Origin of the sequence: Pseudomonas sp. MWU13-2862 (assembly GCF_023242495.1) — a bacterium.
Classification (GTDB): Bacteria; Pseudomonadota; Gammaproteobacteria; order Pseudomonadales; family Pseudomonadaceae; genus Aquipseudomonas; species Aquipseudomonas gingeri_D.
Genome location: NZ_JALMEZ010000010.1, coordinates 1 through 230,686 on the forward strand (window position 1 = coordinate 1; position 230,686 = coordinate 230,686).

General features: G+C 61.7%; 209 protein-coding genes, 4 tRNA genes and 2 pseudogenes (1 of these 215 cut by a window edge). 76 read left to right on the top strand and 139 right to left on the bottom strand.

Translation table 11 applies throughout. The annotated features are described in order from the left end of the window. Nucleotides 1–126 (bottom strand): annotated as a pseudogene (locus tag M5C56_RS18390) (electron transfer flavoprotein subunit beta/FixA family protein); the annotation flags it as partial. A gap of 562 nt (nt 127–688) precedes the next feature. Between M5C56_RS18390 and M5C56_RS18395 the strand changes: the two are divergent. Then, nucleotides 689–2,353 carry an electron transfer flavoprotein-ubiquinone oxidoreductase gene (locus tag M5C56_RS18395; RefSeq protein ID WP_103499671.1) on the top strand — a complete coding sequence of 555 codons (1,665 nt, stop codon included), beginning with the start codon at nt 689–691 and terminating at the stop codon, nt 2,351–2,353. A gap of 76 nt (nt 2,354–2,429) precedes the next feature. Then, nucleotides 2,430–2,684 (top strand): hypothetical protein, encoded by a 255-nt coding sequence (locus tag M5C56_RS18400; protein ID WP_247263275.1) that lies wholly within the window; start codon nt 2,430–2,432, stop codon nt 2,682–2,684. Here M5C56_RS18400 and M5C56_RS18405 read toward each other — a convergent pair. Further along, nucleotides 2,645–3,538 (bottom strand): AraC family transcriptional regulator, encoded by an 894-nt coding sequence (locus M5C56_RS18405; RefSeq protein ID WP_103499672.1) that lies wholly within the window; start codon nt 3,536–3,538, stop codon nt 2,645–2,647. The two genes, M5C56_RS18400 and M5C56_RS18405, sit on opposite strands and share 40 nt — an antisense overlap. A gap of 179 nt (nt 3,539–3,717) precedes the next feature. On the opposite strand from M5C56_RS18405, the gene M5C56_RS18410 reads away from it, so the two are divergent. Then, nucleotides 3,718–4,770, top strand: a complete 1,053-nt coding sequence (locus M5C56_RS18410) for an NAD(P)-dependent alcohol dehydrogenase (protein ID WP_103499676.1) — start codon at nt 3,718–3,720, stop codon at nt 4,768–4,770. Between the two features lie 127 nt (nt 4,771–4,897). Then, on the top strand, nt 4,898–5,539 hold the full coding sequence (locus M5C56_RS18415) for a TetR/AcrR family transcriptional regulator (protein WP_248745693.1): 642 nt from the start codon (nt 4,898–4,900) through the stop codon (nt 5,537–5,539). Nucleotides 5,540–5,664: 125 nt separating this feature from the next. Here M5C56_RS18415 and M5C56_RS18420 read toward each other — a convergent pair whose 3' ends face one another. The 4 genes from M5C56_RS18420 to M5C56_RS18435 all read right to left on the bottom strand — a co-directional run bounded on the left by M5C56_RS18420 (nt 5,665) and on the right by M5C56_RS18435 (nt 11,773). After that, the gene (locus M5C56_RS18420) at nt 5,665–9,240 is read right to left on the bottom strand and encodes a molybdopterin cofactor-binding domain-containing protein (RefSeq protein ID WP_103499674.1); all 3,576 of its coding nucleotides are present in this window, start codon (nt 9,238–9,240) and stop codon (nt 5,665–5,667) included. 16 nt (nt 9,241–9,256) lie between these two features. Beyond that, on the bottom strand, nt 9,257–9,733 hold the full coding sequence (locus M5C56_RS18425; RefSeq protein WP_103499675.1) for a (2Fe-2S)-binding protein: 477 nt from the start codon (nt 9,731–9,733) through the stop codon (nt 9,257–9,259). A 291-nt stretch (nt 9,734–10,024) separates the two neighbouring features. Further along, a complete protein-coding gene (locus M5C56_RS18430; RefSeq protein WP_100940725.1) occupies nt 10,025–10,474 on the bottom strand; it encodes a MarR family winged helix-turn-helix transcriptional regulator in 450 nt (149 codons plus the stop codon). Between the two features lie 246 nt (nt 10,475–10,720). Then, nucleotides 10,721–11,773: a 2,5-dihydroxypyridine 5,6-dioxygenase gene (locus M5C56_RS18435; protein WP_103498261.1), complete on the bottom strand. Its 1,053-nt coding sequence runs from the start codon at nt 11,771–11,773 to the stop codon at nt 10,721–10,723. Nucleotides 11,774–12,084: 311 nt separating this feature from the next. On the opposite strand from M5C56_RS18435, the gene M5C56_RS18440 reads away from it, so the two are divergent. The 5 genes from M5C56_RS18440 (at nt 12,085) to M5C56_RS18460 (ending at nt 17,346) form a co-directional block, all read left to right on the top strand. Next, nucleotides 12,085–13,233, top strand: a complete 1,149-nt coding sequence (locus M5C56_RS18440; RefSeq protein WP_103498260.1) for an FAD-dependent monooxygenase — start codon at nt 12,085–12,087, stop codon at nt 13,231–13,233. Then, nucleotides 13,230–14,036 (top strand): alpha/beta hydrolase, encoded by an 807-nt coding sequence (locus M5C56_RS18445; RefSeq protein WP_103498259.1) that lies wholly within the window; start codon nt 13,230–13,232, stop codon nt 14,034–14,036. The genes M5C56_RS18440 and M5C56_RS18445 overlap by 4 nt, the downstream gene beginning before the upstream one ends. Nucleotides 14,037–14,060: 24 nt before the next feature. Then, a complete protein-coding gene (locus tag M5C56_RS18450) occupies nt 14,061–14,693 on the top strand; it encodes an N-carbamoylsarcosine amidohydrolase (RefSeq protein WP_103498258.1) in 633 nt (210 codons plus the stop codon). 172 nt (nt 14,694–14,865) lie between these two features. Continuing rightward, entirely contained in the window at nt 14,866–16,176 is a 1,311-nt protein-coding gene (locus M5C56_RS18455; protein ID WP_103498257.1) for an MFS transporter, read from the top strand. A gap of 90 nt (nt 16,177–16,266) precedes the next feature. Beyond that, a complete protein-coding gene (locus tag M5C56_RS18460; protein WP_103498262.1) occupies nt 16,267–17,346 on the top strand; it encodes a nucleoside hydrolase in 1,080 nt (359 codons plus the stop codon). A gap of 131 nt (nt 17,347–17,477) precedes the next feature. Here M5C56_RS18460 and M5C56_RS18465 read toward each other — a convergent pair whose 3' ends face one another. Next, nucleotides 17,478–18,020 carry a cysteine hydrolase family protein gene (locus M5C56_RS18465; protein WP_103498256.1) on the bottom strand — a complete coding sequence of 181 codons (543 nt, stop codon included), beginning with the start codon at nt 18,018–18,020 and terminating at the stop codon, nt 17,478–17,480. 238 nt (nt 18,021–18,258) lie between these two features. Then, a complete protein-coding gene (locus tag M5C56_RS18470) occupies nt 18,259–18,804 on the bottom strand; it encodes a histidine phosphatase family protein (RefSeq protein ID WP_103498255.1) in 546 nt (181 codons plus the stop codon). 164 nt (nt 18,805–18,968) lie between these two features. Between M5C56_RS18470 and copC the strand changes: the two genes are divergently transcribed. The 3 genes from copC (at nt 18,969) to M5C56_RS18485 (ending at nt 21,724) form a co-directional block, all read left to right on the top strand. Further along, nucleotides 18,969–19,346 carry a copper homeostasis periplasmic binding protein CopC gene (copC, locus tag M5C56_RS18475; RefSeq protein WP_103498254.1) on the top strand — a complete coding sequence of 126 codons (378 nt, stop codon included), beginning with the start codon at nt 18,969–18,971 and terminating at the stop codon, nt 19,344–19,346. Between the two features lie 4 nt (nt 19,347–19,350). After that, a complete protein-coding gene (copD, locus tag M5C56_RS18480) occupies nt 19,351–20,202 on the top strand; it encodes a copper homeostasis membrane protein CopD (protein WP_103498253.1) in 852 nt (283 codons plus the stop codon). Nucleotides 20,203–20,353: 151 nt separating this feature from the next. Further along, the gene (locus M5C56_RS18485) at nt 20,354–21,724 is read left to right on the top strand and encodes a gluconate:H+ symporter (protein ID WP_103498252.1); all 1,371 of its coding nucleotides are present in this window, start codon (nt 20,354–20,356) and stop codon (nt 21,722–21,724) included. A gap of 172 nt (nt 21,725–21,896) precedes the next feature. Here the strand turns inward: M5C56_RS18485 and M5C56_RS18490 are convergent, their stop codons facing one another. Both M5C56_RS18490 and M5C56_RS18495 read right to left on the bottom strand, forming a co-directional pair. Next, the gene (locus M5C56_RS18490) at nt 21,897–22,382 is read right to left on the bottom strand and encodes a GNAT family N-acetyltransferase (protein ID WP_103496794.1); all 486 of its coding nucleotides are present in this window, start codon (nt 22,380–22,382) and stop codon (nt 21,897–21,899) included. A gap of 61 nt (nt 22,383–22,443) precedes the next feature. Beyond that, nucleotides 22,444–23,004, bottom strand: a complete 561-nt coding sequence (locus tag M5C56_RS18495) for a DUF4865 family protein (RefSeq protein WP_103496793.1) — start codon at nt 23,002–23,004, stop codon at nt 22,444–22,446. A gap of 106 nt (nt 23,005–23,110) precedes the next feature. Here M5C56_RS18495 and M5C56_RS18500 point away from each other — a divergent pair, with 106 nt between their 5' ends. Further along, complete coding sequence (locus tag M5C56_RS18500; protein WP_103496792.1) at nt 23,111–23,977, top strand: LysR family transcriptional regulator; 867 nt, start codon at nt 23,111–23,113, stop codon at nt 23,975–23,977. Nucleotides 23,978–24,081: 104 nt separating this feature from the next. On the opposite strand, the gene lpxO is transcribed toward M5C56_RS18500, so the two are convergent. From lpxO to M5C56_RS18610, 22 genes are all read right to left on the bottom strand, one after another. Then, on the bottom strand, nt 24,082–24,981 hold the full coding sequence (gene lpxO, locus M5C56_RS18505) for a lipid A hydroxylase LpxO (RefSeq protein ID WP_103496791.1): 900 nt from the start codon (nt 24,979–24,981) through the stop codon (nt 24,082–24,084). 310 nt (nt 24,982–25,291) lie between these two features. After that, a complete protein-coding gene (locus M5C56_RS18510) occupies nt 25,292–26,212 on the bottom strand; it encodes a PfkB family carbohydrate kinase (protein WP_103496790.1) in 921 nt (306 codons plus the stop codon). After that, nucleotides 26,205–27,671, bottom strand: a complete 1,467-nt coding sequence (locus M5C56_RS18515; RefSeq protein WP_103496789.1) for a cytosine permease — start codon at nt 27,669–27,671, stop codon at nt 26,205–26,207. Before M5C56_RS18515 ends, M5C56_RS18510 begins: the two co-directional genes overlap by 8 nt. 115 nt (nt 27,672–27,786) lie before the next feature. After that, nucleotides 27,787–28,791: an ADP-ribosylglycohydrolase family protein gene (locus M5C56_RS18520; protein ID WP_103496788.1), complete on the bottom strand. Its 1,005-nt coding sequence runs from the start codon at nt 28,789–28,791 to the stop codon at nt 27,787–27,789. Next, the gene (locus tag M5C56_RS18525) at nt 28,788–29,501 is read right to left on the bottom strand and encodes a GntR family transcriptional regulator (protein WP_103496787.1); all 714 of its coding nucleotides are present in this window, start codon (nt 29,499–29,501) and stop codon (nt 28,788–28,790) included. Before M5C56_RS18525 ends, M5C56_RS18520 begins: the two co-directional genes overlap by 4 nt. A 194-nt stretch (nt 29,502–29,695) precedes the next feature. Beyond that, nucleotides 29,696–30,259 carry a DUF1285 domain-containing protein gene (locus M5C56_RS18530; RefSeq protein ID WP_103496786.1) on the bottom strand — a complete coding sequence of 188 codons (564 nt, stop codon included), beginning with the start codon at nt 30,257–30,259 and terminating at the stop codon, nt 29,696–29,698. Nucleotides 30,260–30,261: 2 nt separating this feature from the next. Next, nucleotides 30,262–30,879, bottom strand: a complete 618-nt coding sequence (locus M5C56_RS18535) for a DUF4823 domain-containing protein (RefSeq protein ID WP_103496785.1) — start codon at nt 30,877–30,879, stop codon at nt 30,262–30,264. 67 nt (nt 30,880–30,946) lie between these two features. Further along, nucleotides 30,947–31,915 carry a radical SAM protein gene (locus M5C56_RS18540; RefSeq protein ID WP_103496784.1) on the bottom strand — a complete coding sequence of 323 codons (969 nt, stop codon included), beginning with the start codon at nt 31,913–31,915 and terminating at the stop codon, nt 30,947–30,949. Nucleotides 31,916–32,052: 137 nt separating this feature from the next. Next, complete coding sequence (locus M5C56_RS18545) at nt 32,053–32,691, bottom strand: TetR/AcrR family transcriptional regulator (protein WP_103496783.1); 639 nt, start codon at nt 32,689–32,691, stop codon at nt 32,053–32,055. A gap of 416 nt (nt 32,692–33,107) precedes the next feature. Then, a complete protein-coding gene (locus M5C56_RS18550) occupies nt 33,108–33,893 on the bottom strand; it encodes a TatD family hydrolase (RefSeq protein WP_103496782.1) in 786 nt (261 codons plus the stop codon). 13 nt (nt 33,894–33,906) lie between these two features. Further along, complete coding sequence (locus tag M5C56_RS18555) at nt 33,907–34,263, bottom strand: PilZ domain-containing protein (protein WP_103496781.1); 357 nt, start codon at nt 34,261–34,263, stop codon at nt 33,907–33,909. Between the two features lie 43 nt (nt 34,264–34,306). Beyond that, complete coding sequence (locus tag M5C56_RS18560; protein ID WP_103496780.1) at nt 34,307–35,293, bottom strand: DNA polymerase III subunit delta'; 987 nt, start codon at nt 35,291–35,293, stop codon at nt 34,307–34,309. Next, nucleotides 35,286–35,918: a dTMP kinase gene (gene tmk, locus M5C56_RS18565; protein WP_103496779.1), complete on the bottom strand. Its 633-nt coding sequence runs from the start codon at nt 35,916–35,918 to the stop codon at nt 35,286–35,288. Before tmk ends, M5C56_RS18560 begins: the two co-directional genes overlap by 8 nt. Before the next feature lie 19 nt (nt 35,919–35,937). Next, nucleotides 35,938–37,173, bottom strand: a complete 1,236-nt coding sequence (gene mltG, locus M5C56_RS18570; protein WP_103496778.1) for an endolytic transglycosylase MltG — start codon at nt 37,171–37,173, stop codon at nt 35,938–35,940. A gap of 1 nt (nt 37,174) precedes the next feature. After that, entirely contained in the window at nt 37,175–37,990 is an 816-nt protein-coding gene (gene pabC / locus M5C56_RS18575) for an aminodeoxychorismate lyase (RefSeq protein ID WP_103496777.1), read from the bottom strand. Continuing rightward, nucleotides 37,990–39,234, bottom strand: coding sequence for a beta-ketoacyl-ACP synthase II (fabF, locus tag M5C56_RS18580; RefSeq protein ID WP_103496776.1), 1,245 nt, complete (start codon nt 39,232–39,234; stop codon nt 37,990–37,992). Before fabF ends, pabC begins: the two co-directional genes overlap by 1 nt. Before the next feature lie 111 nt (nt 39,235–39,345). After that, on the bottom strand, nt 39,346–39,582 hold the full coding sequence (gene acpP / locus M5C56_RS18585; protein WP_103496775.1) for an acyl carrier protein: 237 nt from the start codon (nt 39,580–39,582) through the stop codon (nt 39,346–39,348). A gap of 196 nt (nt 39,583–39,778) precedes the next feature. After that, complete coding sequence (gene fabG, locus M5C56_RS18590; RefSeq protein WP_103496774.1) at nt 39,779–40,519, bottom strand: 3-oxoacyl-ACP reductase FabG; 741 nt, start codon at nt 40,517–40,519, stop codon at nt 39,779–39,781. A 16-nt stretch (nt 40,520–40,535) separates the two neighbouring features. Continuing rightward, nucleotides 40,536–41,474: an ACP S-malonyltransferase gene (gene fabD / locus M5C56_RS18595; RefSeq protein WP_103496773.1), complete on the bottom strand. Its 939-nt coding sequence runs from the start codon at nt 41,472–41,474 to the stop codon at nt 40,536–40,538. Nucleotides 41,475–41,601: 127 nt separating this feature from the next. Next, nucleotides 41,602–42,612 (bottom strand): phosphate acyltransferase PlsX, encoded by a 1,011-nt coding sequence (plsX, locus tag M5C56_RS18600; RefSeq protein WP_103496772.1) that lies wholly within the window; start codon nt 42,610–42,612, stop codon nt 41,602–41,604. A gap of 3 nt (nt 42,613–42,615) precedes the next feature. Further along, on the bottom strand, nt 42,616–42,798 hold the full coding sequence (gene rpmF / locus M5C56_RS18605) for a 50S ribosomal protein L32 (protein WP_003179396.1): 183 nt from the start codon (nt 42,796–42,798) through the stop codon (nt 42,616–42,618). A 13-nt stretch (nt 42,799–42,811) separates the two neighbouring features. Further along, nucleotides 42,812–43,339, bottom strand: a complete 528-nt coding sequence (locus tag M5C56_RS18610; RefSeq protein WP_100940760.1) for a YceD family protein — start codon at nt 43,337–43,339, stop codon at nt 42,812–42,814. Nucleotides 43,340–43,445: 106 nt separating this feature from the next. Between M5C56_RS18610 and M5C56_RS18615 the strand changes: the two genes are divergently transcribed. Further along, nucleotides 43,446–44,024 carry a nucleoside triphosphate pyrophosphatase gene (locus M5C56_RS18615; RefSeq protein WP_103496771.1) on the top strand — a complete coding sequence of 193 codons (579 nt, stop codon included), beginning with the start codon at nt 43,446–43,448 and terminating at the stop codon, nt 44,022–44,024. 131 nt (nt 44,025–44,155) lie between these two features. Here the strand turns inward: M5C56_RS18615 and M5C56_RS18620 are convergent, their stop codons facing one another. From M5C56_RS18620 to rluC, 3 genes are read right to left on the bottom strand one after another with little or no spacing between them, the layout of a single operon-like run. Further along, nucleotides 44,156–45,151 (bottom strand): S49 family peptidase, encoded by a 996-nt coding sequence (locus tag M5C56_RS18620; protein WP_103496770.1) that lies wholly within the window; start codon nt 45,149–45,151, stop codon nt 44,156–44,158. A 20-nt stretch (nt 45,152–45,171) separates the two neighbouring features. Further along, entirely contained in the window at nt 45,172–45,834 is a 663-nt protein-coding gene (locus M5C56_RS18625; protein WP_103496769.1) for an HAD-IA family hydrolase, read from the bottom strand. Continuing rightward, nucleotides 45,824–46,780 (bottom strand): 23S rRNA pseudouridine(955/2504/2580) synthase RluC, encoded by a 957-nt coding sequence (rluC, locus tag M5C56_RS18630; RefSeq protein WP_103496768.1) that lies wholly within the window; start codon nt 46,778–46,780, stop codon nt 45,824–45,826. The genes M5C56_RS18625 and rluC overlap by 11 nt, the downstream gene beginning before the upstream one ends. Nucleotides 46,781–47,492: 712 nt before the next feature. Here rluC and rne point away from each other — a divergent pair. From rne to M5C56_RS18645, 3 genes are all read left to right on the top strand, one after another. Then, nucleotides 47,493–50,819 carry a ribonuclease E gene (rne, locus tag M5C56_RS18635; protein WP_103496767.1) on the top strand — a complete coding sequence of 1,109 codons (3,327 nt, stop codon included), beginning with the start codon at nt 47,493–47,495 and terminating at the stop codon, nt 50,817–50,819. A gap of 204 nt (nt 50,820–51,023) precedes the next feature. Continuing rightward, nucleotides 51,024–53,150, top strand: coding sequence for a pesticin C-terminus-like muramidase (locus tag M5C56_RS18640; RefSeq protein ID WP_103496766.1), 2,127 nt, complete (start codon nt 51,024–51,026; stop codon nt 53,148–53,150). A gap of 4 nt (nt 53,151–53,154) precedes the next feature. Beyond that, nucleotides 53,155–53,556 carry a hypothetical protein gene (locus tag M5C56_RS18645; protein WP_247263273.1) on the top strand — a complete coding sequence of 134 codons (402 nt, stop codon included), beginning with the start codon at nt 53,155–53,157 and terminating at the stop codon, nt 53,554–53,556. Here the strand turns inward: M5C56_RS18645 and M5C56_RS18650 are convergent. The 12 genes from M5C56_RS18650 to M5C56_RS18705 form a co-directional block, all read right to left on the bottom strand. Then, nucleotides 53,534–54,133 carry a nucleotidyltransferase family protein gene (locus tag M5C56_RS18650; protein ID WP_103496765.1) on the bottom strand — a complete coding sequence of 200 codons (600 nt, stop codon included), beginning with the start codon at nt 54,131–54,133 and terminating at the stop codon, nt 53,534–53,536. The genes M5C56_RS18645 and M5C56_RS18650 overlap by 23 nt on opposite strands. Then, on the bottom strand, nt 54,126–55,112 hold the full coding sequence (locus tag M5C56_RS18655; protein ID WP_103496764.1) for an XdhC family protein: 987 nt from the start codon (nt 55,110–55,112) through the stop codon (nt 54,126–54,128). The genes M5C56_RS18650 and M5C56_RS18655 overlap by 8 nt, the downstream gene beginning before the upstream one ends. Beyond that, entirely contained in the window at nt 55,112–57,430 is a 2,319-nt protein-coding gene (locus M5C56_RS18660; protein WP_103496763.1) for a xanthine dehydrogenase family protein molybdopterin-binding subunit, read from the bottom strand. The genes M5C56_RS18655 and M5C56_RS18660 overlap by 1 nt, the downstream gene beginning before the upstream one ends. Continuing rightward, the gene (locus M5C56_RS18665; protein WP_103496762.1) at nt 57,427–57,897 is read right to left on the bottom strand and encodes a (2Fe-2S)-binding protein; all 471 of its coding nucleotides are present in this window, start codon (nt 57,895–57,897) and stop codon (nt 57,427–57,429) included. Before M5C56_RS18665 ends, M5C56_RS18660 begins: the two co-directional genes overlap by 4 nt. A gap of 272 nt (nt 57,898–58,169) precedes the next feature. Continuing rightward, nucleotides 58,170–59,189 carry a UDP-N-acetylmuramate dehydrogenase gene (gene murB, locus M5C56_RS18670; protein WP_103496761.1) on the bottom strand — a complete coding sequence of 340 codons (1,020 nt, stop codon included), beginning with the start codon at nt 59,187–59,189 and terminating at the stop codon, nt 58,170–58,172. Further along, nucleotides 59,186–59,650 (bottom strand): low molecular weight protein-tyrosine-phosphatase, encoded by a 465-nt coding sequence (locus M5C56_RS18675; protein WP_103496760.1) that lies wholly within the window; start codon nt 59,648–59,650, stop codon nt 59,186–59,188. Before M5C56_RS18675 ends, murB begins: the two co-directional genes overlap by 4 nt. Beyond that, entirely contained in the window at nt 59,650–60,414 is a 765-nt protein-coding gene (gene kdsB, locus M5C56_RS18680) for a 3-deoxy-manno-octulosonate cytidylyltransferase (RefSeq protein ID WP_103496759.1), read from the bottom strand. The genes M5C56_RS18675 and kdsB overlap by 1 nt, the downstream gene beginning before the upstream one ends. Continuing rightward, nucleotides 60,411–60,596, bottom strand: coding sequence for a Trm112 family protein (locus M5C56_RS18685; RefSeq protein WP_007931663.1), 186 nt, complete (start codon nt 60,594–60,596; stop codon nt 60,411–60,413). The genes kdsB and M5C56_RS18685 overlap by 4 nt, the downstream gene beginning before the upstream one ends. 25 nt (nt 60,597–60,621) lie before the next feature. Then, nucleotides 60,622–61,632 carry a tetraacyldisaccharide 4'-kinase gene (gene lpxK, locus M5C56_RS18690; RefSeq protein ID WP_103496758.1) on the bottom strand — a complete coding sequence of 337 codons (1,011 nt, stop codon included), beginning with the start codon at nt 61,630–61,632 and terminating at the stop codon, nt 60,622–60,624. Then, nucleotides 61,632–62,060: a biopolymer transporter ExbD gene (locus M5C56_RS18695; RefSeq protein WP_103496757.1), complete on the bottom strand. Its 429-nt coding sequence runs from the start codon at nt 62,058–62,060 to the stop codon at nt 61,632–61,634. Before M5C56_RS18695 ends, lpxK begins: the two co-directional genes overlap by 1 nt. Next, the gene (locus tag M5C56_RS18700) at nt 62,057–62,692 is read right to left on the bottom strand and encodes a MotA/TolQ/ExbB proton channel family protein (RefSeq protein WP_177100317.1); all 636 of its coding nucleotides are present in this window, start codon (nt 62,690–62,692) and stop codon (nt 62,057–62,059) included. Before M5C56_RS18700 ends, M5C56_RS18695 begins: the two co-directional genes overlap by 4 nt. A gap of 116 nt (nt 62,693–62,808) precedes the next feature. Further along, nucleotides 62,809–65,025, bottom strand: a complete 2,217-nt coding sequence (locus M5C56_RS18705) for a DNA internalization-related competence protein ComEC/Rec2 (protein ID WP_103496755.1) — start codon at nt 65,023–65,025, stop codon at nt 62,809–62,811. Between the two features lie 136 nt (nt 65,026–65,161). Between M5C56_RS18705 and M5C56_RS18710 the strand changes: the two genes are divergently transcribed. After that, entirely contained in the window at nt 65,162–65,683 is a 522-nt protein-coding gene (locus M5C56_RS18710) for a DUF2062 domain-containing protein (RefSeq protein ID WP_103496754.1), read from the top strand. Between the two features lie 6 nt (nt 65,684–65,689). On the opposite strand, the gene M5C56_RS18715 is transcribed toward M5C56_RS18710, so the two are convergent. The 3 genes from M5C56_RS18715 to M5C56_RS18725 form a co-directional block, all read right to left on the bottom strand. Continuing rightward, a complete protein-coding gene (locus tag M5C56_RS18715; protein ID WP_103496753.1) occupies nt 65,690–66,469 on the bottom strand; it encodes an ABC transporter permease in 780 nt (259 codons plus the stop codon). Then, a complete protein-coding gene (locus M5C56_RS18720; protein WP_103496752.1) occupies nt 66,466–67,398 on the bottom strand; it encodes an ABC transporter ATP-binding protein in 933 nt (310 codons plus the stop codon). Before M5C56_RS18720 ends, M5C56_RS18715 begins: the two co-directional genes overlap by 4 nt. Before the next feature lie 133 nt (nt 67,399–67,531). Continuing rightward, entirely contained in the window at nt 67,532–68,155 is a 624-nt protein-coding gene (locus M5C56_RS18725; protein ID WP_103496751.1) for a glutathione S-transferase, read from the bottom strand. Between the two features lie 308 nt (nt 68,156–68,463). Here M5C56_RS18725 and M5C56_RS18730 point away from each other — a divergent pair, with 308 nt between their 5' ends. Both M5C56_RS18730 and M5C56_RS18735 read left to right on the top strand, forming a co-directional pair. After that, on the top strand, nt 68,464–70,911 hold the full coding sequence (locus M5C56_RS18730) for an acyl-CoA dehydrogenase (protein WP_103496750.1): 2,448 nt from the start codon (nt 68,464–68,466) through the stop codon (nt 70,909–70,911). 96 nt (nt 70,912–71,007) lie between these two features. After that, a complete protein-coding gene (locus M5C56_RS18735) occupies nt 71,008–71,415 on the top strand; it encodes a PA2817 family protein (RefSeq protein WP_100940784.1) in 408 nt (135 codons plus the stop codon). A gap of 27 nt (nt 71,416–71,442) precedes the next feature. Here M5C56_RS18735 and M5C56_RS18740 read toward each other — a convergent pair whose 3' ends face one another. Beyond that, nucleotides 71,443–72,378: a LysR family transcriptional regulator gene (locus tag M5C56_RS18740; RefSeq protein WP_103496749.1), complete on the bottom strand. Its 936-nt coding sequence runs from the start codon at nt 72,376–72,378 to the stop codon at nt 71,443–71,445. Nucleotides 72,379–72,481: 103 nt separating this feature from the next. Between M5C56_RS18740 and M5C56_RS18745 the strand changes: the two genes are divergently transcribed. Both M5C56_RS18745 and M5C56_RS18750 read left to right on the top strand, forming a co-directional pair. Further along, complete coding sequence (locus tag M5C56_RS18745) at nt 72,482–73,120, top strand: LysE family transporter (RefSeq protein WP_103496748.1); 639 nt, start codon at nt 72,482–72,484, stop codon at nt 73,118–73,120. 178 nt (nt 73,121–73,298) lie between these two features. Further along, complete coding sequence (locus tag M5C56_RS18750; RefSeq protein WP_103496747.1) at nt 73,299–75,038, top strand: dipeptidase; 1,740 nt, start codon at nt 73,299–73,301, stop codon at nt 75,036–75,038. 101 nt (nt 75,039–75,139) lie between these two features. Here M5C56_RS18750 and M5C56_RS18755 read toward each other — a convergent pair. The 4 genes from M5C56_RS18755 to M5C56_RS18770 form a co-directional block, all read right to left on the bottom strand. After that, nucleotides 75,140–75,215, bottom strand: a tRNA-Gly gene (locus M5C56_RS18755). A gap of 3 nt (nt 75,216–75,218) precedes the next feature. After that, nucleotides 75,219–75,294, bottom strand: a tRNA-Glu gene (locus M5C56_RS18760). A 105-nt stretch (nt 75,295–75,399) separates the two neighbouring features. Beyond that, nucleotides 75,400–75,475: transfer RNA gene (locus M5C56_RS18765), tRNA-Gly, on the bottom strand. 2 nt (nt 75,476–75,477) lie between these two features. After that, nucleotides 75,478–75,553 (bottom strand) — tRNA-Glu (locus M5C56_RS18770). A 343-nt stretch (nt 75,554–75,896) separates the two neighbouring features. Between M5C56_RS18770 and M5C56_RS18775 the strand changes: the two genes are divergently transcribed. Then, a complete protein-coding gene (locus M5C56_RS18775; RefSeq protein ID WP_103499201.1) occupies nt 75,897–76,655 on the top strand; it encodes a hypothetical protein in 759 nt (252 codons plus the stop codon). A 67-nt stretch (nt 76,656–76,722) separates the two neighbouring features. Here the strand turns inward: M5C56_RS18775 and M5C56_RS18780 are convergent, their stop codons facing one another. Beyond that, entirely contained in the window at nt 76,723–77,067 is a 345-nt protein-coding gene (locus M5C56_RS18780; RefSeq protein ID WP_100940790.1) for a YggL family protein, read from the bottom strand. A 230-nt stretch (nt 77,068–77,297) separates the two neighbouring features. Here M5C56_RS18780 and dacB point away from each other — a divergent pair, with 230 nt between their 5' ends. Continuing rightward, a complete protein-coding gene (gene dacB / locus M5C56_RS18785) occupies nt 77,298–78,752 on the top strand; it encodes a D-alanyl-D-alanine carboxypeptidase/D-alanyl-D-alanine-endopeptidase (RefSeq protein WP_103499200.1) in 1,455 nt (484 codons plus the stop codon). A gap of 38 nt (nt 78,753–78,790) precedes the next feature. Here the strand turns inward: dacB and rlmKL are convergent, their stop codons facing one another. Continuing rightward, nucleotides 78,791–81,058, bottom strand: a complete 2,268-nt coding sequence (rlmKL, locus tag M5C56_RS18790; RefSeq protein WP_103499199.1) for a bifunctional 23S rRNA (guanine(2069)-N(7))-methyltransferase RlmK/23S rRNA (guanine(2445)-N(2))-methyltransferase RlmL — start codon at nt 81,056–81,058, stop codon at nt 78,791–78,793. Nucleotides 81,059–81,675: 617 nt separating this feature from the next. Between rlmKL and M5C56_RS18795 the strand changes: the two genes are divergently transcribed. Beyond that, nucleotides 81,676–81,891, top strand: a complete 216-nt coding sequence (locus M5C56_RS18795; RefSeq protein WP_002553055.1) for a ribosome modulation factor — start codon at nt 81,676–81,678, stop codon at nt 81,889–81,891. Between the two features lie 116 nt (nt 81,892–82,007). Here M5C56_RS18795 and M5C56_RS18800 read toward each other — a convergent pair whose 3' ends face one another. From M5C56_RS18800 to ppsA, 13 genes are all read right to left on the bottom strand, one after another. Beyond that, nucleotides 82,008–83,030, bottom strand: coding sequence for a quinone-dependent dihydroorotate dehydrogenase (locus M5C56_RS18800; protein ID WP_103499198.1), 1,023 nt, complete (start codon nt 83,028–83,030; stop codon nt 82,008–82,010). Nucleotides 83,031–83,117: 87 nt separating this feature from the next. After that, the gene (locus tag M5C56_RS18805; RefSeq protein ID WP_103499197.1) at nt 83,118–83,717 is read right to left on the bottom strand and encodes a winged helix-turn-helix domain-containing protein; all 600 of its coding nucleotides are present in this window, start codon (nt 83,715–83,717) and stop codon (nt 83,118–83,120) included. A gap of 193 nt (nt 83,718–83,910) precedes the next feature. Beyond that, complete coding sequence (locus M5C56_RS18810) at nt 83,911–84,219, bottom strand: acyl carrier protein (protein WP_103499196.1); 309 nt, start codon at nt 84,217–84,219, stop codon at nt 83,911–83,913. Further along, nucleotides 84,216–84,671 (bottom strand): SycD/LcrH family type III secretion system chaperone, encoded by a 456-nt coding sequence (locus tag M5C56_RS18815; RefSeq protein WP_103499195.1) that lies wholly within the window; start codon nt 84,669–84,671, stop codon nt 84,216–84,218. Before M5C56_RS18815 ends, M5C56_RS18810 begins: the two co-directional genes overlap by 4 nt. Nucleotides 84,672–84,715: 44 nt before the next feature. Continuing rightward, entirely contained in the window at nt 84,716–85,375 is a 660-nt protein-coding gene (locus tag M5C56_RS18820; RefSeq protein ID WP_247263271.1) for a helix-turn-helix domain-containing protein, read from the bottom strand. A gap of 272 nt (nt 85,376–85,647) precedes the next feature. Next, nucleotides 85,648–86,634 (bottom strand): OmpA family protein, encoded by a 987-nt coding sequence (locus tag M5C56_RS18825; protein WP_103499193.1) that lies wholly within the window; start codon nt 86,632–86,634, stop codon nt 85,648–85,650. Between the two features lie 107 nt (nt 86,635–86,741). Next, a complete protein-coding gene (sigX, locus tag M5C56_RS18830) occupies nt 86,742–87,332 on the bottom strand; it encodes an RNA polymerase sigma factor SigX (RefSeq protein WP_100940799.1) in 591 nt (196 codons plus the stop codon). 90 nt (nt 87,333–87,422) lie between these two features. Further along, complete coding sequence (locus M5C56_RS18835; protein ID WP_100940800.1) at nt 87,423–88,247, bottom strand: mechanosensitive ion channel domain-containing protein; 825 nt, start codon at nt 88,245–88,247, stop codon at nt 87,423–87,425. A gap of 2 nt (nt 88,248–88,249) precedes the next feature. Further along, nucleotides 88,250–88,495 carry a CrfX protein gene (locus M5C56_RS18840; RefSeq protein ID WP_103499192.1) on the bottom strand — a complete coding sequence of 82 codons (246 nt, stop codon included), beginning with the start codon at nt 88,493–88,495 and terminating at the stop codon, nt 88,250–88,252. 64 nt (nt 88,496–88,559) lie between these two features. Further along, nucleotides 88,560–89,555: a zinc transporter ZntB gene (locus tag M5C56_RS18845; RefSeq protein WP_152737153.1), complete on the bottom strand. Its 996-nt coding sequence runs from the start codon at nt 89,553–89,555 to the stop codon at nt 88,560–88,562. 26 nt (nt 89,556–89,581) lie between these two features. Further along, complete coding sequence (rraA, locus tag M5C56_RS18850; protein ID WP_103499191.1) at nt 89,582–90,073, bottom strand: ribonuclease E activity regulator RraA; 492 nt, start codon at nt 90,071–90,073, stop codon at nt 89,582–89,584. Between the two features lie 153 nt (nt 90,074–90,226). After that, complete coding sequence (locus M5C56_RS18855; protein ID WP_103499190.1) at nt 90,227–91,216, bottom strand: alpha/beta fold hydrolase; 990 nt, start codon at nt 91,214–91,216, stop codon at nt 90,227–90,229. A 284-nt stretch (nt 91,217–91,500) separates the two neighbouring features. Next, a complete protein-coding gene (gene ppsA / locus M5C56_RS18860; protein WP_103499189.1) occupies nt 91,501–93,876 on the bottom strand; it encodes a phosphoenolpyruvate synthase in 2,376 nt (791 codons plus the stop codon). A 175-nt stretch (nt 93,877–94,051) separates the two neighbouring features. Here ppsA and M5C56_RS18865 point away from each other — a divergent pair, with 175 nt between their 5' ends. Beyond that, complete coding sequence (locus M5C56_RS18865) at nt 94,052–94,870, top strand: pyruvate, water dikinase regulatory protein (protein ID WP_103499188.1); 819 nt, start codon at nt 94,052–94,054, stop codon at nt 94,868–94,870. A gap of 149 nt (nt 94,871–95,019) precedes the next feature. On the opposite strand, the gene prpD is transcribed toward M5C56_RS18865, so the two are convergent. From prpD to M5C56_RS18895, 6 genes are all read right to left on the bottom strand, one after another. Further along, a complete protein-coding gene (gene prpD / locus M5C56_RS18870; RefSeq protein WP_103499187.1) occupies nt 95,020–96,504 on the bottom strand; it encodes a 2-methylcitrate dehydratase in 1,485 nt (494 codons plus the stop codon). 28 nt (nt 96,505–96,532) lie between these two features. Beyond that, nucleotides 96,533–97,723 carry a 2-methylaconitate cis-trans isomerase PrpF gene (gene prpF, locus M5C56_RS18875; protein WP_103499186.1) on the bottom strand — a complete coding sequence of 397 codons (1,191 nt, stop codon included), beginning with the start codon at nt 97,721–97,723 and terminating at the stop codon, nt 96,533–96,535. A gap of 165 nt (nt 97,724–97,888) precedes the next feature. Further along, nucleotides 97,889–100,483 carry a Fe/S-dependent 2-methylisocitrate dehydratase AcnD gene (gene acnD / locus M5C56_RS18880; RefSeq protein ID WP_103499185.1) on the bottom strand — a complete coding sequence of 865 codons (2,595 nt, stop codon included), beginning with the start codon at nt 100,481–100,483 and terminating at the stop codon, nt 97,889–97,891. Nucleotides 100,484–100,502: 19 nt separating this feature from the next. Further along, nucleotides 100,503–101,630 carry a 2-methylcitrate synthase gene (prpC, locus tag M5C56_RS18885; RefSeq protein ID WP_103499184.1) on the bottom strand — a complete coding sequence of 376 codons (1,128 nt, stop codon included), beginning with the start codon at nt 101,628–101,630 and terminating at the stop codon, nt 100,503–100,505. A gap of 177 nt (nt 101,631–101,807) precedes the next feature. Continuing rightward, entirely contained in the window at nt 101,808–102,707 is a 900-nt protein-coding gene (gene prpB, locus M5C56_RS18890) for a methylisocitrate lyase (RefSeq protein ID WP_103497645.1), read from the bottom strand. Beyond that, a complete protein-coding gene (locus M5C56_RS18895) occupies nt 102,704–103,426 on the bottom strand; it encodes a GntR family transcriptional regulator (protein ID WP_103497646.1) in 723 nt (240 codons plus the stop codon). Before M5C56_RS18895 ends, prpB begins: the two co-directional genes overlap by 4 nt. 303 nt (nt 103,427–103,729) lie before the next feature. Between M5C56_RS18895 and M5C56_RS18900 the strand changes: the two genes are divergently transcribed. The 5 genes from M5C56_RS18900 (at nt 103,730) to M5C56_RS18920 (ending at nt 109,097) form a co-directional block, all read left to right on the top strand. Continuing rightward, nucleotides 103,730–104,269, top strand: a complete 540-nt coding sequence (locus tag M5C56_RS18900; protein ID WP_103497647.1) for an ATP-dependent zinc protease — start codon at nt 103,730–103,732, stop codon at nt 104,267–104,269. 5 nt (nt 104,270–104,274) lie between these two features. After that, a complete protein-coding gene (locus M5C56_RS18905) occupies nt 104,275–105,807 on the top strand; it encodes an inactive transglutaminase family protein (RefSeq protein ID WP_103497648.1) in 1,533 nt (510 codons plus the stop codon). Next, nucleotides 105,807–106,793 (top strand): alpha-L-glutamate ligase-like protein, encoded by a 987-nt coding sequence (locus M5C56_RS18910; protein WP_103497649.1) that lies wholly within the window; start codon nt 105,807–105,809, stop codon nt 106,791–106,793. Before M5C56_RS18905 ends, M5C56_RS18910 begins: the two co-directional genes overlap by 1 nt. A gap of 117 nt (nt 106,794–106,910) precedes the next feature. Then, nucleotides 106,911–108,254 carry an aminodeoxychorismate synthase component I gene (gene pabB / locus M5C56_RS18915; RefSeq protein WP_103497658.1) on the top strand — a complete coding sequence of 448 codons (1,344 nt, stop codon included), beginning with the start codon at nt 106,911–106,913 and terminating at the stop codon, nt 108,252–108,254. 108 nt (nt 108,255–108,362) lie between these two features. Beyond that, nucleotides 108,363–109,097, top strand: coding sequence for a phosphoadenylyl-sulfate reductase (locus tag M5C56_RS18920; protein ID WP_100940816.1), 735 nt, complete (start codon nt 108,363–108,365; stop codon nt 109,095–109,097). A gap of 174 nt (nt 109,098–109,271) precedes the next feature. Here the strand turns inward: M5C56_RS18920 and cysB are convergent, their stop codons facing one another. The 4 genes from cysB to M5C56_RS18940 form a co-directional block, all read right to left on the bottom strand. Continuing rightward, complete coding sequence (cysB, locus tag M5C56_RS18925) at nt 109,272–110,246, bottom strand: HTH-type transcriptional regulator CysB (protein ID WP_040065465.1); 975 nt, start codon at nt 110,244–110,246, stop codon at nt 109,272–109,274. 111 nt (nt 110,247–110,357) lie between these two features. After that, entirely contained in the window at nt 110,358–110,858 is a 501-nt protein-coding gene (locus tag M5C56_RS18930; protein WP_103497650.1) for a universal stress protein, read from the bottom strand. A 229-nt stretch (nt 110,859–111,087) separates the two neighbouring features. Continuing rightward, nucleotides 111,088–112,053, bottom strand: coding sequence for a putative 2-dehydropantoate 2-reductase (locus M5C56_RS18935; RefSeq protein ID WP_103497651.1), 966 nt, complete (start codon nt 112,051–112,053; stop codon nt 111,088–111,090). After that, nucleotides 112,050–112,436: a thioredoxin gene (locus M5C56_RS18940; RefSeq protein WP_103497652.1), complete on the bottom strand. Its 387-nt coding sequence runs from the start codon at nt 112,434–112,436 to the stop codon at nt 112,050–112,052. Before M5C56_RS18940 ends, M5C56_RS18935 begins: the two co-directional genes overlap by 4 nt. Between M5C56_RS18940 and M5C56_RS18945 the strand changes: the two genes are divergently transcribed. Both M5C56_RS18945 and M5C56_RS18950 read left to right on the top strand, forming a co-directional pair. Beyond that, nucleotides 112,435–112,881 (top strand): PilZ domain-containing protein, encoded by a 447-nt coding sequence (locus M5C56_RS18945; RefSeq protein WP_103497653.1) that lies wholly within the window; start codon nt 112,435–112,437, stop codon nt 112,879–112,881. The two genes, M5C56_RS18940 and M5C56_RS18945, sit on opposite strands and share 2 nt — an antisense overlap. Nucleotides 112,882–113,010: 129 nt before the next feature. Next, nucleotides 113,011–114,087: a 3-deoxy-7-phosphoheptulonate synthase gene (locus tag M5C56_RS18950; protein WP_103497654.1), complete on the top strand. Its 1,077-nt coding sequence runs from the start codon at nt 113,011–113,013 to the stop codon at nt 114,085–114,087. 60 nt (nt 114,088–114,147) lie between these two features. On the opposite strand, the gene M5C56_RS18955 is transcribed toward M5C56_RS18950, so the two are convergent. After that, the gene (locus M5C56_RS18955; protein WP_040065473.1) at nt 114,148–114,429 is read right to left on the bottom strand and encodes a GNAT family N-acetyltransferase; all 282 of its coding nucleotides are present in this window, start codon (nt 114,427–114,429) and stop codon (nt 114,148–114,150) included. Nucleotides 114,430–115,113: 684 nt separating this feature from the next. Here M5C56_RS18955 and oprI point away from each other — a divergent pair. Next, nucleotides 115,114–115,365: an outer membrane lipoprotei OprI gene (gene oprI / locus M5C56_RS18960; RefSeq protein ID WP_100940823.1), complete on the top strand. Its 252-nt coding sequence runs from the start codon at nt 115,114–115,116 to the stop codon at nt 115,363–115,365. A gap of 133 nt (nt 115,366–115,498) precedes the next feature. Here the strand turns inward: oprI and M5C56_RS18965 are convergent, their stop codons facing one another. The 3 genes from M5C56_RS18965 to M5C56_RS18975 all read right to left on the bottom strand — a co-directional run bounded on the left by M5C56_RS18965 (nt 115,499) and on the right by M5C56_RS18975 (nt 117,545). Continuing rightward, nucleotides 115,499–116,464 carry a L,D-transpeptidase family protein gene (locus M5C56_RS18965; protein ID WP_103497655.1) on the bottom strand — a complete coding sequence of 322 codons (966 nt, stop codon included), beginning with the start codon at nt 116,462–116,464 and terminating at the stop codon, nt 115,499–115,501. Nucleotides 116,465–116,591: 127 nt separating this feature from the next. Next, a complete protein-coding gene (locus M5C56_RS18970; RefSeq protein WP_100940825.1) occupies nt 116,592–116,885 on the bottom strand; it encodes a hypothetical protein in 294 nt (97 codons plus the stop codon). A gap of 54 nt (nt 116,886–116,939) precedes the next feature. Then, nucleotides 116,940–117,545 carry an arylesterase gene (locus tag M5C56_RS18975; RefSeq protein WP_103497656.1) on the bottom strand — a complete coding sequence of 202 codons (606 nt, stop codon included), beginning with the start codon at nt 117,543–117,545 and terminating at the stop codon, nt 116,940–116,942. Between the two features lie 10 nt (nt 117,546–117,555). Between M5C56_RS18975 and M5C56_RS18980 the strand changes: the two genes are divergently transcribed. Genes M5C56_RS18980 through greB form a run of 3 tightly spaced genes read left to right on the top strand, consistent with a single transcriptional unit; the run spans nt 117,556 to nt 121,275 of the window. Continuing rightward, nucleotides 117,556–118,239: an ABC transporter ATP-binding protein gene (locus M5C56_RS18980; RefSeq protein ID WP_103497657.1), complete on the top strand. Its 684-nt coding sequence runs from the start codon at nt 117,556–117,558 to the stop codon at nt 118,237–118,239. Continuing rightward, nucleotides 118,239–120,743, top strand: coding sequence for an ABC transporter permease (locus tag M5C56_RS18985; protein ID WP_247263270.1), 2,505 nt, complete (start codon nt 118,239–118,241; stop codon nt 120,741–120,743). Before M5C56_RS18980 ends, M5C56_RS18985 begins: the two co-directional genes overlap by 1 nt. A 34-nt stretch (nt 120,744–120,777) precedes the next feature. Beyond that, the gene (gene greB, locus M5C56_RS18990; protein WP_103498635.1) at nt 120,778–121,275 is read left to right on the top strand and encodes a transcription elongation factor GreB; all 498 of its coding nucleotides are present in this window, start codon (nt 120,778–120,780) and stop codon (nt 121,273–121,275) included. A 30-nt stretch (nt 121,276–121,305) separates the two neighbouring features. Here the strand turns inward: greB and M5C56_RS18995 are convergent, their stop codons facing one another. The 3 genes from M5C56_RS18995 to M5C56_RS19005 all read right to left on the bottom strand — a co-directional run bounded on the left by M5C56_RS18995 (nt 121,306) and on the right by M5C56_RS19005 (nt 123,906). Next, complete coding sequence (locus M5C56_RS18995; protein ID WP_103498634.1) at nt 121,306–121,614, bottom strand: class I SAM-dependent methyltransferase; 309 nt, start codon at nt 121,612–121,614, stop codon at nt 121,306–121,308. A gap of 329 nt (nt 121,615–121,943) precedes the next feature. Continuing rightward, nucleotides 121,944–122,381, bottom strand: coding sequence for a DoxX family protein (locus M5C56_RS19000; protein WP_103498632.1), 438 nt, complete (start codon nt 122,379–122,381; stop codon nt 121,944–121,946). 100 nt (nt 122,382–122,481) lie between these two features. Further along, entirely contained in the window at nt 122,482–123,906 is a 1,425-nt protein-coding gene (locus tag M5C56_RS19005) for a transglycosylase SLT domain-containing protein (protein ID WP_103498631.1), read from the bottom strand. Nucleotides 123,907–124,143: 237 nt separating this feature from the next. Here M5C56_RS19005 and M5C56_RS19010 point away from each other — a divergent pair, with 237 nt between their 5' ends. From M5C56_RS19010 to M5C56_RS19020, 3 genes are all read left to right on the top strand, one after another. Then, nucleotides 124,144–124,950 (top strand): TatD family hydrolase, encoded by an 807-nt coding sequence (locus M5C56_RS19010; RefSeq protein WP_103498630.1) that lies wholly within the window; start codon nt 124,144–124,146, stop codon nt 124,948–124,950. Between the two features lie 97 nt (nt 124,951–125,047). Then, a complete protein-coding gene (locus M5C56_RS19015; protein ID WP_103498629.1) occupies nt 125,048–126,526 on the top strand; it encodes a methyl-accepting chemotaxis protein in 1,479 nt (492 codons plus the stop codon). Between the two features lie 83 nt (nt 126,527–126,609). Continuing rightward, a complete protein-coding gene (locus M5C56_RS19020) occupies nt 126,610–126,849 on the top strand; it encodes a terminase (protein ID WP_103498628.1) in 240 nt (79 codons plus the stop codon). A 36-nt stretch (nt 126,850–126,885) separates the two neighbouring features. On the opposite strand, the gene M5C56_RS19025 is transcribed toward M5C56_RS19020, so the two are convergent. The 6 genes from M5C56_RS19025 to M5C56_RS19050 all read right to left on the bottom strand — a co-directional run bounded on the left by M5C56_RS19025 (nt 126,886) and on the right by M5C56_RS19050 (nt 132,943). After that, entirely contained in the window at nt 126,886–127,683 is a 798-nt protein-coding gene (locus M5C56_RS19025; RefSeq protein ID WP_103498627.1) for a thioesterase family protein, read from the bottom strand. Nucleotides 127,684–127,785: 102 nt separating this feature from the next. Continuing rightward, the gene (locus tag M5C56_RS19030) at nt 127,786–128,550 is read right to left on the bottom strand and encodes a CHAD domain-containing protein (RefSeq protein ID WP_103498626.1); all 765 of its coding nucleotides are present in this window, start codon (nt 128,548–128,550) and stop codon (nt 127,786–127,788) included. 7 nt (nt 128,551–128,557) lie between these two features. After that, a complete protein-coding gene (locus tag M5C56_RS19035) occupies nt 128,558–130,528 on the bottom strand; it encodes a DUF3488 and transglutaminase-like domain-containing protein (protein ID WP_103498625.1) in 1,971 nt (656 codons plus the stop codon). Then, a complete protein-coding gene (locus tag M5C56_RS19040) occupies nt 130,525–131,481 on the bottom strand; it encodes a DUF58 domain-containing protein (RefSeq protein ID WP_103498624.1) in 957 nt (318 codons plus the stop codon). Before M5C56_RS19040 ends, M5C56_RS19035 begins: the two co-directional genes overlap by 4 nt. After that, nucleotides 131,478–132,395: a MoxR family ATPase gene (locus tag M5C56_RS19045; protein WP_103498623.1), complete on the bottom strand. Its 918-nt coding sequence runs from the start codon at nt 132,393–132,395 to the stop codon at nt 131,478–131,480. The genes M5C56_RS19040 and M5C56_RS19045 overlap by 4 nt, the downstream gene beginning before the upstream one ends. A gap of 269 nt (nt 132,396–132,664) precedes the next feature. Beyond that, entirely contained in the window at nt 132,665–132,943 is a 279-nt protein-coding gene (locus M5C56_RS19050; protein WP_100940841.1) for a hypothetical protein, read from the bottom strand. Nucleotides 132,944–133,152: 209 nt separating this feature from the next. Here M5C56_RS19050 and M5C56_RS19055 point away from each other — a divergent pair, with 209 nt between their 5' ends. Next, nucleotides 133,153–134,199, top strand: coding sequence for a patatin-like phospholipase family protein (locus tag M5C56_RS19055; protein WP_103498621.1), 1,047 nt, complete (start codon nt 133,153–133,155; stop codon nt 134,197–134,199). Here the strand turns inward: M5C56_RS19055 and M5C56_RS19060 are convergent. From M5C56_RS19060 to kdpF, 6 genes are all read right to left on the bottom strand, one after another. Next, on the bottom strand, nt 134,196–134,885 hold the full coding sequence (locus tag M5C56_RS19060) for a response regulator (RefSeq protein ID WP_103498620.1): 690 nt from the start codon (nt 134,883–134,885) through the stop codon (nt 134,196–134,198). The genes M5C56_RS19055 and M5C56_RS19060 overlap by 4 nt on opposite strands. 36 nt (nt 134,886–134,921) lie before the next feature. Continuing rightward, the gene (locus tag M5C56_RS19065; RefSeq protein WP_103498619.1) at nt 134,922–137,573 is read right to left on the bottom strand and encodes a sensor histidine kinase KdpD; all 2,652 of its coding nucleotides are present in this window, start codon (nt 137,571–137,573) and stop codon (nt 134,922–134,924) included. Nucleotides 137,574–137,730: 157 nt separating this feature from the next. Continuing rightward, nucleotides 137,731–138,282, bottom strand: coding sequence for a potassium-transporting ATPase subunit KdpC (gene kdpC, locus M5C56_RS19070; protein ID WP_103498618.1), 552 nt, complete (start codon nt 138,280–138,282; stop codon nt 137,731–137,733). A gap of 70 nt (nt 138,283–138,352) precedes the next feature. After that, nucleotides 138,353–140,416 carry a potassium-transporting ATPase subunit KdpB gene (gene kdpB, locus M5C56_RS19075; RefSeq protein WP_103498617.1) on the bottom strand — a complete coding sequence of 688 codons (2,064 nt, stop codon included), beginning with the start codon at nt 140,414–140,416 and terminating at the stop codon, nt 138,353–138,355. Nucleotides 140,417–140,426: 10 nt separating this feature from the next. Continuing rightward, nucleotides 140,427–142,121 (bottom strand): potassium-transporting ATPase subunit KdpA, encoded by a 1,695-nt coding sequence (gene kdpA, locus M5C56_RS19080; protein ID WP_152737171.1) that lies wholly within the window; start codon nt 142,119–142,121, stop codon nt 140,427–140,429. Between the two features lie 11 nt (nt 142,122–142,132). Next, nucleotides 142,133–142,222, bottom strand: a complete 90-nt coding sequence (gene kdpF / locus M5C56_RS19085) for a K(+)-transporting ATPase subunit F (protein ID WP_017128001.1) — start codon at nt 142,220–142,222, stop codon at nt 142,133–142,135. A 351-nt stretch (nt 142,223–142,573) separates the two neighbouring features. On the opposite strand from kdpF, the gene M5C56_RS19090 reads away from it, so the two are divergent. From M5C56_RS19090 to M5C56_RS19100, 3 genes are all read left to right on the top strand, one after another. After that, on the top strand, nt 142,574–143,338 hold the full coding sequence (locus M5C56_RS19090) for a response regulator (RefSeq protein WP_103498615.1): 765 nt from the start codon (nt 142,574–142,576) through the stop codon (nt 143,336–143,338). Further along, entirely contained in the window at nt 143,338–144,378 is a 1,041-nt protein-coding gene (locus tag M5C56_RS19095) for an ATP-binding protein (RefSeq protein WP_103498614.1), read from the top strand. The genes M5C56_RS19090 and M5C56_RS19095 overlap by 1 nt, the downstream gene beginning before the upstream one ends. 115 nt (nt 144,379–144,493) lie before the next feature. Then, nucleotides 144,494–145,372, top strand: a complete 879-nt coding sequence (locus M5C56_RS19100) for an EF-hand domain-containing protein (RefSeq protein WP_103498613.1) — start codon at nt 144,494–144,496, stop codon at nt 145,370–145,372. Between the two features lie 135 nt (nt 145,373–145,507). Here M5C56_RS19100 and M5C56_RS19105 read toward each other — a convergent pair whose 3' ends face one another. The 5 genes from M5C56_RS19105 to M5C56_RS19125 form a co-directional block, all read right to left on the bottom strand. Continuing rightward, nucleotides 145,508–146,560: an AI-2E family transporter gene (locus M5C56_RS19105; protein ID WP_103498780.1), complete on the bottom strand. Its 1,053-nt coding sequence runs from the start codon at nt 146,558–146,560 to the stop codon at nt 145,508–145,510. 126 nt (nt 146,561–146,686) lie between these two features. After that, nucleotides 146,687–147,505 carry a DUF4892 domain-containing protein gene (locus M5C56_RS19110; RefSeq protein ID WP_103498788.1) on the bottom strand — a complete coding sequence of 273 codons (819 nt, stop codon included), beginning with the start codon at nt 147,503–147,505 and terminating at the stop codon, nt 146,687–146,689. A 147-nt stretch (nt 147,506–147,652) separates the two neighbouring features. Then, on the bottom strand, nt 147,653–148,507 hold the full coding sequence (locus M5C56_RS19115) for an alpha/beta hydrolase (protein ID WP_103498779.1): 855 nt from the start codon (nt 148,505–148,507) through the stop codon (nt 147,653–147,655). Further along, nucleotides 148,504–149,313 carry an alpha/beta hydrolase gene (locus M5C56_RS19120; RefSeq protein ID WP_103498778.1) on the bottom strand — a complete coding sequence of 270 codons (810 nt, stop codon included), beginning with the start codon at nt 149,311–149,313 and terminating at the stop codon, nt 148,504–148,506. Before M5C56_RS19120 ends, M5C56_RS19115 begins: the two co-directional genes overlap by 4 nt. Before the next feature lie 111 nt (nt 149,314–149,424). Then, nucleotides 149,425–149,868 (bottom strand): hotdog fold thioesterase, encoded by a 444-nt coding sequence (locus tag M5C56_RS19125; protein WP_103498777.1) that lies wholly within the window; start codon nt 149,866–149,868, stop codon nt 149,425–149,427. Nucleotides 149,869–150,090: 222 nt separating this feature from the next. On the opposite strand from M5C56_RS19125, the gene M5C56_RS19130 reads away from it, so the two are divergent. After that, nucleotides 150,091–150,906 (top strand): pentapeptide repeat-containing protein, encoded by an 816-nt coding sequence (locus M5C56_RS19130; protein WP_247263269.1) that lies wholly within the window; start codon nt 150,091–150,093, stop codon nt 150,904–150,906. Nucleotides 150,907–150,909: 3 nt separating this feature from the next. Here the strand turns inward: M5C56_RS19130 and sixA are convergent, their stop codons facing one another. The 3 genes from sixA to M5C56_RS19145 are packed head-to-tail and all read right to left on the bottom strand — an operon-like array spanning nt 150,910 to nt 152,741. Beyond that, complete coding sequence (gene sixA / locus M5C56_RS19135; protein WP_103498776.1) at nt 150,910–151,359, bottom strand: phosphohistidine phosphatase SixA; 450 nt, start codon at nt 151,357–151,359, stop codon at nt 150,910–150,912. Continuing rightward, nucleotides 151,356–151,691 (bottom strand): DUF4389 domain-containing protein, encoded by a 336-nt coding sequence (locus tag M5C56_RS19140; RefSeq protein ID WP_100940855.1) that lies wholly within the window; start codon nt 151,689–151,691, stop codon nt 151,356–151,358. Before M5C56_RS19140 ends, sixA begins: the two co-directional genes overlap by 4 nt. 24 nt (nt 151,692–151,715) lie before the next feature. Next, on the bottom strand, nt 151,716–152,741 hold the full coding sequence (locus tag M5C56_RS19145; protein ID WP_103498775.1) for an NAD(P)H-dependent glycerol-3-phosphate dehydrogenase: 1,026 nt from the start codon (nt 152,739–152,741) through the stop codon (nt 151,716–151,718). 240 nt (nt 152,742–152,981) lie between these two features. Between M5C56_RS19145 and M5C56_RS19150 the strand changes: the two genes are divergently transcribed. The 7 genes from M5C56_RS19150 (at nt 152,982) to M5C56_RS19180 (ending at nt 161,429) form a co-directional block, all read left to right on the top strand. Further along, nucleotides 152,982–155,060, top strand: a complete 2,079-nt coding sequence (locus M5C56_RS19150) for a TonB-dependent receptor (protein WP_103498786.1) — start codon at nt 152,982–152,984, stop codon at nt 155,058–155,060. A gap of 23 nt (nt 155,061–155,083) precedes the next feature. Continuing rightward, complete coding sequence (locus M5C56_RS19155) at nt 155,084–155,995, top strand: ABC transporter substrate-binding protein (RefSeq protein ID WP_247263280.1); 912 nt, start codon at nt 155,084–155,086, stop codon at nt 155,993–155,995. Further along, on the top strand, nt 155,992–157,887 hold the full coding sequence (locus M5C56_RS19160) for an ATP-binding protein (protein WP_103498774.1): 1,896 nt from the start codon (nt 155,992–155,994) through the stop codon (nt 157,885–157,887). The genes M5C56_RS19155 and M5C56_RS19160 overlap by 4 nt, the downstream gene beginning before the upstream one ends. A 236-nt stretch (nt 157,888–158,123) precedes the next feature. Then, complete coding sequence (fabA, locus tag M5C56_RS19165; RefSeq protein WP_027898655.1) at nt 158,124–158,639, top strand: 3-hydroxyacyl-[acyl-carrier-protein] dehydratase FabA; 516 nt, start codon at nt 158,124–158,126, stop codon at nt 158,637–158,639. 11 nt (nt 158,640–158,650) lie between these two features. Beyond that, nucleotides 158,651–159,871, top strand: a complete 1,221-nt coding sequence (gene fabB, locus M5C56_RS19170; RefSeq protein ID WP_103498773.1) for a beta-ketoacyl-ACP synthase I — start codon at nt 158,651–158,653, stop codon at nt 159,869–159,871. Nucleotides 159,872–160,065: 194 nt separating this feature from the next. Next, nucleotides 160,066–160,482 (top strand): OsmC family protein, encoded by a 417-nt coding sequence (locus M5C56_RS19175; RefSeq protein ID WP_103498772.1) that lies wholly within the window; start codon nt 160,066–160,068, stop codon nt 160,480–160,482. Nucleotides 160,483–160,544: 62 nt separating this feature from the next. Next, on the top strand, nt 160,545–161,429 hold the full coding sequence (locus M5C56_RS19180; RefSeq protein ID WP_103498771.1) for a pirin family protein: 885 nt from the start codon (nt 160,545–160,547) through the stop codon (nt 161,427–161,429). Between the two features lie 174 nt (nt 161,430–161,603). On the opposite strand, the gene M5C56_RS19185 is transcribed toward M5C56_RS19180, so the two are convergent. From M5C56_RS19185 to M5C56_RS19200, 4 genes are all read right to left on the bottom strand, one after another. Next, nucleotides 161,604–162,332, bottom strand: a complete 729-nt coding sequence (locus M5C56_RS19185) for a dienelactone hydrolase family protein (protein ID WP_103498770.1) — start codon at nt 162,330–162,332, stop codon at nt 161,604–161,606. 66 nt (nt 162,333–162,398) lie between these two features. After that, nucleotides 162,399–164,303, bottom strand: a complete 1,905-nt coding sequence (gene htpG, locus M5C56_RS19190; protein ID WP_103498784.1) for a molecular chaperone HtpG — start codon at nt 164,301–164,303, stop codon at nt 162,399–162,401. Between the two features lie 89 nt (nt 164,304–164,392). Then, nucleotides 164,393–164,848, bottom strand: coding sequence for a PaaI family thioesterase (locus tag M5C56_RS19195; protein WP_103498769.1), 456 nt, complete (start codon nt 164,846–164,848; stop codon nt 164,393–164,395). Further along, nucleotides 164,845–165,321 (bottom strand): PaaI family thioesterase, encoded by a 477-nt coding sequence (locus M5C56_RS19200; RefSeq protein WP_103498783.1) that lies wholly within the window; start codon nt 165,319–165,321, stop codon nt 164,845–164,847. Before M5C56_RS19200 ends, M5C56_RS19195 begins: the two co-directional genes overlap by 4 nt. Nucleotides 165,322–165,487: 166 nt before the next feature. Here M5C56_RS19200 and M5C56_RS19205 point away from each other — a divergent pair, with 166 nt between their 5' ends. The 3 genes and pseudogenes from M5C56_RS19205 to M5C56_RS19215 form a co-directional block, all read left to right on the top strand. After that, nucleotides 165,488–165,733: a hypothetical protein gene (locus M5C56_RS19205; protein WP_103498768.1), complete on the top strand. Its 246-nt coding sequence runs from the start codon at nt 165,488–165,490 to the stop codon at nt 165,731–165,733. Between the two features lie 353 nt (nt 165,734–166,086). Continuing rightward, nucleotides 166,087–167,763, top strand: coding sequence for an MFS transporter (locus M5C56_RS19210; protein ID WP_281438847.1), 1,677 nt, complete (start codon nt 166,087–166,089; stop codon nt 167,761–167,763). 303 nt (nt 167,764–168,066) lie between these two features. Further along, nucleotides 168,067–168,900: pseudogene (locus tag M5C56_RS19215) on the top strand (AMP-binding protein); the annotation flags it as partial. Nucleotides 168,901–169,201: 301 nt separating this feature from the next. Here the strand turns inward: M5C56_RS19215 and M5C56_RS19220 are convergent. From M5C56_RS19220 to sdhC, 11 genes are all read right to left on the bottom strand, one after another. Then, on the bottom strand, nt 169,202–169,885 hold the full coding sequence (locus M5C56_RS19220) for a TetR/AcrR family transcriptional regulator (RefSeq protein WP_349292292.1): 684 nt from the start codon (nt 169,883–169,885) through the stop codon (nt 169,202–169,204). Between the two features lie 55 nt (nt 169,886–169,940). Further along, nucleotides 169,941–171,254, bottom strand: coding sequence for a branched-chain amino acid transport system II carrier protein (gene brnQ, locus M5C56_RS19230; protein ID WP_103498766.1), 1,314 nt, complete (start codon nt 171,252–171,254; stop codon nt 169,941–169,943). Nucleotides 171,255–171,543: 289 nt separating this feature from the next. Next, nucleotides 171,544–172,425, bottom strand: a complete 882-nt coding sequence (gene sucD / locus M5C56_RS19235; protein ID WP_019692317.1) for a succinate--CoA ligase subunit alpha — start codon at nt 172,423–172,425, stop codon at nt 171,544–171,546. Beyond that, nucleotides 172,425–173,591, bottom strand: coding sequence for an ADP-forming succinate--CoA ligase subunit beta (gene sucC, locus M5C56_RS19240; RefSeq protein ID WP_103498765.1), 1,167 nt, complete (start codon nt 173,589–173,591; stop codon nt 172,425–172,427). Before sucC ends, sucD begins: the two co-directional genes overlap by 1 nt. Before the next feature lie 197 nt (nt 173,592–173,788). Then, complete coding sequence (gene lpdA / locus M5C56_RS19245) at nt 173,789–175,228, bottom strand: dihydrolipoyl dehydrogenase (RefSeq protein WP_103498764.1); 1,440 nt, start codon at nt 175,226–175,228, stop codon at nt 173,789–173,791. A gap of 110 nt (nt 175,229–175,338) precedes the next feature. Then, complete coding sequence (odhB, locus tag M5C56_RS19250; RefSeq protein ID WP_100940870.1) at nt 175,339–176,562, bottom strand: 2-oxoglutarate dehydrogenase complex dihydrolipoyllysine-residue succinyltransferase; 1,224 nt, start codon at nt 176,560–176,562, stop codon at nt 175,339–175,341. A gap of 42 nt (nt 176,563–176,604) precedes the next feature. Then, the gene (locus M5C56_RS19255; RefSeq protein ID WP_103498763.1) at nt 176,605–179,436 is read right to left on the bottom strand and encodes a 2-oxoglutarate dehydrogenase E1 component; all 2,832 of its coding nucleotides are present in this window, start codon (nt 179,434–179,436) and stop codon (nt 176,605–176,607) included. A 293-nt stretch (nt 179,437–179,729) separates the two neighbouring features. After that, a complete protein-coding gene (locus M5C56_RS19260; protein ID WP_100940979.1) occupies nt 179,730–180,434 on the bottom strand; it encodes a succinate dehydrogenase iron-sulfur subunit in 705 nt (234 codons plus the stop codon). 12 nt (nt 180,435–180,446) lie between these two features. Further along, on the bottom strand, nt 180,447–182,219 hold the full coding sequence (gene sdhA / locus M5C56_RS19265; protein WP_100940872.1) for a succinate dehydrogenase flavoprotein subunit: 1,773 nt from the start codon (nt 182,217–182,219) through the stop codon (nt 180,447–180,449). 3 nt (nt 182,220–182,222) lie between these two features. Further along, complete coding sequence (sdhD, locus tag M5C56_RS19270) at nt 182,223–182,591, bottom strand: succinate dehydrogenase, hydrophobic membrane anchor protein (protein WP_103498762.1); 369 nt, start codon at nt 182,589–182,591, stop codon at nt 182,223–182,225. Next, nucleotides 182,585–182,959 (bottom strand): succinate dehydrogenase, cytochrome b556 subunit, encoded by a 375-nt coding sequence (gene sdhC / locus M5C56_RS19275; RefSeq protein WP_103498761.1) that lies wholly within the window; start codon nt 182,957–182,959, stop codon nt 182,585–182,587. The genes sdhD and sdhC overlap by 7 nt, the downstream gene beginning before the upstream one ends. 363 nt (nt 182,960–183,322) lie before the next feature. Here sdhC and gltA point away from each other — a divergent pair, with 363 nt between their 5' ends. After that, nucleotides 183,323–184,612 (top strand): citrate synthase, encoded by a 1,290-nt coding sequence (gene gltA, locus M5C56_RS19280; RefSeq protein WP_103498760.1) that lies wholly within the window; start codon nt 183,323–183,325, stop codon nt 184,610–184,612. A 360-nt stretch (nt 184,613–184,972) separates the two neighbouring features. Here gltA and M5C56_RS19285 read toward each other — a convergent pair whose 3' ends face one another. The 3 genes from M5C56_RS19285 to M5C56_RS19295 all read right to left on the bottom strand — a co-directional run bounded on the left by M5C56_RS19285 (nt 184,973) and on the right by M5C56_RS19295 (nt 188,013). Continuing rightward, entirely contained in the window at nt 184,973–186,631 is a 1,659-nt protein-coding gene (locus M5C56_RS19285; RefSeq protein WP_103498759.1) for a cation acetate symporter, read from the bottom strand. Then, on the bottom strand, nt 186,628–186,939 hold the full coding sequence (locus tag M5C56_RS19290; RefSeq protein WP_103498758.1) for a DUF485 domain-containing protein: 312 nt from the start codon (nt 186,937–186,939) through the stop codon (nt 186,628–186,630). The genes M5C56_RS19285 and M5C56_RS19290 overlap by 4 nt, the downstream gene beginning before the upstream one ends. Nucleotides 186,940–187,164: 225 nt before the next feature. After that, a complete protein-coding gene (locus tag M5C56_RS19295; RefSeq protein WP_103498757.1) occupies nt 187,165–188,013 on the bottom strand; it encodes a glycine betaine ABC transporter substrate-binding protein in 849 nt (282 codons plus the stop codon). A 330-nt stretch (nt 188,014–188,343) separates the two neighbouring features. On the opposite strand from M5C56_RS19295, the gene M5C56_RS19300 reads away from it, so the two are divergent. Further along, on the top strand, nt 188,344–189,894 hold the full coding sequence (locus M5C56_RS19300; RefSeq protein WP_103498756.1) for a beta (1-6) glucans synthase: 1,551 nt from the start codon (nt 188,344–188,346) through the stop codon (nt 189,892–189,894). A gap of 134 nt (nt 189,895–190,028) precedes the next feature. Here M5C56_RS19300 and M5C56_RS19305 read toward each other — a convergent pair whose 3' ends face one another. Then, entirely contained in the window at nt 190,029–190,388 is a 360-nt protein-coding gene (locus M5C56_RS19305; protein ID WP_103498755.1) for a hypothetical protein, read from the bottom strand. 236 nt (nt 190,389–190,624) lie between these two features. On the opposite strand from M5C56_RS19305, the gene M5C56_RS19310 reads away from it, so the two are divergent. The 3 genes from M5C56_RS19310 (at nt 190,625) to M5C56_RS19320 (ending at nt 193,577) form a co-directional block, all read left to right on the top strand. Continuing rightward, nucleotides 190,625–191,923 (top strand): serine/threonine protein kinase, encoded by a 1,299-nt coding sequence (locus tag M5C56_RS19310; RefSeq protein ID WP_103498754.1) that lies wholly within the window; start codon nt 190,625–190,627, stop codon nt 191,921–191,923. Further along, the gene (locus M5C56_RS19315) at nt 191,916–192,704 is read left to right on the top strand and encodes a VacJ family lipoprotein (protein WP_103498753.1); all 789 of its coding nucleotides are present in this window, start codon (nt 191,916–191,918) and stop codon (nt 192,702–192,704) included. Before M5C56_RS19310 ends, M5C56_RS19315 begins: the two co-directional genes overlap by 8 nt. Before the next feature lie 63 nt (nt 192,705–192,767). Further along, nucleotides 192,768–193,577 (top strand): Cof-type HAD-IIB family hydrolase, encoded by an 810-nt coding sequence (locus M5C56_RS19320; RefSeq protein ID WP_103498752.1) that lies wholly within the window; start codon nt 192,768–192,770, stop codon nt 193,575–193,577. Nucleotides 193,578–193,733: 156 nt separating this feature from the next. On the opposite strand, the gene M5C56_RS19325 is transcribed toward M5C56_RS19320, so the two are convergent. Next, nucleotides 193,734–194,912, bottom strand: a complete 1,179-nt coding sequence (locus tag M5C56_RS19325; RefSeq protein ID WP_103498751.1) for a patatin-like phospholipase family protein — start codon at nt 194,910–194,912, stop codon at nt 193,734–193,736. Between the two features lie 70 nt (nt 194,913–194,982). Beyond that, nucleotides 194,983–195,915, bottom strand: coding sequence for a lipid A biosynthesis lauroyl acyltransferase (locus tag M5C56_RS19330; RefSeq protein ID WP_103498750.1), 933 nt, complete (start codon nt 195,913–195,915; stop codon nt 194,983–194,985). A gap of 121 nt (nt 195,916–196,036) precedes the next feature. On the opposite strand from M5C56_RS19330, the gene minC reads away from it, so the two are divergent. From minC to M5C56_RS19365, 7 genes are all read left to right on the top strand, one after another. Further along, entirely contained in the window at nt 196,037–196,774 is a 738-nt protein-coding gene (gene minC, locus M5C56_RS19335; RefSeq protein WP_103498749.1) for a septum site-determining protein MinC, read from the top strand. Between the two features lie 203 nt (nt 196,775–196,977). Beyond that, a complete protein-coding gene (gene minD, locus M5C56_RS19340) occupies nt 196,978–197,790 on the top strand; it encodes a septum site-determining protein MinD (protein ID WP_100940886.1) in 813 nt (270 codons plus the stop codon). A 3-nt stretch (nt 197,791–197,793) separates the two neighbouring features. Continuing rightward, nucleotides 197,794–198,048 (top strand): cell division topological specificity factor MinE, encoded by a 255-nt coding sequence (gene minE / locus M5C56_RS19345; protein WP_007898843.1) that lies wholly within the window; start codon nt 197,794–197,796, stop codon nt 198,046–198,048. A gap of 191 nt (nt 198,049–198,239) precedes the next feature. After that, nucleotides 198,240–198,875, top strand: a complete 636-nt coding sequence (locus M5C56_RS19350; RefSeq protein WP_100940887.1) for an RluA family pseudouridine synthase — start codon at nt 198,240–198,242, stop codon at nt 198,873–198,875. 184 nt (nt 198,876–199,059) lie between these two features. Continuing rightward, nucleotides 199,060–200,349 (top strand): M18 family aminopeptidase, encoded by a 1,290-nt coding sequence (locus M5C56_RS19355; RefSeq protein WP_100940888.1) that lies wholly within the window; start codon nt 199,060–199,062, stop codon nt 200,347–200,349. A 198-nt stretch (nt 200,350–200,547) separates the two neighbouring features. Then, entirely contained in the window at nt 200,548–200,724 is a 177-nt protein-coding gene (locus M5C56_RS19360; protein WP_177100402.1) for a hypothetical protein, read from the top strand. 63 nt (nt 200,725–200,787) lie between these two features. Next, nucleotides 200,788–202,959, top strand: coding sequence for a mechanosensitive ion channel domain-containing protein (locus M5C56_RS19365; RefSeq protein WP_103499358.1), 2,172 nt, complete (start codon nt 200,788–200,790; stop codon nt 202,957–202,959). 156 nt (nt 202,960–203,115) lie between these two features. Here the strand turns inward: M5C56_RS19365 and M5C56_RS19370 are convergent, their stop codons facing one another. Then, complete coding sequence (locus M5C56_RS19370) at nt 203,116–203,829, bottom strand: UTRA domain-containing protein (protein WP_103499359.1); 714 nt, start codon at nt 203,827–203,829, stop codon at nt 203,116–203,118. Nucleotides 203,830–204,201: 372 nt separating this feature from the next. Here M5C56_RS19370 and M5C56_RS19375 point away from each other — a divergent pair, with 372 nt between their 5' ends. The 7 genes from M5C56_RS19375 to M5C56_RS19405 all read left to right on the top strand — a co-directional run bounded on the left by M5C56_RS19375 (nt 204,202) and on the right by M5C56_RS19405 (nt 210,932). After that, entirely contained in the window at nt 204,202–205,269 is a 1,068-nt protein-coding gene (locus tag M5C56_RS19375) for an ABC transporter substrate-binding protein (RefSeq protein ID WP_103499360.1), read from the top strand. Between the two features lie 186 nt (nt 205,270–205,455). Next, nucleotides 205,456–206,262, top strand: coding sequence for an alkaline phosphatase family protein (locus tag M5C56_RS19380; protein ID WP_103499150.1), 807 nt, complete (start codon nt 205,456–205,458; stop codon nt 206,260–206,262). Beyond that, complete coding sequence (locus M5C56_RS19385; protein WP_177100406.1) at nt 206,241–207,104, top strand: ABC transporter permease subunit; 864 nt, start codon at nt 206,241–206,243, stop codon at nt 207,102–207,104. The genes M5C56_RS19380 and M5C56_RS19385 overlap by 22 nt, the downstream gene beginning before the upstream one ends. Continuing rightward, entirely contained in the window at nt 207,091–207,891 is an 801-nt protein-coding gene (locus M5C56_RS19390; RefSeq protein WP_103499152.1) for an ABC transporter permease, read from the top strand. The genes M5C56_RS19385 and M5C56_RS19390 overlap by 14 nt, the downstream gene beginning before the upstream one ends. After that, the gene (locus M5C56_RS19395; RefSeq protein WP_103499153.1) at nt 207,888–208,877 is read left to right on the top strand and encodes an ABC transporter ATP-binding protein; all 990 of its coding nucleotides are present in this window, start codon (nt 207,888–207,890) and stop codon (nt 208,875–208,877) included. Before M5C56_RS19390 ends, M5C56_RS19395 begins: the two co-directional genes overlap by 4 nt. A gap of 34 nt (nt 208,878–208,911) precedes the next feature. After that, nucleotides 208,912–209,565 carry an HAD family hydrolase gene (locus M5C56_RS19400; protein ID WP_103499154.1) on the top strand — a complete coding sequence of 218 codons (654 nt, stop codon included), beginning with the start codon at nt 208,912–208,914 and terminating at the stop codon, nt 209,563–209,565. A gap of 428 nt (nt 209,566–209,993) precedes the next feature. Then, a complete protein-coding gene (locus M5C56_RS19405; protein ID WP_247263268.1) occupies nt 209,994–210,932 on the top strand; it encodes a halovibrin HvnA in 939 nt (312 codons plus the stop codon). A gap of 33 nt (nt 210,933–210,965) precedes the next feature. Here the strand turns inward: M5C56_RS19405 and M5C56_RS19410 are convergent, their stop codons facing one another. The 10 genes from M5C56_RS19410 to M5C56_RS19455 all read right to left on the bottom strand — a co-directional run bounded on the left by M5C56_RS19410 (nt 210,966) and on the right by M5C56_RS19455 (nt 227,945). Further along, nucleotides 210,966–212,669: a hypothetical protein gene (locus tag M5C56_RS19410; protein ID WP_247263267.1), complete on the bottom strand. Its 1,704-nt coding sequence runs from the start codon at nt 212,667–212,669 to the stop codon at nt 210,966–210,968. Between the two features lie 39 nt (nt 212,670–212,708). Next, the gene (locus tag M5C56_RS19415) at nt 212,709–214,346 is read right to left on the bottom strand and encodes a hypothetical protein (RefSeq protein WP_247263266.1); all 1,638 of its coding nucleotides are present in this window, start codon (nt 214,344–214,346) and stop codon (nt 212,709–212,711) included. Beyond that, entirely contained in the window at nt 214,343–215,953 is a 1,611-nt protein-coding gene (locus M5C56_RS19420) for a hypothetical protein (RefSeq protein WP_247263265.1), read from the bottom strand. Before M5C56_RS19420 ends, M5C56_RS19415 begins: the two co-directional genes overlap by 4 nt. A gap of 17 nt (nt 215,954–215,970) precedes the next feature. Further along, a complete protein-coding gene (locus tag M5C56_RS19425) occupies nt 215,971–217,596 on the bottom strand; it encodes a hypothetical protein (protein ID WP_247263264.1) in 1,626 nt (541 codons plus the stop codon). 51 nt (nt 217,597–217,647) lie between these two features. Further along, on the bottom strand, nt 217,648–219,213 hold the full coding sequence (locus M5C56_RS19430; RefSeq protein WP_247263263.1) for a hypothetical protein: 1,566 nt from the start codon (nt 219,211–219,213) through the stop codon (nt 217,648–217,650). 67 nt (nt 219,214–219,280) lie between these two features. Next, nucleotides 219,281–220,894 (bottom strand): hypothetical protein, encoded by a 1,614-nt coding sequence (locus M5C56_RS19435; RefSeq protein ID WP_247263262.1) that lies wholly within the window; start codon nt 220,892–220,894, stop codon nt 219,281–219,283. Between the two features lie 14 nt (nt 220,895–220,908). Next, nucleotides 220,909–221,169, bottom strand: a complete 261-nt coding sequence (locus M5C56_RS19440) for a hypothetical protein (RefSeq protein ID WP_103497122.1) — start codon at nt 221,167–221,169, stop codon at nt 220,909–220,911. A gap of 27 nt (nt 221,170–221,196) precedes the next feature. After that, nucleotides 221,197–222,117, bottom strand: a complete 921-nt coding sequence (locus M5C56_RS19445; RefSeq protein WP_103497123.1) for an Ig-like domain-containing protein — start codon at nt 222,115–222,117, stop codon at nt 221,197–221,199. 74 nt (nt 222,118–222,191) lie between these two features. Then, on the bottom strand, nt 222,192–225,761 hold the full coding sequence (locus M5C56_RS19450) for a hypothetical protein (protein WP_103497124.1): 3,570 nt from the start codon (nt 225,759–225,761) through the stop codon (nt 222,192–222,194). A 135-nt stretch (nt 225,762–225,896) separates the two neighbouring features. Then, the gene (locus M5C56_RS19455) at nt 225,897–227,945 is read right to left on the bottom strand and encodes a hypothetical protein (protein ID WP_103497125.1); all 2,049 of its coding nucleotides are present in this window, start codon (nt 227,943–227,945) and stop codon (nt 225,897–225,899) included. Between the two features lie 676 nt (nt 227,946–228,621). Here M5C56_RS19455 and M5C56_RS19460 point away from each other — a divergent pair. Together M5C56_RS19460 and M5C56_RS19465 are read left to right on the top strand one after the other, a co-directional pair. Then, on the top strand, nt 228,622–229,218 hold the full coding sequence (locus tag M5C56_RS19460; protein ID WP_247263261.1) for a hypothetical protein: 597 nt from the start codon (nt 228,622–228,624) through the stop codon (nt 229,216–229,218). A 61-nt stretch (nt 229,219–229,279) separates the two neighbouring features. Next, on the top strand, nt 229,280–230,686 hold the 5' portion of the coding sequence (locus M5C56_RS19465) for an autotransporter outer membrane beta-barrel domain-containing protein (RefSeq protein WP_247263260.1). It continues 804 nt past the right edge of the window; only the first 1,407 of its 2,211 coding nucleotides appear in the window; its start codon is at nt 229,280–229,282; the stop codon falls past the right edge of the window.

Below are 230,686 nucleotides of genomic sequence, written 5' to 3' on the forward strand. Positions count from 1 at the left end.
TGCGATTTCGCAGAACGGGTTCATCGACATCTTGACGTTGGCGAGGTCGACGCCGGAATTGTCCGCCTTGACGCGGACCTTGACGTTGTAATCGACAACGCGTTTGACAGCTACAAGAACCTTCATGGATTCCTCGTTACTCTCCGGTGAAAAGGAAATCGCCAGGACTCATCCTGGCGGTTGATGCTCAACGGCGCACGACTCCATAAGAAGCACAAGGGCACCTCCAAAAACGCCGGCACTTGATAAGGAAAATACCAACGCCGACCACCCTATACCGTCCGTCGGACGTGACCGGGCAGTCATGAACCGTCAAGGCGTGTAAACTCCGCGCCAGAACGGCATGCCGCTGTACTTCCCACTGCCTTCGCCCTGTCTTTAGAGGGGCTCCTGAATCCTTGATTCAGCCTACGGCGAGCGCGAAACCGCCCGTATCTTGACCGGAACGCCCATTCCGGTCAATACGGCAAAATGGCCAGTCATAAGCCGCGCTTCTTTGATTTATCTAGCCTGCAGCGAATTCAAACAAACGTTTGTATTGGACGCTGGTAGTGGTGTAGATATAATGCGCCGCCTAGAGAGAAAGATGTCTCATCCGTGATCCTCCTCCCGACGTGGTGCAGGAATACTGGAGCGCGACACCAAACCTCCAATTAGAAAAATGTGAGCCTTGAGTAGGAGAGAGTCTGTGGAACGCGAATACATGGAATTCGACGTGGTCATCGTCGGTGCCGGCCCCGCAGGCCTGTCCGCCGCTTGCCGGCTGAAACAGAAAGCGGCCGAAGCGGGTCAGGAAATCAGCGTCTGCGTCGTGGAGAAAGGTTCCGAGGTCGGTGCCCATATCCTTTCCGGCGCGGTGTTCGAGCCACGGGCCCTGAACGAACTGTTCCCGGACTGGAAAGAGCTCGGCGCGCCGCTGAACACCCCCGTCAAGCGCGACGACATCTATGTCCTGCGCAGCCACGAGACCTCGACCAAGGTTCCCGACTTCTTTGTGCCCAAGACCATGCACAACGAAGGCAACTACATTATCTCCCTGGGCAACCTGTGCCGCTGGCTGGCCCAGCAGGCCGAGAACCTGGGCGTGGAAATCTACCCGGGCTTCGCCGCCCAGGAAGCGCTGTTCGACGAGAACGGCGTGGTTCGCGGGATCATCACCGGTGACCTGGGTGTCGACCGTGAAGGCCATCCGAAAGACGGCCTCTACACCCCTGGCATGGAACTGCGCGGCAAGTACACGCTGTTCGCCGAAGGCTGCCGTGGGCATATCGGCAAGCAGCTGATTTCGCGTTTCAAGCTCGACAGCAATGCCGATGCCCAGCACTACGGCATCGGCCTGAAGGAAATCTGGGAAATCGATCCGGCCAAGCATGAGCCAGGCCTGGTGGTGCACACCGCCGGTTGGCCGCTGGACATCATGAGCGCCGAGAACACCGGCGGCTCGTTCCTCTATCACCTGGAAAACAACCAGGTGGTGGTGGGTCTGATCGTCGACCTGTCCTACAGCAACACCTTCCTGTCGCCGTTCGACGAGTTCCAGCGCCTCAAGCATCACCCGGTGCTCAAACAGTACCTGGAAGGCGGCAAGCGCATCAGCTACGGCGCCCGCGCCATCTGCAAGGGCGGCCTGAACTCGCTGCCGAAGATGGTCTTCAACGGCGGCGCGCTGATCGGTTGCGACCTGGGCACCCTGAACTTCGCCAAGATCAAGGGCAGCCATACCGCGATGAAGTCCGGCATGCTCGCCGCCGAAGCCGTGGCCGAGAAGCTGCTGGCCGGTGCCGAGGGTGGCGATGAGCTGCACGGCTACGTCGAGTCGTTCAAATCGAGCTGGCTGTACGAAGAATTGTTCGCCAGCCGCAACTTCGGCCCGGCGATGCACAAGTTCGGCCCGATCGTCGGTGCCGGCTTCAACTGGCTCGACCAGAATATCTTCGGCGGCAAACTGCCGTTCACCCTGCACGACACCAAGCCGGACTATGCCTGCCTGAAGCTGGCGAAGGACTCGACGAAAATCGATTATCCGAAACCGGACGGCAAGCTCAGCTTCGACAAGCTCAGCTCGGTGTTCATCTCGGGTACCAACCATGAAGAAGAGCAGCCCTGCCACCTGAAGCTGAAAGACCCGAGCATTCCGATCGGCAAGAACCTGCCGCTCTATGATGAGCCGGCACAGCGTTACTGCCCGGCCGGTGTGTATGAGGTGATCACCCAGGAAGACGGTGCGAAGCGTTTCCAGATCAACGCCCAGAACTGCGTGCACTGCAAGACCTGTGATATCAAGGACCCTTCGCAGAACATCACCTGGGTCACCCCGGAAGGCGCCGGCGGCCCGACTTACCCGAACATGTAAGTCCTCGCTACAACAGAAAGGCCCCTTCGGGGCCTTTTTGCTTACTTAAGAATAATCTCAAGCTTGGCTGTGATTTGTGCTTACCCGCGGAGCTTGTAGCGTCCTCAAGGCCTTTTCGCGGGCAAGCCATGCCGGCACGCCCAGCTATATCGCCCCGGAAGCCTACGGCGGCGCCCCCCGTCCTTTGCTGGAGCGCGAACCGCTCAAGGTCTGGCGCGCCCTGGCGTTCGCGCTGAAAAGCCCGGCGATCCTGGTGATCGGCGAGGTGGCGGCCTGCGCGTCAAGCCAGGTTCAAGCCGCCCGCTCGTCCCCGGGGCTGCGTTCGAAGTAGCGTTTGTACTCGCGACTGAACTGCGAGGAGCTCTGATACCCGACCCGATGGGCGACCTGCGCCACACCGAGGCCGTCGGCCAGCAACAATTGTTGCGCCTTGAGCAGGCGCAGACGCTTGAGGTATTGCACCGGCGACAGCAGGGTGACGCGCTTGAAATGCTCGTGAAAGGTCGACAGGCTCATATTCGCGCAACTGGCCAGGGTCTCGACGTTCAAGGGCTCGGTGTAATGGGCATGCAAAAGACCCAGGGACGCCGCGATCCGGGAAAAATGCCCCTGCTGCTCCACCAGCGCACGCAGCACTTCCGACTGCGGCCCGCGCAAGGCGGCGAACAACAACTCGCGCACCCGCGCCTCACCCATGACACGACACTCCAGCGGGTCCCGCAGGCAACGCAGCAAGCGTTCGACGCAACCGCGCATGCTGTCATCCAGCACCACCGAGGCCATGGATTCCGGGGTCTGGGCCGCCGCCGGGCTATCATGGTTGAAGCCCATGGCCAAGACCAGCTCCCCCAGCACCGCCCGGTCGATAGCAACGGAAATCCCCAGCAGGGGCGCGCCATCACTGCCGGCAAAGGTCTCGCACTCGAAGGGCACCGAAAGGGCCTGGATCAGATAGTGTCCGGCGCCATATTCCAGGGTCCGCACCCCCAGGTAGGCCAGCTTGCTGCCCTGGACAATGATCATCAGGCTCGGCTCGTAGATCTGCGGACCACGGGCCACATCACAGCCGACGCGCAACACCTGCACGCCCGGCAACAGGGTCGGGACGAAGCCGTCACGGGTGGCCAGGGGCTCGATCAGCGCAACCAGGGGGGCATTGGCGTCCAGATGACGGGTCAACTGCATGGCAAAAACTTCACGGAAAAAGGGATGGGAACATCTTCGCAGGTCCGGGGACACAGGCGAATGGCGAAAACGCGATACCGGAGGAATAGGCAAGACACGCGGAGGAATCGCCATGGCCGTGTCCAGCTTCGACGCCGACAATGCATCGCCTCAACCGTCACAGCTTTGCGAGGCTCCTCATGTACACCGCCATCGGTTATGCCGCCCAGTCGCCAACCACGCCCCTCGCCCCCATGTCCTTCCAGCGTCGCTCGCCGCGACCTGACGATGTCGCCATCGAGATCCTCTACTGTGGCGTCTGTCACTCCGATATCCACCAGGCCCGCAACGAGTGGGGCATTGCCGTCTACCCGTTGATGCCCGGCCATGAAATCGTCGGCAAGGTCACCGCCGTCGGCGCCAACGTTACCCGGCACAAGGTCGGCGACCTGGTGGGCGTCGGCTGCATGGTCGACTCCTGCCGTCATTGCGAAGCCTGCTCCGCCGATCTGGAGCAATACTGCCTGGAAGGCCCGACCATGACCTACGCCACCCCGGATCGGGTCGATGGCAGCAACACCATGGGCGGTTACTCCGACAGCATCGTGGTCAGCGAACACTTCGTCGTGCGCATTCCGGAAAAACTCGACCTGGCCAGCGCCGCGCCGATTCTCTGCGCCGGCATCACCACCTACTCGCCGCTCAAGCACTATGGCGTCAAGCCGGGGGACAAGGTCGGGATTCTCGGCATGGGCGGCCTGGGCCATATGGGCATCAAGTTCGCCAAGGCCATGGGCGCCGAAGTCACCCTGTTCACCCGTTCGGCGAGCAAGGCCGAGGAAGGTCGTCGCCAGGGCGCCGACCATGTGATCGTGTCCACCGATGCCGGGCAGATGGCCGCCGCCGCGGGCCGCTTCAACTTCCTGCTCGATACCATCCCGGTGCAGCACGACCTCAACCCCTACCTCGACACCCTGGCCTTCGACGGCGTGCATATCCTGGTGGGCCTGATCGAGCCGGTGGACCCGGCACTGCATGCCGCCAAGCTGGTGCTCAAGCGCCGGGTACTGGCCGGTTCGCTGATCGGTGGCATTGCCGAAACCCAGGAAGTCCTGGATTTCTGCGCCGAGCACGGCATCACCTGCGACATCGAGATGCTCGATATCCGCCAGATCAACGAGGCCTACAGCCGCATGATCGCCGGTGATGTGAAATACCGTTTCGTGATCGACATGGCGACCCTCAAGGCCTGATCAAGGCTGCGTGCGCCACGGCAGGAGCCGGTAAACCGGCTCCTGCCCCTCCCACCGGGCCTGCATCCACGCAACGGCCCCCATGCTATATTCGCGTCCCTTTCCGACCCACAGAAGGAATGCCGACGTGAACAAGAAGACCGGCATCAGAGCCCAGCAAGCCGACCAGACCCGCGCGCGTATTCTCAAGGCGGCGGTGAAGGTGTTCACCCGCGACGGTTATTCCGGCGGCCGGGTCGAAAGCATCTCCCGCGAGGCCGAATCCAACGACCGCATGCTCTACTACTACTTCGGCAGCAAGGAACGCCTGTTCATTTGCGTGCTGGAACATATCTACGAGCAGTTCAACAAAGCCGAAAGCAAGCTCAAGCTGAACCTCGAGGAACCGCTGCAAGCCTTGCAGGACCTGGTGGCCTTCGTCTGGACCTACTACGTCAAGCACCCCGAATTCGTCGCCATCCTGAGCATCGAGAACCTGCACAAGGGGCGGCATGCGCAGCAGTCGGGTGAATTGCGCCGGCTTTCCGGTGAAGCGGTGGGCGTGCTGCGCCCGATCATCGAGGCCGGCCAGGCCAAGGGCATCTTTCGCCAGGACCTGGATATCAAGCATGTGTACCTGATGATCGCCTCGCTCTGTTATTTCTATAACTCCAACCAGCACACCCTGAGCTCGTTCCTGGGGGAACCGCTGGCGGAGAAACGCCAGCAGCAGGACTGGCTGGCGTTTATCAGTGACCTGGTGGTGCGCGGGGTGTTGCGCCTGCCTTAAATTCTGCAAACCCCACGGACCTGTAGGAGCCTGGCTTGCCAGCGAAGCTTTTAGCGGTCTTGAGGGCCTCTTCGCCGGCAAGCCAGGCTCCTACAGGGTTGCGGTGCTACAACGAATAGCGTTCATCAGTGAGTACCAGGATTCGCTCGAACATGGGCCACGGTCTTTTCCAAGCCCTGCCACGGCGGCGCCTCGCCGGCAAACCGGCTGCGCAGATACGCCGCCAACTCCGCCACCTGGGTATCCGACAGGCTGTCCTTGAATCCCGGCATATAACCCAGATCCCGGGTCGCCGGATTCTGGATACCCTGCAGGATCACCTTGAGCAGATTGTCCGGCACATCGCTGTGCACATTGCTGTTGGTCGCCAGTGATGGGCTGACTCCAAACAACTTCGGCCCCAGCCCATCGGCGTGGCAACCCTGGCAGGAACCTTCGAACAGGCGCTGACCGTTACTCAGTGACAACTTCACCTCAGGCACCACCTTCTGCGCAGCGGCCACCGGCCGGGTCGCCTTCTCCACCACCTGCGCTTCGGCCTGCGCCCCATTGAGCGACGCCAGGTACACCGCCATCGCCCGCACATCCTCTTTCGGCAATTTCGCCAACTCGGTGACCACCGGCCCCATCGGCCCCGTCGCAACGCCATGGGCATCGGAGTAACCGGTGCTCAGGTAGCTGAACAACTGATCCTCGGTCCACGGCGTCGGCGCCTTCGACAAACCGTTCAACGCCGGCGCCTCCCAACCATCGACCATCGCCCCGGACAGAAACGCTGCCCCGCCCTTCTCCGCACCCAGAAGATTGCGCGGTGAATGACAAGCCGCGCAGTGCCCCAATCCGTTGACCAGATAAGCCCCACGATTCCATTGCTCGCTACGCTGCGGCTGCACCTGGATTTCCCCCTTGCGCAGGAACAGGGCATTCCAGCCGGCCATCAACGGCCGCTGGTTGAACGGAAAACCCATTGCATTGGCCTTGGCCGCCTGGCTGACCGGCGCCTGGGACATCAGGTAGGCATACAGCGCCTGCATATCGGCATCGTTGATATTGCGAAACGCCGTATAGGGAAACGCCGGATACAGATTGCGCCCGTCACGACCGATGCCGTCACGCATCGCCCGCTCGAAGGCCGGATACGACCAACTGCCGATGCCGGTCTTCACATCCGGGGTGATATTGCTGCTGTACAGCGTGCCGAACGGCGTCTCCATCGCCAGCCCGCCGGCGTTGGTTACACCACCCGGCGCCGTGTGGCACACCGCGCAATCGCCGACCGCCGCCAGCAAGCGCCCACGCTCAAGGGTCGCCGTCGACCAGGTCCCGGCACTGGGCGGTGCGATAGGCGCGATTTCCCCATGCCAGGGCCAGGCCGTGGCGGCCATGCCGACCAGCGCGCCGAAGGCCGCGAACAACGAGCCGAACAACCATTTCGAACGTTTCTCCGGAGACTTCGGCGGATCCCCGGCGGTGCCGGCATTGAGCGCCTGCAACACCCGCTCGGGGGTAATCGGCAGTTCGCGAAAACGAATCCCGGTGGCATCGAAGATCGCATTGGCAATCGCCGCCGCGCTCGGCACCGAGGCCGATTCGCCGGCGCCCATGGGCGGCTCGCTCTGGCGCGGCATCATCAGCACATCGATCTGCGGCACCTCGGGAAAGGTCAGGATCGGATAACCGCCCCACTCCTTGCTCGTCACCGTCGACTCTTCAAAGGTCACCCGCTCCTTGAGCACCCGGCTGGTGGACTGGATCACATTGCCGTGAATCTGGTGCCGCACGCCGTCGGGGTTGATCATCATCCCCGAGTCATGGCCGATCACCACCCGGGTGACCGAGACATCGCCGGTCTGCCGGTCCACCGCCACATCCGCGACCCAGGCCGCCCAGGCCGCGCCGAAGCCGGGAAACTTGCTGTGGATATAACGCGCATAGGCAAAGCCGCGACCGCGCAGCAGGTGGTCTTCGTTCGGCGTTTGCATCGGCGCGGTGCGCGGGGTCCAGGCAGCTCGCTCGGCGGTGGATTTCACCAGGTCCACGGCCCGCTGGTCCGGCAGGTAACGCAGGCGATATTCCACCGGATCGACCCCGGCGGCGAAGGCCAGCTCGTCGATATAGGACTCATGGGCAAAGGTGTTGGGCAAGGCCGACACCCCGCGCATCCACGACGCCCGGACAATCGGCGACATGTCGTTGATGCTGACCCGCATATGCTCATAGGCATAAGGCGGGATCGAAGTGCGGTCGCCCATTTCGAACATTGCCGCCACCGGCTCGACCCGCCCGGTCAGCAGCAAGGCCAGGGTCGGTGCGCCATTGGACGGGTAGCTGGTCTCGAAGTCGTAGGCCGCCACGCTGCCATCGGCATTCAGGCCGCCATCGATGTCCATCAATTGCGCCGTGCCCTTGGGTTCCCAGGCGTGTTCCTGGTCACGGGTCAGTTGCACCCGTACCGGCTTGCCCACGGCGCGGGACAGCAACAGGGCGTCGGCACAGACGTCATCGGCGCAGTTGCGGCCGTAACAGCCAGAAGCCTCCATGCGGATGATCTCGATACGTTCTTCCGGGTACTCCAGCAGCCAGGCGAGGTCGGCCCGCAACAGGTGCGGATTCTGGCTGCCGGACCAGACCCGGATGCCCTCCTCGTGATAATCCGCCAAGCCACAGGATGGGCCGATGGAAGCATGCATCTGATAGGGCCAGAGGTAGGTGCGCGGCATGCGCTGGCTGGCGCCGGCGAGGGCCACATCGACATTGCCCTGGTCCAGCACCGTGCGCTTGATCCTTGGGTTGTCGCGGATCGCCTGCTCGACATCGCTCAGGTCCGGCAGCTTCTGCGTCCAGTCCTTCCAGCGTACCCGCAGTTCCCGCGCCGCCTTCGCCGCCTGTTCTTCACGCAACGCAACCACCCCGATAAAGTCGCGGATCACCACCACCGCGACGATCCCGGGGATATGGGCGATGGATGACTCATCGACCTCCAGCAGGCTGTTGCCGACAAAGTCGCCGCAATCGAAACCGGCATAAGGCGGGCGCACGACCCGACCATGGAGCATGTCCGGCACGCGCATGTCATGGACATAGATCAGCTCGCCGGTGGCCTTGGCCGGGATATCCACCCGCGCCGTGCCCTTGCCCACCAGCCGATAGTCTTCGGCCGGTTTGAGCGGCGCACTGCCACTGATACGCAACTGGTCGTGCTCGCCCGCCACCAGTTCGCTGTAGCTCAGGGCCCGGCCATCCGGCGCCTTGACGATACCGCGTTCGACCCGCAGCGCCGCCACGTTCAGCGACCAGCGCCCGGCGGCCCGCTCCAGCAGGAAGCGCTGGGCTTCGGCCGCGGCATTGCGCAGGGGAATCGCGGAGATCTGCAAGGTCGCGCTGGCAATGGTTGCGCCCTGGTTCGGCGCGCGCTCGGTGTCGCCGAGCACCATGCACACCTGCTCCACCTCCAGGTCCAGCTCCTCGGCGACGATCTGCGCCAGGGAGGTGCGAATACCGGTGCCCAGGTCCACATGGCCGTTGAAGGCATAGACGAGGCCATCGTCGTTGACCGCGATAAACAGCCCCAGCTCCTTGGGCAAGACCCGCGGCGTGCCGCCTTTGGCCACCGGCCCCGAGGGCGGCAGGATATCGTCGACGATCAGCAGCACGCCAGTCTTGGCCAGCCATTGGTCGCGGGTGGGGATGGCGTCGCTCATGGTCGTCGATCCTGGTTCAAGGCAATGGACGGGCGGCACGCAGCACCGCGCGAAGAATTTCGATATGGGTGCCGCAACGACAGAGATTGGCCGACAGCTCCTGGCGGATCTGCGCTTCGCTGGGGTGCGGGATACGGTCGAGCAAGGCCTTGGCGGTCATGATCATGCCGTTCAGGCAATAGCCGCACTGGGCGGCCTGCTCGTCGATAAAGGCCTGTTGCACCGGGTGTGGCGCCTCGCGGCTGCCGAGGCCTTCGAGGGTGACGATCTGCCGGTCCTCAGCGCCGGCCAGGGGAAACACGCAGGAGCGCGCGGCCACGCCGTCGACGATCACCGTGCAGGCGCCGCACTCCCCCAGGCCGCAGCCGTACTTGGGGCCGTTGAGCCGCAGGTCGTTGCGCAGCACCAGCAACAGCGGGGTATCGGCCATGGCCGTGACGGAGTGTCGTTGGCCGTTGACCTCAAGGGCTACCGTGATTTCCTGCATCGTCATGGAATGCGCTCGCTTCATTTGATGAAGTAACTACTACATGAAAAGGGCATGGGTTGAGAACGATGTCTCCTGACGACACACTTTTTTCGATGAAGTGGTTACTACATGAAAGGAGAGCAAGAAGAGTGCCAGTTGGACTTTCAGGCGTCCGACCATGGCATTGGAGAAACACAAAACCTGTGGGAGCGGAGCTTGCCCGCGAAAGGGGGACACCGCGGTTCTTCAGCTAGACCGCGTCATCGTTCTTCGCGGGCAAGCTCCGCTCCCACACAGGCCCGCATCCAGAAAGGGTTACTCGTCGCGGTCGTCGATCATCTTGCGCAGCAGGAACAGCACCGCGACCTGTTCGGCGGGATTGAGGTTGCTCATGGTCAGTTCGCTGATCTTCGCCGCGCAGGGCACGGTCTGCTGCACCAGCCGGCTGCCGGCCTCGGACAAACCGACAATGACCTTGCGCCGGTCTTCCGGGTCCGGCTCCAGGGTGATCAACTCACGGGCCCTGAGCCGTTCGACGATGCCGCGAATGGTCGCCTGGTCCACGGCGGTGGCCTTGACCAGTTCGGTCAGGGAGCTGGGGCCGTGATCGCGCACCGCGCACAGGGTGACGAACTGCACGGCGGTGAGCTGCGAGTCGCCGACATTCTGCTGGAAGATCGCCATATGCCGCTGGTAGGCCTTGCGCAGCAGGTGGCCGACTTGTTCGGAAAACACATAAGGGTTGGAATCAGGAGTATCCGGCACGGCAGGCTCGAAAAGGCGAGGGAGAATGGGCAGGCATGATGGACAGGTTGGGGGGCAGACTCAAGTGTGAGGTTGTCTGGCCCGGCCTCTTCGCGGGCAAGCCCTGCTCCTACAGTTTGGCGTCGAACACCGATTTTGCGCACGACATAAAAACCTGTAGGAGCAGGGCTTGTCGGATCGCCGCACCGCCGCGAAGGGGCCCGCAAGACCACCAAAAGTCTCACTGACAGCCCCTTCACCCCAGACTCAGCGCGCCCGCGACGCCTCCGGCGCCACCACATCACCGCCGATCACCACCGCCTGGTCATCCAGGTACACATCGCAATGGCGCAGCGGAATGTCCATATGGCACGGCGTCTTGCGCGTCCCGCCGACCTCGGTATTCGGCCCGGTGGAGAACAGGAAGTTGCCATAGAACGCCCGGGCATCCATGCACATGCCGTCGTTCTTGTCGTGCAGCCCCATTGCCGTCCACTGCGCCCGTGGCTGCAGGCCCCAGCCGATATGGGAGATGCCATACACCTCGGGATCATTGAAATACTTCATGTAGTCGCGCAGGTACCCGGCCTCGAAACCACCGTGGATCGAGGTGATAAAACCCTTCTCGATCTCCAGGGTGATCTTCTCCCGGGTGTAGGTCTTGAACGGCAGCAGGATATCGCCGACATCCAGTACCAGCACGCCCTCGGCGGTTTCTTCGTTCGGCCAGGAGAACAGAAAGCCGCTCGGCCAGTGATCCCAACGCCCCGGTTCATCGGCGAAACCATACTCGGTCACCGACGGATACTGCCCCAGCGCCGCGCGGAAATCGCTGCCGGCGCGGGAGGTCACATGGATCGAACGGGCCTTCTTCAACAGCTCTTCCGCCGCCAGCACCCGCACCTTGTCGGCCTCGGTCGGCAGCATCCGCGCCAGCACTTCCGGCGGCTCCACCGCCAGCAGGATGCGCGTGCCGGTCTTGAGAATCTGCTCCTGTTCCGGCGAGTGCAGCAGCATCATGGTGTCGACGATCAGATCCGCCGCTTCCAGCGCCCGCTGCGCGGCGATATTGCCGGTCAGCGCGGTGTCGCCACAGTAGGCGGTCATATCGTTGCCCATGGCCGTCGGGTGGTTGAACGACGGCAATTCCACCGCGTACACCTTGGCCCCCAGGCGCTGCGCCGCCTCCATCGCCGAACGCACGGTGCGCGGATCGGAGTAATGACTCTTGAGCACCGCGACACTCTGGGTCGAGTCGACTTTCGACAGCTTCAACACGTGTTCGAACATTTGCGTCAGTTCGCAATCACTTACCGGCATTTTCCTCTCTCCTCTTCGCTCGCGCTGCACCAAGTCGAGGCGCGACGCTTCAGTCTAGTGCGTTTTTATAGCGTACACACCATTTAGTATCGATAAGACCTGAATTCACAGCGCTCTGCAAGCAGCAGACCAAAACGTTACAAACTCACACACACCCAACAAAACAAGGTTACCTAGCGTTACCAGAGGCTAAAACCGGTAAAAATTTAATTTTCCAAGAGGCGCTAGTCTTTTTAAAAAAAGAGCGTATACACTTTAAAAACCCGGTGGCCGAATCCGCCACCCCACACTCGGAACGAGGAGCAAGCCCCATGGCAAGCACGCAAAAAATCGCCATCGTCGGCGCGGGCCTGGGTGGCGCCGCCGCCGCCACGCTGTTGCAACAAGCTGGATTCGACGTGTCGATCTACGAGCAGGCCCCGGAGTTTTCCCGCCTGGGCGCCGGGATCCACATGGGTCCGAATATCATGAAGATCTTCCGCCGCATGGGCATCGAGCAGCAGCTCGACCAGATGGGCTCGCACCCGGATCACTGGTTCAGTCGCGATGGCATGAGCGGTGACTATCTGTCGCGCATTCCCCTGGGTGAATTCGCTCGCAAGGAATACGGCGCCTCCTATGTCACCGTGCACCGTGGCGACCTGCATGCCTTGCAGATGTCGACGATCAAGCCCGGCACCCTGCACTTCAACAAGCGCCTGGAGAAGATCGAAGACACCGGCGACCAGGTGCGCCTGAGCTTCACCGACGGCACCACGGCCAGCGCCGATATCGTTATCGGCGCCGACGGCATCAATTCGAAGATCCGCGAGGAACTGCTGGGCCACGAAGCACCGCTGTACAGCGGCTGGGTCGCCCACCGCGCGCTGATCACCCGCGACAAGCTGGCCCGCTACGACCTCAATTTCGAAGACTGCATCAAGTGGTGGAGCGAGGACCGGCACATGATGGTCTACTACACCACCGGCAAACGCGATGAGTACTACTACGTCACCGGCGTGCCACACCCGGAGCTGGACTTCGAAGGCCCGTTTGTCGACAGCAGCCGCGAAGAGATGTTCGAAGCCTTCCAGGGTTACCACCCCACCGTGCAGGCGCTGATCGAATCCACCGACACCGTGACCAAATGGCCGTTGCGCAATCGCAATCCGCTGCCGCTGTGGAGCCGTGGTCGCCTGGTGCTGCTGGGCGATGCCTGCCACCCGATGAAACCGCATATGGCCCAGGGCGCCGGCATGGCCATCGAAGACGCCGCCATGCTCACCCGCTGCCTGCAGGAAACCGGCCTCGGCGACCACCGCACCGCCTTCGAACTCTATGAAGCCAACCGCAAGGAACGCGCCTCCCGGGTCCAGGCCGTGTCCAACGCCAACACCTGGCTGCGCACCCAGGAAGATCCGGCCTGGGTCTACGGTTACGACCTCTACGCCCAGGTGCTGAAATCGGGGGTGGCGGCGTGAGCACTTTCGTCCACGGCGGCAACGTCCAGGCCAACGGTATCCGCCAGCACTACCTGCGGTATGGCGGCACGGGCCCGGCGCTGATCCTGATCCCCGGCATCACCAGCCCGGCGATCACCTGGGGCTTCGTTGCCGAACGCTTCGGCCGGCACTTCGATACCTATGTGCTGGATGTCCGCGGCCGCGGCCTGTCTTCCAGCGGTCCGGAACTGGACTACAGCGCCGAGACCTGCGCGAGCGATATCGCTGCCTTCGCCGCCGCCCTGGGCCTGGACACCTACCATCTGGTCGGCCACTCCATGGGCGCGCGCTTTGCCGTGCGCAGTGCCGTGCTCAGCCCCGCCGGGGTGAAGAGCCTGGTGCTGATCGACCCGCCGGTGTCCGGTCCGGGTCGTCGCGAGTACCCGAGCAAGCTGCCCTGGTACGTCGACTCGATCCGCCAGTCGCTGATCGGGATGGACGCCGAGGCGATGCGCGCCTTCTGCGCCACCTGGACCCCGGAGCAACTGCAACTGCGCGCCGAATGGCTGCACACCTGCTACGAACCGGCCATCGTCAGGGCGTTCAACGACTTCCATACGGTGGACTTCCACCAGGACCTGCCTCGGCTCACGGCCCCCGCCCTGCTGTTGGTGGCCGGTCGCGGCGGCGTGATCCTGCCGGAGGACGAAGCCGAAATCCGCGCGCTGCAACCAGACATCCAGGTTGCCCACGTGGCCAATGCCGGCCACATGATTCCCTGGGACGACCTGGACGGTTTCTTCGCCGCCTTCGGTGACTTCCTCGGCGTGAGCCTGACTTGAACCTGAACCTGTGGGAGCCTTGAGATGAGCGAACAAAGCGCCAATGACAATTACCAGGGCGTCTGGGGCCAGCGGATCGGCTTCGGCCGGAAACCGGCCCTGCTGATGATCGATTTCATGCAGGGCTACACCACCGAGGGCGCGCCGCTGTTCGCCCCTGGCGTGGTCAGCGCCGTGGCCGAAAGCGTCGAGCTGCTGGACTGCGCGCGGCAGCATGGAGTTACGGTGGTGCACACCAATATTCGCTACCATCCGGGGCATTTCGCCGATGGCGGCATCTGGGTGCGCAAGGCGCCGGTGATGAAGGACATGGTCGAAGGCAATCCGTTGGCGGCCTTCTGCGAAGCGGTCTTGCCGCTGCCCTCGGAAGTGGTCATCAGCAAGCAATACGCCAGTGCGTTTTTCGGCACCAGCCTGGCCTCGCAGTTGCACGCCCAGGGCATCGACACCGTGGTGCTGGCCGGTTGCTCCACCAGCGGCTGCATCCGCGCGACGGCGGTGGATGCCGTGCAGCACGGGTTCAGGACCATCGTGGTACGTGAATGCGTGGGCGACCGCCATCCGGCGCCCCATGAAGCGAATCTGTTCGACATCGACAGCAAGTACGGCGATGTCGTCAGCAAACAGGAAGCGATCTCGAAGTTCCAGGGAGCTTGACCGCAGAACCGTGCCACAGAGCATGGTCGCGTAAAAAACTGAGCGTCGCCTCCGTGCGGAGCGTGGCGCCCAGTCTTCTGACACTGCCTTTGGAAGCCGCCTTTACCGCGCTCCAGAGTGCTGGAAAAAGCGGCTGTAATAAAAACCATAAGTCACCGCCAGGAGACAACCAATGCCCATTGCGAATGCAACATCAGCGACCTCGGTCGCCGACCCGACCCAAGCGCTTTACCACAAGATCACCTGGAAACTGATCCCGTTCCTGTGTTTCTGCTACCTGGCCGCGTACCTCGACCGGATCAATATCGGCTTCGCCAAACTGCAGATGCTCGACCAGCTGCACTTCAGCGAAACCGCCTTCGGCCTCGGTGCCGGGCTGTTCTTCGTCGGTTATATCCTCTTCGAAGTACCGAGCAACCTGGTACTGGAAAAGGTCGGGGCGAAAATCTGGATCGCGCGGATCATGATCACCTGGGGCCTGCTCTCGGCCTGCACCATGCTCGTAACCTCCACCACCCAGTTCTACATCCTGCGTTTCCTCCTCGGCGCCGCCGAAGCCGGCTTCCTGCCGGGCGTGCTGTTCTACCTGACCACCTGGTTCCCGACCCATCGACGCGGGCGGATCATCGCCCTGTTCATGATCGGCCTGCCGCTCTCCAGCGTTATCGGCGGACCGCTGTCGGGCTGGGTCATGGGCCACTTCGACCAGGTCAACGGGCTGCGCGGCTGGCAATGGCTGTTCCTGATCGAAGCCGTGCCCAGCGTGTTGCTCGGCATCCTGACCTTCTGGGCATTGCCGAATCATTTCCGCCAGGCCAAATGGCTCAATGAAGAAGAAAAAGCCGTCCTCGAAAGCGAACTGAAAAACGACGAGGCCAGCAGCCCCGACAGCAAGCAGCACTTTCGCGACGGTTTCTTCAACCTCAAGGTCTGGATGCTCGGTGGTATCGACTTCTCGATCCTGCTCAGCGCCTACGCCATGGGCTTCTGGATGCCGACCTTCATCCGCAACGCGGGGATCACCGACACCTTCCATATCGGTGTACTGACCGCCCTGCCAAGTGTCGCCGCCCTGCTCGGCATGCTGCTGATCGGCGCCAGTTCCGACAAGCATCGCGAACGCCGCTGGCACATCATCGTGCCGTTTTTCGTCGGTGCCGTCGCCATGGCCACCAGCACCTTCTTCACCCATAACGTGGTGGCGACAGTGGCCCTGTTCGCCATTGCCTCGGCGGCGATCATCGGCGCGGTGCCGGTGTTCTTCAGCCTGCCGGCGACCTTCCTCAAGGGCACCGCGGCGGCCACCGGCTTTGCCCTGGCCTGCTCGCTGGCGAATATCGCCGGGCTGGTCAGCAACTCGCTGATGGGCGTGGCCATCGACCTTACCGGCAGCAGCGCCGGCGCCCTCTGGTTCTTCGCCGGCTGCCTGATCCTGAGCAGCTTCCTGGTGATCGCCCTGCCGGCAAAACTGGTCAATCGTTAAGTAACCACTTACCTGCCGGTGGCCTTTCCAGGCGTCGGCAGGCATGCTGGATTACCGCAATACAACAACAACTCATTGGGGCACATCACCATGCAACGCTTTCTCAAGGGCTGCGCGCTGGCGCTGGCTGTCGGCCTGTCCGCCGGCTCGCTGCAAGCGGCTGAAAAAGTCATCATCGACACCGATTTCAATGTTCTCAACGACGACGGCCAGGCCTTTATCATGCTGGCGCAACTGCATGCGCAGAAGAAGATCGACCTGCTGGGCATGACCCTGGTCAGCGGCAATGCCTGGGTCGACCAGGAACAGGTCGATGCGCTCAAGGCCGTGGAACGCATGGGGGTGGAAAAGGAGATCGGCGTCTACTCCGGCGCGGCCTATCCGCTGCTGCATGACTTCGCCACTTATCCACAGGAGCAGGCGATGTTCGGCGCCGGCTGGCCGGGGGCGTTCAAGAACCCGCGGCCGACCTCGGCTTCGCAATTGGTCGCGCCGCCCGATGGCTTGGCGACCCATACCCAGCTGCGCAGCGAAACCGCGCCGCAGTTCATTATCGACAGCGTGCGCAAATACCCGCATGAAGTGACCTTGCTGGCCATCGGTCCGCTGACCAACCTGGCCCTGGCGATCCGCCAGGCGCCGGATATCGTGCCGCTGATCAAGCGCATCGTGTACATGGGCGGCGCCATCGAGATTCCCGGCAATACCACGCCGGCGGCGGAGTTCAACTGGTGGTTCGACCCGGAGGCGGCGAAGATCGTCCTGCGCTCGCCGATCGAACACGTGATCTTCCCCAACGATGTCTGCGAGAAAGTCACCTTCGATGCTTCTGTCTACAACCGGGTGATTGCGGCCAAGGGCGCGGTGCCGGAGTTGTACAAGAGCGTGTTCGGGCCAGAGTTCGCCAAGAACCCGGGCTATCACAGCTTTACCTGGGACAGCCTGCCGGCATTGTTCCTGGCCGAACCTGAGATCGTCACCGAGTCCCGTGATATGTGGATCGATGTCGACACTCATTTCGGTCCGGACTACGGCCGCGCGCTGGGCTACAAGAAGAGCCCGCCAGTGGGGACGCAGAAAGCCAAAATCGTGTTCGCGGTGGACCAGAAGAAATTCTGGAACGACTACGTCTCGCTGGTGACCTTGCCGACGCCGGTGAAAAAACCCTGAGGTCAGCGGCGCCAGATAGACCGTCATCGCCGGCAAGCCCCACAGAAGAGCAACGGTGAACACTCCATCGGAGTAGACACAGACCTCTGTGGGAGCTGGCTTGCCAGCGATGACCGCGCAGCGGTCGCCATTCAGAACCGCACGTCAACCGTACTCAGCACCTGCACAAACGCCCCGTTCAAGGTCGCGTTGTGATGCTCGACAATCGCCCTGGCCGACAACCCGGGTGTTTCCATGCAGGTATGGGCATCCCCCACCAGCACCGCCTCGAAACCCAGATCCCGCACCAGGCGGCTGGTGCTGTCGACGCAATACTGAGTCTTCATCCCGACGATCACCAGGCGCTGCACACCAGCATCATCCAACTGCTCGGCCAGCCCGGTATTGAAGAAACAACTGGGGCGCGTCTTGTCGACCAGACGATCCACCGCTGGATCCACCCGCAACTCCGGCACCAACTGCCAGGGCGCACTCCCCGCCGCAATCGGCGAGCCTTCAGGGCCGGTATGCCGGACCGCAAAAATCGGCGCACCGGCCTGCCGTGCCGCGCCAATCAGCTGATTGATATTCTCCAGCACCCGCTGCCCTTCCCAGGGCTGGTCGGGACCGTGGAACAGACCGACCTGCATATCGATGATCAACAGGGCCGAACGCTGTGCATTGTCTGCTTGCATGGGGTGTTTCTCCTTCCGTGTGATGCCAGCAAAGACCCAGAAACCAAAAGGCCCCGTCCATTGCTGGCGGGGCCTGGGTTCGCTGCGTTTACCGACTCACGCACCGACCTCACGCCCGCCATAGGCGGTCGTGGTGGTCTGGGTGAGGTTCAACGGATTCCGGTTCATGGGCTCGATCATGCTACGGTCGGTTCGAACCTGGCAACCCCGTCATCGAAAAAGACAACAGCGCGCAGCCTCAGAAGCGCAACCGCCAGTGCCCGTTACGGCGCAGGTCGACCACGGATAAGGGCTCGATATCGATCGAATTGAAGGAGGTGGGCCCGGCCCCCAGCGCGTGCAGCAGTGCCGCGCGGATCACGAAGGGATGGGTCACCACGATAAAATGTCCTTCCTCGCGAAAACCCTCGAGCCAGGTCCCGACCCGGGCACACAACGCCGCCACCGACTCACCCGCCGGCGGGACCTGCGTCGGGTCCGAGGTCCAGGCCGCGAGCAATTCGGGCTCGCTCTCGAGCAAGTCCGCCAGTGTGACACCCTGCCATTCGCCGACATCCAGGTCACCCAGCTCCGGGACGATCTCGACCTCTTCACCCAGGGCCTCGGCGGTCTGCCAGGCGCGGGTTTCCGGGGCACTGAGGATACGCACCGGTTTCTTCAAACGCGCCGCCAGCTCGGCCGCCTTGAGCAAGCCCTTGGGCTCCACCGGTTCGTCCAGCGGAAAACGCCCCAGGCGCTGGGCCTCGGTGCGGGCGTGGCAAACAAAGCTCAAACGAATCGACATAAGGGTGTGTTCCGAAAGGCAGTCCGTGTCGTGGCTCAACATACCGGGAAGTCACTCAGCCGGGATTGCAAGTATCGCTCAAGCGAACAAAGGCTCAAATGCGACGTTCGGCTGCAGAGCGAGCTAGTATAGTCAGCTCACTTGATCCCACGAGGAACTGATCGATGCCTGTTGTCGTCCCGCTCAAGAAAACCCTCGGCGCCCTGCTCCTGCTGGTCGGCCTGGCCGGTGCGAACAGCGCCTTCGCCCATGCCCACCTGAAAAGCGAAACCCCGGCCAAGGATGCCACCGTCAGCGCCCCGGCCGAATTGCGCCTGGTGTTCAGCGAAGGGGTTGAAGCCAAGTTCACCAAAGTCGAACTCAGCAGCGCCGATAAAGCGGTCACGCTGAAAAGCATCGCCACCGATCCGTCCGACAAGAAAACCCTGATCGTTACCCCTGCGGCTCCTCTCCCGCCTGGCCAGTACAAGGTCGTGTGGCACGCCGTGTCGGTCGACACTCACAAGAGCGAAGGCAACTACAGCTTCACGGTGGGCAACTGAGTCTATGCAGAACGCCATGGTCCTGTGCCGCTTCCTGCATTTCGCCGTGGTGTTGTCGTTGTTCGGGGCCTGCCTGTTCAGGCCCTGGCTGATCGGCAGCGCGGCCAGCCCGGCACTCGACCGGGGGCTGCTCGAAATCAAGCGCTGGCTGGCGCTGCTGGGGTTGCTCAGCGCCGGCGGCTGGTTGCTGCTGACCACCGCCACTATGACCGGCGACTGGGCCGACGCCCTGAATCCCGCCACCCTGCAGTTGGTCCTGGGCAAGACCTTTTTCGGTCAGGTCTGGAGCTGGCACCTGGGCTTGTCCCTGTTGCTGGTGATCAGCCTGCTGGCCAACGCCCGCCCGGCCATCAACCTGCTGCTCGGTTTCCTGCTGCTGGCGACCCTCGCCCCGGTCGGCCACGGCGCCATGCTCGACGGCCTCGACGGTCGCTTGCTGATGCTCAACCAGTTCATCCACCTGAGCGGGGTCGGTGCCTGGGTCGGCGGCTTGATGTTGCTCGCCCTGATGCTGAGCAAGCCGGCGGAACATGACATCAAGCGGGTCCTGCGACGGTTCGGCGACCTCGGTTACCTGCTGGTCGCCGTGATTATCGTCACCGGCCTGATCAATGTGCGGGTACTCACCGGAGCTTTCTGGCCGACGCCACTGTTCAGCGGCTTCGCCCTGATCCTGCTGATCAAGGTGCTGATGGTCGCGCTGATGCTGGGATTGGCCCTGTTCAACCGGGTGATGAGCCCTGGCGGGCGTTTCAGCGTCTTGCGCACCAGTGTGACGGTCGAATGGCTGCTCGGCCTGGGGGCGATTCTCGCGGTATCGCTGCTGGGCACTCTACCGCCGATGCTGATGGACTGAGCCCCCGGGGCTGGCTGGCGAACAGCGTAAATCCGTCCGGACTTTCATACTCCCGTTCGCAAAAAAACCTGGCTCATCTAATCATCTATATGAATCCATCAGGTATATTCCTTCCAACCGCGTAACAAAATAATACAAGAAGGGGTTCCCGTTGGATCTTTCACATGCCGCGTGGCTTGCCCACGACACCCGCCTGATCGTCTGCTGCCTGCTGGCCATCACCACCATCATCGTGCTGATCAGCCTGACCAAACTGCCGCCCTTCCTGTCCATCCTGATCGGCACCTTCGTCGCCGGGATCGGCGCCTCGCTGCCCCCTGAAGAAGTGGCCAAGGCGTTCAGCAAGGGCGCCGGCAGCCTGCTCGGCGAAGCCGGGATCATCATTTCCCTGGGCGCCATGCTCGGCGCGCTGATGGCCGAGTCCGGGGCCGCCGACCGCATTGCCTCGACCCTCCTGCGCCATGCGCGAGGCAAGGCCCTGCCCTGGGTCATGGCAATGGTCGCGATGATCATCGGCCTGCCGCTGTTCTTCGAAGTCGGCCTGGTGCTGATGGTGCCGATCATCTTCGTGATCGCCCGCCAGTCCGGCCAGCCGCTGCTCAAGGTGGCGATCCCGGCCCTGGCCGGCATGACCACCCTGCATGCGCTGATGCCGCCCCATCCGGGCCCGTTGATCGCGGTCAGCGCCTTGCACGCCGACCTCGGCATGACCATGTTGCTGGGCTTTTGCATCGCGGTGCCGGCGGTGATCCTCGCCGGCCCGCTCTATGGTATCTGGTTGTCCAAGCGCCTGGATGTGAAGGAGCCGGCGGAAATCGGCGCCTTGTTCACCGCCAAGGTCGAGACCCGGCGCAAGCCGAGCTTCACCATTTCACTGTTGATCATCCTGCTGCCGGTACTGCTGATGCTCGGCAGCACCCTGGCCAAGGTCGCCATGGCGCCGCAAAGCAACCTCGCCATCACCCTGAAGTTTCTCGGCGAACCCTTGATCGCCCTGGGCCTCGCGGTGATCGCGGCGGTGATCTGCCTGGGCTGGTCCATCGGCATGGCCCGTGACCAGGTCGGCAGCGTGCTGCGCAAAAGCCTCGGGCCGATTGCCATGCTGCTGCTGACCATCGGCGCCGGCGGCGGCCTGAAACAGACCCTGCTGGAAGCCGGCATCAGCGACACCATCAGCAAGGTCGCCACCGGCGCCAACCTGTCCTACGTCCTGCTGGCCTGGCTGATTGCCGTGGCCTTGCGCCAGGCCACCGGTTCGGCGACCGTGGCGACCACCACCACGGCGGGTATTCTCGCGCCGCTGATGGCCGGCCTGGCAACCACCCAGGCCTCGCTGGTGGCCCTGGCCATCGGTGCCGGTTCGGTGTTCTTCTGCCACGTCAACGACGCCGGCTTCTGGATGGTGCGCGAGTACTTCGGCTTGCAGCTCAAGCAGACGATCTGGGTCTGGTCGGTGTTGCAGACCATCGTTTCAGTGGTCGGGCTGATTGGCACGCTGCTGTTGTGGCAGTGGTTTAAATAAACTGCCGTAATCCATTTGGTAAGCCTGAACACGATCCCTTGTAGGAGCAGGGCTTGTCGGATCGCCGCACCGCCGCGAAAGGGCCCTCAAGGCCGCCAAAAGCTTCGCGGGCAAGCCCTGCTCCTACAGGTTTCGCGGCGCATTCAAATTCGCGGTGTTTCAGGATCCCCGCTCAGTCCTGCGAATAGGCAAAGTTCTTCAACACCTCACCATCCATGCGGTAGCGCACCCATTCATTCTGGGGTTGCGCACCAATGGATTCGTAGAAGCGAATCGCCGACTCGTTCCAGTCCAGCACACTCCACTCCAGGCGCCCGCAATCATTGGCGCAGGCGATCTGTGCCAAGTGCCGCAAGAGCTTCTTACCGGCGCCGGCACCGCGTTGTTGCGGTGAAACGTAGAGGTCTTCCAGGTACAGGCCATTACGCCCGAGCCAGGTGGAGTAGCTGAAGAAAAACACCGCAAAACCGACCGGCTCGCCATCACGCAGGCAGATCAGGCCATGGGCCGTGGCACCTTCGCCAAACAGGCTGCGCTCGATGTCGACGACGCTGGCGATCACTTCATGGCGGGCCCGTTCGTACTCGGCCAGTTCAGTGATGAAGGCCAGGATCTGCGGCGCATCGCTGGGCCGGGCTTCGCGTATTTCAAGGGACATGGGCGCTTCCAGAGTCGGTGAAGTCGCCCATGCTATGCGGATTGTGCGACGGTTTGAATCACTATTGCTCGAGGCCCGGTTGTGCCAGGTACAGCACTTCATACGCCTTACCCGAGCGATGGCGGTCAGGCTCGGACGACGACAGGGTGATCCGGATCAACTGCCAGGCCGCCGTATCCAGCGCGAGGAACACCGCCACCGTGTCGTCCTGACGAACGATGGCCTGGTTACGCTCCACCTCCTCGGCCAGCAACCGCACTCGATCCGCTTGCGCATCGAACGGCAAGGTTTCGCGATACAGCGCCCTGGCCTGCGGCGCACTGCCCAGCTGCAGATCCAGCGGCAACCAGGCCTCGATATCCGGACGACCGAATGAGTCGATCACCCGCTGGAAACGCTCGTCCATCAGAAAGCCCGCAGCGGCGCTCGGATCGGCCCAGAGGTACACCGACGAATACAGATTGGCCTGGGCCCCGAAGACCCCGCGTTCCTCGGCGATAAAAGCCTTGAAGACCAGCCCTTGGGTATCGTCCCAGAGCGGCCCCAATTCGCTGGCCCGGCGGCGGATCAAGCCCATGTCATAGTTGGCGGGCAAGCGGTGTGAATACTGTTTGGCAAACATGACGACACTCCTGTGGGAAAAGGTTATCGAGAACCTGGAGCCAGCTTGCGCAAGATCGATAATTACAACAAGATATCGATAAATATATGTGTGATAAGAGATACATATGACTGAAGCCGTCAAGCCTCTCGATATCGACACTGTCCAGGCCTTTGTGCTGATTGCCGATTTCGCCAGTTTCACCCGCGCGGCCCAGGCGCTGGACACCTCCCAGGCGGCCATCAGCCTGAAGCTCAAGCGCCTGGAAGAACGTCTCGGCTACCGCTTGCTGGAGCGCACACCCCGCCATGTGCGGCTGTCGCCTTCGGGTGAACAATTTATCCACGCCGCCCGCGCGTTGCTCCAGGCCCACGAACGGGCGCTGGGGGATATGAGCGCCACACCCAATCGTCGCCTGATCATCGGCATCAGCGACCATGTCGCGGGACCGGACCTGCCGACCCTGCTGAGTCGCCTGGCGCACTACGATCCCCTGCTGATCATCGAGGTGCGGATCGCCTCGTCCCGGGACCTCGGCGCGGCCTTCGATCGTGGCGAGCTGGATGCCGCCATCGTGCGCAGCGAAGGCGACCGTCACGACGGCGAGGTGCTGGTGGTGGAGCGCTTCGGCTGGTTCGCCGCACCCACCTGGCAACACACCCCCGGCAGCGTCCTGCGCCTGGCGACCATGGCCGCGCCCTGTGGCGTGCGGCATCTGGCGGTGCGGGTGCTGGATGATGCGGGCATCCCCTGGACCGAAGTGTTTATCGGCGGCGGCGTGATGGCGGTGGGCGCGGCGGTCAGTGCCGGGCTCGGCGTGGCAGCGCTGGCCAAGCGGGTGGCACCGGCCGGCGCGATCGAAGTCGGTGAACAACTCGGGCTGCCGGCGCTGCCGATCACCGAAATCATCCTGCATGCGCGTCCCACGGACTCTCGTTCTCAGGAAACCTTGAGAGCGCTGAGTGCTGCATTTCGTGGGGTACTGGAGCGCTAGTCGATCATGACTTCCAGGCGGCGTAACGACCTGGACAATTATGGAAACAAATCGGCCGGGCTCCCTTTGGGGGCCCGGCCGAATTCGTTAAGCGACAACCTGAACTAGATCAGCAGGAACAACGCCAGCAAGCCACCGAAGATCGCCCACTTCTCCAGGTAGTAGCGGGTGCGGTTGGTTTTCTTCAAGGCCTTGCCCCGCAGGCGAATGCCGTAGATCTTGGTGAAGAACTTGTTGATCCCACCGGTCTTGTCGTTCGCATCATTCGGCGAAGCGGCGGCGGACATCACATTACGACTGAACCAGCGGTTGAACGCCGTCGCCCAGCGATATTTCAACGGGCGCTCGACATCGCAGAACAGGATCACACGGTTCTGGTCGGTCTTGTTTTCGGCGTAGTGGATAAAGGTCTCGTCGAACATAACCGGCTCGCCATCGCGCCAGTGGTAGTCCTGGCCATCGACGTTGATGTAGCAGCCCGGATCGTTCGGCGTTTCCAGGCCCAGGTGGTAGCGCAAGGAACCGGCGTAGGGGTCGCGGTGGCGAACCAGGCGCGAACCCGGCGGCAACTCGGCGAACATCGCCGCCTTGATGCTGCCGATGCTGTTGAGCAGCTCCGTGGTGCGCGGGCACAGCTCGACGGCGGAAGGATGGTTGTCGCCATACCACTTGAGGTAGAAACGCTTCCAGCCAGTCTTGAAGAAGGAGTTGAAGCCCACGTCGTTGGGCGTCTCGGATTTCTTGATCTCACCGGCGCGCAACAGGGCCAGGGCCTCGGTGCGGATTTCCTGCCAGTTGTCCTGCAACGGCTTGAGTTCGGGGAAGCCGGCCGGGTCCAGGTACGGGCGGCTCGGCACCTTGGAGAAGAGGTAGAGGAAGCAGTTGACCGGGGCGAGGAAAGTCGAGTGGTCACTCAATTGCCGGCCCAGCTTGTGCCGGACCTTGCCGCGCAGGTGTACGTACGCGATGGACAAGACGTAAACAGCGATAATGATGAGTTTCACGGGCGTCGTCACAGAAGTCGAAAGGACACGCTACCTTTCATGCATCTGGTGGCCCGGTGCACACGGCCGGGGTCCAGAGGTCGCAAAGGTAGCCAACGCACTAGGGTAGAACAGCTGGCGTATGGGTTTCCAGTGTTTCGTCTTCCGGGCGAAAGCAAAACCACTATCTGTTACAGGATTTTCTTATAGCTTCACTGGTGCACTCCATCCCTGTAGGAGCCGGCTTGCCGGCGATGGCGATCCACGGAGCGCCACCAAAATCCCGCCTGCCGGCGGATCGCGAGCAAGCTTGCTCCTACAGGAGCCGGATTCAGCCGTTCGCCAGCATGGCATCCACTTCTTGCTTCCCGGGCGAGGTGGCCGGCCCCCAGCGTGTAACCGCCAGGGCCGCCGCCGCATTGGCGCGGCGAGCCGCCTCGACGGCATCCAGCCCCGCCGCCAGCCCGGCGAGGAACACACCGGCATGGGCATCGCCCGCGCCGTTGCTGTCCACCGCCTGTACCTTGAAACCAGGCACATGCCGGTGCTCCCCGACCCGACTGACCCAACAACCGTTCGGGCCATCGCGAACCACCAGTAGCGCACCCTCGGCCAAACGCTCGGTCAGATTGTCGAGGGAACCGGCAATATCCGCCGCGCCGGTAAAACGCAGGGATTCGACACTGTTACTGGTCCAGATATCGATACGCGGCAACAAGGCCGCCATGGGGGCTGCGTCCGGCGAGTTGACCAACGGACCCGGATCGAACACCACCGTCACCGCCTTCGGCAAGGACAACACCCATTCCAGCAGCGCCGGTGCCTTGTCCGGATATTGCAGGCTGTAGCCACTGACATAGACGTAATCGTCGGTTTGCACCGAGACCCGCGCCAGCTCTTCAGCCGAGACACCGCCTTCGGCTCCGATATAGGAAATAAAGGTGCGCTCGGCGCTGGCCTCGGTCAGCGACACGCAAAGCCCGGTGTCCTTCGCACCATCGCGCTCGAGGGCGATCTCGACCCCCTCCGCCGCCATCGCCTGGCGGGCGATGTCGCCGAAGCGCCCGTTACCGTGGCGCCCGAGGTAGACCACCGGCAGGCCATTGCGCCGGGCCGCGGCCATGACGTTAAAACCCGCACCGGCTTCAAAGCTGGCGGCATTCGCCAGCACGTCGCCGCCGGTCGCTGGCAGTTGGTCGAGGGACATGACCAAGTCAACCATGACCTGGCCGGTATGCATCAGTCTAGCCATTGGCATTCTCTAAAAAGGCTGCACGACGATCCGCCGCGCCGCCGAGCACGGCGTAAATACCGCCGGCAACCAGGAAGGTGACGATCCAGCCCAGGCCGTTGTGGCCCAGCCAGGAGTCGGACAGGAAACCGCGGAACCAGGTGGTCTCGGCGGTGGTGCCGATGGTGGTGAAGCTGAAGCCCAGGACAATCGCCACGGCCCAGGCACCGAAGGCGCGCCATTCGATGCCGCCGCTATACCAGTAGGCGCTGGTCGGACTGACGTCCAGCAGGTCCTTGGGGCTGTAGTACTGGCGATGCACCAGGTCGACCACGAAGATCCCGACCCAGGCGGTGATCGGCACCGCCAGCAGCGAGATGAAGGTGATGAACGGGCCGTAGAAGCTGTCGGCGATCAACATGAAGTAGATGGAACCGGCAAAGATCGCGACGATATCGACGATCACCGCATGCACGCGCTTGACCTTCAGGCCCAGGGTCAAGGTGGTCAGGCCCGCCGAGTACACCGACAGGTTGTTCGACAACAATAGCCCGCCGAACGCGGTGATCAGGTACGGCACGGCCATCCAGGTCGGCAGCATGTCACGGATCGCGATGATCGGGTCAGTCGCCTGGGCCAGATCGTGGTTGCCCACCGACAGCAGGCCGCCGAGGGTGATCAGCAGCACCAGCGGGATACCCGCGCCGAAGGCCGCCGAGGCCACCAGACGGACCGCCTTGACGCTCTTGTGCTGGTAGCGCGACATGTCGGCGCCGGCGTTGGCCCAACCGATCCCGGTGCCCGCCGCCATGGTGCCGATGCCGATGATCATCGCGCTCATAGGCGCCGGGGTGGCGTTGAACACCGCGCTCCAGTCGATGGTCGCGCAGAGGAAACCGCCCACCAGGATATTCAGGCCGCCGAAGACATAGGTCGCCCACTTCTGGATCACCAGCAAGGTGGCATGCCCCAGGCCCGAGACCGACAGGGTCAACAGCACGAAGATGGCGATAAACAGCAGCGTCAGCACTGGCGCGCTCTTGGCCTCTACGGGTGAGTGGAACAGGATCGAACACAAGGACAGCAGCACGAACGCCGCGGTGGTGGTGTTGACCGTTTCCCAGCCCAGGCGCGACATCAGCGAAACGATGGTCGGACCGATATTGCCGCGCACGCCGAAAATCGCTCGCGACAGGGTCAGGCTCGGCGCATGGCCACGCCGACCGGCGATGGAGATGATCCCCACCACGGCGAAGGAACCCGCCGCGCCGAGAATCGCGACGATGATCGCCTGCCAGATCGCCAGCCCGCGAAAGGCCACCAGGGTTGCCCCCAGTGGCAGGCCGAGAATACTGATGTTGGCTGCGAACCAGACCCAGAACAGTTGCAGGGGATGGCCGTTGCACTCGGCTTCCGGGACCGGTTCTATACCGCGGGTTTCCAACTGGCCGGCACTTTGTCCGGCTTTTGATGAGGTCATGGTGTTCAGCTCCTGATGCCAATTGTTGTGGTTGTTGGGCAGTGCGGAAGGTGTAGAAACCCCTGGGCCACTTCCGGGCCCCCTTCGTCTGCAGTCCATTGCGTGTTGTTGTGTGTCAGGCGTTGCGCAGGGCGATCAGCCCCTGGACCAGCGGTACCAGTTCCAGCGCATTGACTTCGATGATTTTCGCGACCATCTCGGCGGGCCAGCAGTCCAGACCGTCGCAAGCCCCGAGCATGGCGCCGAGGATGCCGGCGATGGTGTCGGTGTCGCCGCCGATGCTCGCGGCGAGGCACAGGGCCTCGAAGGCGTTGAGCTGGCCGAGCGCGACCCGCTGGGCCAGCGCGAAGGCCACCACCACCGACTCCTGGGAGGCGACCGAGGTACCGACCACGTCATACAGCAGGTCGGCCAGTTCGGCGTCCGGGCAATCGCGGACGAGCTCACGGACCCAGCGAATCCGTGGCCCCAGGCGCCCGCCGGCAACCCAGTGACCATGCTGTTCGGCGCTAAAGGCCATTTCGGTGCCGATATCCAGCGCGTGCGCCAGGCTCTGGCGGTTGATCCCGCAGGAAATCACCGCGGCGACGGCGGCGGCGCTGGAGATTCCCAGGCTGGTGTTATGGGTGACCTGGCAGGCCTGGATCACCGCGTCGAGAAAGCGCTGGGGCTGGTCGACATCGGCGGCGATGCCCACCGGGGTGATGCGCATGGCTGCGCCGTTGGTGGTGCCGTAGCGCCCGGCTTCCTCGGGGCTGTGGCCGGCCAGGATCATTTCAATGGCGCGCTTGGTCGATGGACCGAGCAGATCCTGCGAGCCCTTGGCCTGCATCACCGCTTCCCAGGCGATCAACCGTTCGGCCAGCAGCGCCGGCTCGATATGGCCGTTACCGTCGATCAGCAACTGCCCGACCAGGATCGCCTGTTCGGTGTCGTCGGTGATGGAGCCGGCGGGCATGTTCGGCGCGATCGGCTGGTCGGGACCGGCGTCGACCAGCGTGGTGATGCTGCCGAAGCGAGCCCGGATCTGGGCGCGACTCAGGGATTGGGTCGGCATACCCAGGGCGTCGCCCAGGGCGAGGCCGTAGAAGGCACCGAGGGCTCGATGAATCGGGGTCATGTCGGGTTTCCAAACGCCAGGTGCAGGCGGAAATGCAAAGGATCGAGCAGACTTTCGACCTGCTCCATAAAACGTCCCCGCTTGTCGTAGGTGGTTCGCAAGGCCTTGAGAAACACCGTGCCCAGCGGACGCCCGAGCAGTTCGGCATCTTCCGCGCAGAGGGGTTCGGCGCCGATCCACTGATCGCCGCGATCACCGACATAGCCGTAGGCCGCCAGGGTAATGGTCAGGGAGTTGTCGATCAGGCCGACGTTGGGCAGGCCTTCCAGGCCGCCGCTGGCCGGTATCAGCGAGTGTTCGAGGGAAACCGCGGTGCCTTCGGTATTGCGCCGGCGCCGGTCGAGGGCGATGAACTGCTCGGTGCCATAGCGACTGAACAGGTCCGGCCGCGTCACCGCTTCCAGGCGCAACACCTCGGTGTTGATCAGCGCCCCGCTGTCCGCCAGGGCCTGGGCCCAGCCGGCGCGCTGGTCGAGGGGAATGCCATCGTAGGTGACGATGGAGCCCACGCCGCTCTGGGTCGCAATGTAGTTGCGCCGCTTGAGCTCGGCCAGGGCCTCGCGCAGCGTGCCGCGGCTCACCGAGAATTCTTCGGCCAACTGATGTTCACCCGGCAACAGCAAGCCGTCTCCAAGAAGACCGCTTTCGATGCGCCGGATAAGCTCATCGACCACCCTTTTTTTCTTATCAAATCGGACATGTCTAATCATGTACAAGTTGATAACCGAAAGAGGCTCAGGGGTGCAAGGGATTTATTTTACAAGGAGATGAATGGTGGTGTTTTTCAGGGCGCTATCGCCAGCAAGCCAGCTCCCACAGGTTCGGGCTTGGCACAAAATATAGTCGTGCCCGGGTCCACTGTAGGAGCCAGCTTGCTGGCGATCCGCCGACAGGCGGAGAGAATTCAGGGCTCCAGGCCAATGGGGAAAAACACGCCCCCGCTCCAGACCCCCAGCCAGGATTGGCCGTCGATCTCACGGCTGACCGCCAGTTCCACCAGTTGGTAGAACACATTGCGATGAATCAGCGCTTCCAGATTACTGCGCACATGCACGTAGGGCGCCGGTTCCTGGCTGATCGGATCGATCACCACCCGGATCGGATGCTCGGTACCGGCCGTCACCTGTTCATCGACGTAAGTGGTAAACCGCAGTTGCTGTGCCTCGCCCTGCCCTTCGACCTCCAGGGTCACCGCGACAAAGGGCGCATCGTCGACTTTGATCCCGACCTTTTCCACCGGCGTGATCAGGAAATAATCATCGCCGTCGCGGCGCATGATGGTGGAGAACAACTTGACCATCGGCTTGCGGCCAATCGGCGTGCCCTGGTAATACCAGGTGCCGTCACGGGCGATACGCATGTCGATATCGCCGCAGAACGCTGGATTCCACAAGTGGACCGGCGGCAGGCCTTTTTCCGTCTTGGGGATTTGCGCCAACAGGTCATTGGCCTTGCCCGACTCACTCATACTCAATCCGACATCCACTGTTCACCGACGCCTAACAGACTACGCGCATATTCGGCCAAGGGGGCGGCGATCAGGTCTTCGGGCTTGGTGTTGTGGAACGTCAGCAAGCCGCCACGGCTTTTGATCCGTGCCGTATCGATCAGGTACTGGGTGCCGGTCTCGATCAGCATGATCTGGATCACCCCGCTGTCCACGCCCAGGCGGTCGACGGATTCCTGGTCGGCCCACTCGTCGTAGTTGCCGATGCGGTCGTCAGCCTTGGCGAAGCGCGTGTACAACAGGTAGTGCGCGCCGGCGGAGCGGGCCTCGGCCATGGCCTGGTCGAGCCCCAGGGGCGCTCGGGCGCGGCGCACCATGGGGAAATATTCGACGAAGCCGTTGAAGGCTTCCTCGGCCACCACGTTGGGACGCGGGTAAGCACTGCCGGGTGGCGTGAAAGCGCCCTGGGCAATGTAGATAAAGGAGTCCGGCTGGATGCGGAACGAGCGGATCCGGCGCGTATCGCTATGGTCGAGCAGTCCCACATCGCTCGCCTGATAACGGACACCTTCCCCCAGATCACTGACTTTCATGCAGCCGCCCAGCGCCAAAAACGCCAGCAGCACAACCAGGCTACGCATCCTACCCTCCAGTGGCCGGTGACGGAAAACCGGCGAATAGTCGCGTGGATGCAGCTTCCGCGCCAGATCAGCCGCCGATGATTTTCATCACCGTCGCGCCGCCCGAAAAAGCCACTTCCTGTTTGTCACCCAAGGCCTTGACCAGCAGCCGCTGCAACGCCGGCAACGCCTCGTGGCGCGGCTTGTCGAGCAGGTCGCCGACATAATGCCGGTTGCTCGACGACAGGCAGCCATGCAGCCAGCCGGTGGACGACAACCGCAAGCGCGAACAAGTCCGACAGAACGGCACGCTTTCGTTCGCGATCACCCCAAAGTGACCACGCCCCGGAATCGCATAACGCACGGCGGTGGCATCCACCGGGGCATCGGCCTGCAGGTATTCATAGCGCTCGCCAATCAGCCCGAGCAACTGCTTGAGACTGACGAACTGCTGGAGAAAGGCATTGCCATCGCTGGCCAGGTGGCCCATGCGCATCAGTTCGATAAAGCGCAGCTCATAGCCGCGCTCAAGACAGTAATCCAGCAGCGGCATCACCTGGTCCAGGTTCTGCCCGCGCAACGGCACCATATTGACCTTGATCTTCAGTCCCGCCGCCCGCGCCTGCTCCATACCGTCGAGTACGCTGGCCAGGTCGCCACCACGGGCGATAGTACGAAAAGCACTGGCATCCAGGGTATCGAGGGAAACGTTGATCCGTTTGATCCCAGCCTCCACCAGCAGCGGCAATTTGCGCGCAAGCAACTGGCCATTGGTGGTCAGGCTGATATCGTCCAGGCCCATCTGGCCGACCGCGCCCATAAAGGCTTCCAGCTTCGGACTGACCAGCGGCTCGCCGCCGGTAATGCGCAAGCGCTCGATCCCCGCCGCCTCGATCAGGTAGGCCACGCCCCGTGCCATGGCCTGCGCCGACAGTTCGTCCTGGGCAGCCACCAGCCGCTTGCCATTGGGCACGCAGTAGGTACAGGCATAATTGCAGGCGGATGTCAGGCTGATGCGCAGATTGCGAAAACGCCTGCCTTGACGGTCAACGATCATGGGACACTCCGGCGATGGACTGTGGAACGCGCAAAACTTGACTTAAAAATCAAGTTTTGACAAGCCCTATCCCTGAGTATAAGCCCGGGGCATTGCGCCATATAGGGGAACGTGGCGCAATCACCAAGCCGAATATCTTAGCTGACGGGCGTTTCAGGGTCGCGCTTGCGCTTGTTGCCCATGCGCACGCCGATATCCATCAGGAACTGGAAGAAACCTTCCTGGTCTTCCAGCACATTGCTCCAGAACGGCGAGTGGTACAGCGCGACAGCGCCATGTACCAGGGCCCAGGCGGCGCAGTAGTGGAAGTACGGCGGCACGTCCTCGAGCTTGCCTTCGCTGATACGGCCCTTGATCAGCAAGGTCAGGCGTTCGAAGTTGGACGCGCGGATCTTGTGCAACTCCTCGACCATCTCCGGCACCTGGTGGCCCTTGACCACTTTTTCTTCCAGGCGGTCGAACAGGCGATAGCGCTGGGGATCACGCATGCGGAATTCGAAGTAGGCCCGGGACAGGGCTTCCTTGTCCTTGTCGACATCCGCCGAGTGCAGCAACTCGTTCAAGTCACGCTCGTAGTCGAGCATAAGGCGCAGGTAGATCTCCGCCTTGGATTTGAAATGCTTGTAGATGGTGCCTTTGCCGATACCGACGGCATCCGCGATCATCTCGACGGTGACACTGTCTTCACCTTGTTCGAGGAACAGCTTTAGCGCGGTATCGAGAATTTCCTGCTCGCGGCGACGAAACTCACGGACCTTACGGGGTTCTTTATGCATAAGAAAAGGTCTGTAGGGGCAAAATCGAAGCCAAGTATTATGCCTGACTCGCGCCAAATTGCACGAATCATCCGAGGCTTTTAGTTTTCACTGTCGACGAATCAGGCCGCCCCGGTCAGAAAATCTTCGCGGTGGTCACGGATCGTCGCCGCCGCCGGCCGCCGAAAAGCGTCCTGGCACGATGAGAACTCAACAGAAGCGCCTGTATTCCAAATCTGTTTAAAAAATGAGCAATGCTGACTGGACGTCGGGCGATCCTGACCAATACTTGAACTGTCGGCGCGACATCTCCCCCAAGTGACGCGCTGATAAAGGTGCCGAAGGACCGCGTACCTTTGTTTTACTCCTAATGGTCTTAACCCGGATTCACCCCCCAGAACCCGGGTTTTTTTTTGCCCGCGATTTAGCCTCTCGGCTCAGGCGCGCACATGGGCCAGGGGAAACAGGCGCTTGAAGTTCTGGGTGGTCTGCTCGGCGAACTGCTCGTAGGGCACCCCGCGCAGCATCGCCAGGTAATCGGCGACATCGCGCACATACTGCGGCAGGTTCGGCTTGCCGCGATGGGGAATCGGCGCCAGGTACGGTGAGTCGGTTTCCACCAGCAGGCGGTCGGCCGGCACTTGTCGCGCGACGTCGCGCAAGGCGTCGGCATTGCGGAAGGTGACGATGCCCGAGAGGGAAATATAGAAGCCCAGGTCCAGTGCGGCCTTGGCCATCTCCCAGTCCTCGGTGAAGCAATGCAGCACGCCGGCCTGGGGCAGTTGCGCCTCGCGCAGCAACGCCAGGGTATCGGCGCGCGCGCCACGGGTGTGGACGATCACCGGCTTGCCGGTCTGCGCGGCTGCTTGCAGGTGCAAGCGGAAGGACGCCTGCTGCAGTTCCGCCGCTTCAGGCTCGTAATGGTAGTCCAGGCCGGTTTCGCCAATGGCCACGACCTTGGGATGCTCAAGCTCGCGCAGCAACCAGTCGAGCGCCGGCGCGGCGTCGGCCTTGACGTCCAGCGGGTGCACGCCGACCGAACAATCGACATCGGCGTAACGCTCGGCCAGGGCCTTCACATCAGCCGCATTGTCGACACTCACGCCGATACACAGGAAGTGCCCGACTCCGCGCTGACGCGCTGCGTCGAGCGCCGCATCGAGGGAGCCGGCATGTTCGGCGAGATCAAGACGGTCGAGGTGGCAATGGGAATCTACAAGCATAAAAAGGCGACAACTACATCGTATGGGTGGGACGGTCGGACTTCAGGGCGCCGGCCAGGTGGGTTTCGATCTTGCTGCGAGCGGTGTTGTCGCCGTCGTTGAATTGCACGCCGACGCCAGCCGCGCGGTTGCCCTGGGCACCCTTGGGGGTGATCCAGGCGACCTTGCCGGCGACCGGGATCTTTTCCGGCTCGTCCATCAGGTTGAGCAACATGAACACCTCGTCGCCCAGCTTGTAGCTCTTGCTGGTGGGGATGAACAGCCCACCGTTCTTGATAAAAGGCATATAGGCCGCGTACAGCACGGACTTGTCCTTGATGGTCAGGGACAGGATACCGTTGCGCGGGCCGGGACCAATGGGTTCGTTCATACTCGCTCCGGTCATGCAGATAGCCGATTCTAGGCCCATCGCCTCAGTGTTGGGTAGGTAAAGCTGCCCATTGCACCAATAGCGCTTCGAGCAGCAGCACCCGATTGAGGTTGGCCTTGCTCAGGACTTTCTGGCGCTGGGCGAGAATCCAGTCCTGGATCGACAGGACCTTGTCCCGGGCGGTTTTCTGCGCCAGGTATTGCACCACCTTGCGCATGTCGGCCAGGCCCAGGCCGGCTTCGTCCTCGGTCAGTTGATAACGCAGGATCAAACTCGACCAGTCGCAGAACCAGTCGAACAGCAACAACAGGGGAATCGCATTCCACCCTTCGGCCAACTGGGTGGCCGATTGCTGTTGCTTGAGCAATTTCTTCACCCCATCGACCACCAGCGCCCGCTGTTCGCGAACGCCCTGGGCCTGGAGACTGACCGCGGCCAGGGGTGAACCCGCCGCCAGGGTCAACAATTCGACCCGTTCTTCCGCACTGCTGTCCGGCAACGCCGTCGCCAGCCATTGCAGGCTCATGGCCTCGCTCGGCAGCGGGCAGGCCTGTTGCACACAACGGCTGCGGATGGTCGGCAGCAAGCGGCTGGACTGATGGCTGACCAGCAACAGCACGGTATCGCCGGAGGGCTCTTCAAGGCTCTTGAGCAAGGCGTTGGCGGCGTTGATATTCATCGACTCCACCGGCTCGATCAGCACCACCTTGCGCCCACCCAGTTGCGCGGTCTGGACCACGAAACTGACCAGGTCGCGGACCTGGTCGACCTTGATCGCCTTGTCGGCTTCTTCAGGTTCCAGGATGTAGTTGTCCGGATGACTGCCGGCGTTCAGCAACAGGCAGGACTTGCAGTGCCCACAGGCATTGAGATTCGTCGGGCTCTTGCACAGCAGCAGCGCCATCAGCCGTTCGGCCAGGGCGCGCTTGCCGATGCCCGCCGGGCCATGCAGCAGATAGGCATGGGCATGCTGGGGCCGCCCGGCCATTTGCTGCCAGAGGCTGTCCTGCCAGGGATAGGCTTCAGCCACGGTGCCGCTCCAGGATTTCCGGCAGCAGGCGGTCGAGGGATTGTTGCACCTGGGCCAGCGTCTGGGCCGCATCCACCAGCCGGTAGCGCGACGGATCGGCTTCGGCGCGTTTCAGGTAGGTGCTGCGCACGGCGTCGAAAAACACCCGGCCTTCCTGCTCGAAACGATCCAACCGACCCCGGGCACTGGCCCGGGCCAGGCCGACTTCCACCGGCAGGTCGAAGACCAGGGTCAGGTCCGGACGCAGTTCGCCCTGGACAAAATGTTCCAGGGTGGCGATACGCTCATGGGACAGGCCGCGACCGCCGCCCTGGTAGGCATAGGTGGCATCGGTAAAACGATCGCACAGCACCACCGCGCCACGGGCCAGGGCCGGACGGATCACCGTGGCCAAGTGCTGGGCCCGCGCAGCGAACACCAGCAGCAGTTCGGTATCGGCACACATGGCTTCATCGCTGGTCGCCAGCAGCAGTTCGCGGATCCGTTCGGCCAGCGGCGTACCGCCAGGCTCACGGGTCAGCAGGACATCGACGCCCTGGGCCCGCAGGCACTCGGCCAGGTAATCGCGGTTGGTACTTTTGCCGGCGCCTTCCGGGCCTTCCAGGGTGATAAACAAGCCAGTCACGGGCAGTCCTTAATCAGGGTCATTGCGAGTCTTTCGCCTCGGCTTCGGTTGACGCGGGTGCCGCGGGTACAGGTTCGACAAGCGGGGCCGACGCGGGTTTCGACTCTGACTCGGGCTCCTCGGGAGCCGGGCTCTGAACCGGGGCCGGCGCGGCCGCTGGAGCCGTCGGCGCAGGTGCAGGTGCCGGAGTAGCAGTCGAAACCGTCGGTGCAGGAGCAGCCGCCGGCGCGGGGCTGGAGCGGTAATCGGCCCGGCGCTTGAGCTGGAACTCACGCACCGCGTTGTTATGGGAGTCCAGGTCGTCGGAAAAGACATGGGTGCCATCGCCGCGCGCCACAAAGTACAGGCTGTTGCCCGCTACCGGGTTCAACGCGGCGTGAATCGCCTCGCGTCCGACCATGGCAATCGGCGTCGGCGGCAGGCCGACATTCATGTAGGTATTGTAGGGATTGGCCTCACGCAGGTGGGCACGGGTGAGCTTGCCGGTATAACGTTCGCCCAGGCCGTAGATCACCGTCGGGTCGGTCTGCAACAACATGCCCTGTTGCATCCGCCGCACGAACACCCCGGCGATCTGGCCGCGCTCCTGGGGCACGCCGGTTTCCTTTTCCACCAGCGATGCCATGATCAGGGCCTGATAAGGCTCGGTATAGGGCGCATCGGCGGAGCGTTTCTGCCACTCCTGGGCCAGGACGCTATCAAGACGATCATAGGCCTTCTCCAGCAGTTCGGCGTCGCTCATGCCACGCACGAAGCGGTAGGTGTCCGGAAAGAAACGCCCCTCGGCGAACACATCCTTGTGCCCCAGCCTGGTCATGACTTCACTGTCACTGAGACCGCTCAGGGTCTGCTGGAGCTTTTCGTTCTTGGCCAGAGCCGCACGCACCTGGCGGAAATTCCAGCCTTCGACCAGAGTCAGGCTGTACTGCACCACTTCGCCGCGCTGCCACAGGGACAACAGCGCACGCACGTCCATGCCCGGCGTGATCCGGTACTCGCCACTGTGCAACGGCACCCCGGCCAGATTGAAACGCCAGTAGAGGCGCAGCCAGAAGGCGTCCTTGAGCAAGCCTTCGGATTCGAGTCGATTGAAAGTGCCCGTCGGTGTCGCACCGGCCGGGACATCCAGCAGCTGTTCCTGCGTCAGGTTGAGGGGCTGCTCCAATGCCGAATGCAGCTTCCAGGCGGAACCGCCCAGCAGCAAACCGGCCAGCACCAGAACGGCTTGCAGCAGCACCAAGAATTTACGTCTCAATTCAAACTTCCAATAGCACGCGGGCAATGCCTTGCAGTTTACGGGTGAGCGGGCCAACCGACCAGCTCAGGTCGGCAAAAGCCCGAACGGGCCAGACACCGTAGACACTGTTACAGAGAAAGACTTCATCAGCTTGCCGGAATTGCTCCAGGCTGATATCGGAAATATCAACAGGGATTGCCAGTGCCTGCGCCTCTTCCAGCAACTGGGCGCGCATCACCCCCGCCACGCCGCAACGACTGAGGTCGGCGGTGCGAAGCACACCCGCCCGCACCAGGAACAGATTACTGAACACGCCTTCGATCACCCGACCGGAGGTGTCGAGCATCAAGCCTTCGGCCTGTTCGCCCCCCTGCCATTCGGCACGGGCCAGGACCTGCTCCAGGCGATTGAGATGCTTGAGCCCGGCCAGCAGGGGCTGCTCGGACAAACGTGTCGTACAGGGGAAAAGGCCAATGCCGTGCTGCTGGTAGGCCTGTGGATAAGTCGGCGGCGGGCTGCCTTGCAGGATCCGTCGCGGTTGCGCATCGGCCGACACCGCATAGCCGCGCTGGCTGTCACCCCGGGTGAGAATCAGCTTGAGCACGCCCTCCCCCAGTGCCGCACCGTAGGCGAGCAACTCGCGGCGAACCAACCCGTGATCCGCCGCGATACCCAGGCGTCGACAACCTTCGGCCAGGCGTTGCAGGTGCCGCTCGAGCAGCAGCGGCTTGCCGGCTTTCACGGCGATGGTCTCGAACAGACCATCGCCGTAGGCCAGGCCGCGGTCCTTGAGGGACAACGCATCGCCCGGCCGGCCGTCGACCCAGCTGTCCATCACTCGGCGAACCGGCGGAACACCAGGGAGCCGTTGGTACCGCCAAAGCCGAAGGAGTTGGACAGCACCACATCGATGGGCATGCGCCGGGCTTCGTGGGGCACGAAATCCAGGTCGCAGCCTTCATCAGGCTCATCGAGGTTGATGGTCGGCGGTGCAACCTGGTCGGCGATGGCCAGCACGCTGAAAATCGCCTCGATGGCACCGGCGGCGCCCAACAGGTGGCCGGTCATCGACTTGGTCGAACTGATCGCCAGCTTGTAGGCCTGCTCACCGAACACCCGCTTGATCGCCTCGGCTTCGGCCAGGTCGCCGGCCGGGGTCGAAGTACCATGGGCGTTGATGTACTGCACCTGATCCAGGTTCAGCTTGGCATCGCGCATGGCATTGGCGATGCAGCGGGCCGCACCGGCACCGTCGTCGGGTGGCGAGGTCATGTGGTAGGCGTCGCCGCTCATGCCGAAGCCGATCAGCTCGGCATAGATGGTGGCGCCTCGGGCCTTGGCGTGCTCCAGCTCTTCGAGCACCAGGGCGCCGGCACCGTCGGACAGCACGAAACCGTCACGCCCCTTGTCCCACGGACGGCTGGCACGGGCCGGCTCGTCATTGCGCGTGGAGAGCGCCCGGGAAGCACCGAAACCGCCCATGCCGAGGCCGCAAGCCGCCATTTCGGCGCCACCGGCAATCATCACATCGGCTTCATCGTAGGCAATATTGCGCGCCGCCATGCCGATGCAGTGGGTGCCGGTGGTGCACGCCGTCGCGATGGCATAGTTCGGCCCCTGGGCGCCCAGGTGGATGGACAGGAAACCGGAAATCATATTGATGATCGACCCGGGCACGAAGAACGGCGAAATACGCCGTGGCCCCTGGTCGTGCAACGTGCGGCAGGTCTGCTCGATATTGGTCAGACCACCAATACCCGACCCCATGGCCACGCCGATGCGCTCACGGTTGGCATCGGTCACTTCAAGGCCGGCGTTACGCACTGCCTGGAAACCGGCTGCCAGGCCGTATTGAATGAACAGGTCGAGTTTGCGGGCTTCTTTGGCCGACAAGTACTCTTCGACATTGAAACCTTTTACCGAGCCGCCAAAACGGGTGGTATAGGCAGAAAGGTCTGTGTGTTCGATCAGACCAATGCCACTACGGCCAGCCAGAATGCCTTGCCAGGTACTCGGAACATCCGCACCCAATGGCGACAACATCCCCATGCCGGTGACTACGACGCGTCTACGCGACACAGCACTCTCCTTTATCCTGTTGACGACACTTTGCCTCACACCTAAAGAAAAAACCGCACGCCGTGATGGCAGTGCGGTTTTTCCACAACAGCAGGCAACGATTACAAACTATTACGCCTGATGGTTGGTAACGTAATCGATGGCAGCTTGTACGGTAGTGATTTTTTCAGCTTCTTCGTCAGGGATTTCGGTCTCGAATTCCTCTTCCAGAGCCATCACAAGCTCAACGGTGTCAAGGGAGTCGGCACCCAGGTCTTCAACGAAGGAAGCAACGTTGGTCACTTCTTCTTCTTTGACGCCCAGTTGCTCGGCAACGATTTTCTTGACGCGTTCTTCGATGGTGCTCATACCTTGTTTTCACTCCTAATGGAAAAATTCAGGCAGCTGGCCGGTGGGTAAGTGTATAGAAAGGCTTTTCAGCTTTTCAACCGAAAGCTTCAGCCTTTGTCCCCCTTTGCCCTCTGCCCCTCAATAAGTTGCAGCTTTATAACGGATTTTAGACAGCTGGTATGACATTTTTTTGAAGCAATCCGTCACATTTGAATTACATGTACATCCCGCCGTTCACCGGGATTGTAGCCCCAGTCACGTATGCCGCACCGTCCGAAGCCAGAAAAGCGACCACTTGCGCGATCTCTTGAGCCTGGCCCAGGCGGCCCAGCGGAATCTGCGTCAGCAAGGCTTCACGCTGCGCTTCAGGCAATTCACGGGTCATATCGGTGTCGATGAACCCTGGAGCCACCGAGTTTACCGTAATCGAGCGCGAACCGACTTCACGCGCCAATGCACGGCTGAAACCTTCGAGGCCGGCCTTGGCTGCCGCGTAGTTTACTTGGCCTGCGTTGCCCATGGCACCCACAACCGAACCAATATTGATGATTCGGCCCCAACGGGCCTTGGTCATGCCGCGCAGAACGCCCTTGGACAGGCGGAACAGGCTGTTGAGATTGGTATCGACCACGTCGTACCACTCGTCATCTTTCATCCGCATCATCAGGTTATCGCGGGTGATACCGGCATTATTGACCAGGATCGCCGGCGCACCGAACTGCTCGCCGATGCTCGCCAGAACGGTGGCAACCGACTCATCGCTGGTTACATTAAGTTCCAGACCCGTGCCTTGAATGCCATGCTCCTTGAGGGTCGCGGCAATTCGCTCGGCACCGGAGGCCGAGGTCGCGGTGCCGATGACCACGGCGCCAAGACGCCCCAGCTCGAGGGCGATGGCTTGGCCGATGCCACGGCTGGCGCCGGTGACCAGTGCAACTTTACCTTGCAGACTCATGCAGGCTTCTCCTGATTCAGGCCCGCGCCGCGCGCGTGGCGGCGAAGGCATCCGGGGTATTGAGGTTGGACGTGTTGACGCCATCGGCGCAACGCTTGTTCAGGCCGGCCAGCACCTTGCCAGGGCCGCATTCGACCAGTTCGGTGGCGCCGTTGGCCGCCAGGCACTGGACCGACTCGACCCAACGCACCGGCTTGTAGAGCTGTTCCAGCAGGTCGCGCTTGAGGGTAGCGAGGTCCGTGGCCACCTGGGCACTGACGTTCTGCACCAGCGGGATCTGCGGTGCCTGCCAGTCGATGGCGGCAACGGATTCGGCAAAACGCTCGGCGGCCGGACGCATCAGTTCGCAATGCGACGGTACGCTGACCGGCAGCGGCAGGGCGCGCTTGGCACCCTTGGCCTTGCAGGCTTCCATGGCGCGCTCGACGGCGGCCTTGGCCCCGGCGATCACCACCTGGCCCGGCGAGTTGAAGTTCACCGCGCTGACCACTTCACCTTGTGCTGAGTCGACGCAGGCCGCAATCACATCGGCATCGTCCAGCCCGAGGATCGCCGCCATGGCCCCCTGCCCGGCCGGAACCGCTTCCTGCATCAGTTGGCCACGGCGCTCCACCAATTTCACCGCATCACCCAGGCTCAGGCTGCCGGCGGCGACCAGCGCGCTGTATTCGCCCAGGCTGTGACCGGCGACATAGGCCGGACGCGCCCCACCTTCAGCCAGCCACAGGCGCCACAAGGCGACGGAGGCGGTGAGGATCGCGGGCTGGGTCTTGTCGGTCTGGTTCAGTTGCTCTTCCGGCCCCTGCTGGGTCAGTGCCCAGAGGTCATAGCCCAGGGCATCGGAGGCTTCTTTGAAGGTCTCCAGGATCAGCGGGTATTGCGCGCCCAGCTCGGCAAGCATGCCAAGGGACTGCGAACCCTGTCCTGGAAAGACGAATGCGAGGGATGTAGACATGTAACAAGCCCCTAATGATCTTGTCGTCGAAGAATTGACGTCCCGCCTTGGCGGACGCAAGAAACTGTCAGTTTGGATGGCTGATTGAACTGAGCGGTCACATTTAAGCATTCCTGCGGGAAAACGCCTAAAGCAATAGCTCCTCCAGGCGACCATGCAGGCGCTCGGGGAGGTTTTCCTGGATCTCGATCAGGGCTCGGGCAATCGCGCTCTGGAAACCCTCGACCCCGGCGGAGCCGTGACTCTTGATGACGATGCCCTGCAAGCCGAGAAAACTCGCACCATTGTGCCGCGCCGGGGCGAGATCGGCCTGCAGGCGCTTGAGCAACGGCAAGGCCAGGGCACCCACCAGGCGCGAGGCCAGGTTCTGCCTGAACAGCGCCTCGATCCGCGCGGCGATCATGGTCGCCAGGCCTTCGCTGGACTTGAGCAGGATATTGCCGACAAAACCGTCGCACACCACCACATCGGCCTCGCCGCGATACAGCCCGTCGCCTTCGACGAAGCCGATGTAGTTCAGCCCCCGCGCCTGCTGCAACAGCGTCGCCGCCAGCTTGACCTGCTGGTTGCCCTTGATGTCCTCGGTGCCGACATTGAGCAGCGCAACACGCGGCCGCAGCACGCCAAGAGCCTCGGCGGCCACCGCCCCCATCACGGCGAACTGGAACAGGTGCTCGGCGCTGCAATCGACGTTCGCCCCCAGGTCCAGCAACTGGCAATAGCCGCGCTGGGTCGGGATGGCCGCGACCATGGCCGGACGATCAATCCCCGGCAAGGTCTTCAGCACATGCCGCGACAAGGCCATCAAGGCCCCGGTATTGCCGGCACTGACACAGGCCTGGACCTTGTCATCGCGCAGCAACTGCAAGGCCACGCGCATCGACGAGTCCGGCTTGCCACGCAGGGCCTGGGACGGACGCTCATCCATGGTGATGATTTCGCTGGCAGGCGTAATGGTCAGGCGCGCGCGATCCACAGTCGGATAACTGGCGATCAGAGGTTCAAGCTGGGAAGGTTGACCGACGAGGGTCAGGTGCAGCGAGGGTGTAGCAGACAGACAGGCAATACTGGCCTGGACAATGCTGCGGGGACCGAAGTCCCCGCCCATTGCGTCGATCGCGATGATCTGAGCGGACAAGATTTACTCGTCAGCGCCCTTGTCGATCACTTTGCGGCCACGGTATACGCCTTCTGGCGATACGTGGTGACGCAGGTGAACTTCACCGGTGGTCTTTTCCACGGACAGGGTGCTTGCCTCGAGGGCGTCGTGCGAACGACGCATGTCACGGGCGGAGCGGGATTTTTTGTTCTGCTGAACAGCCATAATTGATTAACTCCTAAACGTTTGGGTCACGCTTTAACTGCGCCAATACACTGAACGGGTTGGACCGCGTTACCTCGTCCTCGCTCGGTTCGGGCTCATCGAGCCCCGCCGGCTGCTGGCATTCTTCCGGATGATGAGCAGGCACAATGGGCAAGGCGAGCAGAAGCTCTTCCTCGATCAATGCCTGCAGATCCAAAGGATCTTCGCCCAGTTCCAGCACGTCATAACCTTTCGGCAACGACTGGGTATTCGCACCCTCCTTCACCACAGCATAACTGCATTCGCTGTGGATCGGCAGGGTGACCAGCTCAAGACAACGCTGGCAAACCATTTTGACCTCGGTGTCGATAAAGCTGTGAATCATCACGGCCTTACGTTCATCTCGTTCAAAAACGAATTTAGCCTGCACCGTACCGACAGTGTCGGAAAGCGAGTCGCAGAGTCTCTCCAAATCGGCCAGCAGCAGTTCACCTTGAAGGGTGGTGCCACGATCAGCCAATTTGCGCGGGTCAACGTGAGGTGGAATCGGGTCATTCAACATAGGCGCAGCATTCTAGGGACGCACCCTGCCACTGTCAAAGGAAATTAGGCCCTGTCCGTCAGCCGGCCGGCCGACTAGAATCGGCGACCTGCCTCAGGAGAACCGCATGCTGCCCTTGTTACTTGCCTCAAGCTCGGCCTATCGCCGGGAATTGCTGACCCGCCTGCGCCTGCCTTTCACTTGCGCCTCGCCGGATATCGACGAAAGCCAGCGTCCCGGCGAAGCCGCCATCGAGCTGGTCAAACGCCTGGCCGAGGAAAAGGCCCGGGCCCTGGCCGCCCATCATCCGGCGCACCTGATCATCGGTTCGGACCAGGTCGCGGTACTCGACGGACGGATACTCGGCAAGCCCCACGGCTTCGAGAAGGCCCGTGAACAGTTGCTGGCCGCCAGCGGCACTCGCGTGAGCTTTCTCACCGGACTGGCGCTGTTCAACAGCCAGACCGGGGCATGCCAGGTGGACTGCGTCCCCTTCAGCGTGCAGATGCGCAGCTTGACGGTCGAACGCATTGAACGCTACCTGCACGCCGAACAACCCTATGACTGTGCCGGCAGCTTCAAGGCCGAGGGACTGGGCGTAAGCCTGTTCCAGAGCACGGAAGGACCGGATGCCACCAGCCTGATCGGACTGCCGCTGATTCGTCTTGTGGACATGTTGCTGGTCGAAGGCGTACAGATTCCGTAATCTTGTTTATCGCAGAACCCTCAGCCTGCCGGCTGATCGCGAGCAAGCTTGCTCCTACATACTGGAACCCTGCATTCCGCCCATAAAAAAACCGGTCATTCACGACCGGTTTTTTTATTGCTGCATGAATATCAGCGCAAGGTCGGCCCCTGAAAGCCCATCCACATCGCCAACTGCTCGGCGACACTGGCACCCAGCTTTTTCGAGAAGCGATCGAAAGGCGATTCCTGAACGGTAAAGTCCACCAGCTCCTTCTCGCCGATCACATCCCGCGCCACGGAACTGGCACTGCCCAGGCCGTCGATCAAGCCCAATGGCAACGCCTGCTCGCCGGACCAGATCAGCCCGGAGAACAGCTCGGGATGATCCTTGTCTTTCAGGCGATCACCACGCCCCTTCTTCACGCTGGCGATGAACTGGTTGTGGGTGGTATCCAGGACACCCTGCCAGAACCTGGTCTCATCGGCCTTCTGCGGCTGGAACGGATCGAGAAACGCCTTGTGCTCACCCGAAGAGTATGGGCGACGCTCCACGCCCAGCTTCTCCATGGTGCCGACAAAACCGTAGCCGGCCGCCGTCACCCCAATGGAACCGACCAGACTGGACTTGTCGGCATAGATCTCGTCCGCCGCGCTGGCGATGTAATAGGCACCGGAAGCCCCGATATCGGAAATCACCGCATACACCTTGGTATCCGGGTGCAGGCCACGCAGGCGACGAATCTCGTCAAACACATAACCCGACTGCACAGGACTGCCGCCCGGGCTGTTGATACGCATGATGATCGCCTTGACCTTCGGATCCTCGAAGGCCGTACGCAGGCTGCCGACAATATTGTCGGCACTGGCCGACTCCTTGTCCGCAATCACCCCGCGCACCTCGATCAGGGCGGTGTAGTGAGCCCCACGACCGGCGCTCTTCTCCATATTGATCAGCGGCGAGAACATCACCAGCGCGCCGAACAGATACACAAAGGTCAGCAGCTTGAAGAAGATCCCCCAGCGCCGCGAGCGACGTTGCTCCTGCACACCAGCCAGCAAGGTCTTTTCCAGCAGCTTCCAGCTCCTGTCATCACCCGAACCCGATTCGGCATTCGCCTTTGGCGGCGCGCCCCATTCATCAGACATGCGTACTCACCCCAACGAATTCAATTGACCCGGCCATCGAGCCAGGCATGCAACTGTGGAAAACTGTCAATCTCCAAGCGCGGTTCGAACACCCGCAACTCATCCATCGACAAGGCACCATAACCTACAGCCACTGAATCCATGCCAGCATTGCGAGCCATTTGCAAATCGAACACCGAGTCCCCGACCATCAGGGCCTGGGAAGCCGGGACACGACAATGGGCAAGAATCTGCTCGAGCATCAGCGGATGCGGCTTGCTGGCGGTTTCATCGGCGGCACGGGTGATATCGAAATAATCCGACCAGCCATGGGCGTTCAACACCCGGTCCAGGCCGCGACGGTTCTTGCCGGTCGCGACCGCCAACTGGTAGCCGGCGGCGCGAAACGCCTCCATGGACTCCAGGACGCCTGGAAACAGCGGCGAAGGAACCGTTTCAAGAGCAATGTAGCTGTCGGCATAGTGCTGGCGAAAAACCACCAGTTCTTCATCGCTGATCGCCGGGTACAGGGTACAGATCGCTTCCGGCAAGCCGAGACCGATAATGCCCTTGACCGCCGTCTCATCGCGCGGGACAAAACCCGAACGCGCGGCCGCCACCCCCATCGACTCGACAATCCGACCAATGGAATCGGCCAAGGTGCCGTCCCAATCGAAAATCAGCAGCTTGTATTCAGACCGCACTCAGTCGCTCCACCGTCTTGGCCCACATTTCATCCACCGGCGCCTGCAACTTCAGTTCGCCGCCATCGGGCAGCGGCACGGTCAGCATATAGGCGTGAAGGAACAGGCGCTTGCCGCCCAGATCGCGGATTTCCTTGGTGAAACCATCGTCACCGTACTTGCTGTCGCCGGCAATACAGTGCCCGGCGTGCAAGGTGTGCACACGAATCTGGTGGGTCCGACCGGTCACCGGCTTGGCCTCGACCATGGTGGCGAAATCACCGAAACGGCGCAGCACCTTGAACACCGTGAGCGCCTCCTTGCCCTCCTCGTTGACCTCGACCATGCGCTCGCCGGAGCGCAGGTTGCTCTTGAGCAAGGGCGCGCGCACCTGCTTGATCGAAGCCGCCCAGTTACCACGCACCAGGGCCATATAACGTTTATCGATGCCGTCGCCGCGCAGCGCTTCGTGCAAATGGCGCAACATGCTGCGCTTCTTGGCGATCATCAGCAGTCCGGAGGTGTCGCGGTCCAGGCGATGGACCAGTTCCAGCTCCTTGGCATCCGGGCGCAACTGACGGAAGGCTTCGATCACGCCATAGTTCAGGCCGCTGCCGCCGTGCACGGCAATACCGGCCGGCTTGTTGATCACGATCAGGGCCTTGTCTTCAAACACGATCGAAGCCTCCAGGCGCTGCAACAACCCCTGGGCCAAAGGCACCGGTTCGTCGCGCTCGGGGACGCGCACGGGCGGAACCCGCACGATATCGCCGGCCTGGAGTTTGTACTCGGGCTTGATGCGCCCCTTGTTCACTCGCACTTCGCCTTTGCGCAAAATGCGGTAAATCAAGGTCTTGGGCACACCCTTGAGCCGAGCGAGAAGGAAATTGTCAATGCGCTGGCCGGCATATTCCGGCGAGACCTCAAGCAGTTGTACGCCTGGAGTCGGGGGGGTAGTCGTCGTCATGCCGGCGATGATAACAATTTTTTATGGAATTGAAGCACTTAATCATTGCTGCTATAGTCGCGAACGCCGCCAAAAGCGGCTGGACAGAGGACCAACGGCCAACAGCCGGCCCTGCCCAACGCAATTCATCAGGATGCGAGGCCGTCCTACGGGGCTTTCGCCGTTCGAGGAAAGGTTCGCGATCGTAACGAGCGCAGGTGACATGAGGCCTGAAGCGCGCCGGAAAACTGAGTCAACACTCGTTTCCCGAGCCGGTATTAACGGCCAGTTCACAAAGTGCAGTCGGTCACGAGTCACACCTGGGCGAAGGCATCGGAAACAACGCCTAATTAGCCATGAGCGTGCTTTTCCCTTTCGGAGAACACGGTAAATGCCAACCCGCTGCGGATTCTGCGCGCGGCCGCACCCGAATTATCAGGGATACGTGTAGGGTGGAGATGCACAACCGTCGGACTGTGTAGCATTAGGCTTTATCAAGACGCTTCATATCGTCCACACCCGCGGTTGATTCCTCCTCCTGACAGAGCTTTTGCTTGTGAGGTGCCTTTTGTCACCCCAAGAAGCAGGACGCGTGAGTCGCGACTTCGTCCCCTCTGGACGAACCTCGCCAGACACAGGAATGGCCAACCACTCCTGACGCACCTGACACCGACCGTGAGAAGTCGTGTGTGCCGAACGCCGTTTCCGGCAGCCCGGAAACCGACGGTACTACATGAAAAGAATGCTGATTAACGCAACTCAACCCGAAGAGTTGCGTGTTGCCCTGGTAGACGGCCAGCGCCTCTACGACCTGGACATCGAGTCCGGTGCACGCGAGCAGAAGAAGGCCAATATCTATAAAGGCCGGATTACTCGCATCGAGCCAAGCCTTGAGGCTGCCTTTGTCGATTTCGGCTCTGAGCGCCACGGCTTCCTGCCGCTGAAAGAAATCTCCCGCGAATACTTCAAGAAAGCCCCCGAAGGCCGCGTCAATATCAAGGACGTCCTGAGCGAAGGCCAGGAAGTCATCGTCCAGGTCGAGAAAGAAGAACGTGGCAACAAGGGCGCCGCCCTGACCACCTTCATCAGCCTGGCCGGTCGTTACCTGGTACTGATGCCGAACAACCCACGTGCCGGCGGTATCTCCCGTCGCATCGAAGGCGAAGAGCGCAATGAACTGCGTGAAGCGCTGAACGGCCTGGTGGCCCCGGCCGACATGGGCCTGATCGTGCGCACTGCCGGCCTTGGCCGCAGCAGCGAAGAAATGCAGTGGGACCTCGACTACCTGCTGCAACTCTGGACCGCCATCAAAGAAGCCTCGCTGGATCGCTCCGCGCCTTTCCTGATCTACCAGGAAAGCAACGTGATCATCCGCGCCATCCGCGATTACCTGCGCCAGGACATCGGCGAAGTGCTGATCGACAGCGTTGAAGCCCAGGACGAAGCCCTGACCTTCATCCGCCAGGTGATGCCGCAGTACGCCAGCAAGATCAAGCTGTATGAAGACAGCGTGCCACTGTTCAACCGTTTCCAGATCGAAAGCCAGATCGAGACCGCCTTCCAGCGCGTCGTCGAACTGCCTTCCGGCGGCTCCATCGTCATCGATCCGACCGAAGCCCTGGTGTCCATCGACATCAACTCGGCGCGCGCCACCAAAGGCAGCGACATCGAAGAAACCGCGCTGCAGACCAACCTGGAAGCCGCTGAAGAAATCGCCCGTCAGTTGCGCCTGCGCGACATCGGCGGCCTGATCGTCATCGACTTCATCGACATGACCCCGGCCAAGAACCAGCGCGCCGTGGAAGAAAAAGTCCGCGAGTGCCTGGAAGCCGACCGTGCCCGCGTACAAGTCGGCCGTATCTCGCGCTTCGGCCTGCTGGAAATGTCCCGTCAGCGCCTGCGTCCGTCCCTGGGCGAAAGCAGCGGCATCGTCTGCCCGCGTTGCAACGGCACCGGCATCATCCGTGACGTCGAATCGCTGTCCCTGGCGATCCTGCGCCTGATCGAAGAAGAAGCCCTGAAGGACCGCACCGCCGAAGTCCGCGCCCAGGTGCCGATCCCGGTTGCAGCCTTCCTGCTCAACGAAAAACGCAACTCGATCACCAAGATCGAGCTGCGCACCCGTGCACGCATCGTGATCCTGCCGAACGATCACCTCGAGACGCCGCACTTCGAAGTGCAACGTCTGCGTGATGACAGCCCGGAAGCCCACACCAACCAGTCCAGCTACGAAATCGCCGCTGCCGCTGCCGAAGTGGAAGAAGTCCAGCCGGCTGCGGCCACCCGCACCCTGGTTCGCCAGGAAGCGGCGGTCAAGACCGCTCCGGTCCGCGCCAACGCTCCGGTTCCGGCCGAAGAAGTCGCCGCTCCGGTTGCCGCACCCGCACCGGTTATCGCCGAGCCAAGCCTGTTCAAGGGCCTGGTGAAGTCGCTGGTCAGCCTGTTCGCCAGCAAGGAAGAGCCTGTTGCACCGGCCGTGGTTGAAAAACCGGCAGCCGAGCGTCCGGCCCGTAACGAAGAGCGTCGCAACGGTCGCCAGCAGAGCCGCAACCGTAACGGTCGCCGCGATGAAGAGCGCAAGCCGCGCGAAGAACGTGCGCCACGTGAAGAACGTGCACCGCGCGAGCCGCGTGAAGAACGCGCCCCACGGGAAGAACGTGCGCCGCGTGAAGAGCGTGCGCCACGTGAAGTCCGCGAAGTGCGTGACGAAGCCCCGGCCGTAGCCCGCGAGGAACGTGCTCCACGTGCTCCGCGTGAAGAACGTGCACCGCGCGCCCCGCGTGAAGATCGCAAGCCACGTGGCGAGCGTGAAGAACGCGTGCGTGAACTGCGCGAGCCGCTGGATGCCGCACCGGCCGTCGCCGCTGCTGCAACGGCTGCTGTAGTCGCTGAAGAGCGTCCAGCCCGTGCGCCACGTGAAGAACGTCAGCCGCGTGCACCGCGTGAAGAACGCCAACCGCGTGCCGAGCAACCTGCTGTTGCCGGTGAAGAAGAAGTGTTGCAGGGCGAAGAGCAACTGCAGGACGACGGCCAGGACAACGCCGAGGGTGGCGATCGTCCACGTCGCCGCTCCCGTGGTCAGCGTCGCCGCAGCAACCGTCGTGAGCGTCAACGTGATGCCAACGGCAACGTGATCGAAGGTTCGGAAGAAGGCAGCGAAGAGCACCACGAGCACGCTACCGGTACCGAACTGGCTGCCGGCCTGGCCGTGACCGCCGCTGTCGCCAGCAGCGTGATCAGTGCTCCAGCCGAAGCCGAGGCGCACCAGCAGGCCGAACTGGCCACTGCCGCGATCCAGGAAACCCCAGCGGTTGAAGCTCCGGTCGTTGAAGCCACCACCCCGGTGGAAGCGCCAGCGGTACCGGAAGTGGAAGTCGCCCCGGTTCGTGAAGCCGAGCCTGTGGTTGAAGCCGCCGTCGAGCCAGCGGTTGTCGCTGAACTGCCGGTATTCGTGGCGCCTGAACCGGCCATCGAAACCGCGGTTGTCGAAGCACCGGTTGTTGCAGCGCCAGTCGTTGAAGAACCTGTTGCTCCAGCCCCTGTCGTCGAAGCTCCGGTTTCGGAGCCCGCGCCAGAGCCGGCTCAGGAAGTCCAGGCCACGTTCCAATGGTCCGAGCCAGCCGTCGAAGCACCTCAGGCACCCGTGACCGAAACTGTGGTGGCTGAAGAGCCAGCCGTGGTTGCACAGCCAGAGCCTGCTCCGGTGGTTGCTCCAGTCGTGGCTGAAGTCGCTGCACCGGTTGCCGAGGCGGCTCCGGCCAGCGCCCTGACCAGCAACGGTCGCGCTCCGAACGATCCGCGTGAAGTGCGTCGTCGCAAGCGTGAAGAAGAGCGCCTGGCTCAGGAAGCTGCCGAACGTGCCGCTGCTGCCCCCGCAGTAGAAGCCGTGGTCGCAGCCGAACCGACGCCTGCGCCTGAAGCGGCTCCAGCGGAGTTCGTGCCGGCTGAAAGCGGAGCGGCTGCACCGACCATCGACGAAAACCTGCAGTCCGTCGAAGAAGTGGTTGAACATAACCACAAAGCCCAGGAAGAAGCCCACGAGCCTAAACCCCTCGCCTGATTCTGACGGCTGTTGAAAAGCCCCGCCTGCAGCGATGCAGGCGGGGCTTTTTTTGTCCGCCATTCATCGCCCACCTCCTTTCCTGCCTGAAGATCCAGCCGCCATGCAGCAAGGAAAAGCCCTACATCACAAACTGAAGCCAACTGACTGACTCCCGCTTTTCGTCGGCGCACAGTCAGCCTCTCAGGGACGGGTGAGAGGGCAATGTTCATGAAGAACGCAAACAAGAGGCTGGCCTGGTGCTTTCCTTTCAAGGTCGCAGGTGCTCGCAGCCGGGAAGTCGCGGACCCGCAAACCTGCTACGACGCCCTGGCCAAAGCCACGGGCGGCACCTACCCGCTGGGGCAAGGCGGCCTCTGGCATGGCGGGGTGCATTTCGACAAGAACACGGCGGCGCTCCTCGACCAGGAGGCCGTACGTTGCATTGCCGATGGCGAAGTCATTGCCTACCGCATCGATCAGGCCTACCCCACCTCCCCCAAGGCCAACGGCGAGCCGGCGGCCTATTCAACGGGGTTCGTGCTGATCAAGCATTGCCTGAGCCTTCCCGGCCAGCCGTACAGCGCAATCTCCCCGCTGTCGCCACAGTCGCTGACGTTCTACAGCCTCTATATGCATTTACTCAGTTGGGAGCACTACCAGCGCGACCCCGGCAGAGCCAGGCCGGCTTTCTGGATGGAAGAACCTCAAGCCAAGGCCCGGGTCATCTCTCTCGATACTCCGTTCGCCATCAAGGCCGGAGCACTGATCGGTCATCCCGGCATCTTCAGTACACCCAGTCATGGGGATGGCGAAGGCCTGCTGCATCTGGAAGTCTTCAGTTGCGACGATGTGCCGGCCTTTATCGAAAAGAGTCGCGCCTATGCCGCCAGCCTCCCCGAGAGTGAAAGAAGCCTGGCCCGCATCAGTAGAATCGCCAGTGCTCTGGTGCCACACACTCCTGATATCAACGCCAGTCACCCGCCGAAGATGGCAAAACGCAGCCTGCGGACGCTCCCGGGCCTGATCCTGCCACGGGTGGTCCTCGATAACCTACCGTCCGATCACCGGATCCGCGACACCTTTGCCCTGCCCGGCCTGAAGCCCTACACCCAGCACTGGTGGCACCTCAAGAACCGCATGGCCGATGCCAGTGGCCAGCGTGTCAGCGGCTGGCTGGGCGAGAGTGCGCTGTTCTTCGACGACTACAGTCCGTGGGATTGGGCCGGCTTTGATTGCCTGCGCGAAACGACCTGCCATAGCGAACAGCTGGCCTGTCACTTCCAGGCCATGGAGTTGTTCAGCAAGGCACAACAGGCCGACTACGACTTGCAGGTGCACAAGGCGAACAACGGCCCGATCAAGACCCGACTGCGCCAGATTATCCAGGGCAACGCTGATTCCATCGCGGTCAGCCCGCTGCTGACGCCAAAGCGAATTCGCGCCGCGCTGGACAATCCCCATCACGCCCAAGCCATTTCGCAGTTGATTGTTCATTATGAAAGCGAGTGGTTCTGGAACCCCGCCAAATGGAATGAGCTGGATCACCTGCTACGACACAGTGACAGCGAACCCAATAAACGCTGGGAGCAGGAGAAAAAGCGGATTCAGAAACTGTCCTGGTGGGCCGAGTTGGCGGGAAAGCATGGGATCAATCCGGACGGGAAAGCCTGGTACTTTCATCCCATCGGGTTATTGGCAAACTTTGTGGTCATCGAAGATGAAAACGACCTCAAGTGGCTCACGGTGGAGCGAGGACAACTGACGTTTGATGTGGAAGGTAATGATATTGATGATCCAACCCATCCGCTACATATCTACTTCAGTCGCAAGGTGCACTGGCCGGGTGGGGCATCGGGAATAACCATTGGTCGCGGGTATGATCTGGGACAGAACAAAAATGCCGAAGCCGATCTGGCGGCGGCCAATATTCCTGAGCCGTTGTATAGCTGGTTGATTGGCGCCAAAGGGCTTCATGGTCAGGCGGCAAGAAACTATCTCAAGGCTGCCAGCCTGGAGATAAAGAGGTTTTCCATATCCAGAAAGCAACAGCATGATTTATTCATCCCAGTCTATGAATTCATGAAGAGCGAAGTTATCCGAATTTCAGAGAAGCTTTCCAAAAATCGCGAATATGGAGCCCTGGACTGGGACGCAATAGAAAAAAGAATTCAGGATCTGATAGTCGACTTAAGATACAGAGGAGACTACGACGCTGACGCCAGACTCCTATTGCAAAGGCACTTTGTAGAAAACGATCTCCCAAGGTTACTGAACATCATGAGCAACCGCTTGAATTGGCCTAACGTACCATCCGACAGGTTCAACAGACGTATAAGGCATTTGAGGTAACTTTATGAAAAAAATAACAGCGTTAGTACTTATCTACACGGCAAGCACAATGGCCGAAGAAATCAGCTACAGATCAATCTTCGAAGTGGACTCCAGGCGCTTTGGAAGCACAGTCGCACGCTACTTGATAAGTCGCGACAATTACCCCTGCTTGAATGTAGAAATTTTAGATCCTGATAAAAACTGGAGCATTTCCTCAAGGAAAAAATTCTGTAGTTTTGAGGGAAAATCCTTAAGAGCCGACTTTACCGATGCCGACTTCGAAAATATAAAATTCTCGAAAAATGGAATAGAAACAACACTTTCAATTACCCCACGTGCGTTGACAGGGGAGGAACGCTTTATCTGCTTGATTCCCATAGAGGGGAATCGCATAGGAAACCTTAGCTGTAGCCGCCAGGAGTAAGCATTGCCGGTACATCTACATCCCAAAGCACACCAGGATCTTCGACAGAAACCTCTCGCACTTTACCCTCCGCAAACAGCGGCTTGGCCCCGCGATCTCCCGACAAACCCATCAGGGCCGGTCCAAACGAACGCCCGAATCCCACCGGATGCCCATACTCACCTCGAAAAACCGGCACGAAAACTCTGTCGCCTTCAATCCCTGCCATCACCCGTGCAACCGTCCCCGGCAGGATAAACGGCATATCCCCCAGCACCACCAGCCAGCCCGCCGATTCGGCCGTCGCCGTCACTGCAGCGGCGAGACTGTCGCCCATGCCCATCGACTCGATCAGCAGCACCCGGCAGCCATACACCTGCGCCAGACGAATGACCTCCAAGCGATCCGCCGTCGTCACCAATAACCGGGATCCAAGCCCCTGCGGCAAACTCAGCAGCACATGCTCCAACACAGCCCGCTCGACACCATCACGCCCAACACAGCGCGCCAGCAACTTGTCCTGATCGGCCCCCGCCGCCTGTCGAAAACGACTGCCCTGCCCCGCCGCCAGGACAATAGCCGCGATCTCCTCACTCACTGGCCGCCAACTCCGGCTTTTTCTGCCGTAACTCGACGCCGTTCTTGATCGCGACGATTTCCGCCATCAAGGACAAGGCAATCTCCGCCGGTGTATGGCTGCCGATATGCAGGCCAATCGGACCATGCAGGCGAGCAATGGCCTCCGCACTCAAGCCCAACGCCGCCAGATTATCTCGGCGCTTCTGGCTATTGACCCGCGAGCCCAGAGCACCGATATAAAACGCCCGGGAATTCAGCGCCGTCAGCAGCGCCATATCGTCAAGCCGGGGGTCATGGGTCAGGGCGACGATAGCCGTGCGTTCGTCGGTCTGGATATTCAGCACCGCCTCATCGGGCATGCCCGGTACAAAACGCCCGTGCTGTTCTTCCCAGCCGTAGACGAACTCCTTGCGTGGATCGCAGATCAAGACTTCGAAATCCAGCAACCGGGCCATTTCCGCCACGTAGCGCGACAACTGACCGGCACCGATCAGCAGCAAGCGCCAGCGCGGACCGTAGATCGCCCGCAAGCGCTCACCGTCAAAACTCTGGGTGTCGCTCTTGCCCGCGTCGCTCAAGGTCACTTCGCCGGTGGCCAGGTTCAGCTCCCGAGCGACAATCTCATGGGCCTCGCAGCGCGCCAGCAACTGCGCCACCCAACCCGGATCGCCTACCCGCTCCTCGGTCAGGCGCAAGGTCCCACCACAGGGCAGGCCAAAACGCGCCGCCTCGTCACGGCTCACGCCATAGGTCACCAGTTGCACCGGCGGCCCGCCTTCCGACAGGCGTCCATCCTGCAAACGCTGGATCAGGTCATCCTCGATGCAGCCTCCGGACACCGAGCCGATCACTACGCCGTCCTCGCGCAAGGCCAGCATCGCCCCCGGCGGCCGTGGCGCACTGCCCCAGGTCTGGACCACGCTGTAGAGCACCACCCGCTGCCCCGCGCGACGCCATTGCAGGACACGGCGCAGGACATTCAGATCGACACTGTCCATCAGGCTTTCACCTGGTTCCAGCCTTGCAGCTGGTAACGCACCGGCAGGTTGCGGATACGCTTGCCGGTGGCGGCAAAGATCGCGTTGCACAGCGCCGGCGCAATCGGTGGCACGCCCGGCTCACCAACACCGCCCAACGGCACCTCGCCCGGTGGCGTGACCAGATGCACCGCCACCTCCTTCGGCGCCAGGGACATGCGCGCCACTTCGTACATATGGAAATTGTCCTGCTGGACCTTACCCTCCTTGAAGCTGATCTCGCCCAGCACGGCGTTGCCCAGGCCCATGACGCAGGCCCCTTCGAACTGCGAACGGATCCGCTCCGGGTTGATCTGCGGGCCGCAGTCCACGGCGATATCGGCCTTGTGCACGATCAAGCTGCCGTCATCCTTGACCTCCACCTCGATCACCGCCGCCACGTAGGTGACAAAGCTGTAATGCACCGCCAACCCCAGACCACGCCCCGGCGGTAACTTGCGCCCCCAGCCGGCGGCCTTGGTCGCGGTTTCCAGGACCGCGCGCATACGCCCGGTATCGGTGGGATAACGCTCGGGGGACTCACCGTAGTTCCACTGATCGCTCAGGGTACGCGGGTCGATCTGGCGATCCGGAGCCAGCAACTTGAGCTGATAGGCCAGTGGATCCTGGCCGGCTTTATGGGCCAGTTCGTCGACAAAACTCTGGATGGCGAAACCATGGGGGATATTCGATACCGAACGGTACCAGCCCACCCGCGTATGCACCTTGGCCTCCGGGTTTTCCAGGCGCACGTTGGGAATGTTGTAGGCCATGTTGGTAAAGCCCATGCCCAGTTCAAAGGCGCCCTCGTTGTTCATATTGGGCGCGAACAGTGCCGTGATACTCGGTGCCACGGTGCGGTGCAGCCAACCGGACGGCGTGCCATCCTTGTTCAGGCTGGCCCGCAGGTATTCCGCCGACACGGTGTGGAAATATGAATAGTGGATATCGTCCTCGCGGGTCCACTGCACGCGCACGGCCTGGCCCGGCATTGCCTTGGCGAGAATGGCCGCCTCAATGATGTAGTCAGGCTTGGACTTGCGCCCGAAACCGCCGCCGAGCAGGGTCACGTTGACCGTCACCTGGTCGAAGCCGATCCCCAGGCGCTCGGCGATCCGCTCGCGGGTCACCTGGGGTGCCTGGGTCGGCGCCCAGGCTTCGCAGTGGCCGTCGTTGAAACGGGCGATGGCAACCATCGGTTCCATCGGCGACTGGGCCAGGTGCGGCAGGTAATAACCGGCTTCGAACTGGCTGTCGGCGCGTTTCAGGGCCTCCTCGACATTGCCGGTATCGCGCACCACCTTGCCCGGCTGGCGTGCCGAGGCTTCCAGTTCCTGGCGGTAGGCAATCGAGTCATAACCGGCATTGACGCCGTCATCCCAGACGATCGTCAGCGCGTCGCGGCCCTTGATCGCCGCCCAGGTATTGCTGGCAATCACCGCCACACCACCCAGCGGCTGGAACTCGGAAGGCAACGGACGACTTTCGATTTCCACGACCTTGAGCACGCCCGGGACCTTCAGCGCGGCGCTGACATCAAAGGATTTGACCTTGCCACCGTACACTCGAGGACGAGCTACAGTGGCGTAGACGGTGCCTTCAAAATGCACATCGGCACCGTACAACGCTCGGCCATTGACGATATCCGCGCCGTCGATGGCCCGGAACGCTTCCTTGCCGATATAGCGGAATTCCGACGCTTGCTTGAGCTTCAGGCTGTCGCGGGCAGGAACGGCCAGTGCGGCGGCCGCGGCCGCCAGGGCACCGTAACCGAGCTCGCGCCCGCTCGGGCTGTGGATAACCTTGTGCAGCTGCGCCCGGCATTCCGCCACCGGGACTTTCCACTGCGCGGCCGCCGCCTGTTCGAGCATGGTCCGGGCCGCCGCGCCGCAACGCCGCATCGGTTCGTACCAGTGGCGCATGCTGCGGGAACCGTCGGTGTCCTGGTTGCCGAAACGCACCTCGTCGCCCGGCGCCTGCTTGACCTTGACCCTTGCCCAGTCGGCCTCAAGCTCGTCCGCCACCACCATGCTCAGGCTGGTGCGCACGCCCTGGCCCATCTCGGCGCGGTTGCAGATCACCGTCACACTGCCATCGGCCTCGATACTCACATAGACCTTGGGATCATCGACCCAGCCATTGGGCATATGGTCGGCCCCATATTTCTGCTCGCCTTCGGCAAAGGCCTCGGGCAGGCCCCAGCTTGCCGCCAGGACCAGTGCACCGGTGGCGCCGACACCCTTGAGAAAGCCACGCCGGCTGAGATTGCTCAGGACGAAATCGTTCAGGGACGGGTTCATGCCTTGGTCTCCCGCAGATGGGCCGCGGCCTGGTGAATGGCCGTCTTGATGCGGTTATAGGTCCCGCAACGGCAGATATTCCCGACCATGGCCTCTTCGATCTGGGCATCGCTGGGCTTGGGGTTGACCTTGAGCAAGGCCGTGGCCGACATGATCTGCCCACCCTGGCAGAAGCCGCACTGGGCAACGCCGCCGTCCAGCCACGCCTGCTGCACAGCCTGGCCGACCGGGTCGCTGTGCAGGTTGTCGATGGTGCTGATGCTCTGCCCCGCCACGGAGCCGACCGGGGTGATGCAGGAACGTGCCGGCAGCCCGTCGATGTGCACGGTGCAGGCACCGCACAGTCCCATGCCGCAGCCGAATTTGGTCCCGGTATAACCCGCCACATCACGGATCGCCCAGAGCAGCGGCATGTCCTCGGTGACGTCCAGTGGATGGTCTTGACCGTTGAGTTTCAGGGTAATCATGGGCACGCCCGCATAGTTCAAGGTTATGGGGTCGAGCCATCCGCCGTTGAGTGCCACGGTTCGACACGGGGCGGATCGACTCAGGCTAATAGGCTCTCTCATGAAGCAAACGCTTCATCGGGCCTTTCATGGGATCTGTTTTTACGCCGTTGGCCGGCGAAGGGAAAGCCGTATTCGGAAAAAAGCCTTGTGTACGCTGGATCGCTCTGAATCGGGCTTGCCGGTGATAACGCTGCGACAGATGCCAGCGCTATCACCGAAAAAGCATAGCCTCAGTAGAGATTCGGCTCCATTTCCAGCTCAACGGTAAATCGTTGCAAAATGTCAGCCTGGATCCGCCGGGCCAGGGCCAGCAATTGCAGGCCGCTCGCCGCGCCATAGTTGACCAGCACCAAGGACTGCAAAAGGTGTACACCTGCATCTTCTTCGCGAAAACCTTTCCAGCCCGCCGCCTCGATCAACCAGCCCGCCGCCAGTTTCACCTGGCCGTCAGGCTGTGGATAACTCACCAGCCCGGGATGCGCCAACTTCAATTCGGCAGCCTGGGCAGCCGATACCAGGGGGTTCTTGAAGAAACTCCCGGCATTGCCCAGCACAGCGGGATCGGGCAGCTTTTCGCTGCGGATACTGCAGATGGCCCGACTGACATCGCTGGGGCTCGGCTGGCTCACACCCTGCTCGGCCAGGCGCTGGGCCACCGGGCCGTAACCCAGGTGCAGGTGCTCGGCACGGCTCAAGGCAAAGCGTACACGCAGGATCAACCAACGCCCGGCGGCGTGTTTGAACAGACTGTCGCGATAACCGAACTGACACTCCTGCCGGGAAAACTCGCGCAACTCACCCGTCTCGCGATCCAGCGCGGTCAGGCCGGCAAACACATCCTTGATCTCGACCCCGTAGGCGCCGATGTTCTGCATCGGGGCTGCACCAACGGTGCCGGGAATCAGGCTGAGGTTTTCCAGACCGTTCCAGCCCTGGGCCAGGGTCGACAGCACAAAGGGATGCCAGGGCTCGCCGGCCTCGGCTTCGATCACGACATTGATGCCATCATCGCGCAGCAGGCGAATCCCCCGGGTGCCCATGCGCAACACCAGCGCCTGGATATCCGCGGTCAGCAACAGGTTGCTGCCGCCACCGATCACCAGCAACGGCAACTGATGCTGCGCCGCATAGGCCAGGGCCTCGCGGACATCGGAATCGCTGTGGGCCTCGGCGAACCACTGCGCACGAACATCGACACCAAAGCTGTTATAGGGTTTGAGGGAGACCCCGGCTTGCACTTGCAGGGTCATAGACGCCCCTTGAGTTCGATCACCAGCCGATCGCTGGCCTGTTCGATCAGGTCCAGGACCTGCTCGAAACCCTGTTCTTCGTCGTAGTACGGGTCCGGCACTTCCTCCACCGCCCCGTCATAACGTCGCAGGAACAGGTCCAGTTCGGCCTTGCCCTGGGCCGGCTGGAGCAACTTGAGGTTGCGCAGGTTGCTCTGGTCCATGGCCAGGATCAGATCGTAGCGGTTGAAATCCGCCACCGCGACCTGTCGGGCACGCTGGGCCGACAAGTCATAGCCGCGCATCCGCGCCGCCCGCTGGCTGCGGCTGTCCGGCGACTTGCCGACATGCCAGGCACCAGTGCCGGCGGAGGCCACTTCGATCTGTTCGGCCAGGCCGGCCTCACGCAATTTGTGCCGCAACACTCCTTCGGCCGTGGGCGAACGACAGATATTGCCCAGGCAGACAAACAGAACCCGCATCAGGCCTCCAGCAACCGACGAACACGATCAAGGTCTTGTGCCGTATCGACGCCGGTCGGTGGCGCCTCCAGGGCATCGGCGACATGAATCCGCACGCCGTGCCACAGCGCCCGTAGCTGCTCCAGGCGCTCGGTGGTTTCCAGCCAGCACGGGCCCCAGCTGACAAAGTCATGCAGGAAGCCGGCACGATAGGCATAGATGCCGATATGCCGGCGGAACGGTATGCCTGACGGCAGTTGCTCGCGGCTGATGGCGAAGTCATCCCGCGCCCAGGGCAGGGTCGCGCGGCTGAACGTCAGCGCCAGGCCGTTGATGTCGCTGACCACCTTGACCACATTCGGGTTGAACAGGGTTTCCACGTCGTGGATCGGCTCGGCCAGGGTGGCCATGCGCGCTTCACTGTGGGCCGCGAGGTTGGCCGCGACCTGATCGATCACCACAGGGGGAATCAGCGGCTCGTCGCCCTGGACGTTGACGACGATGTCATCCGCCGCCAGGCCCAGCAAAGTGGCGACCTCGGCCAGGCGATCGGTGCCGGACTCGTGATCTTCGCGGGTCAGCAGCACTTCGGCACCAAAGGCCCGGCAGGCCTCGACGATACGTACATCATCAGTGGCCACCACCACCCGCTGGGCGCTGCTTTTGCACGCCTGCTCCCAGGTGTGCTGGATCATCGGCTTGCCGGCGATCAGTTGCAGCGGCTTGGCCGGCAGGCGGGTGGAGGAAAAGCGCGCCGGAATCACGACGACGAACGGGGTGCTCATTTGTCCAGGCGCTCGTCGGTGCTCAGGGTCCGGGCTTCGCTTTCCAGCATGACCGGAATGCCGTCGCGGATCGGATAGGCCAGGCCCGCGCCCTTGCTGATCAGTTCGGTCTTGTCGGCACTGAGCTTGAGGGGACCTTTGCAGATCGGGCAGGCGAGGATGTCGAGCAGTTTGGTGTCCATGAGGATTCCCTGGATAAAAACGGGTTTAGGGCAAGAGACGGTCGGGCAACAGGCGCAGCAGCTGGGTGTCGAACCAGGCCTTGAAGGCCTCGGACGGTAAAGCATCCACCGCCAGGTACCACCAGTCGGGCGCCGCGAAGGCCCGGCATTTCACCGCATCCTTTTCAGTCATCACCAGTGGCAGCGTCGGTTCGAAGCTCAAGGCCGCGGCGCTGTACTCGGCATGATCGGCAAAGGCGTGGGGCACAGGCTGCCAGTGTAGCGTTTCAAGGGTGTTGAAGAAACGTTGCGGGTTGCCGATACCGGCGACCGCGTGCACGGCCTGTCCGGGTGGAAAATGATCGACGGGCTTGCGCTCGCCGGTCAGCAGGTTGACCAGCGCCGTCGGTTGCAGGTGGAAGGCGAAGCCGTTGTCACGGTCCTCGCTGGCGCCGTTGTAGAGCACGCCATCGACACTTTGCAGGCGCTCAATCGGTTCGCGCAGCGGGCCGGCGGGCAGGCAACGGCCGTTGCCCAGGCCCCGGACGGCATCGATCAGTACCAGTTCCAGGTCGCGGGCCAGGCGGTAATGCTGCAGGCCATCGTCGGAAAGGATCAGGTCGATTTTTTCCGTCGCCAGCAAGGCCCGGACCGCTCGACTGCGGTCCGGGTCGATCATCAACGGCACGCCGTTGCGCTGGACGATCAGCAGCGGTTCGTCACCGGCCAGTGCTGCCGCCTGATCGGCTTGCACACGCCAGGGCAACTGCGGCGGCTTGGCACCGTAGCCGCGACTGACCACACCGACCCGCAGGCCGCGCTGCCGACAATGCTCGATCAACCAGAGAATCATCGGGGTCTTGCCGGTACCGCCGACAGTGATATTGCCCACCACGATCAACGGCACCGGCGGCTGGTAGATCACGCCCTCGCCCGCGACGAAACGCGCACGCTTGCCGTCGACCACCCGCCGATACAACCACTCCAGCGGGCGCAGCAGGGTCAATGCCGGATGACCATCGTACCAGGCGGCGAGCAGGCGCTCGGAGAAGCTCATCAGGGGGCCGGCGCCGCTTCGACAGTGGTCATGCGCAGATGGCTGAAACCCAGCTTGCCGGCCGCATCCATTGCGGTGATCACGGCCTGATGCTGGGTCTTGCCATCGGCGCTGATCGACAGTGGCAGGCTGGTATCGCCGCCGGACTCTTTCTGCACCGCGTCCATCAGGCTGGCCAGGTCATTGCTCGGCAGGCGCTGGTTGTTCACCGTGTAGACACCCTCGGCACTGATGGCGATATCCAGCTGCTTGGGAATATGGTCTTCGGCCGGCGAGCCGCTGACCGCCTGCGGCAAGTCGACCCGCAACTCGGTCTGGCGGGTAAAGGTAGTGGTGGTGACAAAAAACAGCAGCAGGACGAACACCACGTCGATCAACGACGTCACGTTGATATCCACCGGTTCCAGGGGCTTGCGGCGGAATTTCACGCTTTGCCCTCTGGCATGTCGACGTCGCGGTCGCCTTGCACCACCTCGACCAGCTTGATCGCTTCCTGCTCCATGCCCACCACCAGCTCATCGACCCGGCGCAACAGGAAACGATGGAAGAACACCGCCGGAATCCCGACCATCAAGCCCGAAGCCGTGGTGACCAGCGCCTTGGAAATCCCCCCGGCGAGCACGGCGGCATTGGTGGTCATGCCCGTACTCATGAACGAGCTGAAGATATCGATCATGCCCAGCACCGTACCCAGCAGCCCGAGCAAGGGCGCCATGGCGGCGATGGTGCCGAGGGCGCTGAGGTAGCGCTCCAGTTCGTGGATGACCCGGGCAGCGGCTTCCTGGATGCACTCTTTCATGATCTCGCGACCATGCTTGGAGTTGGCCAGGCCCGCGGCAAGGATCTCGCCCAGGGGGGAATCGGCGCGCAGTTGCTTGAGTTTTTCCTTGTCCAGCTGCTTGTCCTTGATCCAGCGCCAGACCTGCCCGAGCAGATGCTCCGGGGTCACGCGGCTGGCCCGCAGCGTCCATAGGCGCTCGGCGACGATGCCCGTTGCAGCGATGGAGCTCAAAATGATCGGCAGCATCATCCAGCCGCCGGACTTGACCAATTCCCACACAGTGACAGTCCCCTCGAAAAAGTGCGCCACTCTAACATAGGGGTTGCGCGGGCCGAAGATCGTGATGACGCATGCCGGGGGACTTTAATAACCCAGGGTTATTGAAAGGCAGCGGACTATTGCCGCCAGAAGCGTCGTGCGGCTTGCAAGGACCGCGGCTCGTCGAAACGCCCCAGCACCAGGCGCAGTGCGCCCTGCTCCGCGCTGTCGAAGATAGCCATGTCCAAAGCTTTGTAACGCGCGATGACCTGTGGGTGGGGATGACCGAAGGCATTGCCGCGCCCACGGGAAATCAGCACGCCGCGCAGGGCCAGACGTTGCAGGAAAACCATTGATGAGGAACTGCGGCTGCCGTGATGGGGCGACTGCAACCAATCGCTGGCAACGGCCAACGGACTCTCGAGAAAGGCCCGTTCGGCCTCGATATCGATATCGCCGGTCAGCAGTAGACGCTCACCATTGGCTTCGATCTGCAAGACGCAGGAGGATTGATTGCTGTCGCGGGCCAGAGGCCAGCGCCACAGGGAAAAGCGCACGCCATCCCACTGCCAGTGCCGGCCACTGACACACCGCTGGGCCTGCAACGCCGCTGGCAAACCCTCGACGTCGCCGCCGAGCACCTCGCTCACCGGCAAACCGCGTTGCACGGCCAGGGCCCCACCGGCGTGATCGGCATCGGCATGGCTGAGCAACAGCGTATCGAGCCGGCGTACCCCCAGCTTGCGCAAGGATGGCAGCACCACCCGTTCGCCCTGGTCGAACTCGCCGAAGCGCGGTCCGGCGTCGTACAGCAGGCTGTGCTCACGGGTTCGGACAAGGATCGCCAGGCCCTGGCCGACATCCAGTTGCCAGACCTCGGCCTCGCCCTGGGCCACTGGCGTTGAAGGCGCGAATACCGCCAACGCCGCCAATGGCCACCCCAAGGGACGCAGAGGAACACCGGCCGGCAACAACAGCAGCAGGATACCCAGGCCACTCAGCGCCCAGGCCCACAACGGAACCGCCGCCGGTATCCAGGCCGGCACTTGCGCGGCCAACCATTCGAGCCCTTGAAACAACCCAGCGAGCAAACCGCCGGCCAGCCACAGCAGCCCCTCGCCCAACCAGGGCAGCGGCAACAGCAGCGTGCCGAGCAGGGCCAAAGGCAATACCAACAGACCGATCAAGGGCACGGCGACCCAGTTGGCCAACGGCGCACTGAGACTGACCGGCAGGCCCAGCAACAGCAACGCCGGAAGCAGGCCGAGGGCAATCACCCATTGCCCACGGCTCCAGCTCTGCCAGAAGCTCCAGGCACCCAGTCGCCCACTGAAGGTGAAGATCAGCACCGCCACGGCGGCAAAGGACAGCCAGAATCCCACCTGCAGACTCACCAGCGGGTCGAACAACAACACCAGGTTCAAGGCCGCCAGCAACGGCACCAGCGCCCCCAGATGGCGATAACGCAAACGCCACAACAGCACCATCGCAAGCATCACGCAGGCCCGGCGCACCGGCACGCCGAAACCCGCCAGCAGCGCATAGCCCAGCGCCGCCGCAAAGGCCAGGCCACAGGCCCAAGGCAGCCAGGGCCAGCGGCCCGGCCACAGGCCATAACGCGCCAACCCGGCGATCAGGGCGTAGACCAATCCCGCGAGCAAGCCGATATGCTGGCCGGAAATCACCAGCAGATGCAGGGTGCCGGTGTCCTGCAGCACGCGCCAGGTCTGCGTTGACAGTCCCGAACCGTCACCAAGCACCAGCGCCACCAAGGTGGCCGATTGCCCTTGGGCATCGACTTCCAGCAAACGCCGCCTGATCGTATCGCGCCAGGCACTACTGGCGGGCCCCAGCAATTGCCCATCCTTGATCGTGCCGGTCGCGCCGATACGCCGGGCGAGCAGCCAGGCCTCATAGTCGAACCCGGCGGGATTGAGCAAGCCGTGTCCACGCTTGAGCTGCACCGCCAGGCGCCAGCGCTCGCCGCTGCGCAGATCCGGGCCGCCGAACCAGGACAACCGCAAACGCGCCGGCAGCCGGGCCCGACGGGAAATCGCGCCGTCCAGTTCGAAGCGCACCACCTGTTCTCCCCGCTGCGGCAGACCGACCACCCGCCCTTCCACCCACAGGGTCTGGCCCTCCAACGCCGGCGCCAGTCGATCGTCCAGCGCCCGTTGCGCCTGGAAACAGGCCCAACTGAAGCCGAACAGGAATAACGCCAGCGGATAAGTGCGAAACGGCAACAACATCAAGCCGAGCACCGGCAGCACCAGCAACAGCCATCCAGGCGGCAGTTGCGGCAGGAATCGCAAGAGCACAAACCCCGCCGCCAGCGCCAACATCCCTGTTCGCATAAAGCACTCCTTGAACCCGTTCAGCTCTCGGAATAGCCGGGTTATGCGGACGGTGCTTTATTTACTGTCACAAAGTCTGAATCGGCCGCCCGTAAAATCCGGGCATACTGCCCGCCTGAACTGCCCGAGAAGCCTTATGCCGCGTCGCTTATTCAAACGCTACATGCCGGACCCGACCCGCATCAGGGAACACAAACACTTACGTTTTTTCGGTCCCCTGCTCCACGATCCGAACCTCTGGCACCTCAATCGGCACTCGGTGGCACGGGCCATGGCGGTGGGCTTGTTCGCGGCCTTGATGCCGATGCCCTTGCAGATGCTGCTGGCGGCATTTCTGGCGATTCTCGTGCGCGGCAATATGCCGATTGCCGTCAGCCTGGTGTGGCTGACCAATCCACTGACGATCCCGCCGATTTTCTATTGCGCCTACCAGCTCGGTGCCTGGTTGCTGCACGTGCCGCCCCGCGGCCTGCCGGATGAATTGACCTGGACCTGGATCAGCGGGCAGCTGTCGACGCTCTGGCAACCGCTGTTGCTGGGTTCGCTGGTATTGGGAGTGGCGCTGGGCGCCCTGGGTTATTACCTGACCATGAGCTACTGGCGCTGGTGGGTGGCCAGGCAATGGAAGCGGCGCCTGGAACGACGCCGTCATCCATGAAACCCGTTACTGGCGCATACCGCGGCCGCTGACCAGCAGCCGCGCACAACCGATGTAGAGGGCCAGGGTCGCCACGACCATAAAGGTGATGGCCACGCTGATGCGGATGTCCGACACCCCGAGAATGCCGTAGCGGAAGGCGTTGACCATGTGCAGCACCGGATTGGCCAGCGACACGGTCTGCCAGAACGGCGGCAGCAGGGTAATCGAGTAGAACACCCCGCCGAGGTAGGTCAGCGGCGTCAGCACGAAGGTCGGGATAATCGAGATATCGTCGAAGTTACGTGCAAAGACTGCGTTGATAAACCCCAGCAGCGAGAAGATCGTCGCCGTCAGTACCACCACCAGCACGGTCACGCCCAGGTGATGGACCTGCAAATCGGTGAAGAACAGAGACAGCAAGGTCACGATAATCCCCACCATCAGCCCGCGCAGCACACCGCCCAGGGTGTAGCCGATCAGGATGGTATGGGGCGAGACCGGCGAAACCATCAATTCCTCGATGGAACGCTGGAACTTGCTGCCGAAGAAACTCGAGACCACGTTGCCGTAAGAGTTGGTGATCACCGACATCATGATCAGGCCTGGCACGATGTACTCCATATAGGTGAAACCACCCATGCCGCCGATCTGCCTGCCGATCAGGTTACCGAAGATCACGAAGTACAGGACCATGGTGATGGCCGGCGGTAGCAGGGTCTGCGGCCAGATCCGGGTAAAACGCCGGACTTCGCGGTAAACGATGGTGTTGAGGGCGACCAGGTTGGGCTGCAGTTCCGAACTCATACCGCCACCTTCGACAGGTTTTTTTCCACCAGGGACACGAACAGCTCCTCGAGGCGATTGGTTTTGTTACGCAGGCTCAGGACTTCGACCTGCTGCGTGGCCAGTTGCCCGAACAGCGCGGTGATGCCCACCGCCTTGTCGACCTGGACTTCCAGGGTGCGACTGTCGAGCAGCTTGCTCGGATAGCCGATCAGCTGGGGCGGCTGCTGCAGGTCATTCTTCAGGTCGAGCAGGAAGGTCTCCACATGCAGCTGGCTGAGCAACTGGCGCATGCTGGTGTTTTCGACGATGGTGCCGTGATCGATGATGCCGATATTGCGGCACAACTGTTCAGCCTCCTCCAGGTAGTGGGTGGTGAGGATGATGGTGATGCCTTTCTGGTTCAGCTCGGTGAGGAAGGTCCACATCGAACGACGCAGTTCGATGTCGACCCCGGCGGTCGGCTCGTCGAGGATCAGCAGGCGCGGTTCATGCACCAGCGCCCGGGCGATCATCAGCCGGCGCTTCATGCCGCCAGACAACGACCGCGACGGCACGTCGCGCTTGTCCCACAGGCCCAGTTGGGTCAGGTACTGCTCGGCGCGTTCCTTGGCGATTTTCGCCGGAATGCCGTAGTACCCGGCCTGGGTCACGACGATATCGAAGGTCTTCTCGAACTGGTTGAAATTGAACTCCTGCGGCACCACGCCAATGCAGCGCTTGAGTGCGGCGGGTTCTCGATCCAGGTCGTGACCGAACACCTTCACCGTACCGCCGGTCTTGTTCACCAGGGTCGAGAGGATGCCGATGGTCGTGGATTTGCCAGCACCGTTAGGGCCGAGCAAGGCGAAGAAATCACCTTCGGCGACATCCAGATCGATACCACTCAGGGCCTGGAAACCGTTGCCGTAGGTTTTGGTTAGCTGCCGGATGGACAGAGCGGAACTCATATCGGATTCATGCACCAAGAAGGGAGGAAAGAACTAAATAAGGGCACACCGTTTTGAATGCAACGGCGGCGAACCAGGCTCATGGTGCTTGGCCTCGCCGCACAAGTACAGCAACCGGCGTTAATAGTGGCTATTAAGTCAACGCGGTCATGACCGCCCGCTGATAGGCCGGACGCTGTTTCAGGCGTTCGTACCAGGCACTCAAATGAGGCATCGGCGGGCGTTCGATAGGCATTTCGAACCAGGCATAGATAAAGCTGCCGAGGGGAATATCCCCCATGCCGATCTCGTCACCCGACAGGTAGGGTTGCTCGGCCAGCACCGCATCGACCCGCAGCAACAGGTCGGCGCAGATCTTCAGCGAAGCGTTGATCGCGGCCCAATCCTGTTGCTCGGCGGGGGTCCGCAATACACCCCAGAACACCCCGCGAAACGGGGTGGCAAAGGATGAGGTGGTCCAGTCCATCCACTTGTCCGCCTGGGCCCGTGCCTGCAGATCATTGGAGAACCAGTGGGAGCCGGCGGCATGCTTGGCGGTCAGGTAGCGCACGATGGTGTTCGATTCCCAGAGGACAAAATCACCGTCCTCGATCATCGGCACCAGCTTGTTCGGGTTCTTCGCACGATATTCGGGTGTATCGACGACACCGAACGCTCCGCCGGCATCCAGAGACTCGTAAGGCAGGCCAAGTTCCTCGGCACACCACAAGGCTTTTCTGACGTTCGACGAATTTTTCCTACCCCAGATTTTCAGCATGACCGCCTCTCTATGGATAAATGCCGACGCAGTCTACGCCCGAACAGCGCAGGCTCAAATCCTTGCGCACGAGGAAAGCAGCAGAGCGGATAACACGCGTCGTGATGCAGAGCGTGACGAAATCGACGAACTCCACCGACACGGGACGGTCACTATCGGTAGCCTGCTCACTTTTAGACCAGGCCGCCCGGGCCGTTACACTTGTAAACATGTGCCTACAGATTTGAACACACATCCCCAAGCCCTGTTTACCGGATGCCGACTAAGCTCAATCGGTGCTTTGGCGCTGTCTTTATGGAGGATTGAATATGCTGCTGTTGTGGATACTGGTACTGGTGATCGGCGTCGCCTGGCTGGCGCATCGCCGAATCGCCCCGCTTCCCGTACTCGGCATAGTCGCCGTCTACCTGATCGCGATGGGCCGGTTCGGCCATGGACCGGGCGCTCTGATGCAGGTGCTGTGGGTGTTGCTGGCGGTAGTCGCGGCCGCGCTGTTGCTGCCCGACCTGCGCCGCAGGCTGTTCACTGCCCCACTGTTCGCCTGGTTCCGCAAGGTCCTGCCGCCCATGTCCGAGACCGAGCGCGATGCCATCGACGCCGGTACCGTCTGGTGGGATGGCGAACTGTTCAGCGGGCGCCCGGACTGGAACAAGCTGCTGGCCTATCCGAAGGTCCGGTTGAGCGAGGAAGAACAGGCGTTTATCGACGGGCCGACCGAAGAACTCTGCGCCATGGTCAGCGACTGGCAGATCGGCCAGGCCATGGACCTGCCGCCCAAAGCCTGGGCGCATATCAAGGAGCACGGCTTCTTTGCCCTGATCATCCCCAAGGAGTTCGGCGGCAAGGGCTTTTCAGCCTATGCCCACTCCCAGGTGGCGATGAAACTGGCGACCCGCAGCGGCGACCTCGCCTCCACCGTGATGGTACCCAATTCCCTGGGCCCGGCCGAACTGCTGCTGCATTACGGTACCGATGAACAACGCAATCACTACCTGCCACGCCTGGCCCGCGGCGACGATATCCCCTGCTTTGCCCTGACCGGGCCGCTGGCCGGCTCCGATGCTGGCTCCATGCCGGACACTGGGGTGATCTGCAAGGGCCAATGGCAAGGCGAGGAAGTCCTCGGCCTGCGCCTGAACTGGGAAAAGCGCTACATCACCCTCGGCCCGGTGGCGACCTTGCTCGGGCTGGCCTTCAAGGCCCATGACCCGGAGCATCTGCTGGGCGAAGAGGAAGACCTGGGCATCAGCCTCGCGCTGATTCCCACCGACACCCCGGGGGTCGAGATCGGCCGGCGCCACCTGCCCCTCGGCGCGGCCTTCATGAACGGCCCGAACTCGGGCAAGGACGTGTTCATCCCGTTGTCGTTCCTGATCGGCGGCCAGGACATGCTCGGCAAGGGCTGGATGATGCTGATGAACTGCCTGTCGGTGGGTCGCTCGATCTCCCTGCCGGCGGTGGGTACCGGCGCGGCCAAGTTCACCAGCCTGGTGACCGGCCAGTACAGCCAGGTCCGCGAACAGTTCAACGTGCCGCTGGCCGCCTTCGAGGGCATCCAGGAAGCCCTGGCCCGCATCGGTGGCAACGCCTGGCTGATGGACAGCGCGCGGATGCTCACGGCCAATGCCGTCGACCTCGGTGAGAAACCCTCGGTGCTCTCGGCGATTCTCAAGTATCACCTGACCGAACGCGGTCGCGAGTGCATCGGCCATGCCATGGATGTGCACGGCGGCAAAGGCATCATCATGGGTCCGAACAACTACCTGGGCCGCAGTTGGCAGGGCGCGCCGATCTTCATCACGGTGGAAGGGGCGAACATCCTGTCGCGCAACCTGATGATCTTCGGCCAGGGCGCGATTCGCTGCCATCCCTTCGTCCTCAAGGAAATGGCCCTGGCCGCCCGCGAGGATCACGACCAGGCGCTGGTGGAATTCGACAAGTTGCTGCTCGATCATATCGGCTTTGCCGTCAGCAATGCCGCCAGCACCCTGGTCCTGAATCTCGGGCTCGGGCACTTCGAAGCGGCGCCGGGCAATCGCCTGAGCCAGGGTTATTTCCGCGCGTTGAATCGCCAGGCGGCGGCGTTCGCCCTGCTGGCGGACCTGTGCATGATGCTGCTGGGCGGCGAATTGAAGCGTCGCGAACGGCTGTCGGCACGCCTGGGGGATGTACTCAGCCATTTGTACCTGGCGTCGGCGGCGCTCAAGCGTTATCACGACCTGGACTCCCCGGAGTATCTGCAACCGCTGTTCACCTGGGCCATGGAAGAGAGCCTCGGACACTCCGAACGGGCCCTCGACGAGTTGCTGAAAAACTTCCCGAACCGCGTGCTCGGCTGCCTGCTGCGAGTGGTGGTATTCCCCTTCGGTCGTCGACATACCGGCCCTTGCGACGAGTTGGATGCCGAAGTCGCTGCGGTGCTCGGTCGGGCCAAGGGCGATCCGGCACTGGAAGCCGTGCTTGAAGGCTGCTACCGCCCGCAATCGGCGAGCGATCCGGTTGGAGCCCTGCAACACGCCTACGATTTGCTGGGCGCCAGTCATGAGCTGCAGAAAAAACTGCACAGCGCGCTCAAGAGCGGCCAGGTCAAGCCACGTGCCGAAGAGTCGGCCATCGATGCCGCCCTGGAGGCCGGCGTATTGCAACCGGCCGAAGCCGAAAGCCTGCGCCAGGCAGAAGCTGCCCGGCGCAAGGTGATCGACGTGGATGATTTCAGCAAGGAAGAACTGCGCCCTGGCAAAGGCAAGGTCCGCTAGGTGCGCGGGTCAGGTGCCTGCTACGGAGCCTGACACGACAACGGGCGCCGAGAGCCTTATACTCTCGCGCCCGTTTTACCCTTGAGGCCCCCTGTCATGTCCAACCTCGTTGCCGATCACCTGGTCCTGCTCGACCACCTGCGCAGCATTCTGGTCGCCGTCGGCGAAGCCGAGCAGGTCCCCGAAGAAAGTCACGCGCTGTTCCTCGAACGTTTCGATGAGTTGCGCGCGCAACTGCCGGTTGAACCGGTGGAAAGCCAGTACCTGGGCCAGGACCTGCTGTGCCAGGTGATCCTGCGTTATCCGCAAATTGCCCACCTGGTACCCCGCGACCTGCTGTGGTTTTTTGGCGGTGACTGCCTGCATTACATGCCGGATGACGAACTGGAGCTATACCAGGCGCTGGAAGAGCGCCGCTATGAAGCCGAGCAGAACGACGAACCGTTCGACTGGAACCAGGAAAAGCAGTTGCTGGCGCTCTCGACCCAGGACAGCAAGCACTGATACAAGCCGCTCCATCAGGCTGGGAGCCTACAGCGCCTTGCGCAATGTCGTCTCCCGGGCCAGGCGCTCCACCAGGTAGTCGATAAACACCCGCAACTTCGGCGACAGGTAGGGCGTCGGCGTATACAGCAGCCAAAGGCCGCCATGATAGGAGGCCAGAAACGTCCAGGCCGGCAACACCTGGACGATCAAGCCCTGCTCCAGGGCATGCCGCGCCGTGAAATACGGCAGGCTGCCAATGCCGATATGCTGCAACACCGCATCCAGCCGCACCCCCGTGTGATTGGCCGCATAACGCCCACGGACCCCGACGGTCACCGACTTGCTGCCCTGCCTGAACTTCCAGCGCGCGTCATTGGGCGTGTCCCCCAGATAGATGCAACTGTGCTCCAGCAGGTCATGGGGGTGCTGCGGCGTGCCGTGTTCAGCCAGGTACTGCGGCGTCGCGCAGAGCAGATGCTCGATGGGCATCAACTGGCGCCCTACCAGGCCGACCGGCGGATGATCGGTAATACGCAGGATCAGGTCGACATTGTCCTCGATCAGGTCCACCGGTCGATCTTCGAGAATCATCTGCACATCCACCTGTGGATAACGCCGCAGAAACTCCGGCATATGCGGATGCACGACAAAACGCCCCACCGCCTTCGGCACGCTGACCCGAACCAGCCCCTGGGCCTCGTGGGTGTACTGACCACTGATCTCCATCACCGATCGCGCCGCACTGACCATTTCCCGACAGCGCTTGAAGGTCTCCTCGCCGCTGTCGCTCAGCCGCAATTTGCGTGTGGTGCGCTGCAGCAGGCGGGTCGCCAGGGCCTTTTCCAGACGGGAAATCGAGCGACTCACCGCCGAGGGCGATAAACCGAGCTGGCGCGCGGCCTCCGAGAAACTACCGGTCTCGACCACCTTGACGAAAATCGCCATTTCGCTCAGCAACGCCAGCGGCAGATTGATGCTCATGACGCACAGGTCCATTGATATTTGATCGGATTATCACAGGCTAACAGCCTTTTTATACTGGCGACACCCAACCGACCTGACGACCATTCATCCCGGAATCACCATGAATCCCCACTATTTGAACGAATTCCTCGCCCTGGCGGCCATTCACTTTCTCGCCGTGGTCGCCCCTGGCCCCGATTTCGCCGTGACCATCCGTCAGAGCGTGCGCTTTGGCCGGCTGATCGGCGTGATCACCGCCCTCGGCATCGGTGCCGGGATCTCGGTGCATGTGCTCTATACCCTGCTCGGCGTCGGCGCCTTGATGCACAGCGCACCCTGGCTGCTGAACGTCGCCAAGGTGATCGGCGGCGGCTACATCCTCTACCTGGGCATCAACCTGCTGCGCAGCAAAGCCCGGGCGGCGCGCGCGGATTTCGGCCAGACCGCCGATGAACTTCCGCGACAGAGCCCGGCCAAGGCCTTTATGGTCGGCTTCCTGACCAATGCCACCAACCCCAAGGCCACCCTATTCTTCCTGGCGATCTTCACCACGGTGGTCAGCGCCTCGACCCCGCTGGAAATCCAGGCGCTCTATGGCCTGTGGATGTGCAGCGTCAATGCACTCTGGTTCATCCTGGTCAGCCTGCTGTTTTCCAGCGAACGGGTCCGCCAGGCATTCCTGAAGATGGGCCACTGGTTCGAACGCACCATGGGCGTGGTGCTGATTCTGTTTGCCGGGCGCCTGATGCTGTCTTTATAAGCAGCCCACCGACGAGGCCTTTGAGCGGGAAAAAATCCAGCGCAGTTTGCATTTCCTTAAGAAAAATCCCACGCCAAGGGGCTCCCGTACAGCGGCCCTATGGTGTTAGTTTGGAAAAATATCTGTCCTATCGATCAGATATCTCTCACAAACTGCTTGCAAAGGAATGCTTCCCGCAATGAATTTCCCACTCAAACACCTGGCCACCACCACCCTGATGCTGACCAGCCTTTCGTTGTTCACCACGCCCGCACAAGCCAACATCGCCCCCCAACAGAACGCGGCCATCCTCAGCACCCTGAATGACGCATCGGTCACGGATTTCAGGCAGTTCCTCGCACGTCTGGGCAAGAGCGAGCTGGCCAAGACCGACGACCTCGGTCCGGCCATCAGCGCCTTCCTCGACAACAAGACCCTTTCCCCCGAACAGCAAAATGAGATCCATCGCCTGCTGGGCCTTTATGCACGGGTGAAATACGGCAATGCGGCTACCGAGACCTTGCGCGAGCTGGTAGCCATCCCGACCTTCCGCGTGGACGGCGTGGCCCAGCACGAGAATCCCGAATTCATCAGGATCGGCGAAAAAATCAAGGATCTGGCCCAGGCCTTCAACCTGAACTTTCGCAACATCGACAACCGCGTCTATGAAGTTTCCCTGGATGGCAGCGGCGATGAAGTCGTGGGCATTCACGCCCATGCCGACGTGGTGCCGGTGACGCCGGAAAACTGGGTACTGAAAGACGGCACCCGCCTCGACCCGTTCAAGGTCACCCTGATCGGCGACCGCATGTATGGCCGGGGCACCGAGGATGACAAGAACGGCATCGTGGTGGCGCTCTACGCCATGAAAATCATCAAGGAAGAAAAGCTGCCACTGGCGAGAAACTTCAAACTGCTGGTGGACACCACCGAAGAGACCAGCGGCGACGCCATCCCCTATTACTTCAAACACAATCCGGTCCCCAACTACAATCTGGCGCTGGACGGCGGCTACCCGGTGGTGATTGCCGAGAAAGGCTACGGCACGGTCATGGCCAACTTTGCCCGACGCCAGGCCGAGGGCAAAGGCGCGGAAATCCTCTCGCTGACCGGGGGCATGGCCACCAACCAGATACCCTCGACATCGGTCGCCACCCTGGCGAGTGACAAGCCCGCCGAACTGGCCGCCAGCCTGCAGCAGGCCGGTACTGACTATGCCAAGCGCAATGGCGGCAACTTCGAGATCAGCGCCAAAGTCATCGGCAAGGAGGTCAAGCTCACGGTCACCGGCGTTTCCGCCCACTCCTCCGAGCCCGAGTCAGGGGTCAACCCGGTGGCGAGGATGCTGGACTTCATCAATAGCCTGGACGGCAAGGTTGCGCTCAAGCACAACCACATCACCGACGCTGCTCGCTACGCCGCCGACAACTGGGGCCTGGACTACCTGGGTGGTAAATTGGGCGTGGGCTTTTCCGATGCCTTCATGGGACCGCTGACGGCGTCCCTGACCTATGTCGGGATGGATGAAAAGACCTTCAAGCTCGCAGTCAACCTGCGGGTGCCGAAGGGCAAATCTCCGGAAACGCTCAAAGGCGAAATCGCCGGCAAGCTGAGCACTTGGAGCCAAAAGACCCACATTGCACCCGCCTTCAGCTATTCGATCGCCGAACCGATGTACCGCAACCCCGAGGGTGAATGGGTCAAGGCATTGCTGGCCGTGGCCAGCGAGAACCTGGGCATGGAACACAAGTTCGGCACCTCGGCCGGCGCGACCTCGGTCCATGAATTGCCCAATGGCGTGCAGTTCGGCCTGGCCAGACCCGAAGTCAAGTACACCGGCCACACCGATAACGAGTTCAAGACGGTCGACCAGTTCCTCCTGGACTTGCAGATCGTGACCGAGATGATGGGACGCATCGGGCAGTTGCCCAAGCTCTGATCCCTCTCAGGACCCGCCATGGGGCGGGTCCACTGCCTTAATAGATAAATCACGCACAAACAAAAACGCCGCTCATCACTGAGCGGCGTTTTTGTTGAATATGGAGCGGGAAACGAGACTCGAACTCGCGACCCCGACCTTGGCAAGGTCGTGCTCTACCAACTGAGCTATTCCCGCAAATGGCGTCCCCTAGGGGACTCGAACCCCTGTTACCGCCGTGAAAGGGCGGTGTCCTAGGCCACTAGACGAAGGGGACACGCTAACTGAAACACATGGTGTGTATTTCAGTGCCCAAATCCGACTCCGAAGAGATCGGTTCTGGTTTCACTCAGCCCCGCCCGAAAGCAGTGCTGTTTAAAAATGGAGCGGGAAACGAGACTCGAACTCGCGACCCCGACCTTGGCAAGGTCGTGCTCTACCAACTGAGCTATTCCCGCAATGGCGTCCCCTAGGGGACTCGAACCCCTGTTACCGCCGTGAAAGGGCGGTGTCCTAGGCCACTAGACGAAGGGGACACACTACAACATTCACTCCCTGCCGCGCTTCGCTGTGTGCTTTACGCTGCAAGTGGCGCGCATTCTATGGATGGATCGAAGGGTCGTCAACCCCCAAGGATAAATTTATTTAAATCAATGACTTCGCCACCCTTTACAGGCCTTTCCCGGCGCCCCGCGCGTCTGCCCCTTGGCGCCTATATTCTGGCGCCCGACAAGACGCTATAGTGATCGAGGGAAATAGTGGCGATGTGCTCTATCCCAGGCGCCATGCAGCGCGTCGATCAATGCTATCGGCGAAAACGCCAAGCCACTACACTCGTTCGCATTACACCTTGAAGAGGTCTTAACGGTGACACCACTCATGATCACCCTGCTGGTCGCAGCCGGGATCTTTCTCCTGATCGCCATCGGCTTCCTCAATCATATGGCTGAAAGCCGCAAACTCGAGAAGGCCCGAGTCAAGGTCGAACTCAACGACCGCCTGCGTCGTTGCGGCGAAATCACCGAGACCTTTCCCGGCCAATTGATGAGCCCGGCCCTCAAGCTGCTGCTGACACGCCTGGAACTCAACGTGAACCAGCGCCTGTTGAATATGGACAAGACCAACAGCAAGTTGAAGGCTCGGGTGACCGAACTCACGGCGCTGGTCAGCCAGGGTGAGTCGATTCCGATCAACAACCCGCCCGGCCCGATCCAGACCGAAGCCAAGGCCAAGGATGTGCGTTTCCTCCTTGAAGCCCTGCACGGCCAGATCACCCGTGCCGCCCAGGACGGTTTCCTCCCCGCCACCGAAGCCAAGCACTGGATCCGTGAAGTGCGGCATATCCTGGTCTTGCTGCATATAGAGTTCTTCAACAACCTCGGCCAGCATGCCCTGCAACAGGAACAACCGGGGCAGGCGCGCCTGGCCTTCGAGCGTGGCGTGCAATACCTGCGCAAGCAGCCTGAACCGGCTGTCTATAACGAACAGCTGATTTTCATGGAAAAGCTGCTGGCCCGCGCCAACTCCATGGTGCTCACCAACATCAAGCCTACCGAAGAAGACGTCAACGAACTGACCCAGGGCCTGAAGGACGTCGAGGCCGACGCCGACTGGAAGAAGAAAGCCATCTACGATTGATCAAATCCCAGGCATAAAAAAACGGACAAGCCAGGCTTGTCCGTTTTTTTATGTACTGACCGGAAAATCAGGCGACCGGATTGATCGGCTTGTCCGGGTACCAGACGTCCATCAACGGGCTGACTTCAACGGAGGTCAGTTCGCTGCGGGTCTTGAGCCAGGCTTCAACGTTAGCACGTTGTTCAGCGCTGACCGAGCCACGCTTCTGCAGGCAAACCAGACCGTAGTCATCGCCGCCGACATAGCCCAGACCGTTGGCTTCCATCGCTTCTTTCAGGAATGCGTCGAGGAAAACGTCGATAGCCTCTTCACTCAGGTCTTCTTTGAAATCCAGGTTCAGCTCAAAACCCAACTCCTGAAATTCATCGACGCACAGCTTTTTGCGCAGACGCTGGGAACGGTTAGTCGCCATGAAACAATCCTCAAAAGTAATAACGGGCGGCACTTTATCAGTTTAAGGCTGCAATTGCCCGGATCTGTGGCGGCAGCTGGTCGATCCGCGGAAAAAAATCAGCCATGCGCGGCTGGCCCAAGGCCCAAGCTTGATTGCCTTGGGGCATAATGCCGTCACTTTCACGACCATTGAGGGATTTTGTCCACATGCCCTCGTATTTCCCCCTCGACGGTAGGGCTCTACTTCATATGATCAAATCTTTACGCCCGCTGCTGCTCGCCGGCCTTCTCCTTCCCCTGGCCCTCCCCGCCTACGCAGCGCCCGTCAACACCACCCTCTCTCCCAAAGTCCAGCAGGCGCTCAGAGCCAGCAAGCTGCAAAACGACGCCTTGTCCCTGATGCTGGTGCCACTCGACGGCCCAGGCGTGCCCACCGCGGTCAATGCCGACGTGTCGGTGAACCCGGCCTCGACCATGAAGCTGATCACCACCTACGCCGCCCTGGAAATGCTCGGCCCCAACCATCAGTGGAAAACCGAGTTCTACACCGATGGCCCCCTGAGCAACGGCGTCCTGCAAGGCAACCTGTACCTCAAGGGCGGCGGCGATCCGAAGCTGAACATGGAAAAGCTCTGGCTGCTGATGCGCGACCTGCGCGCCAACGGCGTGAACCAGGTGACCGGCGATCTGGTCCTCGACCGCAGTTTCTTCATCCAGCCGCAGTTGCCGGAGTTCAATGACGACGGCAACGACGAGAACAAACCGTTCCTGGTCAAGCCCGATGCGCTGATGGTCAACCTCAAGGCCCTGCGCTTCGTCGCACGCAACGACTCGGGCAAGGTACTGGTCTCGGTGGAACCACCGATTGCCAGTATCCGTATCGACAACCAGGTCAAGGCGGTCAATGCCAAACAGTGCTCCGGCGACGTGCGCTACAACCCGGTGGCCCAGGATGACGGCAGCACCCTGGTCACCGTCAGCGGCCAACTGGCCGAAGGCTGCAGCTCGCAGACCTACCTGTCACTACTTGACCATCCGGCCTACGCCGCCGGTGCCGTACGCGCCATCTGGCAGGAACTGGGTGGCAGCATCCATGGCAAGGACCGTTCCGACGTGGTGCCCAAGAGCGCACGCCTGCTGGCCCGGGCCTATTCGCCGGACCTGACGGAAATCATCCGCGATATCAATAAATACAGTAACAACACCATGGCCCAGCAACTGTTCCTGAGCCTGGGGGCGGAGTATCGCAACGATGCCGACGGCGATGACGCCAAGGCGGCGCAGCGGGTGGTGCGTCAGTGGCTGGCGAAGAAAGGCATTATCGCGCCGCACCTGGTGATGGAGAACGGTTCCGGGCTGTCCCGTGCCGAACGGGTCAGTGCGCGGGAAATGGCGAGCATGCTGCAGTCGGCCTGGAAGAGCCCCTATGCCGCGGAATTCATCAGTTCGCTGCCGATCGTCGGTACCGACGGCACCATGCGCAAGCGCCTGAAGCAGACAGCCATGCGGGGCGAGGCGCATATCAAGACCGGGACCCTGAACACCGTGCGTGCCATCGCCGGCTTCAGCCGCGACGATAACGGCACCACCTGGGCAGTGGTGGCGATTCTCAACGACCCGAAACCCTGGGGAGCCTCGTCGGTGCTAGACCAGGTGTTGCTGGACCTGTACCGCCAGCCCAACGTGGCCGGCTCGGACGAATAACCCGGGACCTGAACATCAGGGCCCGGGATCCGTGGTGATCAGCGGGCGCTGATTTTCCAGGCGCGGTGGATCTTGCTGTTGCGGGCGAAATCCGGGTCCAGGGTCTGGGCACTGATTTCCTCGACGGCATAACGTGTCGCCAGGTGCTCGTCCAACTGGAACTTGCGGAAGTTGTTGGAGAAATACAGCACGCCGCCCGGTGCCAGGCGCGCCACGGCCAGATCGAGCAACTGCACGTGGTCACGCTGGACGTCGAACACGCCTTCCATGCGCTTGGAGTTGGAGAAGGTCGGCGGGTCGATGAAGATCAGGTCGAACTCATCGCGACTGGCCTCGAGCCAGGCCATCACATCCCCCTGCTCCAGGCGGTTCTTGTCGGAGAAACCATTGAGCGACAGGTTGCGCCGCGCCCAGTCCAGGTAGGTTTTCGACAGGTCGACGCTGGTGGTGGTGCGCGCACCGCCCTTGGCCGCGTGCACACTGGCGGTCGCGGTGTAGCAGAACAGGTTGAGGAAGCGTTTGCCGGCCGCCTCTTTCTGGATCCGCAGGCGCATCGGCCGGTGGTCGAGAAACAGACCGGTGTCGAGATAGTCGGTCAGGTTGACCAGCAACTTCACCCCGCCTTCGTTGACCTCGGTGAACTTGCCCTGGGCGCTCTGGCGCTCGTATTGCTTGGTGCCGCTCTGGCGCTCGCGGCGCTTGATGATCACGCGGCTCTTGTCGACATTCAGCGCCTGGGGAATCGCCGCCAGGGCATCGAACAGTCGGGCCTGGGCCTTTTCCGGGTCGATGGACTTGGGCGCGGCGTATTCCTGGACGTGCACCCAGTCGTGGTACAGGTCGATGGCCAGCGAGTATTCCGGCATATCGGCGTCATACACCCGATAGCAGTCGACGCCTTCACGCCGGGCCCACTTACCCAACTGCTTGAGGTTCTTCTGCAGACGGTTGGCGAACATCTGCCCGCCTTCGCTCAGGCGCGCCTGCTCGACCACTGGCGCGGGAACCGGCGCTGGCTTGATCGGATTGCCGTTCTTGTTGAATTTCGGTGCTTCAGCCACTTCCTGCGCCAGGACTTCAGCCTGCTCGCGTTCGATCTGGCGCTGTTCCGGTGTGCGACGCTCGCCGGTGACGAACTGATCCGGCAGGACCTTGATCAACAACAGCTTGCACGGCAAGGCGCCGTTCCAGAACGAATACTGCTTGTGGCTGCGAATGCCCATGCGCTTGCCCAGGTCCGGGGCACCGGTGAACACCGCCGCCTCCCAGTTCAGGCAGGACTGGCGCAGGCGTTCGCCAAGGTTCTGGTAAAGATAGAGCAGGCTGGCTTCGTCGCCCAGGCGTTCGCCATAGGGCGGGTTGCAGATCACCAGGCCTGTCTGGTTCTGGTCCGGGCGCGGCTCGAAGGTTGCCACCTCACCCTGGTAGACCTTGATCCATTCGCTCAGGCCGGCACGCTCGATGTTGTTGCGCGCAGGCTGGATCAGTCGCGGATCGGCTTCATAACCACGAATCCACAGCGGCGGCTTGGCCAGGCCGGCTTCGGCACGCTCGGTGGCTTCCTCGTGAAGCTTTTTCCACAGCGCCGGTACATGCCCGAGCCAGGCGTCGAAGCCCCAGTGAATGCGGTTGAGGTTGGGCGCCATATCGGCGGCGATCATCCCGGCTTCCACCAGGAAGGTCCCGACACCACACATCGGGTCGGCCAGGGCCCCGCCTTCGGCGGCAATCCGCGGCCAGCCGGAGCGGATCAGGATCGCCGCCGCGAGGTTTTCCTTCAGCGGCGCGGCGCCCTGCTGCAGACGATAGCCACGCTGGTGCAGGCTGTGGCCGGACAGGTCGAGGGAGAGGATCGCTTCGCCACGGTCCAGGCGCAGGTGAATGCGCAGGTCCGGGCTGATCTTGTCGATGGACGGACGCTCGCCGGTCGGGGTGCGCAGCTTGTCGACAATTGCATCCTTGACCTTCAAGGCACCGAAATGGGTGTTGTCGATGCCCGAACCATGGCCGCTGAACTCAACGGCCAGGGTCCCGTCGCAGACCATATGGTCCTGCCAGTCGACGTCGAGCACGCCGTGGTAAAGGTCCTCGGCGTCCTTCATCGGGAAGCGCTTGAGCACCAGCAGCACGCGGTTGGCCAGTCGCGACCAGAGACACAGGCGATAGGCGGTCTCCATATCGGCCGTGCCGCGAATGGCCGAGGTGTGCTCGCGCGCCTCCTCAAGGCCAAGCCCGACGGCTTCCTCAAAAAGCAGGCCTTCAAGGCCCTTGGGGCAAGTGAGGAAGAGTTCGTAACGATCCGACATGGGAATTCCAGGGCTTATAGCCTTCAAGGAACGGGCAAACGCATCGCCCGCTCGGTTTCGATCAAGCGCTTTTCTCGAAGAGCGCTCGTGTGGCGCACCATTGCGCCTGTCCACCCAGGCAGATCCTTCAACCCTTGGATTGAAAGAACCTTGATGCCTGGACAGCTCAACTCTCGTAATAAAAACTCTTTTTAACAAAAACTCTCGTAACAAAAAGTCACATCGTGACCCTTCGTCGAATAATACCTGACGACAACGGGTCGGTATTCGCAGTAGAGAATGAAACTCATCATTCATCTAAGGGCTGATCGTAGCTGGGTTTTCTCCAGCGATACGAGCAAACGGCCATCACACCTTATGGCCTTAACACCATTATCGTTACGTCCTTATGACAAAACGGTCATTCACACGCCCCTGCGCATTGGTTAGAACTCACAACAGGTTGACGTCGCAATGGCGTCAACACCCCGCCCTACCGCGAAATCGCCCAAGCGCTTTTGCGTACCAGGGCGGAGCTCGCCACGCCGGCAGCGAGCACCAACGGCAGATGCATTCTGCCCGACTTCGCCAAGAGGTCGACGGGACATATAACAGTCAACCAGTGAGGGCAACACCCTATGAGAAGACTTAAGCGTGATCCGTTGGAAAGAGCATTTTTACGCGGATATCAATACGGCGTTCATGGCAAATCCCGCGAGCTTTGCCCCTTTACTCTACCGTCGGTGCGCCAAGCCTGGATCAATGGCTGGCGAGAAGGACGCGGCGACAACTGGGACGGTATGACCGGCACTGCGGGAATCCACAGACTCAACGAACTTCACGCTGTCGGCTGATCAGGGCACATTCCGACATGACAATTTGAGCAACAACCGACTTACCATGCACGCCCCATCCGGGCGGCGGGCTTCGGCCCAGGGGCTCCTACGGAGCCCTTTTTAATGCCGCAGGCTTAACGCCGTAACGCCGCGATGGCATCCACCGACTGGCGAATCAACGCCGGCCCCTTGTAGATGAACCCCGAATACACCTGCACCAGGCTGGCCCCGGCGGCGATCTTCTCAGCCGCGTGCTCCCCCTCGGTGATACCGCCCGCCGCGATGATCGGCAAACGCCCGGCCAGTTCAGCAGCCAGCACCTTGACGGTATGGGTGCTCTTCTCGCGCACCGGCGCGCCGGACAGGCCACCGGCCTCGTCGCCATGGGCCAGGCCTTCGACACCGACACGGCTCAGGGTGGTGTTGGTGGCGATCACCGCGTCCATGCCCGACTCCAGCAACGCCTGGGCTACCAGCACGGTCTCTTCGTCGGTCATGTCCGGAGCGATCTTGATCGCGAGCGGGACGTATTTGCCATGCTGCTGGGCCAACTGTGCCTGGCGCACGCGCAAGGCCTCGAGCAGTTGCTTGAGCGAATCGCCGAATTGCAGGCTGCGCAGGCCCGGGGTGTTCGGCGAACTGACGTTGACCGTCACGTAGCTGGCATGGGCATAGACCTTGTCCAGGCAGATCAGGTAGTCATCGACGGCACGTTCCACCGGCGTGTCGAAGTTCTTGCCGATATTGATGCCGAGGATCCCCCTGTAGCGTGCGGCTCGGACCCGCGACACCAGGTTGTCCACACCCAGGTTGTTGAAGCCCATGCGATTGATGATTGCCTCGGCCTGGGGCAGGCGGAAGATCCGTGGTTTCGGATTGCCCGGCTGCGGCCGTGGCGTCACCGTGCCGATTTCAACGAAACCGAAGCCCAGTTGGGCAAAACCGTCGATGGCCGCACCGTTCTTGTCCAGGCCCGCAGCCAGGCCCACCGGGTTGGGAAAGTCCAGGCCCATGACCGTCACCGGGTTCGACGCCGGAGCCTTGCACAACAGGCTGTTAAGCCCCAGCCGCCCACCCGCGCCGATCAGGTCCAGGGACAAATCGTGGGAGACTTCCGGAGAAAACTTGAACAACAACTGGCGGGCCAGGTTATACATGGGCGGGCTTGACTCGGATGGCGACGATAGTGGCCGGCGATTATAGCCGGGCCCCGGCAAAAACCATAGGCGCACCACGAGCCCGACTTATCCGCAAGGCGGCAATGCGGTTGCCTCGGCGCAACCTTGCAGGCTGGTGACCAGGGCCAGGCGGGCCAGCGCCTGGTGATTGCCGGCTTCCAGCTCCAGGACCCGGGCGACCGCCGCCCGGGCCTGCTCGACCCCCGCGCCGCGATCACAAAGCCCCAGCATCGACAGGGCCAGCCAGGTATCGGCCAGTTGCAGCGCACTCCAGGGCTCGCAACAAGTGGCCACCCGCTCGGTCGGCAAGACGCTCAGAGGGTCCCCCAACACCGGCAGCAACGGCACCACCGGACCGGTAAAGCGATAGCCCTTGCCGTAGACGGTGGCGATATAACCCTTGCTCTCCTCGAGCAACTTGCGCAGCACATAGATACAGCGCGTCAGCGACTCCTCGGCCGCGTCCATGCCCGGCCAGACGCTGTCGAGCAAGCGGTCCTTGGTCACCAGTCGTCCAGCCGAACCCAGCAACAGGCGCAGCACCTGCAACTCCTTGGGCGGCAGATGAATTCCCCGGCCGCACCTCACCAGGTTTCCATCGCTTTGCAATATCCATTGGCCAAAGACGAAGGTTTGTCGCGGAGTCTTTCCAGTGGCGCTGTCCATAACCTCGACGCAATCCTCTATAGAGATGTACGACCATTCAAAAATAAACCCGGGAAAAGGGTCTATTCACGAGGAACGTCACGACTATAGGAATTCACATCGAGCCATGTCGGTAGGACATTTCCCGCATAGAAAAGGAATATTCAACAAGATGACAGCACCGACAAAACCTACAGGCTCAAGGCTGATTCCTTCATACAAACTGCGCCCTAATGCAGGAACTCTGGTAGCTCCCCGCCTCTCCCCGGGCATTTCCTACAAGACGACACAGATCAGCCACAGTCCGCCAGCGCCCGATCTCGTCGATTGACAGCCTGATACGGAACGCCGCATTGAGCCGCTCGACCAGCTCGGCAAAGTCGACATCGCCACTGCCCAGGTCTTCGAGCAGTCTCGACTCGAAACGGATCTTTCTGCGTGGCAGTGAAAAATGCTCGGCCAGCAACACCATCACCTGTTGCTCGATAAAGTAGTCACACTCTCCCGGAACCAGGTAACTCATAGACTCGCTTTCCCACAAACCGCGCCGGAACATGACGGCATGGAGCCCGCCTGCAAATCCTCGAGATAGGCCCGCGAGCGCCGTGGCAGCTCGCCATCAACCGCCTGCCTGAGCACATAGTCGAAACAATCCCGAGCCTTGGCCTGCGCGCCAAGCGCCAGTTGACACTCGCCGGTATAGAACATCGGCCGGTAGTCGCCACGATCCTGGGCAAACGCCACCGCATACAGCTCGATGGCCTTGCGGTAGTGCCCGGAGACCTGATAGACCGCCGCCAGCCCCATCCAGTAATGGCTGTTGTAAAAGTCGTAGATACACAGGAAACGGAAGAGTTTTTCCGCTTCCTCCAGGCGTCCTTGCTCCTGGAACTGGCAGGCATGGGCATAAAGGCCCTGCACCTGTTCGTTACCGGTTTCGCTCATCTCCTTGAGCGCCTCTTTCGGGCTACACATCGCCACACCCCCGAGGAACACGTCAGTTGCTGACGTCTTGACTGTCACGAGATCATCAAACCCATGGACGCCTGGATATCGCAGAGGCGGCTGGGCGCCACGCCGAGCAGTTCACGGACCTCCTTGGAAAAGTGCGACGAAGAGGCATAACCGAACTCCAGCGCCACATCGGTCAACGAACACTCGCCGCCGATCATGCTCAGCAGGGCCTTGGCCGTGCGCCAGTCACGCAACTCGGGCTTGGCCGCACAGCCCAGCGCCTGATGGCACAACCTTCGAAAATGCGAGACCGACACGCCATAACGCTTGGCCAGGCCAATCAGTTTTTCATTGGCCGTGCCCTGCTCCAGGAGAAAACGCACCAGCCAGTAGTTCGGGCTTTGCCGCAGGACTTCGGCAAAGCCTTGATGGGCGGGATCGGCGCGCAAGGCGCAGTCGATATACCAGGATTCCAACAAGGTCCTGCTGGCCGATACCCCGGCTGACAAGGGCAAGGCCGCCCAGGGCGTCGCGGCCGATCGCGCCCGTTCGAAACCCATGCCCTGGTCGATAAACACCTGCAGCTTGACCAGGCTCGCCTCCACGGGGCGCTCGCTGAGCAGGTCACCGCCGATGACCCGCAACATGCCCCGCGCCACCAGCAAGCCCTGCCAGCCCGGCGGCAGGCACCAGGACACGCTCGCCTCGTCATGGGCCAGGCACACGCCGGCCTCCCCCGCCTGTACCTGTACGACCTGTTCACCATATAAAAAGCCCGGACACCTGGTCGCGGATAGTTGATCACTCTGCACACTGCGCCCCGTCTCGTTCTTATTGAGCGGTGCGATGATGGCCGGGAGGCGCCCGCCAATCATGATGAAAATCTGATGAAGCGTTGTCCGAAAGCACACGAGCACAGGTCGGTGCCCGTGCCGGGCTCAAATCGCAGGCGAAAAAAAGCCCGGCCTAAGCCGGGCTTTTTCTTACCGCAAAGTCATTACTGACCTTGTTGGGCTTCTACTTCAGCTTCTACGCGACGGTTGATCGCGCGACCGGCTTCAGTGGCGTTGTCAGCCACTGGGCGGGTTTTACCGTAGCCTACCGACTGGATGCGGTTAGGAGCTACGCCGTCCTGGACCAGGACCTGTTTCACAGCATCAGCACGACGCTGGGACAGCTTCTGGTTGTAAGCGTCAGGACCGACGTTGTCAGTGTGACCAGCAACAGTAGTAGTAGTACGTGGGTACTGCTTCATGAAGTCAGCCAGGTTCTTCACGTCGCCCTTGCTGTTAGGCTTGACAATGGCCTTGTTGAAGTCGAACTTGACGTCCAGCTGAACCTTGACAACTTCTGGAGCTGGAGCGGATTCAGCTACTGGAGCTGGAGCCGCTTCTACTGGAGCTGGAGCAGGAGCCGGAGCTACTTTGCCGCCGCTGCCGCCGAAGTTCACGCCCAGGCCGATCAGAGCCTGGTAGTCCCAACGACCGTTGTCCAGCTTGTAGTCAGCTTCACCGCCGGCACGAGCGTACAGGTTGTCGGTGATGTACATCTTCACACCGGCACCGGTGGTCAGGTAGGTCGAACCGTCACGGCCAGTGTGGCCATCAGCAGCTACGTTGGTCATGCTGCCGTGGGACACGCCGCCTTCAACATAAGGACGGAACATGTCGCCGACATTACCGAAGTGGTACTGGGACTTCAGACCGAAATGATCGCCATTGATCTTCTGGTTGCCAGTGTCAGTGTCCGAACGAGTGTAGTCGTCCTTACGGTAGGTCAGGTTCACCGAAACGTCGTCGGTCAGGAAGTAGCCGATCGAGACGCCAGGTGTGCGACCGTTCTGGTAGGAATCGACGCTGTGGTTCCAGGTCTTGCCCCAGAACGCTTCACCTTCGACCGCGCCTTGGCCTTGTGCCAGTGCGCCGAACGAAGTAGCGGCAATGAGAGAGCCAATGGCCAAGCCCAAGGTGTTTTTCAGTTTCATCCGTTAAATCCCCATCTGGTGATTGTATAGCAGTCCCACAAACCGGGGGACAACTCGGCGGCAAGTGTAGCAGAACTTGCCTACACGTAAGAGACATTTGCGCTGAACTAAGTTTCAGCGATACCCGCAAATTTCTCACGCAATTTGTCGAGGGCCCGTTTATAGCGCATTTTCGTGGCGCTCAAGCCCATGTGCATGATGTCTGCAATCTCCTGAAACTCCAGCTCTGCGACAAATCGTAGCACCAGAATTTCTCGGTCAATCGGGTTCACATGCACTAACCATCGATCCAGTCCGCCCTTTTCCTCAGGTTTCGGCGTCTTCTCTTCAGACGCTTCCTCGAGGGGGTCGAGACTCAACGCATCCATCAGGCGCCGCTTTCGGCGCTCTTTGCGATACTGCGTAATACATTCGTTGTACGTGATGCTATATAGCCATGTCTTGAACTTGGATTTACCCTCAAAGTTCTTAAGGCCATACAACACCTTCAACATCACTTCCTGACAGACATCGTCCGCATCGCGTTCGTTCCCTAAATATCTTGAACAAACGCTGAACAAGGTGCGTTGATAGCGCCGCATCAACTCTTCATAGGCGCGGGTCACATGAAACAGCTCCGAATGCGCACGCGCCACCAACTCCTCATCGGTGAGTTCGCGGGGGTCGTAGCGCATGGAGAGCGATTGAGCTTTATTCAAAACGAGTCGGGCCGACAGTCAGGTCAATGTCCGCCGCAGCCATGGCTGCGGGCATTTTTGCGGCGGCATAGAGTAGCAGGGTTTGCCGGGTTAGCGGCTGCTCACATGCTGCTCCAGCAAGATCCGATTGGAGAGAGAGACTAGCTCACCCTCATCGGTCAGCAATGTGGTCTTGACCGTGCCAATCTCTTCAATCTGTCCTTCGACCTCACCCACTCGCACTTGTTGCCCAACCTGATACAACTCACGCACATAAATTCCCGCCAGGATCTGCCCGGCGATCTCCCGACTACCCAAGCCCATGGCCAGCGCAACGGCCAGACCAACGGTAATGAGCACGATGACGATCACATGGTTCAGCAGGTCGGTCTTGACCTCCAACTGACTGATCGCCACCGAAATACTGATGATAATCACCAGGCCCTGGGCAACCCGCCCCAGGCCCGAGGCGTAATCCAGGCCAACCCCTTCGGCCGCGCCACGCACCAGCCCGCTGACCAGTTGTGCCAGCAAAACCCCCACCAGCAGCACCAGGGCCGCGCCGAATACCTTCGGCAAATACAGGGCCAGCATGTCGAGCGTAGCTGAAACTCGCTCAAGTCCAAGGGATTCGGCCGCTGAAACCAGGAAAATCAGCAAAATGAACCAATAGACGATCTTGCCGATCAGCGTCGAGATCGGCACCTGGAGGCCGGCACGCCCCAGCAGCTTGGTCAATCCGGTGCCGCCCATCAGGCGATCCAGGCCCAATTTGGCCAACAGCTTGGACAGCAGGGTGTCGAGCAGCTTGGCCACGACAAAGCCCAGCAACACCACCACCAGCGCCCCGAACAGGTTGGGGATGAAATTCGCGACTTTGGTCCACAAGGCAGTCATTGCCGTGACGAGGCTCTGGGTCCAGAGATCAAGTTCCATATTCAGTCAGCCTTATCCGTGGAGCGAGCAATAGGGGTACGACGAGAGACCGGCAAAACATGGGCCGATCCGTTGTTCAGGGCAATCATCAGCGCCTGCAGCCAACGGCCCATCAGACTGAAGAGATCACCGGCGCCGACCTGCCGGTTGGCGGTTTTCAGGACACGCCCCAGGCAAGCGTCGTCGTCACGGGTGGACGGCGAGGCCTTGAGCATGTCACGCAGAGATTGTTCGAACGGATCGTGCATACGCACCTCTCGGTATATCTGTGAAAGACGCGATCACTTTTTTGCAGGTCACATGAAACATGTTTCAAACCCAGCGCAAACGTCGGAAAAGCCACCATTGTCCGACGGCAACGGCGACGATCAGCAGACATGCGATGACGAAACCGTAGGGGTCTCCGGACCACGGAATACCGCCGACGTTGATCCCCAACAGACCGGTCAGGAAGCTCATCGGCAGGAAGATCCCGGTGATGATCCCGAAACGGTACATGGTCTTGTTCATGCGCACGTTCAGGCGTCGGTCCTCGGCCTCAAGTACAAGCCCCACGCGCTCGCGGGTCAATTCGAGCTCTTCCAGGTAACGGGTCAGGCTGTTGTTCAATTCGTTCCAATAACCGGCTTCTTCGTCGGCGAACCAGGGCAGCTTGATCCGGCTCAACTGGCCGAAAATATCCCGCTGCGGTGCGAGGAAACGTTTCAGCCCGGCCGCTCGACGACGTATCTGCACGATGGCGCCATGTTCAGGGCTATACCGTTCGTCGGCATCTATCTTTTCTTCTTCGTCATCGACCACTTCCGAGAGATCGCTGACCAGATCCTGCACCTTCAGGGTGAGGTATTGCGCGATGTAAAGGATCAGTTCGGCGGCGTTTTTCGGCCCCTTGCCCTGCTCCAGTTGCACCAGCAACTCATCGGTGGCGCGCAACGGCCGCAAACGCAGGGAAATCACCCGCTGATGGGCGGCAAAGACCCGCACCGAGACCATGTCTTCAGGCTCGGCACCGGGATTGAGGTTGACCCCGCGCAAAAACAGCAGCAGCTCGCTATCGGGCAATGGCAACAGGCGTGGCCGGGTATTCTCTTCCAGCAGCAGGTCGCAGTTGAACTCGCTCAGGCCGCTGGAGGTGCGCAACCAGGTGTGGGTCTGCGGATGGCTGCGATCCCAGTGCAGCCAGAGGCTTTCCTCCGGCTGCAACTGCAAGCCATCGAGCTCTGTCCGAGCAATCGAGCGCGCACCGCCCTTACCATCCAGAACCAGGGCATGAACCAGCCCCCACTGCGCGTTTTCTTCCTCGAACATCCTTACCCCATTTTGTTGCAAAAAATTTACTCAGGCATCTTCAGCGGGCTCGGCGCGATGATCACACCGTTATTGTCCGCGTAGATGTACTCGCCCGGGCGAAAGGTCACGCCGGCAAAAGTGACCGGGACATTGAGGTCGCCGATGCCACGCTTGTCGGTTTTCATCGGATGGCTGGCCAGGGCCTGCACCCCCAGGTCGGTCTGGGCGATCACGTCGACGTCACGGATGCAGCCGTAGATCACCAGCCCTTCCCAGCCGTTCTTCGCCGCCTTCTCGGCCAGCATGTCGCCGAGCAGGGCACGGCGCAGGGAACCGCCGCCATCGACCACCAGCACCTTGCCCCGACCATCGAGCTCGACCTGGTCCTTGACCAGGGAGTTATCCTCGAAGCACTTGATGGTGACGATCTCACCACCGAAGGAATCGCGGCCACCGAAGTTGCTGAACATCGGCTCAAGCACCTGTACCAACTCCGGATAGGCGTCGCACAGATCGGGGGTGACGTAATGGTCCATGGGTAAACTCCTGTAGGTGGAATCGAGAATGCCAGACTACGCAGGTCGCGCTACAAGATGAAACGCTTGCCCCGGTCGAATGTTTAGACAATGACCCAAACCGCTCAATGCGTCATATCTTAGCCTTTACCATCCGTGAGCGAAATGCCCTTGTCAGGGCGTTTCCTGAACAACGGCTGACTCAGCCTGTAGGAAAACCTGCTGGTCGCGCAACCAATCGGCCACCCTTGGCCAGACTTCAGCCTGTGCCGGCTTGCTCACCAGCATCTCGACATGGCCGAAATCCGAGCTGAAACCCTGCTCGCGGCCCAGGCAGAGAAAGTGCTTGTGCGCCGCTCCGATCTGCTCGAACAGCTTGCGACAGGCCCAGGCCGGATCCTGGTGATCGCCCACCGCGGTGACGGCCAGCACCGGCACGTCCACTTCGGCCAGGCCCCCCCACCAATCCCGCTCGGCGTCCCGGAAGCGCCCGAACAGGCCGTACCAGCGCAGGCTTTCGAGGGCCAGGCCGATGGGCTCGTCCTCAGGGCCGCGCTTGAGGCGCGAACCGGACAAGTGGGCAAAGCGCCGCAGCAGCAGGCGACCGCCCCACTCCACTGGCGGAATCTTCAACGGCCAGTAGGTGCGACTGACCTGGCAGCCGAACAATGCCGCCGAAGCGACGGCAGGGGCGCCCAGGTATTGACCGCCCAAGGCAGCCGCCAGGGTGATGCCACCCAGGGAATGGCCGATCCAGTGGGGAATCTGCCCGCTTTGTTCACGGACGAACGCGGCAATGGCCGGCAGGTCATAACGGGCGTAATCGGCCACGCGATTGCGTCGATAGCTGTGGTTGCGCGCCGATAGTCCGTGACCGCGCATTTCCGGGATCCATACGTCGAACCCGGCACGCGCCAGGTAGGCGCCCAGGCCGATGCCCTTGGCGGAATACCAGAAGCGCCGATTGGAAAAGCTGCCATGCAGCAGGATGACCGGCACGCCACGGGCCTCGGGCTCGTCGGCGAGGCCCAGGCGGGTGACCGCCAGTTCGACGGTGGCGTCGGGGCTGTTGGCCGGTTTCAAACGATAGACGTCTTCACAGAGATCGCCACGACGCTCGGCGCTGATCAAAGCGACCGGAAAAAGATTGCTGCTGCTTTGCATAAGGCTCTTGCACAAAAAAGGGCGGCCCAAGTGGACTCGCCCTGAAAATAAGATTTTACAACATCGAAGACCGATTCTACTTACGACATAAGTCTGTAGGAACATGGCTTGCCAGCGAAGCTTTTGGCGCTCTTGAGGACGCCTTCGCGGGCAAGCCCTGCTCCTACAGTACAGCGTCGTACGCAGATTTTGCGCACAACACAAAACCTGTAGGAGCCTGGCTTGCCAGCGAAGCTTTTGGCGCCCTCAAGGACGCATCGCCGGCAAGCCAGCTCCCACAGGGGTCAGGCCTGGGCTTGCCCTTCAGCCAGGAAGAACCAGGTCTCCAGCACGGAGTCCGGGTTCAACGACACGCTTTCAATTCCCTGCTCCATCAACCAGAGCGCCAGGTCCGGGTGATCGGAAGGCCCCTGGCCGCAGATGCCGATGTACTTGCCAGCCTTGTTGCAAGCCTGGATGGCGTTGGACAACAGCTTCTTCACCGCCGGGTTACGCTCGTCGAACAGGTGCGCGATGATCCCTGAATCACGATCCAGGCCCAGGGTCAGCTGGGTCAGGTCGTTGGAACCGATGGAGAAACCATCGAAGTACTCAAGGAATTCATCTGCGAGAATGGCGTTGGACGGCAACTCGCACATCATGATCACCCGCAGGCCGTTCTCGCCACGGGCCAGGCCGTTGGCGGCGAGCAGATCGACCACCTGGCTGGCTTCGCCGAGGGTACGGACGAACGGCACCATGATTTCGACGTTGGTCAGGCCCATCTCGTTGCGCACGCGCTTGAGGGCGCGGCATTCGAGTTCGAAGCAGTCACGGAACGACTCGCTGATATAACGCGAAGCCCCACGGAAACCCAGCATCGGGTTTTCTTCTTCCGGCTCGTAGAGCTTGCCGCCGATCAGGTTGGCGTATTCGTTGGACTTGAAGTCCGACAGCCGCACGATGACCTTCTTCGGCCAGAACGCCGCCGCCAGGGTGCTGATACCTTCCACCAGCTTCTCGACATAGAAGCCGACCGGATCGTCGTAACCGGCGATGCGTTTATCGACACTGTCCTTGATTTCCGGTGGCAGCCCGGCGTAGTTCAGCAGCGCCTTGGGGTGCACGCCGATCATGCGGTTGATGATGAATTCCAGGCGGGCCAGGCCCACGCCGGCGTTCGGCAACTGCGCGAAGTCGAAGGCACGGTCCGGGTTGCCGACGTTCATCATGATCTTGAACGGCAGTTCCGGCATGGCATCGACGGAGTTTTTCTTGATATCGAAGCCCAGTTCGCCTTCGAAGATATAACCGGTGTCGCCTTCGGCACAGGAAACGGTCACGCCCTGACCGTCTTTCAGCAGTTGGGTGGCGTTACCGCAACCGACCACTGCCGGAATCCCCAGCTCACGGGCGATGATCGCCGCGTGGCAGGTTCGCCCGCCACGGTTGGTGACGATGGCGCTGGCGCGCTTCATCACCGGCTCCCAGTCCGGGTCGGTCATGTCGGAAACCAGAACGTCGCCTGGCTGGACCTTGTCCATCTCGGACACGTCCTTGATGATCCGCACCTTGCCGGCGCCGATGCGCTGGCCGATGGCACGGCCTTCCACCAGCACGGTGCCGGTTTCCTTGAGCAGGTAGCGCTCCATGACGTTGGCCTGGGTGCGGCTCTTCACGGTTTCCGGACGCGCCTGGACGATGTACAGCTTGCCGTCGTCACCGTCCTTGGCCCATTCGATGTCCATCGGGCACTTGTAGTGCTTCTCGATGATCATCGCCTGCTTGGCCAACTCGCTGACTTCGGCGTCGCTGAGGCAGAAACGCGCGCGCTCGGCCTTGTCGACATCGACGGTCTTGACCGAACGACCGGCCTTGGCTTCGTCGCCGTAGATCATCTTGATCGCCTTGCTGCCCAGGTTGCGGCGCAGGATGGCGGGACGACCGGCTTCGAGGGTGCCCTTGTGCACGTAGAACTCATCCGGGTTGACCGCGCCTTGTACGACGGTTTCACCCAGGCCGTAGGCGCCGGTGATGAACACCACGTCACGGAAGCCCGACTCGGTGTCGAGGGTGAACATCACGCCGGCGGTGCCGGTTTCCGAACGCACCATGCGTTGCACGCCGGCGGACAGGGCCACCAGCTTGTGGTCGAAGCCCTGGTGTACGCGGTAGGAAATGGCGCGGTCGTTGAACAGCGAGGCAAAGACTTCCTTGGCCGCACGGATGACGTTTTCCACGCCGCGGATATTCAGGAAGGTTTCCTGCTGGCCGGCGAAGGACGCGTCCGGCAGGTCTTCGGCGGTGGCCGAGGAACGCACGGCCACGGCCATGTCCGGGTTGCCCGCCGACAGGGTGGCGAAGGCGGTGCGGATCTCGGCGTTGAGCTTCTCGGGGAACTCGGCTTCCATGATCCACTGGCGGATCTGTGCGCCAGTGCGGGCCAGGGCGTTGACGTCATCGACGTCCAGTGCATCCAGCGCCGCATGGATCTGGTCGTTCAGGCCACTGAGCTCGAGAAAATCACGATACGCCTGAGCCGTAGTGGCAAAGCCGCCGGGGACCGATACACCGGCACCCGCGAGGTTACTGATCATCTCGCCCAGGGATGCGTTCTTGCCCCCTACGTGCTCTACATCATGGACGCCGAGCTTATCGAGGGAAACTACGTACTCTACCAAGGTGATCTCTCCACTAACTGTGTTGGAAAAGCTCAGGAGCGGACTGCTCTAATGGGCAGGTTATCCGCCATGTGGCCTGGACCTGGAAAATAAGTGAGAATGCCCGTCATTCCTGGCGGACAAATCCCGCCTATCATATCCAAGAATCGTCACCAGCTTAAGGCCCAAGGCGCAAATGAAACGATCTGCTTTCTTTATCTCCGATGGCACCGGTATCACCGCCGAAACCCTGGGTCAAAGCCTGCTGGCGCAGTTCGAAAACATTACCTTCGCCAAATTCACCCGTCCTTACATCGACAACGTCGACAAAGCCCGGGCCATGGTGCAACAGATCAATATCGCCGCCGAAAAGGACGGATTTCGCCCGATCATCTTCGATACCATCGTCAACCAGGACATTCGTGAGATCCTCGCCACGTCCAATGGTTTCATGATCGACATTTTTTCCACCTTCCTCGCCCCGCTGGAACAGGAACTGAGCGAGCACTCGTCCTACTCGGTGGGCAAGTCCCACTCCATCGGCGGCAACTCCAACTATATGGAGCGCATCGAGGCGGTGAACTTCGCCCTGGACAACGACGACGGTGCCCGCACCCACTATTACGACAAGGCCGACCTGATCCTGGTGGGTGTGTCGCGTTGCGGCAAGACCCCGACCTGCTTGTACATGGCGATGCAATTCGGCATCCGCGCGGCCAACTACCCGCTGACCGAGGACGATATGGAACGCCTGCAACTGCCGGCCGCCCTGCGCGCCCACCAGCACAAGCTGTTCGGCCTGACCATCGACCCGGACCGTCTCACCGCGATCCGCAACGAGCGCAAGCCCAACAGTCGTTATTCCAGCTATGCCCAGTGCGAATTCGAAGTGCGCGAGGTGGAAAACCTGTTTCGCCGCGAGAATATCGCCCATATCAACTCCACGCATTTCTCGGTGGAAGAGATTTCCGCGAAAATTCTCGTCGAAAAAGGCGTGGAGCGGCGGTTCAAGTAACGCGGTTAGACCTGCCAGTCCTGCGTTGCCAGAACCGGCGCTTTCGCGGGCAAGCCCTGCTCCTACAGTATGGTGTCGTGCAGAAGATCAGTGAACGACGATGAACTGTAGGAGCAGGGCTTGCCCGCGAAGAGGCCGGCACAGACAACCTAGATCACGAACAGATCGACAAACCGATGCACCGGTGTCGCCTCCAGGCGCGCCGGATCCTTGCACAGGGCGAAGATTTCGGCACTACGCTGGGCGGTGAAGCGCGTCGCCAGATTGGCCATGAACTTGTCTTCCAGCAGCGCAATGCCCTCGGCCCGGCGACGGCGATGGCCGATCGGGTATTCCACCACCACCTGCGCGGTACTGGTCCCATCCTTGAAAAACACCTGCACCCCATTGGCGATCGAACGTTTGTCGGCCTCCAGGTATTCACGGGTGTAACGCGGGTCTTCAACGATCACCATCTTCTCGCGCAACACATCGATGATCGGATGGGCCGCGTGGAAATCGTCCTCGTAATGCTCGGCTACCAGATTGCCGAAGGCCAGCGGCACCGCCGTCATGTACTGCAGACAGTGGTCGCGGTCGGCGGCATTGGCCAGCTTGCCGACCTTGGAAATGATGCGGATCGCCGATTCATGGGTGGTGATCACGATCCGGTCGATCTCGCCCAGGCGGCTCCTGACCTGCGGATGCAACGTCACCGCCGCCTCGCAGGCGGTCTGGGCATGGAATTCGGCGGGGAAACTGATCTTGAACAGCACATTTTCCATGACATAGCTGCCATACGGCTGGGAAAGGCTGAAGGTGCGCTTGTCTTCGGGCTTGAGCGCCAGGTCCTTGCTGGTATGGCTGAACAGCACATCGTAGAAGCCCCATTGTGGCGCGCTCAACACCCCGGGAATGCCCATTTCCCCGCGCAGGGCGATATCCGCCAGACGTACGCCACGACTGGTGGCATCGCCCGCCGCCCAGGATTTACGCGAACCGGCATTCGGCGCGTGACGATAGGTGCGCAGCGCCTGGCCATCGACAAAGGCATGGGACAGCGCCGCCAACAGTTGTTCACGGCTGGCACCCATGAGTTTGGCGGTGACCGCGGTGGAGGCGACTTTCACCAGCAGCACATGATCAAGGCCGACCCGGTTGAAGGAGTTTTCCAGGGCGATCACGCCCTGGATCTCGTGGGCCATGATCATCGCCTCCAGCACCACCCGCATGCTCAGCGGTGCCTCACCATTGGCCACACGCTTCTGCGACAGATGATCGGCCACCGCGAGAATCCCGCCGAGGTTGTCCGAAGGATGACCCCACTCGGCCGCCAGCCAGGTGTCGTTGTAGTCGAGCCAACGGACGATACAGCCGATATCCCAGGCCGCCTTGACCGGATCGAGGCGAAAACTCGTCCCCGGCACACGCGAGCCGAAGGGCACGATGGTGCCCTCGACCAGCGGCCCGAGGTGCTTGGTACACTCGGGAAAGCGCAGGGCCAACAGGCCGCAGCCGAGGGTATCCATCAGGCAGTTACGCGCGGTATCCAGCGCCTCCGCGGACTCGACCTGATAGTCGAGCACATAGTCGGCGATATCCTGCAGGACCTGGTCGTAATCGGGACGGTTGTTCAGATCAACGTTGGCGCTCATCTTCGCTTCACTCCGAGGGTGGTTCAGCTCAAAAAGCATCACCCGGCACACGTACCCAGCCTTCCATCAGGACCCGCGCACTGCGGCTCATGATGGCCTTGACCACGGTCCATTCACCGTTGACCTGGGAAGCCTGCGCCCCAACCCGCAAGGCACCCGACGGATGGCCGAAACGCACCGCACTGCGCTCGCCACCGCCCGCCGCCAGGTTCACCAGGGTGCCGGGAATTGCCGCCGCGGTACCGATGGCCACCGCCGCCGTGCCCATCATCGCGTGGTGCAGCTTGCCCATGGACAAGGCTCGCACCAGCAGGTCCAGATCGGCCGCCGCCACCGGCTTGCCACTCGACGCGGTATAGCTCGCGGGTGCCGCGACAAACGCTACCTTCGGCGTGTGCTGACGGGTCGCCGCCTCATCGATATGCCGGATCAAGCCCATGCGCATGGCACCGTAGGCACGGATCGTCTCGAACATCGCCAGAGCCTTGGGATCGCTGTTGATATCGCCCTGCAACTCAGTACCGGTGTAGCCGATATCCGCCGCATTGACGAAGATCGTCGGAATCCCGGCATTGATCATGGTCGCCTTGAAGGTACCGACACCCGGTACTTCCAGGTCGTCCACCAGATTGCCGGTGGGGAACATCGAACCGCCGGCACCCTCCTCCTCGGCCGCCGGGTCCATGAATTCAAGCTGCACTTCGGCGGCCGGAAAGGTCACGCCGTCGAGCTCGAAGTCACCGGTTTCCTGCACCTGGCCCTCGGTGATCGGCACATGGGCGATGATGGTCTTGCCGATATTCACCTGCCAGATCCGCACCACCGCCACGCCATTGCGCGGGATCCGCCCGGCATCCACCAGGCCGGCGCTAATGGCGAACGAACCGACCGCCGCCGACAGGTTGCCGCAGTTGCCGCTCCAGTCGATAAACGGCTTGTCGATGGAGACCTGGCCGAACAGGTAGTCGACGTCGTGGTCGGCCTTGATGCTCTTGGACAGGATCACCGTCTTGCTGGTGCTGGAGGTCGCCCCGCCCATGCCGTCGATCTGCTTCTCATAGGGGTCGGGGCTGCCGATCACCCGCAACAACAACGCATCCCGCACCGCACCGGGCAATTGCGCCGCTTCGGGCAGGTCGTTGAGGTTGAAGAACACCCCTTTGCTGGTGCCGCCGCGCATATAGGTGGCGGGGATCTTGATTTGCGCTACGTGGGCCATGAGATCTCCTGCTGAGTCTGGACGCGACGCTGTTTCGCGGCAAAACACACATCTGTAGGAGCCGGCTTGCTGGCGATGGCGGCGCTGAATCTTGCGCTGCAATCACTGACAGGCCGACCTGTCATGAACAAGGCCGGGGCTTCAACTGCCGCCCCGGCAACGCCTTCAACCCACCGTGGCCGATTGAAGGAAGTCCTGGGCAAAACGCTGCAAGACACCACCGGCCTCATAGATCGAGACTTCTTCAGCGGTGTCGAGGCGGCAGGTCACCGGCACCTCGAGACGCTCGCCGTCATGGCGATTGATCACCAGGGTCAGGGTGTTACGGGGCGTACGGTCGCCGATCACATCGAAGGTCTCGGTGCCGTCGATGCCAAGGGTCTTGCGGTCGGTCCCAGGCAGGAATTCCAGCGGCAACACGCCCATGCCCACCAGGTTGGTGCGATGGATACGCTCGAAGCCTTCGGCGGCAATCGCCTCGACCCCAGCCAGCCGCACGCCCTTGGCCGCCCAGTCACGGGACGAGCCCTGGCCGTAGTCGGCACCGGCGATGATGATCAGCGGCTGCTTGCGCTCCATGTAGGTTTCGATGGCTTCCCACATGCGCATGACCTGCCCTTCGGGCTCGACCCGCGCCAGGGAACCCTGCTTGACCTTGCCGTTTTCCACGACCATTTCGTTGAACAGCTTCGGGTTGGCGAAGGTCGCGCGCTGCGCGGTGAGGTGATCCCCCCTGTGGGTCGCGTAGGAGTTGAAGTCCTCTTCCGGCAGGCCCATTTTCTCCAGGTACTCACCGGCCGCGCTATCGAGCATGATGGCGTTGGACGGCGACAGGTGGTCGGTGGTGATGTTGTCCGGCAGCACCGCCAGCGGGCGCATGCCCTTGAGCGGTCGCGCACCGGCCAGGGCGCCTTCCCAGTACGGCGGACGGCGGATATAGGTGCTCATCGGCCGCCAGTCGTACAGCGGCGTGACCTTGGGACCGGTGTCTTCGTGAATGGCGAACATCGGGATGTAGACCTTGCGGAACTGCTCCGGCTTCACCGAGGCCTTGACCACCGCGTCGATCTCTTCGTCGCTCGGCCAGATGTCCTTGAGGCGGATTTCCTTGCCGTCGGCGTCCAGGCCCAGCACATCCTTCTCGATATCGAAACGGATGGTGCCGGCGATGGCGTAGGCCACCACCAGCGGCGGCGAAGCCAGGAAGGCCTGCTTGGCGTAGGGATGGATACGTCCGTCGAAGTTACGGTTACCGGACAACACGGCCGTGGCATAGAGGTCACGGTCGATGATTTCCTGCTGGATCGCCGGGTCCAGCGCACCGGACATGCCGTTGCAGGTGGTGCAGGCAAAGGCCACGACACCAAAGCCCAGCTGTTCCAGCTCCTTGGTCAGCCCGGCTTCATCCAGGTACAGCGCCACGGTCCTGGAACCCGGCGCCAGGGACGACTTGACCCAGGGCTTGCGGGTCAGGCCGAGCTTGTTGGCGTTGCGCGCCATAAGGCCGGCGGCGATCACGTTGCGCGGGTTGCTGGTGTTGGTGCAACTGGTGATGGCGGCGATGATCACCGCGCCGTCGGGCATCTGCCCCGGCACATCGTCCCACTGGCCGGCAATACCCTTGGCCGCCAGGTCGCTGGTGGCGACGCGGGCATGGGGGTTGCTCGGACCGGCCATATTGCGCACCACCGAGGACAGGTCGAAGCTCAAACCACGCTCGTAGTCCGCGCCTTTCAGGCTGTCGGCCCAGAGCCCGGTGTGGCGGGCGTAGGTTTCCACCAGCTTGACCTGCTCGTCTTCACGCCCGGTGAGTTTCAGGTAGTCGATGGTCTGCTGGTCGATATAGAACATCGCCGCCGTGGCGCCGTACTCCGGGGCCATGTTGGAAATGGTCGCGCGGTCGCCCAGGGTCAGCGCCGAGGCGCCTTCGCCAAAGAACTCCAACCAGGCACCGACCACTTTCTGCTTGCGCAGGAACTCGGTCAGCGCCAGCACCATGTCGGTGGCGGTGATGCCCGGTTGCAGCTTGCCGGTCAGTTCGACGCCGACGCTTTCCGGCAGGCGCATCCAGGAGGCCCGGCCGAGCATCACGCTCTCGGCTTCGAGGCCGCCGACACCGATGGCGATCACCCCCAGCGCATCGACGTGAGGGGTGTGGCTGTCGGTGCCGACACAGGTGTCGGGGAAGGCCACGCCGTCCCGCGCCTGGATCACCGGGGACATTTTCTCCAGGTTGATCTGGTGCATGATGCCGTTGCCGGGCGGGATCACATCGACGTTCTTGAAGGCCTTCTTGGTCCAGTCGATAAAGTGGAAACGGTCTTCGTTGCGACGGTCTTCGATGGCGCGGTTCTTGGTGAAGGCGTCCGGGTCGAAACCGCCGCATTCCACCGCCAGCGAGTGGTCGACGATCAATTGGGTCGGCACCACCGGGTTGACCTGGGCCGGATCGCCGCCCTGGGAAGCGATGGCATCACGCAGGCCGGCGAGGTCGACCAGGGCGGTCTGGCCGAGAATGTCATGGCAGACCACCCGGGCCGGGAACCAGGGGAAGTCCAGGTCGCGCTTGCGCTCGATCAGTTGCTTCAGGGAATCGGTCAGCGTCGCCGGGTCGCAACGACGGACCAGGTTCTCGGCGAGTACCCGGGAGGTGTAAGGCAGGGTCGCGTAGGCCCCGGGCTGGATGGCCTCGACTGCCGCACGGGCGTCGAAGAAATCCAGGTGGCTGCCGGGCAGCGATTTACGGTATTGGCTATTCATGGTCTGGGACTCGATTATTTCAGCGACGCTCGATTGGCACGAACTTGCGCTGTTCGACGCCGATGTACTCGGCGCTCGGGCGGATAATGCGGTTGTTGCCACGCTGCTCGAACACATGCGCGGCCCAGCCGGTCAGGCGCGAGCAGACGAAAATCGGCGTGAACAGCTTGGTCGGGATGCCCATGAAGTGATACGCCGAGGCATGGTAGAAGTCGGCGTTGGGGAAGAGTTTCTTCTGCTCCCACATGGTCTTGTCGATGGCTTCGGAAACCGCGAACAGCACGGTGTCACCGACTTCATCGGCGAGTTTCTTCGACCAGCCCTTGATCACCTCATTGCGTGGATCGTTGTCTTTGTAGATCGCATGACCGAAGCCCATGATCTTGTCCTTGCGCGCCAGCATGCCGAGGGTGCCTTCGACGGCTTCCTGGGGCGAGCTGAAACGCTCGATCATTTCCATCGCCGCCTCGTTGGCGCCGCCGTGCAGCGGGCCGCGCAGGGAACCGATGGCGGCGGTGATGCAGGAGAACAGGTCGGACAGGGTCGAGGCACAGACCCGCGCGGTAAAGGTCGAGGCGTTGAACTCGTGCTCCGCGTAGAGGATCAGCGACACGTCCATCACCTTGCGGTGCAGCTCGCTTGGCGCCTTGCCATGCAGCAGGTGCAGGAAATGCCCGCCAATGGAAGCCTCGTCGGTCACGCAGTCGATGCGCTTGCCTTCGTGGCTGAAACGATACCAGTAGCACATGATCGCCGGGAACGCGGCCAGCAGCCGGTCGGTGGCTTCATGCTGGCGGGCGAAGTCGCCTTCGGGCTCGATATTGCCGAGGAAGGAACAACCGGTGCGCATCACGTCCATCGGGTGGGCATCAGCGGGAATCCGCTCGAGCACTTCTTTCAGTGCCTGGGGCAGGTCGCGCAGGGTCTGCAGCTTGCCCATGTAGGCCGCCAGTTCGGTGGCATTCGGCAACTCGCCGTACAGCAGCAGGTAGGCGACCTCTTCGAAACGCGCCTCGGCGGCCAGTTCACGCACGTCGTAGCCACGGTAGGTCAGGCCGGCACCGGCCTGGCCGACGGTGGACAAGGCGGTTTGCCCGGCGACCTGGCCACGCAGGCCGGCACCGCTCAGTACTTTTGCTTCAGCCATTGCTCTCTCCAATTCTTGATGTTGTCAGGGACTCGGCCATTACATTGTTCAAGGGGCCAACCCAATCCTGTAGGAGCAGGGCTTGCCCGCGAAGGCGTCCTTGAAGCCGCCAAAAGCTTCGCGGGCAAGCCCTGCTCCTACAGTTACGCGCCCGCCTCCAAAATATAGCGGCTGCGATCAGCCCTTCTTCTGGGCAAACAACGCATCGAGCTTCTGCTCGAAGGTGTGGTAATCGATACGATCGTAAAGCTCCATGCGGGTCTGCATGGTGTCGATCACATTGGCCTGGGTGCCGTCGCGGCGAATCGCGGTGTAGACGTTTTCCGCCGCCTTGTTCATCGCACGGAACGCCGAGAGCGGGTACAGCACCAGGGACACGTCGGCGGACTTCAGCTGTTCGGTGGTGAACAGCGGCGTCGCACCGAACTCGGTGATATTGGCCAGGATCGGCGCCTTCACGCGGCTGGCGAACAGCTTGTACATCTCAAGTTCGGTGATGGCTTCCGGAAAGACCATGTCGGCACCGGCCTCGATGCACGCGGCGGCACGTTCCAGGGCCGACTCCAGGCCTTCCACGGCCAGGGCATCGGTACGCGCCATGATCACGAAGCTGTCGTCGGTACGGGCATCCACCGCCGCCTTGATACGGTCGACCATTTCCTGCAGGGTGACGATTTCCTTGTTCGGCCGATGGCCGCAACGCTTGGCGCCGACCTGGTCTTCGATATGGATCGCCGCCGCGCCGAACTTGATCATCGACTTGACCGTGCGCGCCACGTTGAACGCCGAGGCCCCGAAGCCGGTGTCGACATCCACCAGCAACGGCAGGTCGCAGACATCGGTGATCCGCCGTACATCGGTGAGCACGTCATCCAGGCCGGTGATGCCCAGGTCCGGCACCCCGAGGGAGCCGGCCGCGACACCGCCACCGGACAGGTAGATGGCCTTGAAGCCGGCGCGCTTGGCCAGCAAGGCGTGGTTGGCGTTGATCGCGCCGACCACCTGCAAGGGCTGTTCGCTGGCGACCGCATCGCGGAAACGCTGACCGGGCGTGCTCTTGTTGGAACCCTGACTCATGACTCACCTCGCTTCGTAGCTGTCGGTTGGACGGCGTCCTGGTAGTGACGCGCGATATTGCGTTTCGACGCGCCGATATGGCGGCGCATCAGCAGTTCGGCCAATTCGCCATCGCGCTCGGCGATGGCGTCGAGAATCCGGTGGTGCTCGGCGAACGCCTGGCGGGGCCGATTGGGAGTGACGGAAAACTGGATGCGGTACATGCGCACCAACTGATACAACTCGCCGCAGAGCATCTGGGTCAGGGTGCGGTTGCCCGCGCCCTGGATGATCCGGTAGTGAAAGTCGAAATCGCCTTCCTGCTGGTAATAGCCGACTCCGGCCTGGAACGCCGCGTCGCGCTCATGGGTATTGAGAACCTCTCTCAACTCCTCGATTTCCTCGGCCGTCATGCGCTCGGCCGCCAGGCGACAGGCCATGCCTTCAAGAGATTCGCGGATTTCGTATAGCTCGATCAATTCGGCCTGGCTGAGGGACACCACCCGCGCCCCGACATGGGGTACGCGCACCAGCAGGCGCTGGCCTTCCAGACGGTGAATAGCCTCGCGCAGCGGGCCGCGACTGATGCCGTAGGTGCGGGCCAGCTCCGGCTCGGAAATCTTGCTGCCGGGGGCGATTTCACCCTTGACGATCGCCGCCTGAATGCGCCGGAAGACGTTCTCGGACAAGGTTTCCGAATCGTCCTGGGCAATCGCGGGTGGCTCCAGCTCATGCAACATATTGTCGACACCTTATCCATCAATGGCGCTAAAACTAGCCAATATCAGCAAATCAGTCAAAGAATTAATTGGTATTGTCGACAATAGTCTAAGAAGTACTGAAACAGCTCGCTTCAAGGAACAAACCTCGACCTATCCGACGAGGGAGGCGTCCGGCGCTGGCGCGACAAGTCCAGCATGCTAGAATGCCGCGCGCTTCCGCCGATGCGCTGACTGTCATATTTTCCTGACAGACGTACGAGGATGCTTGCGCGATATTGCCAGTCCCCTTGAATCAAGATTGCCCGATACGCGCCAGGATTTATGAGACTCACGCCTTTCTCCCTACTGCTTCTCTGCCTGTTTTGTCTGCCTGGCATCAGCCTCGCGACCGAGAAGACGGTGTACGGCCTGAACGAGTACGCGCAACTGGCCGGGATCGACCTGCAAGTGCCGGCCAAGCTCGACACCGGTGCCAAGACCGCTTCCCTCAGTGCCCGCGACATCCACCGGTTCAAACGCAACGGTGAAAGCTGGGTGCGCTTCTACCTGGCGATCGACGCCGCCCACTCGCATCCGATCGAACTGCCCCTGGCCCGCGTCAGCAAGATCAAGCGCCGTGCCGGCGACTATGACCCGGACGAGGGCAACGCCTATACCGCGCGCCCGGTGATCACCCTGGAAATCTGCATGGGCAGCGCCTTGCGCAGCATAGAAGTGAACTTGACCGACCGCAGCAGCTTCCAATACCCGCTGTTGATCGGCTCCGAAGCCCTCAAGCGCTTCGATGCGCTGGTCGACCCCAGTCTTAAGTACGCTGCCGGCAAACCCGCCTGCAGCCACGACGCACAAACCGCCGAGTAATCCGAATGCGTTCTCTCACCCTCCACCTGAAAATCCTCATCACCGTACTGGTGTTGCTGGGTGCTTCGGTCACGGCCTATCAGATTTTCGTGCTGGGGATTCCCGTCACCGAGGATGCCACGGACGACTTGTGGAACATCGACGCCAAGGTCGAGTTCGTCGCCAGCACCAAGGAACCGGTGAAGATCCAGATGTTCGTGCCGCCCCTGAGCCGCGACTACGTCAGCCTCAACGAGAGCTTCATTTCCAACAACTACGGGGTGAGCGTCAACCGCGCCGACGGCAACCGCAAGGTGACCTGGTCGGCACGCAAGGTCAGTGGCAAGCAGACGCTGTATTACCGCCTGGTGCTGACCAAGCGCTATACCGGCGAGAAACCCAAGGTCAAAGGTCCGACCTTCCGCGACAGCATGGCGATCGAGGGGCCGGAGAAAATCGCCGCGGACGCCTTGCTCGCGCCGATCCGCCAGCACTCGGCGGACGTCGAGACCTTCATCGGCGAAACCATCAAGCGGGTCAACAACCTCGGCGACGACAACGTCAAGCTGCTGCTGGCCGGCGATCCGTCGACCCCGCACAAGGCGCAGATCATCGAACTGCTGCTGTCCATCGCCCATGTGCCGATGGAACGCGCCCACACCCTGCGCCTGGTGGCCGATCAACCGCAGACCCCGGAACTCTGGCTGCGCAGCTTCAACGGCACGGACTGGCTGTATTTCAACCCGGACACCGGTGAACAGGGCCTGCCGTCCGACCGCCTGCTCTGGTGGACCGGCGCCGACAACCTGATCAGCGTCGAGGGCGGCAAGAAGGCCGGCGTCACCTTCAGCCTGAACAACAGCGAGATGAACGCGATCCGCCTGGCCAAGCTGACCGACGAGAACTCCGACGCCAACTTCCTCGAATATTCGCTCTATGGCCTGCCGCTGCAAACCCAGCAGACCTTCATGATCATGGTGATGATCCCCATCGGCGTGCTGGTGATCCTGATCCTGCGCAACCTGATCGGCCTGCAGACCCTCGGCACCTTCACCCCGGTGCTGATCGCCCTGGCCTTCCGTGAAACCCAGCTGGGCTTCGGCATCGTGCTGTTCGCCATCATTACCGCCCTCGGGCTGTCGCTGCGCTCCTACCTGGAACACCTGAAGTTGCAGATGCTGCCACGGCTGTCGGTGGTACTGACCTTCGTCGTGGTGCTGATCGCCGCCATCAGCCTGTTCAGCCACAAGCTGGGCCTGGAACGTGGCTTGTCGGTGGCACTGTTCCCGATGGTGATCCTGACCATGACCATCGAGCGCCTGTCCATCACCTGGGAAGAGCGCGGCGCCAATCATGCCCTGAAAGTCGCCATCGGCACGCTGTTCGCGGCCTCCCTGGCGCACCTGATCATGACCGTGCCGGAGCTGATCTACTTCGTCTTCACCTTCCCGGCGATCCTGCTGATCCTGGTGGGCTTCATGCTGGCAATGGGTCGCTATCGCGGTTACCGCCTGACCGAACTGCTGCGCTTCAAGGCGTTCCTCAAGGAAAACGCCTGATGTTCGGCCTGTGGAAAACCTGGAAAGCCCTGGAGGCCCGGGGCATCATGGGGATCAACCGGCGCAACGCGGACTATGTGCTCAAGTACAACAAGCGCAGCCTCTACCCCATCGTCGACGACAAGATCATCACCAAGGAGCGGGCCATCGCCGCCGGCATCCAGGTGCCGGAAATGTACGGGGTGATCTCCACGGAAAAGGAAATCGACCGCCTGGAAGCGATCATCGACGGGCGCCGTGATTTCGTTATCAAGCCGGCCCAGGGCGCGGGCGGCGACGGTATCCTGGTGATCGCCGACCGTTTCGAGGGCCGCTATCGCTCGATCTCCGGACGCCTGATCAGCCACGGGGAAATCGAGCACCAGATTTCCAGCATCCTGACCGGCCTGTATTCCCTGGGCGGGCACCGCGACCGCGCGTTGATCGAATACCGGGTCACCCCCGACCCGATCTTCAAGAGCATCAGCTACGAAGGCGTGCCGGATATCCGCGTCATCGTACTGATGGGCTACCCGGTAATGGCCATGCTGCGCCTGCCGACCCGCCAGTCCCATGGCAAGGCCAACCTGCACCAGGGTGCCATTGGCGTGGGCGTGGACCTGGCGACCGGGATCACCCTGCGCGGCACCTGGCTGAACAACATCATCCGCAAGCACCCGGACACCACCCATCCGGTGGATGGCGTGCAATTGCCCAACTGGGACGCCTTCATGCAACTGGCGGCCGGCTGCCATGAGCTCTGCGGCCTGGGTTATATCGGCGTGGACATGGTCCTGGACCAGGACAAGGGCCCGCTGATCCTCGAACTCAATGCCCGCCCCGGCCTGAATATCCAGATCGCCAACGACTGCGGGCTGACCCACCGGACCCATGCCGTGGAGGCCCACCTGGCGGAACTGGCCGCCGCGGGCATCACCGAGACGCCGGAGGCACGGGTGCGTTTTGTCCAGGAACTGTTCGGCCATGTGCCGGCACTCAACGACTGATCCACTGCACAACGACAGATCCTACAAGGCAATCTCCATCCAGCGACATGCCCCTAGGAGCAACGCCTACAGGAGACTACAATCGCGCACCGCGCTCCCATGGCTGACCCGCCCCCCATGTTGACCTGCACCGTACATCCGTTGCCCTACCATGCCAATCCCGCCCATTACTTCGCGGCGATCCGCCATGCGCCCGGCGCCGTATTGCTCGACAGCGGCCGGCCCGAGGCCGAGCGCGGGCGTTACGACCTGCTCAGCGCCTGGCCGCTGGAGCAACTGGCGGTGTTGCCGGACGAGCGCGGCACGGCGTTCCTGCAACGCCTGCGGGACAACCTGGCGCACCTGGGCGAAGCACAACTTCCGGCGGCGTGCGAACTGCCGTTTGCCGGCGGCCTGATCGGCTACCTGAGCTACGACTTCGGCCGCCACCTGGAACACCTGCCCAATCAGGCGCGGGACGACCTGCAACTGCCCGATGCGCGTTTCGGCCTGTATGCCTGGGCGCTGATCAGCGATCACCAGCAAGGCAGCAGCCAATTGGTGTTCCATCCCAGCGTCGAAGTCGCCGAGCGCGAACGGCTGATCCAGCTGTTCAGCCAGCCGACCGCCCGGGACAGCAACGAATTCCAGCTCAAGGGCCCGATGACCGCGGACCTCACGGCCGACGCCTACCGCCAGGCCTTCGAACGTATCCAGCACTATATCCAGGCCGGTGACTGCTATCAGGTCAACTTCGCCCAGCGCTTCCGGGCTGACTGCCAGGGCGATCCGTGGGTCGCCTATTGCGCCTTGCGCGCCGCCTGCCCGACACCCTTCTCCGGCTTCCAGAGCCTGCCCGACCACGGCGCGGTGCTGAGCCTGTCACCGGAGCGCTTCGTCAAGGTGAGCCAGGGCCAGGTCGAGACACGCCCGATCAAGGGCACCCGCCCACGCGGCCGCGACGCGGCTGAAGACGCGGCCAACGCCGCCGAACTGCTGGCCAGCAGCAAGGACCGCGCGGAAAACCTGATGATCGTCGACCTGCTGCGCAACGATCTGGGGCGCACCTGCCGTATCGGTTCGGTACGGGTCCCGGAACTGTTCAGCCTGGAGAGTTACCCCAACGTGCACCATCTGGTGAGCAGCGTGACCGGGACCCTGGCCGACGACCGCGACGCCCTCGATCTGATCGCCGGCAGCTTTCCCGGCGGCTCGATCACCGGCGCGCCGAAGATCCGCGCCATGCAGATCATCGACGAGCTGGAACCGACCCGACGGGCGCTGTATTGCGGTTCGCTGCTGTACCTGGATGTGCGCGGCGAGATGGACAGCTCCATCGCCATCCGCAGCCTGTTGGTCAAAGATAGCCAGGTCAGTTGCTGGGGCGGCGGCGGCATCGTCGCCGATTCCGACTGGCAGGCGGAATACCAGGAATCCATCACCAAGGTGAAGGTCTTGCTCGACACCCTGCAAAGCCTCTGAAGCCTGTGCCCGCAAGGGATCGTGCTTGAGCATGGGGCCGGCGCCGAAGGATTTTGTTACTATTCACCTATTCGAGCGCAAAGCGCCACTGACTGTAGGAACCGCCTGATGAGCCAACCGTTCGACGTCGCTGAACTCGCCGCGACATACGCCAACAAGTCCGCCCAGGACATTCTCAAGCTGGCCTTTTCCCAGTTTGGCGATGACCTGTGGATATCTTTCAGCGGCGCGGAAGACGTGGTGCTGGTGGACATGGCCTGGAAACTGAACAAGAACGTCAAGGTCTTCAGCCTGGACACCGGCCGCCTGCACCCGGAGACCTACCGCTTTATCGATCAGGTGCGCGAGCACTACAAGATCGATATCGAGCTGATCTCCCCGGATCACAATGAGCTCGAGCCTTTCGTCAAGGCCAAGGGCCTGTTCAGCTTCTACAAGGACAACCACGGCGAATGCTGCGGCATCCGCAAGATCGCACCGCTGCGCCGCAAGTTGTCCGGGGTCAGCGCCTGGGCCACCGGCCAGCGTCGCGACCAGAGCCCGGGCACCCGCAGCCAGGTGGCGGCGCTGGAAATCGACAGCGCCTTCTCCACCCCGGAACGCACCCTGTACAAGTTCAACCCGCTGGCGCAGATGAGCAGCGAAGAGATCTGGGGTTATATCCGCATGCTCGAACTGCCCTACAACAGCCTGCATGAGCGCGGCTTTATCAGCATCGGCTGCGAGCCCTGCACCCGTCCGGTGCTGCCGAACCAGCACGAACGCGAAGGCCGCTGGTGGTGGGAAGAAGCCACGCAGAAGGAATGTGGCCTGCACTCCGGTAACCTGATCGCCAAGATCTGAAGGCCGGACACGGTCCTTGTAGGAGCCTGGCTTGCCAGCGAAGAGGCCAGCGAGAACACTAAAAGCTTCGCGGGCAAGCCCTGCTCCTACAGGTGACGTGTAGCCTTCAAGATTGCGTTCCAACACCGACAAAAAAGCCCCGAACCAGTCGGGGCTTTTTCATGTTCGGCTGACTCAGTGCACCGGCAGCTCGACACCATCGAACAGCTCTTCCAGTTCCTGCTTGTTGTGGCACTGGATGGCCTTGGCCATGACCTCACGGGTCAGGTGCGGCGCAAACTTCTCGATGAAGTCGCACATGAAACCGCGCAGGAAAGTGCCGCGACGGAAACCGATCTTGGTCACGCTGGACTCGAACAACTCGCTGGCATCGAGCACCACCAGGTCCTTGTCGAGTACCGGGTCCACCGCCATCTTGGCGACGATACCAACGCCCAGGCCCAGGCGTACATAGGTCTTGATCACGTCGGCGTCCGCCGCGGTGAACACCACCTTGGGGGTCAGGCCGCGATGGCTGAAGGCCTCGTCCAGCTTGGAACGCCCGGTGAAACCGAACACGTAGGTGACGATCGGGTATTCGGCCAGGGTTTCCAGGGTCAGCTTCGGCAGCTTGGTCAGTGGGTGGCCCTGGGGCACGACCACGCAACGGTTCCAGCGATAGCACGGCATCATCACCAGATCGCCGAACAGCTCCAGGGCTTCGGTGGCAATGGCGAAATCCACGGTACCGTCGGCGGCCATCTCGGCGATCTGCATCGGCGAGCCCTGGTGCATGTGCAGGGCCACGTCCGGGTATTGCTTGATAAAGCTGCTGATCACCGGCGGCAAGGCATAACGCGCCTGGGTGTGGGTGGTGGCGATCGACAGGGTGCCTTTCTTCTCGTTGGAGAATTCCTGGGCGATCTGCTTGATGCTCTCGACCTTGCGCAGGATCTCGCCGGCCGTGGTGATGATACGTTCACCGGCTGGCGTGACGCGGGTCAGGTGCTTGCCGCTACGGGCGAAGACTTCGACACCCAGCTCGTCTTCGAGGAGGCGGATCTGTTTGCTGATACCCGGCTGAGAGGTGTAAAGGCTTTGCGCGGTCGCGGAAACGTTGAGGTCGTGGTGCGCCACTTCCCAGATGTAGCGCAGTTGTTGAAGCTTCATATGTATCCCTCAAAGCAGGTAAACGCCGCAGTAACAGCGGCGATATATAACTATATGAATGGTTTGAAGAATAAATCTAGAACTTTTTTATCAAAACCCTGACTTTCCGACTCAGACATCGCCATAGCGACGGCGTTGCAACAGCGGCACCAGGTAAACCGGCACCTGGGCCAACTGCAGGACCCGCGCGGCGGTGCGCCCCAAATGCGCCTCGCTACCAGTGCCATGGCTATGGCTGCCGACGATCAACAGGTCCACCGAGAGAGCCCGGGCCTGTTCGAGAATGACCTGCGAAGGATCGCCCTGGAGCACCTTGATCGACTGGATCATGCTCAGGTCCTGCAGCCCGTCGGCACACTCCTCGCGAAAGCTGTCGAGCACCCGCTGCTCAATGGTCGCCATCACGGTGTTAAGACCCTGGCTGTGAAATTCGTTCAATGCCTGCTCGTCCAGGTAGCTCTGCAACACCGACTCGGCGAACAACCCCATCGGCTCGACGGCGTGCACCACATACAAATCGGCCTTGAACGTCCGCGCCAACTCGAGGGCATGCTGCATGACATAAGGCGCATACAGACCGAGGTCGGTGGCGTACAACATCGAACGGATCATGGGGCCTCCTCGACTGCCAGAATGGCGGAGTTCAGTTGAGCTTAGCAGCGCCCCGCAGACCTCGGAGCACGGCTGGTCGGGCCGGCCCCGCTGCTCATCCTTGAAGAAACCCGATCTTGAAAACACCTGAAACCTGTAGGAGCGTGGCTTGCCCGCGAAGAGGGCCGCATGATCGACGCAAGGCTCAAGGGCCTCTTCGCGGGCAAGCCCGACTCCTACAGGAGCGCATTCAATCCTGGCGATTGTTCGCGTCGATAAAGGCCAGGGCCTGGTACAGGGCTCGGATCTTCGGCAACTCGCAACCGGCGGCACTTGCCGCGGCCAGCGGACGCCCATAGACGGCGTCCAATTCAAGCGCCCGCTTATGGACAAAGTCGTGGTACATGCTCGGCCAATAGTCCGGCATCTTTTCCGTCACCTTGAACAGGTGCTCGGCGTAGCCGGCCGGCAGCTCATGACCGCAGGCCTGGGCGCCTTGCACCACCTCGGCCATCAGCGCCCGGACCAGTTCGCGGCTGCTGTCATCGCTCATCAACGGCGTGGTGCTGGCCCGCAACAACACCGACAGACCGTTGTAAGGCACGTTCCACACCAGCTTCTGCCAGCGCGCCTGCTGCAGGTTGGCCATGGCCTGGGACTCGATGCCCGCGGCATGGAACAGAGCGGCGCCCTCTTCGACCAGGGCCTGGCGAGCCGTCGCATCATCGAGCAACGGGCCACTGTGATAACCGATGTTCACCGCGCCGAGGGCCTGGTGCACGATGGTCCCGGGGCCGGCACGGTGCACGCAGATAAAGCACAGCCCGCCCAACAGATGCAGGGACCCGGGCAACAGCGCACGCAGTTCATCCTCCACATCGAGGCCGTTCTGCAGCACCAGCACCTTCGCCCCCGGTGCCGCGGCCTGGGCAATCAGCGGCGCGAGACTGGCGTTGCTGGTGGTCTTGGCGCCCACCAGCAACCAGTCGCAGGGCGGCATGTCGGCGGCCTGGGCATAGGCCTGCACATTCTGCAAATGCAGGGCACCGTGCACCGCACTGTCGATCCGCAAGCCGTCCCCGGCCACCGCCGAAAACTCGCTGCGCAACAGAAAATGCACGTCAAAGCCGGCCCGGGCCAGCATCACACCGTAATACCCACCGATCGCACCGGTGCCGATAATGCCGATACGCGGCCTGCTCGCTGAACCTGTCATGGCAACTCCTCTGGTACAAGACTCAAGGCCTGCCGAACCCCGTCGGCAAGCTCGTTCACGGCCAGGCGTGACTGCACAGCTCCATGAAAACCAGCGTCCTTGACCACAAACAGCGCCGGCAGATGAAACACCCCGTAACGCTGCACCGCCCCGCCGTTGTCGCCCGCATCGATCCAGCACAAGCGCTCGACCGGTAAGGCCAGGGTCGGCAATACCTCCCGGGCGAAACGGCAGGAGGCACAGCCGACACTGGTGAATATCAGCAATGAAACACCTGGCAAGTCCAATAGATTCCGGTCGATATCAAAATCCGTCAACTCCAGGCTCTTCACTATACTGTTGGAAAGTTTTTCCACTGACCGACGCAGGGAGTCGTTGTTCATGGTGCGCTTTCTTCCTCATCCCGATGACGTTCCCGTCACATTGACCCTGTTTGAGCACTCCTGCATTTCTCTTCACCAACTCGACCGCATCAGCCTGGGCGGTGTCTCCTGCTATTCACCGCGTGGCTGGCGCAAAGGCTCGGCGTTGCAAATGTGCATTCCCAGCCTCGGTGCCAGCGCCTGTTATCCGGGCTACGTGGCCTGGTGCCTGAAACGCAAGCACGGCTACCGGGTGGGCATTGCCTTTGTCGACGAACAAACCCTGTTCGGCGCGCGCATGGGCGAGCAGGTCTGCCAGATCGAACGCTACCAGCGAACCCGCCAGCAACAAAGCAAAGATCGGCAAAACATCGAAGTCATCGCCCAGGAATGGGTTCGCGAACACGCCAGCGACTTCTCCCAAGCCAGCCTGGAGCGCCCTTATGTGCGAGCTTTACTCGATTAAACCGGCCAGGCCATTGCCCGCCCCCCGCCTAACGCGCTAAGGTTCTGCTCCCCGACGCGCTTAAATCTGCTGCGCTCCGCCGCGCGGGGATCGCTGGCGGCCGGCATCCGTGACCTGACGAGTAACACGATGGCTGATTTACCGATCAACGACCTTAACGTCGCCTCCAACGAGACGCTGATCACTCCCGATCAGCTCAAGCGTGATATTCCCCTGAGCGAGAGCGCCCTGCGCACCGTGACCAAAGGTCGCGAGGTGATCCGCAATATTCTCGATGGCACTGACCATCGCCTGTTCGTCGTCATCGGGCCTTGCTCGATCCACGACATCAAGGCTGCCCACGAATACGCCGAACGCCTGAAAGTCCTGGCCGCCGAAGTGTCCGACAGCCTGTACCTGGTGATGCGCGTGTATTTCGAGAAGCCGCGTACCACCGTCGGCTGGAAGGGCCTGATCAACGACCCTTACCTGGATGACTCCTTCAAGATCCAGGACGGCCTGCATATCGGTCGCAAGCTGCTGCTGGACCTGGCGGAAATGGGCCTGCCCACCGCCACCGAAGCCCTTGACCCGATCTCGCCGCAGTACCTGCAGGATCTGATCAGTTGGTCGGCCATCGGCGCGCGCACCACCGAATCCCAGACCCACCGCGAAATGGCCTCGGGCCTGTCCTCGGCCGTGGGCTTCAAGAACGGTACCGACGGCGGCCTGACCGTGGCGATCAACGCCCTGCAGTCGGTATCCAGCCCCCATCGCTTCCTCGGCATCAACCAGGAAGGCGGCGTGTCCATCGTCACCACCAAGGGCAACGCCTACGGTCACGTGGTCCTGCGCGGCGGCAACGGCAAGCCGAACTATGACTCGGTCAGTGTCGCGGTCTGCGAACAGGCGCTGGCCAAGGCCAAGATCAAGGCCAACATCATGGTCGATTGCAGCCACGCCAACTCCAACAAGGACCCGGCCCTGCAACCGCTGGTGATGGAGAACGTCGCCAACCAGATCCTCGAAGGCAACCAGTCGATCATCGGCCTGATGGTCGAGAGCCACCTGAACTGGGGTTGCCAGGCGATTCCGAAAGACCTCGCCGACCTGCAATACGGCGTGTCGATCACCGATGCCTGCATCGACTGGAGCGCCACCGAAAAAACCCTGCGCAGCATGCATGCCAAGCTCAAGGACGTGTTGCCCAAGCGTCAGCGCGGCTGACCGGACACGCAGACGCGAAAACGCCGGGCATTGCCCGGCGTTTTTGTGTGCGTCGTGGACTCAGATCTTCGCGGCATGCCGCTGATGACGTTCCATGTAACGCTCGACATAGGAGCAGGAAGGAATCACCGTGTAACCCATCTGGTCGGCATAGGCCAGCGCCTGTTCGGTCAGCGCCGCCGCAATCCCGCGGCCGCGCAAGGCGTTCGGCACGAAGGTACGGTAGATATCCAGGGTCTGCTTACCCAGGTCCATATAGGTCAGGTAGGCACGATGACCGTCCACATTGGTCTCGAATTGATGACCTGCCTGGTCATGGTGGATGGACAACGCCTCGCTCATCACTACTCCTCGCGGGTCTTGGATTCTGACCCTACCTTACATGTTTTTCCGACGAAGGTATCATCCAGCTCTGTACGAAAAATCGATACAGCAGCCAAATCATCACAAATATCCTACGCCGCCCCGTGCCTGGTTGGACAACGAGAAGAGCCGACAGCTCCCGAACAAGTGGGCACCTGACAGATAGTAGGCGTCCTGCCCGCCCTGCTCAAGACACGCTCGTCATATGGTCCGACCGGCTCATGGTAGCCCGGCCAAACGGGCCCTTTCGCTGAAAAACCTGAACAGCGGCTGAAGATTGCCGGAATGTTATGTTGTAAGACGAACAGTGCTTCTTAAAGTCACTTTTCAATTGGCAAAGATGCCTCCCCGCCCTGCCGACGGTGGAAGAAAAGAGTCATTCGCCGCGACTAGCGCGACGCGTGTATGAGCAGTGGACAGTCCCTGTGACTGGCACACTAGTGCAGATTGGACTTGCCCAAAGCGCCCGAATCACGCCCGGTTGCTGCACATTTTTTATACAGGATGATGAAAAGTTAGCTGAAAATATTCTCTTCCAAAAATTTTTTTTGCTTCTTGCGTTACGTCAGTTTACTTACTACAAGTAATGGGTAGTATGTATGCCGACTATATCCCCACTCTGGGGAGATGGTTATTAATAGAAAGTCCTTGAAGGGGAACACGATGAACAACGTTCTGAAATTCTCTGCTCTGGCCCTGGCCGCCGTTCTGGCCACTGGTTGCAGCAGCGCATCCAAAGAAACTGAAGCCCGTCTGACTGCTACTGAAGACGCTTCTGCTCGTGCCCAGGCTCGTGCTGATGAAGCCTACCGCAAAGCTGATGAAGCTCTGGCTGCTGCTCAAAAAGCACAACAGACTGCTGACGAAGCTAACGAGCGCGCTCTGCGTATGCTCGAAAAAGCAAGCAAGAAGTAATAATCCCTCGGGGTTGTTATCAAGCCGATCCATTACTGGATCGGCTTTTTTTTGCCTGGCAGAAAGTGGTCGGCGCGCAGGCATAAAAAACCCGCCAGGGCCTCAAGGCCCGGGCGGGTCGTTTACAACGCCCTTACTGCTGCAGATCGGGCGCGTTGGAGACCATCGACGGCGCACCGGGCACGGCGATTTCGGTCGGCAGGCCATCTTCGGCCGCTACCACGTCACGCACTTCATCCCAGTTGACCCGCAGGTTGTTCGCCAGGTCTTCACGCTTGAGCAAGGCATTGATCACCGCGGTGTGCTTGTCGACCACCGAAGGGTTGCCGTTGTCGTCCAGCGGCGTATGGGCTTCCAGGAACACCTTGCCGCCGCTGACACCGAACTTGTAGGCATCGTTGATAATCCGCACCGAAGTGCCCACCGGCACCATGCCAGCCATCTCCAGCACGTTGTTGTTGTACATGCGGAAGCAACCGTGGCTGGTGCGGGTGCCGATGCCGAACTTCATGTTCGAACCGTGGATCAGATAGCCCGGCGTACCCAGGGTGAACTTGAACGGGCCCAGCGGATTGTCGGGACCGGCCGGCACCACGTTGGGCAGCGGATCACCCTCGGCGGCGTGCTCGGCCTTGATCGAGGCCGGAGGGGTCCAGGTCGGATTCGGGATCTTGGCGGTAATGGTGGTGTGGGCCACCGGCGAGCCCCAGCCTTCGCGACCAATCCCCAGCGGGAAGGTGTAGACCACATTCCGGCCTTTGGGGAAGTAGTACAGGCGATATTCGGCCAGGTTGATCACGATGCCTTCGCGCGGGCCCGGTGGCAGGATGAAGCGGGTCGGCAGGACGATATCGGTCCCCGCGCCCGGCAACCAGGCATCGACGCCCGGGTTGGCCGCGACCATTTCCGAATAACCCAGGTCGTAGGTGGTCCCGAGGTCAGCGAAGGTGTCCTCGTACTTGGCCTTGATCACCTGGACCTGGCCGACGATGTCCTCGCCAGGCGGTGGCAGCGGCAGTTCCAGGGCCGAAACGGGACCTGCCACACAGAGGGCGGCAACAGACAGGCAACGGGTGACGGCGGGAAAGCGCGATAACATCCGGGACATCCTTCGCATGATCGACGTAAGTAAACAGACAGCAATTGTACACCGACAGCGCACCTGCAAGGGAGATGCCACGCCGGGACAATCGTAACGAGACAGGTACGGTACAGGTTGCCGGGGCTCAGAGCTCGAAGCGCAGTTCCGGCCAGATCGGCGGCGTACCGCGCTTCTGCGACTCGAGAATTGCCCGGCACAGGGGGCACAGGCGCTGGTCCTGGAAAATCGAGCGGTCCACCCCCGACCAGCGCGGCTGGGCCGGCAACAGCGTGCCGCAGAGCGTCCGGTCGGCCGAGCCGCCGAGTTCCAACTGCCGGGTGACCAGGTGCACGCGTACTTCCTGACAGGCGAACAGATCGAGCTGCTCGTCGGGTTCGATCAGTTGGTAGGCAAACAAGGACCAGGCGGGACGCTGCATCGGGGGCTCCAAATCGGGGCGCCACATTAGCCCAAAGCCGGCCGCTAGAAAAGCTCAAAGCAGCGGTTTCAACCTCGGCCAGACATTATCGAGCAACATCCCCTGCCCTGCGGGTGCCGGGTGAATCCCGTCAGCCTGCATCAGTTCGGGATGGCCGCCGATGCCTTCGAGGAAAAACGGCACCAGGGCGACGTGTTTTTCCTCGGCCAGCTCACCATAGACCTTGGCAAAGGCCTGGGTGTAGCGCTGACCATAATTGGGCGGAATCTGCATCCCCAGCAACAGCACTTTTGCACCCGTGGCCTGGGACTTGTCGATCATCGATGCAAGATTTTGTTTCAATTGCGCCGGCAGCTGCCCACGCAGGCCATCGTTGCCGCCCAACTCGAGCACCACCACCTGCGGTTTATGCTCTGCAAGCAGCGCCGGCAGCCGCGCCTGGCCCCCCGCACTGGTGTCGCCACTGATGGACGCATTGACCACCTGGTCGGCAAAACCCTCGGTCTTCAGACGCTTTTCCAGCAGGGCGACCCATCCCACGCGGGTATCCAGGCCGAAACCTGCGCTGATACTATCGCCCACGATCAGCACTGTACCCGCCGCCGCGTTCTGGGCCATGCACATCAAGGCCAGGCCGGCACTCAAAAACCACACTCGCATCGGATTCTCCATGGGCGAAAGTATTCTCACCGCGCAGAACCTTAGCAAAGTGGTTCCCAGCACGGAAGGTGAACTGACTATCCTGCACCCCTTGAGCCTGACATTGAACAAGGGCGACAGCCTGGCCATCGTCGGTGCCTCGGGTTCGGGCAAATCGACCCTGCTGGGCCTGCTCGCCGGCCTCGACCTGCCCAGCGCCGGCGAAGTCACCCTGGCCGGTCGGGCCCTGAGCACACTGGACGAAGACCAGCGCGCGCGGATCCGCGCCGAACACGTCGGCTTCGTGTTCCAGAGCTTCCAACTGCTGGACAGCCTCAATGCCCTGGAAAACGTCATGCTGCCCCTGGAGCTGGACGGCCGTAGCGACGCCCGCGAACGCGCCCGCGACCTGCTCGAACGGGTCGGCCTGGGCCAGCGCCTGACCCACTCGCCACGCCAGCTGTCCGGCGGCGAGCAGCAACGGGTGGCAATCGCCCGGGCCTTTGCCGCCGAACCCGATGTACTGTTCGCCGACGAACCCACCGGCAACCTCGACAGCCATACCGGCGAGCGCATCAGCGACCTGCTCTTCGAACTCAATCAGGAACGCGGCACCACCCTGGTGCTGGTGACCCACGACGAACGCCTGGCCCATCGCTGCCGGCGCCTGATCCGTCTTGACGCCGGCCATCTGGTCGGCCCCCTGGAGCCTTGATGGCACGCCTGCCGCTGTTGCGCCTGTTCAGCCTCGCCACCCGCCAGCTCCTGCGCGATGCCCGCGCCGGTGAACTGCGGGTGCTGTTCTTCGCCTTGCTGGTGGCGGTCGCGGCCAGCACCGCCATCGGCTACTTCGGCGCGCGCCTGAACGGCGCGATGTTGCTGCGGGCCACCGAATTCCTCGCCGCCGACCTGGTGCTCGACGGCACCTCCGGCGCCCGTCCGGAACAGATCCAGGCCGGCCGCGACCTGGGGCTTGAACATGCGCGGGCGGTCGAGTTCTCCAGCGTGATCGCCACCGACACCGGCATCCAACTGTCGAGCATCAAGGCCGCCGACGAACACTACCCGCTGCGCGGCGCACTCAAGAGCGCCGCCGCGCCGTTCGGCGTCGAAACCGCCGGCGGCGGACCGGCACCCGGCGAGGCCTGGGTCGAAGCACGGCTGTTGACCGCGCTGGACCTGAAGATCGGCGACAGCATCGACGTCGGCATGAAAACCGTGCGCCTGGCCCGGGTCCTGACCTATGAGCCGGATCGCTCCGTCAACTTCTACAGCCTGACCCCGCGGGTGCTGATCAACCTCGCCGACCTCGACGCCACCGGCGTGGTCCAGCCCGGCAGCCGGGTCGACTACCGCGAACTGTGGCGCGGTCCGGCGAACGCCCTGGCGGCCTATCGCGAATCGATCACCCCTGGCCTGGCGGCGAACCAGCGCCTGCTCGATGCCCGCGACGGCAACCGGCAGATCGGCGGCGCCCTGGGCAAGGCCGAGCGTTACCTGAATATGGCCAGCCTGGTGGCGGTGCTGCTCTCCGGCGTCGCCGTGGCCCTCAGCGCCAGCCGTTTCGCCGCCCGGCGCTTCGACGCCAGTGCCCTGCTGCGCTGCCTGGGCCTGTCACGCCGGGAAACCATGACCCTGTTCAGCCTGCAACTGGCGATGCTCGGCGTGTTGGCCAGTGTCTGCGGCGCCCTGCTCGGCTGGCTGGCCCAACTGGGCCTGTTCGCCCTGCTCCATGACCTGCTGCCCGCCGACGTTCCGCCGGGCGGGCTGATGCCGGCGCTCGCCGGTATCGGCACCGGCCTGGTGGCGCTGGCCGGGTTCGCCCTGCCGCCCCTGGCCGCCCTCGGCCGGGTGCCGCCGCTGCGGGTACTGCGCCGCGACCTGCTGCCGATCCCGGCCAGCACCTGGCTGGTCTACGGCGCGGCCTTGCTCGCACTGGGCCTGATCATGTGGCGCCTGAGCCTGGACCTGCTGCTGACCTTCGCCCTGCTCGGTGGCGGGGTGATCGCCGCGCTGGTGCTCGGCGGACTGCTGCTGCTCGGACTGCAAAGCCTGCGCCGACTGCTGGCCGGGGCCTCGTTGCCGTGGCGCCTGGGCCTGGGCCAGTTGCTGCGCCATCCGCTGGCGGCGGCCGGGCAGTCCCTGGCATTCGGCCTGATCCTGCTGTCCATGGCCCTGATCGCCCTGCTGCGCGGCGAATTGCTCGACACCTGGCAAAACCAGTTGCCGAAAAACGCGCCGAACTATTTCGCCCTGAATATCCTGCCGGCGGACAAGGACGGTTTTCGCGACCACCTGATCCAGCTCGCGGCCAAGTCGGCGCCGATCTACCCGGTGGTGCCCGGCCGGCTGATCAGCATCAACGGCACACCGGTACAGGAGATCGTCAGCAAGGATTCCGGCGGCGATCGCGCCACCCAGCGCGACCTGAGCCTGACCTGGGCCGCCGACCTGCCGCCGGGCAACACCCTGACCGAAGGCAGTTGGTGGTCGGACAAACCCAGCGGGGACATTCCCGGTGTCTCGGTGGAAACCAAGGTTGCCCAGAGCCTGAAGCTCAAGCTCGGCGATCACCTGGTGTTCAGCGTCGGCGGGGCCAATCGCGAGGCCGTGGTCACCAGCCTGCGGACCATCAACTGGGACAACTTCCAGCCGAACTTCTTCATGATCTTCCAGCCCGGCACCCTGCAGGACTTGCCGGCGACCTACCTGACCAGCTTCTACCTGGCACCGGGGCACGACAAGGACGTCGTCGAACTGTCCCGGGCCTTCCCGGCAGTAACCATCTTGCAGGTGGAAGCCCTGCTGGAGCAGCTGCGCAGTATCCTGGCGCAGGTGACCATTGCCGTGGAGTACGTGCTGCTGTTCGTCCTGGCGGCGGGCATGGCCGTGCTGTTCTCCGGCTTGCAGGCGACCCTCGACGAACGCATCCGCCAAGGTGCGCTGCTGCGGGCACTGGGGGCCGAGCGAAAACTGCTGGTCAAGGCACGACGGATCGAGTTCGGCCTGCTGGGCGCGGCCAGCGGCCTGTTGGCAGCCCTCGGCACGGAACTGGTGAGCTGGGTGCTCTACAGGTTCGCCTTCGACCTGCCCTGGCACCTGCATCCGTGGCTGTTGCTGCTGCCGTTGATCGGTGCGGTGATGGTCGGCGGCGCCGGTGTGTTCGGCACCCGCCGGGCGCTGAATGTCAGCCCGCTGACAGTGCTGCGCGAGGGCTGATAGACTCAAGGTCTTGTTTCGCCAAGGGATACCAATGAGTCGCTACCGCCCACCCCGCACTGCCGGCACCGCCCTGATCACCCCCGAGGGCGAGGCCCGCATGCGCGCCGAGTTGCACGAGCTGTGGCATGTGCGCCGCCCCCAGGTCACCCAGTCGGTGAGCGAGGCGGCGGCCCAGGGCGATCGTTCGGAAAACGCCGAATACACCTATGGCAAGAAGATGCTGCGCGAGATCGACAGCCGCGTGCGCTTCCTGACCAAGCGTCTGGAAAGCCTGAAGGTGGTCGACGAACGGCCCAGCGACCTGAACAAGGTGTATTTCGGCGCCTGGGTCACCATCGAAGACGAAGACGGCAAGGAATCGCGCTATCGTATCGTCGGCCCGGACGAACTGGACCTCAAGCAGAACCTGATTAGTATCGATTCGCCACTGGCCCGGGCCCTGATCGGCAAGGCGCTGGATGCGGAGATCCGGGTGATGGCGCCCACTGGCGAGCAGTTGGTGTACGTCACCGCCATCGACTATCCCTGAACCTGCCGGCGGTCATGCCACCTGACGTCTCTAGCGCCGCGTGATCAACCCCTGCCGCGCCACGCGGGTCAGTTGTCGGATCACGGCTTCGGCGTGCTCGGCATCCGGCGCCTGGATCACCGCCAGATCAAAACTGTTATCGGCAAAGCGGGCCAGGGAGTCACCGTCCTCGACAAACTGGATCAGAAAAGCCGAGGCGCGACCCTTGCGTCGTGGCCAGCCGTCGAGATAACGCAGCAGCGTGGGCTGGTGTGTACCGCCGAGGAGGATTTTAGGGTTGCGAAAAGGCAGGCTCGCCGTGATCGGCGTCAGACGTACAACGGGGCGTGGGTTGTTCAAAGTGCGTGTCTCCACCTCAACGATCTGCCGGGCAGGTGTGAGGCAACACCGAACCAGCGCTTTAGCGGTATTTCGAAGCCTCTCTCAAGCTTCTGTCGGCGGTCTTTTGATCCACCTGGCGCCCCGCAAGTAGCTGTTTAAATCGGCGCATGTATTTATCCTAGAGAAGCCGGTGGCTGGCTGTCAAGAATCCTCCACAACGAACAAGCCCGCAAAAATGCGGGCTTGTCGTATTCGTGTGGGAGCCGGCTTGCTGGCGATGAGGCCAGTGAGCCTTGCATCGCCGGATCGGACGCTATCGCCGGCAAGCCAGCTCCATCGTCTGGATTCTACGAGCGGGCGATGGCCGCGTCCGCCGAGAGTTTGCCGGCACCTTCGATCAGTACCGCGAGTGTCCCGCCTAACAGGGCCAGGGCGAACTCATAACCATTGTTGGCCATGAACAGACCGTTGTGGATATGCACCGAGAAGATCGCCACCAGCAAGGTAAAGGTCAGGCCCAGCGCCGCCGGACGGGCCAACAGGCCGATGATCAGGGCCAGGCCGCCGAAGAACTCGGTGCCGCCCGCCAACAGGGCCATCAGGTGACCCGGTGCCAGGCCGATGCTCTCCATCCATTGCGCGGTGCCGGCCAGGCCGTAGCCGCCGAACAGGCCGAAGAGCTTCTGCGAACCGTGGGCGGCAAAGATGATCCCGACAAAAATCCGCAGGACAGTCAAGCCATAACCGGCGCGGGAGTTCAGAACGCGGTTGATCAGGGTGCTCATCGGTGAATCCTTTTTATGTAGGGGTTGATGGGCCTCATATTAATCAGTTTTTAAAATGTAAAAAGCGCAAAAAACCCAACAAAACAATCTAATTATTCGATTATTTCCGAGAGGCGATCTTCCTCGCATTCGGCTCCAGGGAGTCGCGCTCGCGGTCAAATGCCAGGTAATACTTGTTCACGCTATTCACATAGTTCACCGCGTTCATCCCCACCTGCTCCATGGCGATGCGCTCGACCTGGAAGAACCACTGATTGGGGTTCAAGCCACGGCGGCGGGCCTCGGCGCGCATGCCCTGGACCCGTTCCGGGCCCATGTTGTAGGCCGCCAGGACAAAGGCCATGCGCTCGCGTTCGTTGAGCTTGGGGCTGGCAAAGAACTTGCGCCGGATCATCGCCAGGTACTTGGCCCCGGCCTGCACATTGTTATCGACATTCTGGATATTGCCGACGCCGACCCGCTGCGCCGCCGAGGGGGTGATCTGTAGCAGTCCGGTCGCGCCGCTGGCACCCCGGGCGCCGGGATCCAGGGCCGATTCCTTGAAGGCCAGCGCCGCCAGGTTCAGCCAGTCGATGCCCTGGGCCTGGGCATGCCGTTGCAAGACCGGACGGAGCTTTTCCAGCTTCGCCCGATCACTGCGACTCAACGGATAATGCACCTGGTACAGGCGTCGATAGATCCGCAGAAACGCCGTGTCCTGGTCCGACGGGGTCTTGTAGGTCTTGAGAAAGCGGTCGATGCTCGCCCGCAGCATTGAAGCATTGTCGCGTACGAACCAGTGCATCTGCCCCGGCTCGCTGACCAGCACCTGCTTGTCGAAACGCAGCTTGGGCATGATCCGTGCCCAACGTTCGGCAATCGGCTGCTCGACGACGGTCAGGTGAAAGATCCCGCCCTGGACCATCTCCAGCACATCCTCCACCGCCAGGCTCGGATCGACCCATTCGACCTTGACCGGCGGCAGCTTGCGCAAGGCCAGTTTCTGGTTGATCTGGTTGACCGCCTCGCCCGCGGCGCTGCCGGGGGTCAGGGCCAGGGTCCGGCCGGACAGTTGTTCAAAGCGGGTAAAGCGCTTCTCGCCTTTGAGCCCCACCAGCAGCAACGGCACCGTACTGCCGAGCGGATCGCTGGCGATCACAGCATGACCCGGCTGGGCTTCGAGCAACTCCCCTGGAGCCACCAGGTCCCCCTCCCCGCGCTGCAAAGCACCGAGCAATTGGTCCTTGGCCTTGGGAATGATCTTGAGGGTGATCTCCTGGTTGTCGCGGGCCTGGCTGTTGAGGAACTGCTCAAAGGCGCGCAGGCGATGGTATTCGAGGCCAATGACCTCGCCCTGGACCTCGCCGCTGCTGTTGCGGCTCTGGTTGACCAATACCCGCAGGACCCGGCTGCTGCGAATCTCCGCGAGGTCACGGACCTTGCCCGGCTGGGCGATTTCCAACGGCCCGGCCAACCGCGCAAGCGCCGGCAACGGCAGCAGCAGGGACAGGCACAGCAGGAGCAACAGCGAGGGTCGCTTCTTCATCCGTTCTCCGGAAAGAATACTGCCCAGCCTCAGACGAAGGTGGCCTGAAGTCGAACAACTGAAATCGAGCGTCTTTTGAACGCGAAAAGTGCGAAAGACTGGGTACGGCACCGAGGTCATGCCAACCGATGTTTTCTTCCGGCTTTAAGAGACAGTCATAACTCGTTGTAGTTCTTGATTTTTATTATAAATCTACAGCTCTGGTATGCTTTTCGGCCTGTGGCCTGAGGTAGCACCATGCAACTCATCGATATCGGCGTCAACCTGACCAACCCCAGTTTTGCCGGCAAACAGCAGGAAATACTCGACCGTGCCTATGCCGCCGGAGTCTGCCAACTGATTGTGACAGGCACCAGTCTGGAGGGCAGCGAACAGGCGCTGGAGCTGTGCCGGGAGCTGGATCAGAGCGGTCAGCGGCTGTTCGCCAGCGCTGGCATCCACCCCCATTCCGCCAGTGACTGGAGGGCCGACAGCGCCGCTCGTCTGAAAGCCCTGCTGATGGAACCGAACGTCTGCGCGGTCGGCGAATGCGGGCTGGATTTCAACCGCGATTTCTCCCCGCGCCCGCAACAGGAAAAAGTCCTCGAGGAACACCTGGCCCTGGCCGTGGAGTTGCAGCGTCCGGTGTTCCTCCATGAGCGCGATGCCAACGTCCGTTTGCTGGAGATCCTGCGGGACTACCGCGACCACCTGCCCGCCGCCGTGGTGCACTGTTTCACCGGCGAGCAGAAGGCGCTGTTCAGCTATCTCGACCTGGACCTGCATATCGGCATCACCGGCTGGATCTGCGATGAGCGTCGTGGCACCCACCTGCACCCACTGGTGCGGGAGATTCCCCGGGGCCGCCTGATGCTCGAAAGCGACGCGCCCTACCTGCTGCCACGCAGCCTGCGGCCCAAGCCGAAGAACGGCCGCAATGAACCGGCGTACCTGGGCGAAGTGCTGCGTGAAGTGGCCCTGCACCGCGACGAAAGCCAGGAAGACCTGGCCGCCCACACCAGCGCCTGCGCCCGCGCGTTCTTCAATTTGCCGGGCCTCGACTGAAGCGGCATTGACCCATATCAACAATTGCCTCCCTGAGTAGCGGCACAATAATGGCACCTTGCCAAAACTGTTTCCGCCCTATCAGGGAAGACCCACCATGCGTGCCTGGCTTAGCAATATCTCGCTGAAATACAAGTTCTGGGCCGTGAACGCGGTCGCGTTTGTCACCACCCTGTTTCTGGTGCTGTACGCCGTGCAGTTGGAACAACAGGCCCGCACCGACGCCTCCCGCGCCGCGGTCCAGGCCCAGGCTCACCTGCTCGCGGCCTGGCCCGAAGGCAAGGCCTGGCCCGAGGCCGACAACCTGCTGCCGTTCAAGGCCGGTGAAACGCCGACCCTCAAGGGGCAGATGTTGCCGCGTCTCAAGGACGTCAACGGCTGGGTCGCTTACGACTATATGCCACTGTTCGGCGACAACCCGCTGCTCGGCGCACAAGTGCTCGGCCGTGGCGAACAGCAGGTCGCCGTACTCGCCTATGCGCCAAGCCTGGCCCAGGTGTTCAGCGAACGTTTCGCCAACTATGCGGTGGCCGTGTTCATCCTGATGCTGGCGATGCTCGGCGCCTCGCAGTTGCTGATCCGCTTCCTGCTCAGCCAGCTCAATACCCTCAAGGACGTGATGCTCCACGTGGAGAAGACCGGCGACCTCTCGGCCCGTGTGCCATTGGCCGGCAAGGACGAAGTCGGACAAATGGCCAGCGCCTTCAATGCCATGCAAGCCGGCTATCAGCGGGTGGTCGGCACGGTGGCGCGCACGGCGGCGCAACTGGATGTCGGCGCCGCGCGCCTGGCCTCGAGCATGAACGACGTGCGCCACGGCATGCTCGGCCAGCAGAGCGAAACCGACCAGGCCGCCACGGCCATCAACGAAATGTCGGCCACGGTCTATCACATCGCCCAGCACGCCGGCGCCACCCGTGACCTGTCGAAAACCGCCGACGACCTGGCCGGCAGCGGGCACGCCGTGGTCAACCGGGTCCAGCAATCGATCACCGGGCTGTCCAGCGGCGTGCAGCAGACCGCGACGATGATCCAGCAACTGGCCGAGGACAGCCAGAAGATCAATGGCGTGGTCAGCGTCATTCACAGCATCGCCGAGCAGACCAACCTGCTGGCACTGAACGCCGCCATCGAAGCGGCCCGGGCCGGGGAAATGGGTCGGGGTTTCGCGGTGGTTGCCGATGAGGTGCGCAACCTGGCCAAGCGCGTACAGAGTTCCACCGACGAGATCACCACCATGGTGTCCGCCTTGCAGGCCGGCACCCGCGACGCCGTGGACTTTATGCAGGAAAGCTCGTTCAAGGCCGACGACTGCGTGCAACAGGCCCAGGAAGCCGGGGAAGCGCTGGCGCAGATCACCAGCGCTGTGGCCCAGATGCGCGAAAGCAACACCCAGATCGCCGTGGCCGCCGAACAGCAGAGCCAGGTCGCGGAGGAAATGAACCGGGCGGTGGTGAGCATCCGCGACGTGACCGAGAACACCGTGCAACAGACCGTGGACTCGGCCACCACCAGCCATGACCTGGCGAAGCTGGCGGGAGAGCTGAGCAAGGCGATTGGCCAGCTCAAACTATAGGATCGATAGGAAGAGTTGATTCGCCCGGACAGTTGGCCGGGCTTACTCTCTGTTCACCGACTACACGAACAGAGGACACGATCATGGGCCAACGTCACCCCAACTTCCCCGCCTGGCAATGGCGGGTTGCACCCCAAGCTTCGAACGATGGCACCCGCGAAGGCATGCAACTGCTGGCGCTGACCCTGTTCGCACTGTCCTTCCTGCTGGTGAGTTCCGGCGTGTTCGCGCAGAACCCGACCAACTTCGCCGTTGGCGTGCTGGGCCTGGTGGCCGCATTCAGCCTGCGCAGCAAAGGCCAGAGCCTGGCGCTGGAAGCCTGAGCCAGCACCGTTCCCCTGAAGGCCGGCTTGCCGGCCTCAGGCAAACACGGTAACGGTCTGCCGGCTCAATGCGATCAGCCGTCCATCGGCGTTCCACAATGCCGCCGCCACATGGCCATAGCCGTCGCGGGCATGCTCGATCACCGCGCGGTATTTGCACCAGTCCAGGGTATCGAGTTCCAGCAACGGCTGGACGAACTCCACCGTCCAGGTCAGGGTGCTGCCGGCCGCAGGTTTGCCCAGGTGTGACAACACCGCCGGCGGCCAGGCATCCACCAGGGCCAGCAAGTGCGCCTCGGTCAGCGGCTCTTGCCGGACATCCCCACGCAGTTGCACCCAGCCGCCCATCTCGCGGGATTTGTTGCCGGTAAAAGGCATGCCACCCACGCCCCAGCGCATCGACAGATTACGCATGAACTCCGGCATCACTCCCGGGATATAGGGCGCCTCCGGGCATTCGTCCCAATGCTTGAACGCGGGTGCCGGCTCAGCCGCCACCTCCACCACCGATTCCCGCGACGCGCCAAAGCTACCCTGAACCAACGTCACCACCTGGCCATTTTGCATGGCCCGGCCCAGCACCTGGCTGACCGCCTTGCCCTCGCGCAGCACCTCGACTTCAAAATCGATGGGCACCCCAGGCTCGGCCGGCCCGACAAAAGTGATCGCCAGCGAACGTACCGGCCGCTCGGCCGGTACCCGGGCGCGCATCGCCTCGTATTGCAGCGCCACCATCAGGCCGCCAAACGTGGCCCGTCCCTGCGCCCACTCGGCAGGAATGGAAAGCCCCTTGGGCTCGCGGCGAACCGCATCGAGCAAATCTGAAAAGCGCATGCTGACCTCAGCTGGAAAAAGTCCTACAGAATAGTAACCAGCTCATCCGCACCACACAGCACTCATACCGGCCAAAGCAGCGGTCAAACAGGCCGCCGGCACTCAACTGAAACAGGTCTCGCTCAACCGATCCAGCACCCGGTCGGCCTTGTTCTCGGCCAGGGCCATGGTCCTGCGCCAACCCGTCACACAGGATTGCAGGTCCGGCTCCTGTTCCGCCCGCAGCAACCATTGCCAGCAATCATGCCAATCACCCAGCGCTTCCTGGGCCGACTTCAGGGATTTCAAGGCTGGCGCCGGCAAGCGGTTCACATGCGGATAGGCTTCGGCGGCGTAACGCACGCGCTTGATCAACAGCCGCAACCGATGGCGGTCATGCAGCGGGTCATGCAAGGCTTCATCCAGCGCCTCCCACTGTTTGGCCAAGCGCTTTTCGATGCGTTTGTGCAGGCCCTTCAACAGGCCCTGGTGTTGCGAAGCCCGGAGAAAACGCGGAAAGGCATCGAGCACACTGAACAGCTGTTTCAGTTCGGGACTACGCGCCACGGCCCAGTAATCATCGGACAACTGTTCCGTACGCCGCGCCGCCGCCACATGATGCCCCTGCCGATGCAGGTAGGCGGCCAGCACTTCACGATCGCGAATCGGCGTGGTCAGGCTGCCGACCTGCTGCGCCGCCTGCTCGACCTGTTCGACACCCGGCAAGCCACGCAACGGCCGCAACAAACTGCGCAGACGCCGTACCGTAGTGCGTAAATCATGCAGGCCCTCCTCGTCGGTCAGCGCATCCACCCGCGCATGACAGGCCAACAAGCGCACTTCCAGGCTCAGGACCTGAACCACCAATTCATCCACCAGGGCAGACATTCGACACTTACTCCCAAATCGAACTTCCAAGACTACGACGCAATGACCGCAACCGCTGTTGCAATGCATCCATCGACGGGGTCTGTTCAGCATAGCGCTGGGCCACGAAGCTCTGGACAAATGCATTGATATTTTCCGCCTGGCGTGGCAACTCCCGGGCCGCCCGCTCGCCAAACGCCTGTGGGCCCTCGCCCGGTTCGCGCACCAGCCCACGCCGACGCAGGAGCTTTTCAAAGGCGGCGAATACCCGTAGCGACGGATCGGAGGTGTTGCGCCAGGGGCGCAGCAGCAACAGCGAGAGCAGCCCCAGGATCAGCACCAGACCGACCGGCAGGACCCAGGCGGTGAGATCGCCGAACCAGCGCCCCAGCAGTTGCAATTGCTGGTCGCCCTGATAACCCAGGACCCAGCGCTGCCAACCGTAATTGAGATTATCCCAGCCCAGGCGCAGATTATTGAGCCAGGTCAGATGCGGGTAACGCAGCGGTGAGAATGACGAGGCGCCGAGCATATCCTCGTCGGCCGCCAGGGCCTGCTCCAAGCCCTGATCGATACGCTGCGGAGCCACCGCATAGGTCGGATCGACGCTGCGCCAGCCCTGTCCGTCCTGCCAGTATTCGACCCAGGCGTGGGCATCGAACTGACGCACCGTGAGAAAATTGCCCCCCGGATTCAGCTCACCGCCCTGATAGCCGGCCACCATTCGCGCCGGAATTCCCGCCGCCCGCAACACGTAGACCATGGCCCCGGCGTAATGCGCACAGAAACCCTGGCGGCTGTCGAAGAGGAAAGCGTCGATACTGTCGGCGCCCAGGGTCGGCGGCTTGAGGGTGTAGTAATAGGGCTCGTCGTGAAAATGCTTGAGCAGCGCCGCCACCAGCGCCTGGGGTTGTGGATAAGTTTGCCGCAACTGTGTTGCCCACTGCCGGCTGCGCGGATCGCCCTGGGCCGGCAACTGCAAGGCCTGGCGCCGGGCCCGGTCACTGAGTTGCGGATCGCGCATCACCCGCGGCCAGGACTCGGCCCGATAGAGCAAGACCTGCTGCACCGGCCGCTGGCGTTGCACCCGATAGTCCGCCAGTTGGCGCACATCGACCTGATCGGTGCGGGCCACATCCAGTGCCGGCAACCAGGGTTTGCCGCTGGCCTGGAGAATGATGCTGTAGCGCCAGGACTCGCCAGCGGCCTGCCATTTCGGCGCCTGGCTGTAGTTCACCGATGGCGCCTGGCTCCAACGCCGGCCATCGAATTGCTCCAGGGTCAGCGCCCGCCAATACAGGTCGCGACGCGCCGGCATGGGGCCTTCGAAGCTGGCGCGAAAGGCCAGTTCCGCGGAACGCCCAAGCTCGGCCACATCCCCCGGCGACATGCTTTCGGACAACCCGCTCTGTGCCTTGTCGATGGCCAACGGCAATGACCAGAGCGGCGCGATACGGGGGAAAAACAGGAACAGCAGGAGCATCAACGGCAAGGCTTGCAGCAACAGGGTCATGGACAACCACAAGGTCTTCAGCGGCCGGGTCGTCGCACCTTGCTGCAAACCGACCAGGGCCGCCAGCAGCGCCCCCACCGGCAGCAGGCTGTAGAACGCCCAGGGCAAGCTGTCCTCGAACAGATAGGCCACCGCGACACAGAACAGCCCGAGGAAAATCAGCACCAGGGCATCGCGGCGAGTGCGGGTTTCCACCAGCTTGAGGATAAACATCGCCACCAGCAGCACCGCCCCGGCGTCCAGTCCGATCAGGCTGCTGCGCGAGAGCCAGATACCGCCGATGGTGACCAGCAACAGAAGCAGTTCCATCAGGCGTCCGGGAAAACGCGCGCGCATGCGGTAGACCTGAATCCGCCAGACCGTGCAGCCGAGCCACAACCCGACCATCCACGGCGGCACATGGAACCAGAACGGCAGCATCACCAGGGTCTGGGCCACCAGCAACCAGACCAGGCTGGCGCGGGAAATCAGTGGCGCGGCGCTCATGGGCTTTTCCCGAACAGCGCGAGGGCCCGCAGGCAGGCCTCGCAGTGGGCCGCACCGGTATCGCTGTCCAGCATCTGGTCAGGCAGATGCAGGGAGAACATGGTCTCGCGACGGGACAACTCCAGCACCCAATAACACAGGCGTGACAGGCGCTGCTCGACATCCCCGCCCAGGGCCAGGAAGTCCAGGCACAGCTCACGACCGTCGAGCCGGGCGAATTCCTTGATCAGCAGGCCCTGGCCACGGGAGTAGGCTTTCCAGTGCAGGCGCCGCCAGGAGTCGCCGGGCTGATAGACCTTCAGGCCCTGGTAGTCATCGACACCCTGGCCGTGGGCGCGCATCCCCTCTTCGCGGTCATCGGCGAGCACGCTGGCCAGGGTCGGCAGCTCGCCTTCCAGGGGCTGTGGATAAACCAGCACCTTCTGGCCCAGGTCGAGCCGGCTCCAGGTCCGCAGGATCCCCAGCGGAAAACTGCTTTCGACACCGATGCGCGGCGCATGCAGCCAGCCGCGCACCAGGGTCGGCCGGTTCAACTCCAGTTCGCAGAAACCCGCGGGCGGCACATCGACGCTGTGCACAGCCTGCGCCGACCAGCCCAGGCCAATGGACTGATGGGCTTTGCCGGCACTCTCCAGGCGCACGAGAAAACGCGCCTGCTCGCCGACAAACACCGCAGGCCCGGTCCCGGCACTGAGCACCAGCCCCTGCAGATTGCGCCAGGTATGCAGGATCGCCACCACGAACACCGACAGCAGCAGGAAGCACAGGGCGTAGGCCAGGCTGCTCTGGTAGTTGATGGCGACCATCAGGATCAGCGCCAGCAGCGCGGCAAATACCCCGCCGGCGCGATTGGGCATGATGAAGATCTGCCGCTGGGTCAGTTGAATCCGCGCCGAGGGCGGCAGGCGCCGCGCCAGCCAGGCCTGCCAGTACTCGCGCAGGCGCCGGATCAAAGCGCCGGCACCTCGCGCAGCAGCCACTGCACCAGGGCGCCACCGCCCTGCCCGGTGGGATCGGCACGCTCGCGCAGGCGATGGCTGACCACCGAGGGCAGGACCGCCTGGACGTCTTCCGGCACCACATAGTCGCGCCCGGCCAACAGCGCCCAGGCCCGGGCGGCGGCGAGGATCGCCAGGCTCGCGCGTGGTGACAGGCCCCAGGCGAATTGCGGCTGGTCGCGGGTCGCGCCAACAAGACGCAGCACATAGTCCACCAACGGATCGCTGGTGCGCACCTGCTTGACCTGCTGTTGCAGCGCCGACAATTCGGCATGGTTGAGGAGCGGTTGCAGTTTTGGTAGCAGGTCGCGGCGCGACACGCCTTGCAGCAGGGCCTTTTCCGCGGCCCGGGCCGGATAGCCGAGGGACACCCGCATCAGGAAACGATCGAGTTGCGACTCCGGCAAGGCGAAGGTGCCGCCCTGGCTGCTGGGGTTTTGCGTGGCGATCACGAAGAACGGCGACGGCAAGGGCCGGGTGGCGCCTTCGATGGTCACCTGGCCTTCTTCCATGGCTTCGAGCAAGGCGCTCTGGCTCTTGGGTGTGGCCCGGTTGATTTCGTCGGCCAGCACCAGCTCGGCGAAGATCGGTCCCGGGTGGAACACGAACAGCCCGCTGTCCTTGTCGAACACCGAGGTGCCGAGGATATCGCTGGGCAACAGGTCGGAGGTGAACTGGATACGCTGGAAACTCAGGCCAAGGACCTTGGCCAGGGTGTGGCTGAGGGTGGTCTTGCCCATGCCGGGCAGGTCTTCGATCAGCAGATGACCGTTGGCCAGCAGGCAGGTCAGGGCCAGGCGAACCTGCGCATCCTTGCCCAACACCACCTGGTTCACGGCCTGCAGACAGGCTTCCAGTTTACTGCGCATAGGCAGACATCCGAACTTGGGAGAAGCCGAAGATACTACCGTGTTTCTACTGCAATGCAGGTTTGTGAAATAACGCTATTTTCCATAACAACACCGAACCTGCTTTCTGCAACAACACCCAACCTGTAGGAGCCTGGCTTGCCAGCGAAGCTTTTGGCCGCCTCACGGGCCTCTTCGCGGGCAAGCCCTGCTCCTACGGGGATTGTGTTCGGCCTTGACTGACGGGCATTGGGCATGCCATGCGTCTATAAGGGACCGCGCTAATGGGCTCAACGTCCGGCGCGGGACTCACGGATGTAGAAACGCGCTTTCTCGGCCTTGTTGGTACAGCCCTCATAGGCTTCGAACTGCTGCTGGGTCTTGGCCCCGGTCAGCAGCGACAGCGCCTTGGAGTAGCTCACGGTCCCGGCAAAACCTTCGGCCTTGGCCAGGTCCAGCTCGTGCCAGGCGGCATCCAGTTCGGTACCACAGCTGTCCCGGTAGGCAGTTTTGCCAGCACAACCGGCCAACGCCAACGCAATCAATGGCACACAGATCCAGGCTTTCATCGATGACACCTCAGGAGAAAATAAACACTTGTGCAGGTTATGACGGCACGCCAGGCAAAAAGTGCCTTGGTCTTTCACTCAAGCTTAGCCAATCAAGATGACGATGGGTGCAGTCGAGACAATTCAACGGCAAAGAACAGCCGATGCCACGATTGTACCCGCCTCGCCGGAGGTGCATTGTTAACAACCGCTTGTTCAAGGACTGACTCATGAAAAAACGTGTTGCGCTGGTGCTGGGCTCGGGTGGGGCCCGGGGTTATGCCCATATCGGGGTGATCGAGGAAATCGAAAGACGCGGCTATGACATCGCCTGTATCGCCGGTTGCTCCATGGGCGCGGTGGTCGGCGGCATCTATGCGGCCGGCAAACTCGACGACTACCGCCGCTGGATCGAGAGCCTGGACTATCTGGATGTGCTGCGCCTGGTGGACGTGAGTTTTCGCCTGGGCGCCATTCGCGGCGAAAAGGTCTTCGGGCAGATCCGCAAGATCGTCGGCGAGGTCAATATCGAGGACCTGCGTATTCCCTACACCGCTGTCGCCACCGACCTGACCAACCAGCAGGAAATCTGGTTCCAGGAAGGTTGCCTGCACCAGGCGATGCGCGCCTCGGCGGCGATTCCCAGCCTGTTCACCCCGGTGATGCAAGGCAACCGCATGCTGGTGGACGGCGGCATTCTCAATCCCTTGCCGATCGTTCCGGTGGTCTCCAGCCACTGCGACCTGATCATCGCCGTCAACCTCAACGCCACCAACCAGAAGCAGTACCAGCTACCGGTGATCCAACGACCGCCGGCGTTCAAGAGCCGCTTCAACAACCTGCTCAGTTCCATGGGCTCGCGCCTGCCGTTCCGCCGTAAACAGGCCGAGGAGCTATTGCGCCTGGAACAACAGACCCTCGCCAGCGAGGCTGCCCAGGTCGGCAATCCCTGGCTCGATGGCCAGGAACCCCAGGCCCGGCAACCGGCTGCCGCACCGCAAAACGACGGCGCGCCGAAGTCCGCCACCGGCTCGTTCATCATCGACAACGTCGGCCCGGCCTCGCTGCTGGACCTGATCAACCAGAGTTTCGAGGTGATGCAGACCTCGCTGGCGCAGTACAAGATCGCCGGCTACCCGCCGGATATCCTGATCAACGTGCCCAAGCGGGTGTGCCGCTTCTTCGAGTTCTACAAGGCCCCGGAGCTGATCGCCCTGGGACGCTTGATTGCCAGCGATACGCTGGACCGCTATGAGGAAGAAGGGCGCCAGGGCTAGTTATCGAGCAACCGGTAACCGACCCCCGCCTCGGTCACGATAAACCGTGGCGCGGTCGGGTCATCCACCAGCTTCTGGCGCAGATGCCCGACCACGATCCGCAGGTAGTGACTGTCTTCGGTATGGGTCGGGCCCCAGATATCCTTGAGCAACTGCTGCTGGGTGATCACCCGCCCGGGGTGCCGCGCCAGTTGCGCCAGCACCGCGTACTCCTTGCGGGTCAGCGCCACTTCCGCGCCATCGAGCAACACCCGCCGGTAGGCCAGGTCGATGGTCAGCGGCCCAAAGGTCAACGCCGCCTCCTGGGCCTCGCCACTGGGCGCCTGGCGCAACAGGGCGCGAATCCGCGCGAGAAACTCCTGAATACCGAACGGCTTGGTCACGTAGTCGTTAGCCCCGCCATCCAGCGCCTCGACCTTCTGCCCCTCGCCGGCCCGCACCGAGAGCACCAGCACCGGCGCCGTGGACCATTCGCGAAACTCACGCAGCACCTGCTGGCCGTCCATGTCCGGCAAGCCGAGGTCGAGCACCAGCAGGTCCGGCTTGTTCAGGGCGGCATGGGCCAGGCCCTCGGCGCCGGTACCGGCCTCCAGCACCTTGTAGCCCTGGGACACCAGGCTGATGCGCAGGAACTTGCGGATCTGCGGTTCGTCGTCGATGACCAGGATGGTCGCGGTCTGGGTCATGGTCTTAACATCATGGCAATCGGTGACCAAAGCATATCAGGCTTCACTTTCAATGCCCGGTTGCTCCTGCAAAGGGAGGAACAGGGTGATACAGGTGCCATGGCCGTCAATGCCATCATCCACGGCAATATGTCCGCCGTGTGCGCCGACCATCCCCTGGCAGATCGCCAGGCCCAGGCCCGTGCCCTGCCCGCCGCGATCGCCACGGGCGGCGGTGTAGAACATGTCGAAAATCTTGTGCCGCTCATCTTGCGGAATCCCCGGTCCTTCGTCACTGACGGAAAAAAACAGCTCCTTGTCGGTGGTGCCGGCACGCAGTTGCAGGCGCCCCTGGGGCGGTGAAAAGCGCGCGGCGTTTTCCATCACGTTGATCAGCGCCTGTTCGATCAGCGCCGCGTGCACATAGAGTAGCGGCAAATCCGCCGGCAACTCGGTACTGACCTGCAACGGCGCCAACACCGCCCGCAGCCGGTTCAGCGCGCTGCCGATGATATCCGCCGGCGCGACCCAGTCGCGGGCCAGCTTCAGCGCCCCGTGGCCGAGCCGGGTCATGTCCAGCAGGTTCTGGATATAACGGTCCAGGCGCTCGGCTTCGTCGCGGGTGCCTTCCAGCAGTTCCCGGCGATCTTCCAGGGGAATCGCCTCGCCCAGCGCCAACAGGCTGTCGATGCTGCCGCGCATGGACGTCAGCGGGGTACGCAAGTCATGGGACACCGAGGCGAGCAAGGCACTGCGCAGTTGTTCGGTTTCGCCGTGCAGGCGAGCGGCCTCGAGGTCATCGGCCAACTGCGCCCGGGCCAGGGCCTGGGCCAGCGGCTGGCTGAGGGCGGTCAACAAACGGCGACGCTGCCCGCTCAGGGTCTGCCCCTCTTTGGGAGAGACCCCCAACAGGGCCAGTGGCCCCTCTTCCGCCGACAACGGCCACCACCACCAACGCCCGAACGGCAAGGTGCCGGTGCCCATGCCCGCTGGCTGGTCGTGCTGCCAGGCCCAGTCGGCGGCGGCCCGCTCGGACTCGGAGAAGGTCTGTGGGCCACCGGTCTCGACTTTCCAGCCGCCCTGGCCGTCGCGATTGAGCAGACAGATTTGCAGCTCTTCCCAACCACTGAGGTGCTGTGAAGCGGCACTGATGACCGCCTGGCGATCAGTGGCCGCGGTCAGCTTGCGCGACAGGTCGAGCAGTTCGCTGGTTTCTTCCTGGGTATCGCGCAGGGCCTCCAGTTGCCGCCGCTGACGCGCCGCGAGGTTACCGGTGAGCGCTGCCATCAAGAGGAAAAACAGCAGCGTCAGCACATCCTCCTCACGCTGGATGGCGAAGGAGAATTTCGGCGGGATAAACAGGAAGTCGTAACTCAGGAACGACAGCACCGCACAGGCCAGCGACGGCCCCAGGCTGCTGCGCACTGCCACCAGCAATACGGCGGCGAGGAACACCAGGGAAATATTCGGCAATGGCAGCACACTGGCCACGCCCCAGGCCAGGGCGGTGGCCAGGATCGTCGCCACCAGAGCCATCGCGTAGTCGAACCAGACCACCGCTTGCGGATCGCGGGTACGCGCCACCTGTTGCTCTTCGTCACGGTCCAGCACGTTGATTTCCAGGCCGTGGGCACTGCGCAACAGACGCGCCGCCAGGCCTCCGCCAAACAGTCGGCGATGCCAACGTTGCCGTGACTGCCCCACCAGCACCAGGCTGGCGCGGCGTTCGGCGGCATGTTGAATCAGGGTCTTGGCCACTTCCCCGGCGCGCAGCAGCACCACTTCGCCGCCGAGACGCTCGGCCAGTTGCTGGGCACTTTGCAGACGCAGGCGCGACTGCTCGTCGCGCACGCTGCCATTGTCCACATGCACCAGGCTCCAGGGCAGATGCCGGCGCTGGGCGACCCGACTGGCATGGCGCACCAGGCGCTCGGCCTGGGCATCGCCATCCACTCCCACCAGCAGGCGTCCGCGCAGGGCCGGCGCCGCCTGGCCGAGGGTCCGGTAACCGAGGGCCAGGTCGTTGTCGACCTGGGCCGCGGCCGTCTGCATGGCCAGTTCGCGCAAGGCGGTGAGGTTGGTCTGGGTAAAAAATGCATCGATGGCGGCGCGGGCCTGCTCCGGCACATAGACCTTGCCGTCGCGCAGGCGCTCCAGCAGTTCCCGGGGCGGCAGGTCGATCAGCAGCAGTTCGTCGGCCTCCTGCAGAACCCAGTCCGGCAAGGTTTCACGGACCTGCACACCGGTAATACCGCGCACCTGGTCATTGAGGCTTTCCAGGTGCTGGACGTTGACCGTGGTGAACACATCGATACCGGCGGCCAGCAACTCCTGGACATCCTGCCAGCGTTTGACGTGACGGCTGTTGGGGGCGTTGCTGTGGGCCAATTCATCGACCAGCACCAGCTTGGGCTTGGCCTTGAGCAGGCCGTCGAGGTCCATTTCTTCAAGCAGGACCCCGCGATATTCGGAGCGCACCAGCGGCTGCTGCGGCAAACCGCTGAGCAGCGCCTCGGTTTCCGCGCGGCCGTGGGTTTCCACCACCCCGGCGAGGAGCTTCACACCCTGGCGCAGTTGAGTGTGGGCGGCCTGCAACATGGCGTAGGTCTTGCCGACACCGGGCGAAGCGCCGAGGAAGACCTTGAGCCGGCCACGACCGTCGCGGGGCAGTTCTGCTAGGAGCGCGTCGGCGCGACCGGAATCACTCATGTCATCGGTTCTCACTTATAAAGCTGACACCACCGCTCCTTGTAAGCCGGCTTGCTGGCGATAGCGGTTATCCAGGCAACAACGATGTCGGCTACCAGATCGCATCGCCAGCAAGCCGGCTCCTACAAGGTTCGCGGTGTTGGCGGCATTGGCCGCGTTACTTCGAAACTTCGGCCAGGGCCGCATTCAAGGCAAGCACATTGACCACCGGTGGGCCAATCAGCGGTTGCTCGATATGCATTTCAACCAGGCGCTCGACATCGGCCGTCGGCAGGTTGCGCGCCTGAGCTACCCGCGCCAGTTGATAGCGAATCGCTTCAGGTGGCAAGTGCGGATCGAGGCCGCTGGCCGAGGTGGTCAGCATCGACAGAGGCACCGGGCCCTGGCCGGGCACCGCCTGCTTGGTCGCATCGTCGAAGATCCGCGTGGCCAGGGCCGGGTTGCTCGGGCTCAGGTTGCTCGACGAGCTCGACACGGTGGCAAAGGCCCCCGCCGAAGGCCGCGGATGGAACCAGGTGTCACCGGTGAAATCCTGGGCAATCAGGCTCGAACCACGGACCTTGCCGTCGGCATCACGCACCAGGCTGCCATTGGCCTGCGCCGGGAAGACCACCTGGGCCACGCCGGTGACCACCAGGGGATAGGCGACACCGGTAATCAGGGTCATCAGGACCAACAGGCTCAAGGCCGGACGTACTACGCTGGACATGTTCAATTCCTCAAATTCAGGGGTACACAACCTGTAGGAGCCGGCTTGCCGGCCCCCACAGAAAAACGCGTCACACCAGGTGCAGCGCCGTCAGCAGCATGTCGATGGCCTTGATCCCCACGAACGGCACCACGATCCCGCCCAGCCCGTAGATCAGCAGGTTGCGCCGCAACAGATGGGCGGCACTCGCCGCCTGCACCCGCACGCCACGCAGGGCCAGCGGGATCAGCACGACGATGATCAGGGCGTTGAACACGATCGCCGAGAGGATCGCGCTCTGCGGGCTGGTCAGGTGCATGACGTTGAGCACGCCCAGCTGTGGATAAATCGAGGCGAACAGCGCCGGCAGGATGGCGAAGTACTTGGCCACGTCGTTGGCAATCGAGAAGGTGGTCAGCGCCCCTCGGGTGACCAGCAATTCCTTGCCGATCTGCACCACGTCCAGCAGCTTGGTCGGGTCGCTGTCGAGGTCGACCATGTTCGCCGCTTCGCGCGCGGCCTGGGTGCCATCGTTCATCGCCATGCCGACGTCGGCCTGCGCCAGTGCCGGGGCGTCGTTGGCACCGTCACCGCACATCGCCACCAGACGACCGTCGTTCTGTTCCAGGCGAATCCGCGCCAGCTTCTTCTCCGGGGTGGCTTCGGCCAGCACATCGTCAACCCCCGCCTCGGCCGCAATCGCGGCGGCGGTCAGGGGGTTGTCGCCGGTCACCATCACGGTGCGGATACCCAGCTTGCGCAATTCGGCGAAGCGATCACGAATGCCTGGTTTGACCACATCCTTCAGGTGAATGGCCCCCAGCAGACGACCATCGGCGCAGACCAGCAACGGCGTACCACCGCTCTGGGCGATCCGGTCGACTTCCCGGGACAAAACCGGCGACAGGTCGCTGCGTTTCTGGCCGACAAAGGCCAGCAGTGAATCCACCGCGCCCTTGCGATAGACCCGGCCCTGGTAGTCGACACCCGACAGCCGCGTTTCGGCGCTGAACGGTACGGCGGTCAGTTCGGCCGCGGTCGGTTCTTGCTGCGGATGCAGTTCACGCAGGTACTCGACAATCGACTTGCCTTCGGCGGTGTCGTCCGCCAGCGAAGCCAGCAAGGCGCCTTCAGCCAGCTCCTTGGCGCTGACGCCAGGGGTGGCGTAGACCGCCGTGCAGCGACGGTTGCCGAAGGTGATGGTGCCGGTCTTGTCCAGCAACAGCACATGCACGTCACCCGCCGCTTCCACCGCGCGACCGGATTTGGCGATCACATTCAAGCGCACCAGGCGATCCATCCCGGCGATACCGATGGCCGAGAGCAGGCCGCCGATAGTGGTCGGAATCAGGGTCACCAGCAATGCCACCAGGAACACCAGCGGCAGGCTGCCACCGGAGAAGTGGGCGAACGGCTGCAGGGTCACCACCACCAGCAGGAAGATCAGGGTCAAGCCGATCAGCAGGATATCCAGCGCCACTTCGTTGGGGGTCTTCTGGCGCTTGGCACCTTCCACCAACGCGATCATGCGGTCCAGGGTCGACTCACCGGGGTTGGCGGTGATGCGCACGATCAGCCAGTCGGACACCAGCCGGGTATTGCCGGTGACCGCCGAGCGATCGCCGCCGGACTCACGGATCACCGGTGCGGATTCACCGGTAATCGCCGCTTCGTTGACCGCGGCGATCCCTTCGATCACCTCGCCGTCGCCAGGGATCATTTCCCCGGCGGCCACCCGTACCACGTCACCTTTGCGCAGGTTGGCGGCGGGAACCGATTCGAAGCTGCCATTGGCCTTGCGGCGATGGGCCACCAGGCCTTCGCTGCCGGCCTTCAGGCTGTCGGCGCGGGCCTTGCCGCGCCCTTCGGCCAGGGCCTCGGCAAAGTTGGCGAACAACACGGTGAACCACAGCCAGAGGGCGATCTGGGCGGAGATAAAGATCGAAACAGTGCTGTCCGGCACAAAGCACAGGACAGTGGTCAGGATCGCCGTCAGTTCGACCACGAACATCACCGGTGCACGTTGCAACTGGCGCGGGTCGAGCTTGACGAAAGCCTGGACCAGGGCCGGACGCCACAGGGCGGACATCGCGGTCTTGGCTGGCTCGGCCGGTCTGGCTTGCGCCGTTTTTGCTGCGGGAAGAGGCATATTCATCATTATTTCCTCAGAAACCCATGCTCAGATGTTCGGCAATCGGGCCCAGCGCCAGCGTTGGCAGGAAGGTCAAGCCACCCACCAGCAGGATGGTCACCGTCAGCAACGTGACAAACAGCAGGCCATGGGTCGGAAAACTGTTCTGGCCAATCGGTGCGGTCTTCTTCATCGCCAGGCTGCCGGCCAGGGCCAGTACCGGGAAGATGTAACCGAAGCGACCGAGCAGCATGCTCAGGCTCATCATCAGGTTGTGGAACGCGGTGTTGGCACTGAAACCACCGAACGCCGAACCGTTATTCGCGGTGGCCGAGGTGTAGGCATACAGCAGTTGACTGAAGCCATGGGGCCCCGGGTTGCTGACGGCCGCGGCCGGTCCAGGCAGGCTGGCAGCCAGCGCGCCGAGCACCAGGGTGCCCACTGGCATCACCAGCAAGGTCACCACCAGCAGTTGCACTTCCTTGGCCTGGAGTTTCTTGCCCAGGTATTCCGGAGTACGACCGATCATCAGGCCCGCGAGGAACACCGCGATCAGCACGTTCAGCAGCATGCCGTAGAGGCCCGCGCCGACGCCGCCGAAGATCACCTCGCCGACCATCATGTTGACCAGCGCCACCATCCCGCTCAGGGGGTTGAGGCTGTCATGCATGGCGTTGACCGAACCGTTCGAGGCGGCGGTGGTGGTCACCGCCCACACCACGCTGGCGGTAGTACCGAAGCGGGTTTCCTTGCCTTCCAACGGAGCGGTCTGCTCCACCAGCGGATTGTGCAACGCCGGGTTCGGCTGATATTCGGCATACAGCGACACCGCGCCGCCGATCAGCAGCAGGGCGAGCATGCAACCCATGATGGCTCGGCTCTGGCGCAGGTCCTTGACGTAATGCCCGAAGGTGAACACCAGCGCCGCCGGAATCAGGATGATCGACACCAGTTCGATCAGGTCGCTCAGGGCGGTCGGGTTTTCGAACGGATGGGCCGAGTTGACGCCGAAGAAACCGCCGCCGTTGGTACCCAATTGCTTGATCGCGATCTGGCTGGCCGCCGGGCCCAGGGGAATGACCTGGTCGGCGCCCTGCAGGGTCACGGCATTGACGTAGTGGGCGAAGGTCTGCGGAACACCCTGCCAGACCAGGAACAGCGCCATGATCAGGCACATCGGCAGCAAGCCATAGAGAATGGCACGGGTCATGTCGACCCAGAAGTTGCCCAGGGTCGCCGTTGAACGTCGGCTGATGCCGCGGCACAGAGCGACCAGTACGGCCAGGCCGGTGGCGGCACTGGCAAAGTTCTGCACCGTGAGGCCGGCCATCTGGCTCAGGTAGCTCAGGGACGCTTCACCGCTGTAGTTCTGCCAGTTGGTGTTGGTCATGAAACTGATGGCGGTGTTGAACGACAGGGTCCACTCCAGACCCGGCAGATTCTGCGGGTTGAGCGGCAGGTACTGCTGGAACAGCAGGATCGCGAACAACACCAGGAAGCCCGCGAGGTTGAAGGCGAGCAAGGCCAGGGCATATTTCTGCCAGCTCTGCTCGCTGCTGGCATCGACCCCGGACAGGCGATAACAGGCCCGTTCCAGCGGCCCGAACACCGGCGTCAGCCAGGTCCGCTTACCTTCCATCACGTTGTAGTAGAACCGCCCTAATGCCGGTGCCGGCGCAAGCACCAGCACGAGAAACGCCAGGATCAGCAAATAGTCATAACTGTGCATACCTGCCGCTCCTAGTTCCGGTCCGCGCGCAACAGCGCAACCAGTAGATAAATGAACAGCGCCACAGCCAGCAGCAGTGACACCCCGTCCAGAATGCTCATGGAATTTCCCCTTGGTACGGCAACGGCCGTGTGTGGGGCTTATTGTCGTGAGGGAGGCCGTAAAGGAACGAGGGCGAGGCCGGGGGCGATGCGTAAAGAAGGCGTAAAGAGTGACTTTACGTAGGAGTTACACCCTAGAATCCGTAGGAGTTCCAGGGAGATGACCGATTTGACGCGGGCCGCTTGTATCAGTCTCGATACAAAACCGACAAGCGGCCAACATCCGCCCCCTGTAGCTTCGTGCATAGCTACACTTGAAAGGGATTCCGGCCTTCGGACCGGGTACCTATCCTGCAACAATTCGCGGCCCCTCTTTCGTGGTTGGCCGCTTACCGGTAGATAATCGCCCGCATGCAGAACACTCCCGCTCCTCTGGCTGATGTCAACAAACCGCTCTCACCGAGCGATGACAAGCGCTGGAATGTCCGCGCGCTGATCGTCGATGACGATATTCCCATCCGCGAACTGCTGATCGACTACCTGGCACGCTTCAGCATCCAGGCCACCGGTGTCACCGACGGCGCCGGCATGCGCCAGGCCTTGCAGCTTGAAACCTTCGACGTGGTGGTCCTCGACCTGATGCTTCCGGGTGAAGACGGCCTGTCGCTGTGCCGCTGGCTGCGCACCGAATCGGACATCCCGATCCTGATGCTCACCGCCCGTTGCGAACCCACCGACCGGATCATCGGCCTGGAACTGGGCGCCGACGATTACATGGCCAAGCCCTTCGAGCCCCGTGAGCTGGTGGCCCGGATCCAGACCATCCTGCGCCGGGTACGTGACGACCGCACCGAACAGCGGGCCAATATCCGCTTCGACAACTGGCGTTTGAACAGTGTGCTGCGCCAGCTGATCGCCGACGACGGACTGGTGGTGCCGCTATCCAACGCCGAGTTCCGCCTGCTCTGGGTGTTTATCGAACGCCCGCGCCGGGTCCTCAGCCGCGAGCAGTTGCTCGATGCCGCCCGGGGTCGCTCCATCGAGGCCTTCGACCGCAGCATCGACCTGCTGGTCTCGCGTCTGCGGCAGAAACTCGGCGACGACCCGAAATCGCCGCAATTGATCAAGACCGTGCGCGGTGAAGGCTACCTGTTCGACGCAAAAGAGATCGGCTGATGCGCGCACGCCTCGACACGCTGTTCGGTCGCCTGTTCGGCGTGTCGCTGGTGGCGATCATCCTCGCCCATTTGCTGGGTTTTCTCTGGTTCCATCATTACGGTGGCGGGCCACCACCACCGCCACCTCCCGGCATGATGGAAAATTTCGACCCCGACCATCCGCCGCCCCACCGCCGCCCGCCCCGACCCTGGTTTGGCGGACCGCTGGTGCCGCTGACGCTGCAGATCATTTCCCTGGTGATTGTCGCCTGGTATGGCGCCAAGCTGCTATCGCGGCCGATCCAGCGCCTGAGCGACGCCGCCGAACGCCTCAGCGAAGACCTCAACAGCCCGCCGCTGGATGAGACCGGCCCGCGTGAGGCACGGCTGGCGGCCAACACCTTCAACCTGATGCAGCAGCGCATCCGCGAACAGGTGCAGCAACGCGGACGCATGCTTGGCGCGGTCTCCCACGACCTGCGCACGCCGTTGTCACGCCTCAAGCTGCGGCTCGAACAGGTCGACAACATGAAACTCCAGGGCCAGATGCGCCAGGACCTGGACGACATGATCGGCATGCTCGATGCCACCCTCAGTTACCTGCATGAGCAGCGCACCAGCGAAGCCATGCAATGGATGGACGTCCAGGCACTGGTCGAATCCCTCTGCGAAAACGCCCAGGACCAGGGCTCGCAGGTCCAGGCCAGCGGCCACTGCGCGCCGTTGCTGGTGCAGCCCATGGCATTGCGTTCGTGCCTGAACAACCTGCTGGACAATGCCCTGCGTTATGCCGGCGACGCCCTGATCACCCTGGAAGACAGCCGTCGGCAATTGCTGATCCGGGTGATCGACCATGGTCCGGGGATTGCCGCGGAAAAACGCGAGGCCGTGTTCGAACCCTTCTATCGCCTGGAAGGTTCGCGCAACCGCAATTCCGGCGGCGTCGGCCTGGGCATGACCATCGCCAGGGAAGCGGCCCAGCGCCTGGGCGGCGAGCTGACCCTGGAAGAAACCCCGGGCGGCGGCCTGACCGCCGTGGTCCGTCTGCCCCGGGCCTGAGCCCTCTGTGTAACAACAGGTACAAAGCCCACACACCCTCGACACCTGAGCCTTGGAGTCTGCACAAGCCGATGCACTGTCATTGGCTTTGCCAACACTTAGGGAGTGTGCACTTATGAGCACGATCAGTAGCGTCAGCAACTACTCGAGCTATACCGGTTACAACACCAGCAGCACGACAGCGACACAACGCCAGCAACAGTTCCAGAAGCAACTGCTGGCCAAGCTCGACACCAATGGTGACGGCTCCATCAGCAAGGACGAACTGAACGCCGCCCTGTCGCAGAACAGCGGCAGCAAAGTGCTCAATGACCTGAGTCAGAATTTCAGCGCGCTGGACACCGACGGCAGCGGCACCATCAGTGCCACCGAACTGTCGGCGATGAAACCCCACGCCCACGGCGGTCATGGCGGCGGCAAGCCCGATACCCAACTGGCCGATGAGCTGCTCCAGTCCCTGGACACCAATGGTGACGGTTCCATCAGCAGCAGCGAACTGGCCGCCGGGCTGACCAACGCTGGCAGCACCGCCGACAGCTCCTCGCTGTTCAGCGCCCTGGACACCGACAACAGCGGCAGCATCAGCAGCAGCGAACTGGCTTCGGCCCTGTCCGGAATCCAGCCGCCACCACCACCGCCACAAGCCGTGTCCGCCACTGACCTGTTCAGTGAACTGGACACCAATGGCGACGGCAGCATCAGCCAGGCCGAGTTGACCAGCGCCTTGCAGGGCACCTCGACCAGCAGCTCGAGCACTGACGCGACCAGCACCACCAGCACCAGCAGCACCAGCTTCAACGCCACCACGTTCCTGCTCCAGGCCCTGGCCAATGCGAGCGGCAGCAGCAACAGTGGTAGCGGCTCGGGTACCGGTTCGGGCACCAATAGCCAGACCGCCCAGGACAACATCAAAGAGGCGTTGAGCCGCTTGATGGTCAACCTCAAGAGCCAGACCGTGGCGCAGAGCGGTAACGTCACTGCCGCTGCGGCCTGATCCATCGGCTGTAAGAACACACCTGACCTTGTAGGAGCGTGGCTTGCCCGCGAAGCTTTTAGCGGTCTCAAGGGCCTCTTCGCGGGCAAGCCACGCTCCTACAGGTTCGGTGCTGCTTTCAAGATCGAACGAAGATCAGGACTTCTCTTCACGCCGCGACTGGCTCGCGCTCCAGTCGATCAGCAAGCTGTAGGCCACCGCCAGCAAGGTCGGGCCGATAAACAGGCCGATAAAGCCGAAGGCGATCAAGCCGCCAAACACTCCCAGCAACACAATCACCAACGGCAGGTTGCCGCCACGGCTGATCAGGTACGGCTTGAGTACGTTGTCCACGCCACTGATGATGAACGTGCCCCAGATCCCGAGAAACACCGCCATCCCGTACTCGCCTTTCCAGGCCAGCCAGGCCGTGGCGGGAATCCAGACCAGCGGCGGGCCCATGGGAATCAGGCTGAGCAGGAAGGTCGCGATGCCCAGCACCAGGGCCCCGGGAATACCGGCGATCAGGAAGCCGATCAACGCCAGCAGGGCCTGGGCCGCCGCCGTGCCGATCACACCGTTGACCACCCGCTGCACCGTGCCCGCCACCAGCTCCTGGTAGTAATCGGCACGCTCGCCGATCAGCCGCTCCAGCAAGCCGTGGATAAAGGTCGCCAGTCGTGGACCGTCGCGATAGAAAAAGAACACGAAGACAATGCTCAGGGTCAGTTCGAGGATCCCGCCGCCGATCTGCGCGCTGCGCGCCAGCAACCAGTTGCCGACCTGCCCCAGATAAGGCTTGATCGTCACCAGCAAGGCCGCGCCCTGCTGGTCGATGGTGTTCCAGAGACCCACCAGGCGTTCGCCGACGATCGGCAAGCTGCCCAGCCAGGCCGGGGCCGCGGGCAGCCCGTCGACCTGGGCATCCTTGATAAAGGTCACCGCATCGCGCACATGGTCCGCCAGGTTGAGCCCCAGCCAGACCAGGGGCACGGCCACCAGCAACATCCAGCCCAACGTCAGCAGCCCGGCCGCCAGGGATTCGCGGTGACCGAGCACACGGGTCAACAGGCGCATCAGCGGCCAACTGGCAAACGCCAGCACGGCGCCCCAGAACAGCGCCGACCAGAACGGCGCCAGCACCCACAAGGTGGCACCGAACAGTACCAGGAGCAGTATCTGCACCAGCAGACGATCATTATTGGGCATGGTCTTTCCAGACAAGAGACGGCAATGAAAGCGTAGGCCAAGCCTGGGTCAGGCGTTTACCGACAGACGACCCGGGTTCAGCGGTAAACGCGCATGATCGTCTCTCGGTGGTCATTCGTACAGCGTCTAACGCAGCAATTCGATATGCAAACCACTGGAGGTGGCGCTGCCCGCCTCCAGGCGCGCGGCCCTCACGCCCTGGGCCATCAGCGCCTGGCGCCAGGCCTCGGCGGAAGCTCCAGAAAGGCTGACCCGCAAGGTAGCGTCCAGGTTCAGGCCCCGGGAAATCAGGGTGACCCAGGTATCCTGGGGGGCGCCGGCCAATTTCGGGAAGTCGAGCTTGCCGGTATCGCGCAGTTCCCGCAGCAAGGTCGCGGAGGTGGGCAGCAATTCGCCCAGCGGCGAAGCGGAGGCGAACTGCTCCACATGCAGGTAGGCGCGGCGGTTGCCGCGAGTGATGCTGTACAACGCCACCAGCGAATTGTCCGCCGGGGCCGCAAGGCGCAGCAGCAGGTAAGCCTGCTGATCGTCGGCACCGGACAACGTGGAATTACCGAACACTTCATTGGCCCACAGGCTGTTTTCCCCACAGTCGCGGGCCTGGCACCAGAACAGCAACTGCGCGCCCTCCTTCTGCAAGGCTTCGCGCGCCGCGGTGAAGGCTTCGTCGGCGCCATGCTCGGGCGGCAGCTCATAGGTCACCGAGGTCATCTGCCCACGGGCGCTGACCTGGGCATCGGTGCGCAGGCGGTTGCTGATCTTGCGGATCGCGCTCTGTGGATAAATCCGTTCCAGCTCGGCCGGCGCCCGATAGTCGACGATCTGCGCATCGGCCAGACGCGGCACCAGCGCCAGGTCATGACTGCCTGGTACATCGGCGGCGAAAAGCGGCGAACTGCAGCAGGCCATCCCAAAGGCGCAGGCCAGGGCTGTGGATAACTTCATCATCGGATAGACAGGGCCTGAACGGTAAGCGCGATAACCGGAACAGAACGTGCCGGAACAGGACGACTCAAGGTCGTGTGGAGGTCGAGGTCTGGCATGGTTGTCTCCCTTTCAACCCACCAAGCCTCGACAGTTGCAGGCGACAAGTCAAGGCGTGGAGAAAAAGCGATTGAAACAGTCTGCGACAAGGATGGCCCCGGCCTCGTCGTTCAAGTGCAGATGGTGCCCACCCGGCAGGTGCTCCAGGCTAAAGGGTAGACGATCGAGCAAGTCCTTGTGCTGGGCCAGTATGCCTTGCTCGGCCACCACCAACTGCGCCGGGCAGGCGATACGACGGATAAAGGCCATGGCCTGCTCCTCGGTCAGGCGCAACGGCGACGGCAGGGTCAGACGGTTGTCGCTGCGCCAGGTGTAGCCGCCGGGCACCAGCATCAGTCCGCGCTGGGCCAGCAACTCAGCGGCTTCACGGCTGACCGCCACCATCCCTTTCATGCGCGCTTCGATGGCCCGGTCCAGGGTCCCATGCACCGACTTGCGCTTGTCCTGTAATTCCAACTGCGCCTGCAAGGCCATGCCCAGGCGTTCGGCGGCGTTTTCGCCACTGCTGGTAGGGGGAATCACGCCGTCGATCAGGGCCAGGCGCGTCACCCGCTCCGGCAAGGCACCGGCCAGCACGATCGAGACAATCGCGCCCAACGAATGCCCCAACAGGCTGAAGCGCTTCCAGCCCAACTGTTCGGCCACCTGCAAGACATCGTAGACGTAGTCCCACAACGCATACCCGGCGCCCACCGGTCGATGTCCGGAATGCCCGTGCCCGGCCATGTCCAGGGCGACGATACGCAGGCCGTGCAGCTTCGGCGCCAGGCGCGCGAAGCTGTTGGCGTTGTCCAGCCAACCGTGCAGGGCAATCACCGGCTGCCCGTCCTCGGGACCGAACAGATGAGCCGCCAACTCGATATGCGGCAGGCTCAGGCGTACCTCTTCGACCGGATGGCTCATGCGCAACGTCCCTGCCCGTCCTGGCGTTCCCAGCGGGCGAAAATATCCTTGAGCAAACGCGCGGTGTCCTGCGGACGCTCCAGGGGAAACATGTGGCCGCCGGGCATGCTCAGGGATTCGCCATGGGGCAGGCGGCCGACACTGCGGGTGTGATGGGGCATGACCACCCGGCTCTGCTGGCCACGGACCACCGCCAGCGGCACCTTCAAATGCCGGGCCAGGCCCGGGCTGGTGTGCGGCACACCACGATAGATGCTGATTTCCGTGGCCGGATCGAAGCTCAGGCGCAAGCGCCCGCCGTCCTGGCGCAGACCATGTTGCAGGTACGCGTCGAAGCACTCCGGATCAAAGCCGCGAAACAGGGTCTTGCCGGCAAAGTACTGACGCGCGGCGGCGAGGTCGGTGAACTCTTCCCGACGCCCCAGGGTGCGCCCGGCCGGCGTCAGCCGATCGATAAAACCCAGGCGCTTGGCGGCGCGGATCACCCACTGGTCGGCACGGGTCAGCACCGGCGAGTCAAGCATCACCACGCCCCTGTAGAGCTGCGGGCGACGCAGGGCCGCGTGCAGATGCAGGACACCGCCCAGGGAATGGCCGACACCCCAGACCGGTTCGGGCTGCTGCTCCAGATGGTGGATCAGTTCGTCGACCAGGTTGTGCCAGTTATCGTCCGCCGGGAAACGCGGGTCGTGGGCATGCTGTTGCAGATGCGCCACCTGATATTCCGGGGCCAGCGCGGCGAACAACTTGCCGTAGGTCCCCGAGGGAAAACCGTTGGCGTGGGCAAAGAACACGGATTGCGACATACCGGGAGCATCTCGAAAAAGACAAGTGTTCATTGTCGGCACGCGCGGGTCCCACAGCAATGACCGTAACTGCCAGGAATGATGACAGTCCGGCCATGGCTATGACCCGGCTCAGCGCGCCGGCGGTGTTTGCCCCAGCGGCACCACGGCCATGGTCAGGCGCGACACACAGCTGGCCTTGCCCTCGTCACTGCTCAGGCGGATATCCCAGACATGGGTGGTGCGACCGATATGAATGGCCTTGGCCACGGCGGTCACCCGCCCGCTGCGCAAGCCGCGCAGGTGGTTGGCGTTGATTTCCAGGCCCACGCAATAGAATTTGCTCGCGTCGATGCACAGGTAGCTGGCCATCGAGCCGACGCTTTCGGCCAGCACCACCGAGGCGCCGCCGTGCAGCAGCCCGTAGGGTTGGTGGGTGCGATGATCGATCACCATGCTGGCGGTCAGCGATTCATCGTCAAAGGCTTCGAAGCGAATATCCAGCAGTTCGCCGATGGTGTTTTTCTGCGAGGCATTGAGTTGTTCGAGATTCGGTACGGTGCGCCACAAAGCCATGTTTGATTCCCCTACTGTGGTTGTTCGTCATGCCGGCGGCCAGCCAACCAAGCAGACGCTCGGTCGACTATTTCACGGAAGAACAGAAGCTCGCAAGCTGAAAAAGGCCCTGCGGCACGCAGGAGGCAACAGCCCACACGAGGAAATCCGGGCGGAATCTGATAGTCGCCAAGGGGCATATCGCGTCGAATTTCCGCCTTCCAGCCCTTGCAAGAGATCTCCATGGCAACGATAGGCCGTCTTCTTCGTCGCTTCATGCCCTCGGGTGACCCCCAGGTCCCCGTTCTCTCACCCCCCCACCCGAGCGAGCTGCACAGCCGCACGATCTGCGAGCTGATGCCAGACGATTTCTCGCAGATCGAACGGGACCTGACCCTGCTGGGTTTGAAGGACTCACTGGCCCAGGCTCGGGTGTTCCTCGGCAGCGCGCCGTCCCTGCGCCAGTACCCGTTGGCCGACCTGCTGGAATTGATGGTGGCCGCCGCCGCGCGCTTTACCGGCATCCTCAACAGTTGGGACGGCGTTCACCTGGACGGTGGCGGCCGGGTATCCCTGCATGTGCAGAAGAAACTCTTCGACTTGCGGGTGCCGCCCTCGCTGTCACCGCAACTGACCAACGCCCTGAAGCGCTGCGCCCAGAACATTGCCACCAAGGATCATCAAGCCGTCGCGTGCCTGCCATTCCAGGACGACGAAACCCGTCGCGCGTTCAGGTACTGGAGCAAGGCTTCCATCTGCCAGGCGTTACGGACTTTGCAGGTGACCAACGTCAATATGATCGGCGTCGACCTGAGCGGCGGCGATTTACGCGGGGTGAGATTTTTCGGGCAATACCAGGAGGCCGACTTCAGGGCGGCCAACCTCAACGGCGCATTGCTCTCAAGTGGTTTCAAAAGCAACGACTTCAGCCATTGCGACCTGAGGAATGCGGTGCTCTCAGGTCACTTTGAAGCCTGTCTGTTCAAGGGCGCCAAGGTCAACGCCGCGACCTTGAAAAACACCCGCACCGACCTGCTCGGCGCGGTGTTGAGTCACTGAACCTCAGGGGTGCTTGACGCCCAGCAGCGTCATCGCCCCGTCCAGCGGCAACTCCCCTTCCAGCTCGGCCAGGCTGGCCGTGCCCATGGGCTCCGGCTGGCGCACATGGCCGTGCTGCAACAGGCTGAGCAGATTGCCCACCAACGGCTGATGGCTGACCAGCAACAGGTTCTCGCCGGTGTCGAGCCGCTGGCTGACATCCCGCGGATTACCCTCGGGGGTCAGCCAGGGCACGGTGATGATCTCTGCATCGAAACCCAGCGCATCACGTACCAGCTGCGCGGTTTGCTGCGCCCTCAGGTAAGGACTGGCGTAGATCGCCTGCAACGGCTGGCCGATCAGGTGCGCGGCACTGCGCAGGACCTGCTCGCGGCCGTGGGCGGTCAACGCCCGTTCGGCGTCGCTGCGGGCCTGGGGTTCGGCTTCACCATGACGCAGAACCCAGACTTTCATAGCTTGGGCTCCTCATCACGGGCCGGATGCGGCGCTGGCGGCACCACATGCGGGGCTTCGCCTTCAGGAGCCCGTGGGGTCGGCCAATCGGCGAACGGCCAGGGCTTCTGTTCGGTATGGAAACTGCCGAAGCGACCGATCTGGGCCAGGAACTGGCTCAGGCTGTCGCCGAAGTTCATCAGGTTGGCGCTTGGCGCGCCGTAGAACAATCTGTAACCCAGTTGCACCAGCACCACCCCGCCGAGGATGAACTGCGCGACCTGCCAGACCAGCAGGAACACCAGCATCCAGACAATGCGCAACACAATGGATTCGTACTTGGACTCGTTCATGGCTCGCTCCCGTGGCGCTGAATATCAGTTGAAACCGCTGGTGGAAATAAAATCGACATCGGTTTTCGGCTCGCCGCGCATCAATAGCTCGATCACCTGGGTCAGGGTTCGCCGTTCAAACAGAATGGCATGCAAACCGGCCACCAGGGGCATATAGACCCCGACTTCCTGCGCCTTGACCTTCAGCACCTTGAGAGTATTGACCCCTTCGGCGACTTCACCCAGGCGGGTGACCGCCTCTTCCAGGCTCAGGCCCTGGCCGAGGGCAAAGCCGACCTGATAGTTGCGGCTCTTCGGCGAGGAACAGGTGACGATCAGGTCGCCGACCCCGGCCAGGCCGAGGAAGGTCATGGGGTTGGCGCCCTGGCTGACGGCAAAGCGGGTCATTTCCGCCAGGGCCCGGGTAATCAGCATGCTCTTGGTGTTCTCGCCCATGTCCAGCGCCACCGCCATGCCGGCAATGATCGCGTAGACATTCTTCAACGCTCCGCCCAGCTCGACGCCAAAGCGGTCGGCGCTGGCATAGACACGGAAGGTCCGTCCATGCAACGCGGCCTGGACGCGGCTGCAAAGCTCTTCGTCCTCGCTGGCGACCACCGTGGCGGTCAGGGCGTGCTCGGCCACTTCGCGGGCCAGGTTCGGCCCGGACAACACGCCGATCCGTGCTTGCGGCGCGATATCTTCGAGGATCTCGCTCATCAGCTTGAAGGTGTGGGCCTCGATGCCTTTGGTCAAGCTCACCAGCAGCTTGCCCACCAGGCGCCCGGCATGGGGCGCCAGCACACTGCGCAAGGCGCTGGAGGGCAAGGCGACAAAAAACAGTTCACAGTCCTCGAGGGTCGCGACCAGGTCGGTGACCGGCTCGACCGCCGGATGCACCTTGATGCCCTTGAGGTAACGCGGATTCTCACGATTGACGCGAATGGACTCGGCCTGCTCGGGATCGCGCATCCATTGGCGCACCCGGTGACCGTTCTCGGCCAGCAGATTGGCGATGGCGGTGCCGAAACTTCCGCCCCCCAGAACCGCGATTGGGTACTGTTCAGTCATATGTAACCCGTCTATCCCTACCAATGGCGATGGCTGCATTATACGGAGCACGCCACCGGCAGCCAGCCCCAATACGAATCCCCTGGCCTGAGCGCTTGACCGATTCAGCCTATACAATGACGGCCATACGCCATGGCAAACCCGGCAAGCTCGGTTAACATGCACGGCTATTATTTTTTTCAAGGCTGTGCCGTGTCTTTTGGCCCTCCCACCACGCGTTCCTCCTTCGTCCTGGCCCTGATGTTCAGCGGCCCGTTGCTGGCTGACGACCTGTTTATGGAAAACCAGCCCCTGCCCGAGGTGCTGACGGCCACCCGCCTGAAACAATCGCCGGCCGCGGTGCCCGGCAGCATGACGGTCATCGACAACGAACTGATCAAGGCCAGCGGCGCCCGGGATATCAGCGAACTGCTGCGCCTGGTGCCGGGGATGATGGTCGGCTACACCAACGGCAACCAGGCCAGCATCAACTACCATGGCACCGATGCCTCCAACGCCCGGCGCATGCAGGTGCTGATCGATGGCCGCTCGGTCTATCGCGCGGGCCTGGCGACCGTGGACTGGAGCGATATCCCGGTAGCCCTCGAGGATATCGAGCGCATCGAGGTATTTCGCGGCCCGAACACCGTCAGCTACGGCGCCAATGCGCTGATGGCGGTGGTCAATATCCTCACCAAGTCACCGGGCAGCACCCACGGCTCAACCCTGAAGATCACCCGCGGCGAGCGCGGCATCAATGACTGGTACGCCAGCCAGGGCACCGGCTGGGGTACCGGCGATCTGCGCCTGTCGATGTCCGGCGAGGAGGACGAGGGGTTCCAGAGCGACCACTTGGGCAATGACTACCGCGACGGCCGGCGTGTCACCCGGGTCAGCCTCTCGGTCAGCCAGATGCTCAACGAACAACAGAGCATCGACTGGCAGTTGAACGTCAAGGACGGCACCAACCAGCGGCCCTATACCTACCAGGCGGTGTTCCCCGGGATCACCGCGGCCGGCGACAACTCCGATGTGCTGGCCAAGGACTACGCCGGCTCCCTGCGCTGGAACCTGGATATCAATCCCCAACACAGCCTGTATATCCAGGGTTCGGCCCAACATTGGGATCGCCAGCAGGTCTGGCAAGCCTGCGATGCCAAGGTGTCATTCAGCCCACAACTGACTCAGCTGTGGCAGTTGAACCCCAACTATGCCGAAAACCTGGCGCGCAATATGACCCTCTACTCACCGGGTAACCCACCGGCGGGCAGCACCGCCGAACAGGCGCTGGCCCGGCAGGTTCTGGACCAATGGTTCAATCAGGGCGCCAGCCAGACGGTCTGCGGCAATATCGACCAGAGCACCCGCGAGACCCGCTACGATCTCGAACTGCAGGACACCCTGAGTCTCTCGGACAGCCTGCGCCTGGTCAGCGGCATGAACTATCGTTATGACAAGGCCGACTCCGAGACCTATTTCAACGGCACCATCGACGACAGTACCTGGCGCCTGTTCGGCCAGCTCGAATGGCGCGCCAGCGAGCATTGGCTGGTGCAGGGTGGTGCCATGTACGAAGACGCGCAACTGACCGGCGCCTCCCTGACCCCGCGCTTTGCAGTCAACTACCTGATCAATCCCCGGCACGGCTTGCGCGCGGTCTATTCCGAAGCGATCCGCTCGCCGGATATGTTCGAGAACAACGTCAACTGGAGCTACAAGGTCACCAACCTGAGCTCGCCGACCTACGGCCAGACCAGCGGCCAGTATTTCGTCCAGACCCGTGGCCCGGGAAACCTGGACAAGGAGCGGATGCGCTCGCGGGAACTGGGCTACAACGGTTTCTTCGCCGAGATCGGCCTGAGCCTGGACGTGAAGCTGTTCTATGACGAAATCAGCGACATGATCAGCACGCCGTTGCGCAACAACCAGTTTATCGCCAGCAACGCCAACAGCTCCCGCTTCACCGGCAGCGAAGCCCAATTCGACTGGCGCCTGGACAGTGCCGACCGCCTGCGCCTGACCTATGCCTATGTCGATGTCCAGGCCAGCAACCCGGTCGACAAGCAGTTCACCGCCCGCAACAGTGGCTCGGCCGGCTGGATGCGCGACTGGGGCGGCGGCTGGTCGAGTTCGGTCTTCTACTATGGCGACGACGCCATCAACCAGTATCGCTTCGAACGGGTCGACCTGCGCCTGGCCAAGCGGATTCCCTTTCGCCGGGCCAGCCTGGAACTGGCCGGGATGCTGCAACAACGTCTCGACGACCAGCCCATCACCTGGCCCGACAACAACTACAACCAGCGCAGTGCCCTGTACTTCAGCGCAGAACTGGAGTTCTGAGCATGAGCCGCCTGGGGTCAAGGATGACATCGGCATGGAGCTGGCGCCTGAGGCGACTGGGCCTGGCCCTGCTCGTGCTGCTGGCGAGCCTCCCGGCTCGCTCGGCCGAGGTGCTGCTGACCGGCGTCGAGGACAGCCCCGGGGTCCAGGCCTTTACCGCCGCCCTGGCGCAACAGCGCCCGCACGACCAGATACGCTTCGTGCCCCTGGCGCAGATGCCCGAACCCAGCCGCCTGCCCCCGGCCACCCGCCTGATCCTGCTGGACCCGGCCAGCCTGGACTGGCGGCTGAAGGATAAACAGGGGCCAGCGACCCTGGTCCTGCGTATCAGCCGCCTGCAGGCCATGCAACGCCTGGACAGCACAGCGACCGCCAATCTCAGCCTGCTCTGGAGCGACCCGCCGCTGTCGCGCCAGCTGCGCCTGATCCGCGAAGTGATGCCCCAGGCACGGCGGATCGGCGTGCTCTATACCCGCGACAGCGAATTCCTGCTGGCCGAACTTAACCAGGCGGCCCGCCCCCTGGGACTGGAGATCGTCCCCCAGCGCTGGGACGACACCGGCGACAGCCGGCCCCTGCAAACCCTGCTCAAGAGCTGCGACGTGCTGCTCGGACTGGACGACCCGACCTTGTACAACCCCAGGACCGCGAAGAACCTGCTGCTCAGCAGCTATGCCCGGCAACTGGCACTGATCGGCCCCAACGCCGGCTTCGTCAAGGCCGGCAGCCTGGCCAGCACCTTCAGCGACCAGACCGACTGGCTGGCGGTCCTCGACCAGTTGCTCGACCGCGCCCCGTCCAGTTGGCCGGGCAGCCTGTACCCGCAACGCTTCAAGGTCCTGAGCAACCCGCAAGTCGCCCGCTCCCTGGGTATCGAACCGATCGACGAAGCCTCGCTCGCCTCCCGGCTGGCCGAAGGAGAGACCCGCCCATGACCTTGCGACGGTATTGGGGCATCAGCGCCCGGACCCAGATGATCAGCCTCGGCCCCGCGCTGTTGCTGACCTTGCTGCTGATCAGTTTCTTCACCTTCGTGCGGATCCAGGACCTGCGCCAGGAGCTCGACCACACCGGTCAACTGATCGCCAACCAGCTGGCGCCGGCCACCGAATACGGGGTGATTTCCGGCAACAACGAAGTCCTCGAAAGCCTGATGCGGGCGACCCTGGCCACCCCCCACGTGCGTTTCCTCGAGGTTCAGGACCGCAGCAACAATGTTCTGGTGTATGTCGAGCAGCCCTCCCAGGAACACTTCCGGCTGCAGTCGGTGAAATTGTTCCAGGCGCCGGTACGCCTGCAACGGATTCAGTTGCACAACGACTTCCTGCAGGAAGACAGCGCGCCAGGCGTGACGCCTAGCGAGGACTACCTGGGGCGGGTGATTGTCGGTATGTCCAACGACGCCTTCAGCCAGCGGCAACAGGAAATCCTGCTCAAGGCCGGGATTCTCGCGCTGTTCGCCCTGGTCTTCACCTTTCTCCTCGCGCGGCGACTGGCGGCCAGCCTGGCGCAACCGATCAGCGCCATGGGCCTGGCGGTCAAGGCGATTCAACAGGGCGACTACAAGACCCAGTTGCCGGTGGTCGACGACGCCGAGCTCGGCGCCCTGGCGCGGCATATCAACAACCTCGCCGGCGCCCTCGACCAGGCCAGTCGCGAACAGCACCAGGCCATCGCCCAACTGATACAGACCCGTGAAGAAGCGGAGCGGGCGAACAATGCCAAGTCGGACTTCCTGGCCATGATGAGCCACGAACTGCGCACGCCGATGAACGGTGTACTGGGCATGCTGCAACTGCTCGAAACCACCGAAATGACCGAGGAACAGAGCGAATACGCGGCCCTGGCCTCGGAGTCCACCGAACACCTGCTCAAGGTGATCAACGACATCCTCGATTTCTCGCGGATCGAACGTTCGGCCCTGGAGCTGGAACATATTCCGTTCAACCTCGCCGAACTGATCGGCAGTTGCGCCCAGGCCTTCCAGCACAACGCCAGCCAGCGCGGCCTGCGCCTGGACCTGCAGATCCCCACGGACATGCAGGCCTTGCAGGTCAAGGGCGACCCGACGCGGATCCGCCAGATCCTGGTCAACCTGATCGGCAATGCGCTGAAATTCACCGAACATGGCAGCGTCGGCATCGAGCCGCACTGGCAGGCGCTGGACGACGATGTGCTGTGGTTCACCTGCACGGTGCGCGACAGCGGCATCGGTATTTCCAGCGAACGCCTGGAGCTGATGTTCGACGCCTTCCAGCAGGCCGACAGCTCGATCTCCCGGCGCTACGGCGGCACCGGCCTGGGCCTGCCGATTGCGCGGACCCTGGCCGAGCGCATGGGCGGCACCCTGCATGCCCGCAGCGAAGAAGGCCGGGGCTCGGTGTTCACCCTGGAAATCCCCCTGGCCCTGCACCACCCGACCCAAGCCGCCGTCCTGGCGCCCGCGCCCAGCGGCCATGGCGAAGGACGCAAGGTGCTGCTGGTGGAGGACAACCCGGTCAACCAGACGGTCATCGACGCCATGTTGCGTGGCCTGGGCTTCGACGTCAGCCTGGCCACCGACGGTGCCCAGGCCATCGACCGGGCCCGCAACGGCCTGTTCGCGGCGATCCTGATGGACTGCCGGCTACCGATCGTCGACGGCTACGAAGCCACCCGGCAAATCCGCCAGTTGCCGGAGTACGCTCAGGTACCGATCATCGCCCTGACCGCCAACGCCTTGCAGGGCGACCGCGAAAGCTGCCTGCGCGCGGGCATGAACGACTACCTGTCCAAGCCCTTCAAACGCGTGGATTTACAACAGGTTCTCCAGCAATGGCTGCCCTGAATACGATGTGCGACTGGCGTGAAAGACGAAAGTGCGGCAGTCTTAGGCACCCGAATGAGCTGGAAAACCGGCTTGAATAAAAATTTCAGTGCACAAGTGTACATTCATGTCCTTGGTGCTGTGACTTTCACCACAACGCAATAGTCTATGAGTAGGCTGTCGCTTCGAGGCATGAACGCTTCGATCGGCCGGGAAGATTTGCCCCACCTGCCGCATGGGACTATTGAGGAGCTCGCATGACCAAACAAAACGCCTTTACCCGGGAAGATCTGCTGCGCTGCAGTCGCGGCGAGCTGTTCGGCCCAGGTAACGCGCAACTGCCCGCCCCGAACATGCTGATGGTGGATCGCATCACCCATATCAGCGAAGAAGGCGGCAAGTACGGCAAAGGTGAATTGGTCGCCGAACTGGATATCAACCCGGACCTGTGGTTCTTCGCGTGCCACTTCGAAGGTGATCCGGTGATGCCAGGCTGCCTGGGCCTCGATGCCATGTGGCAATTGGTCGGCTTCTTCCTCGGCTGGCAGGGTCTGCCGGGCCGTGGCCGTGCGCTGGGCTCGGGCGAAGTGAAATTCTTCGGCCAGGTCCTGCCGACCGCCAAGAAAGTCACCTATAACATTCAGATCAAACGCGTCCTCAAAGGCAAGCTGAACCTGGCCATTGCCGACGGTTCGGTAACGGTCGACGGTCGCGAGATCTACACCGCCGAAGGCCTGCGGGTCGGCGTTTTCACCTCCACTGACAACTTCTAAGGGTTATTCGCATGCGCCGCGTCGTTATCACTGGTCTGGGCATCGTTTCGTGCCTGGGCAATGACAAAGAGACCGTCTCCGCTAACCTGCGTGCAAGCCGCCCTGGCATCCGCTTCAACCCGGAATATGCCGAAATGGGTCTGCGTAGCCAGGTTTCCGGCTCCATTGACCTCAATCTCGAGGAGCTGATCGATCGCAAGATCTATCGCTTCGTCGGCCACGCGGCGGCTTACGCCTACCTGGCCATGAAAGACGCCATCGCCGACTCCGGTCTGAGCGAAGAGCAGGTGTCCAACCCGCGTACCGGCCTGGTGGCCGGCTCGGGCGGCGCCTCGACTCTGAACCAGATGGAAGCGCTGGATATCCTGCGCGAAAAGGGCGTCAAGCGCGTCGGTCCGTACCGTGTGACCCGGACCATGGGCAGCACCGTTTCCGCCTGCCTGGCCACCCCGTTCAAGATCAAGGGCCTGAACTACTCGATCTCCTCCGCCTGCGCCACCAGTGCCCACTGCATCGGTACCGCCCTGGAGCAGATCCAGATGGGCAAGCAGGACATCGTCTTCGCTGGTGGCGGTGAGGAAGAACATTGGAGCCAGTCGTTCCTGTTCGACGCCATGGGCGCGTTGTCCACCCAGTACAACGAAACCCCGGAAAAGGCCTCCCGCGCCTACGACGCCAAGCGTGACGGTTTTGTCATCGCCGGCGGTGGCGGCATGGTGGTGGTCGAGGAGCTGGAACACGCTCTGGCCCGTGGCGCGAAGATCTACGCGGAAATCGTCGGCTACGGTGCAACTTCCGACGGCTACGACATGGTTGCGCCAAGCGGCGAAGGCGCGATCCGTTGCATGCAGATGGCCATGGCCACTGTCGACGGCCCGATCGACTACCTGAACACCCACGGCACCTCGACTCCGGTCGGCGATGCCAAGGAAATGGAAGGTGTGCGTGCGGTCTTCGGCGACAAGGCCCCGGTCATCAGTTCGACCAAGAGCCTGTCCGGTCACTCCCTGGGCGCCGCCGGCGTTCACGAAGCGATCTACTGCCTGCTGATGATGGAAGGCAAGTTCATTGCCGGCTCCGCCAACATCGAAGAGCTGGACCCGGAAGTCGCCGACATGCCGGTACTGACCAAGACCCGCGAAAACGTTGAATTGAACAACGTGATGAGCAACAGCTTCGGCTTCGGCGGCACCAACGCCACCCTGGTCCTGAAGCGCTGGCAGGGCAAGTAAGCCCGGCTTGATCGCGAGATAGAAAAGCCCCGACCGGTTCGGGGCTTTTTTTTGCCTGTTGGAAGGCGCCATTCCGACGGCGAGACTCGATTGTCCCATCGGGGGGTACGAGCGCGAAAAAAGCTGAACATCACCCCCGTGCGGTGTTCTATAAAGTTCAGGGTATTTTCCCGTCACTCTTCATGAGGTTTGTCATGACCATCACCATCAACACCGAATCCAGCGAAGGTTTTCGTCACAGCGTGCAGATCGATGATCATCAGTTGTTTGCCGATGTGCCCAAGACGGCGGGGGGCGAAGGCTCCGCACCGGAACCCCACGACTACTTCGACGCCGCCCTGGGGACCTGCAAGGCCCTGACCCTCAAGCTCTATGCCCAGAAGAAAGGCATCCCGCTGACCGGGGTCACCGTCGAGGTCAAGCGCGACAACAGCCAGGAACAGAAAGGCAAGTACGGCCTGCTGGTCAAACTGACCCTCAAGGGCGTGCTCAGCGATGCCCAGCGCGAAGAGTTGCACAAAGTCGCGGATCGCTGCCCGGTCCACAAGTTGATGACCACCACCGAAGTCAGCATCGAAACCCTGTTGTCCGAAGGTGCGTTCAGCCAGTAAGGGCAGCGGCGAAAAAGCGGGTTATGCTCTGCGCATCGCCCGCTGAGCCAGGAAACCCTGCCATGAACACACCACTGGTGATCCGTCCTCGCGCCGAGGATGTCGAAGGCCAACCGATCCTGCGGCCCCTGCCCTCGGCCCAGTGCCGCAGCGTCGGACCCTTCGTGTTTTTCGACCATATGCTGGAAACCCGCTATCCACCGGGGCACGGGATGAATGTGCGGCAGCACCCGCATATCGGCCTGTCGACCCTGACCTACCTGTTCGACGGCGAGATTGTGCACAAGGACAGTCTCGGCTCCGAGCAGCACGTCAAGCCTGGCGATGTCAGCTGGATGACCGCCGGCAGCGCCATCGCCCATGTCGAACGGACCCCGGCCGATCTGGTCGCCAGTGGTTCCAGCCTGCATGGCTTGCAGATCTGGCTGGCGTCACCCAAGGCGCTGGAACAGGGCCCAGGGCATTACAGCCATCACCCGGCGGCCAGCCTGCCCGTCAGTGACAATCTGGGGGTGCGCATCCGCCTGGTGGCCGGTAGCGGCTTTTGCCTGACCTCACCGGTGCCGGTGCTGTCGCCGACGCTGTATGCCGATATCCACATGGAAAGCGGGACCACCCTGCTGATTGCGGATGAGTATGAGGAGCGTGCGGTCTATGTGCTGGCAGGCGAAGCACAGCTGGAGGGTGAAGCCCTGGAGCCGCGCAGCCTGGTGGTGCTGCCGACCGGGGAAAGCCTCACGCTGTTCGCCGAGGGTGAATGTCATCTGGTGGTGATCGGCGGGGCGCCGCTGGATGGGCCACGACGGATGAACTGGAACTTCGTGGCCAGTGATCCGGTGTTGATTGATCAGGCACGGGCACGCTGGGCGGCCAGGGATTGGCCGACGGTGCCGGGGGAAAGCGAGCGGATCGAGTTGCCGCGCAAGCCCGCGGCGGAAAAAACCTGAATCAGAGAAACCTTACGAGTCGGGTTTATCAGCAAGGTCTGCGGCGTGCTTGAGGACGCTTTCGCGGGCAAGCCCTGCTCCTACAATTTTTTCTCGTTCACAAGATTTGTGCACGACACCACCCTGTAGGAGCAGGGCTTGCCCGCGAAGAGGCCCTCAAGAGCGCCAGAACGCTTAACCCTTGAACACTTCTTCCAGCAGATTGTGCATCGACACAAACGCACGGCCGGCCGTCTTCGCGTCATACATCATCATGCCCGGCACATTGGCATGCGGGTCGGTGAAGGAATGCACCGCGCCGCCGTAGCTCAACAGCTGCCAATCGATACCCGCGGCATTCATTTCCTCTTCGAATGCCGGCAGTTGCTCTTTCGGCACCAACGGGTCGGAGGCGCCATGCAGCACCAGCACCGAGCCCTTGATGTTCTGTGCATCCGCCGGATTCGGCGTATCCAGCGTGCCGTGGAACGACACCGTCGCTTTCAACGGCGCGCCGGTGCGAGCCAGTTCCAGCGAGCAGCAACCGCCGAAGCAGAAACCGAAGGTCGCCAGCTGCGCCGGATCCACCACGGCCAGACCCTGGCTTTGCAGCGCCTCGAACGCCGCCTGCATGCGCTTGCGCAACAAGGCACGGTCATTTTTCAACGGCATCATCGCCGCGCCGGCTTCATCGCCATTGCTAGGACGAACCGATTGACCGTACAGGTCGGCGATCAACACCACATACCCCTTGGCCGCGACCGCCTGGGCGATCTTCTCGGCATCGGCGCTGACGCCCATCCAGTTCGGCGCCATCAGCAGGCCCGGACGTGGCCCCTTGTGGCCGGCATCAAAGGCCAGACGGCTCTCATAGGATTGGCCATCGATCTGATAGACCACCGAACTCACAGTAACTTGGCTCATTTCGGACTCCGATAAAAACATCCAAGGATAAAAAAACCCGCCGAAGCGGGTTTTCGTACAACCAGTTTAAACCGACAACTCAACCAACAGCTTGTTCAGGCGGCGCACATAAGCCGCCGGATCCTTCAGGCTGTCACCGGCCGCCAGGGCCGCCTGGTCGAGGAGGATGTGCGACAGATCGCCAAAGCGGTCTTCGTCCGGCTCGCCATCGAGCTTCTCGATCAGCGGGTGCGTCGGGTTGAATTCGAAGATCGGCTTGGAGTCCGGCACCTTCTGCCCGCTCGCTTCGAGGATCTGGCGCATCTGCAAGCCCAGGTCCTGCTCACCGATGGCCAGGATCGCCGGGGAGTCGGTCAGGCGGTGGGAAACCCGCACTTCGCTGACAGCGTCGCCCAGGGCGGTCTTGATGCGCTCAACCAGGCCTTCCTTGGTCTTGGCGACTTCCTCGGCAGCCTTCTTGTCCTCTTCCGAGTCCAGGTTGCCCAGGTCCAGGTCACCGCGGGCCACGTCGACAAAGCTCTTGCCGTCGAACTCGTTGAGGTAGCTCATCAGCCACTCGTCGATACGGTCGGTCAGCAGCAGCACTTCGATGCCTTTCTTGCGGAAGACTTCCAGGTGCGGGCTGTTCTTGACCTGGGCGTAGGTTTCGCCGGTCAGGAAGTAGATCTTGTCCTGGCCTTCCTTGGCGCGAGCCAGGTACTCGGCCAGGGACACCACTTGCTCGCCGTCGTCACCCAGGGTGGAGGCGAAGCGCAGCAGGCCGGCAATTTTTTCCTTGTTGGCGAAATCTTCAGCCGGGCCTTCTTTCATGACCTGGCCGAAGTTTTTCCAGAAGCCCTTGTATTGCTCAGGCTCGTTCTTCGCCAGTTTTTCCAGCATGTCGAGGACACGCTTGGTCAGCGCCGACTTCATCGAGTCGATGATCGGGTCTTTCTGCAGGATTTCCCGCGACACGTTCAGGGACAGGTCGTTGGAGTCGACCACACCCTTGATGAAGCGCAGGTACAGCGGCAGGAAGGACTCGGCCTGGTCCATGACGAACACGCGCTGCACATAGAGCTTGAGGCCTTTCGGCGCTTCACGCTGGTACAGGTCGAACGGGGCACGGGCCGGTACGTAGAGCAACGAGCTGTATTCCAGCTTGCCTTCGACCTTGTTGTGGCTCCAGCTCAGCGGGTTCTCGAAGTCATGGGCGATGTGCTTGTAGAACTCCTGGTATTCCGTATCCGTCACTTCAGTGCGCGGACGGGTCCACAGGGCACTGGCGCGGTTGACGGTTTCCCATTCCAGGGCAGGTTTCTCTTCGCCTTCGACCGCAGCCACTTCTTTCGGCAGCTCGATCGGCAAAGCGATATGGTCGGAGTACTTCTTGATGATATTGCGCAGACGCCAGCCATCGGCGAACTCGTTCTCACCGGACTTCAGGTGCAGGACGATGCGGGTACCACGGTCGGCTTTCTCGACGGTGGCGACTTCGAACTCGCCCTCGCCCTTGGACGACCAGTGCACGCCTTCGCTGGCGGAAAGGCCGGCGCGACGGCTGAACACTTCAACCTGGTCGGCGACGATAAAGGCCGAATAGAAGCCCACGCCGAACTGACCGATCAGGTGCGAGTCCTTCTTCTGGTCGCCCGAGAGGTTCTTCATGAAATCGGCGGTGCCGGATTTGGCGATGGTCCCCAGGTGGGTGATCACATCGTCGCGGCTCATGCCGATACCGTTGTCTTCGAGGGTGACGGTGTTGGCGTCCTTGTCGAAGCTCACACGGATTTTCAGTTCCGCGCCACCTTCCAGCAACTCAGGCTTGGACAGGGCTTCGAAACGTAATTTGTCGACAGCGTCGGAGGCGTTGGAGATCAATTCGCGAAGGAAAATTTCCTTGTTGGAATACAGCGAATGGATCATGAGGTGCAGCAGTTGCTTCACCTCGGTCTGGAAGCCCAGGGTTTCCTTTTGAGTTTCCACACTCATGGTCATCAAACTCCAATTGGATGGCAGTGGCCGCCCCCGAAAGGGTTGGCGGCGGGTTGTCATCAAAGTTGGGGGCTATGACGGGGATTTCAAGTGCCCGGAAGTGTTTCCTCGATCTTGAAGTGAGCCCGGGCGGTGGCAATCGGCTCGGCCTCGCTGCTTTGCCAGGCCGTGATGGCGACGTTCGCCACCCGCCGGCCCTGGCGACAGAGATCGCATCGGGCGTAGGTGTCGCGATATTGCCCGGCGCGCAGATAGTCGACGGAAAAGTCGATGACCTTGGGCACCCCCGGCGAACCGGTAAACACCAGCAGGTGCAGGGCGGCGGCCAGTTCCATGAAACCGGCGATCACGCCACCGTGAATCGCCGGCAGCAACGGGTTGCCGATATTGTCCTTGTTTGCCGGCAGGCAGAACAACAGCTCGTCGCCCTGGCGTGAGCACTGGATACCGATCAACTTGGCGTAGGGGATAAGCTCCAGCAATTGCCCGTAGTCGCCCTGCTGATGGGCTTGTTGCAACATTTTCTTGAAGTCGTTGCTCATGCCGCACCGCCGTTGAGCGAGCCGCTGAAGCTGTGGGCACCCTTGATGCCCTTGCCCATGCGCATGAAGGTGCCGACCACGTGGGCGATGGGTTGCTGGGGATCATCCTGATAGGCAAAACCGCGGGCGAAGATGATGTCGCGGGTCACCCGATAACATTCAGCGAAACCGTAGACGTCCTTGTGCGGTGCCGCCGGGTGCATGTAGTCGATGCGCAGGTCCAGGGTCGGACAGACCTCGAACTCAGGCAGGACACACAGGGTGGCCATGCCGCAGGCGGTGTCCATCAGTGTCGTCAGCACCCCGCCGTGGATCACCCCGGAGTTCGGGTCGCCGACGATCTCGGCGCTGTAGGGCAGGATCACAGTCAACCCCGTGGCATCGGCGCTGTGCAAACGCAGCCCGAGGACCTGGCAGTGGCGGATGGCGCTGAGAAAGCGTGTGGCACGCTCGAAAATCGGGTTCTGGCTCATGAACTGATAGCTCTCATCCGGAGAAAAACGTCCATAAAAACGAAACATCAGGAAAAAGTTCCGCTCGGTCGGCACTTATATATCTTTTAAAATCAAGGAACTAATCCCTTGGGGCTGTGTTCTGAAGGCCAGTAGTCAGTGATATCCACACAGGAGCAACACCCCCATGCGTAAGACTTTAGCTATTGCCTTGATGTTGACCGCTACCCTCGGTCTCGCCGCCTGCGATAAAAAATCCGAGGACAAAGCTCAAGACGCCAACCAACACGCCCAGGAAGCTCAGAAAAGCATGAGCGAGGCTCAGGATAAGGTGAACGATGCCGCCAAGGAAAACGCCGAAGCTGCCAAAGCTCAGGCTGAATCCAACAAAGCGGCGGTTGAAGAGCAATCCAAGGAAGCCACCGGCTCCTGATGGAAGCTCGCCGGAGAAGATCCGGCAGTAAAAAAGGAAGCCCGCCTTGTGCGGGCTTTTTTTTGTCTGTGAGTTGAGTGTTTTATGGCGCAAACACCTTCAGCCTCCCCCACGACAGAGCAGCTCCTCCGGCTCCATCCCCCTTCATAGCCCCGCAGCAAGAAGATTTTCTGGATCAGATACTCCTGATACTCCTTGACATATTGAACAATCAGTCAAATAATCAGAAAAAAATAACACACCACATTCAATAAATATTTATCGACAGCAGCAAATTCGGGCACTGACCGAAGGAGCATGGACGCGCACTTATTCGAGGCAATCGACATGACGCCGCCGAACCATTAAGGAAAATGGCCTACCCCGGCTTATCGGTTCAAACGTACAGAACTTATAAATGCGCAGCATTGCTACACGCAGGACAACTCCGCGTGTTCGTTAAACTCCCACTCGCCCTATGGATCAATTTCAATTTTCGTTATTCGATAATTGCAAGGAGCTTGTCTGTGTCCCTTTCCCACGGTTCAAAAAACCGGATCGCATTGGCGGCTATCTGCCTGGCGTCCCTGATGTTCGGCCTGGAGATATCCAGTGTCCCGGTTATTCTGCCTGGACTGGAAACAGTGCTGCAGGCCGACTTTAAACAAATGCAATGGATCATGAATGCCTACACCATTGCCTGCACAACCATCATGATGGCCACCGGCACCCTGGCTGATCGCTTTGGCCGTCGCCGCGTATTCATTATCAGCATCCTGGCGTTTGCTATCACCTCATTGATCTGCGGCCTGGCACAGGAGATCTCGGTACTGATCGCCAGCCGATTCCTTCAGGGCTTGGCGGGCGGTGCGATGCTGATCGCGCAGGTCGCCATCCTGTCCCATCAGTTCCAGGAAGGACGTGAGAGAAGCAAAGCCTTTGGTGCCTGGGGCATCGTATTCGGCATGGGCCTGGGCTTCGGCCCGATCATTGGGGGCCTGATCGTGGCCATTTCCAGCTGGCAGTGGGTGTTCCTGGTCCACGTGCTGATTGCCGCCGCGACCCTGCTCCTGGTGTTCGCCGGTGTCGAAGAGTCACGCGATCCACAAGTCAGGAAACTCGATTCCATGGGCATCGTGACCCTGTCCCTGACAGTTTTCGGTTTGGCCTACTACATCACCCAAGGCCCTGACCTGGGCTTTGGCAGCCCCCAGGCCCTGTGCATCCTGGCCGCGACGGTGATCAGTTTCATGCTGTTCCTGTATGCGGAAAAGAAACACTCCCATCCCATGTTCGACTTCTCGGTGTTCAGGATCCGCAATTTTTCCGGCGCTCTGCTGGGTTCGATCGGCATGAACTTCAGCTTCTGGCCATTCATGATCTACCTGCCCATCTACTTCCAGAGCGGGCTGGGCTACGACCCGATCACCGCTGGCCTGTCCTTGCTCGCCTATACCCTGCCGACCCTGGTATTCCCGCCCATCGGTGAGCGGCTTGCCCTGCGCTACCGCCCGAGCATCGTGATTCCTTGCGGGCTCTTTACCATCGGCCTGGGCTTCATGCTGATGAAATATGGCAGCAGCCTGGAACAGGCCAGTTGGTTGACCCTGCTACCCGGCTGCCTGATTGCCGGTATCGGCCTGGGCATCACCAATACGCCCGTCACCAACACCACCACCGGCTCCGTGGACAGCAGTCGCGCAGGTATGGCATCGGGTATCGACATGAGCGCCCGGATGATTTCGCTGGCCATCAATATTGCGCTGATGGGACTTATTCTTTCACAGGCCGTGTACACACAACTGAAACAGCACTTGCCGGATACTATCGACACTGTGCAACTCCACGCGCTGGCCGATTCGATTTCTTCCGGTAATATGCTGATCAGCCCGAACTTCAATACTCTGGTACCATCAAGTGCTATTCACGACGCCCTGAGCCATGGCTTTGGTATCTTGATGTTATATGGTGGCATCGGTGCCTGGTTACTCGCGAGCATCAGCCTGATGATATTTTCGTCACAGTCAAAAAACTCCTTGGTGACAAATTAAAATCCACCCCACAACACTACCCAAACAATAAAGCCATCACCCTTCATAGAGTGGGGGTTGTTTACGCATGACTGTAAAACTATAGAAAGCAAAATAACAACATAAAATAAATAAAGGAGCACGCTGCCGTGAAGGACCTATTGCCCGTCTGCATTCTTGACTGCGTCAAGAGTCGCCCCCAGGCCCCCGCCTACGAGTAACAACTGCGGGCCTCGCAGCTCCTGCAGAGGCCCAAGCTTTGAAGAGTCAGCTCAACAGGACTTAAAGATGGATCTGGAAGCCATTCGCACTCAGGAGCCGAGCATGAATATCGCCAACTGGCTGGACGAAGCTGGACTTCGCTATCCAAAGCGTCCAGCCTTGTTCGAGGGACGGCGGCAAGTCGCCAACTACGGCGCCTTTGCCGACCTGGCCCGACACCGGGCCGCGCACCTGATCGAAGAGCACGGTATTGCCCCCGGTGACCGGGTCGCACTGTTCATGAAGAACTGCTGCGAATACCTTGAGTTGCTCTACGCCATCTGGTGGGCCGGTGCCGTGGCGGTGCCGATCGACTGCAAGCTGCACTTAGTCGAGGTTGGCTGGATCGTGCGCAACTCCAAGGCCCGGCTGATCTTCACCGATGGTGGCCAGGTATTCGTACCGGGGGCCCTGCCCCAGCTATGTCGGGAGCTGGATCGAGAGGACATGGGAACGCTGGCCTCGATCACTTCGCCGCCGGATAAGCCCTGTCCGCGTCAGGCCGATGACCTGGCCTGGCTGTTCTACACCTGTGGCCCTGGCGATCGCTTCAAGGGGGTGATGCTGAGCCACGGCAACCTGATGGCCATGTCACAGGGCTGTTCGGCCGATATCGACCCAGTCGATGCCGATGAGGCTGTGGTGTATGCCGCGCCGATGTCTCATTGTGCCGGGCTCGACAGTCTGATCCATGTGCGTCGTACCGCTCGCCATGTCGTCCCGGAGTCTCGCGACTTCAACGCCGACGAACTGTTCGAGCTGGCGAGCGGGTTCGGCAATATCACCTTGTTCGCAGCCCCCACCATGTTCACATGCATGGTCGAGCAGGCCCGCCGCCAAGGCTACGACGGCAAGGGGATCAAGACCATCATTTATGGCGACGCCCCCATCTACCTGACAGGCCTAAGCAACGTACTGCTCGGAAATAGCTACGACGAGCCCCTCAAGACGGAGCTTAGCCTGTGGCTGAAGGCCTGCGCCAATGACATCTTCACGCCCTGAAGAACATTTTCACCGCCCTTGAGGCCTTGCTCGAGAGTGGTGGCCCAAACAAGCCGCCCTTGAACTGATCGAGAAATATTGCCTGCAGGATGGCGAGCTGAAAGTATCCAGCAGCGTCTACCAGTATGTGTTCAAGAAGATTTGATGAGCTAGGTCGAACCTGAGACTGAACCGATGGCCACCCCAACCGGGGTGGTCATCGCTTGGCAATGGCCGCCATGGACATATCGACAATGGCCGTCAAGCGTGACTCTTCGTGGACCATTTTGCCGAATACCCGCAGCCCCTGGATCATGCACAGCAGGAAATCGCCCACTGTTTTCTCATTCAAGGTCGAATTGAACACCCCTTCGGACTGACCGCGAATGACCGCTGCCGTCAGCAGAGTCAGGGTCCGACTCATGAACGATTCTATGCGCGCATGCAACTGCGTGTCTTCCGGCATCATTTCCAGCGTGGTGTTGACAATGAAGCAACCATCCAGGCCTTCGAGCGCTGAAGCAGAGCGGGTGTAATGCAGCAACGCCGCCCTGAGGGCCTGATCGGCGGGTTCGCTGGAATTGAGTCGAGCCGCCAACTGGGCAATAGAACCGTCGCTGTAATGCTCGATAGCGGCCAGCAGCATGCCGTGCTTGTCGCCAAAAGCACCGTACAAGCTGCCACGCATCAACCCGGTGGCCTTACAGATTTCGTCCAGTGAGGTACCGCGATACCCTCGTGCCCAGAAAACATGCGCAACGACCTCGGAAATAGCGTCAACGTCGAACTCTCGAGGACGTCCACGTACTGGGGGGCTGGCAGTTTTTTTGGAAGGATCGGTATTAGGCATGCTCGCAATAATACATTGACTGGCTGACAGGGAGGCAAAAAAATGCCCCATGTCGCCATCCAACACAGGGCACGCTGACTTATCCACAACCCGCCGGGCGGGCGCCTCAGGCCAGGACTTCGTCAGGCTTGCCGAGCAGGCGGTCGATCACCACCGCAATCGCCAGCATCACCACCGACGGCACCAGCCAGGCCAGGCCCTGCTCGCTCAACGGCAGGTGCGACAGCTGCGCCGGCATCCAGTCCGCCAGCCCGGCGCCCTTGAGGGCGTCGATCATGCCGAACAACAACGACACCAGCATCACCGGCCCGACGATCCGCCCCTGGGCATGCCAGAACGACTGGCAGAAGCTCAGGGCCACCAGGGCGATGCACGGCGGGTAGATCGCGGTCAGGACCGGGATCGAGAAGGCAATCAGCTTGGTCAGCCCCAGGTTCGACACCAGCAGCGAGAACGCCGCCAGGATGATCACCAGGCTCTTGTAGGACAGCGGCAGGACACGGCTGAAGTACTCGGCACAGGCGCAGGTCAGGCCCACCGCCGTCACCAGGCACGCCAGGGAGATCAGCACCGCGAGGAAACCGCTGCCCAGGGAGCCGAAGGTATGTTGCACATAGGCGTGCAGCACCGCCGCGCCATTGCTGGCACCGGCCGCGATTTCATGGCTGCCCGAACCCAGGCGGAACAGGCTGATATACACCAGCGCCAGGCCGAGCCCGGCAATCAACCCGGCAATGATCGCGTAGCGGGTGATCAGCCGGGGCGAATCGACACCGCGGGAACGGATGGCATTGACGATGACGATACCGAACACCAGGGCACCGAGGGTATCCATGGTCAGGTAGCCATTGATGAAACCCTGGGAGAACGGAGCCGCGACATACTCGGGGGTGGCCGTGCCGATATCGCCGGCCGGCAAGGCAAACGCCGCGATGCCCAGGGCCGCCAGGGCAATGATCTTCAGCGGGGCGAGGAAACGCCCGACAGTGTCCAGCAGGCGCCCGGGGTACAGGGAAATGAAGAACACCAGCAGGAAGTACACCGAGCTGTAGAGCAGCAGCGCCAGTGGGCTTTCACCGGTCAACGGCGCTAGGCCGACTTCGAAGGACACAGTGGCCGTGCGCGGGGTGGCGAACAGCGGGCCGACCGCCAGGTAGCAGGCCGCGGCCAACAAACCGCCGGCGACCTTGCCGATGGGGCTGCTCAGGGCATCCATGGCACCGCCGACCTTGGCCAGCGCGACCACGGTGATGACCGGCAGGCCGACCCCGGTGATCAGGAAGCCCAACGCCGCCATCCAGACATGGGGTCCGGACTGCAAACCGACGATCGGGGGGAAGATGATGTTGCCGGCCCCGACGAACAGGGCAAAGGTCATAAAACCAAGTGCCAGGATGTCCTGGCCTTTCAACACTTTCATTTCAGGAAATACCACACTGCTGAATCGGAATTTAGAGAGGGATTTCCCGTGGGGTGAGGGAAATGCTGTCGACCCGTATGGGGTTGACCCGTTTAGCGCGCGGCGGCCTTGTGGGCAGCGGACGCAAAGAGGCGGGCATCCTAGCAAACTCAGGTGCAAGGCGCACTATTTGAGGGCGATCATGTCCTGCGAGCGACACTTTCAGGTCGCGTTTTCATATGAAACCCAGAAAGCACAAAGGCCACCCGAAGGTGGCCTTTGCCGGTATTGCGTCAGCTAAGCGCGAGGCTTACTTGACCGCCCAACCGGTCAGCTCGGCCAGGGCCTTGCCAATGTCTGCCAGCGAACGCACGGTTTTCACGCCTGCGTCTTGCAGGGCAGCGAACTTCTCGTCCGCAGTGCCCTTGCCGCCGGAGATGATTGCGCCCGCATGGCCCATGCGCTTGCCCGCAGGGGCAGTCACACCAGCAATGTAGGAAACAACCGGCTTGGTCACGTGGGCCTTGATGTAGGCCGCCGCTTCTTCTTCAGCCGAACCGCCGATCTCACCGATCATGACGATCGCTTCGGTCTTCGGGTCTTCCTGGAACAGCTTCAGGATGTCGATGAAGTTCGAGCCCGGGATCGGGTCACCGCCGATGCCGACGCAAGTCGACTGACCGAAACCGGCGTCAGTGGTCTGCTTCACAGCTTCGTAGGTCAGGGTGCCGGAACGGGAAACGATACCGACCTTGCCTGGCAAGTGAATGTGACCTGGCATGATGCCGATCTTGCATTCGCCTGGAGTGATCACGCCTGGGCAGTTAGGGCCGATCAGGATCACGCCCAGCTCGTCGCATTTGACCTTGGCGTCCAGCATGTCCAGGGTCGGAATGCCTTCGGTGATGCAGACGATCAGCTTGATGCCGCCGAACGCTGCTTCCAGGATCGAGTCCTTGCAGAAAGGAGCTGGAACGTAGATCACGCTGGCGGTGGCGCCAGTGGCAGCTACAGCGTCTTTCACGGTGTTGAACACGGGCAGGCCCAGGTGCTCGGTGCCGCCTTTGCCCGGAGTTACGCCACCAACCATCTTGGTGCCGTATTCGATGGCTTGCTGGGTGTGGAAGCTACCCTGCGAACCGGTGATACCCTGGCAGATAACCTTGGTGTCTTTATTGATCAGGACGCTCATTATTTGCCCTCCGCAGCTTTGACAACTTGTTGAGCAGCGTCGGTCAGGCTGGTAGCAGCGATGATGTTCAAACCGCTTTCTGCCAGTACTTTAGCGCCCAGCTCAGCGTTGTTGCCTTCAAGGCGAACAACAACCGGGATTTTCACGCCGACTTCTTTCACAGCGCCGATGATGCCTTCGGCAATCATGTCGCAGCGAACGATGCCGCCGAAGATGTTGACCAGTACGGCCGCGACGTTGGTGTCGGACAGAATGATCTTGAACGCTTCAGTTACGCGTTCCTTGGTTGCACCACCGCCCACGTCGAGGAAGTTGGCTGGTTTGCCGCCATGCAGGTTGACGATGTCCATGGTACCCATGGCCAGGCCGGCACCGTTGACCATGCAACCGATGTTGCCTTCCAGGGCTACGTAGTTCAGTTCGAACTTGGCAGCGTGCGCTTCGCGCGGATCGTCCTGGGACGGATCGTGGAAGGTTTTCAGCTTGGGCTGACGGTACATGGCGTTGGCGTCGATGTTGATCTTGGCATCGAGGCAATGCAGATCGCCGTCGGCCTTGATCACCAGCGGGTTCACTTCCAGCAGGGCCAGGTCGTGATCCTTGAACAGTTTGGCCAGACCAACGAAGATCTTGGCGAACTGAGTCACTTGCTTGCCTTCCAGACCCAGCTGGAATGCCAGCTCGCGACCCTGGAATGGCTGAGCGCCAACCAGTGGATCGATAGTGGCCTTGAGGATTTTCTCAGGGGTGTCGTGAGCGATTTTCTCGATGTCCACGCCACCTTCGGTGGAAGCCATGAACACGATGCGACGGCTCGAACGGTCAACGACAGCGCCCAGGTACAGCTCTTTAGCGATATCAGTGCACGATTCAACCAGGATCTTGGTGACAGGCTGGCCATTGGCATCAGTCTGATAGGTCACCAGACGCTTGCCCAGCCACTGCTGTGCGAAGGCTTTAGCGTCTTCTTTGCTGCGAACCAGCTTAACGCCGCCCGCTTTACCGCGACCACCAGCGTGGACCTGGGCTTTGACAACCCACTCGGTCCCACCGATCTTGTCGCAAGCTTCTGCTGCTGCTTCCGGGGTATCTACCGCAAAACCCTGGGATACTGGCAGGCCGTACTCAGCGAACAGCTGCTTACCCTGATACTCGTGAAGATTCATGCTTTTTACCGTCTTCGTTAGGTACTGCGCATTCGGTGCTGCACTGATTGCAGTGCCGCACCACCTGTGACTGCTGCTTGCGTCGTTTTCCGGTTGCCCGGCCCGACGACGCAAGACTGCGTCCAGCGGACGTTCCGCGGTGAGTCTTGCGCACAAGGCTCACGACGGGCAGACCGCCGTGGTTTCTTATTATCTACTCAGCGTTTTTTCTTGTTGGCAATGTGGATGGCGCCGCCATTCACTGCCAACGCCGCTTCGTGCAACGCTTCGGACAGGGTCGGATGGGAGAAAACCATCATGCCGATGTCTTCGGCGCTGGTGCCGAATTCCATACCGATCGCGCCTTGCTGTACCAGCTCGGCAGCGCTTGGGCCAATCACGTGGACGCCCAGGATGCGGTCGGTCTTGGCATCAGCGATGACCTTGACGAAACCGCCGGTATCGTTGGCTGCCATGGCACGGCCACTGGCGGCGAACGGGAAGGTGCCGATGTTAACTTCAACGCCTTCGGCTTTCAAAGCCTGTTCGGTTTTACCGACCCATGCAATTTCCGGGTGGGTGTAGATAACCGACGGGATCAGGTCGTAGTTCATCTGGGCTTTGTGGCCCTTGATGCGCTCGACAACCATGATGCCCTCTTCCGAGGCCTTGTGTGCCAGCATCATGCCGCGAACCACGTCACCGATGGCGTAGACGCCCGGCACGGTGGTGGCGCAGTGATCGTCAACGTGGACGAAACCGCGCTCGTCGAGGGTCACGCCGCAATCAGCCGACAGCAGGTCGGTGGTCACTGGGCGACGGCCAACGGCCACGATCAGTTTGTCGAAAGTAATGGTCTGTTCGCCTTCGGAGTTGGTGTAGGTCACCACCACTTCCTTGCCCTTGTTGACCTTGGAACCGGTCACGCGAGCGCCCAGCTTGATGTCCAGACCCTGTTTGGTCAGGGTTTTCAGCGCTTCCTTGGAGACGGCGGTGTCGGCAGCCATCAGGAAAGTATCCAGGGCTTCCAGCACGGTCACTTCAGAACCCAGACGGGACCAGACGGAACCCAGTTCCAGACCGATCACGCCCGCGCCGATCACGCCGAGGCGCTTCGGTACGGATTGGAATTCCAGGGCGCCGGTCGAATCGACGATCACGTTCTGGTCAACCGGGGCAGGTGGAATGTCGATCGGACGCGAACCTGGAGCCAGGATCACGTTCTCGGCTTCGATCACTTCAACCGTGCCATCAGGCTTGGTCACTTCGACTTTCTTGCCGGCCAACAGCTTGCCGTGGCCTTCGATCGAAGTCACGCCATTGGCCTTGAACAGCATGGCCACGCCGCCGGTCAGGTTCTTCACGATACCGGCCTTGCGGCCAACCATCGCGGCGACGTCCATTTTCACGGCGCCGGTGGAGATACCGTGGATGGCGAACCCATCCTTGGCTTCATGGTACTTCCAGGAGCTGTCCAGCAGCGCCTTGGATGGAATGCAGCCAACGTTCAGGCAAGTACCGCCGAGGGCCAGCTTGCCCTCTTTATCCTGGTACTTCTCGATGCAGGCAGTCTTGAGACCAAGTTGCGCTGCCTTGATGGCGGCTACATAGCCGCCAGGGCCCGCGCCAATCACTACCACGTCGAATTTCTGAGTCATGTGTCATTCCTTATCGAATCAAACCGGACGGCCCCGCGTGGGGACCGTCGTGGGACGAAGCTGATCGTTCAAGCGGGCAAGGCGCCAGCGCCCTGCCCCCCTGGGCGCAATCAGATATCCAGCAGCAGACGAGCCGGGTCTTCCAGCAGGTTCTTGATAGTCACCAGGAAAGACACCGCTTCCTTACCGTCGATCAGGCGGTGATCGTAGGACAGCGCCAGGTACATCATCGGCAGGATCACCACTTCACCTTTGACCGCCATCGGGCGCTCGTTGATGTTGTGCATGCCCAGGATGGCGGCTTGTGGCGGGTTGACGATCGGCGTCGACAGCAGGGAACCGAATGTACCACCGTTGGTGATGGTGAACGTACCACCGGTCATCTCGTCGATGGACAGCTTGCCGTCACGGGCTTTCTTGCCGTAGGTGGCGATGCCGTTTTCGATCTCGGCCAGGCTCATCAGCTCGGCGTTGCGCAGGACCGGGACCACCAGGCCACGATCGCTGGACACCGCGACACCGACGTCGGAGTAGCCGTGGTAGACGATATCGGCGCCGTCGATGGAAGCGTTGACTGCCGGGAAGCGTTTCAGCGCTTCGGTGGCCGCTTTCACGAAGAACGACATGAAGCCCAGGCGCACGCCGTTGTGGGTCTTCTCGAACAGGTCCTTGTACTTCGAACGCAGGTCCATGATCGGCTTCATGTTCACTTCGTTGAACGTGGTCAGCATCGCCATGTTCGACTGTGCTTCAACCAGGCGCTTGGCCACGGTGGCGCGAACGCGGGTCATCGGCACACGCTTCTCGACGCGGTCGCCGGCAGCGAACACCGGGGCGGCGGCAGCCGGAGCAGCAGCCTTGGCTGGAGCAGCGGCAGGCGCGGCTTTCTTGGCGGCAACAGCAGCCACCACGTCTTCCTTGGTCACACGACCGCCCTTGCCGGTGCCGGCAACGGAAGCGATGTTGATGCCGTTTTCTTCAGCCAACTTGCGAGCCGCCGGTGCGGCCACGGGATCGTCTTCGCCAGCAGCGGCCGGAGCAGCAGCCTGGGCAGCCGCAGGAGCAGCGGCGGCGGCAGGAGCGGCAGCAGCAGCGCCGCCTTCAACGATGGAGCCCAGGACTTCGTCGGACAGAACGGTGTCGCCTTCGTTCTTGACGATAGCGCCCAGCACGCCGTCAGCGGTAGCCAGTACTTCCAGGACCACTTTGTCGGTTTCGATGTCGACGATCAGGTCGTCACGCTTGACAGCTTCGCCCGGTTTTTTGTGCCAGGTGGCAACGGTGCCATCGGCAACCGATTCCGGGAAAGTGGGGGCTTTGATCTCGATAGCCATTATCTGTGGTTCCTTAAATTCGGTTTCAGGTGCGCGAAGGCGTTAAACAGTAAAGGCATCTTGCAGCAGTTTTTCCTGCTGCTCAGCGTGCATCGATGCATAACCACAAGCCGGTGCGGCAGAGGCGTCACGGCCGGCGTACTCAAGTACCAGCGACTTGTTGTGTCCGCCAACGATGCGACGCATGTGATGCTGACTGCTGTACCAGGCGCCCTGGTTCATCGGCTCTTCCTGACACCAGACGATGTGCTTGAGGTGTTTGTACGGCGCCAGGATTTCGATCAGGTCGTCTTCCGGGAACGGATACAGTTGCTCGATACGCACCACAGCGATGTCGTCACGGCCTTCGGCACGGCGTTTTTCCAGCAGGTCGTAGTAGACCTTGCCGCTGCACAGAATCAGACGGCTGACCTTTTTCGGGTCGAGGGCGTCGATTTCCGGGATAACGGTCTGGAACGAACCTTCGGCCAGATCTTCCAGCGTGGAGATTGCCAGCTTGTGACGCAGCAGCGACTTCGGAGTCAGCACGATCAGCGGCTTGCGCAGCGGACGGATGACCTGACGACGCAGCAGGTGGTAGATCTGTGCCGGGGTAGTCGGCACGCAGACCTGGACGTTGTGCTCGGCGCACAGCTGCAGGTAGCGTTCCAGACGGGCCGAGGAGTGCTCCGGACCCTGGCCTTCATAACCGTGCGGCAGCAGCATGGTCAGACCGCACAGACGGCCCCACTTGTGCTCGCCACTGGTGATGAACTGGTCGACAACCACCTGGGCACCGTTGGCGAAGTCGCCGAACTGGGCTTCCCAGATCACCAGCGCCTCAGGCGTGGTGGTCGAGTAACCGTATTCGAACGCCAGCACGGCTTCTTCCGACAGGAACGAGTCGTACAGGTCGAAGCGTGGCTGACCTTCGTACAGGTTCTGCAGCGGAATGTAGGTGCCCGCGTCTTTCTGGTTGTGCAGCACGGCATGACGGTGCGAGAACGTACCGCGGCCGATGTCCTGGCCGGTCATGCGGATCGGGTGACCTTCGAACGCCAGGGTCGCGTACGCCATGGTTTCGGCGTAACCCCAGTTGATCGGCAGGCCGCCGGCTTGCATCTTCTGACGGTCTTCGTAGATCTTCGCGACCTGGCGCTGGACCACGAAGCCTTCCGGAATTTCCAGCAGCTTGGCGGACAGTTCCTGCAAGGTCTTCAGATCGAAGCGGGTGTCGTGACGTGCGGTCCACGCGTGACCCAGGTATGGGCGCCAGTCGACGAACAACTCCTTGTTCGGTTCCTTGACCAGGCTTTTTACCACGTGCAGACCGTTGTCCAGGGCGTTGCGGTATTCGTCGATCTTCGCCTGGACACGTTCTTCGTCCAGCACCTTGGCCTGAACCAGGCGCTCGGCGTACAGCTCACGGGTGGTGCGCTGCTTGGTGATCTGCTGATACATCAACGGCTGGGTGCCGCTAGGCTCATCCGCTTCGTTGTGACCACGACGACGGTAGCAGACCAGGTCGATCACCACGTCGCGCTTGTACTGCATGCGGTAGTCGATGGCCAACTGGGTCACGAACAGGACGGCTTCCGGATCATCGCCATTCACATGGAGGATCGGCGCCTGGATCATCTTCGCAACGTCGGTGGCGTACTCGGTGGAACGCGAGTCCAGCGGGTTGCTGATGGTGAAACCGACCTGGTTGTTGATCACGATGTGCACGGTGCCGCCGGTCTTGAAACCGCGGGTCTGCGACATCTGGAAGGTTTCCATGACCACGCCTTGACCGGCGAACGCCGCGTCACCGTGGAGGGAAATCGGCAGGACCTTGTCACCGGCCGCATCGTTGCGACGGTCCTGACGGGCGCGAACCGAACCTTCGACCACCGGGGAAACGATTTCCAGGTGAGACGGGTTGAACGCCATGGCCAGGTGAACTTCACCGCCGGTGGTCATCACGTTGGACGAGAAGCCCTGGTGGTATTTCACGTCACCGGAACCCAGCTCGACCTTCTTCTTGCCTTCGAACTCGTCGAACAGCTCGCGCGGGTTCTTGCCGAAGGTGTTGACCAGCACGTTCAGACGGCCACGGTGGGCCATGCCGATAACGATTTCCTTGGTGCCGTAGGAACCGGAACGCTGGATCAGCTCGTCGAGCATCGGAATCAGGCTCTCGCCGCCTTCCAGACCGAAACGCTTGGTGCCCGGGTACTTGGTGCCCAGGTACTTTTCCAGGCCTTCGGCGGCGGTGACGCGCTCAAGCAGGTGGCTCTTGATTTCCGCGGAGAAGATCGGACGGCCGCGCACGCTTTCCAGACGCTGCTGGAACCAGTGGCGTTGCTCGGTATCGACGATGTGCGTGAATTCAGCGCCGATGGTGCGGCAATATGTCTGCTGCAACGCTTCGTGAATTTCGCGTAGGCTCGCTTCCTCTTTGCCGATGAACAGGTCGCCGGCACGGAAGGTCGTATCAAGATCGGCATTGGTCAAGCCGTAATGATTGATCGACAGGTCTGCGGGTGCAGGACGCTGCCACAGTCCCAGCGGGTCGAGCTGGGCTGCCTGGTGGCCACGCATCCTGTAGGCCTGGATCAATCGCAGCACTTCAACCTGCTTCTTCTCGTGCTCACTGCTCACGCTGCCGGCGGAAACCGGTTGGGCGCGGCGCTGGTTCTTTGCCAGCAAGACGAAATGGTCGCGGATTGTCGAGTGCGAAACATCGGTGGCAGCGTTGCCGTCAGCGGGCAACGTCTGAAATTTGGTGCGCCACTCTTCTGGCACAGCGTTAGGGTCGTGCAGGTAGAGCTCGTAGAGCTCTTCCACATAGGCAGCGTTACCACCTGAAAGATAGCCGCTGTTCCACATGCGCTGCATCACGCTTTCTTGCATGCTTGGTCACCCTCGGTTAGGGGACACCACCGGCGAAAACACCACGCACGCTTGCAACAGTCCGAATGCCGAGACCAGAACAAGCCACTTGGGATCACGCTGATAGTCCGGGTACCAGCCCGGATGCCCCTGCTGGTCTCATTTCTTCAAAAATAAGAGCCACAGCTTTATGAGCCGTTGCTCTGGTTATAGCCGGGGCGCGGGTTGAAGCCCGCGCCCTGGCCTTTCTACGGTTACAGCGGTGCCACTATTTACAACTGCCGTTTTACAACAGCCAGGTTACAGCCGCTGAATCACACGCCGCTTTGCAGCAACATGTTACGGATGTGACCGATGGCCTTGGTCGGATTCAGGCCTTTCGGACAGACGTTGACGCAGTTCATGATCCCGCGGCAGCGGAATACGCTGAACGGGTCATCCAGCGAAGCCAGACGCTCGGTGGTCTTGGTGTCGCGGCTGTCTGCCAGGAAGCGGTACGCTTGCAGCAGGGCGGCCGGGCCCAGGAACTTGTCGGGGTTCCACCAGAAGGACGGGCAGGAAGTCGAGCAGCAAGCGCACAGGATGCACTCGTACAGACCGTCCAGCTTCTCGCGCTCTTCCGGCGTCTGCAGACGTTCGATGGCCGGAGCCGGCGTGTCGTTCTGCAGGAATGGCTTCACCTTCTCGTATTGCTTGTAGAAGATGCTCATATCGACGACCAAGTCACGGATCACCGGCAAACCAGGCAGCGGACGCACCACCAGCTTGTTGCCCTTGACCACGGCGGACAGCGGCGTGATGCACGCCAGGCCGTTCTTGCCGTTGATATTCATGCCGTCGGAACCGCACACGCCTTCACGGCACGAGCGACGATAGGAGAAACCTTCGTCCTGTTCCTTGATCAGGGCCAGTACGTCCAGCACCATCAAGTCCTTGCCACCGGTGTCGACCTGGAAAACCTGGGTTTTCGGTGCGGCGTCGGTGTCAGGGTTGTAACGATAAACTTCGACTTGCAACATATCGATCACCCTTTAGTAAGTCCGGACTTTTGGTTCGAAAGTCGGAACGGTCTTCGGCGAGAAGTTAACGGCACGCTTGGTCACACGCTTCTCACCCGGGAAGAACAGGGTATGGCACAGCCAGTTTTCGTCGTCGCGCTCTTCAAAGTCTTCACGGGCGTGGGCGCCGCGGGACTCTTTGCGATGCTCAGCGGCAATCGCCGTGGCTTCGGCCACTTCCAGCAGGTTTTGCAGCTCGAGGGCTTCGATACGCGCGGTGTTGAAGGCCTGGGACTTGTCGTTGATCTTGACGTTGGCAATACGCGTGCGCAGGTCAGCCAACTGGGCGATGCCCTTCTGCATGTATTCGCCGGTACGGAATACACCGAAGTAGTTCTGCATGCAGCTTTGCAGCTCGCGACGCAGAGTCGCCACGTCTTCACCGTCGGTACGCTCGTTCAGAGCGGACAGACGTGCCAGTGCCGCCGTGATGTTGGCGTCGGTGGCGTCGTCGTAGTCGATACCGTCGGTCAGGGCTTTTTCCAGGTGCAGGCCGGCCGCACGGCCGAAGACCACCAGGTCGAGCAGCGAGTTGCCGCCCAGGCGGTTGGCACCGTGAACCGATACGCACGCCACTTCACCGACCGCGAACAGGCCCGGGATGATGGTGTCGACGCCTTCGGCGTCCTGGGTGATCGCCTGGCCATGGATGTTGGTGGCAACGCCGCCCATCATGTAGTGGCAGGTTGGAACGACCGGAACCGGGGCAACGACCGGGTCGACGTGGGCGAAGGTCTTGGACAGTTCGCAGATACCTGGCAGGCGGCTGTGCAGCACTTCCTCGCCGAGGTGGTCGAGCTTGAGCAGCACGTGGTCGCCATTCGGGCCACAGCCGTTGCCGGCGATGATTTCCTTGACCATCGAACGTGCTACCACGTCACGACCGGCCAGGTCTTTCGCGTTCGGAGCATAACGCTCCATGAAACGCTCGCCGTGCTTGTTGATCAGGTAACCGCCTTCACCGCGGCAACCTTCGGTGACCAGTACACCAGCGCCGGCGATGCCGGTCGGGTGGAACTGCCACATTTCGATATCTTGTACCGGCACGCCAGCACGCAGGGCCATGCCGACGCCGTCACCGGTGTTGATCAGGGCATTGGTGGTGGACGAGTAGATACGACCGGCACCGCCGGTGGCCAGGACGGTGGCCTTGGCGCGGATGTAGCTGGTTTCACCGGTTTCGATGCAGATCGCGATCACACCGACAAACGCGCCGTCCTGGTTCTTCACCAGATCGACAGCGTAGTACTCGTTCAGGAACACGGTCCCGGCTTTCAGGTTGCCCTGATAAAGGGTGTGCAGCAGCGCGTGACCGGTACGGTCGGAAGCGGCGCAAGTCCGTGCGGCCTGACCGCCTTTACCGTAATCCTTCGACTGACCGCCGAATGGACGCTGGTAGATACGACCCTGCTCGGTACGCGAGAACGGCATGCCCATGTGGTCCAGCTCGTAAACGGCAGCCGGGCCTTCCTGACACATGTATTCGATAGCGTCCTGGTCACCGATATAGTCGGAACCCTTGACGGTATCGTACATGTGCCAGCGCCAGTCATCGTTCGGGTCGGCGGACGCGATGGCGCAGGTGATGCCACCCTGGGCCGATACGGTGTGCGAACGGGTCGGGAACACCTTGGTGATCACGGCCGTCTTGTGACCACCCTGGGCCAGTTGCAGCGCGGCACGCATGCCCGCACCGCCGCCGCCAATGATGATGGCGTCGAAAGAAATCGTTGGAATGTTAGCCATGAATCAGATACCCCAGAGAATCTGCACACCCCAGACGAAGTAGGCGAACATCGCAACGCCGCATACTGCCTGGAAAAGGAAACGCACTGCTGTCGCGGACTTGCCCAGCGCCATCGGCGTCAGGTAGTCGGTCGAAATGGTCCACATGCCGACCCAGGCGTGAGCGCCCAGGGCCACCAGGGCCAACAGACTGAAGATGCGCATCCCGTTGTGGGCGAACAGCCCGTGCCACTGGGCGTAGCCCAGGCCCGGATTCGCAACGACGTATCCGATCAGGAAGATGAAGTAAGCCGCGAGAACGACAGCAGATACGCGCTGCGCCATCCAGTCGTAGAGGCCCGAACGCGATAGGTTCGTAACGCTGGTTACCATATCCAAACTCCCGCCAGAACGATCAGCACCACGGAAATGGCGATGACGATTTTAGAGCCCAGTTTGCCGCCTTCCAGCGTTTCACCGATGCCCATATCCATGATCAGATGGCGCACACCAGCCACCATGTGATACAGCAAGGCGGACAGAAGCCCCCATCCAATGAACTTGGCCAGCGGGCTGGTCAAGCACGCCTTCACCTCGGCGAAACCTTCCTCCGAACCCAGGGATTTGCCCAATGCATACAGCATGAAGCCAAGGCCCAGGAAGAGAATGATGCCGGATACACGGTGAAGAAACGACGTAACGCCGGTTATGGGGAGTTTGATGGTCCTTAGGTCTAGGTTTACAGGTCGTTGGCTTTTCACGGCTTTTTTTTCACTGATGAGCCCTAACGATCAGGGCAAAGTTGTTGGGCAAGTGCACTGGTCAGGTACCCACCACCCAGGGAGTGACGACCCCCAGTAAAACAGGCCCAAAAGCCCCTGGCGGTCGGGTGCCGAGTATAGACAGTTAGGCTACTAATGACAACGCAAAGGACTACCCCTAATAGCGCATTGCGTTAGCCGGATAAAAGGCGTAAATAGCCGTCAATTTCGAGGAAAAGGTCCGCCCAAAGCCGCCTACGACAAGACTTTTGGCAAATTGACATTCGAATTTATCTCACTATAGTGGTGCGGGCCCTGCGTGGGGGGCCTGTCTGATGATTTCAAGCATAAATAGGAGGCCACATGGCTGACAAAAAAGCGCAGTTGATCATCGAGGGCGCAGCCCCCGTCGAGCTGCCCATTTTAACCGGCACCGTTGGTCCCGATGTAATCGACGTGCGGGGCCTGACGGCCACGGGCCGGTTCACATTCGACCCTGGCTTCATGTCGACCGCTTCCTGCGAGTCGAAGATCACCTATATCGACGGCGATAACGGCATCCTGCTGCACCGCGGCTACCCGATCGAGCAACTCGCCGAGAAATCCGACTACCTGGAAACCTGCTACCTGCTGCTCAACGGCGAACTGCCGACAGTCGAGCAGAAGGCCCAGTTCGTCAGCACCGTGAAGAATCACACCATGGTGCACGAGCAGTTGAAGACCTTCTTCAACGGTTTCCGTCGCGACGCCCACCCGATGGCCGTGATGTGCGGCGTGGTTGGTGCCCTGTCGGCCTTCTACCACGACTCGCTGGACATCAATAACGCCCAGCACCGCGAGATTTCCGCCATTCGCCTGGTCGCCAAGATGCCGACCCTGGCCGCGATGGTGTACAAGTACTCCATGGGTCAACCCATGATGTACCCGCGCAACGACCTGTCGTACGCGGAAAACTTCCTGCACATGATGTTCAACACCCCGTGCGAGATCAAACCGATCAGCCCGGTGCTCGCCAAGGCCATGGACCGGATCTTCATCCTCCATGCCGACCACGAGCAGAACGCTTCGACCTCCACCGTGCGCCTGGCGGGCTCTTCGGGTGCCAACCCGTTCGCCTGTATCGCCGCCGGTATCGCCGCGCTCTGGGGCCCTGCCCACGGCGGCGCGAACGAAGCGGTCCTGACCATGCTCGATGAAATCGGCGATGTCTCGAACATCGACAAGTTCATCGCCAAGGCCAAGGACAAGAACGATCCGTTCAAGCTGATGGGCTTCGGTCACCGGGTCTACAAGAACCGCGACCCACGCGCCACCGTGATGAAGCAGACCTGCGACGAAGTCCTGAAAGAGCTGGGCATCAACAACGATCCGCAGCTGGAACTGGCCATGCGTCTCGAAGAGATCGCCCTGACCGACCCGTACTTCATCGAGCGTTCGCTGTACCCGAACGTCGACTTCTACTCGGGGATCATCCTCAAGGCGATCGGCATTCCAACCAGCATGTTCACCGTGATCTTCGCCCTGGCGCGGACCGTGGGCTGGATCTCCCACTGGAAGGAAATGCTCTCCAGCCCGTACAAGATTGGCCGTCCGCGCCAGCTGTACACCGGCTACGAGTCGCGTGACATCACCAAGCTGGAAGACCGCAAGTAACCCCTGCCTTGCAATAGCGTCTTAGCGACAACGGAAACGGCCTCTTGATAGAGGCCGTTTCTGTTTGTGCCACCCAGGCCCGGGTTTTGCTGCGCCTGTCAGGGCCTCTTCGCGGGCAAGCCCTGCTCCTACAGTTCGGTGTCGTATGCGAGCCTCATGATCGACACGGAACCTGTCGTACGCAGATCATATGATCGACGCAAAACTGTAGGAGCAGGGCTTGCCCGCGAAGGCGTCCTGACAGGCAACACAAGGCTCAAGACCTTCATTTCCAGCAAAGCTCCCGACAAAAAATGCCCCGGTCTCTCGACCAGGGCATTTCGTTGCAACACAGCTTATATAGAGAAGCCTATACAACCCTTAGTGGGAAACCGCCCCACTCGCCCCCAGACCGGTCTGCGAACGCACGAACTGCGGGAAGAACAGCGCCCTTTCCTTCTCCGCCGCCACCGACTTGTCGGTAATGGAGAAGAACCAGATCCCGACGAATGCAATGGCCATCGAGAACAGCGCCGGGTACTCATACGGGAAGATCGCCTTCTCGTGATGCATGATCTGCACCCAGATGGTCGGGCCGAGGATCATCAGCCCTACCGCACTGACCAGGCCCATCCAGCCGCCGATCATCGCGCCACGGGTGGTCAGCTTCTTCCAGTACATGGAAAGCAGCAGCACCGGGAAGTTGCAACTGGCGGCAATCGAGAACGCCAGGCCGACCATGAACGCGATGTTCTGGCTTTCGAACAGGATGCCCAGGCCGATCGCCAGCACGCCAAGGGCGATGGTGGTGATCTTCGAGACGCGGATCTCATCCTTTTCGTTGGCCTTGCCCTTCTTGATCACGCTGGCATACAGGTCATGGGACACCGCCGAGGCACCGGCCAGGGTCAGACCGGCCACCACCGCGAGGATGGTGGCAAAGGCCACGGCCGAGATAAAGCCGAGGAAGATGTTGCCACCCACCGCGTTGGCCAGGTGCACCGCCGCCATGTTGTTGCCACCGAGCAGCGCGCCCGCCGCATCCTTGAACGCCGGGTTGGTGCTGACCAGCAGGATCGCGCCAAAACCGATGATAAAGGTCAGGATATAGAAGTAGCCGATGAACCCGGTGGCGTACAACACGCTCTTGCGCGCTTCCTTCGCATCACTCACGGTGAAGAAACGCATCAGGATGTGGGGCAGCCCGGCAGTACCGAACATCAGCGCCAGGCCCAGCGAGAAGGCCGAGACCGGATCCTTCACCAGGCCGCCGGGGCTCATGATCGCCTCACCCTTGGGGTGAACCTTGATCGCTTCGGAAAACAGCATGTTGAAGTCGAAGTTGACGTGCTTCATCACCATCAGCGCCATGAACGAGGCACCGGACAGCAACAGCACCGCCTTGATGATCTGCACCCAGGTGGTGGCCAGCATGCCGCCGAACAGCACATAGAGGCACATCAGGATCCCCACCAGGATCACCGCCACGTAGTAGTCCAGGCCGAACAGCAACTGGATCAGCTTGCCGGCACCGACCATCTGGGCGATCAGGTAGAAGGACACCACCACCAGCGAACCGCAGGCCGACAGCGAACGGATCTGGGTTTGCCCCAGGCGGTAGGACGCCACATCGGCAAAGGTGTACTTGCCCAGGTTGCGCAGGCGCTCGGCGATCAGGAACAGGATGATCGGCCAGCCCACCAGGAAGCCGATGGAGTAGATCAGGCCGTCATAACCCGAGGCATAGACCAGCGCGGAAATCCCCAGGAAGGACGCCGCCGACATATAGTCGCCGGCAATCGCCAGGCCATTCTGCAAACCGGTGATCTTGCCGCCCGCCGCGTAGTAGTCGGCAGCCGACTTGTTGCGCTTGGAGGCCCAGTAGGTGATGCACAGGGTGGCGCCGACGAACACCACGAACATCGCGATGGCCGCCACATTGAGAGGTTGCTTGTGCACTTCGCCGGTCAGGGCGTCAGCCGCCAGGACCAGGGGCGCGAAAGCCGAGCCGGCCAATACTGCCAATAGACGCCGGATCATTGTTGGGCCTCCTTGAGAATCGCGTTGTTCAGGTCGTCGAACTCGCCATTGGCGCGACGCACATAGATGGCCGTCAGGACGAACGCCGAAACGATCAGTCCGACACCCAACGGGATGCCCCAGGTGATGGAAGAGCCGGGACTGAGTTTAGCGCCCAGGATCTGTGGCCCATAGGCGATCAACAGAATGAAACCCGAGTAAAGTCCGAGCATGATCGCCGACAGTGTCCAGGCGAAGCGTTCCCGTTTCCTGACCAGCTCCTTGAAGCGGGGGCTGTTTTGAATCGAGAGGTAAATGCTGTCGTTCATTGTTTTTATCCTCGCAGCACAGATGAGATGAAACCTTTTTCACTTTAGGCGGCTGGGGAAGCGAAACCAGACGACCTTAGTATTAGAACGACATTACGGTTTCGCCAGTTTTCAGGCGAAGACGCTCTGACTCAGTGTAGGCGGTGATGACAGACACCCAGACGCAAAAAGGCCGCATGACGGAATATCATGCGGCCTTTTCGGGGTACTACGCGGGCAGGTGGGTTACTTGGTCCACTCGGCTACGCGGTCCGGGTGCTTGGCCACCCAGTCCTTGGCCGCAACATCCGGCTTGGCGCCGTCCTGGATCGCCAGCATGACTTCGCCGATCTCATCCTTGGAGGCCCACTGGAACTTCTTCAGGAACGCCGCCACTTCCGGCGCCTTGGCTTCCAGCTTCAAGCTGCCGATGCTGTTCACGGTTTCCGCGGCGCCATAGACGCCCTTCGGATCGTCCAGGAAGCGCAGTTTCCACTTGGCGAACATCCAGTGCGGCACCCAGCCGGTGACGACAATGGACTCGTTCTTCTTCTCGGCACGGGTCAGTTCGGCGATCATCCCCGCCCCCGAGCTGGCTTGCAGCTTGTAGTCCAGACCGTAGTCCTTGATGGCCTGGTCGGTCTTGAGCATCACGCCTGAACCGGCGTCGATGCCGACGATCTTGTTCTTGTAGGTGGTATCAGTCTTCAGGTCGGCGATGGACTTGGCCGTGACGTACTCCGGCACGATCAGGCCGATCTTGGCGTCCTTGAAGTTGGGGCCGTAGTCGACCACCTTGTCCTTGTTCTTGGCCCAGTACTCGCCGTGGGTCACGGGCAACCAGGCCGAGAGCATGGCATCGAGCTTGCCGGTAGCAACCCCTTCCCACATGATCCCGGTGGCGACGGCTTGCAGCTTGACGTCATAACCCAGTTTCTGCCGGATAACCTCGGCCGCCACGTTGGTAGTGGCCACGCTGTCCGACCAACCATCGACATAACCGATGGATACTTCCTTGGCCGCCGCACCGGCCAGGTTGGAACTGATCGCCAGTACCAGAGCGGCACCTGCGCCTAAGAGTCGTCGCATCTTCATCGTTACTTCCCCGAAATGCTGCACCCGACGACTGCCGGGCGACGTCAACGTATTGTTATAGTGCATGGCGCCCCCATCACGCCTCACCCTTGAACCCGTCCGATCATCAGCGGAGTTCTGACGCCCTGATCATCAACCCGCCTCGCCCATCGACCTGCTCTGACAGCGACCTCAAGGCAACGAGAAACGACATCAGAACGCCAGCAATCGGGGACCCAAGAAATCCCCTCATTTATTGCGCTCGAACTTTGCATGACAAAATACTGCACAGGCCCAAGGCCGGTGGAAATCCGGGTAATATGCGCGGCTTTGTTCCCATACGGCCCGACCATGTCCGCCACTGCCCGTTTCCCGCTCCTCCCGTTGTTGTTCGCCAGCCTGCTCGGACTTCTTGCACTTTGCGGCTTCTGGTATGGCCTCGGCCAGCCGGTGATCCTGCCCGATGCGGCGACCCCGACCCACAAGCTGCAATGCGCCTCCTATACGCCGTTCGCCAAGGACCAATCGCCGTTCGACCAGCCGTTCAAGCCTCGTGTCGAGCGCATGGATGCCGACCTGGCGCTGCTGGCCACCCGCTTCGAGTGCATCCGCACCTATTCCATGACCGGCCTCGAAGCCTTGCCGGACCTGGCGCGCAAACATGGCCTGAAAATGATGATCGGCGCCTGGGTCAACAGCAACCCGGTGGACACCGAGAAGGAAGTCGATGCCCTGATCGCCTCGGCCAACGCCAACGCCGATGTGGTCAGCGCGGTGATCGTCGGCAACGAAACCCTGCTGCGCAAGGAAGTCACCGGCGACCAACTGGTCAAGCTGATCCACAAGGTCAAGGCCAACGTGAAGCAGCCGGTGACCTATGCCGACGTCTGGGAATTCTGGCTCAAGCATCCGCAGGTCGCCCCGGCCGTGGACTTCCTGACCATTCACCTGCTGCCGTACTGGGAAGATGACCCTGCCGGGATCGACCGCGCGATCGAACATGTCGCCCAGGTCCGCGAGGTATTCGGCAAGCGGTTCGCCCCCAAGGACATCCTGATCGGTGAAACCGGCTGGCCGAGCGAAGGCCGCCAGCGTGAAACCGCCCTGCCGAGCCGGGTCAACGAAGCGAAGTTCATTCGCGGTTTTGTCACCCTGGCCGAGCAGAACGGTTGGCACTACAACCTGATCGAGGCCTTCGACCAACCGTGGAAACGCGGCAGCGAAGGTGCGGTCGGCGGTTACTGGGGGCTGTTCGATGCCGACCGCCAGGACAAGGGCGTGTTGGCCGGGCCGGTTTCGAACCTGCCGCAATGGCCGCTGTGGTTGGGCTTCGGTGGGGTGATATTCCTCGGTACCTTGCTGCTGGCCGGGCGAGTGCGCAATACCCGGGCGGCGCTGTTGTTACCGCTGCTGGGGGCGCTGGCAGGTTGTTCCATAGGTGCCTGGGGCGAATTGGCGTGGGTCACCAGCCGGTTTACCAGCGAGTGGGTCTGGGCCGGCCTGCTGGTGCTGTTGAACCTGCTGGTGCTGGCCCATGCGGCACTGACCCTGGGTAGCCAGGCCGGCTGGCGCGCCGGCCTGTTCAAATCCCTGGAGCAACGCGCCGGCTGGCTGCTGGCAGGCGCGGGCTTTGCAGCAGCGGTGATGATGCTGGAGTTGGTATTCGATCCACGCTACCGCAGCTTCCCGAGCGCGGCCTTGCTGTTGCCGGCGCTGGTGTTCCTGGTACGTCCGGTGCGCGGCCCGCGTCGGGAGATGGGGCTGCTGGCTTTGATAATCGGCGCCGGTATTGCCCCGCAGCTGTACCGTGAAGGCCTGGCCAACCAGCAGGCCTGGGGCTGGGCGCTGGTCAGCGTGCTAATGGTGGCTGCGCTGTGGCGCAGTGTGCGGGTTCGTCAATAACAACACCGCAGGAGCGCAATATTACGCATAACTTGTGGGAGCGGTGCTTGCCCGCGAAGCTTTTAGCGGTATCAAGGTCCTCTTCGCGGGCAAGCACCGCTCCCACAAAAGCGTCCGTAAGCTCCACCGTTATCTCAAGCCGCCCGCACCAACCGCAACCCCGCGATCACCAGCGCAAACACCGCCAGACTGGTGTTGTACAACGCCAGCGCCGGAAACCCGGCCAGCAGCGCCAATACCGCCAAGGCCCGCCCCAAACGCCCCGGCGCGACAAAAGCCAATAGCGCCGCGACCAACGCCGTCCAGCCCAGCGCCTTGAAGTGGATCAACCAGCCCAGGTTGGAGCGCGCCTGGCACTGCCAGCGCGACGCCTCGTCCAGGCACAGCCCGACCCACTGCCCGTCCTCCATCAATCCATAACGCACGCCATAACTGGCAGCCAGCCACAACGGCAGGACAATAAGCAGCAGAACCAGCGGCAAACGGCGAGACATGGACAACTCCGATAAGCGAAAACGGCGCCCAGCATAATCGCCAGAACCACCTATGCAAGCGCTCACCACATATAACTGTTCGGCAAACTGCGGCAAAGTGTATCGTTGCCAGGCAATTACCCGTCGCCCCCCCATCTAAAATGCTTTTTTAGCGTCGGGACATGGCACTTCGGCAGTACCCCGATGGTCATAGCCTGCGAACCTCATTCAGTGCTTTCCTTCAAAGGGATGTAGTCATGCTCCGTTCTCTGCGCCTCGCTGCCTTTATCGGCGGTCTCATCTTGAGTGCGTCCGCCCTGGCAGTCGATGTCGACGCCGCCAGTTATGGCTACCCGCTGACCAACCCGTTTGAAGCGACCATCGCCACCACGCCACCGGCGCTGCGGCCGAAACTGCCCGACGACGACAGCATCCACCAGGCCGACTACAGCCTCAAGTTGCGCCCCGAGCGCGACTTCATCCTTCCGGACAATTTCTGGGCGGTGAAGAAACTCACCTACCGCCTGGCCCAGCAGGATCACCCTGCACCGCTGATCTTCCTGATCTCCGGCACCGGCGCACGTTATGACAGCAGCATCAACGAGTACCTGAAAAAGCTCTATTACCAGGCCGGCTACCACGTCGTGCAGCTGTCATCGCCCACCAGCTTCGACTTCATGAGTGCCGCCTCGCGCTTCGCCACCCCCGGTATCAGCCAGGAAGACGCCGAGGACATGTACCGGGTCATGCAGGCGGTACGCGCCCAACAACCGAAACTGCCGGTGACCGAGTACTACCTCACCGGCTACAGCCTCGGCGCCCTGGATGCCGCCTTCGTCAGCAAGCTGGATGAAACCCGGCGCAGCTTCAACTTCAAGAAAGTCCTGCTGCTCAACCCGCCGGTCAACCTCTACACCTCGGTCACCAACCTCGACAAGCTGGTCCAGACCGAGGTCAAGGGCATCAACAACAGCACCACCTTCTATGAACTGGTGCTGGGCAAGCTGACCCGCTACTTCCAGCAGAAGGGCTACATCGACCTCAACGACGCCCTGCTCTACGACTTCCAGCAGTCCAGGCAGCACCTGACCAATGAACAGATGGCCATGCTGATCGGCACGACCTTCCGTTTTTCCGCGGCGGATATAGCCTTTACTTCGGACCTGATCAACCGCCGCGGCCTGATCACGCCGCCCAAGTACCCGATCAGCGAAGGCACCAGCCTGACGCCGATGTTCAAGCGCGCCCTGCAGTGTGATTTCGACTGCTACCTGACCGAACAGGTAATCCCGATGTGGCGCGCCCGCAGCGACGGCGGCAGCCTGCTGCAACTGATCGACCAGGTCAGCCTCTACGCCCTCAAGGACTACCTGCACGACAGCCCGAAAATCGCCGTGATGCACAACGCCGACGACGTCATCCTCGGCCCTGGCGACCTGGGTTTCCTGCGCAGCACCTTTGGCAATCGTCTGACGGTCTACCCCCATGGCGGCCACTGCGGCAACCTCAATTACCGCGTCAACGCCGACGCCATGCTGGAGTTCTTCCGTGGCTAAATCTCTTTTGTTGATCGCAGCCCTGCTCTGCGCAACCCCTGCCCTGGCCGACAACAGCAAGGCCCATGACACCGTGGTGCCGGATCCGGACGGTTTCTCCGAACCGCTGAAAAAGCTCAAGTTCAACCCGGGCCTGGACCAGCGTGAGTTCGAACGTTCGACCCTCAACGCCCTGAGCGTCTACGACCCGTTGGAGTCCTGGAACCGCCACGTCTATCACTTCAACTACCGCTTCGACGAGTGGGTGTTCCTGCCGGCGGTCGATGGCTACCGCTATGTCACGCCGACCTTCCTGCGCGAGGGGGTGAGCCACTTCTTCAGTAACCTGGGGGACGTTTCCAACCTGCTCAACAGCCTGTTCCAGTTCAAGGGCAAGCGCGCGCTGGAAACCACCGGGCGCCTGCTGCTCAACACCACCATCGGCGTCGCCGGCCTGTGGGACCCGGCGACCAAGATGGGTCTGCCACGCCAGACCGAAGACTTCGGCCAGACCCTGGGCTTCTATGGTGTACCGGGCGGGGCGTACCTGGTGCTGCCGTTCTTCGGGCCGTCGAACCTGCGCGATACCACGGGGCTGGTGTTCGACTTCGCCGCCGAATCACAGATCAACTTCCTCAACGTTTCCCAGGTCAGTTCCGACCACCCGGAGATCTATCTGCTGGAGGCCATCGACAAGCGCTACACCACCAGCTTCCGTTATGGTCAGTTGAACTCGCCGTTCGAATACGAGAAAGTCCGCTACGTCTACACCGAGGCGCGCAAGTTGCAGATTGCTGAATAAACCCGGACCTTGCAGGGCCTGTTCGGGATATTAAAGACCCACAGGCCTGACAAGGACATAAGCATGTACCACCTGATCGCAACTGACCTGGACGGCACCCTGCTGCTACCGGATGACCGCATCGGCGACTATTCCCATGGGGTGCTCAAGCGCCTGTTGGAGGCCGGCAAGCATGTGGTTATCGCCACCGGGCGCAGCCAGCCCGATGTCGAGGCGATCCTGCGGCCCTACAACCTGAAGGTTCACCTGATCACCGCCAACGGCGCACGGGTCAGCAGTGCCTGCAAGACCCTGGACGCCAGCGAGCATCTGTCGCCGCAGGCGGTGCGAGCGCTGCTGGATGCCACCCGGCACGACCCGAACCTGGTGACCAACCTGTATGGCCAGTCCCAATGGTTCACCAATGCCGATAGCCAGTTGCTGAAGAGATTCATGCAGAACGAAGGCTTTCCTCCCACGGTAGTGACTGACGATGAGTTCCCCATCGAGGCGGTAGAGAAAGTCTTCTTTATCCACAAGGACAAGGACCATGAGGCCCTGGCGATCCTGGATGAACAGCTCAAGCGCCTGGTGGGCGATCAGGTGCACAGCACCTTTTCCTCGCCCTTCTGCCTGGAAATGATGGCCAGCAGCGTGTCCAAGGGCAGTGCCCTGAAGAAACTCGCGGACTTCCTGCAAGTGCCGCTGAGCCAGTGCATCGCATTTGGCGACGGGATGAACGATGTCGAGATGCTTTCGAGCATCGGCAAGGGGCTGGTCATGGGCACGGCTCACGCCAAGGTGTTCCAGGCCCTGCCCGGGCATGAAACCCTGGGCAGTTGCAGCGAAGAGTCGGTGGCGCGTTATCTGGCGGCGAACCTGCTGACAGCTTAATCAACAGACTGAACACGGTCCCTGTAGGAGCATGGCTTGCCAGCGAAGCCTTTGGCGGTCTTACGGGCCCCTTCGCGGGCAAGCCCTGCTCCTACAAGTTCCACGGTGCTTTCAAGATCGACATAAGACTGACTGGCCTCGAAGCAGGTCTGGGGCCTACAGCGCCGATGCCGTCTGCGCCACCAGCGAAACCTGCGGCAACCCGAGGAACCGGCACAGCTCATCGCGCTTGGCCAGCGCATCACGACGCCCCAGCTCGATCAACTCGCTGCAATAAGACGCCTCGAACAGCAGGTAGCTCAACACCCCGGCGCCACTGGTCCGGGTCGCCCCCGGCCCGCGCAGGAAAAAGCGCAATGCCGCCGGCAGCTCATGGCGATGGCGCGCGGCGATTTCATCGATCGGCTGGCTCGGTGCGATCACCAGCACATCCACCGGCGCCAGGCCCAGGCTGCGCGGTTGTGTCGGCAACATCCGACTGAACTGATTCAAGCGCTGCAGCAACTCGATATCGCTTTCCAGGCTGTCGATAAACGTACTGTTGAGCATATGCCCGCCAATCTGCGCCAGGCTCGGTTGCTGTCCGCTATACGTCCGCTCGGTGGCGGTGTCGACACCCCGCGGGTTGCCACTGACCCCCACCACCAACACCCGGGTCGCCCCCAGATGCAGCGCCGGACTGATGGGCGCCGACTGACGCACCGCACCGTCACCGAAGTACTCCTGGTCCAGCTTGACCGGGGCAAACAGCAGCGGGATCGCCGAACTCGCCAGCAAGTGCTCCACCGTCAGCCGGGTCGGCACGCCAACCCGGCGATGGCGCAACCAGGAGTCGATAGCGCCCTTGCCCTGATAAAAGGTCACCGCCTGGCCGGACTCATAACCAAACGCGGTCACCGCCACGGCGTGCAACTGCTGTTGCTCGATGGCGTGGTCGATACCCGGCAGGTGCAGTTTGTCATTGAGCAGGTCGCGCAAGGGCGAACTGTCGAGCAACGCCACCGGTACTTGCGCGCCCATGCCCAGCAGGCTGTGACCGACAAAGCGGCTGGCCTGGCGTATCACACCCGGCCAATCGCTACGCAGCACCAGATGGCTGCGAAACCCTTGCCAGAACGCGGTCAGGCGCTCGATCGAGGCGGTGAAATCCATCGCCCCGCTGGCCAGGCTGACCGCATTGATCGCCCCGGCCGAAGTGCCGACGATCACCGGAAAGGGATTAGGCGCCCCCTCGGGCAAGAGCTCGGCAATCGCCGCCAGCACCCCCACCTGATAGGCCGCGCGCGCGCCCCCTCCAGAGAGAATCAGGCCGGTGACCGGTTCAGCTGGGCTCATCGCGACACTCCATTAATCAGTAACATCCTGATACACCACGCCTGCCCCCCGCCGCAACACCCGGATGGTTTTATCGGCGTTTTGGATAGAGTTTGGGCTCACCCGGCGGCCGGCTCTTGAAACGGCGATGGGCCCAGAGGTACTGCTCCGGGCATTCGCGCAGCGCCACCTCGACCCATTGATTGATCCGCAGGCAGTCAGCCTCTTCGGTTTCCCCTGGGAAGTCCGTCAGCGGCGGATGAATCACCAGCCGATAACCACTGCCGTCGGCCAGGCGCTGCTGGGTGAACGGCACCACCAGCGCCTTGCCCAGGCGGGCGAACTTGCTGGTGGCGGTGACGGTGGCCGCCTGGATACCGAACAGCGGCACGAACACACTCTGCTTGATCCCGTAGTCCTGGTCCGGCGCATACCAGATCGCCCGACCGGCGCGCAGCAACTTGAGCATGCCGCGCACATCGTCGCGCTCGACCGCCAGGGAATCGAGGTTGTGCCGCTCACGGCCACGGCGCTGGATAAAATCGAACAGCGCATTGCTGTGCTCGCGGTACATGCCGTCGATGGTATGGCGCTGGCCGAGCAAGGCCGCGCCGATCTCCAGGGTGGTGAAATGCAGGGCCATCAGGATCACGCCCTTGCCCTCACGCTGAGCGTTCTGCAGATGTTCGAGGCCTTCGATATGAGCCAGCCGTGCCAGGCGCGGCTTGGACCACCACCAGCTCATGGCCATTTCGAAGAAGGCGATCCCGGTGGACGCGAGATTTTTCCGCAGCAGTTGGTCGCGCTCGGCGTCGGACAACGCCGGAAAACACAATTGCAGATTACGCGCGGCAATGGTCCGTCGGTCGGCGGACACCCGATACATCACCGCCCCGAGAAAACGTCCCAGCAGCAACAGGAACCCATAGGGCAACTGGACAATCAGCCACAGCAAGCCCAACCCCAGCCATAGCAGCCAGTAGCGGGGATGAAGAAAAGCAGCTCGAAAACGCGGGCGATCCATGGGTGATTCCGGACAGACAACAAGGCCGCGCATTCTACAACGGTTCGCGGCGGCTTGCGGCCCGAGGGCGTTCTCGTTATAAGTCTCGGCACTTTTAGTGACAAGCTGCGTTATCCCGACCATGAGCCAAACCGAACTGCTAGACCAGGATCCCGTGTTCCAGCTGAAGGGCAGTATGCTCGCCATCACGGTGCTGGAGCTGGCGCAGAACAACCTCGATGCCCTTGATCGGCAACTGGCGGCCAAGGTCGCCCAGGCCCCGAACTTCTTCAGCAATACCCCACTGGTGCTGGCGCTGGACAAACTGCCGGACGGCCAGGGCCCCATCGACCTGCCCGGGCTGATGCGCGTCTGCCGCCAACATGGCCTGCGCACCCTGGCGATCCGCGCCAACCGCATCGAAGACATTGCCGCCGCGATTGCCATTGACCTGCCGGTGCTGCCGCCGTCCGGCGCCCGCGAACGGCCGGTCGACCCGACTGAAGGCCTGGAAAAGAAAAAACCGGAAAAGCCACCCGAGCCGACCATCAAACCGACGAAGATCATCACCTCGCCGGTACGCGGCGGCCAGCAGGTCTACGCCCAGGGCGGCGACCTGGTGGTGATCTCTTCCGTCAGCCCCGGCGCGGAACTTCTCGCCGATGGCAACATCCATGTTTATGGCCCCATGCGCGGTCGCGCCCTGGCCGGCATCAAGGGCGATACCAAGGCGCGGATTTTCTGCCAGCAACTGAGTGCCGAACTGATCTCCATCGCCGGCCAGTACAAGGTTTCCGAGGATTTGCGCCGCGATCCCTTGTGGGGCACCGCTGTTCAGGTCAGCTTGTCGGGCGACGTGTTGAACATCATCCGGCTTTAACGGATACTTGCCGCCATTTCCAAAATGTCACCTTCTCGTAGCGAAAACAGCTCGAACGGTGTGGGAAATCGCGAAAGGTAAGAATAACCCGAGGCTCTTCAGACTTTTCCTCGATTTCCAACCGACGCTACACGACTACAGTTATTTTTTAGTGACGTTCTTCAGGGGCTGAAAGTCCTTTTTTCCTTTAGGGGTGATACACCTTGGCCAAGATTCTCGTGGTTACATCCGGCAAGGGTGGTGTGGGTAAGACCACCACCAGCGCCGCCATCGGTACCGGCCTCGCGCTGCGGGGCCACAAGACAGTGATCGTCGACTTCGACGTCGGCCTGCGTAACCTCGACCTGATCATGGGCTGCGAGCGTCGCGTGGTGTATGACTTCGTCAACGTCGTCCAGGGCGAAGCCAACCTGCAGCAAGCCCTGATCAAGGACAAGCGCCTGGAAAACCTCTACGTGCTGGCCGCCAGCCAGACCCGGGACAAGGACGCGCTGACCAAGGAAGGCGTGGAAAAGGTCCTGATGGCCCTCAAGGAAGATTTCGAGTTCGTCGTCTGCGACTCCCCGGCCGGTATCGAGACCGGTGCCCACCTGGCCATGTACTTCGCCGACGAAGCCATCGTCGTGACCAACCCCGAAGTGTCCTCGGTGCGTGACTCCGACCGCATGCTCGGCCTGCTGGCGAGCAAATCGCGCCGCGCCGAGAACAACGAAGAGCCGATCAAGGAACACCTGCTGCTGACCCGCTACAACCCCGAGCGCGTCAGCAACGGCGAGATGCTCGGCGTCGAAGACGTCAAGGACATCCTCGCGGTGACCCTGCTGGGCGTGATCCCCGAATCCCAGGCGGTGCTCAAGGCCTCCAACCAGGGCGTGCCGGTGATTCTCGACGACCAGAGCGATGCGGGCCAGGCCTACAGCGACGCGGTCGACCGCCTGCTGGGCAAGACCGTGGAACATCGCTTCCTTGATGTGAAGAAGAAAGGACTCTTCGAGCGCCTGTTTGGAGGCAACTAAGCAATGAACCTTTTTGACTTCTTTCGTGCCAGCAAAAAAGTAAGCACCGCGTCGGTCGCGAAAGAGCGTCTGCAGATCATCGTGGCGCACGAACGCGGCCAACGCAGCACCCCGGATTACCTGCCGGCCTTGCAGAAGGAACTGGTGGAGGTCATCCGCAAGTACGTCAATATCGGGTCCGACGACGTGCACGTGGCGCTGGAAAACCAGGGCAGCTGCTCGATCCTGGAACTCAATATCACCCTGCCCGATCGTTGATCGATCCGGCCGGAGCCACGGCGGCCCGGGACCTGGCCTTTCTGTAGGAGCGAGCTTGCTCGCGATGGACGTCAACGATAACGCGGGGCAGCTGATGCCCAGCGGTGTCCTGGCTACCATCGCGAGCAAGCTCGCTCCTACAGGAGGCTGGGCCTCGGGCCGCCGTTGGCGTTTGTTACGAGACTGTTTTAATGCCGCTGTCCAATATCCATATCCTCCATCAGGATGCCGCCGTACTGGTGGTGAACAAGCCGACCCTGTTGCTCTCCGTCCCTGGCCGGGCCGATGACAACAAGGACTGCCTGATTACCCGCCTGCAGGAAAACGGCTACCCCGAAGCCCGTATCGTCCATCGCCTGGACTGGGAAACCTCGGGGATCATCCTGCTGGCCCGCGACCCGGACAGCCACCGCGAACTGTCGCGACAGTTCCACGACCGGGAAACCGAAAAAGCCTACACCGCACTCTGCTGGGGTCAACCGGAGCTGGACAGCGGCAGCATCGACCTGCCCCTGCGCTACGATCCGCCGACCAAGCCACGCCATGTGGTCGACCACGAGTTCGGCAAGCACGCGCTGACCTTCTGGAAAGTCCTGGAGCGTTGCGGCGACTGGTGCCGGGTGGAACTGACCCCGATCACCGGGCGCTCACACCAACTGCGGGTGCATATGCTGTCCATCGGTCACCCATTGCTCGGTGATGGTTTGTACGCCCATCCACAGGCCCTGGCCGCCTGGCCACGACTGTGCCTGCACGCCAGCATGCTGAGCTTCACCCACCCGCAAAGCGGCGAACGCCTGCGCTTCGAGTGCCCGGCCCCGTTCTGAGAGACTGGGAGCGGCATCGGGGCAAGTCCTGCTTGGGCGACCCGGCATTACCCCGCCCCCTGTAGGAGCTGGCTTGCCGGCGATAGGGCCCGTGAGAACGCTGCAAACCTCAAGGCCCTCATCGCCAGCAAGCCGGCTCCTACAAGATACGGTAAACTCTCGGCACTGCTGTCTGGAGCTACTTATGCGCGAAGAGTTGAACCAAGGCCTGATCGACTTCCTCAAGGCCTCCCCTACCCCGTTCCATGCCACTTCCAGCCTGGTTCAGCGCCTGGAAGCGGCGGGCTACCAGCGTCTCGACGAGCGCGAGACCTGGCACACCGAGGCCAACGGTCGCTACTACGTCACCCGCAATGACTCTTCGATTGTCGCCATCAAGCTCGGCCGTGCCTCGCCGCTGCTGGGCGGCATCCGCTTGGTCGGCGCCCACACCGACAGCCCGTGCCTGCGGGTCAAGCCGCAGCCGGAACTGCAACGCCAGGGCTTCTGGCAGCTGGGTGTCGAAGTCTACGGCGGCGCCCTGCTCGCCCCCTGGTTCGACCGCGACCTGTCCCTGGCCGGACGCGTGACCTTCCGCCGCGACGGCAAGGTCGAGAGCCAGCTGATCGACTTCAAGCTGCCCATCGCCATCATTCCCAACCTGGCGATCCACCTCAACCGCGAGGCCAACCAGGGCTGGGCGATCAACGCGCAGAACGAGCTGCCGCCGATCCTCGCGCAGTTCGCCGGTGACGAGCGGGTCGACTTCCGCGCCGTGCTCACCGAGCAACTGGCCCGCGAACACGGCCTCAATGCCGACGTGGTGCTCGATTACGAGCTGAGTTTCTACGACACCCAGGCCGCCGCGGTCATCGGCCTGAACGGCGACTTTATCGCCGGCGCGCGCCTGGACAACCTGCTGTCCTGCTACGCCGGCCTGCAAGCGCTGCTCACCGCCGACAGCGAGGAAACCTGTGTGCTGGTCTGCAACGACCATGAGGAAGTCGGTTCCTGCTCCGCCTGCGGTGCCGATGGCCCGATGCTGGAACAGACCCTGCGCCGCCTGCTGCCGGAAGGCGATGAATTCGTACGAACCATCCAGAAATCCCTGCTGGTCTCGGCGGACAATGCCCACGGCGTGCACCCCAACTATGCCGACAAACACGACGCCAACCATGGTCCCAAGCTCAATGCCGGGCCGGTGATCAAGGTCAACAGCAACCAACGCTACGCCACCAACAGCGAAACCGCCGGGTTCTTCCGTCATCTGTGCATGGCCGAGGAAGTGCCGGTGCAAAGCTTCGTGGTGCGCAGCGACATGGGTTGCGGCTCGACCATCGGCCCGATCACCGCCAGCCACCTGGGGGTGCGTACGGTGGACATCGGCCTGCCGACCTTCGCCATGCACTCGATCCGCGAACTGGCCGGCAGCCATGACCTGGCGCACCTGGTGAAAGTGTTGAGCGCGTTCTACGCCAGCCGCGAGTTGCCATAGAACCCGAGAGCGACACAAAACCTGTAGGAGCAGGGCTTGCCCGCGAAGAACGATAACGCGGTTACCCTGATACACCGCGGCGTCCTTGCGATTCGCGGGCAAGCCCTGCTCCTACAGTTCAGCGTTATCCTCCAGGTCTGATACACACCCGCCAAACCGACCTAGACTCAAGGTATCCCCCTCGATCAGGTCGTTGTCATGATCACGCCCTTCGCTTTCCACACCATGCTGATTCCCATCCTGGGCGGCATGCTGATGTTGGCCGTCGGTTTCAACTTTCGCGAGCGCAACGCCGGGGTCCTGCTGATCTGGATCGGGATGCTGTTCATCCTCGGCACCGTGGTCTACAAGATCCTCGCCCAGTTGACCGATTAAATGCATTGGCCCCACGGCTGACGTACACTTCGTCGACCCGTATCGTCCATGGTTGACTGCCCAGTGTTTGCCCGCCTTCTCGCCTTGCCCGTCGTTGTATTCATCTGTCTGCTGAGCCTCCTGCCATCGGTCAGCGCCGACGCAGCCGGCCTGCCGAGCCTGCTGGCCAGCGCGGAAAAAACCCAGCCGGTCCCCAGCGAGCCCCTGGCGCAATCCCTGGATGAGGTAATCAAGAACCTGGAGAACGACCAGCAACGCGCCAAGCTGCTGAGCGACCTGAAGAAGCTGCGCGACAGCACCAGGAAAGCCCAACCGGCCACCGAAGAAGGCGTGCTGGGGCTGATCGGCAGCACCCTCGCCGGCTTCGAAAAACAGTTTTCCGGTGACGACAGCCCCCTCAGTCGCTGGTCGGAAGAATTCGACCTGGCCAAGGGTGAACTGATGGACCTGACGCTGCCGGCCAGCGAGTGGGTACCGATGGTCTTCGCCTTCGCCCTGATCCTCGCGCTCTGGAGTTTCCTCGCCTGGGCCATGATCTGGCTCGGGCGCCAGGTGCGCCTGCGCTTCGGCCTCAGCGAGGAATTGCCGCAACACCCGCGCACCGTCGACCTGCTGCGTTTCGCCCTGCGCAAGCTCGGGCCCTGGCTGATCGCCCTGCTCATCACCGTGTACATGAGCTACGCCCTGCCCTCGTCCCTGGGCAAGAACCTGGCGATGGTGCTGGCCTACGCCCTGGTGGTCGGCACCTTGTTCTCGGCCATCTGCGTGATCGCCTTCTCCGTGCTCGACGGCCAGCATCGCCATCAGGCCCTGTACATCCTCCGCCGCCGGGCCTTCCGGCCGCTGTGGCTGATCGGCAGCTTCGCCGCCTTTGGCGAGGCCCTCAGCGACCCACGGATGATCGCCAGCCTCGGCAGCCACCTGGCCCACACCGCCGCGACCTTCGCCAATGTCATGGCGGCGCTGTCCACTGGACTGTTCATCGTGCGGTTCCGCCGCCCCATCGCCCACCTGATCCGCAACCAGCCGCTGTCCCGGCGCCTGAACCGCCGCGCCCTGAGCGACACCCTGGCGATCCTCGGCACCTTCTGGTTCGTCCCGGCGCTGATCCTGGTGGCGATCTCGCTGTTCGCCACCTTCATCTCCGCCGGCGACACCAGCACGGCCCTGCGCCAGTCGCTGATCTGCACCGTGCTGGTGGTGTTGTGCATGGTGATCAACGGGTTGGTGCGCCGCCACGCCCTCAAGCCCCATCGCGGCCACAAGCGCCATGCCCTGTACTCCGAGCGCCTGAACAACTTCGGCTACACCCTGGTGCACCTGGCGGTGTGGCTGGTGTTTATCGAACTGGGCCTGCGGGTCTGGGGCATGTCGCTGATCGGCTTCACCGAGGGCGAGGGGCATGAGGTCAGCGTCAGGCTGTTCAGCCTCGGCGGCACACTGATCTTCGCCTGGCTGGTGTGGATTCTCAGCGACACCGCCGTGCACCACGCCCTGACCCGTTCGCGCAAAGGCCTGGCCAATGCCCGGGCGCAGACCATGATGCCGCTGATCCGCAACGTGCTGTTCGTGGCGATCTTCATCATTGCGCTGATCGTCGCCCTGGCGAACATGGGCATGAACGTCACGCCGCTGCTGGCCGGTGCCGGTGTGATCGGTTTGGCGATCGGCTTTGGTGCGCAGTCGCTGGTGGCGGACCTGATCACCGGCCTGTTCATCATCATCGAGGACTCCCTGGCCATCGACGACTACGTCGACGTCGGCGGCCACCTCGGCACGGTGGAGGGGCTGACCATCCGCACGGTGCGGCTGCGGGATATCGACGGGATCGTCCACACCATTCCGTTCAGCGAGATCAAGAGCATCAAGAACTACTCGCGGGAGTTCGGCTACGCGATCTTCCGGGTGGCGATCCCGTTCAACATGCCCATCGACAACGCGATCAAGCTGATGCGCGATGTCGGCCAGAAGATGCGCAGCGACCCGTTGCAACGGCGCAATATCTGGTCGCCGCTGGAGATCCAGGGGGTAGAGAGTTTCGAGTCCGGCAGCGCGATCCTGCGCGCTCGGTTCAAGACCGCGCCGATCCGGCAGTGGGAAGTTTCCCGGGCCTTCAACCTGGCGCTCAAGCGCACCATGGATGAGGCTGGGTTGGATCTGGCGACGCCGCGGTTGAGTGTGCAGGTGGTGACCGCAGGGGGCGGCCCGGAAACGGAAGCCGCACCAAAATCCTGAGCACACGCCAAAAATCTTGAACACACCACTGAACTGTAGGAGCAGGGCTTGTCGGATCGCCACACCGCCGCGAAGGGGTCCTCAAGGCAGCCAAAAGCTTCGCGGGCAAGCCCTGCTCCTACAGTTCGGTGTGATCTCCAGATCCAGCAGTGACCGCTAAACCACATCCACCCCGACATGAATCGCATCATGTCGCCAGAACTCCAGATCGCAGTCGATCAGTCGTTCATGCTGGTCATAGTTGACCCGGGCAATCCGCAAGCCCGGGCTCCCCACCGACACCCGCAACGCCGCGGCCGCCTCGACCTGCAGTGACGTCGGCACAATCTCGAACCTGACCCGCCCGTAATGCAGGTCGTAATGCCGGGCATACAGCTCGGTGATCGACTGGTTCAAATCAAACTCCAGAATCCCCGGGAAATACTGTGGATTGAGGTAATGCTCGACATACAGCACCAGCCGCTCATCGATCCGCCGCGCCCGGCAGATCTGGATCACGCTGGACAAGGCCGGCAACTGCAACCAGTCACACACCGCCGCCGACGCCGGCTGCAAACGCGCCGAAATCACCTGGGTCGACGGCACCCGCCCCTGGGCACTGACCATTGCGTGAAAGTGGCTACGCTGCATCAGGTTATAGGCCAGGCGCGGCGGCGAAATAAACCAGCCCCGACGCTCCTCGCGATAGATCAGCCCCTGGGCCTCCAGTTGCAACAAGGCCTCACGCACGGTGATCCGGGTGGTACCGAACAACTCACTGAGTTTGCGCTCGGCGGGCAATTTGCTACCCGGTGGCAACAAGCCGTGTCCGATCTGCTCATGCAGGGCCTGACCGATGGCTGTCACCGCCTTTGGAGCCTCTTCACGCATCAACGTTACCTATCTGGACTAGACCAGCACTGTTTTAGGGCACAACCGCACGGGATCGCGGTCTCCAGTTGTAATGCCCAGCCTAGGCAATACAGATGACTGATATGTGACAAAGCGACGAAACGGTGCATGTGCACGGTCGTTCCATAATGATCAATCCCTTTAATATCAGCTAGTTAACTATGGTCTACGCTTAACGGGGTGTTCATGAACACCACCGATAAAAAACCTTGCAGGACTGATGCCGACATCAAAGTGTCATCCAGCAAGCTTAAATTGGCTCAGGTATTGCTGACCTAGACCAAACGATTCAAACCACCGCACTACTTTTTATAAAAATCGCCGCGTTGAAAACGCCCAAAGGAGCTTCGGATGAAACAGCTTTTCCTGGCATCACTGTTAGGCTCGACCATTGCCCTGTGCACCTCGGCCATGGCTGCTGGCACCGATTTGAAAGCACTGGAAACCGCCGCCAAGCAAGAAGGCGCCGTCAACAGCGTCGGCATGCCCGATGACTGGGCGAACTGGGCCGGCACCTGGAAAGACCTGAGCGACAAGTACGGCCTCAAGCACATCGACACCGACATGAGCTCGGCCCAGGAAGTGGCCAAGTTCGCCGCCGAGAAAGACAACGCCAGCGCCGATATCGGCGACGTCGGTGCCGCCTTCGGCCCGATCGCGGTCAAGCAGGGCGTGACCCAACCGTACAAGCCAAGCACCTGGGAACAGGTTCCGGCCTGGGCGAAGGACAAGGACGGCAACTGGGCACTGGCCTACACCGGCACCATCGCGTTCATCGTCAACAAGAAGCTGCTGCACGGCTCCGAAGCGCCGAAAAGCTGGTCTGACCTCAAGACCGGTAAATACAAGGTTTCCATCGGTGACGTGAGCACCGCTGCCCAGGCCGCCAACGGCGTACTGGCCGCTGCCCTGGCCAACGGTGGTGACGAGAAGAACATCCAGCCCGCACTGCTGATGTTCGCCGAGATCGCCAAGCAGGGTCGCCTGTCGCTCGCCAACCCGACCATCGCCACCATGGAAAAGGGTGAAGTCGAAGTCGGCGTGGTCTGGGACTTCAACGGCCTGAGCTACAAGGCCAAGATGGCCAACCCGGATGACTACGTGGTGCTGATTCCATCGGACGGTTCGGTGATCTCCGGCTACACCACCATCATCAACAAATACGCCAAGCACCCGAACGCGGCCAAACTGGCGCGTGAGTACATCTTCAGCGACGCCGGCCAGATCAACCTGGCGCGCGGCAACGCCCGTCCGATCCGTGCCGAACACCTGACCCTGCCGGAAGACGTGAAGGCCAAGCTGCTGCCTAACGAGCAGTACAAGAAAGTCACGCCGATCAAAGATGCCGATGCATGGGAAAAAACTTCCAAGGCACTGCCGCAGAAGTGGCAGGAAGAAGTCATCATCAACATGCAATAACCCACAACCATTGTTCCCGCACGGTAGCGGGAACAATGGGCTCCCCTGTAGGAGCGAGCTTGCTCGCGAGGGTCGCCGGTACACCGCGGGGCATCAGGTTTCCCGCGTTATCGTTGACGTCCATCGCGAGCAAGCTCGCTCCTACCGGGGGAGGTTGATATTCCCCTTCATGACGAGGCCCGGTCTATGCCGCACAACGTTATCCTGGTCGTGCTCGATGGCCTGAACTATGAGGTCGCCCGCCATGCCATGGGCCATCTCCAGGCTTACGCAGGCGCAGGACGCGCGGCGCTGTACAAACTGGAATGCGAGTTGCCCTCGCTCTCAAGACCGCTCTACGAATGCATTCTGACCGGTGTGGCTCCGATCCGGAGCGGCATCGTGCACAACCACGTCTCGCGCCTGTCCAACCAGCGCAGCGTGTTCCATTACGCCCGCGACGCCGGCCTGACCACCGCCGCGGCGGCCTATCACTGGGTCAGCGAGCTGTACAACCGCACGCCCTTCGTCGCCGCCCGTGACCGTCACACCCGGGATGAAAACCTGGCGATCCAGCACGGCCATTTCTACTGGGTCGACCACTACCCCGATTCCCATCTGTTCGCCGATGCCGAAAGCCTGCGCCTGCAACACGCGCCGAACTTCCTGCTGGTGCACCCGATGAACATCGACGACGCCGGTCACAAGCACGGCCTCGACACCGCGCAATACCGCAACAGCGCGCGTTCGGCCGACATCATCCTCGCCGACTACCTGCAAGGCTGGCTCGACGCCGGCTACCAGGTGCTGGTGACCGCCGACCACGGCATGAACAACGACCGCTCGCACAACGGCCTGCTGGCCGAAGAGCGCGAAGTGCCGCTGTTCGTCCTCGGCGATGCCTTCAGTTTCAACCCCGACGCCACGCCCCTACAGACGCAGCTCTGCGGCACGATCTGCGAGCTGCTGGGCGTCCCCCATGACAAACCTGTATGCCGGGAGTTGTTGAAGTGAATTCACTCACCCGTGGCAAATGGCTCGCCGTGCTCTGCCTGGTGCCCTTTGCCCTGTTCTTTATCGTGTTCGAGATCGCGCCGCTGGCGTGGGTGCTGATCAACAGCGTGCAGTCGGAAGACGACGGCTGGGGCCTGGCCAACTTCAGCAAGATCTTCAGCTCGAAGTTCTACCTGCAGGCGATCCAGTACAGCCTGGAAATCAGCTTCTGGTCCAGCGTGTTCGGCATGCTGATCGCCGTGCTCGGCGCCTACTCCCTGCGCCGGGTCGACTCGCGCCTGCGGGACTTCGTCAACTCATTCGCCAACATGACCAGCAACTTCGCTGGCGTGCCGCTGGCCTTTGCGTTCATCATCCTGCTGGGCTTCAACGGCACCTTCACCATCATGCTGAAACAGGCCGGGATCATTCAGGATTTCAACCTGTACTCGAAAACCGGCCTGATCATTCTCTACACCTACTTCCAGATTCCCCTCGGCGTGCTGTTGCTCTACCCGGCCTTCGACGCCCTGCGCGAAGACTGGCGCGAGTCCGCCGCGCTGCTCGGCGCCGACGGCTGGCAGTTCTGGCGGCATATCGGCCTGCCGGTGCTGACCCCGGCACTGCTGGGCACCTTCGTCATCCTGCTGGCCAACGCCCTCGGCGCCTACGCCACGGTGTATGCCCTGACCACCGGCAACTTCAACGTGTTGCCGATCCGTATTGCCGCCATGGTTTCCGGCGACATCAGCCTCGACCCGAACATGGCCAGTGCGCTGGCGGTGGTGCTGGTGGGCCTGATGACCTTCGTGACCGTGATCCACCAGTGGCTGTTGAAAAGGAGCTACCATGTCGCGCGCTGAACCCGGCTCCGCCGCCCTGTACCACCGCGGGGTGGTCTACCTGCTGTTCCTGATCCTGCTGCTGCCCCTGGCCGGCACCCTGATCTACTCCCTGGCCAGCAGTTGGTCGGCGACCATCCTGCCCGCCGGTTTCACCTTCAAGTGGTACCTGCAACTGTGGAGCGACCCGCGCTTCCTCAATGCCTTCGGCCAGTCGCTGATCGTCTGCGTCGGCTCGCTGGTGTTGTCGGTGGTGCTGATCCTGCCGTTGCTGTTCGTGGTGCACTACCACTTCCCCAAGCTCGACGCGCTGATGAACATCCTGATCCTGCTGCCCTTCGCGGTGCCGCCGGTGGTGTCCTCGGTGGGCCTGTTGCAGCTCTACGGTTCCGGGCCGTTCGCCATGGTCGGCACGCCGTGGATCCTGATCGGTTGCTACTTCACCGTGGCCTTGCCGTTCATGTACCGGGCGATCACCAACAACCTGCAGGCGATCAACCTGCGCGACCTGATGGACGCCGCCCACCTGCTCGGTGCCAGCACCTGGCAAGCGGCGTTCCTGGTGGTGCTGCCGAATCTGCGCAAGGGCCTGATGGTCGCGCTGCTGCTGTCGTTCTCCTTCCTGTTCGGCGAGTTCGTGTTCGCCAACATCCTGGTGGGTACCCGCTATGAAACCCTGCAGGTGTACCTGAACAACATGCGCAACAGCAGCGGCCATTTCACCAGCGCCCTCGTGATTTCCTATTTCCTCTTCGTGCTGGTGCTCACCTGGGTCGCCAACCGTTTGAACAAGGACAAAAGCCAATGAGCTTCATCAGTGTCCAGAACCTGAAAAAAACCTACGCCGGCACCACGGTGTTCAGCGACATCAACTGCGAAATCGCCAAGGGTGAATTCGTCACCCTGCTCGGCCCGTCCGGTTGCGGCAAGTCCACCCTGCTGCGTTGCATCGCCGGCCTGACCTCGGTGGACGGCGGCAAGATCCTCCTCGACGGCCAGGACATCGTCCCGTTGAGCCCGCAGAAACGCGCGATCGGCATGGTGTTCCAGAGCTACGCGTTGTTCCCCAACATGACCGTGGAACAGAACGTCGCCTTCGGCCTGAAGATGCAGAAGGTCAATGCCGACGACAGCCACAAGCGCGTCATGGAAGCCCTCAGGCTGGTGGAACTGCACGACTTCGCCGCGCGCTACCCGCACCAGTTGTCCGGCGGCCAATGCCAGCGCGTGGCCCTGGCCCGCTCCCTGGTCACCCGCCCGCGCCTGCTGTTGCTCGATGAGCCGCTGTCGGCCCTCGATGCACGGATTCGCAAACACCTGCGCGAGCAGATCCGGGCGATCCAGCGCGAACTGGGCCTGACCACCATTTTCGTCACCCATGACCAGGAAGAAGCCCTGACCATGAGTGACCGGATCTTCCTGATGAACCAGGGCAAGATCGTCCAGAGCGGCGACGCCGAATCCCTCTACACCGCACCGGTGGACGTGTTTGCCGCCGGCTTTATCGGCAACTACAACCTGCTCGACGCCGACGCGGCCAGCCGCCTGCTGCAACGGCCGATCAACAGCCGCATCGCCATTCGCCCGGAAGCCATCGAACTGCGTGCCGAGGGTGAACTGGACGCCCTGATCCGCGGTCACAGCTTGCTGGGCAACGTGATTCGTTACCGGGTCGAGGCCCGGGGCGTGGAACTGGTGGTGGACGTGCTCAACCGCTCGGCCGCCGACCTGCACCCCGAAGGCCGGCGTTTGTCGCTGTCTATCGATCCGAGTGCCCTGTGTGAGGTAGCCTGATGTCCTTAGCGCGTTTGAAGAGAGAGCAGTACTGATGGCCCTGGCAATTTTTGATCTGGACGACACCCTGATCCACGGCGACTGCGCCACCCTCTGGAGCGAGCAGATGGTGCGCCTGGGTTGGGTCGACCCGGAGACGTTCATGCAGCGTAACAACGAGCTGATGGACGCCTACGGCAAGGGCGAACTGGCCATGGAAGACTACATGCTGTTCAGCCTGGAACCGATGGCCGGGCGCACCCCGGAAGAAATCGCCCACCTGGTCGAGCCCTGGGTCGAAGACGTGATCGAGCCCTTGATCTACAGCGATGCGTGCAAGGCGATTGCCGCCCACCGCGCGGCGGGTGACCGGATCCTGGTGATCTCGGCGTCGGGCATCCACCTGGTCAAGGCGATTGCCGAGCGCGTCGGCATCGACGAAGTGCTGGGCATCGACCTCGATATCCTGCACGGCGTCTACACCGGACACACCGTCGGCACCCTAACCTACCGCGAAGGCAAGATCGTGCGCTTGATGGAATGGCTGGATGCCGAAGGCGAGAACCTGGAAGGCGCGAGTTTCTATTCGGATTCGCGCAATGATCTGCCGTTGTTGCTCAAGGTGGATCACCCGCAGGTGGTCAATCCCGATCCGGTGCTGCGTGAGCAGGCGGAGAAGGCCGGGTGGCCGGTTCACGTCTGGAGCTGAGGCAGGGCAAGGGTTAATGCCCGTCAGTCAAACACGCTGTCAAGCCTGGCTAAGACGTGTGGCGAGCGGGCTTGCCCGCGTTCGGCTGCGAAGCAGTCGCAAAACCTGTGATTGCGCTCTGCCTGACACAATGAAGTCGCTGATTTTAGGGCCGCTTCGCAGCCCAACGCGGGCAAGCCCGCTCGCCACAAGTCTGCGTTCAACTTCAAATTGCCTTGACTGAACGGCACCAGGGCAAGCCCGCGCGATAAAAAACTGCGTCTGCTGTCAGACATGACCATCCGACCAATGGTACGCATTTCCCTCCTTGACCTGTCATTTCTGACAGTAGACACCGCCCCCTATCAGCAGGTTAATACCTCCAGCATCTACGGCCTTTCTGACTTCGCAGTGCTCTCTCCTTTCAACCGGCACAAGAAGATAAACACATGAAAACCCGATACCTGATGACGGTATTTATTCTTCTGCTAGCGGGCTGTACGCTGTCTTCGCTCCCGGAATCGAACCGCTCGCTCAACCCTGCTTATTCACGCAGTGGTGAAGAGACTGCCAGGAGCCTGACCATGGCCTATCACAATACCGCCGCCAACTGCGGAACGCCGAGCACCCCGGCCTTCCTCTGCTCGGGCGTGATATTACGAATCACCACCACCAGTAACAATTACGACCCTTGGAATCACAGCGATTTTTCACTAAAAACCGACGCAGTCTCTTTTTCTTTTTTGAGAGCTGATGCGAAATTCGTTCGCACCCCTTGGGGTGGGGCCAACGGCTTTATTTTCTACCCTTACTTCAGTACTCCCGTTGAAAAATTCAAACCTGAAGTGATCTGTTATTTCCCGCTCGACGGCGCCACGTTTTATCGAGATGCGCCTGGGCAGTATGGGTGCAGGGACAGCATTGTCCCTCCGCATGTTTTTCCTGACAGCACGCCGTGTTGGGAGCAAAACATTATCACTGCCGAGCAGTGGGTGACCCATTATTACGGGGTCCCTCAAGATAGAACCTCGCACTCCTGTGCCTTCATAGTCGCCAATATTTTGGGCGCTGAAGCGGTACAGGCCTTCAATCAAGCCATTCGGGTACGCTCACTGATACCCACTGAAGCCTTTGCCGATCACAATGAACTGCGCATCAAAGCCTGGCCTGAGACTCAGCCCGGAATATTACCGATTGAAGCCTTCTTCTATACCGACACCGGGCTGGCAAATGCACGAATCGACCAGAAGAAATTTTATGACCGAACCCGGGGCATCGTTGTCCCCATCATTCGTCTCACCTTACCCGGCACACCCTTGGAGGACGCCACGTTTACCTACAACGTAGCGGACCAGGCTGTACTTCCTGGCACACCGAAAAACCCCTAGCCCAAGTGACCCGACGCTTATTAACACGGCGGATTACGTATCGCGTGAAATGCCCAGTACCGGCAGGTAGGTATCGGTGCCGAAGGCCGTGGCATTGTCATTGACCGACGGGCCATTCAGGTCGTAGGCCCAGGCCGTGCCGGCCCCCAGCGTGTCGCCGGTCCAGAACGGATAATTCAGCCAGCCCAGGTACTCCGCCACACGCCCGTTGCCGGGGTTGTACAGCGTCCACAGGCGCTCGATATCCGCCCGTGTGACCGGGTCCAGGTCGGCGGCGGCGCAGACAAGGATCATCCCCTGCCAGTCGGCACCGGAACTCAGGTAATGCAGTTGCCGAATACCCTTGACCGTCAATGCATAGGAACGGATCTCACCCTGGCTGTCCGTCGCCGTGATCGTGCATTGGCCGTTGCCCCTGGCCGTCACTTCCCCGGACTGGGCATTCACACTGGCGATGTTGTCGTGGCTGCTGTCATAGCGATAAGGCGCGCTGCCCCAGCTGGCCGCGCGCGTCAGTCGAGCGTAAGCCGGCACGTCGGGCGGAGCCTTGTCGGCCACGGCGACATAATCGTCCTGGCTGAGGTCGAGCGTCTCGGGGAGTTCAAATACCTCATCAACAACGAACTTGCGTACATTCGAAAAAATCGAACCGCTGTGATAAAGCGACTTGGCGTACAGACGATGTGCCCCTCCTTTCAGGCTTATCGTGCACGCCCATATGCCTGTCGTTGCATCGGCGACCACCTGCCCCTTGGAGACCGCGCTGGCTCCACTGCCATCGAAAATCTCGACTTTCAGCCCCTTGTTGGCCTCGCCCGACAGACTAAAGGTAGCGCTGAATGTCGTACTCCCCTCCGGAACCTCATCATTATTGGAGTCTTTCACGCTGGTCAGGATCGGCGTCTCCAAGACCGCGCTGCTGACGTTATAGATGCGTAACGGGAAGGTCATGGCCTTGGATTCATTGGTGGTCTTGTCGAAATCCACCTTGAACTCCATGGTGAGTTCACTGCCGTCTTTCAACTCCTTGAGGTAGCTGTAAGGCGCCACGACGTGATAATACCCCTGTGCTATCCAGGTCGGATTGACCCGCGGCCCCCGTGGTGGTGGCGCCCAGATAGCTCGGTCATAAGGGACACTGCCATCGGCCTTGGTGCCTTTCAGGCGCAGCCAGACATCCTGGTCGGGGGCGATGTTCAGCCAGGTACCCACCCAACAGGTGGCATCGGCAGTCAGGGTGCTCAGATACAGCCCGGAACCTTCGCCATTGTTGGCGGCCTGAAGAATCTTCGGTCTCATCGCCCTGACGGTATAGACCCGCAGCGGGAAGGTCACGGCCTTGGATTCGTTGGTGGTCTTGTCGAAATCCACCTTGAACTCCAGGGTCAACTCACTGCCGTCTTTCAACTCCTTGAGGTAGCTGTAAGGCGCCACGACGTGATAATACCCCTGGGCTATCCAGGTCGGATTGACCCGCGGCCCCCGTGGTGGTGGTGCCCAGATAGCCCGGTCGTAAGGGACGCTGCCATCGGCCTTGGTGCCCTTCAGGCGCAGCCAGACATCCTGGTCGGGGGCTATGTTCGGCCAGGTACCCACCCAGCAGGTGGCATCGGTGGTCAGGGTGTTCAGGTCCAGTTCGGAACCTTCACCCTGGTTGGCGGCCTCAAGAATCCTGGGCTGGGGGCCGATCGGATCGTCCTGGAGCACGCCTTGAGTTGTCGGATCTTTATCGATCATGACGGTTCTCCTGCTGTTTCATCGTTGCGTACCTCGCGGCTACTGCCCATGCTCGCGAAACCAGGACGCCGTACCCTGGGAACCCAGCGCCTGGGGAGGTGGAGGGCAACTGTCAGCCAGACACTGATCGTCGGGCGTAAAACTGAATATTTGACGATCGGTCGCATCCAGGCGCAGATGCACGATGGGCAGGAACCGACCTGTCACCTTGAAGTAATCATCCTGGATAAAACGTGCCCCGACCGGACCGTTGCCGTTGTAATACGCATTGCCGTAAAACAAGGCGTCGATGGGTAATTGCTCGGGAATATTCTGCGGCCAGGCGCCGACCATGAACTCGTTCCAATCCTGGAACTGATGCCAGGCCACCTGATCAAGGTGCCCACGGATATCGAGGCTCAGCTGGATTTGCTCGGGCGCCGTGGTAAAGCTGCAGATGTTGTAGGCAAAGTGGGCATACCTCGCCAACCAGGTCGCCACGCTATTGATGCCCAACTGCTCACACACCCCGTTGAACGTACAGGCATCCTCTGTCGTGGTCCCCGCGTCAATCGGATAAGCGCAGCGCACGGTCAGTGGCTGGGCGGTCGGAGCGCCCTGCTCTTTGAAGAGAAACCCCTGCGGCCAGAGAGGCTTTATGACGTGCGCATCAGCCCTCACGTAGGACGTGGAAACGGTGATCGAGGTCGGATTGGGATTCCATGAATGGTATTGCGTGGTGGCCGCAGTGCCCCGCACGATCACCCCATTGCAATAAAGCGACGCCCGGCCATCCGGGCAAGTGACCGCCGTATCGAAATACCGTGCATTGAGCCGATCGGCCACCTCATAGCCGACATACAGCTGATCCTGCAGGCTGAACTCGAACACCACCCCATCGGCCCCTGCCAGGTTCAGGCGCAGAATCGGCAACCATTGGCCCGTGGCCTTGTAGTAGTCCCGTTGATTGTTCTCGGCCACGCGTAACCCAGCGCTCTGGTTCAGGTTGTAGAACAGTGCTTGCACGGGAACCTGTGCCGGAGCCCGCTCATCCCAGTTCCTGACCATCAGCTTATTCGGCTGGGTGACCCAACCGCCGCCCAGTTGCTCATGGGCCAGGAGGCTGGCGCGAAACTGTGCCGGTATCCGGCTGCTCAACGAGCATTGCCGCAAGGGATCCTGGCCTTGCTGCTGGAAGTGCGCCAGCCAGCCCGGCACATCGCTCACCCCCTGGGCCGGACACGAAGCAGGATCCGCCTCGCTGCCTCCGGTCCCGCAGCCATACAGGCCTTGAAGAATATTCGCTGTCAGCGGATAAGCGCAGAGCACGTCCACCGCCTTGCCCTGGCTGATGGCCGTGAACGGGTCGAAGAACACCATGCCGCCGGTCTGCGTCAGGGTGCGGATACCCAGGTCGCTGCGCAGATAGGAGAAACTGCGCGCGCCCAGGGTTTTCGCGGTAGGCGTGTGCTCCCAGAACTTTTCAACCAAGCCTCCCGCCAGGTCGCTGACCAGCACGCCGCTACAGAAATACGCCGCATGATTGCCCGGACAGTCGAGCGGCGTATTGCGATAGCGGGTATTGAGCAACTGCGCGACTTCCGGCCCGGTTTCGGCCCGGACCGTCAACACAAACAGGCTCAGTACCAGGAACAGAAACGTGCTCAATGGCAGACGACCCGATGACAGAGTTCTCATGGATTGGGTGCTCCCACATCCAATTGATCTTGCGGGTTATAGGAAAACGCCGGCTCATTCGCTGTCGGAGCCAGGTTGAATCGAACAACCGGTAAAAACTGCCCCGTCACCTGGAAATAGTCATTCTGGAAAAACGCGGCATGGGGTAACCCGGCGCTCCCGAGGACATAGAAAAACGCCTCCAGGGGAATTTGGGTCGGGATATCCGCCCCCCAATTGGCGATGACGACTTCGTTCTGTTCCTCGTTTCGCCAACCGTCGGTGAGCAGGGCCCGGGCTTGATTGTTCACGGCGAACTGGGAGGCATCGCCCTTGAAACTGCAGCCATAGTGTTTATTCGTCGTGAGGTCATAGTAAAAATAGTTCAACCACTGTTCGGCCGTTGTGATCCCCTGTTCGGCGCAGGGCTTGCTCACGCCTGGCGCCTCACTGTGTTCGTTGCAACTGTCCGATCGAAAGAAGGTGGCGCCGTCCCAGGGGAAGGCACAACGGACCGTCAGCGGGTGAGCGGCGGGGGCGGCCAGTTCCTTCATGAGCAAGCCTTGATTGCCGGCCCAGGCCAGTTTGGGTAGCGGTACATCGGCGCGCACATAGGAAAATGCAATGCCATTGCGCGCGATGGACCCCGTGCTCGGGTTCCAGGCATGAAACGTCGCGGACGCCTCGGTGATCCGTATCAGCACGCCGTCGCAGTCATAGGCCGCGCTGCCGTCAGGACAGATGGCCGAGGTATCGGCATAACGGGCATTGAGCCGCTCGGCTACCTCATAGCCGACATACAGCTGGTCCTGCAGGCTGAACTCGAACACCGCCCTGTCGGCCCCTGCCAGGTTCAGGCGCAGAATCGGCAACCATTGGCCCGTGGCCGTGTAGTAGTCCCGTTGATTGATCTGGGCCTCACGCAACCCGGCGGTCTTGTTCACGTCGTAGAACAGCGCTTGCAGGGGAAGCAGCCCCGGAGCCCGCTCATCCCAGTTCCTGACCATCAGCTTATTCGGCTGGGTGACCCAACCGCCGCCCAGTTGCTCATGGGCCAGGAGGCTGGCGCGAAACTGTGCCGGTACCCGGCTGCTCAGCGAGCATTGCCGCAAGGGATCCTGGCCTTGCTGCTGGAAGTGCGCCAGCCAGCCCGGCGCATCGCTCACCCCCTGGGCCGAACACGACGCCGGATCCGCCTCGCTGCCTCCGGTCCCGCAGCCATACAGGCCTTGAAGAATATTCGCCGTCAGCGGATAGGCACAGAGCACGTCCACTGCCTTGCCCTGGCTGATGGCCGTGAACGGGTCGCTGAACACCATGCCGCCGTTCTGCGTCAGGGTACGAATATCCAGGTCGCTACGCAGGTAGGAAAAACCCCGCGCGCCCAGGGTTTTCGCGGTAGGCGTATGCTCCCAGAACTTTTGGGAAAATCCTCCGGCCAAGTCGCTGACCAGCACGCCACTACAGAAATACGCCGCATGATTGCCCGGACAGTCGAGCGGCGTATTGCGATAGCGGGTATTGAGCAACTGCGCGACTTCCGGCCCGGTCGCGGCCTGGACCGTCAATACGAACAGGGTCAAGGCCAGGAACAGGAGCTTGCCCAACAGCGATGGATGCCGTTTCATCATTGCGCTCCTCGAGACTATTGCCAGTGCTCGTGAAACCAGGAGGTCGTGTCCTCGGCGCCCATCGCCTGGACCGGTGGCGGACAACTGTCGGCCAGGCACTGGTCATCGGGCATAAACCTGAATATCTGGCGGTCGGTGGCATTCAGGCGCATTTGCACAATGGGCCAGAAGCGTCCTGTCGTTCTGAAATAGTCATCCTGGATATAACGTGCGCCGGCCACTCCATCGCCCGGGTTGAAGGCGGTGCTATAAAACAAGGCATCGACCGGCAGTTTTTCAGGAATATTCTGATCCCAGGGCTGGAGGACAAATTCGTTCCAGTCGTATGGCGGGTGCGGTGTGTGCCTGCGGACATCCACCATCAGTTGAGTCCCCGCCGTCGTAGGGGCAAAACTGCAGGAGTCATAGGGATTGCTGGCATACCGAGCGGTCCAGAGCGGTACGGTGAGGACTCCCAGGTTCGAACAGGTGTCACGCTTTGTACAAGCGTCTCCCCCGCCCTGGGTGTAACCATCGAATGGATAGCTGCAACGCAGGGTCATCGGATTGGCGGAGGGCGCCGCCAATTCCTTGAACAGTATGCCTTGAACAAAAGTCGGCTCTCTGAGCATGACATCGGCCCGTGCATAGCTGCTGGAGACACCATTCATGGCGATCGAGCCATCACTGGGGTTCCATGAATGAAAAGCTGAAGTCGAGTTGGTGGCTCTCACAATCACGCCATTGCAATAAAACGACGGCCTGCCGTCCGGACAAGTGGCCGCCATATCGAAATACCGCGCATTGAGCCGCTGCGCCACCTCATAGCCGACATACAACTGCTCCTGCAGATCGAACCCGAACACCGCCCCGTCAGCCCCCGCCAGGTTCAGCCGCAGAATCGGCAACCATTGGCCCGTGGCGTTGTAGTAGTCCCGTTGGTTGTTCTGCGCCACGCGCAGCCCGCCGGTCTGACCCACGTTGTAGAACAGTGCCTGCACGGGAACCTGTGCCGGGGCCCGCTCGTCCCAGTTCCTGACCATGACTTTATTCGGCTGGGTCACCCAACTGCCGCCCAGTTGCTCATGGGCCAGGAGGCTGGCGCGAAACTGTGCCGGTATCCGGCTGCTCAACGAACATTGCCGCAGGGGATCCTGGCCTTGCTGCTGGAAGTGCACCAGCCAGCCCGGCGCATCGATCACCCCCTGCGCCGGACACGACGCCGGATCCGCCTCGCTGCCTCCGGTCCCGCAGCCATAAAGGCCTTGAAGAATATTCGCCGTCAGCGGATAGGCACAGAGCACGTCCACCGTCCTGCCCTGGCTGATGGCCGTGAACGGATCGCTGAACACCATGCCGCCGTTCTGCGTCAGTGTACGAATACCCAGGTCGCTACGCAGGTAGGAGAAACTGCGCGCGCCCAGGGTTTTCGCGGTAGGCGTATGCTCCCAGAACTTTTCGGCCAAGCCTGCGGCCAAATCGCTGACCAGCACGCCGCTACAGAAATACGCGGCATGATCGCCCGGGCAATCGAGCGGCGTATTGCGATAGCGGGTATTGAGTAGTTGCGCCACTTCCGGCCCGCTGGCGGCCTGGGCCGTCAACACGAACAGGATCAATAGCAGCGACAGGACCTTGCCCAACAAGAAACGCGGTTTCATAGCGCTCTCCCTTGAAGCATGCCTCACAAGCTAATGCGCGAAGCTCCCGGGCTAAGGAGCAGGGCAGCTGCTCTCCAGACATTGATCATCAGGGGCGAACCTGAATACCTGACCATCCGATGCATCCAGGCGCACTTCGACGATGGGCAAGAACCGCCCCGTCACCTTGAAGTAATCATCCTGGAGATAGCGTGAACCGACCGGGCCGTTGCCCGGAAAAAGCGCCTCGCCATAAAATATGGCGTCAATCGGCAATTTTTCGGGAATACCCGGCGTCCAGGGCCTGACCATGAACTCATTCCAATCCGGGTCCATCAGCCGCACACGGATATCGATAGTCAGCTGGATCTGCTCTGGCGTCGTGGAAAAACTACAGGTGTTATAGGGATAGGCAGCATAGCGAGCCATCCAGGTATCCACGCTGTCGATGCCCATTTGCGAACAGATCCCGTTGGATGAACAGGCATCGGCCAGATTGGACGTACCGGCATCGGTGGGGTAGGCACAGCCCATGGTCAGCGGATAAGCCGCCGGCGCGGCCCATTCCTTGAAGAGAAATCCCTGGCGCCAGACCGGCTTCAGAACATGAGCATCGACCCTGAGATAGCTCGTGGAAACCCCCTTGTTGTTCTGCGAGATCGGACTGGGATCCCAGGACTTGTACGCCGTGGTTGCGTCAGTCCCTCTCATCACCACCCCATTGCAATAAAAAGAAGCATGCCCACCCGGACAGGTCATCGACGTGTCGAAGTACCGTGCATTGAGCCGCTGCGCCACCTCATAGCCGACATACAGCTGATCTTGCAGGTCGAACCCGAACACCGCCCCGTCGGCTCCCGCCAGGTTCAGACGCAGAATCGGCAACCATTGGCCCGTGGCGCTGTAGTAGTCCCGTTGGTTGTGCTGGGCCAGGCGCAAGCCGCCGCTCTGGTTCACGTCGTAGAACAGCGCTTGCACGGGCACCTGCGCCGGGGCCCGCTCATCCCAGTTCCTGACCATCAGTTTATTCGGCTGGGTCAGCCAACTGCCGCCCAGTTGCTCATGGGCCAGGAGGCTGGCGCGGAACTGCGTCGCGACCAGGCCGCTCAGCGAGCATTGCCGCAAGGGATCCTGGCCTTGCTGCTGGAAGTTCACCAACCAGCCCGGCGCATCGCTCACCCCCTGCGCCGGACACGAAGCCGGATCCGTCTCAGTCCCTCCGATCCCACAACCGTACGGGCCTTGAACAATATTCGCCATCAGCGGATAGGCACAGCGCACATCCACCGTCTTGCCCTGGCTGATGGCCGTGAACGGGTCGCTGAACACCATGCCGCCATTCTGCGTCAGGGTGCGGGTACCCAGGTCGCTGCGCAAGTAGGAGAAACTGCGCGCGCCCAGGGTTTTCGCGGTCTCCGTGTGCTCCCAGAACGTCAGGGTGTAGCCTGCGGCCAAATCGCTGACCAGCACGCCGCTGCAGAAATACGCCGCATGATTGCCCGGGCAATCGGCCGGCGTATTGCGATAGCGGGTATTGAGTAGTTGAGCCACTTCCGGCCCGGTCGCGGCTTGAGCCGCCAACACGAGCAGGGTCAACGCCAGGAACAGGATCTTGGATAACACAAGAAAGATCTTCATGACTGAGCCTCTCAACAGGCTGCTTTGAGAACGGAAAAAAACCTTGATGCCATCAGCACGGGCCTGTTCATGGTCCCGGTGCTCCCGGTGCCGCCTGATCTTGCGGGTCGTAGGAAAAAGACGGTGCATTGGCCGTTGGCGCCAGATTGACGCGAACGATCGGTAGAAACTTCCCGGTCTGGGTGAAGTAGTCATGCTGGAAAAACTGCGCACCGGGTAACCCAGGGCTGCCGAGGAGGTAGAAGAAAGCCTCGAGCGGAATCTGCGCCGGAATATCCCGCCCCCAATTGGCAATGATGACTTCGTTGAACGCGTCTTGATAATTGGCGACCTGTGCCCGGGCTTGGGTGCTCACGGCAAACTGGGCGGCGCTGCCGTTGAAACTGCAACTCATGGACGCGGCCGAGAGGGCATAAAAATGACTCAACCACTGTGCAACCGTGGTGATCCCCTGCTCGTCACAGGGGCGGCTCTCCACGGGCGAACGGGTATTCTCGTTGCAACTATCGGTTCGATCAAAGGTGTCGCCGTCAAACGGAAAGGAACAACGCAAGGTCAGCGGGTGAGCGCTGGGCGCCGCCAGTTCCTTCATGATCAGACCCTGACCTTTCTCCCAGCCCAGCACGTTGAAGCGTATGTCCGCACGCAAATAGGAAAATGAAATACCGTTACGCTCTATCGACCCGAGGCTGGGGTCCCAGGCATGGAATTGCGTCGAGGCATCAGTGGTCCGTATGAGCACGCCGTTGCAGTTATAGGCCGCGCTCCCGTCCGGACAAGTCGACGCGGTGTCGGCATAACGCGCATTGAGCCGCTCGGCCACCTCATAGCCGATATACAGCTGGTCTTGCAGATCGAAGCCGAATACCGCCCCGTCGGCCCCTGCCAGGTTCAGGCGCAGAATCGGCAACCACTCACCCGTGGCGTTGTAGTAGTCCCGTTGGTTGATCTGGGCCACGGGCAACCCGCCGGCCTGGTTCACGTCATAGAACAGCCCTTGCACGGGAAGCTGTGCCGGGGCCAACGCATCCCAGTTCCTGACCATGACTTTATTCGGCTGGGTCAGCCAACTGCCGCCCAGTTGCTCATGGGCCAGGAGGCTGGCGCGGAACTGCGTCGCGATCCGGCTGCTCAGCGAGCACTGCAGCAAAGGATCCTGGCCTTGCTGCTGAAAGTTCACCAGCCAGCCCGGCGCATCGCTCACCCCCCGAGCCGGGCACGAAGCCGGATCCGCCTCAGTCCCTCCGACTCCACAGCCGTACGGGCCTTGAACAATATTCGCCATCAGCGGAAAGGCGCAGAGCACGTCCACCGTCTTGCCCTGGCTGATGGCCGTGAACGGATCGCTGAACACCATGCCGCCGGTCTGCGTCAGGCCACGGATACCCAGGTCGCTGCGCAGGTAGGAGAAACTGCGCGCGCCCAGCTCTCTCGCGGTAGGCGTGTGCTCCCAGAACCTCAGGGTGAAGCCTCCCGCCAGGTCGCTGACCAGCACGCCGCTACAGAAATACGCCGCGTGATTGCCCGGGCAATCGAGCGGCGTATTTCTGTAGCGGGTGTTGAGCAACTGCGCGACTTCCGGCCCGGTCGCGGCCTGGGCGGCCAAGCCCAGCAACACCCAGGACAGCAGCAAGACCTTGAGCAGTGGGCGAAGGGTTTTCAACAAGGAACAGAGGCTCATGAGCGCTCACCCTGTCACGCGGACTCCGGCGTGCTGCGGTAATAGGAAACCTGGCCGTTGAGCAAAGACTGCACGGTTTCGCTGTCACCGCCGCCAAGGGCATTGCCACAGGTCACCACATTGCCGTTGTGGCGAAGCGCGGCATAGGCACTCGCCGTGGCGCTGACCTCGGCGATATCGTCCAGGGTGATAATGGTCGGCGGGACTTTCGCCCCCTCGACACTAGGCGCGGGCGGCGCAGTGCCCGGCCCTGAATTTGCGCGGGTCGCATTCATGTCAAAAACCTCTCCTGAGCGCAGCCGTCACGGCGTATTGCGCGAGGCTCCGAGTACAGGCAGGTGGGTCGTGAGGTTGAATGCCGTGGCATTGTCATTGACCGACCGGCCGTTCAGGTCGTAGGCCCAGGCGGTATCGGCGCCCAACCTGTCGACGGTCCAGAACGGATAATTCAACCACCCCAGGTATTGCGCCACGGGACCACTGCTGGGCTCGTACAAGGTCCACAGGCGCTTGATATCCGCCAGCGAGACCGGGTCCAGGCTGGCGACGGTACAGACCGTGACCATGCCGTTCCAGTCGGCGCTGGAACTCAGGTAGTACAACTGTCGAATTCCTCTGACCGTCAGCGGATAGTCACGGGGGACGCCCTGGTTATCCGTCGCCGTGATCGTGCATTGGCCATTGCCCCTGGCGGTCACTTCGCCGGTCTGGGCATTCACACTGGCCACATGGTCGTCGCTGCTGGCATAACGATAAGGCGCGGTGCCCCAGGTGGCCGTGCGCGTGAATCGGGCGAAGGCCGGCACGCTGACCGGCGCCTTGTCGGCCACGGCCACATAGTCTTCCTGGGCGAGGTCGAGCAGCGCGGAGCTTCCAAAGTCGGCGGCCATTTGCAGCGGTAGCGGTATCGAGTCCAGCGTGCTGCCGTCGGCGAGCTCCACTTCGTAGCGGACGATGACAATGTCATCGGCATTCGCGACAAAATCTTCCGCCAGTACCCGAAACTCGACATCTCTGATGGTCGTGCCGACGGGAAAGCTGTTTTCATAATGCACACCGACAAAGATAAAGACCTTTCGCCACTCCGTATCGGCAGGCGAACGGGTGACCAGGACATGGGCGCCGTCGATGGGGATATCGCCGGGGTCCAGAACGCCGCCAGGGGCTTCACGCACGGACGGGGGCGGCAGATCTGCCGCACGCCGGGTTTTGGTATTGGCCATGATGACACCTCGCAAAAGGTTTGATGCCCGGCGCCCTTGCGGGCGCCGGTCCTATCGAGAAAGGAACAACCGGGTCACGAGGCGCGGAAGACTCGCCCGGCCTGGGGTGCCGATACGGTCGGCACCGGTGGTGAGCGATAATAGGAAACGTTGTTGCGCAACTGCCCTATCACGGCATCGTTGTTACCACCGCCGCCGGAATGTCCCCAACTCACCACATCGCCACTGGCCGTCAAGGCGGTAAATCCATGGGAGTTGGCGTACAGGGCCTGCACCCCGACCAGTCGCTGAGCCGTGGCACCCGGGATAGTCCCGCCGACGGCCCCATTGCCCCAGGCAACGACAGTGCCATCCCGGCGTAACGCGGCAAACGCCTCGGAGCTGCCGGCGATCTGTATCACGTTGGTCAGTCCCGGTGGCGCGGTGCCACCCTCGTTGGAACGTCCCCAGGCGACGACTTCACCGCCCTCACGGCGTGCGGCGAAGGCTCGCCAGGTACTGCTGACCTCGACGATATCGGTGTAGGCCCTGATGATGTCTGGAACAACCCCACCGTACTCCGCCGAGCCCCAGCCATATATCTGCCGGGAAGTGAATTGAACACAGAAGGCCCGGGCATTGGAGCAGAACAACCTGGCAACGTTAGCCAGCCCGCCGGGTAATGAACCGCCGTACTCCAACTCCCCCCAGGCCTGCACGGTACCGCTGTTCAACAAGACGGCGAAGGCGGCAAAGCTGCCCATGATCTCCGTGACATTGGTCAGATTGGCGGGATAACCGTCCCCCCCATACCCGGCCTCGCCCCAGGACACCGCCGGGCCGCCGGAACGCTGTATTGCAAATGCTCTCGACGCGGCATTGATCACCGTCACATCGGCGTACCCTTGGAAACCCACCGGTACCAGGGTCCCTTGACGACCAGCCCCCCAGGCCACGACTTGACGGGTTCCCTTGATGCCGGCAAAGGCATTGAAATTACCGCAAACGTCAAGAAAGTTGTTGGCAGGCAACCCGCCCATATCGCCGGCACCTCGGAGTGGATCGCCCCAGACCCTGACATTTCCCGAACCGTCACGGGACGCAAAGGCCGCACTGGTGGAGCTGACTTCGACAATGCCACTCAAGCCTGACGGTACAGCCGCACCAAACAGCGTGTTGCCCCAGCCGACGACATCCCCGCCGTTACGAATCGCGACAAAGGCCGCATCTCCCGTGAGAGATGTGTCATCACCGCTGCCGAATATATTGGCTGGGTTCAGGGTCGCCATATGACTCTCGGAACTCACCTCCAGGGCTCTGGAAGGTTGGGTGTCCCACCAGCTCGCGGTCGGGGCGCTCCAAGTGCCGTCGCCCAGATACCGCCATCTGACCGCCAAGGGCTGCTGGGTGCCCGTGTGCAAGGCACTCAATACCCGTGAACAGCCCGAAGCCCGGTAGATCGTGCGATTGTAGCGAGCGCCCATGACCGTGAACGGTTCCAGCGGCAAAGGCACCGCGATGCTCAGGGTAAAGGGCGCGGACGGCCCGGTGATAGCGCCGTTGCGATCCCGCTCGTAGGTCACGCTCACGGTCTTGTCGAGGAACCTCCGGACATCGGCCAATGGAATCGAGAACCGCAAAAACCCATTGGATGCGTCAGTAGTGGTATAGGGGAGCTCCTCCGAGCGATAAGGCGGCGTCACGACGCCGCTGTTATCCGTCCAGGTCACCGTCACATAATCGCCGACAACCAATCCAGCTCCTAGCACCCTGACCCACACTTGCGTGACCTGATCCGGGTTCAGGGTACCGCCGTCCTGCACCCCTTCGACCTGGGGTGGCGGCAGCGACTCAGCCGCTTCGACAACAAACTCTAGGGGCCGGGACTCGATACGGTTACCGCTGCCATCGGGACGCTCGACTTCGTAATCCACCGTCACGCTGCGGCCCAGGTTGCCCGTGATGTATTGCACGAGGACGGGAAACGGCACTTCGTCGCCAGCAGAACCTGCGCCGATGGGAAAGGAGGTATCGAAACTATTGGCCGGACCATTGCCTCGCCAATAGATATAGACCCTGTCCCTGTTCTCGGTCTTGGCCTCCGCGGGAACCCGCGCCGTGGTGCCATTCGGTACCAGTGCAGGATCAAGCTTGCCGCCACTTTCAAAATCGACGGAGGGCTCGGGTAAACGCGACGGCTGGCCGAGAATGGTCAGCGGTAATTTGGCGGATTCCTGCTGGGGTGGCCCACTGATCAGGTTGATCTGGTAGTAAAGATCGAGGGTGCCACCGGCCAACTCCTGTAGATAGCTTTTGTCCAGCGGGAACTCCACGTTCGTCCCCACCATATTGGCGAAGACCGGTTTCGGCGGGCTGCGATAAGGCAACGGGGAGGTATCGGACTTGAGGCCGTCACCGCACAATATGATGGTGTCCCCCTCCTGCATCAGCGGCGTGTATTCGAGTACGGTGGCCAATGCGCCCGTCGCGGGCACCAGATTGGGGTCAACCACACCACCGTTGTTTTCACGCAAGGTCGGCGGCGGCAATTGCTGGACGACGCCGATCACGCTCAGGGTCAGGGTTTTTGAGCCCAAGGGGCGAGGCGTGCCGGTCCGCGTCACTTCGTAGCGAACCCTGGCACTGCCTTGGGGAATGGCCGTCACGATCCGGTTATCGATGGTGAAGAACAGCGAGTAGCCTCCATCACCGACAGGTACAGGCTTGGTCTGCTGGTCATTGATCGGAGCGCCATCGACGGTCCGCCCGCTCCAGAACAACTCAACCGAATCGTTATCTTGCAGGCCGCCTCCCGGCACTTCAATCCGTACATCGGCAGTGCCCAACTGGGCCAGATCGATGATTCGCGCCGGCCAGTCGGGGGCTCTTGGCGGAAACAACTGGTCAGGGCCGACTTCCACATCGGTTACGGCGTCCTTCGACCACAAGGACCAGTTGTCGACGATATCGTGGACGTCATACCTTACGATCTGCCCCACACCAGCGCCCGGGCCAGGTAAAAAGGGAGTTCCCACAAAATCGTCCAGGGTCAGTATGAAAAAAACCGGGCTATCCACCTCGCCGGCCGTCAGAGGTGCGTGTACAAAATAGTGTCCGTTCCAGCTCAGCCTGATCACGTCGCCTTCACGCATATTGTCATACGGGTCGATCCTGACACTGAGGGGAAGATCGGTCTCCTGGACAAGATCAGGAATATCTTGAGGCTCCTTCAGGTTTTCATTCACACCTGGGGTATTTGGGTCCGTGTCGTAGCCACCGGGCACAATAATCCGAGTGGTGATTGTGCGTTCAAATGAAGGGCTTACCCCACCGCCTAAAAAGGTGGTTATTGTATAAAAAACTTGGTGTTCACCGTAGAAGGGCTCATCGGGGCCAAGCCGCTCGATGATATCGATCGGCATCACCTTCATTGACTTGCTACCGTTGGTGACGTCATCCTGTACTACAGCATCACTGTCGATTGGCGTCGTGGGATCTTTCCAGTACAAATCGACTTGGTCATTCAGCCTGGCGCCCGCCATAAATACGGTCACGGCAATAGCCCGATCGGGATCCTTGAGGTCGTCCCACCGCAGTTTGTCATTCTTGGCGACGGGAACATCCGGACGCGGGAGCTCCTTGAGTTCGTTATCTGATCTGTTCATCTCATTCCACTCCAAGTAGAGCGATCGAGAGAGAAAACAATACCGGCAAGTCAAGCGTGACGCTGGGAGCCGCTGTACGCCCCCCCTCGTTTTATCACCACGGGCTTGCCGGCATTGAACTAGGTCAAGGCATCATTAATCCCGGCAAGGTGGGTCGGTTTGCCAGTTGGCACAGGTACCCCATCTGGCGCATTTCACATCACAGAACGCGTAACTGAAGTCGAGTGAATGGGAAACACCTTTACCGTTTCTGGCAAAGCTCTGGGCCTCTGCCCGACCGCTAACACATATCGCATAGTGATGTATCTCCGGAACGAGAACGTCATAAAACCCATCCGTTTGCAGTTCCTTGTCAGTCAGCGGGAAGGGGGGTGAGAGGAAGTTCGCGCCGGGGACAAGATTGCCCCCCGTGAGTGCATCGAACCCTCTGAAAGAGATCCAGACTGTATCGCCTACAGCAAGATTGCTAACCCCCGCCAACGGGATCCGAACAGGATTGTAGTGCCCCGGCAAGCCCGGATAAGCCAACAACTCGTTCGGTCCGATCACATCACGGCTATTGAGCGTTGTAAATTCCGGCTGAGGTAATATACCGCCCCCTGGATAGTCAGACTTTGATTGAACTTCCACGGGTTTGTCCGGGGCCTGGGAACTCGAAGTATTCGGCGGCACGCTCAAATCACGCGTGATCACGTAATGCACCGGGATAGCCGGACCACCGCCCTGATTTTGCATCGTCGATACAGGCACTGGACGAGTAATGAATGCAGGCAGGTTGGCCGCTTCCTGGGGGGTAACAGCTTGCAGTGTGACGGGAGGCTGTGTTCCCCACTGAAGTGTCAGGCGGTCGCCGCCCAGCAATGTATACAATCTATCAATAGAATAGAAAGGAATACGCGCCGTGGCGCCCGCTTGTAAGTCAGCGTCCGATATCACATCCGCTACGTTATCGACATCGCCATAAATGGTCAGTGGATTCAGGTTTCCGTGCACCGGACTCGGCTGGTCGGGATTCTCGCCGCCGGGTGTGGACAGATCGACTTGGACCGTGGTCGGATCACTCGGGCTGGGCGGCCTGATCTCAACCCCACCTCGACCATACAGCCTGTAGCTGACGTTAATGCTGGCAATATCCAGTATCTGAGCGTCTCTGATCACCCGGTAGTCAAGTTGGACCGCCAGAATAGGATCGGCGTTAACGTCTGTGATCGGCACCCGGTTAGTGGTTTGATTACCCCAGACGATTTCAATCGAATGATTCGTACTGGGATTCGTATAGGGGGCAATTTCTATATGAACACCCGCTTGTGCATCGGCATAGGTCACCAACCCATGATCATCGAATTCCACAACCGTGGGGGGCACCAGATTGGCAGGAAGCGGAGCAATCTCGACATTCAACTCCCGCACGCTTGGCGTCCCCGGTGGGGTCGTCGTAGCATTTCCGGAAATATCCACCACTTCATAACCAAAGTCATGTGGGCCTGGCGTTAATGCCAGCAGGTCGGCTTCACTGTAGTAAATGGGTATATAGTCAGGCGGTTCGGCGACAGGAAGATAAGCGGAGCCACTCGTCAGTTTGGTTATATCGATGACCGGAGTGAGGGTGTCGCCCCTGTCAAGACCGCTGTAACCCGATACCAATCCGACCACCCCGCGCATGGAAATAGGCGCAGCAAAATCCTCGATATCCGTTTCACTGATGAGATTACTGGCTTCGATCTGGGCACTGAACCTCGGCGCCGGCAGAAGCTGCAAGCCGGGAGCCGTGAGGTCGACTCTAACTTGGACCGGCTCCGAAAATTCAGTAATCAGACCCAGAGTAGTAGCACCGTACCATATCGTGTGCGTCCCCTCGCTCATCCGGGTCGCATCGTAGGGGACGGTAAGCGTATAATAAAAGTTCGGGTCGGGGTTAGTCGGTTCACCCGGTGCTATATCATAATACAAGTTTGGCACTACATCGCCAGGTGTGTTTCCATCCCAAAAGATCTCCAACCGATACCCCACTTCCGCACCATCCCAGTTCGTCATTCTGATTTCAAGATCCCGGACGGCATCGTCCTTATGAATCAACGGCACGAAACCTGGAATCCACGCGGGCACAGTGACGACGCCAAGCGGATCAACCTTCGCGGAACGCGCGGAACGATAAGATCGAGCTTTTCTTACCATGGTATTCATCTTAAGCCTCCAATTATTTATTTAGAAAAACATCCCCCGACGCAATACTTCAGCCGCAGCAAGCTCACTGATTACTTGACATGATTCGCCAAAACCAGGAAAACCAATACGCTATTTTATTGATGTACGACACACCGCTATTCATTCAGCCATCGCACTAACCTTCAACCCAACCTCCACTGATTCTCAAGCTAGGCGCAAGTCACACGGATGAGTAGCTGTTAGAAATGACAGGTATTAACAAAAGCTTCACGATAGATTTACTCAATAACTTTTCATCTCCTTGAGCCGACAGCTATTTTCCATTTTGCTCAGGGGGAAAATCTTTTTTCCAAGGCTCTCCAGGCCAAAATTTAAGCAAAAAAAGCCGACCAACGGATACATATCAAATAGCTACTATCTCTTTCCAGGCCGTTTGGATCCAACACGCCATAAAGAAGCCGAACAAGACGTCTGCTCCCGACAAACACTAAAGCTTTGTTTACCCGCCTGGACCGCTGAGTAGACCCCATATGTCTGCACAACCGCAAAAAACCATAGTTTTTATAACGTTACTGATCACACATTAAAAAAAATAATCAACTCACAACAATCAATACCTGTCATTTCTCACAGGTGGCAGGGGCAGCATTCTGGTGTTAAATGAAATCATTGCTTTCTTCCAAGGGAGAGCTTCGTGATGGGCACTTGTGTTCAGCCCTTACTCAAGCAGACCGATGCCCGTTTGAAAAAAAACGCTCGCTGGCGTTGCGCGTCAAAAATCGAATCGGCGGCCCACTTGAAACCCTGCTCGCGCCTCTCCTCCCCAACGCTGAACACCCAGGCGCATCTCCGGCATAAGGAAAATAAATTACGCCTGAACGACCCTGTTTTTTTTAAACATTCCGCTCATTTCATGAATATCACTCGAATTAAATGTAAGATTTTTCCACTACAAAAGAAGGATTATTCTGATTCGCAAAGCAATAACATTTTGTATTACTCTACCTACAGACACCTCACAGCCCTTGTTTTTTCAGGCTTGGGCACGACTCAAACAACAGAAAAGCCCCGCCTCGCCCTGAGTGACAGCATTGCAGTCCGCTCAATACGGGGTAAGAATTGTCTTCCAGATCCGGCGTACTTGCTGACGTTCTTTGAACGAGTTCCGTTCAAAGCGGGCAAGTTTGGTCGTTATTTACTGCGTACCTGGCAAAAACATTCTTATCCAGTGCAGCAACTTCACTCTTTCACAACAGCAACAGGAGCACGGCATGTTACAACATGGCGTTAAAAACTCTATTTGTCCGACACTGAAACAAGCTTCGCCATTTATAACCTGCATGGCGTTATCCTTGCTCAGTGTTTCCGTCCAGGCGGCCACCGTGATCGTCAATGGCTCGACGCTGACCATTGACTCGACGACCGATCCCACCAACAGCTACAACGTCATCAACCGCGGGCAACTGCGTGCCAACGGTGCGACAACCGGTATTATCCAGGCACAGGACGGCGCACAACTGCAGATCACCGGTTCGACCACCGATTACATCTCGTTGCAGCAAAACTCCATGCTCACTCTGAGTGGCAGCACGGTTTTCAGCTCGAGCAACCATGGCGTTTCCATTTTCGGCACACCGGCCGGTGGCACCAACCTGATTTCCGGCTCGTCGATCACCAGCACCGCCGGCGCCGGCCTGCTCCTGTCGGCACAAACCTTTACCGGCACCGGCGAATACTTCGGCGACTCCAAGGCCGATGTATCCAACAGTGCCATCACCGGTAGCACGGCGGGTGTCATCATGTCCGCGGACGCGACCCTGACACTGGCCAACTCCAGCGTCACCGGCACGGCGGCCAACAGTGCCGGCCTCCAGATGTTCAGCGGTACCGCCAGCGCCAGCAACAGCCAGATCACCGGGGAAAGAGCCGGCATTTCCATGAACAAGTCCGGGACCTTCACGGACGCGTCGCTGACCCTGGACGGTTCGAGTGTCACCGGCAAAACCGGCCCGGCCCTCGAAGTGCTCGGTGGCGTCAACGCCACTATCAACGTGCAGAACGGCAGCACCCTGTCCGCCGGCAATGGCACCCTGCTGGACGTCACCGGCAACAGCAACGCGGTCTTTACCGCCGACAACAGCGTCCTGACCGGTGATATCGTCGCCGAGGCCGGCAGCACCGCCGATGTGACGCTGAACAACAATGCCCAACTGACCGGCCAACTGACCAATGTCGCCAAGCTGGGGCTGAACAGCGGTGGCACCTGGAACATGGTCGACAGCGCCAGCGTCGGCGATGTGACCATGAACGGCGGCACCATCAACTTCGGCAGCCAGGGCACCGCTTTCCGTACCCTGACCCTGGCGAGCCTGGCGGGCACCGGCGGCACCTTTGCCATCGGCGCCGACTTCGCCGCGGGCGGGGCCGACTTCCTGCACGTCACCGGCAATGCCACCGGCGATCACCTGTTGGCGGTCACCGCCAGCGGTGTCGACCCTCTGGCCGATAGCAGCCTGCATGTGGTCCAGACCGGCGGCGGCGATGCCAAGTTCTCGCTGCTGGGCGGCCCGGTGGACCTGGGTACCTGGTCCTACGACCTGCTGCAGACCGACCCGAACAACTGGTACCTGAATGCCGCCAGCCGTACGCCGAGCCCCAGCACCCAGTCGGTCCTGGCGCTGTTCAATACCGCTCCGACCGTCTGGTTGGGTGAATTGACCACCCTGCGCACGCGCATGGGCGAGGTCCGCCAGGACCAG

Excerpts from the sequence above, each read along its gene's own strand:
- M5C56_RS18405 (WP_103499672.1), bottom strand. The coding sequence starts at position 3,538 with ATGCAGTTGACCCGTCATCTGGACGCCAATGCCCCCCTGGTTGCGCTG.
- M5C56_RS18410 (WP_103499676.1), top strand. The coding sequence starts at position 3,718 with ATGTACACCGCCATCGGTTATGCCGCCCAGTCGCCAACCACGCCCCTC.
- M5C56_RS18420 (WP_103499674.1), bottom strand. The coding sequence starts at position 9,240 with ATGAGCGACGCCATCCCCACCCGCGACCAATGGCTGGCCAAGACTGGC.
- M5C56_RS18425 (WP_103499675.1), bottom strand. The coding sequence starts at position 9,733 with ATGACGATGCAGGAAATCACGGTAGCCCTTGAGGTCAACGGCCAACGA.
- M5C56_RS18435 (WP_103498261.1), bottom strand. The coding sequence starts at position 11,773 with ATGCCGGTAAGTGATTGCGAACTGACGCAAATGTTCGAACACGTGTTG.
- M5C56_RS18440 (WP_103498260.1), top strand. The coding sequence starts at position 12,085 with ATGGCAAGCACGCAAAAAATCGCCATCGTCGGCGCGGGCCTGGGTGGC.
- M5C56_RS18450 (WP_103498258.1), top strand. The coding sequence starts at position 14,061 with ATGAGCGAACAAAGCGCCAATGACAATTACCAGGGCGTCTGGGGCCAG.
- M5C56_RS18455 (WP_103498257.1), top strand. The coding sequence starts at position 14,866 with ATGCCCATTGCGAATGCAACATCAGCGACCTCGGTCGCCGACCCGACC.
- M5C56_RS18460 (WP_103498262.1), top strand. The coding sequence starts at position 16,267 with ATGCAACGCTTTCTCAAGGGCTGCGCGCTGGCGCTGGCTGTCGGCCTG.
- M5C56_RS18465 (WP_103498256.1), bottom strand. The coding sequence starts at position 18,020 with ATGCAAGCAGACAATGCACAGCGTTCGGCCCTGTTGATCATCGATATG.
- M5C56_RS18470 (WP_103498255.1), bottom strand. The coding sequence starts at position 18,804 with ATGTCGATTCGTTTGAGCTTTGTTTGCCACGCCCGCACCGAGGCCCAG.
- copC (WP_103498254.1), top strand. The coding sequence starts at position 18,969 with ATGCCTGTTGTCGTCCCGCTCAAGAAAACCCTCGGCGCCCTGCTCCTG.
- copD (WP_103498253.1), top strand. The coding sequence starts at position 19,351 with ATGCAGAACGCCATGGTCCTGTGCCGCTTCCTGCATTTCGCCGTGGTG.
- M5C56_RS18490 (WP_103496794.1), bottom strand. The coding sequence starts at position 22,382 with ATGTCCCTTGAAATACGCGAAGCCCGGCCCAGCGATGCGCCGCAGATC.
- M5C56_RS18495 (WP_103496793.1), bottom strand. The coding sequence starts at position 23,004 with ATGTTTGCCAAACAGTATTCACACCGCTTGCCCGCCAACTATGACATG.
- M5C56_RS18500 (WP_103496792.1), top strand. The coding sequence starts at position 23,111 with ATGACTGAAGCCGTCAAGCCTCTCGATATCGACACTGTCCAGGCCTTT.
- M5C56_RS18510 (WP_103496790.1), bottom strand. The coding sequence starts at position 26,212 with ATGGCTAGACTGATGCATACCGGCCAGGTCATGGTTGACTTGGTCATG.
- M5C56_RS18515 (WP_103496789.1), bottom strand. The coding sequence starts at position 27,671 with ATGACCTCATCAAAAGCCGGACAAAGTGCCGGCCAGTTGGAAACCCGC.
- M5C56_RS18520 (WP_103496788.1), bottom strand. The coding sequence starts at position 28,791 with ATGACCCCGATTCATCGAGCCCTCGGTGCCTTCTACGGCCTCGCCCTG.
- M5C56_RS18525 (WP_103496787.1), bottom strand. The coding sequence starts at position 29,501 with ATGATTAGACATGTCCGATTTGATAAGAAAAAAAGGGTGGTCGATGAG.
- M5C56_RS18530 (WP_103496786.1), bottom strand. The coding sequence starts at position 30,259 with ATGAGTGAGTCGGGCAAGGCCAATGACCTGTTGGCGCAAATCCCCAAG.
- M5C56_RS18535 (WP_103496785.1), bottom strand. The coding sequence starts at position 30,879 with ATGCGTAGCCTGGTTGTGCTGCTGGCGTTTTTGGCGCTGGGCGGCTGC.
- M5C56_RS18540 (WP_103496784.1), bottom strand. The coding sequence starts at position 31,915 with ATGATCGTTGACCGTCAAGGCAGGCGTTTTCGCAATCTGCGCATCAGC.
- M5C56_RS18545 (WP_103496783.1), bottom strand. The coding sequence starts at position 32,691 with ATGCATAAAGAACCCCGTAAGGTCCGTGAGTTTCGTCGCCGCGAGCAG.
- M5C56_RS18550 (WP_103496782.1), bottom strand. The coding sequence starts at position 33,893 with ATGCTTGTAGATTCCCATTGCCACCTCGACCGTCTTGATCTCGCCGAA.
- M5C56_RS18555 (WP_103496781.1), bottom strand. The coding sequence starts at position 34,263 with ATGAACGAACCCATTGGTCCCGGCCCGCGCAACGGTATCCTGTCCCTG.
- pabC (WP_103496777.1), bottom strand. The coding sequence starts at position 37,990 with ATGGACAGCTGGGTCGACGGCCGGCCGGGCGATGCGTTGTCCCTCAAG.
- acpP (WP_103496775.1), bottom strand. The coding sequence starts at position 39,582 with ATGAGCACCATCGAAGAACGCGTCAAGAAAATCGTTGCCGAGCAACTG.
- fabG (WP_103496774.1), bottom strand. The coding sequence starts at position 40,519 with ATGAGTCTGCAAGGTAAAGTTGCACTGGTCACCGGCGCCAGCCGTGGC.
- fabD (WP_103496773.1), bottom strand. The coding sequence starts at position 41,474 with ATGTCTACATCCCTCGCATTCGTCTTTCCAGGACAGGGTTCGCAGTCC.
- rpmF (WP_003179396.1), bottom strand. The coding sequence starts at position 42,798 with ATGGCTGTTCAGCAGAACAAAAAATCCCGCTCCGCCCGTGACATGCGT.
- M5C56_RS18610 (WP_100940760.1), bottom strand. The coding sequence starts at position 43,339 with ATGTTGAATGACCCGATTCCACCTCACGTTGACCCGCGCAAATTGGCT.
- M5C56_RS18615 (WP_103496771.1), top strand. The coding sequence starts at position 43,446 with ATGCTGCCCTTGTTACTTGCCTCAAGCTCGGCCTATCGCCGGGAATTG.
- M5C56_RS18620 (WP_103496770.1), bottom strand. The coding sequence starts at position 45,151 with ATGTCTGATGAATGGGGCGCGCCGCCAAAGGCGAATGCCGAATCGGGT.
- rluC (WP_103496768.1), bottom strand. The coding sequence starts at position 46,780 with ATGACGACGACTACCCCCCCGACTCCAGGCGTACAACTGCTTGAGGTC.
- rne (WP_103496767.1), top strand. The coding sequence starts at position 47,493 with ATGAAAAGAATGCTGATTAACGCAACTCAACCCGAAGAGTTGCGTGTT.
- M5C56_RS18640 (WP_103496766.1), top strand. The coding sequence starts at position 51,024 with ATGTTCATGAAGAACGCAAACAAGAGGCTGGCCTGGTGCTTTCCTTTC.
- M5C56_RS18645 (WP_247263273.1), top strand. The coding sequence starts at position 53,155 with ATGAAAAAAATAACAGCGTTAGTACTTATCTACACGGCAAGCACAATG.
- M5C56_RS18655 (WP_103496764.1), bottom strand. The coding sequence starts at position 55,112 with ATGGACAGTGTCGATCTGAATGTCCTGCGCCGTGTCCTGCAATGGCGT.
- M5C56_RS18660 (WP_103496763.1), bottom strand. The coding sequence starts at position 57,430 with ATGAACCCGTCCCTGAACGATTTCGTCCTGAGCAATCTCAGCCGGCGT.
- M5C56_RS18665 (WP_103496762.1), bottom strand. The coding sequence starts at position 57,897 with ATGATTACCCTGAAACTCAACGGTCAAGACCATCCACTGGACGTCACC.
- murB (WP_103496761.1), bottom strand. The coding sequence starts at position 59,189 with ATGACCCTGCAAGTGCAAGCCGGGGTCTCCCTCAAACCCTATAACAGC.
- M5C56_RS18675 (WP_103496760.1), bottom strand. The coding sequence starts at position 59,650 with ATGCGGGTTCTGTTTGTCTGCCTGGGCAATATCTGTCGTTCGCCCACG.
- kdsB (WP_103496759.1), bottom strand. The coding sequence starts at position 60,414 with ATGAGCACCCCGTTCGTCGTCGTGATTCCGGCGCGCTTTTCCTCCACC.
- M5C56_RS18685 (WP_007931663.1), bottom strand. The coding sequence starts at position 60,596 with ATGGACACCAAACTGCTCGACATCCTCGCCTGCCCGATCTGCAAAGGT.
- lpxK (WP_103496758.1), bottom strand. The coding sequence starts at position 61,632 with ATGAGCTTCTCCGAGCGCCTGCTCGCCGCCTGGTACGATGGTCATCCG.
- M5C56_RS18705 (WP_103496755.1), bottom strand. The coding sequence starts at position 65,025 with ATGCGAACAGGGATGTTGGCGCTGGCGGCGGGGTTTGTGCTCTTGCGA.
- M5C56_RS18710 (WP_103496754.1), top strand. The coding sequence starts at position 65,162 with ATGCCGCGTCGCTTATTCAAACGCTACATGCCGGACCCGACCCGCATC.
- M5C56_RS18715 (WP_103496753.1), bottom strand. The coding sequence starts at position 66,469 with ATGAGTTCGGAACTGCAGCCCAACCTGGTCGCCCTCAACACCATCGTT.
- M5C56_RS18720 (WP_103496752.1), bottom strand. The coding sequence starts at position 67,398 with ATGAGTTCCGCTCTGTCCATCCGGCAGCTAACCAAAACCTACGGCAAC.
- M5C56_RS18725 (WP_103496751.1), bottom strand. The coding sequence starts at position 68,155 with ATGCTGAAAATCTGGGGTAGGAAAAATTCGTCGAACGTCAGAAAAGCC.
- M5C56_RS18730 (WP_103496750.1), top strand. The coding sequence starts at position 68,464 with ATGCTGCTGTTGTGGATACTGGTACTGGTGATCGGCGTCGCCTGGCTG.
- M5C56_RS18735 (WP_100940784.1), top strand. The coding sequence starts at position 71,008 with ATGTCCAACCTCGTTGCCGATCACCTGGTCCTGCTCGACCACCTGCGC.
- M5C56_RS18740 (WP_103496749.1), bottom strand. The coding sequence starts at position 72,378 with ATGAGCATCAATCTGCCGCTGGCGTTGCTGAGCGAAATGGCGATTTTC.
- M5C56_RS18745 (WP_103496748.1), top strand. The coding sequence starts at position 72,482 with ATGAATCCCCACTATTTGAACGAATTCCTCGCCCTGGCGGCCATTCAC.
- M5C56_RS18750 (WP_103496747.1), top strand. The coding sequence starts at position 73,299 with ATGAATTTCCCACTCAAACACCTGGCCACCACCACCCTGATGCTGACC.
- M5C56_RS18775 (WP_103499201.1), top strand. The coding sequence starts at position 75,897 with ATGATCACCCTGCTGGTCGCAGCCGGGATCTTTCTCCTGATCGCCATC.
- M5C56_RS18780 (WP_100940790.1), bottom strand. The coding sequence starts at position 77,067 with ATGGCGACTAACCGTTCCCAGCGTCTGCGCAAAAAGCTGTGCGTCGAT.
- dacB (WP_103499200.1), top strand. The coding sequence starts at position 77,298 with ATGATCAAATCTTTACGCCCGCTGCTGCTCGCCGGCCTTCTCCTTCCC.
- rlmKL (WP_103499199.1), bottom strand. The coding sequence starts at position 81,058 with ATGTCGGATCGTTACGAACTCTTCCTCACTTGCCCCAAGGGCCTTGAA.
- M5C56_RS18795 (WP_002553055.1), top strand. The coding sequence starts at position 81,676 with ATGAGAAGACTTAAGCGTGATCCGTTGGAAAGAGCATTTTTACGCGGA.
- M5C56_RS18800 (WP_103499198.1), bottom strand. The coding sequence starts at position 83,030 with ATGTATAACCTGGCCCGCCAGTTGTTGTTCAAGTTTTCTCCGGAAGTC.
- M5C56_RS18805 (WP_103499197.1), bottom strand. The coding sequence starts at position 83,717 with ATGGACAGCGCCACTGGAAAGACTCCGCGACAAACCTTCGTCTTTGGC.
- M5C56_RS18810 (WP_103499196.1), bottom strand. The coding sequence starts at position 84,219 with ATGAGTTACCTGGTTCCGGGAGAGTGTGACTACTTTATCGAGCAACAG.
- M5C56_RS18815 (WP_103499195.1), bottom strand. The coding sequence starts at position 84,671 with ATGTGTAGCCCGAAAGAGGCGCTCAAGGAGATGAGCGAAACCGGTAAC.
- M5C56_RS18825 (WP_103499193.1), bottom strand. The coding sequence starts at position 86,634 with ATGAAACTGAAAAACACCTTGGGCTTGGCCATTGGCTCTCTCATTGCC.
- M5C56_RS18835 (WP_100940800.1), bottom strand. The coding sequence starts at position 88,247 with ATGGAACTTGATCTCTGGACCCAGAGCCTCGTCACGGCAATGACTGCC.
- M5C56_RS18840 (WP_103499192.1), bottom strand. The coding sequence starts at position 88,495 with ATGCACGATCCGTTCGAACAATCTCTGCGTGACATGCTCAAGGCCTCG.
- M5C56_RS18845 (WP_152737153.1), bottom strand. The coding sequence starts at position 89,555 with ATGTTCGAGGAAGAAAACGCGCAGTGGGGGCTGGTTCATGCCCTGGTT.
- rraA (WP_103499191.1), bottom strand. The coding sequence starts at position 90,073 with ATGGACCATTACGTCACCCCCGATCTGTGCGACGCCTATCCGGAGTTG.
- M5C56_RS18855 (WP_103499190.1), bottom strand. The coding sequence starts at position 91,216 with ATGCAAAGCAGCAGCAATCTTTTTCCGGTCGCTTTGATCAGCGCCGAG.
- M5C56_RS18865 (WP_103499188.1), top strand. The coding sequence starts at position 94,052 with ATGAAACGATCTGCTTTCTTTATCTCCGATGGCACCGGTATCACCGCC.
- prpD (WP_103499187.1), bottom strand. The coding sequence starts at position 96,504 with ATGAGCGCCAACGTTGATCTGAACAACCGTCCCGATTACGACCAGGTC.
- prpF (WP_103499186.1), bottom strand. The coding sequence starts at position 97,723 with ATGGCCCACGTAGCGCAAATCAAGATCCCCGCCACCTATATGCGCGGC.
- acnD (WP_103499185.1), bottom strand. The coding sequence starts at position 100,483 with ATGAATAGCCAATACCGTAAATCGCTGCCCGGCAGCCACCTGGATTTC.
- prpC (WP_103499184.1), bottom strand. The coding sequence starts at position 101,630 with ATGGCTGAAGCAAAAGTACTGAGCGGTGCCGGCCTGCGTGGCCAGGTC.
- prpB (WP_103497645.1), bottom strand. The coding sequence starts at position 102,707 with ATGAGTCAGGGTTCCAACAAGAGCACGCCCGGTCAGCGTTTCCGCGAT.
- M5C56_RS18895 (WP_103497646.1), bottom strand. The coding sequence starts at position 103,426 with ATGTTGCATGAGCTGGAGCCACCCGCGATTGCCCAGGACGATTCGGAA.
- M5C56_RS18900 (WP_103497647.1), top strand. The coding sequence starts at position 103,730 with ATGAGACTCACGCCTTTCTCCCTACTGCTTCTCTGCCTGTTTTGTCTG.
- M5C56_RS18905 (WP_103497648.1), top strand. The coding sequence starts at position 104,275 with ATGCGTTCTCTCACCCTCCACCTGAAAATCCTCATCACCGTACTGGTG.
- M5C56_RS18910 (WP_103497649.1), top strand. The coding sequence starts at position 105,807 with ATGTTCGGCCTGTGGAAAACCTGGAAAGCCCTGGAGGCCCGGGGCATC.
- pabB (WP_103497658.1), top strand. The coding sequence starts at position 106,911 with ATGTTGACCTGCACCGTACATCCGTTGCCCTACCATGCCAATCCCGCC.
- M5C56_RS18920 (WP_100940816.1), top strand. The coding sequence starts at position 108,363 with ATGAGCCAACCGTTCGACGTCGCTGAACTCGCCGCGACATACGCCAAC.
- cysB (WP_040065465.1), bottom strand. The coding sequence starts at position 110,246 with ATGAAGCTTCAACAACTGCGCTACATCTGGGAAGTGGCGCACCACGAC.
- M5C56_RS18930 (WP_103497650.1), bottom strand. The coding sequence starts at position 110,858 with ATGATCCGTTCGATGTTGTACGCCACCGACCTCGGTCTGTATGCGCCT.
- M5C56_RS18935 (WP_103497651.1), bottom strand. The coding sequence starts at position 112,053 with ATGACAGGTTCAGCGAGCAGGCCGCGTATCGGCATTATCGGCACCGGT.
- M5C56_RS18945 (WP_103497653.1), top strand. The coding sequence starts at position 112,435 with ATGGTGCGCTTTCTTCCTCATCCCGATGACGTTCCCGTCACATTGACC.
- M5C56_RS18940 (WP_103497652.1), bottom strand. The coding sequence starts at position 112,436 with ATGAACAACGACTCCCTGCGTCGGTCAGTGGAAAAACTTTCCAACAGT.
- M5C56_RS18950 (WP_103497654.1), top strand. The coding sequence starts at position 113,011 with ATGGCTGATTTACCGATCAACGACCTTAACGTCGCCTCCAACGAGACG.
- M5C56_RS18955 (WP_040065473.1), bottom strand. The coding sequence starts at position 114,429 with ATGAGCGAGGCGTTGTCCATCCACCATGACCAGGCAGGTCATCAATTC.
- oprI (WP_100940823.1), top strand. The coding sequence starts at position 115,114 with ATGAACAACGTTCTGAAATTCTCTGCTCTGGCCCTGGCCGCCGTTCTG.
- M5C56_RS18965 (WP_103497655.1), bottom strand. The coding sequence starts at position 116,464 with ATGTTATCGCGCTTTCCCGCCGTCACCCGTTGCCTGTCTGTTGCCGCC.
- M5C56_RS18970 (WP_100940825.1), bottom strand. The coding sequence starts at position 116,885 with ATGCAGCGTCCCGCCTGGTCCTTGTTTGCCTACCAACTGATCGAACCC.
- M5C56_RS18975 (WP_103497656.1), bottom strand. The coding sequence starts at position 117,545 with ATGCGAGTGTGGTTTTTGAGTGCCGGCCTGGCCTTGATGTGCATGGCC.
- M5C56_RS18980 (WP_103497657.1), top strand. The coding sequence starts at position 117,556 with ATGGGCGAAAGTATTCTCACCGCGCAGAACCTTAGCAAAGTGGTTCCC.
- M5C56_RS18985 (WP_247263270.1), top strand. The coding sequence starts at position 118,239 with ATGGCACGCCTGCCGCTGTTGCGCCTGTTCAGCCTCGCCACCCGCCAG.
- greB (WP_103498635.1), top strand. The coding sequence starts at position 120,778 with ATGAGTCGCTACCGCCCACCCCGCACTGCCGGCACCGCCCTGATCACC.
- M5C56_RS19000 (WP_103498632.1), bottom strand. The coding sequence starts at position 122,381 with ATGAGCACCCTGATCAACCGCGTTCTGAACTCCCGCGCCGGTTATGGC.
- M5C56_RS19005 (WP_103498631.1), bottom strand. The coding sequence starts at position 123,906 with ATGAAGAAGCGACCCTCGCTGTTGCTCCTGCTGTGCCTGTCCCTGCTG.
- M5C56_RS19010 (WP_103498630.1), top strand. The coding sequence starts at position 124,144 with ATGCAACTCATCGATATCGGCGTCAACCTGACCAACCCCAGTTTTGCC.
- M5C56_RS19015 (WP_103498629.1), top strand. The coding sequence starts at position 125,048 with ATGCGTGCCTGGCTTAGCAATATCTCGCTGAAATACAAGTTCTGGGCC.
- M5C56_RS19020 (WP_103498628.1), top strand. The coding sequence starts at position 126,610 with ATGGGCCAACGTCACCCCAACTTCCCCGCCTGGCAATGGCGGGTTGCA.
- M5C56_RS19025 (WP_103498627.1), bottom strand. The coding sequence starts at position 127,683 with ATGCGCTTTTCAGATTTGCTCGATGCGGTTCGCCGCGAGCCCAAGGGG.
- M5C56_RS19030 (WP_103498626.1), bottom strand. The coding sequence starts at position 128,550 with ATGTCTGCCCTGGTGGATGAATTGGTGGTTCAGGTCCTGAGCCTGGAA.
- M5C56_RS19035 (WP_103498625.1), bottom strand. The coding sequence starts at position 130,528 with ATGAGCGCCGCGCCACTGATTTCCCGCGCCAGCCTGGTCTGGTTGCTG.
- M5C56_RS19045 (WP_103498623.1), bottom strand. The coding sequence starts at position 132,395 with ATGCGCAGTAAACTGGAAGCCTGTCTGCAGGCCGTGAACCAGGTGGTG.
- M5C56_RS19050 (WP_100940841.1), bottom strand. The coding sequence starts at position 132,943 with ATGAAAGCCTGGATCTGTGTGCCATTGATTGCGTTGGCGTTGGCCGGT.
- M5C56_RS19055 (WP_103498621.1), top strand. The coding sequence starts at position 133,153 with ATGAAAAAACGTGTTGCGCTGGTGCTGGGCTCGGGTGGGGCCCGGGGT.
- M5C56_RS19060 (WP_103498620.1), bottom strand. The coding sequence starts at position 134,885 with ATGACCCAGACCGCGACCATCCTGGTCATCGACGACGAACCGCAGATC.
- M5C56_RS19065 (WP_103498619.1), bottom strand. The coding sequence starts at position 137,573 with ATGAGTGATTCCGGTCGCGCCGACGCGCTCCTAGCAGAACTGCCCCGC.
- kdpC (WP_103498618.1), bottom strand. The coding sequence starts at position 138,282 with ATGTCCAGCGTAGTACGTCCGGCCTTGAGCCTGTTGGTCCTGATGACC.
- kdpB (WP_103498617.1), bottom strand. The coding sequence starts at position 140,416 with ATGAATATGCCTCTTCCCGCAGCAAAAACGGCGCAAGCCAGACCGGCC.
- kdpA (WP_152737171.1), bottom strand. The coding sequence starts at position 142,121 with ATGCACAGTTATGACTATTTGCTGATCCTGGCGTTTCTCGTGCTGGTG.
- kdpF (WP_017128001.1), bottom strand. The coding sequence starts at position 142,222 with ATGAGCATTCTGGACGGGGTGTCACTGCTGCTGGCTGTGGCGCTGTTC.
- M5C56_RS19090 (WP_103498615.1), top strand. The coding sequence starts at position 142,574 with ATGCAGAACACTCCCGCTCCTCTGGCTGATGTCAACAAACCGCTCTCA.
- M5C56_RS19095 (WP_103498614.1), top strand. The coding sequence starts at position 143,338 with ATGCGCGCACGCCTCGACACGCTGTTCGGTCGCCTGTTCGGCGTGTCG.
- M5C56_RS19100 (WP_103498613.1), top strand. The coding sequence starts at position 144,494 with ATGAGCACGATCAGTAGCGTCAGCAACTACTCGAGCTATACCGGTTAC.
- M5C56_RS19105 (WP_103498780.1), bottom strand. The coding sequence starts at position 146,560 with ATGCCCAATAATGATCGTCTGCTGGTGCAGATACTGCTCCTGGTACTG.
- M5C56_RS19110 (WP_103498788.1), bottom strand. The coding sequence starts at position 147,505 with ATGAAGTTATCCACAGCCCTGGCCTGCGCCTTTGGGATGGCCTGCTGC.
- M5C56_RS19115 (WP_103498779.1), bottom strand. The coding sequence starts at position 148,507 with ATGAGCCATCCGGTCGAAGAGGTACGCCTGAGCCTGCCGCATATCGAG.
- M5C56_RS19120 (WP_103498778.1), bottom strand. The coding sequence starts at position 149,313 with ATGTCGCAATCCGTGTTCTTTGCCCACGCCAACGGTTTTCCCTCGGGG.
- M5C56_RS19125 (WP_103498777.1), bottom strand. The coding sequence starts at position 149,868 with ATGGCTTTGTGGCGCACCGTACCGAATCTCGAACAACTCAATGCCTCG.
- M5C56_RS19130 (WP_247263269.1), top strand. The coding sequence starts at position 150,091 with ATGGCAACGATAGGCCGTCTTCTTCGTCGCTTCATGCCCTCGGGTGAC.
- sixA (WP_103498776.1), bottom strand. The coding sequence starts at position 151,359 with ATGAAAGTCTGGGTTCTGCGTCATGGTGAAGCCGAACCCCAGGCCCGC.
- M5C56_RS19140 (WP_100940855.1), bottom strand. The coding sequence starts at position 151,691 with ATGAACGAGTCCAAGTACGAATCCATTGTGTTGCGCATTGTCTGGATG.
- M5C56_RS19145 (WP_103498775.1), bottom strand. The coding sequence starts at position 152,741 with ATGACTGAACAGTACCCAATCGCGGTTCTGGGGGGCGGAAGTTTCGGC.
- M5C56_RS19150 (WP_103498786.1), top strand. The coding sequence starts at position 152,982 with ATGTTCAGCGGCCCGTTGCTGGCTGACGACCTGTTTATGGAAAACCAG.
- M5C56_RS19155 (WP_247263280.1), top strand. The coding sequence starts at position 155,084 with ATGACATCGGCATGGAGCTGGCGCCTGAGGCGACTGGGCCTGGCCCTG.
- M5C56_RS19160 (WP_103498774.1), top strand. The coding sequence starts at position 155,992 with ATGACCTTGCGACGGTATTGGGGCATCAGCGCCCGGACCCAGATGATC.
- fabA (WP_027898655.1), top strand. The coding sequence starts at position 158,124 with ATGACCAAACAAAACGCCTTTACCCGGGAAGATCTGCTGCGCTGCAGT.
- fabB (WP_103498773.1), top strand. The coding sequence starts at position 158,651 with ATGCGCCGCGTCGTTATCACTGGTCTGGGCATCGTTTCGTGCCTGGGC.
- M5C56_RS19175 (WP_103498772.1), top strand. The coding sequence starts at position 160,066 with ATGACCATCACCATCAACACCGAATCCAGCGAAGGTTTTCGTCACAGC.
- M5C56_RS19180 (WP_103498771.1), top strand. The coding sequence starts at position 160,545 with ATGAACACACCACTGGTGATCCGTCCTCGCGCCGAGGATGTCGAAGGC.
- M5C56_RS19185 (WP_103498770.1), bottom strand. The coding sequence starts at position 162,332 with ATGAGCCAAGTTACTGTGAGTTCGGTGGTCTATCAGATCGATGGCCAA.
- htpG (WP_103498784.1), bottom strand. The coding sequence starts at position 164,303 with ATGAGTGTGGAAACTCAAAAGGAAACCCTGGGCTTCCAGACCGAGGTG.
- M5C56_RS19195 (WP_103498769.1), bottom strand. The coding sequence starts at position 164,848 with ATGAGCAACGACTTCAAGAAAATGTTGCAACAAGCCCATCAGCAGGGC.
- M5C56_RS19200 (WP_103498783.1), bottom strand. The coding sequence starts at position 165,321 with ATGAGCCAGAACCCGATTTTCGAGCGTGCCACACGCTTTCTCAGCGCC.
- M5C56_RS19205 (WP_103498768.1), top strand. The coding sequence starts at position 165,488 with ATGCGTAAGACTTTAGCTATTGCCTTGATGTTGACCGCTACCCTCGGT.
- M5C56_RS19210 (WP_281438847.1), top strand. The coding sequence starts at position 166,087 with ATGGCCTACCCCGGCTTATCGGTTCAAACGTACAGAACTTATAAATGC.
- M5C56_RS19220 (WP_349292292.1), bottom strand. The coding sequence starts at position 169,885 with ATGGGGCATTTTTTTGCCTCCCTGTCAGCCAGTCAATGTATTATTGCG.
- brnQ (WP_103498766.1), bottom strand. The coding sequence starts at position 171,254 with ATGAAAGTGTTGAAAGGCCAGGACATCCTGGCACTTGGTTTTATGACC.
- sucD (WP_019692317.1), bottom strand. The coding sequence starts at position 172,425 with ATGAGCGTCCTGATCAATAAAGACACCAAGGTTATCTGCCAGGGTATC.
- sucC (WP_103498765.1), bottom strand. The coding sequence starts at position 173,591 with ATGAATCTTCACGAGTATCAGGGTAAGCAGCTGTTCGCTGAGTACGGC.
- lpdA (WP_103498764.1), bottom strand. The coding sequence starts at position 175,228 with ATGACTCAGAAATTCGACGTGGTAGTGATTGGCGCGGGCCCTGGCGGC.
- odhB (WP_100940870.1), bottom strand. The coding sequence starts at position 176,562 with ATGGCTATCGAGATCAAAGCCCCCACTTTCCCGGAATCGGTTGCCGAT.
- M5C56_RS19255 (WP_103498763.1), bottom strand. The coding sequence starts at position 179,436 with ATGCAAGAAAGCGTGATGCAGCGCATGTGGAACAGCGGCTATCTTTCA.
- M5C56_RS19260 (WP_100940979.1), bottom strand. The coding sequence starts at position 180,434 with ATGTTGCAAGTCGAAGTTTATCGTTACAACCCTGACACCGACGCCGCA.
- sdhA (WP_100940872.1), bottom strand. The coding sequence starts at position 182,219 with ATGGCTAACATTCCAACGATTTCTTTCGACGCCATCATCATTGGCGGC.
- sdhD (WP_103498762.1), bottom strand. The coding sequence starts at position 182,591 with ATGGTAACCAGCGTTACGAACCTATCGCGTTCGGGCCTCTACGACTGG.
- gltA (WP_103498760.1), top strand. The coding sequence starts at position 183,323 with ATGGCTGACAAAAAAGCGCAGTTGATCATCGAGGGCGCAGCCCCCGTC.
- M5C56_RS19285 (WP_103498759.1), bottom strand. The coding sequence starts at position 186,631 with ATGATCCGGCGTCTATTGGCAGTATTGGCCGGCTCGGCTTTCGCGCCC.
- M5C56_RS19290 (WP_103498758.1), bottom strand. The coding sequence starts at position 186,939 with ATGAACGACAGCATTTACCTCTCGATTCAAAACAGCCCCCGCTTCAAG.
- M5C56_RS19295 (WP_103498757.1), bottom strand. The coding sequence starts at position 188,013 with ATGAAGATGCGACGACTCTTAGGCGCAGGTGCCGCTCTGGTACTGGCG.
- M5C56_RS19300 (WP_103498756.1), top strand. The coding sequence starts at position 188,344 with ATGTCCGCCACTGCCCGTTTCCCGCTCCTCCCGTTGTTGTTCGCCAGC.
- M5C56_RS19305 (WP_103498755.1), bottom strand. The coding sequence starts at position 190,388 with ATGTCTCGCCGTTTGCCGCTGGTTCTGCTGCTTATTGTCCTGCCGTTG.
- M5C56_RS19310 (WP_103498754.1), top strand. The coding sequence starts at position 190,625 with ATGCTCCGTTCTCTGCGCCTCGCTGCCTTTATCGGCGGTCTCATCTTG.
- M5C56_RS19320 (WP_103498752.1), top strand. The coding sequence starts at position 192,768 with ATGTACCACCTGATCGCAACTGACCTGGACGGCACCCTGCTGCTACCG.
- M5C56_RS19325 (WP_103498751.1), bottom strand. The coding sequence starts at position 194,912 with ATGAGCCCAGCTGAACCGGTCACCGGCCTGATTCTCTCTGGAGGGGGC.
- M5C56_RS19330 (WP_103498750.1), bottom strand. The coding sequence starts at position 195,915 with ATGGATCGCCCGCGTTTTCGAGCTGCTTTTCTTCATCCCCGCTACTGG.
- minC (WP_103498749.1), top strand. The coding sequence starts at position 196,037 with ATGAGCCAAACCGAACTGCTAGACCAGGATCCCGTGTTCCAGCTGAAG.
- minE (WP_007898843.1), top strand. The coding sequence starts at position 197,794 with ATGAACCTTTTTGACTTCTTTCGTGCCAGCAAAAAAGTAAGCACCGCG.
- M5C56_RS19350 (WP_100940887.1), top strand. The coding sequence starts at position 198,240 with ATGCCGCTGTCCAATATCCATATCCTCCATCAGGATGCCGCCGTACTG.
- M5C56_RS19355 (WP_100940888.1), top strand. The coding sequence starts at position 199,060 with ATGCGCGAAGAGTTGAACCAAGGCCTGATCGACTTCCTCAAGGCCTCC.
- M5C56_RS19360 (WP_177100402.1), top strand. The coding sequence starts at position 200,548 with ATGATCACGCCCTTCGCTTTCCACACCATGCTGATTCCCATCCTGGGC.
- M5C56_RS19370 (WP_103499359.1), bottom strand. The coding sequence starts at position 203,829 with ATGCGTGAAGAGGCTCCAAAGGCGGTGACAGCCATCGGTCAGGCCCTG.
- M5C56_RS19375 (WP_103499360.1), top strand. The coding sequence starts at position 204,202 with ATGAAACAGCTTTTCCTGGCATCACTGTTAGGCTCGACCATTGCCCTG.
- M5C56_RS19380 (WP_103499150.1), top strand. The coding sequence starts at position 205,456 with ATGCCGCACAACGTTATCCTGGTCGTGCTCGATGGCCTGAACTATGAG.
- M5C56_RS19385 (WP_177100406.1), top strand. The coding sequence starts at position 206,241 with ATGCCGGGAGTTGTTGAAGTGAATTCACTCACCCGTGGCAAATGGCTC.
- M5C56_RS19390 (WP_103499152.1), top strand. The coding sequence starts at position 207,091 with ATGTCGCGCGCTGAACCCGGCTCCGCCGCCCTGTACCACCGCGGGGTG.
- M5C56_RS19395 (WP_103499153.1), top strand. The coding sequence starts at position 207,888 with ATGAGCTTCATCAGTGTCCAGAACCTGAAAAAAACCTACGCCGGCACC.
- M5C56_RS19400 (WP_103499154.1), top strand. The coding sequence starts at position 208,912 with ATGGCCCTGGCAATTTTTGATCTGGACGACACCCTGATCCACGGCGAC.
- M5C56_RS19405 (WP_247263268.1), top strand. The coding sequence starts at position 209,994 with ATGAAAACCCGATACCTGATGACGGTATTTATTCTTCTGCTAGCGGGC.
- M5C56_RS19410 (WP_247263267.1), bottom strand. The coding sequence starts at position 212,669 with ATGATCGATAAAGATCCGACAACTCAAGGCGTGCTCCAGGACGATCCG.
- M5C56_RS19415 (WP_247263266.1), bottom strand. The coding sequence starts at position 214,346 with ATGAGAACTCTGTCATCGGGTCGTCTGCCATTGAGCACGTTTCTGTTC.
- M5C56_RS19420 (WP_247263265.1), bottom strand. The coding sequence starts at position 215,953 with ATGAAACGGCATCCATCGCTGTTGGGCAAGCTCCTGTTCCTGGCCTTG.
- M5C56_RS19425 (WP_247263264.1), bottom strand. The coding sequence starts at position 217,596 with ATGAAACCGCGTTTCTTGTTGGGCAAGGTCCTGTCGCTGCTATTGATC.
- M5C56_RS19430 (WP_247263263.1), bottom strand. The coding sequence starts at position 219,213 with ATGAAGATCTTTCTTGTGTTATCCAAGATCCTGTTCCTGGCGTTGACC.
- M5C56_RS19435 (WP_247263262.1), bottom strand. The coding sequence starts at position 220,894 with ATGAGCCTCTGTTCCTTGTTGAAAACCCTTCGCCCACTGCTCAAGGTC.
- M5C56_RS19440 (WP_103497122.1), bottom strand. The coding sequence starts at position 221,169 with ATGAATGCGACCCGCGCAAATTCAGGGCCGGGCACTGCGCCGCCCGCG.
- M5C56_RS19445 (WP_103497123.1), bottom strand. The coding sequence starts at position 222,117 with ATGGCCAATACCAAAACCCGGCGTGCGGCAGATCTGCCGCCCCCGTCC.
- M5C56_RS19450 (WP_103497124.1), bottom strand. The coding sequence starts at position 225,761 with ATGAACAGATCAGATAACGAACTCAAGGAGCTCCCGCGTCCGGATGTT.
- M5C56_RS19455 (WP_103497125.1), bottom strand. The coding sequence starts at position 227,945 with ATGAATACCATGGTAAGAAAAGCTCGATCTTATCGTTCCGCGCGTTCC.